Here is a 219268-nt window from a genome sequence, read left to right on the forward strand (position 1 = left end):
AACATTTACGGGGCAGATCAGTGATTCATACCTGTCAGTTTTTATTAGCAATCTTTTTAATCAGATACCTTACTTCAAATCAAATTTCATTTTTCTTGATAAGAATACAATCCGTCAACAAGATTTTCCCACTGTTCATACAAGGCATTAGCTGTCTCATAGTCTTCATAGTCTAACGACAGATCATCCTGTAATTTCTCTTTTAAACGAGAGCACAATTCTTCCCATCCCTCTAAGCTTTCGTTATCAACAATGTTTACTAACCTCGGTTTCGTTATATCCCAATTTGAATAAAGGATATTACACCATTCCAATAAATCCTCTCGGTATTTGTTTAGTTCCTCGATATCAATAAATTGGTCAGCTTCAATCACCATCTCAGCTTGATAAGCACTTTTTTCCAAATATTGTTCCACGATTAGGATTTGTTCGTCCATTTCCCTATAATTAACAGTGCCTTCATCAATTTCTTCCTGATATGCATTTGATTCTCTACAAAGCAGTTCCAATTGTTCAAATAAACTTTTAGCTGTTTCATGACACCGTTCCAACAAATCATGACGGTATTGAGTATTTTCATTCATTTTGATCCATTCCCCCACCCAAGTTGTTTATTTTCATCCTCTTCATTCGTAAAAGAAGTGGTTATTTATCATAGATAAATTAACCACAATCACATACTATGTACCGTGATTGTCCTAGGATTAGGCGATTACCTATAGACATAACACATGACTTCAGTAATTAAATAGGAATAAAAAAATCCTATTTACTATGTCGCTATTCAAATGAAAGCCCCTAATCAAAATAGTCGTTTACCTTTGGAACCTATTAGCTTTTTCGGTCACTCGGAACCCTCCACTTGACCAAATAATCCCCTTCTTGCATTTTCTATCATAAAAGTACCTCTCAGATGACCTTCTCTACCCTTTCATCCTGTCCTAGCAATATTTTTGCAAACAAAAAGAAGGGGACTCCCCCTTCTGAGATTAATTCTATAATTTATTATTTCAATGCTATACAAATATTCTTCGCTTCCGTAAAGAACTCCATGCTGTGGTGACCGCCTTCACGCCCCACTCCGCTTTTCTTAAACCCGCCAAAAGGTGCTCGTAGGTCACGAACAAACCAGCAGTTCACCCAAATCGTACCGGCACGAACTGAATGTGAAATCCGGTGAGCGCGCTGGAGATTTTCCGTCCAAACGACACCGTTCAAACCATATTCTGTATCATTGGCAATACGAAGGGCTTCTTCTTCAGTATCGAAAGGTATGATTGTCACGATTGGGCCAAAGATTTCTTCTTGGCAAATTCGCAACTTTGGATCTTCAGTTAAATATATTGTAGGCTCTAAGTAATAACCATTTTGTAGATATTCAGGCAGTTCCGGACGTTTTCCACCACAAATTAACGTGGCATTTTCTTCTTTGGCAATCTCAAGATAGTTGGTTACCTTTTTATAATGCTCTTCACTTACAACCGGACCCATTTTTGTTTCCACATCTTGTGGATCACCGACTTTTAGTTCCATAGCTGCTTTCTTAAATCTTTCAAGGAACTCATCTAAAATCGATCGTTGCACCAAGATTCTTGATCCCGCAAGACAGATTTGCCCAGAATTCATGAATGCCGCATGAATCGAAACAGGGATGGCTTTATTAAGATTGGCATCTTCAAACACGATATTTGCTGCTTTGCCGCCTAATTCAAAAGAGACCTTTTTTAATGTGTCAGCGCCGTTCTTCATAATTCGCTTTCCGGTAGCCGTCGAGCCCGTAAAGGAAACAAGATCTACTTCGGGATGGGTGGTCAGAGCCGTTCCAACCACACCGCCAAGGCCATGAACCACATTGACTACGCCATCTGGAATTCCTGCTTCCTTCGCAATTTCTCCAAGAAGTGAAACAGAAAGCGGAGTCATTTCAGCTGGTTTAATAACAGCTGTGTTACCCGCAGCAAGACAGGGTCCCAGTTTCCAGGTGGTCAACATGAAAGGAACATTCCAAGGGGTAATGAGTGCAGCGACTCCAACTGGTTCGTAGCGAGTATAGTTTAAATACTCATCCTCCATTGGATACACTTCACCGCCTTGTTTTTCCATAAAGTCGGCAAAGAATTTGATGTTGTTAGCAGCACGTGGAACTTCATGCTGTACTGCAGAGTGAAATGGTTTTCCTACATCGGTCGCATCTAAGCGAGCAATTTCTTCTTTTCGCTCAAGGATAATTTCAGCCATTCGACGGAGCTTTGCACAGCGCTCGGCTACGGTCATTGTTCTCCACGGACCATTTTCAAAAGCGTCCCGTGCTATACGGCAGGCACGATCCACATCCTCTTGTGTGGCTTCACTGACTCTCGCAATGACTTCCTGTGTTGCCGGATTTTTCACTTCAAAAGTGGCACCATTACTTGCATTCACATATTCCCCGTTTATATAAAGACCAACTTCTCTGACTCCGGTTTGGACGTTTGTCATTTTGAAACCTCATTTCTCTTTTTAACTGATTCGCCTGCGATGCCCCAATGTTCTGGCTCTAATTCATTTATCATGACGCGAACACTTTGGACGGGAGCATCTAACACCTCTGATACTAAATCGGTCATTTCCCGAATTAATCGTTCTTTCTTTTCTGGTGATCTTCCTTTAAGAATATTTACCTGTATAAATGGCATATCAACCTCTCCCTTCGCAATTAAGTTATTCCCTGAATACCGCCTCAACCGAGCCCAGTCCATCAAAACCGGCCGTGAAATGGTCGCCCGCTTCAATTTTAATTGCCGCGGATAGGGATCCGCTTAACACAACTTCTCCAGGTTGAATACATTGACCAACTTTATACAACCGATTCGCTAACCAAGCAATCGCTCTTGCTGGATGCCCCATCACCGCTGCCCCTGCACCTGTCGCAACAACTTCTCCGTTTTGTTTAAACACCATTCCCATCAATTTCAAATCGAAATCTTTTGGTGAATAGAATCTTTCCCCCATAATAAATCGGGAAGAAGATGAATTATCTGCCACTGCATCTGGCAAGGTAAAGCTGAACCCATGGAAGCGGCTGTCAATGAGTTCAACAGCAGGTGCAATATATTTTGTTGCATTAAGTACATCCGCTACCGTTACATGTGGACCCTTCAATTCCTTGTCAAAAATAAAGGCAATTTCCGGTTCCAACTTTGCATGGATGAATGGTGCAAGAGAAATCTTTTCACCCTCATTCAGCTGCATACTTTCAAGTAAGACCCCGTAAGATGGTTCATGAACCCCTATCATCTCTTGTTTCGCTTTGCTCGTTAATCCGAGTTTCCAGCCTATTCTTTTTGTATTTTCTTCTTTGCATTTCATTTCGATTAAGCGTTCTTGTATTTGATAAGCTAATGCTTCGTCAAGTTCAGGATAGGCGTCAACAAACTTACTTATCGCTTTTTTCTGTTTTTCCGCTTCGAAAAGTTCAAAAGCAATTTGATCGATTACATCCGTTTTAATCATAGTATCACCCTGTCTCTTTTGATATTTCCTCTGGTCAGTCGAGGCAAAAGTCCCTTATCTAGCCTTATTTTTTAAATGAAGCCGTGACTGAACCAATATGAGCAAACTCCGCTGTAAAAGTGTCGTTTTCCTTCACTTCAATCGCACTTGTTAAAGCACCTGAAAGAATGATTTCCCCTGATTTTAGGGAGACATCGTACTTTCCTAATGAATTTGCCAGCCATGCGACGGAACGAAGTGGATTTCCAAGGACGGCTGCCCCTGCTCCTGAATCAATCATTTCTCCATTTCGATAAGCGACCATACCGATATGCGTGAGATCTAAGCCATCAAGCTTTGTTGGTTTCCCTCCAATAATTGCACAAGCAGAAGATCCATTGTCTGCGACGGTGTCTTCAAACTTGATCTTCCAATCCTCAATCCGGCTGTCAATCACTTCAATGGCCGGAACGATATATTCCGTAGCTTCAACGACGTCAAGGATGGAAACATTCGGACCTTTTAAATCCCTTTTTAAAATAAAGGCAATCTCAAATTCTACTTTTGGTTGAATATAGTGTGATAGGGAAATCGCTTCGCCTTCGACCACCATCATATCTGCCAATAAATGCCCGTAATCAGGCTGCTTGACGCCAAACATATTTTGAATCGCTTTCGATGTCGCACCGATTTTTTTTCCAACGATGATGCCGCCATTGGCAACTTTTCTACGGATAATCTCTAACTGCGTATAATATGCTTCATCGACGGTAATCCCAGGATAGGATACCGTTAGTGGCTTGATAGCCTGCTTTGTTTCCTCTGCTTCTAAAAGATTAGTAGCGGCTTCTTGAATGATTGTCACAACTGTCTCCTCCTTTCGTGGAACTATACTTTTAACCCTTTTTTCTCCGCTAGTTCAACAGCGACATCTAATATCCAGTCCTCCTGGCCAGCAACAGTTTGCCTTTTACCGAGCTCTTCCATAATTTCGGATACTCCGATTCCAAACTTTTCCGCAGCATGTTTCACATGTAATAAAAAGCTGTTATAAACTCCTGCATAGCCACTTGATAAATTGCCGCGATCAATCACGATTGGAGACTGCATGAGTGGGGCTATCTTTTCCTCTGCAGCATCCATTAAAATTGCTAAATTGATACCTGTTTCGACGTTCATTTTATTCAGGACTGCAACAAGGACTTCCGTTGGCGCATTTCCTGCTCCCGCTCCGAGTCCTCGTAGCGTTCCATCGATTTGATCGGCACCGGCTTCAAGCGCCGTTATTGTATTGCCAATGGCCAAGCCAAGATTATTATGAGCATGGAAGCCGACTTGAATGGATAGCGCTTCTTTTAAAGCGGACACTCTTTCGCGAACACCACTTTGAACAAGAGCTCCTGCAGAATCCACTACATACACGCAATCGGCACCATATGATTCCATCAACTTTGCCTGCTCCGCAAGCACGCTTGCAGGTTGAGTATGAGACATCATAAGGAAACCAACCGTTTCAAGTCCTAATTCTTTGGCTAAGCGGAAGTACTGCTCGGTAACATCTGCTTCTGTACAATGCACGGCGATTCGGATTACAGAAATGCCCAATTCGGCTGCTTCTCTTAACTCTTTGCTCGTTCCAATCCCCGGTACGAATAAAGAAGCAATTTTAGCTTGTTTCGCGGTTTCAATCGCCACTTTAATCAAGTCATATTCAGAATGAATAGAGAACCCTTGCTGAATGGTCGAGCCATTTAATCCAGAACCATGGCTTACTTCAATAACTGGTACACCTGCTTCATCTAATTCTTTTACAATTGTACGTACCTGTTCAGGCGTATAACTATGGCTAACGGCATGATCGCCATCTCTTAAAGTTGTGTCTGTCAGTCTAGGTATCTTCATCGTGTTACCTCCTTAGCAGCAAGATAATGTGCAGCATATACATCTCCGACTCGGTAGGCGGAGGCAGTCATGATATCCAAGTTTCCGGCATAGGTAGGGAAGAAATCCCCCGCTCCGACTACTTCATTCATGATGACCACCGTAGGCAAGCGGCCCCATGGAGTTTCACGATAGTCAACAAATGGCGTACCCTTTAAACGATAGCCTGGAACATAGCTAGAAATCTCAGCCGCAATCGATTGAACCGACTCAATAACCGCTGCTTCATCAAATTCTTCTTTAATCACCGCATAGACGGAATTCGTCATATTAATAGGTGGTTCTGCTGGATTGAAAACAGGAATGGCTCTTGCTGTTTTCGCTCCGCCAATTTGCTGAACCGCATTTGCTGTTGTGCGGACAAACTCATCGACATTTTGTCTTGTTCCTGGTCCAATTGATAGACTTGCCGCGGTCGCAATGACCTCTGCATAATGAACAGGCACCACACGATTGACGGCGTGAACAAGCGGCGTCGTCGCCTGGCCGCCACATGAAATCAAGTTGACATTCATGGCTTCAAGATGATCATGCAAATTAACGGTTGGAACGACAAACGGGCCAATCGCTGCCGGAGTCATGTCAACGGCTAATTTTCCTTGTTCTCGTAATGCTTGAGCATTCAGCTTATGGGCTTTCGCGCTTGTTGCATCAAAGACAATCTTAATCTCTGGATCTTCCAGAATTGCATCGATTCCATGATGGCTAACTGCAATTCCCTTTTCCTTTGCTCTTGCAAGTCCTTCGGAATTTGGGTCAATTCCTGCCACTAAGGCTAAATCCATGTTTCCACCATTTTTTAAAATTTTATACATCAGGTCTGTTCCAATATTTCCTGATCCTAAAATTGCCACTTTTATTTTCGTCAAGACCATCCACCCCGCTTTTCTACTATTCAATGAATTAAGGTTTTACAACTTCTTTTTCAACAGCCTCACTTGATGTAAGTGGAGTACCTTGAGTCCACCAGGATACAGGGAATTCTGTTCCAATCCAAGTATCGCCATTGCCAGGCACGTCTTTCATGTCCCAAATCACCGGCTTCCAAGCTGGATCCGTAATGATATATCCTGCATCACCGAACAATTCGATGCGGTTGCCGCCTGGTTCAATTACATACATACAGAACGCTTGGGAAACTCCATGCTTATTAGGTGGAACTTCAATTTTATAATCATGATCTTTAAGTAAATCAGACACATCATAAAGGTTTTGTGGAATGCCGTACCAGTAGCAAAGATGATGAAGCTTTCCTTTCACACCATTAGGCTCTTGCATTAAAGCAATTTCATGAACAAGATTGGAAACGCTCACCCAGCTTCCAAGTACATGACCGTTATCTTGAATTTGCTCTCTTAAACGGAAGCCAAGATTGTCGATTAAAAAGTTCGTATCGCCAGCTGGATTAGAAGTCATAAGATTGATATGATCCAGGCGACGAACCGGTACACCACGATCTGGACGTTTGGATGGACGGTTTAATAGTTTTGAGCGTTGCTCTTCTTTTACATGGTAATATTTCACGTCCCATAGAATTTCCATTAAATGACCATCAGGAGTAGTAAATTGATAGGCTTTTCCATGACCGATATCTCCGTTGATCCAGCCTTTACCTAATCCCGTTTTTTCAATTTCTTCTACGCGGCGCTCAAGTGCTTGCGGGGACGTTGCCCGCCAAGCAACATGACCAACCCCTGCTTCTTTTGATTCAGTGATTTTCAATGTATTATGGTAAAAATCCTCATAAGCACGAAGATAAACGGAACCTCCGGAACGAGCCGTTACTTCCATTCCTAGAAATCTTGTAAAAAATTCAACAGATTGTTCAAGTTTTGGAGAAAGAATCTCCACGTGTGCTAATTGTGCTACATCAAAAATTGGTTCTTTAAAAATAGACATGCCTATTCCCCCTGAATTTTTCAAGTTTTGTGAATCATGAACAACTATATTGACGAAATATACCAAGTGATGATACCGTTTTCATTATATCCGGTATCAAATTCTCGCCATTTTCCTAAACCTGATGTATATCCCTATCTTAAGGAGTTTGTAAGGAACTCACAACAAGGGTGTCCCTTTATGCGGGACAGTTTCTGAATTTTTACAAATTTTTTTTAATTCGGAGGAAATTATGATACAAGAACAAGAAAAGCTGCTCTCTTCAGTAAAAAGTGCGATTAGAATCCTGCGTGCTTTTAAAATGGATCAACCACAAAAAGGAGTACGTGAGTTAGCAAATGAGCTTGGTTTAGGAAAAAGCAGTGTCCAAAGAATTCTTGCCACACTGGCTTCCGAGGGTTTAGTACAAAAAGATAAAGAGACTAATAAATATGAATTGGGTCTCTCTGTTGTTGAATTGAGTTCCATTGTTCTAGGTAATATCGATCTACATACAGAATCACGCCCAATCCTAACTGACCTTGCCAATAAGTGCGGGGAAACCGCCCACCTGGCCATTTTGGATGGGAATCATGTGGTCTATTTAGATAAAGTCGAAAGTAAAACCTCCAATAGAGTACCATCTCACTTAGGATTTCATAACTATGCTCACTGTACGAGTTCAGGAAAACTTCTACTTGCACATAGTGGAAACTACTTGGTCGATCTAGTGATTCAAAATGGGCTCAAAGCAATTACACCAAAATCGTTTACAGACCCAGATAGGTTCCGTGATGAGTTGAATACAATCTTAAAACGCGGCTATTCCGTTAGTGTCGATGAATATACGATTGGACGGACATCTGTGTCAGCACCTGTCAGAGACCATACAGGAAAAGTTATTGCAGCTATTAACCTAGTAGGACCTAGTTCACGATTCTCCAAACAACGGATTCAGTATTTTGCGAGTGAATTACTCCGTGCCGGAGAATTAATTTCCGAAAGACTTGGATACTGGAAAAGATAAGGTTTCCTTAGAGATTCACTAGAGAGGAGCTTAAAGAGACTTGTCTTGAAATTTCTTCGTGAACAAACCCTTTAGGCAAAGCTTTCTTCCAAGAAAGTCGAACGGTTTCCCCTGCGTAAAAAGGAAATACTTGTCCTTGTGGTGAAAGTAAAGTAAGCCTTCCCTCACGAACGACCGCGATCTGCGTAGTCGTCTCCTGGTGAAGGCTTACAGTGACTTCATACCAGCCTGAAGCAGGCATTAAATAATCCGGATGAAGCACTGCCTCCACATGTTTTTTACGGAAATTAATCCTGCCATCACATTGATAATCATTCCCTAAGTAAGAAGCTATCCTTTCCATTTCGCCAGTCAAAACTAGATTACGAATGAGCGAGCTACTAATTTTTTCCCCTTCCCACTCTATTTTATTAACCTTGATTCCCTCAATTTTTCCATCTGAGTCCCTATTAATGGTATCCATATTGCCTTCTCCCCGGTGTCCATATGTAAAGTCAAAACCTGCTACCACCTGTTTTGCTCCAAAGCCCAGAAGATAGGTTTGAACAAATTCCCTTGGAGATAACCCCGCAAATGCCTTAGTAAACTGAATCAAATAAAAAGAATCTGCCCCTAGCTCTTCAAAGATTCTTCGTTTATCAGTGAGTGGCATAAGATAAGGGATGATTTTTTTCCCATTTGAAAGGACCTCTTTCGGGTGGGGGAAGAAACTCATAATCACAAAAGGGAGTTCTTGTTCTACCGCAACCCTTTTCGCCTCTTTTATCACCTGCTGATGACCTAAATGAACTCCATCAAAAAATCCTAGAGCTATCACACAAGGTTTTGTTCGTAAAAGAGTTTGTTCACGGTTGTTGCTTGTCACATGAATGAATTCCAAGATAGCTCCCTCCATTGTTTACAATATACTTATCTCTATAAGCATTTCTTCCCTATTCAAAAGCCCCATATTAATCTATTATGATTTCACGACTTCCTCTGATTTCACAGGTGTGAGTGGTGTTCCCTGCGTCCACCATGATTGTGGGAATTCAGTTCCAATCCATGTGTCGCCATTGCCAGGAACGTCCTTCATCTCCCAAACCACCGGCTTCCATGCTGGGTCCGTTATGATATAACCTGCATCTCCGAATAATTCAATGCGGTTTCCACCGGGTTCAATCACATACATGCAGAACGCCTGGCTGACTCCGTGCTTATTCGGTGGAACTTCAATACTAATACCATGGTCTTTAAGCAAATCTGCCACATCATAAAGATTTTGAGGAATTCCATACCAGTAGCAAAGATGATGCAGCTTCCCTTTAACTCCGTTGGGCTCTTGCATATAGGCAATTTCATGAACGAGATTGGAAACACTAATCCAGCTGCCCAGCACATGACCATTATCTTGGATTTGCTCTCTTAATCGAAAACCAAGCGTGTCGAGCATAAAATCCGTATCGGCAGCTGGATTCGAGGTCATGAGATTGATATGATCTAAGCGGCGAACCGGTACGCCACGATCTGGGCGTTTAGATGGTCGATTTAATAGTTTAGATCTTTGTCCCTCTTCCACATGGTAATACTCAACATCCCAAAGAATTTCCATTAAATGACCATCAGGATTTGTGAATTGATATGCCTTTCCATGTCCGATATCACCATCAATCCAGCCTTTTCCTAACCCCGTTTTTTCAATTTCCTGCACACGACGCTCTAGTGCTTGCGGAGAAGTGGCACGCCAAGCTACATGGCCGACTCCCGCTTGTTCGGATTCTGTAATGATTAACGTATTGTGATAGAAATCCTCGTAAGCACGAAGGTAAACGGATTTTTCAGTACGAGCCGTAACCTCCATTCCTAGAAATCTTGTAAAAAATTCCACAGATTGTTCTAGCTTCGGAGAAAGTATCTCTATGTGAGCAAGCTGTGCTACATCAAATATTGGTTCCTGGTATGAAGTCATGGTAATCCCCCTATTATTTATATTGATTGAAATAGACTACTTAATTGTTAGACTCACTTCAGGCGATGATGGTCATTAAAGAAGATGAGTAACTCTCCAACTGCCTTATGATTTGATGACCGCTTCTTTTTCCGCAGTGTCTGCCCATGTTTTGTTTGTCCAGCCATTAAGGTCATAATCGCTTAAGGCAGAATCGACGAACGATTTTTGCTGATTAGCTGCACCTGTAGCCTCAAAGTGGAATAAAGCTTCCATGTTGATGTTTTCGTGGTTTCCAGCATAGTTGACTTCATATAATTCATGACGGCCGCCAAACTCTGTGCCGATTGTATCCCAAACCATTTTCAATAATTTCACACGTTCTTCTGCACCAATTCCCGTTCCGCGATAATAGGTGTCTAAGTAAGGTTTTAAATCTTCATTGAGGAAATCTTTTGAACTTGAAGGCAATTGAATTAACCCGCCAGCCACAACTTGCTCAAAGATATTCTTCACCTTAACCCAAGCCAATGGTGCTAACGCGCGATATGCTGCACTCGAGTATGAGTTTGGAATCACTAAGCCGTTTGGCCCTTTTTCAGGATCTGTTGCCATTGCGGTAGAAAGACCCCAAAACATATTTCGTAAAGCGACGACTTCGCCAATCTTTGCCTGAACTCCACGGAAATCCTTCGTTCCGGCTCCTTCTGTTGCTTTTAATAACAAACCTGTCATAAAATCCAATTTTACGGCAAGACGTGTACAGCCATGGAAGGTAAAACGCGGGATGAAACCGCTCACTTTCGCGAAATTATTTGATACTTCAATATTTCGATAAGCCAATACATCTTCCCAAGGGATGAACACATTATCGAGCACAATCACCGCATCATTTTCATCAAAGCGGCTGGATAATGGATAATCAAATGGTGTTCCGGTTTTATATGCATTTAACTCATAGGATTGGCGGCTGATCATGCTAACCCCTTCCGCATTCATTGGCACGAAGAAGATTAGTGCATGACTATCATCGCCGCCGCCTAAATCTTTCGGTCCATAGTTCGCAACAAAGTTATAATGAGTTAACGCTGAAGCTGTTCCTACCATTTTGGCACCGCTTACAATTATTCCGTCATCACGCTCCGCAACAGCACGAACAAATGCATCTTTATTCTCGTGCAAAGGTTTTGAACGATCCACTTGCGGATTAATAATCGTATGGTTAATGAATGGTACTTCCTTTGTTGCTTTTTTGTACCATGCCTTTGCGTTGCCTTCAAAGCCTTCATAAAAATGACCAAACGCATTTAGGTGCCCTGTAAAAGAAGCTTTATAATCAGGAGTACGTCCCATGAATCCATAGCTTAGCTTTGCCCACTGTGCAATGGCATCTCTTGCCTCTAGTAAATCCTGGGAGCTTGTAGGAGTTTTGAAGAATTTATGTGTTCTGTCGCCAAATTCGGTTGTTGTGGTTAGGATATCACGTGTAGCCGGATCATGAAGAGCATCGTACATTCTCGCATATGAACGAGCAGCATTCCGATAAGCTGGATGTGATGTGACATCTTTAATTTTTTCTCCGTTTAAATAAACTACCCTGCCGTCATTGAGACTTTCCAAATATTCTTTACCTGTGTACATTTCTTCAACTCCATTCTTAGACTATTACTTTTTTAATGTGATTAATCTCTCAATCACTAGTTTTATCATAATTTATCTGAATTTTCATAACAATAACACGAGATGACAGAAAACTCAGTAAATACTGCCACTTTGTGCTAGTATTGAAAAAAAATGCCAGACACTCCCACTACCTGATGTTTCTGTGGGAAATCTGACATTTTTTTAGTTTAATAGGCTATGAGATTTTTAAATACAGAATAAAACATGTAACCTACTCTGCTTGGATTTTTTTGATTCTTTCATGCTCAACAATTTTCAATGCCTTTAACGCCATCATCAACTGAAATTGTCTTTGAGGATCACGCAAGTCACAATCAAGAAGGTCGGTAATTTTGTTGAGGCGATAACGAAGTCCGCTTTTAGAGAGTGCCAGGGACTCCGCTGTTTGATCCAGGTTTCCTCCTTGCAGAAGAAAATGGTAGAGTGTTTCAATCAACTCTAGTTTATTATTATCGAGATTCTCGTAGAGAATCCCAAGATGATCTCGGATCATTTTCCTAATGGCTTGTTTGTTTTGGTTATTGATTAAAATTCCCAGCATGCCTAAATCACTGAAAAGCGTGATCGGTTCATCCCTAGAAGATAACCTTACTGCTGAACGGGCTTCTTCCATTGCAACTCCTGCTTCAAGAATGTCGCTGTACTGCGAGCTTATTCCTGCTAGGAATAAAGCATTTTTTATTTGCTTTTTTAAAAATGCGACTAAAGACAGAATCGTTTTCACCAAGTTTTGCTGACGACCTTTTTTGTCAGTAAGTAGGAGAATTAAGCTGTCAGGTCGTTGACCGATTAACACATTGAGGTTCTCTTCATCTCGAAAGTAAGCAGACACCATTTCAAATATTTTTTTATGAAGAGTAAATTCCTTTTCATCACATGAATTCAAAAACCTGTAGGACAATGCCACAATATGATAGTGACCAGAAAGATCTAATTGAATAAAATCAGCTTTCCTCATAATTTCTTGCTGCGTATATTTCCCGCTAATCATTTCTTCAAGAAAATGACCTTTCACTTGTTCCATCGATTCTATTTCTGTTTTTTCCTTTAAAAACAGCAGCGAGCAGATTGATGCTAAGCGATCAAGAATCATCGAGTCAATCTCATAATTAGGGGTTCTTTCTCGCTTATATAGAAAAGAACAATACCCTACTACCTGGCCTAATAGAAAGATGGGAGACATCAGACAAGTCCCATTTTCAAATGAAAAAATACTCACTTTGGTATGGCATTGCTTTTTATCCGAAATCTCAAGAAATTTTTCTCTACTTGACTCAAAGTCTTCTATGGTGATGCCTTTACAGGCTATGATATGTTGACGACTATCTTCCACGACAATCGGCAGGTGATTTTGTTTATGTAAAATGTCGAGAATTGAATTGATGTTATTGCCTTTTATCAGCTCGTTTGTCATCTCATTATAAGTTTTTGACACAAATGCGAGATTATTTCTTTCCAGCATGAGCTTTTCATTTGTTTGCTCCAGTTCCTTCAAAATCGGCAGTTCTTTACTATAAGAAAAGAATTCCTCCGCCTCCTCCTTCCATTCCGAAACTAGACGCCCTTCCCAAATACAACATGGTGCACCTTGTCCCTGACATTGCAATTCTTTGAAAAAGACGTCCACTCCAATCACACCAGTAACATATCCCGTGGCATAACCAGTCAACGTATAACAAACAGGCCCTTGGCTAATCCCAAAGTTTCGAAGATGTTGTTCCGCTTCATAAGAATTTTCCCAAACGCCTTTAAAGCGAAACGATTTAATTTCATTTCCTTCTACTTCAAAGTCTTTTTCGGTGATACGGGAATTCGCATGCCCTTTTAAGGCATGAATAATCGGACCATATTCTATCTTTTCAAGTAAACTCAAAGAATCTTTTTTAGCTACCTCTTCTGCATCTTCAACTCCTAATTGATAGCCATACTTAAAAAAGAATGTTTTCAGCCGATTAATCCCGATATTCTCGATTAAATCACGCTGCATTGCCCCGAAAGCCCTGGTCGAAACAAAAACAGATCTTTCATTGTTTGCAAACCATAATTCATTCTTCTGGCGAATATGTAATAAGTCATTTAGTTTTAGGGTTTTCATTCCATTGCTCCCTTACTTCATATTTAGTTCATAACAAAGTAAATCTAATGTACAAATGAATGAAAGAATAAATAGTGACTTATGCATTTTAAGAGGTTTAATAGTTTCTATTATACTAATTGATCCACTTTATGAAAAGGCTTTCAAATGCCAGCATTATACTATAATATAAAAATTTAGATAACGCCTTTTAAATGTGTCGAAACTTGTTAACATAATATAATTATGTAATAAAACATCCCTAAAAAAATAGGACTTCTAAAATAGAAGTCCCAGTCATTAATTATTTATTTGAATTTACCAAGTCCAGTTTGTGATGGAAAGTAACATTAATGCTGCAGCTGCTAATGCCAAATTCTTAAGGAATTGACTTTGTTCCCCTGCCCTTGCTGTCTGATCCTCAATCTTCCAGTAATTATGCATTACGAAGGCTGAAACCACTAAGAATAGTACTAATAAATAGAGACCCCATTCGACCCAATATGCCGTAAGGATACTTAATCCTCCCGCAAGGAGTACTAATCCTGTTATGACTACCGATAGACCAGGTGCTGGGACCCCCTTATAAGAGGCATACTGCTTTAAACCTTGAAATTGGATGAAATGATTAAGACCAGAATAAACAAAATAAAGACCAAAAACTGCACGACCCACCAGCCATAGCCAATCCATTCATGCATCATCCTTTCATGAGGTTTGTTACTTCCACTATAAATATATACTTTTTATTATCAGAATATTCCTAACACATTCAATTGTATTTCTCACTTATTTGTAAGAACTGTACGCTTTATTGAATAAACTGTATGGTTTTTGTAAAAACTTTACGCTTTTCATCCAGACTGTACGCTTTTTCAGTCAAACTGCACCGTTTTATGTAGAAACTTTATACTTTCTTTACACTTTTATAGTCTAATTATTTATAACTGCCGCTAATTCTAAGGTTATCAATATCGGAAAGGATGAACTGTATGTCAGAGACAGTTCTTAAAGCAACCAATATTTCAAAAGTACTCTTTTTTTAAGTTAACATAATATGATTATATAACTTCATCTATTCGTTGCATCTCCCCTATTTTTAAATTGTCTCCCTAAAATTCCTTTATCCGCGAATGCTTCAATTGCTTGTGAATCAAAGCCCGCCTCTTTTAAAATTTCCTCCGAATGGGTTCCAGTCGGTACACCTGTAAAATGATATTCTGCAGGTTGTGAAGAAAACTTTATCGGAAAGCCGATTTGCTTTTGAGTACCGCCTTGTGATTTCCGTACAGAAACCACTAAGTCCCTTGCCTTTATTTGAGGGTGATTAACCGATTCTGAAAATTTCAGCACCGGCTCGACACAGCCATCAAAGTCATCACCAAGGATAGTTAGCCATTCATCAAACGATTTTTGTTTAAAGGCCTCTGTTAGCTTCATCTTAAAAGCCTGTTGATCCGCTACATGTGGACTGCTGCTAAGTTTTACAAGCTCACGATCCCCTATTAATTGACAAAGTTTCGCTTGGAATTGTGGTTCTAAACTGCCGACCGAAAAATAACGGTGGTCAAGCGTCTCATAATAGTCGTAATAAGACCCGCCGTTTAACAGGAGTGATTCAGCTTCCGGTTCTCTCCCTCCAACTAAATATCTTGAGCCAAACATCGTATTTAAGGAAAAGACCGCATCGGTTATGCTTAAATCGATATACTGACCTTCGCCAGTATTTTTACGATGGTAAACAGCAGCTAGAATACCTATGACCGCCGGCATTGAACCTCCTGCAAGATCTGCAACTTGAATCCCTGCTGGAACAGGTGCTTGTTCCTTTCTAGAAGAATAGCTGGCAGCTCCCGCAATTGCTAAATAGTTAATATCATGTCCAGCACGGTTCCGAAGTGGACCCGTTTGCCCATACCCAGTAATTGAGCAATAAATAATATCAGGCTTGATTTCTTTGAGTTTTTCATAGCCTATGCCCAATCTCTCCATAACCCCTGGCCGGAACTGTTCAACGACAATGTCATATTCCTGGACCAACTGGTAAACTACTTCTCTTGCTTCAACCAGTTTTAAATCTAATGCTAATGACCGCTTAGAGCGTTGCAATTGTCCAAATACCGCTGAAACTTCCCCATCCATCGGCTCAAGAAGCTTCACTAAATCCACACGATCAGGAGATTCCACTTTAATCACATCTGCTCCCATATCTGCAAGCATCATCGTGGCAAATGGACCTGGCAGGAGTGTAGTAAAATCCAAAATCTTTAAACCGTTTAATATCCCCATATTTCCCCTCTCCCTGCTAATCTTGATTAACTTTAAATCAAAAAAGGGTTATTTGATCATTGCACGATAATACAATTTATCGTCCTTCCGCTCACTATATACTTCACCACTCTTTTCAAGATATATAAGTCGTGTAATAGTGGCCAAAAATGGAGCAAAAAATTTTGTCGGACTTAAGCTTCTATATAGTTCTTGACATATCTGCCATGATGTTTTTTCATCATTTTCTATAGAAATTAAGATTTGTTGTAAGCGATGTTTGTGTCCTGATATCATTTCGTCTATCCGATCGTTTAGATTAAAAATTAGCTTACCATGACCAGGGAGTGCTATCTTGGTAGAAAATGCTTTTAATCTTTCCAATGAGTCAAAATTATCCTTTATTGGATTCTCGTCGTTTTCTGACCAAATTGCTATGATTGGAGAAAGCCCAGCGAGAACATGATCGCCTGTAATCATTACCTGCTGATTCTTATTATAAAAACAGAAATGATCTGAAGAATGCCCTGGAGTCCAAATTGATTTATACGTTTCGTCCCCTAGCATAATTGATTGCTCTTTTTCAAATAGACCATCAGGTTCAAATTCATAGGCGGCCGCCTCTGGATTCTCCATATTTTTAGGTATTTCAGGACCACCATGTGTTTTTAAGAATTCACGCATCCAATTTGTATCTACATTTTTTCGTTTTCTTAGTAGTTCTTTATAACCCAAACTTGAAATATAGACAGGAACATGATGATGTTCCTGAAACCATCTAGCAAGACCAATATGGTCAGGATGAGCATGTGTAAGTACTAATTTATCGACTGTAATTCCCGAAGCTAACGTTTTTTCCCAAATATCGATTGATTCCTTTGCTTCACTGCCTGTGTCAACAATTATAAAACCATTTTCTCCCTGAAATAAAAAGCTGTTCATTTCATACATTCCAAACGGATATCGAACGACAAGCTGATAAATTCCTTCTGAAACTTTCGTCAGGGTTGGATAATCTTCCATCAATAAAAACTCCTCCACTACAATATGTACATCTAATTATAATCCATCCAGCATTTATTTTTGCTTTTCTTGCACTTATTTACAGAATATTTTTAATTTTGATTCTGAAATGTCAATACAGATCTTTTAATCATCTTATTTGATAAAAATTTGCCCCCACGAGGTAGCACGCCAAAATTAGCTTGGCTTCACCAATTTTAAAATTCTCTCAGAGGTAATAATGTCTTCCTCAAGGTATTTTCAAGCCCCAGCATTATCATTGTAAATTTATTGTTAATCTTTCTGCATTCTAAAGGAGTTTTCATATGTAATAGAAAATTCTATGAATATAGTGATGTAATTTATAGGAGGGGGAAAATGAACACGCTAGCTTCTGCAGGAAAGACTTTCTTATTAAAAATGTGGGAAAATTATCCAAGGACGTGGAAGTTTTTAATTGATGTAGGGATCTTTCTAAAATACAAAACCTTGAATACAAGTAAAATTCCAAACGAAATTGTGCTGCTTTCCTCTAATTCGATTTTTGTCAATTCAGAAGAAAATCGTGGCAGGGCATTGTTGATCAGCAATGGAATGACGCAGAAGCGCCTGACAAATTTTTGGAGTTTAGCCGTGAAAGAATATTCACCCGATGTGGCTATCGATGTAGGTGTAAACTATGGAGAATGTATTTTCTCAACCAATTATCCTCCACACACACAAATTTATGGAGTTGAAGCGAATTCAGATTTGTTAAAGTTTATCCATCAATCAAAAGAGGTTCATCCCAATAAAGACCAAATGAAGATCTTAATGTGTTTGCGGCAGATAAAGAAGAAGAAAAAACGTTCTATGTAGATAAACATTGGTCTGGTACCTCTTCTGCAGCCTATCGTCCTACACACGATATGGTTGAACAAACTACTGTTAGCTCTGTCAGTATTGATTCGATCATTGAAGAGGATGTTACAAACAAAAATATTTTATTTAAAGTAGATGTTGAGGGATATGAAGCATTTGTTCTAAGAGGAATGACAGAACTCATTCAGAAAAGTGCTTCTGCTCTAGGTTTCATTGAGTTTAATAGTGAATATATAGAAAAAACCGGGGTAAATGTAAATAATTTCTTGCAGTTTTTACAACAACATTTTTCAGTATACATCTATAAAAAAGATAAACTTGTAAATGGAAATCTACTGACTCTTACAGATTTACAAAAACTTTTTGAGTCAAATTATGTTCATACCGATATCATTTTAGTGAAGAATGGAAAAAAACAAATAGATTTACACCTGCTTTCTTCCGCATCATAGTGTATAAACCGGGCATGGTTCATTCGTTCCCGTATTTTTTTTGACTTCTTTCATAAGGACCTTTTTCTACAGCACTGGATTACCATTCCATTTAATGGGGAAAATAGGAAAAGTGTATTTTGAAAGGAGACTCTTCTATGAAAGCGACAGATTTACTCGTTCAATGCTTAGAGAATGAGGGAGTTGAGTATATTTTTGGGATTATGGGATCAGAAACCCTTGATCTGATGGATTCCTTGTCCAAATCGAAACAAATTCAGTTTATCAATGTTCGTCATGAGCAAGGTGCAGCTTTTATGGCTGATGTTTACGGCAGATTATCAAAAAAACCTGGCGTCTGTTTAGCGACATTAGGACCAGGAGCTACAAACCTATTGACTGGCATAGCAAGCGCAAATCTTGATCATTCACCGGTTGTGGCGATTACAGGACAAGCTGGTTTTGAAAGGCAGCATCTTGAATCGCATCAATATATTGATATCGTTAAACTTTTTGAACCGGCTACAAAGTGGAGTGTGCAAATAAAAGATTCACAAACGATTCCTACTATTATACGAAAAGCTTTCCGAGTAGCACAAATGGAAAATCCTGGTGCTGTATTAATTGAATTGCCTGAGAACTTAGCACCACAAATGATTCCCGGTAACCCATTGCCTGTTAAACCTATTCCAAAAAGCATCCCTACTTCACAAGCGATTGATGACGCTCGTAAGTTAATTGGTCAGAGTCAAAGACCACTTGTCTTGGTTGGAAACGGGGTAATCAGGCAAGAAGCAGTTTTTGAACTACTTACATTTATCGAAAAGTTGCAATCCCCTGTTATCCATAGTTTTATGGCAAAAGGAGTTTTACCGAAAGATCACCAACAAAATTATTTTACATTTGGTTTTAATATGCAAGATGAAGCATTACCAATAATTGAGGAGTCCGATTTAGTTATCGTTGTTGGATTTGACTTTGTTGAAAAGCTTCCTAAAGATTGGAATAAAAAGAAGCGTCCTATTTTACATATCCATCCACTTCCTGCCGAAATGGATCAGCATTACTCTGTGAAGAGCGAATTGGTTGGGCATTTGATCGAAACTTTAAGCATGCTTAACAAACAGTCTATTCCGTCGAAACAATGGGTTCCTAGTGGAAATCTACAGGAAAAGATTCGGACAGCTTATCATATTGATAGCGAACAGAATGAAAATCTATCCCTCAAGATAGAGAATGTCTTAAAAGTAATTGAAAAACAATCTATGGAACAGACGATTGTAATATCTGATGTCGGCTCCCACAAGGTCTCTATTGCCCGTACCTATCAACCAAAACAAGCCGGGAGGCTCATCATTTCAAACGGATTAGCCTCCATGGGAATTGCCGTACCTGGCTCCATCGGTGCTAAATTGGCTTGTCCTGAAGCCACGGTTATTTGTATTACTGGGGATGGTGGGGCATTAATGAATATTTCCGAAATCGAGACTGCAAAACGATTAGGCCTATCTTTTATTATTATTGTGTTAAATGATTCAACATTAAAATTAGAAAAACAAATGATGCAGCAAAAATTCGCTAATACTTTTGGAACAAACTTTGGTAACCCCGACTTTGTGCAGCTTGCCGAAAGCTTTGGAATTAAGGGGGTACGCTCCAATGATTTAAATGAGTTTGAGCAAGTATTAAAGACTGCTTTAAATCAGACAAACGAGGTAACCTTGATCGATGTGAAAACAGAAATAGATGGTTAGTATGGCGACAAGGCTCTGTTTTTATAAAGCCCAGATAGGAGATAGATTAATGGAAAAGTGCTTCATGAAGACCCAATTGGTGATCCGTTAACAATACGGGCCTCATGAACGACTCATGAAGCCCGAAAAATAGATCATGAATCATTACGGGACTCATGAATAATTCATTGAGTCCCATTTCCCCTCTTTCACAGCAATCTCTCCCCTAGTAAAGACTGTAACCATTATTGCCTCAACAGATTTCCGGTTTGATATCTTCATAGCCCCAATCCTATCTCATAAAAATGACCTAAATTCCAATTATGGCATTTCCAAACTTACCTTTTTGTTATAGATGAAATAGAACAACCGTGTTATACTAAATATATAACAGATTGGAGGGAAAACAGGTGCTTATTCGAATTGAACCCGAATCTGATACTCCGATTTACGCACAAATATCAAATCAAATTATAGAAGGAATTGCACGAGGATTCATTCAGCCAGGGGAATCGCTTCCTTCTGTGCGAGCTTTTGCGGCAGATCTTGGCGTTAACATGCATACGGTCAATAAAAGCTACCACCAATTAGAGCAAAAGGGAATTATACGAATTGTTCCAAAATCAGGCGCTATTATCTCTTCACCACACGATTTCACGGAAGTCTCTTACAATAGATTAAAAGATGATTATAAACCCCTCATTGCAGAATCTCTTGTGTTAGGATTGTCAAAAAAACAAATCCAAGAGCTCGTTACAGCATTAATAAAAGATATTAAGGAGGAATAACTATGACTCTTGCAATATTTCTTATAATTTCAATTATATTGGCTGGGATCCAAACCGCCGTTCCTTTTTTAGTCAAACGAACGGTTATTTTCGGTGTCACAGTACCAGAAAAACACCTAAATAATGAAAAGCTGAAAGCTTATAAAAAGTGGTATGCATACACCGTAGGCATTCTCTCATTTTTAGCTTTGGCTGTCTTTCTTCTTTGGGCAATATTAACTCACCCCGCCGAAGAACAAACCGTGTTTATCGGGACGCTTATTCAATTTGGGATTATTTTGTTTAGCCTTTCGCTATATTTTTTCTTTCATGGAAAAACGCAACAAATAAAAAGAGAAAGTAATTGGATGGAGAACTTAAAACAAGTAAAATTCACAGATTTATCCGTTCGGGCTCAGGATGAAATGCTTCCTTGGCAAGTATATTTACTTCCCATCATCATTACAATAGGAGTTATCAGCTTTACAGTTTTCCAATATGACCTTCTTCCCGAGCAGATTCCAACTCATTGGGGAATCAATGGTGAAGCGGATGCCTTTACAGAGAAAACTCCCATGTCAGCCATCCTGCTGCCACTCACACTTTTACTTATGCAGCTCATGTATTTAGGGATTCAAGTTGGTACGAAAAAATCTGGCATTAAATTAAGTGCAACCAGTACAAATGCTTCCCGGTTACGTCAGCTAACCTTACGAAAATATACAAGCTGGTTTATGTTTCTTGTTAGTTTGCTGCTTACCGTAATGTTCAGTTTCTTTCAGTTAAGAATGATTTATCCTGATTTATTAGATGGAACTATTATGGCAGCAACACCTGTCATTTTCCTTGCCGTTGTATTAGCAGGTACCATTGCGTTTGCGATAAAAGTTGGGCGTTCTGATAAAGTCTCTATCGATGTGACAGAAGAAAAAATAACAGATTACGATGAGGATTCCCACTGGGTAGGCGGCCTCTTTTATTTCAACAAAAATGATCCCTCCATCTTTGTGGAAAAACGATTTGGCGTAGGTATGACCATCAACTTTGGCAACCCCATCGGTTATATCATTTTCATAGTGCCTCTGGTGGCAATTATATTATTTAATGTATTATAGTTTTCTCGTAATCATCCAAAAAGCTCCAAACTCTTTTAAAGAGCTTGGAGCTTTTTACATAGAATAGTTCAATTTTTCCAATTAAATACTAGGAATCGTATGCACTAGATTCATAGTACTTAAACTTAACCATTGATATGATTCCTAGAATAGGACCAATGCTCAAAAGAATAAACACAAACCTCCAACCAATAAAAGTTTGAATGATTGGAATTAAGTTTATTGATAGGATTGTGATTAGAAAACCAATACACATCTGCAAAGTAAGTGCTGTTCCGATATATTCTGATTCGGCAAATTCTGTAATTCCGACGGAAAATTGTGCAGAGTCAGCGATGACTGAGGCTCCCCAGATGATTGATACCAATACTGTTAACCAGATGACACCCCCAAAAGTAAAACCAATTAAGATTGCACACAATCCACTAATCGACATACAGATAATCGTCAAATTGGCCCTTCCGATCTTATCTGCCAATATACCGCCTGCTATACAACCTATCCCCCCTGCTACCCCAATTGAGGTAAATGTCGTAAACATACTAAGCATTGGATCTGAATTGGGTGAAGAGCGTAAAAAACTTGCAGTTAAAAATGCGGGGAGCCAGGTCCACATCGCGTACAACTCCCACATATGGCCAAAGTAACCATAATTCGCCAGCATGATCGGTTTATTTTTAAGAATCTTTTCAAAAATAGAAAAAGACCAAGAACTTTTATTAGGTGCCATTTGATTATCAGGTAAGAGGACCAAAATTAGGATTGCTGCCATCAAGGCAAGGATCGAAGTAGTCATCAGTACCCAGCTGCTATCCATATTTATGGTAAAGATCGATATAAAATGCGGCATAGAGGAACCCAAAGTTAAAGCAGCAATCAAAATGCCGGTTGCCAAGCCGCGTTGTTTTGGAAACCAATGTGCAATTATTTTAACCGATGTTGGATAAACACCTGCTAACGTAACTCCAGTCAATATTCGCAATACAATACCGAATGCTGCCTGGTCTGCCGTAATCAAGAATCCATTAAGTAGTGCTCCTAACAGGGCTGAGATAGCAAATAATTTTCTAACACTATATCGATCAGTTAACCCAAAATAAGAACTAAAAAAAGCACCTATGACAAATCCTGACGGAATGGACGCGGCCAGAAAAGCCTCCTCTAACGGAGATAGACTCCAGCTTTGTTTTAATTCAGGGGCAATAACGGATGCACTAAACCACAGACTTAAGCAAAAAATTACCGATATTCCAATTATTGTTAATGCCAGCCATCGATTATTGACCATCTTCCACACCTCCTCCCTAAGATATATACCAAGAAATATGTAAAAAATATAGCTAGTCTCTAAAAAATAACAAACCCCTTAGTTGGAGTTTGTTATTTTCTAGTTATTACATGAATAATTTATCATGTAAAGTCTTTATTTGCATCGGATAGAAAACTTTTTAATCCTTCTCGTTTAATTTTACTTCCAATGGCTGCAGTTTGTTTCTCGGAATTTAGGAAAAACATAGAAATGGCTGCTTCTAAATGGTAGTCTAGAGACTCCTTAATATTCATCATTTCATAAATTTTATTAATGGAGACCTTCGTTATTTTAAGTGCAGATGGTGGAATATTTGCCATCTTTTCTGCGAGTTTAAAAGATTCTTTCATTAATTCCTCTTGTGGAACTACTTTATTATAAACCCCTATTCTTAATCCTTCTTCTGCATCTACAGAATCTCCTGTAAATAATAGTTCTTTTGCCTTTCTAATCCCGAGAACCCAAGGCATCATTAAGGTACCAGGTGCAGCACCGAATCGTATTTCAGGTTCACCGAATAATGCTTTATCAGAAGCAATCGCTATATCTGCTGACAATACCCAATCTGCAGCCCCTCCCAAAGCGTAACCATCTACCGCAGCTATGACAGGAACTCTTAAGTTCCACATCTTCATTGAAACACGTAATAATGACTCTAAGTGATCCCTCCAAACCTCTGATGGCTCTTCCCCAATCGGAGTGGGCAAATCGTATGTCTTTTTCAAATCAGCACCGGCGGAAAAATTATTATTTGCCCCTGTGAGGATAACAGCTCGAATACTTTTGTTATGATCAACAAGATCTAGTGCATGATAAACGTCCTTTGTAAGTTGGTCGCTAATTGCATTAAGATGTTTCGGTCTATTCAAGGTTATGACTGCAATGTTTTTAGTAATTGAAAAATCTATCGTTTCAAATTTGTTTTCATCCATTTCCATTATCATAAAACCTCCAACAATATTTATACAAACTACCTTAAAAGTGCTATCTTTCAATTACTAATTCAGAAACCACATTTACCTCATCCGCAATCGTTGCTCGGTTTGGAGATGTCTCTATCACCTTTTGATGAATCTCATGCAAATCTTCTTCACTTCCATCTGCCTTTACTCGAATAATATATTTAACCTCCTTCATTCCAATTGGAGAAGTCGGATTCACCTCAAGAAAACCTCTCAAATCCAGTCCGCCTTCGATCTCAATCTCTAGTTTATCAAGTTTAATTCCCTTTACTGCTGCACCTACGGTATAACCAACCATCATACAAGCACCAAATCCACCTAACAAATATTCCTGCGGAGTTGGTTTTGAATCATTACCAAGGAGCTGTGGCGGCTCGTCAATTTCAAAAGAAAAGTTTCTTTTTAATTCTTGTTTCCCAAGTGTTATTCCTTGAGTGGTCACTTTTGTTTTTGTACCGCCTAGCCACTCTAGCTTCACTTTATAATCAATCATGGCATCCTCTGCATTTTCACTGATCACTTTCTTGTAGTTATTAAGTCCCTCTACGTCAATACCATTTATTAATTCGTTTACTTTATTTGTCATTGTATTTCCTCCTTTGATTTTTTAAAATAATTAACTGAACCTCTTATACATTTCTTCTGCCTCATGGATCATGTCGCTAATTAATTGTGAAACAGGTTTGACATCGCGAATTCTCCCTATGACTTGACCAGCCCAGCCAAATCCTTGTTCTTCTGATCCTTCATATATAAAGCGTTTATTCGCATTGCCACTAATTAAGTCTTTTAAATTTTCATATGTCGGTAATTCTTGTTCAGCAGATATGATTTTATCCGTCCATTGGTTCCTAATAGCACGTGCGGGAGCTCCAATACTCCGTTTTATGACAACTGTATCTGTTTCTTCACTTTCTACAATCTTTTGCTTATATGCATGATTGGCATGAACACATTCTTCTGTTGCTATGAATCGTGTACCCATTTCTATTCCCTCGGCACCTAACGCTAAAGCTGCAAGTAACCCTCTGCCATCTCCAATTCCCCCTGAGGCAATAACTGGAATCGAAACAGCGTCTACTACTTGAGGGACTAGAACCATGGTTCCAACATCATCACGCCCAAGGTGCCCTCCACCTTCTTGCCCCACGACCATTACAGCATCTGCTCCTAGTTTCTCAGCCTTGATTGCTTGTTTCTTTGAAGCAACTAAGACGAGCTTTTTAACATCCACTCCAGCTAATTCGTTAAAGATAGGAGTAGGATTTCCGCCTGTCATTGAAATTACTGGAACCTCCTCATCCACAGCAACCTGCAACATATGAGTAAAAGAGCGACCATGATCTCCAATAGCAAAATTAACACCAAATGGTTTATCAGTTTTCTCACGTGTTTTAATAATCTCTTCTCTTAATTCTGAAGGAGTGGATAAACTCATGGCTGTTATTTGTCCAAGACCACCAGCATTCGATACAGCTGAAGCAAGTTCTGAGTAAGCAAGATATGCAAGGCCCCCCTGAATAATGGGGTAACGTATACCCAACAACTTTGTTATTCTCGTTTCAAATTTCATTTTATTCTCCACCTATTTCCTAATAATTTTTATATTCTGAATTTAATCTACGAAGCAACTCTATTAACCTACCTACTGCTCCTTTATAGCAACAATTCCCTTTGAAGTTACCTTAAAACCTCCATCCTTTTCACGATCCCAAGTAAAACTAGTCAAGCCCCTAATACCTTGCCCACGGAGAATATTTTTCCTCACTTTCCCCGTAGGAGTTCTCGGAAAATCTTCAAAAAACTCGATATACCTCGGAACCATAAAGTAACCCATATTTTCATAGCAATAATTAAAAATTTCCTGATGACTAATGTCCGCATCCTTCTTTAAGATAATGCAAGCTTTAATTTCATCTTCACCTATTTCAGAAGGTACAGGAATAACAGCAGACTCATTTATTTGCGGATGCTTATCGATGACACTTTCAATTTCAAAGGATGAAATATTTTCACCTCGTCTACGGATGGCATCTTTTAAACGATCTACAAAATAGATATATCCTTCCTTATCCTTATAGGCACGATCACCTGTACGGAACCATAACCCTCTCCATGCTTCAACTGTTTTTTCTGGTTTATTGTAGTACTCAAGCATGACAATATGAGGGATTTTGGGTCGTACAATAATTTCACCTTGTTCAAATGGAGAGCATTCAAAGTCATGTTCATCAACAATTTTCAAATCATAATATTGTTCAAAAGGACGGCCAGCTGAGCCGGGTTTATCTTCATCAAGCTCTGTAGAAGAAACGATATTCCATTCCGTTCCCCCATACGCAACCACTAATTTAAATCCAAACCGATTCTGGATCTCATAATAGGTATCTGTAGGTGATGGAATCACATAAACAGCACGAATTGAATTATTTGCATCTTCTGGATTTGCCTTTTGTTTGTGTAACATCGGTAAAACCCCGCCCAATGTTGATAACAAAGTCACTTGTTGCTCGTGTACATCTTTCCAGAATGATGTAATACTAAACTTTTTCTTTAAGATCATCTTAGCGCCAGATAACATACATGCCATCGTTACAAATTTAGCTGCAGTATGGTAATAGGGAAGAAAGTTTAATGAAATATCATTTTCCTCGTAATGCATAATACCTGCATGGGTCATTCCCATGAAAACCAAATGGTGATTGGAAAGAAGTACCCCTTTCGACGGTCCTGTCGTCCCAGAAGTATAGATAATACCGACAGGATCATTGGGATAAACGGGATTGATCTTTACTTCATTGTAAAGATTCCGAATCCTTATCTCAGAATTTTGAATGACTCGGTCCCATTCAACATTGTTCCAACTAGATTCATATGGATATTGATTAATACCATGAGAAATTACATGTTGAATTTTTTCTAATCCACCTGAGACCTTGTTTAGCTCCCCATAATATTCTTCATCCACCACGATATATCTCGCATCTGAATCATTGATCAAATACTGGAGAGTTTCTCCTTTATAAACTGTATTAATTGGCACCTCAATAGCACCAAGTTTCGCCAGAGCGAACCACACTGATAGATAGTCTGTAGAACCAGTCATTAATACGGCTACATGAGTTCCTTTCTTAATTCCTATGTCCAATAGATTAGAAGCAACGATATCTACTTTTTCTTTCATTTCTGCATAGGTTACCTCTCGGTTTTGCTCATCGAGACTAACATAAAATACTGAGCTGCTGTTAGTTTCATAACAACTGTCTAACATCTCACTTAATACTCGCCGTTCATATGGCAATGACTCTATAAAACGATGAATCATCGTATTTCCTCCTAGACCAAAGTGATATTTCTAGAATCCTCAACCAAATGCATTGTTAGGAATGAACAGTGCAATTTCCGGAAATATATAAATTAAGATAATTAATACTAGAATAGGTATAACAAATAACATAGCTCCTTTAAATATTTCACCTAATGATAACTGATCCGCCACACCATTTAAGACAAAGCAATTCATACCAACAGGTGGTGTTATTAAAGCCATTTCTATTAATAGAACGACGATAACACCAAACCAAATCAAATCAAATCCTAACATATCAACGATTGGTAATATGATAGGGACTGTCACTACGAGCATAGCAACTGTATCCATTAGAGCTCCGAGAATAATGTACATACACACTATTAAAATAAATATCATGGTTGGTGATAGGTCCGATGCAGTAAGTAGATCCGCCAGTTTATATGGAATACGTGTAATTACTAGAATATAGTTTAAGATAAACGCTCCCATAATAATTGCGAAGAGAAAACCAGTAGTTGTTATTGTTCTAAACAATGCTTCTGTGAAATTTTTCTTCGTAATGGTCCTGCGCATTAAACCAATAATAAATGCACCGAAGGCACCGACACCAGCCGATTCAGTTACAGTAAAGATACCTAAATAAATTCCCCCAATAACCACCACAAATAGCAAAACAATTGGCAGATTACTTTTTAAAGAAATAAATCGTTCCTTCCAGGTCACTTCATTGTCTTGTGCAGAACCTTTTACTAGACTCGGTTTAAATGTTACTGCCAGATAAATGGTAATCATAAACAGAATAGTCAGAAGAATACCCGGAAGTATACCTGCCAATAAGAGTTTTCCAATCGACTGTTCGGTAATCATGCCATAGATAATGAATGTTGTACTGGGAGGGATAAGGATTCCAAGTGTTCCACCCGCAACGATTGAACCCCCTGTCAGACTTTTATCGTACCCTGCTTGGAGCATTTCTTTGGTAGCAATAACACCCATGGTTCCCGTTGTGGCTAAACTTGAACCCGTAGATGCTCCAAACATGGCAGAGGAACCTATTGTTGCCAACCCCAATCCACCTTTTAATTTTCCAAACCACAGGCGAAATGTCGTGAATAATTCGGAACTAATCCCTGCTGAATATAACAAATGCCCCATAAGTACAAAAAGTGGTACCGTCAAGAGGGTGTAATTATAACTCTGGTCCCAAACAATACTATTGATTACTGATATAAGCGCACCTACATCCTTTAACAATATAATTCCAACACAAGCAGGAACCGCCATGGCGATAGCGATTGGCACACGAAGAAACATTAAGATAAATACAAACAGTATGACAAGAATACCAATAACTTCTGTGTCCATTTAGTTTTCCCCCCTTTATTCCGTACGTTTAATTTTTTTCATGGACTCATAACATTTAATGATAATTTCCAATCCCCATGCAGCAAAACCCATAACGATAAATAACTTAAAGGGGTAAAATGATATGTTCAACAGGTCGGTAGATTTCGAAAAGTCACTCTCCGTAATGAATACCCAACACACTAGTAGACAGAAAATAAAGGCAAGCAGATGAGCAGCGAGATCAAAAATCACCTGTATTTTAGCTGGTAATCTATCAACAATAATACCAATCGATATATGAGAATTCGTTTTTTCGGTATATGCTAAGGATCCCATTATGAGTAAAACCATAGCAAGCTGAGTAAGTTCAACATCTCCCAAAACTGGATGGTTTAGACTTCTCAATATTGCAAAGATAGTTACTAATGGCATTAGCAAAGCCAATGTAATGGCCACAACCCATTTATTAATAAACGTAAAATATCTAGTTAGTTTAATAAAAGTAACCAAATACCATCCCTTCTTTCCTAGATAATAAATCATCAATATACTGAACTTTGATATCTTCTTAAAGGCAGCTACAATTTTGCTGCCTTTAAGGAGTCTATATTTATCCACAATCCCAATAGGAGCTAATTTGATTAGTAGCTGGTAAATTATTTACTGAGAGGGGTTTCAATTCCCTCAGCTTCTAGTAATTCTATAAAGTAATCCATCATTTCTTGACCAGGATACCCCTTGTCATTCGCCTTTTTAACCCAATTTCCCCAAACCTCTTTTGCAGGCTGTCGGAATTTCTCTAACTCAGAATCTTTTAATTCAATTACCTTGCCTTTTTTTTCTTCAAATTTCTTAAGTGCATTCTCTTGTTCTGTCACATACATTTCTGCAGGCATATCTGCTAATTTCGGTCCAAAATCTTCTAAAAACATTTTTTTCAAGTCATCTGGTAATCTATTTAAAGAGTCTGTATTGATCAAATTAACCCAAGACTGAGAATCAAGACTAACACGAGTTAAATATGGTGCAACTTCATAGAAACTAAAACCAATGGAACCAATTGCCGGATAAATCACACTGTCTACCGTTCCTCTCTCTAAGGCCTCATACAAATCCGCTTGTGAAAGACTGACAGGCGAGCCACCCCAAAGCTCAACCAATTGAATTTTTTCGTCACCAATTCCATTTACTTTTTTACCTTTCAAATCATTAAGTGATTCGATTGGCGTTTTACTAACAATGTGGTAGGGATCTGAACCTGTAAATGATAAGAAAGTAACATCATCAAATTTATCAGATAGAAATTTTTCATTGAATTTTTCAATTACTTTTCTCTTATCAAATGGATCGTGCAGGGAAAAAGGTAATTCTCCAATTGATAATGGAAATAATATTGTGTCATCTTGTATACTAGGATTTGCGTATCCAATGTCATATACACCACCAGCTATATCCTCATATACAGATTCATAGGGACCTAGTGCTGCACTAGGAAAAACATTAATTTTAATTCTCCCATCCGTTTCATCTTCTACATAATCCGCCCATTTTTGAACAGTCTTTGCGTAGTTATGCACAGCTGGCGGCTGAATATTAAAATCAAATTCGTAAACTTCATCTCCTTGACTCTGTTCAGATGAACCTTTCCCGCAAGCTGTTAAGAGTACTACAAAAGATAATAATAAGATGAATAAGAAAATAGGTTTGATCCTCATACTTCTCCCCCTTAAAAATAAATGGTTATACTATCTTCTCTAGTGCTAGACTTTAAAAGTATGCGCTTACAACTTATTGCTGCAAAATTATTTTCATCCAATCAATTATCGGTTACTTTTTGTGTTTTTTCTTTCGATAAATCTCATAATTTTTTCTTTGGTTTCACCTGATAAGACCATTTTCTCCGCCAATTCTGATTCCGTAATGTTCAGATCACCTGAATTAACCGCAACAGATGCATTCACCAATTTTTTTGTCATCTTGATAGAAAGTTGGCCCTTGTCTCGTAGTTTTTTAACCATTATACCTACTTCCTCACTCATTTTATCTCTCGACACAACTTTATTCACCAGACCTAATCTAAAGCCTTCCTCTGCCGTTACATCTTCACACAACATAATTAACTCTTTTGCTTTACTTGCACCAACGGCCTTAACAAGCCTAGGAGTACATCCCCAAGATAAAAACATACCAATATTTGTTTCCGGAAGGTTTAATAAACTATCATTCGAAATAAGACGGAAATCTGCTGCCATTGCGATTGCAACTCCTCCGCCATATGCGGATCCTCTTAACGCTGCAATCGTAATTTGCTCAATATTTTCCAACTTCTGTAACATTTCCTGACCCAGTAGTTGCATTAACTTAAATTGAATTGATACTTCCTTTTCTCCTACTGAAATATCATATAATTCATTTAAATCATATCCTGTTGAAAAGAACCTTCCCTCATTCGTAAATATGACGTAGTTAATCTCATTTTCTACTCTTAAGTATTCAGTTAGTTCAATTAACTCTTTTAACATAACCAAATTAATAGAATTTCCTCGTTCTTCACGGTTTAACCATACAGTCAATACATCATTGTTTTTTTCTAATCGTAGAGTTTGAAAGTCTTTCATATTTTACCCCCATTAATTTTGTAAAAACCATTTTACTTTAACAATAGAAATCCTCTTTAAAATGAACCTCACCAAATGAATTTTATTGTCTTTGTTTAACTCTATTGTATCCCTCTTAATAACTGAATATTAATACTATTAACAATTGTATTAATATTTGAAAAGTATTAATATTATTTATAGAGGGTTCTTATTAGGTCTAGGGCCTTTAAAAAATAATAAGTTAGCGAATATAATAGATTTTTTCCTTGTAATAATTAGGCGCTTACCCCTAAATAGGAAAATCAAGAATAATATGGTAATTATTTAGAAGCGACTATTTGATTAAAGGAGATGGATAGATTTTGGAAATGAGGCATTTACGATATTTCATTGCCGTTGCAGAGGAATTACATTTTAACAAAGCAGCTGAGCGACTAAATATTAGTCAGCCTCCTCTTAGTCAACAAATCAATCAATTAGAGAAAGAATTGGGAGTAACGTTGTTCAACCGAACAAAAAGAAGTGTTGAATTAACCGAGGCGGGAAAGCAATTTCTCGATAGAGCCTATTCAATTTTTATTAAGCTAGATGAAGCTTGTGAAGAGGCTCGTAAAATCCAAAATGGGGCACTAGGACAATTAACCATAGGATATACAGGATTATTAAGTATACAACTCATTCACTTCTTCCACTACTATCGATCAAAATTCCCAAATGTAAATGTGGTGTTTCATCAGATGTCAACTGCAGAGCAGATTAATGCTTTAAATGACAATCGAATTCATATAGGTTTTACCTGGGAAACTGTCAATAATAACGGATTAAACAGTATTATTACGAGAAAGATCCCTTTTGTTATTGCAATCCCAATCAACCATCCTTTATCAAAAGAGAATGTTTCTCTAGATCTACTGAATTTTCGGGATGAGCAGTTTATTATGTCGTTAAGAAATAAAGAACCGAATTATTATGATACGATTTTAGCAGTTTTTCATAAAGCTGGTTTTACACCAAAAATATATCAAGAAACGGATGGTATCTACAATATTCTCACCTTTGTATCTGCAGAATGGGGAGTAGCAATCTGTTCTGAACTAGCTATGGAAATACAAAAACCTGGAGTAGTGTTTAAGAGAATTAGAGGAGAATACCCTACAGTTGATTTATCATTAACATGGCGTAAGGATGAAAACTATCCTGTATTAAATAGTTTCATTTCCATATTCAGAGAATGGAGTGAAAATAATAGGTAATTAACTCCTATTTACCTTCTCAGTAGAAATTTCAAATTGTAAGTAATCGGAAATACATCAATCGTTATCCTGCTACATAATACAAATCTGAAAAAAAAAGGAGAAACTCCAAACTCTTATACAGAGCATGGAGCTTCTTCCATTCTTAGTTTGAAACTGTACGATTGCTCAAATTATTGGTTTGGTGAATGATTAATGCTGCAATACCCTGAATGATGGTTTTTACAATCACTTGCCCCAGGATTGCGAATGGAACGGCCTCCCATGGTAAGAAATTTGCACCCAGCGGGCTAAGACCGATGACGACGAAAATGGCTGAATCCAATAAACCACCGACAATTCCACTATAAAGAACACGTAAGCTCATAGGCAGGTTTAACCGGGTATAAATCTCTGTATCGGTTGTTTCTGCAATTGCAAAGGAAATCGCGGATGCCATGACGATGATTAAGGTGTCCCCTAACATGTAGGAAACAATCGCCGAAAGGAATAGCGCTAATCCGATGAACATATAGGTTTTCTTTCTTCCGTATTTGTTTTGAACCAAGTCACGGAAGATGAAGGTTGCCCCGATTAATAATGTCCCCATTGGAACAATAAAGACACCTAACTGTAATGGTGCGATTGCAGCAGTTACGACGTTTGCCGCGATGATTGAAATTAAATACAATAAAATTCTCATGATGCTCACTCCCTTTGATTTTTTATCCGCAGTTTTTTCCTTTATCCCGTTAAAAAAGAAAAAACAGCATCTCTAAGAGAAGTGCTGCTTCGCCTTAGTTTTTTTAACGAGGGGTGCTAGAACCTCGACCGCAGGATGCGGATTTTTATTCATGTGAAATTTAGTTTACTATTTTTTTAGTGTTCTGTCTAGAGTGGCTTATCCAAGTTCAAAGAATGCGATAATCCACGATTTACTTTAAAGATTTGACGCAATGTGTTGTTCCATATTCCAATCGAAATATATTTGACCTTGTAATTATAATTGTGGTTGTTTTACTATCTTTCATACTTCGTTATTGATAGATTATAATCGTTAAACTCCGAAAAAAATCAGTTTCTAACAATCAATGGCCCTTTGATGACCTGCATGATATCAGAAGCTGGCAGATTATGTTCGATTAATTGGACGATGACCTTCATGTAGCGGTGGATATGAGAAAAATATTTTTTATAGCCCGCACATAAATAATTCAAACCGGGCTCGCCATCATCAGAAAGAAGGAAGCGATGTTTCGGACATTCACCATGACAAGCAAAGCGTACTTCACAGCTTTGACATTGCTTTGGCAATGTATCTCTTTTCACATCACCAAATTCCTTCTGTTGCGGAGAACTCATCATTTTCTTTAAAGAATCTTCGGAGATATTTCCGAGTTTATATTCTGGATACATAAAATGATCACAAGAGTAAACGTCCCCTGTGTGTTCGATGATCCCTGCGTTTCCGCACGTTTCTGAAAATAAACAGATGGGTGAAGGAAGACCGAGCCAAGCAGCAAGTGCCCATTCAAAATTCATCACATGAACTTTCCCGACATCATTGCGAACCCATTCATCAAATACCTCAATCAGAAAATCACCGTATTGCTCGGAGCCAATTGTCCAAGGGGAAACCGCCTTTTGTACCTCCGATTGGGTCAAAGATGGCGGTGTTGCATGTCGAAGCCCTAATTTTAAGGCTTTTGCATCTGGCAACCGTTCAACAATCGGGATAAATTGAAGATATTGAACCCCATTTTCTTTAAAGTATCGATAGATTTCGATTGCCCGTGGCGCAGATTCCTTCGTCACACAAGTGAGGACATTATAACTAACCTTGTATTTTTGCAAGAGTGATAGACCATGTAGCACTTGGTCTGAAGTTGGCTGCCCCCCACGGTTTACACGATAGTAATCATGAATCTCAGGCGGTCCGTCGATGCTTATGCCGACAAGAAAATCATTTGCTGCGAGAAATTTACACCATTCATCATCTAGTAATGTGCCATTTGTCTGTAAAGAGTTGGATATTTTTTTATCACCTGCATACTTTTTTTGGAATTGGACGACCTTTTTATAAAAATCAAGGCCCATTAAGGTTGGTTCTCCCCCTTGCCAAACAAAAGGGATTTCCGGTGCTTTTTGCGATTTTATGTAATTTCTCACAAAGTTTTCTAATGTAACATCAGACATTTTATAGCTTGGTTGTCCTGGAAATAAGGCTTCCTTTTCTGTATAAAAACAATAATGGCAATCCAAATTACAGAGTGGACCACTAGGTTTAGCGATAATATGAAAATTATCTTCTCTTTGTTTTAGCAGATTCATTTTGTTCCCCCGTTTCTCCCTTTTCCCTAATGGATGGGGTACAAAGACATTGCCTTTGTACCCCTTAATTCCTTCTTTATTTATGGAATCGTAACCACTGCTGCTTCTTCAAACGAATAAATGGCTTTCTCTATACTTCCTGAATAAGGGAATGTCCCTTCGTTTTCGTATTCAGGACTCACCGGGTATAACATATCTTCCCCAATATCTAACCCTTCAAAGGACACTTTGAAAGGAAGCATTTTGATCTGTGTCTCCCCTACATTTTCATCGTTGACGTATAGGGTGCCAATACCTTCATTATTAGCGGTCTTATTAAAATGGAAGCGAAGTGTCATCTTTCCTTCCGTTAGCACTTTATCAGAAACAATTTTATATCGAGAAAATCCAGAATTATGTTCATAGATTAAATGATTGTCTTTAACATAGAAAGTATATCCACTCTTATCATTTCCTAGGGCTAACAATACCCCTTTGTCACCTTGTTTATATTCGAACGGTATTGTAATTTCGTATGAACGATTAATCGTGAAAGGTGCTGCCGATTCACTTACGTGTGTCATTTCCGGATAAAACGTAAATGTTTTTCTCGCTCGTGGTGAATCTACCGGCAGATTCGCTAATGAATTAAGAAAATGTTCGGTAAGCGGGAGGACATTATTCGCCTTTGCTTCCTTCTCCCATACTTTAATCAACTTTTCCAATCTCTTCGGTTCTTCGGCTGCAAGATCATTCAGTTCCGAAAAATCTTCATCCACATGATATAGTTCCCAGACATCGTCTTCAAATGGCTGACCTTTTTTATGAAAGGCAATTGCTTTCCAGCCCTCATGATAGATCGTACGATTTCCAGTTATTTCAAAATATTGCGACTTCTTTTTAGACTTTGCATTGCCATCCTTGAAAGTATAAGCAAAGCTTGTTCCCGTGACCGGCATTTGTTCGACGCCTTTTAAGGTTTTAGGTGACTTCACTCCAAGCAAATCATATACGGTAGCCGTAATATCACTTACATGGGTAAACTGAGTTCTTACTTTTCCTTTCTCATTATCCTCGATTCCTTTTGGCCAGTGTACAATCATTGGTGTCCGTATTCCACCCGCATATGTGGTACTTTTCACCATTTTGAATGGCGTATTGCTCACTTGTGCCCAGCCAGCAGGATAATCCGGATTGGTTGATTCCCCACCGATTTCATCCAGCTTTGCTTGTACCGTTTTGAAATCCTCTTTCATCGCATTGTAGGCAATGGCTTGGCTTGTAGATCCATTCTCACCGCCAATTGAGCTGGCACCGTTATCCGATATTAACACAATCATTGTATTCTCTAGTTCCCCGGTTTTCTCTAAAACATCAATCATTTTTCCAACTTGTTCATCCGTATGTGTTAAGAACCCAGCATACGTTTCCATGAAACGCGTATACACTTCCTTCTCATCCTCTGACAGGCCATCCCATGATTGAACACCAGGATTTAATGGAGCTAATTCAGCATCTTCAGGAATAAGCCCAATTTCCTTTTGTCTTTTAAAACGTTCTTCGCGTACCTTCTCCCAGCCCTCATCATAAACCCCATCGTACTGGTCTATGTATTCTTGTGGTACCTGGTGCGGCATATGTTGTGCCCCAAAACCTAGGTACATAAAAAATGGCTTTTCAGGTTGATTAGAAACGTGGTCAATAATATATTGACTGCCCTTTTCCACAAGCGCTTTAGAATAATGAAAGTCTTTATTGATAGGCGTTTCGATATGCGTATTGTCTTCGATGAGTTCTGGACGATATTGATCCGAGGAATCTTCAAGGTTTCCAAAATAACGATGGAAGCCCTTTCCTAATGGCCAGTTATGATATGGCCCAGCAGGCGAAACTTCTGCTGTTGGAAGGATATGCCACTTTCCAAGAGCGTAATTCGTAAAATTGTTTTCTGTGAGTACTTCGGCAACGGTTCCCGCTTCAGGGACAAGTTCTCCTCTTCGATTTGGAAAACTTGGTCCAAAGTCAAAATTGGAAACATGTCCCATTCCGACTGCATGACTGTTTCTTCCCGTTAATAACGAGGCCCTTGTTGGCGAACAAACAGGCGTCACATGAAAATTATTGTACCGAAGTCCATTTTCAGCTAGTCGGTCAATGTTCGGAGTCTTAATTTCTGAACCGTATGCACCTAAATCGGAATAACCAGTGTCATCCAAAACAATGTAGATTACATTTGGTTTTTCCGCTTGTGACTCTTCCCTCACGGAATTTTTATTATTAGCTGATTTATCTGAATTCGAATCTGCTTTTACCACCTTTTCACCGGCAAAATTTGCCGAGCAGCCAGCCATCATTGATAATGCAGAACCAAAAACGGTGGCTTTAAAGAAATTTGGAAATTTAGACTTAAAATCGCTAATCATAAACTCAAACTCCCTCCCCATAAATGTGTCTTTCTTTATCTTTAAAGCCAGAGGGACCCAAAAAGTTAGACTTTTAGGTACCCCTATCACAAATCAGTATGAGTTTCATCGTAGGACACTGACTCTGCAATAATATATCTGCCGCTTTTGAAAATCAGTTTCCAATTCTTTTACAACTATTTGACCATTCCCGAGGATAATTGTTCGCCAAATTTAACAAAGTACGTTAACGATTGTGGATTCAATAATGACCCGATGTTAACCGCTTTATCAACCGGTAAACCCATTAAAATCTTCTTAATCGGCACTTCTAGTTTCTTACCATTTAAGGTTTTCGGAAGTTCTTTTATACTTAAAATATCATTTGGGACATGTCTTGGAGAACAATTTTCCTTAATCGTTTGCTTAATATTTGCTTTTACAGCATTTGAAAGCTCGAAGCCTTCTTTTAGAACGATAAATAAAGGCATGTAGGATTGTTCTGCACTTATTGGAATATCGACAATTAAACTATCCATTACTTCTGGGATTTTTTCGATGGCACTGTAAATTTCACTTGTTCCCATTCGAATACCGCCACGGTTTATGGTTGCGTCTGATCGGCCGAATATAATCGCGGATCCTCTCGTCGTAATTTTAATAAAATCTCCATGTCGCCAAATATCTGGAAATACATTAAAGTAACTATCTTTATAACGTATTCCCTCTTCATCATTCCAAAAGTAGATCGGCATGGATGGTATTGGTTCTGTAATCACAAGTTCACCGATCTCATCAATTACTTCTACACCGGCATCATTATAAGCCCTTACCGCCGCCCCCAATACACGAGCCTGTATTTCGCCTGAGTAAACCGGTAAAATTGGACTTCCCCCCACAAAGCCCGAACAAATATCCGTTCCACCACTCGTAGAAGTAAGCCAAACGTCCTCTTTTACATGCTCATAAATCCAGTCAAAGCCACTTTCAGGTAACGGCGACCCAGTAGAGCCTATCGTTCTTAAGGGAGAGAGATCAAATTGTTCCTTAGGAATCAATCCTGCTTTCATACTGGCCATTAAAAAGCTTGCACTCGTTCCAAAAATGTTCAGTTTCGTAGATTCTGCAAACTTCCACAACGTTTCATCGTTTGGATAGTTTGGATTACCATCAAATAGGACAATGGTTGCTCCTGTCAGTAACCCGCTAACGCCAATATTCCACATCATCCATCCTGTAGTCGTGTACCAAAAAAATCGGTCGTCCTTCCTAATATCCATTTGAAGACCAAGGAATTTTAAATGCTCTAACAGGATTCCTCCTTGGCTTTGAACAATTCCTTTTGGTTTTCCTGTGGTACCGGAAGAATACAATATCCAAAGAGGATCATTAAAAGGAACTGGCTCAAATGTTAAAGCAGCATTATTATTTTCTTTTAAAACCTGATTCCACAAAATAGAATTATCTATCACTTCAGGTTTTTCTTGTAAATATGGAATGAGAATGGTTTGTTTTAGTGTCGGCAATTCTGCTTGTATTTTTTTCAAATGATCCAGACGGTCATAAGTCTTTCCGCCATATTGGTAGCCGTCAACAGCAATTAATACAGTTGGTTCGATTTGTTTAAACCGGTCAATGACACTTGCGATTCCAAATTCCGGTGCGCAGCTTGACCAAACAGCACCGATACTGGCACACGCTAGAAAGGCTGTGATCGTTTCTGGAATATTTGGGGCATAAGCAACGACACGATCCCCCCGCTTAACCCCTAACGACTTTAAATGTTTCGCGATTGCCGCTGTATTCTTTCTTAATTCAACCCAGCTAAGTTCCTGTGCTGGGCTTATCTCTGATTGATAAATAATTGCAGGTTTATTGGGATTCTCCTGCCTAAATATATGCTCTGCATAATTTAAATTCGCACCCTGAAACCATCTAACGTTTGGCATTTTATTACCTGATAATACTTCTTGATAAGCCCCTGTTGCTTTTATATCAAAAAATTCCCATATAGCTGTCCAAAAGTTTTCAATCTCCGTTACCGACCATTGCCATAATTCATTATAATGGTTAAATGTAAGCCCTCTTTTTTCCTCCAGCCAAACCATAAATTTTTTAATATTTGACTCATTTATCATTTGTTGAGAGGGCTCCCAGAGTAACTTTTCTTGTATTTTATCTGCTTTCAATCCGATCCCTCCATTTAAGGATTATGAAATCACATAAATCTTTTATTCTAAGAAATTCGCTTCACGCTTTTCAAGAAAAGCAGAAATTCCTTCTTTCCCCTCTTTACTGCTTGCTCTAGTTGCGAGTAATAAAGATTCCTTACTCATTTGCGACTCCAGCGTTTCTTGAAGAGAGTGATAGAATAACTTTTTCGTTGCTCCATAGGCATTCATTGGACCTTTTGCCAACTGTTCAGCAATACTTAGGACTACTTCCATCAGTTTCTCATCGGAAACTACCTGATTGACGATTCCCCATTCACATGCCTCATCCGCCGTTAACTGCCGATTGGTATACATTAACTCTAATGCTCGTCTCATCCCGACAAGACGAGGTAAGAAATAACTCCCTGACCCATCCGGTGTTAATCCAATTTTGTTATAGGCCATCACAAATTTAGACTTCTCTGAGGCATATACCAAATCACATGCACAAGCAAGACTCATTCCAGCACCAGCTGCGACTCCATTTATAGCCCCAATAATAGGTTTGTTCATTCTTGCAAAAAGGGAAATGGCTTGATGCAGATAAAACGTCACACTTTTCAAATGCGAGCTTATTTCATCTCCCTCTTGGGCAAAGCTTTTTAAATCGCCCCCAACTGAAAACTTATTTCCAGCACCGGTAATCACAACTGTTCGAATACTTTCACTCTCAGAACAAAAAATGGCGACTTCCATTAATTCCTTGGCCATTTGCAAATCAAGAGAATTGGCTGCTTCTGGACGATTTAACGTAATGACTCCAACATGATTTTCAATAGATAAAAGGACTTTATTGTTTTCCAATGATCGTTCCCCCTCATACTTCATCCAAATTTCACTCCGATATCTTCCAGTGTCTTACACAGACTCAATAATCATGGCAATGCCTTGACCGCCGCCAATACACAGGGAAGCTAAACCATATTTCAAATTCCTTTTCTTCAGCTCAAGTGCTAACGAATAGGTGATTCTCGTACCACTTGCACCAAGGGGGTGACCGAGGGCGACCGCACCACCATTAACATTTACTTTTTCCTGGTCAACCCCTAACTCTTTGATCACAGATAATGCTTGTGCAGCGAAAGCCTCGTTAAATTCAAACAAATCTATGTCACTTAAAGAGAGTCCAGCATTTTCCAACGCCTTTTTACTTGCTGGAACAGGGCCAATTCCCATAATTTTTGGGTCTACCCCTGCCACTCCCCATGAAACAATCTTGGCTAATGGCTTTAAATTATGTTCAATTACATAGTCTTCAGAAGCTAATATGACAGCAGCAGCACCATCGTTAATACCACTGGCATTGCCTGGGGTTACTGTCCCATCTTTCTTAAAAGCTGGTCTTAATTTGGCTAATCCTTCTACATTCACATCTGTTCTAATATGTTCATCCGCCTCAATCACGGTTTCTTTCCCTTTTCTACCTTTTATCACAACGGGAACAATTTCATCTGCAAATCTTCCGAGATCCCTTGCCTTTCCCGCCTTTTGCTGCGATTGAACAGAAAATGCATCTTGCTCCTCACGAGAAATGTTATATTTTTCTGCCAGATTTTCAGCGGTCATACCCATTCCACAACCCACATATTGATCAACCAAAGTTTCCCACAACATATCTATCACAACAGGAGCTTTATTCGGTGAACCAAATCGGGTTCCCTTTATTATTTGCGGTGCTGTACTCATGCTCTCGGTACCACCAGCCACAATGACTTTCGCTTCTCCTAACGCAATGGACTGTGCTCCTGATACAATTGACTGCAAGCCTGATCCACAAAGTCGATTCAAGGTTAGGGCTGATGATGATTCTAACATGCCGCTTTTTAAACCAATATGTCTGGCCAAATAGGGTGAATGTTCAGCAGTTTGAATTACATTTCCAAAAATGATTTCATCTATATCGGAAGCTGGAATACCGCTTCTTTCAATGGCTCCTTTTGTTGCTGCCACACCTAAGTCAACATCACTAACATCCTTAAAAGACCCACCATACGTACCAAAAGCTGTTCTCGCACCATCAATAATATAAGTTGTCATTGTTTTACTCCTCCATTCATCTCTTTTACTAGTAAAAACTTATCCTATTACTATGTAGAATTTTGTGAATCAATATAATAGGTAAAGAAGAAAGGGGATCAAAAAAACTGCTTCTAAGCTCTCAATGTCCCCTAATTTCCTATACCTGTTGGTTTTAGTCTAGAACTATAATACCCATTTCTAAAGAAGACTTCTTACACTTTTGCCAAGTCTAATTCAAATTCAGTGCCCCAAGCACTTAAGGCTTCCCAAACTTTTGGTTTTTGGGGCAGAATTTCATGCCATGGACGAGGCTCGAAAATTCCAAGTTCTGAAATAAAAACGTCCATGTCTGTATATAATTCCACCACATTTTCTTCTGGGTCATGATGGTAGGTGGCAATGTTATGTCCAGCAGTATGTCGGGATGGTCCCCAAAGAACAGGACGTCCATGCTTCGCTAATAGATCAGAACTGGCATATTGATGACTTGCGTCTTTTAATTGGAAAGCAATATGGTGCAGGCGCGTCTCCTCTGATGCGACAATATTGATCACATGGTGATCGGTATTACAGGTTAAGAAATTAGCGAAATCTACTCCGATTTGATCGGTAAAGGCAAAATTTAAAACTTCCTGATAAAATTTAATCGTTTCCTTAAAATTTTTCGCATAAAAAGCAATGTGTCCTAGTTTAAGAGGAACAATTCCTGAACTTCCAAAACCAATCGCAGTTTGTTCCATCTCCGTAAAGATTTCAAGTACATTCCCTGCTGGATCCTGCAATTCTAGGAATCTTGAAATACCAGGTTTCGCGTCTATTTTCATACTTGAGGCAATCCCTTGGGAATGGAGTTGCTCCTGTACTTTTTCGAGTGTCATCTGTCCATCTAATTGATAGCCATATCTGCGAATTGCCTTTTCTTCTGCAGGTGTAATGACAATATTATGATGATCAAGGCCGTTACTTAAATAGGTCACTCCGTCCTTTTCCTCCGTAACCCGATATCCCATTGTATGGGTATAATAGTCCACCATTGCACCGGCATTTTTTGCAGAAAAATCAACATAAGCTAATCGAAATACTTTTACATTGGACATCATACAATCCCCCTAATTTGGTTAATTTAAAATTATTTGAATCCATTCATTAGCATTCTTACAAAAAAACATAGTATAATTACTTTTTAGACTTTTAGCCGAGTCTATTAAAATTTGTTTCTGATTTGCCCTCAAGTAATTCAGAAACGTATGCTAAAGGATCCCCATCCTTTATGCTGGTACAGTAGCTGCAATAGAAACGAATATTCCCCAATATTGGTTATCTCGCAGTTGCTGTATTTATGAATTGATCCATTTGTTTCACTAAATTATCAACGACTAAAGGAAACTCAGCTAAAACTTCAGTACCCCCGAAAATGTAAAAGTCTGGACGAACAAGAACAGCCTCTAATCCTGTTTCAATAAAATATTGTTTGTAGTTACCATCAACATCGACCACTAGATTTGAAGACTCCTGTGTTGTGTCGGAAGATTCTGAAACCTGAATGAATTTTGCACCTATGTTTTCAAGAAAGCTGATTTGTTCTTCACTCAATACCTTCCTCGGATCATCAATTGGACTCATCACAATCCATCCATCCCCAACTAGGTCATCAAACAACCCTTCTTTGCCTTGATACTTCACCTGACTTTGAAATGAGAGTTTCCCCGTGTATTTGCCTTGCTGATAGAGAATGCCATCCGTCAAAAATGGAAATTCTGGCATAGGTGGAACACTGCCCGTGAAAAATGCTTCATCCCGTTTGGCAGCAGCTTCTGGATCGGTTACGCAAATGACATTTCCTAAAAATAAAGCTGCCTCGACTACATCACGATTATGCGGTATCCGTTCTTTCGTATAGGTATCGAGAAGATTGTCATTAGCAAGACCCTTGAGGACCAAATCGAGTTTCCATGCTAGATTCTTCGCATCACGAAGTCCTGCACACATTCCTTGACCCATGAATGGCGGAGTTAGATGTGCAGCATCCCCAGCTAATATCACTCTTCCCTTTCGCCATTCATCCACCCATTGTGCCTTAAAAGTATAGATTGCGTGTCGTTCTAACACAGAGTTCGCAGGGGTAATATCCCAAGGCTCCAATAACTTCCATGCCATTTCTTCCTTGTTAAGGTCTTCTTTTGTTTCACCTGGAAGAGCCATGAATTCCCAGCGCCTTCTACCGGGGCCGCCTGATACAACTGTCGTAGGCCGTGCTGGATCACATACTTGCAAATTCATTGGTTTCCATTCTCTTTCTACTTGCGGAATAATATCTACCACAAGCCAATCGGCAGCAAATCCAAGATCCGTTATTGTATGTTCGATATTTTTACGAACAAAACTATTGGCTCCATCACAGCCCACAATATATTTTGCAGTAATCTGGATCTCTTCACCCTGTTGATTCTTTACGATTAGCTCTACATTATCGTCAAATTCTGTAAGACCAATTGCTTCATGCCCTAGATTTACATTGACTGTAGGCTGGTTGCAGCAGGCAGCATCTAATAGATTCTCAAGTTCAGGTTGATTAAAGAACATATGACCTGGCCACCCAGAAGCACCGAAGCTAGAAAAATCCAATTTTAAAAGATTTTGCCTTTCACCATTACACCATTCATAAAAGTCATCTGCGACCTGAGTAATTCTATCAATCTCGCTTGCAGGAAGGACTGATTGCAAAATCCGCGCTGTTTCATCATCGAAATGAACAGCTCGCGGCAGAGGATAGGATGTTTGGAATCTTTCATATACACCGACTTTCCAACCCTTTTGACCAAGTAAAGTAGCTAATAGCTTAGATACCGGCCCGTAACCAACAATGGCAACATCTACATTTTCTTTTTTCATCCATCATACCCCTATCATTCTTTTTAGTTTGTGTATAAAAACTGCAATGAAAGCGGATTCATAAGTTGGAATTAAAAATAGCCTTTTTATTCATCTCAAAGTAAATATCCTTAATAGCTTTGATAAAAGGGACGCTGGGATTGGGTATAAATCCCAGCTATTGATTTTTAATTTTAAGAAACGGTTACTTTACTTGCTACTACTTTGTTTATTTGTTCGCCAAGGTCGATACTTCCATCTGAACTCTTGATTTGACAACGAACTACATCTCCATCTTTGAGGTATTTCCCATTATTAATTTGGTTTTCCACAAATAAATCCATTTTCTTTTGGTACGGAACTGCTGGACTTGAAATCGTTCCTAACATTTCTGGAGTAAGAGTTAATGCGACACCTCCAGTTGTACCAGTGATGATTAAATCACCTTTTGAAAGATCCATTGTTTCTGAAAGCTCTGTAATCGTTTCTGCCGGTTTGAAAATCAGTTGACTGGTGTTCGTTGATTGGCGTAATTCATCATTTACCCAACATTTTAAATTTAGATCATGAATGAGGGCTGCCTCTTCCTTATCAAGCAGGTATAGAAATGGTCCTGTAGGTCCAAATGTACGGTAGCTTTTCCCTTTTAACCATTGTCCTTCCGTTAGTTGAACATCCCGAGCGGAAACATCATTAAAAATGACTAGCCCGGCAACATATTCATGAAGATTCTCATCTGTTACTTCTACCGCTTCGGTAATCTCTGTTCCAATGACAAGCCCTAACTCAATTTCATAATCTAGGAGCTGAACATGGGACGGACGAATAATTTCGGTATATGCACCACTAAGCGAACTATCAGCCTTACTAAAAATCATGTTATAAGGTGGACGGGCTGCTTCCATTCCAGATTCGGCACGGTGTGAAGAATAATTTGCCCCCTGACAAACGATCCTTGCTGGTTTCGTTACTGGACTTAAAATTGTCACCTTATCCAATTCAACAGATTCACTCGTTCCTTGTTCTTTTACTTTCCTTGCTTCTTCGGCCCCTGTTTCTAAAAATTCTGCCAAAGAGTTATAGCTATTTTTTAATACGAGAATTTGATCGGTTGAAACAACTCCCCATTGCTGTTTATTTTCCTTTTCAAATCGTACCACTTGTAATCCCATTTTTTCTTGCTCCTCTCATACCCTTAATTTTTATATTTTCAGTCTTGAAAACCATATATTTTTTCCAAAATTCTCTTTACCCGCAGGATTAAATCAGTCATTTTTTGCCTGGCTAACTCTTCATCCCGTGCTATGATGGCATCATAAATAACTCGGTGTCTTTTAAATACTTCTTGTGTCGGCGAATCATATGGTGATTCGGGAAGATTCTTTGATGCTTCTAGCGTTTTTTCGCGGCTTATAACTAGGGCTTTTCGAAGGGTTTTAACTGTGTTAATGATGAGATCATTGTGAGAAGCTTGTAATATGCTTTCATGGAAATCATAATCAGCACTTGCCCATGCCCTTTCATCGCCGATGGATAGTTCTAATCGCTCAAAAGCGTCTTTTATTTTTACCATATCTTGGTCCGTTGCCCTTTTAGCCGCTAATGCAGCAGCTGTAGGTTCAAGCCCTAATCGCACTTCGGTTAAATGCACCAAAAAATCGGTATTCTTTTCGTCTTCGAGCACCCATGTTAATACATCAAGATTCCACCATTGCCAATCCGAACGCGGAAGTACCACAGTACCTGCTCTTTGATTAGACCTGACAAGTCCCATTGTAGATAATACTCTTAAAGCCTCACGAACTACTGTCCGGCTAACATTAAGCATTTCACCCGCATCTTCTACCTTTGGTAATAGTTCTCCTGGAGGTATTTCCCCAGTCACGATTTTCCTGCCAAGATCATGAACAAGTTGTTCACTTCTATTTTTCGCTTTCAGTTTGACCACTTCCTCTTCTCCAATCTTGATGTGAACTTTCCAAATGAGATAGATTATTTTTATAAGGATTAGAGGTTAATTAAAAAGGAAACGCTTCCATTTGTGAAATAAATTGGTAAGTAAACACCTGCCTTTTTAAAGTAAACTCTTAAAACTTTTAAAATAAATATTATTTATCTGATTATTATAATAAATAATATTTATTTTACTGTCAATATATTTAAATAAAAAAATTCTGAAAATACACAAAAAGAGACACCATTTTATGCCGTGTCTCTTTGGTGGGACCCTTCTCCTTTTTGGTAGTGCCTGAGTGTGATTTCTACTGCATTAATCCTTCAATGCTTTCTATAGCACCATTAAATCGATTTTCATAGTTTCCGCTTAAGATTTTATACTCAATATCTTGCCGATCTAATAATTTCCTAAGGTCATGATTATTTTTAACTCTGACATTTTCTTCCCCATGAACCCTTAACCCATCATCTACCCACTTTACATCGGGCTCTAGGAATAACCAAAGGTCGTAGTCTTGTAGTTTTGCAATTTCATCCAGCACTGGTTGATGTTCATCATTGTAGAGGTTTGAGTAGAATTGCGTCACAATCGCTTCTGTATCTATAAAGACGATTTTATTTGCCTTCTCAATGGCATTGTATTCCGCCATTTTGTGTCCATAGGCAATTTTTTGATAATCTTCTTTTATCATGATCCCATCACAGCCGCCTAATTCTTCACAGAGTGTTCGGCCATATTCTTCTACATAAGTGGTGTTGTAGATCCTGGCTAGGTTTCTCGTCAACGTTGATTTCCCGCAGCTTTCTGTTCCCACCACAACAATCTTTTTTACAAAATAGGGTTTGACGAGGTCAGGAATGAACTCCCAATGACGGAACACCCCTTCTCTCCTAATCGCAGTGGCTGAAATGTTCACATGGGTACGCATTGGATCAATCAGTTTGTGGATGGCATTAGGATATAATTCTTTAAAAATATCATTATATTCAATTTCGGAACTAAAAACGTAATCAATTGGTTTTCCTATTGCCTTTTTAATTAATTGTGCCCCTTCTGTCCAGTTATAGTTATCATTATCTTGATTATCTTCAATGCTAACTACTTTTACATGTGGCATATCTCTTGTTAGTTGGGATAACCAGCGCAAACGTATTTGAGCGGGAATAAAGTTCATTTTCGTATTCCGGCACAGCTCTCTGTCACGTATTTCGCTATGAGATAAAACCACATAAAGTTCATCAACGATTGCTGAAGCATGAACGATGGCATACACATGACCAAGATGCAGTGGCAGGAATTTCCCTCCGAAAAAACCGACTGTCATTTACGCCGCCTCCTTTACCTGTTTTTTGTATAGTTTTCTCCAGTTGATATATCCGTAAATGCTGTTGATTAGGAATGCTGACCACATGACCAACATTGAAAAGTCATTTCCACCTTGGGTGAGGAGAGCTGTTAGCCATAAAAAAATCGATAAGATATTAACAGAGATCCAAAGCAGCCATTGTTCCGCAAACCGCTTCAACATCAATATTTGTGCAGCAATCGATAATACATTTGTGGCTGAATCTGTCCAAACAAGCTTGCCGCCTAGATATTTTAAGAAGAATCCATAAGCGATGGTAAAAATCACAATCAATCCAATCGTATAAATCCAACCTTTTCTTGTAAGGCTTTGAACGGTTACATCTTCCCCTTTCACAGCTTGCACCGTTTTGTTCCTTTTCCATAAATAGATCCCGATAAATTGAACGGGGAAATAAAACAGTGCGTTTAACATCACCTCACCATAAAGATTATAACCGTAAGCAATATAAGCGTACGTTAACGTTTGGAAAATACCAAAGTAATAGTTTGCAATTTTCCCCTTCGCAACTAAAACGACGCAAAGCATTCCGCTGAGGGAAGATATCAAGCCAATAAGCGAATCCTCCCATGCCAAAAATAGATACAAGTTCACCAAAGTAAAGGTAAATAACCAGCCCATTTCAAAACGAGACCAGTTTCTAAATATTCCCATTACACTCTCTCCTTTATCCTTGTTGTTTATTTCGATATACGGATACAATCGGTTGAATTTCATTAAAGCGGTAAAGCTGTGCTGGTGTTTTCGAATAACGATTGGATTTCTTCAGCTTTCCGTTTTCTGACACTGCTTCTAGGAACGGAAGTGTTGGTGCTTTTCTATAAAATGCAGCATCTGTCGAGATTGACGGGTCATCCAAAACTGTTAGTAAAACCCCTTGCAATTCAGAAAGCACAAATTCTTCAGGTAAAAAATGCTTCGCGAGGGTGGTTAGCGCCATATCCTTGCGAATAAACCAAATCGCGTCATCTATAATTTGGCGATGGTCGAAAGCAAGCCCGAGACCCAGGGCTTCTTCAATCGAAAATAGTTGAATATCAGCTGCGTCATTGGTTGTTTTCCGACTTTTTAAAGCTGATTCCTTGGCAATAACATAATGTGCATTTGAAATAACCCATCCCCGGCTGTCTCTTCCAGGGTTATCGTAGGTGCCAAAATGTTTAATTTTTAATCTCCCGACACCTGTTTCTTCCAATAGCCGGCGTTCTGCTGCTTGAATCGCTGTCTCGCCAGGGCGAACAAATCCCCCTGGCAGCGCCCACTTCCCTGCTTCAATGTTGGGATTGCCTTCATGATCACGTTCACTACGATTTATCAGCATTATTTTCAATGTTTTTAGCGGCGGCTTATACTCCCCAATAATCTCTGATGTAATTGTAAAGACAGCAATATCACTCGTATATCCATCTGGTGTGGTAAATTGTTGATTGGTTTTCATCTACATCGCTCCTTTAATTAACAATTTGTTAATCGTTAATTAAAATATATTCCATTATTTGTCGTTCCGTCAAGCAAATTTTGAAAAAAAACTTACTCTACAATAAATGAAGAGTAAGCTTCGCCACGGGACTGTAATTTTAATTATAGCTGCATGTATATATTGTAGAAGCTGTATGGATTTTTGTAGAAGCTGTACACTTTTTTGTAAGAACTGTACGGTCTTTTGTAAGAACTGTACGGTTTTTTGTATTTAACCGATACTCCCTTCTGACAAACACCAATTTTCCGCCCAGACATAATGTATATATAAAATGTCAGGAGGTTTTTGTATGGAGAAGGAACAAGTACCAATTTCAAAATCACCGCGATCAAAGTGGCATCATTTTGAAGTGATTGGAATATTGTTAGTCTTTGGGTCTTTGATTCTTCTTTTATTTGCACCAAATTCACTTTCCGCCCTTTTTGATACGATTATTAAAGAAGTAAAACCCATCGTCGTAGATATTTTTCTAACAAGTGAAGTAGGAATCGCCATTATTGTAAGCGTTATTGTTGGAAGGATTTTGGAACGTCTAGGATTTACGGATGGTTTAATCCGATTATTTGTCCCAATCATGAAATGGTTTAGAATCAATCCAGCCGTTATCATTCCGAGTGTTTATAATATCCTCGGTGATATTAACGCGGCCGGAAAAATCTCTGGACCGATTCTTGTCAAAGCAAATGCAACCAAAGCCGAGCAAAAAATTGCTGTAGCCACGATGATTCAATCGCCGCAATCGTTTGCAACCTTTGTATTGGGACTCATTGCCCTTTCAGCGTTCAACATCAATGCCTTTCCACTAGTCATACTTTCAATTTTTGTTCCCATCATTGTCGTACCTTTTCTCTTATCAAGAACAATTTATCGTGATACCAAGAAAGTAGAGCTCGAAGATTTACCACGCTTCACGCCAACAACAAAATTTTTACAGACCATCTTCTCATCGGCTAAAGAAGGAGTCGAACTGCTGTTTTTAATTATTATTCCAGCCGTTGCTGCCGTCTTTTTCTTTATTGGAGCATTAAAATTCATTGGTGTTTGGAGCGTCATTGAATCAAACCTTTCAACTGTTCTTACCTTCTTAAGTATTGAGCCAGCTACCGGAATTGTGTCCATTCTCGCTGCTCCGACACTTGCGGTTGCACAGTTAGCGGACCTAGCTAGCACCATTGATCCACGTTTGGTCGTTGGCTCCTTTGTCCTAGCAAATTCAGGGCTGCCGTTATCCGTTATTTTTGGGCAGGTGCCTGCCACCTGGGCAGAAACATCCAGTCTAAATGAAAGAGAGACGTTAGAAGCTGCTATTATCGGGATGATTCTGCGATTTATTACAGCATGTGTATTGGGGTATTTTTTAACTCCATTTTTGGTGTGATGAATGATGAATTATATGATTCGAGGCAAGAAAATCGTGACCGTCAGCGACTTAAAGACAGTGGAAAACGGAGCAATGGTTATCGAAAATGGGAAGATTGCTGAGATTGGTCCCTGGGAAAAGTTGAAAAAGAGATGCCCAGATATGGATGTGGTCGATTGTTCTAGTTATGTGATTACTCCCTCTTTGGTCGATTGTCATACTCACTTATTGGAATTTGCACCAACCTCTCTCTATCCCGTTACGCCTGTAACTCATTTTTTAGCTGCAAAAGCTATTCTTTTTCATGCATTATCATCGGGTATCACGGCACTTGGTGAGCAAATCTGCGGTCATCCGCTTTGTAATTTTTCAAAAGAGGATTATCAAAAAGCCGTTCTTGATCTTCCACTTGATATTTCTTTTGCAACAACTAGTATTTCCATCGGTTTCGAAAACTTGGCTCATTTCACGTCAATCACACAATCGCGAGGAGTGACCCAATTCGATTTAACCGATCCTGTTTTGGTGCAAATGATCGCTCTTGAAAGTGATTATCCGGGTGAAAATATCTTTATCAATGCGACACCGGCAAACTTTACTGAAAAAGAAGTACCGCGAGCTGGAGATATTATATATACGTTAGAGGAATTGCAACAGGTTGTAAAAATTTATCACACTTTAGGAAAAAGAATTGGTGCCCACGTTGCTGGTGAGGAAGGAATCAAAATCGCCTTAGAAGCAGGAGTCGATGTTCTGCATCATGCACATGGAATTACAGATGAGCAAATTGATTTAACAGCAAATCAAGGAGTTGAAATTGTTGCCACACCAATGGGTGGTACACATTTAAAACCAAACTCACCTGAGGAAATTCTCAAATTTTTCGAAAAAGAAATTCCTGTATCGATATCAACAGACTCCTATCTACCTCCTTACCAAGGAACTTCCTGGCTGCCATTTTCTAATCAATCATTGAAGGGTCCAGATGTTTTAATGCTCATTGCACAGCCAGCGATGCAGCTTTTAAAGAAACATAAATACGATGAAAACATGATTCTAGCGCTACTAACAAATAATCCCGCTAAGTTATTAGGAAAACAAAATCAGTTTGGAAGATTAGAAGTTGGTTTAGATGCAAACTTTTTAGTAGCTGAGGGTGTTCCGGGACTGGAGATTACAGATATTAATAAGATCAAGAGTGTTTACTATAAAGGTGTTAAAGTAATTGACCGGAATTGACCATTGAAATCTGTAATGACGTGCAAAAGGATCGTAAAAATAATGGCAGACCCCTTCGCAATGAAAGCGTCTGCCATCTATTATCATTAATACAAGCTTTTTAGTTGAAACAGGGTAATGGTAGAATATAAAATAAATCTTGGACCATAGCTGATTAATTGGCTATTTTTATAGCGATAATAAATATCAAATACATAAACCAATCGATAAAAAACAAAGGGGAAAATAATATGACTAATAGTAATAAAACCAGTGATGTAAAAGAGTTGTCATTAGAACAGCATGAAGAATTACTTCGTACATTGAAAGCCCGTTTTGAGAAACACATGAACCGCCATCAAGATCTTGAGTGGGCAAACGTGCAGGCAAAACTGGAAGCTAATCCTCAAAAGCTGTGGTCGCTCTATGAAATGGAAAGAACCGAAGGGGAACCGGATGTTGTGGGTTATGATGAAATGACTGACGAATATATTTTTTGTGACTGTTCAGCCGAAAGCCCAAAAGGCCGCAGAAGTGTTTGTTACGACCGAGAAGCACTGGATGCTAGAAAAAAACATAAACCGGAAAATAGTGCTATGGATATGGCAGCTGCGATGGGTATTGAACTATTAACGGAAGAACAATATCGAACGTTACAGAAACTTGAAGCTTTCGATAAGAAAACGTCAAGCTGGGTACTAACTCCCCCTGATATTAGAAAACTTGGCGGTGCGCTTTTTTGCGATTTTCGCTTCGGGACTGTCTTCGTGTATCACAACGGTGCGGACTCTTACTATGGTGCCAGAGGGTTCCGTGGCTCGCTTAGGGTCTAAATTTTTCATAACAGCTAAATAACGGTTCGCCTGAAGAAAGGATTTTTATTCATTCTTCAACAACTGTTCTGCTTTTTTAAAAGACCATCAAAATGGTCTTTTTTTTGGGTCGAAACCTACATCCCCCTTTGCCGAGGAAAAATGTACTATTTTTTAACCTGCTTGCTTTCATTCAGGATTGACCTAACAATATGCAGTGTATCCCATTCTCCACCAGAAAGTTTTACAATCGGGTATTGTTTTGGAAAGAGCTTGTTTCGGATTACTTCAGCTGTGTCCCCTTTTTCATGTAAAGTTAAAACATCTTGTTGGATGGATATCAAATAGTCACGTTTTCGTTCAAGCGCTGTACGGCCATCTTCCAAAAGCCCAGCATGGCTGCAAAACACATCTTTAAAATCATATGTTAACACCCGCTCCAATGAATGAATGATTTCAGGGATACTTTCTTCTTCTAGTAACACTTTAGTCTGCTCACGTACAAATAAATCCCCTGTAAATAGCTGCCCTGTAGTCTGATTTAAAAAGGCTTTATGGTCAAAGCTATGCCCAGGCGTATCAATTACTTCCCATGTTGCATTTCTAGATGAAAATCTTTCAGGCATAGCCATAGCCTGAAATGGCTTTCTACTCCCCCAAAAAAGCTTCCGATACAAAGGATAATCAGCCCGTTTCTTACAATATTCAATCGTTTTTTCATGTAAATAGATTGGCACGTTCTTTGTCTTTTCAATATAAGCCGCGCAGCCAGTATGATCTTCATGAAAATGTGAAATCATGACTTGATCAAAATCAGATACATCAATAAAGGTTTGAAAATATTTATGTAAAGATTGAGAACCCGTATCGATTAATACACCATCTACGAAGTAACTATATACATTTAATGAAACACCTTGGAATTTCACTTTTCCATTCACGTAGGAAACTCCATGTTTCTCTCCTGCAATGTAAGATTTCTTCAAGAGCACAACTACATCTCCTTTCTATTAAACTAAAATATACCATAAATAACCAAATTAAAGAGTCCAAAATTAACATTATGTAAGGTCGATGTAAAAAATAGTTCAATTGGATTAACGTAATTCGGCATTAATATTGAAAAAAAGAGTCTCAAGGGAACATGTCCTTTGAGACTCTTTTTTGAAGAGAAATCTAATATCGAACGATTAGACTAAACTTTTTACTGGTTCTTTTATAATTTCCCACTTCTTATGATTCGCTAATTCCAAAAGACGGGGTTCTGGGTTAACTGCTACAGGATTTCCTACTAATTCAAGAACATTTAAATCGCTATAACTATCTCCATATGCAAAGCTATTTTTCCAGTCTACATCGGAACTCGATAAGTGGGCATTTATAAATTCTGTTTTGCGTTCACCGTAAATATAGTTTACGGGAGTGTTCTTATTCAGTTTTTCATCATGATACGGGATACTGCTTCCAATGATACAATCAAAATTAACATTTTTCGTGACTGAATACAGGAGTGAATCATAAGCTCCGGAGACAAGCATCGTGTAGTAGCCATCATTTCTATGTTGTGCAAGTCTATGCAACATGGTTTCATTAAGGTTCTGACTCATAATCCCGCCAATTTGGGAAAAAAACTGATCAATTTCTGTTTTTGGAGATGAACCAAAAGAAGCAATATAGCTTCTCATGGAATACTCTTTCATTTTTTGTTCGGGATAAAGTTTGCATTTATATGCAAGATAAACCGGTAAAATCCTAAGAAAGAAATTCCGATACTTCTGAAAATGAATCGGATGATTCTTCAAATGACTCATCAAAAGAGGAAAAGTCTCTTTAGGAAATAAAGTTCCATCAAAATCAAAAATTGCTACTTTCATCTAATCAGCCTTTCATTGTATTAATAGGTAATGGTACTCCTAAACCTCTAACCCTGCAATTCCGACTCCACCTGGTCCAGCATGAGTAGATATCATTGCGCCAGCTTCAATCCATTTTACATTTTCGAAACCAGCTTCTTTTGCGACAACATCCATCCTCTGCTTGATTTTTTCATCAAGGCCGATCGAGTATAGGAGAAAAAGTTGTTCTCTATTAATATTGTATTGATTTAAATATTCCTGCATGAGTTTTTCTGAAATAGCTTCCATATTCCCTCGATATTTTTTTGTTGAAACAAGGTGACCATCAACAAGTTCAATTCGGGGCTTTATTTTTAACAATGCACCACCGAGATAAGCTAGATTACTAACTCGTCCACCTGCTCTTAAAAAATCTAAGCTTCCGGGAACAAAAGCAAGTCTTGATTTAGGGACAATTGATTCAATCTTTTCAACTAAGCGAACTGGGTCAATCGAAGGGTCATTTTCTAACAAGTTAACCGCATACATCACAATGGCCGTTAATCCTCCCGTAACGTTCAAAGCGTCTATTAGAAAAATATCGTTCAATTCTTCCGTTGCGATGATCGCATTTTGAAAGGAAGAAGACGCCTTTGAAGTATAACCAATATGTATGATCGTACAATCAGGATACTCAATTTTTATCTTCGTAAAAAATTCAAGGTATTCATGGGAATTTGTCGATGTGGTAGAGGGTATTTTCTTTGTTCTCTCGTAGTAATCATAAATATCCGTTACAGGCAACGAACCATCTAAATAATCCTGCCCATCCATGATCACGTGCATCGGGACCACTTGAATATTATGTTTCTCAGCTAACTCTACTGGTAAATCTGCACCACTCTCTGTCGTCAAAATAATTCTTCTCATCCATATCCTCCACCTTCTATTAAAAACCTACTATTCGTTTTTTAGGTCCTACTCTACTATACATGAAAAGGTGGATCGGTTACACATATGCAGAAAGAAATATGTATGATTTTAATTGAAACTGATGAGTACCAATCACTCAATCGAAAGCAAAGAAAAGGTCATCAATAATGAAGTTGATGACCAATTTTATATCCGTTAAAGATTATCCGCTTCAAAGGTATCTCCACCTTCAATCGTGCCATTTTCATAACCTTTCAAAAACCAACGTTCCCTCTGCTCGGAGGTTCCATGAGTAAAGCTATCTGGAACTACATAGCCTTGTGCCTTCTTCTGAATAGTATCATCTCCGACAGCATTTGCTGCATTCATCGCTTCTTCAAGGTCACCTTTTTCAAGGTAGCCCTTTCCTTGAGCATGATTTGCCCAAACGCCCGCCAAATAATCTGCCTGTAATTCAAATCGAACGGAATATTCATTTGTATTCTTCTGTTCGGGTGATACTTGGTCAGCTGTATGTAAAATGGTCTGAACGTGATGGCCAACCTCATGAGCGATGACATATGCCATAGCAAAATCACCAGGTGCTTGAAATCTTTGTTTTAGATCTTGATAAAAACTCAGGTCAATGTAAAGTTTGTGGTCACCAGGGCAATAAAACGGTCCTACTGCAGAACTGGCCATTCCACATGCCGACTGGACACTGTCCCTGAATAAAACGAGAGTAGGTTCTTCATAGTTTAGTCCCCTTTTCTCAAATTCTTGCGACCATACATCCTCTGTATCCGCCAGAACAACAGAGACAAAATCAGCCAGTTCCTGCTCTTGCTGGGTAACATTTATTGGAGCGTTTGAATTGGAACCATTAGGGGGTGGCGGATTACCTACTAAATCTCCAAGGTTTCCACCAAGTAATGTAAAGAGGATAATGACAATGACGCTGCCAATACCGCCGCCAATCATGGTTTTACCGCCCATCCCCATTCCTCTTCGGTCTTCAATGTTTGTGCTTTGCCGTCTTCCTTTCCACTTCATTTATTTGCCTCCCTAAATAAATACTTCCATAATGGTATACCCTTTTTTAGGAGGAACATCTCTATTTTCCTTAAAATAATAAAGGCATTTCGTGATTTTTACTTACACGCAATATCTTTAAAAATTTAATTCTAACCATCCATTTTGTTTATGATAAATAAATAGGAGCCTAATGGAAAAACATCTCCTCTAGGCTCCTTTTAAAATGTTAAATTGGAAAATGTTCAAATTCCATCATCATATCCTCTATCTAAACCATATCTCGATTGTTTATCGAAGATATTTATATTCATGTGCAATCATTTCGTCCTCAAATGAATAAGACCTACCGATTCATTTTCCAGCCATGTTCATTACTATTTTTCATTCTTTCTTCGAACTCCAAATCGTTACTGACTCGGTCCTGCCATTCTGAATCTTCAACGATATTAAGAATCTGCCTTTTCCAAGAACTTAGATATCTTTTCCGATTCTCCTCATCCATTCTTGGTGCAGCATATGCAACAAATGGATCTATCACTTCGAGGCCAAGATATTCCAACAAACAACGATTAATTGGATAAAGAACTTTTTTAATATCCCCGTAAACATCTTCATCTGAAAAACGATTTTTTGAACCTCCTGTTGAGATACAAGCGATTCCCCTGCGATGTAAGAACCGTCCGTTGGAAAAACGCTGACCATCTGCATAGGCGAACCCATATGCTAACACTCGGTCAAACCATCCTTTAAGAATGGCCGGCAATCCACCCCACCATAAAGGAAAAACAAAAATCATCATATCAGCTTTTCGAACACGCTGCTGCTCCCGTACAATTTCATCTGTAAAGCCATTATTCTGGCTTGCAAAAAGCTGTTCATCCTGATAATGAAATCTGGATGAATTCGATACCGTGTGGAAATCATGCCTCCCGGCCACTGGATTAAATTTTTCGCCATAGAGATCCGATACTTCAACATTATGGCCAGCAGACTGAAGTGCTTTTACTGCCGTATCTTTAAGCGCACCTGTAAAGGATGTTGGCTCTGGGTGAGCATAAACGATCAGTATATTCATTTTTTTCCCTCGCTTTGAAGGTTAAATTTCTATAAACTTAATAGATTATCCCTCTGCAAAAAAAGTAGTGTTTTCAACCGTCATTCTTCTAATTTCAGTATCTGTAAAACCACTTTCTGATAAATTTTTAACAAAAGTGATGAGCCCTTCATCTGGAAACGGATTATTCATCTGACCGAGATCGGAAGAAAGAATGATTCTTTCTGGACCAATAAAACGGATATGCTCATATATTTCTTCCCAAGTAGTTCCGTATTCCGGGGTGATGCAGCCAAAGCACTCTTCCATAAAGGCTCCCAAGTCTGTCAATTCTTTTTGTTCCTCTTTAGTCAAGGCAATCGACGAGAATGTTGGATGAGTGACCATTACTTTTTTTACATCATGGTCCCTTGCACCTGAAACAAGAGCAAAGATTTCAGGTTTGCTTAAATGACCGGTTGCCAAGATAAGATTATTTTCAGCAACTAAATTTAGGACCTCATGAACGGATTCTTTCAGTTTTCCATCCTCAAAAATGGTGATTCCCATTTGTGATTTACCTTGTTTGCGACGTTCGAACTGTACTTGTGCCCATGGCGGTAATTCTTCATATCCGGTTTGACTGAACATATATTGAATTTCATTTTCAGCATCAAAAGTTGGCATCCAGACAATTTTTGCACCGTCTTTCGCTGCCATTTCAACTGCGGTAGGATTAATTCCTCCAACGGAATTGTTTAAAGTAATGGCACCAATTGGATTCAAATCAGGATAAAGCTTTTTCACAAGCCTGGCTCTTTCTGCAGTACAAAAATAATGTGATTTTATACCAAAGCCCTTCATGCCAATTTTCTTTAAACGTTCGGCATAATCAAAGTCATCTAAACTTCTTTTGCTAATATCAGGTCCAGTATGTACGTGCAGATCATAGGCACCTTCAAGTAATTTTTCGTACATTTATAATTCCCCTCTCGAACAAAATTTTGAATATAAATGTTATGGCATAGGGTATTCGTCAGCGTTTAGAACCCATCCGTCTTTCTCTGAGAAATCAACACGCGGAGGACAAAAGATATCAACTAACTGGTTTATTCCTAATCCTATCGCCTGAGTCGTGTGGATAACTCCAGGCGGAATCACTGCCACCGATGGACTTGCACAATGTTCGTGGTCATCCGGACGCCATTGAGCCATATCCGTTGACCATGGCCAGCGTAGGTGATGGACAAACTCTCCTTCAATGGCCAACGAACATTGTTCAAAATCGTCGTGTGAATGTGGGGACATTTTAGACGGATCGCGTGGTCCTTCATAAGGATCTAAAAAGTTCACCATAAACGTTGAGCATCTGAAAATCCGTCCAAATCTCCCTTCTTCTTTCGGTACATCCAGACTATAAGCTCTTACCCTATAACCCTCTTTCGGTTCAGGCCATGTTTCTAGTAATGAGACATTAGGATGTGGTATACGATAGGAAGACTTGTTCGTTGGGAGCTCTTCAAGATCCGTATTCGCTGAGCTAAATAAACGAATGACCTTTCCTCCCTTTAGTAATTGAATCTCACTTTCTCCTGGTGGAATGATGACAATACTAAAACCATCAATGATTGTTTCTTGATTTCCCCAGGTTACCACCGCTTGACTCTCTTTATCTGGGAGAATCAATACATATTCGTCTACTTGATGACTTCTTTTAAACTCTGCTCCGTTGCCTGCATCTGTATATGCAATAAAGTAATTCTGTCCCCGCAGCCACCAAGTATTTGAATTAATTTCTTTTTCAACAGGTTCCATTTCATAAAACTTTCCATATTCCGCATCGGAAAGCTCTGTATGTACTTCCTTCTTAACGGCATTGTTAATTAACGTTGCACGTGGATCACTATTATCAAACATGGTGTACCTCCAACTTCTTTGTTAGTTTTTATTTCTATAATTCTATCTCTATTTCGAACATCAATAATATTTCAATATAATATCAATAGTACATTATTAATAATGATCCTTAAGACAACCCCCATCTTAAGGACCATCATACTCTCTATTTTCTTGAAATTTTTCTCAAAAAGTACTATTATTTAAGTGTATGTTTTTATTTTTGTACCTGAGAAAAACTTTTATTTAAAAGCTTTTTCTTAGGTCTTTTTTATTCTAATTCTTTTCCTTTTGTTTCAGGCAAAAGTAGCGTCGCAAAGATTGCAATAATAAAAAGTATCGAAGAATAAATAAGAGCATTTCCTATTCCCACAGTCATGGCAATTGCACCAGCTCCTGTGATCGCGAATGCTGAAACTCCGCGAGCAAAATTATATGCGAATCCTTGACCTGACCCACGTAAAGTTGTTGGATACATTTCCGCCAAAACGGTACCAAAACCACCATAAAATCCAACAGCGCAAACACCAACAAGAGCCATTAATATAAAGAATACGATAAGATTATCAGCACCTACAAGGATAAAAGCAGGAATGGCAATGGCTGCACCTAAAAAGTACAAAGCAAAACTCTTTTTCCGACCTATTTTGTCACTTAGAAAACCAAATATTACGTAGCCAACAATACTGCCTAAATAGAACGGAATCATATACAGTGAGGCATTAACAACCGATAATCCAGCCCCGCCACCTGCCTCAGGTGATCCTAAATATGCTGGCAGCCAAATTGAAATTGGATAGCTTGCACCCAAACCAATAATACAGAAAAGAGTACCGATAATCGTCATCTTTAACAAATTCCCACGAAATAGATCGAACCAGGATGACTTTGTTACTGCCTTTCCTTTCTGTTCTTCATTACTTGTCCAAATTTCTGGTTCCTTTACATGTCTACGAATCCAGAATACGAGAAGTGCTGGAAGGATCCCAATAAAAAACACGGAACGCCATCCAAATGCTTGAATCATAGGACCAGCTACTAATGCAGCTAATAACCCACCAAATGCATATCCTGATTGCATGATTGACATTGCTTTTCCGCGGTGTTCTTTTGGCCAAGTTTCAGAGATTAGTGCAGCTCCAGCGGACCATTCTCCGCCCATTCCTAAACCGACGAAAAGACGAAACAACATAAGTTGCCAAATATTTTGAGATAAACCACTTAACCCGGTAGCAACCGAATAAATTAGTACCGTTAGGGTTAATGCCTTCATTCGACCAAAACGATCGGCGACCCGACCAAAAACCATTCCGCCAAGTGCTGAAGCAACCACTGTAACCGAAGCTACTAATCCTGTACTTGCTGTGGTTAACCCCCACTCCTTAATCAATGTAACAATTACGAAATTGTAGAGTAAGAAATCAAATGCGTCGAGTGCCCAGCCAAGAAATGCACCAATAAGTGCTTTCCATTGCTGCTTTGTAATGTCCTTGTACCATGGTCCCTTCGATTCAGGAACTGTATTCAATTGAGCTGCTCTCATATTAACCCCCCATATTTATGATCAAATAGAATTTCTTAGTTCTTCAAGAACTGATTGGGCCCCTTTTGCAAAGAAGGCAACATCATTATCAAACACCAAATAACGTACTCCAGCGTCAAATGCTCTCAAAGCCTGTTCATGGTTGCCAACGAATGTACCTGCTACTTTACCATTCTCCTGTGCGGCATTACAAAGTCTGATCATTGCTTCCTGAACCAGCGGGTGATTCAGTTGTCCTGGTACTCCCAGTGAATTACTTAGATCACCAGGTCCTAAAAATATAACATCAATTCCTTCTACCGCTGCGATTTTTTCTACATTTTCAACAGCTTCCTTACTTTCAATTTGAACAGTTACCAATTGTTTTGCCATTGAATCGATCATGTGCTCATCTTTATTCTTAATCGTATACTGTGCTGCACGAGTAGAAAATGAAAGGCCACGTTTTCCAATCGGACGATATCTTGAAGCCTCTACAACTTTTTTTGCCATTTCCATTGTATCTACACCAGGAGCCTGTATACCTTGACTTCCCGCTTCCAATACCCGCAAAATTGGGCTTTCTTCCACTCCTGGAACTCGAACAATGGTCGATATTCCCGCAGCATCACCAGCTCGGATTAAATCCTCTGCTTGATGATAATCGAGCGCAGAATGCTCCATATCAAGAATTAAGAAATCAAATCCAAGATACCCAAGAATTTCAGAGGAAACGGGACTTGAAAACTTGCTAAAGGTTCCAATCACCGTTTTGTTGTCTACCAGCTTTTCTTTAACAGAAATCATTCTCTTAAACTCCTTTTCTATCGTTTTTCAAAATGAATCGCAATTTCAGACTCACATTCCAGAAAGCGCTTACTTGTTGCTGACTAAAAAGACTCAGAATTATGTAGAATGACTAGGAATGAATTCTGAAAAATACTACGCATTCCTACAAACCTTTATTGCATCACCTCCCTCAATTATCAAAATAAAAAGTTGGTTTAGTCCTCTTTACATTCCAATCTTATTTTATTTAAAAACCCTTCAAATGCATGCGCTTTCTGCTCTCTTAAAGTTTTCTCTGCGTTCATAGCATCACCTATACGTAAAGCATCAACAATCAACTGATGTTCTTTATTTGAAAGTTTTTGCCGTTCAGGAAGATACATAAATACAGATTGAGAATATTGAGACCTTTCCTTTAAGGAATAAATCATTTCACATAACGTCTCATTTCCCGATAATTGATATAGCATATTGTGAAATTCCGTGTTTAAAAGACTTAAATTTTTTATCTCAACACTCTCAAGTTCCTTTTCTCCCTGAAGGATATCTTCCATCTCATCTACTAATTTTTGCAGCTCCTTTAGTTCTTCCGGCTTGGCATTTTCAGCAGCCAAACGTACAGCAAATGATTCTAATTCCAATCGAATGGCAAAAATTTCTTCTGCCTTTTGTAAATTAATTTGACTTACACGAGATCCTACATGGGGGATATTTTCAACTAACCCCTCTGATTCCAATTTCTTAAGAGCTTCACGGACCGGGATATCGCTTACACCAAGCTCCACAGCAACTTCTCTTGCCACAATCTTTTCACCTTGTTTTAATAGACCAGCCACAATATCTACCTTAAGTTTTTCATAAACCATTTCGGTTTTTGTATTATACATTTTTTTCTTTAGCATTTCTTTTTTATCTCCTTTTGGAAGGATTCTATATTCTATATTCTATAATATATATAATATAGAATATAAGATTAATTCAGTCAACTAACCAACTGAATTTTTTAAATATTTTTTTTATAACTTTTAGTAAACTGCTCCACAATAGATTTGGATAAAAGCTATAGCCTGTTCCAAAAACAGCTGTATCATATCTATTCTTTTAGTGAAACTTGTTTGACGTTTGTCCGTATTACTTATAATAAAAGGATTAAATAACATAGATGGAGTGGACGGGTTTGAAAAACGTTGAATCAGCAGATTATTTGCATTCTGAATTAAAAAAGATTGAAGACTGGGAAAAGAAGCAAAAGGATTTATGGTTTTGGGAAAAAATTGGCCGTCTTCCCTTCATGCTTCTTGATAAGCTAACGCCAAAGTTCATTCAAGATAAAATTGGATTGGCGATTGATGAATTAGGAAGCTATATTCAGACAGGCGGACAATATTTAGTAAACGAGGAAAGCATTCTAAAAAAGTTCGCACCTGAAGGAGCCTTATGGACAGTCGATGGTATTCGTCTTGACCTGCATAAACATGTTCCAATTAGCAGAATGGATGAGGTTGCAAACGAGATAGGTAATTCAAGAACAAAAATGGCAACCATTCAAGGGGCAACCACGGGGATTGGGGGTTTATTTACCCTGGCGGTGGATATACCTGTTCTATTAGGGCTATCTCTTAAAGTATTACAAGAGATTTCCCTATGTTATGGATATGACCCAAAAGAAAAATCAGAAAGAATTTTCATAGTAAAATGCCTCCAGTTTACTTCCTCGGATATTGTTGGGAAAAAGGCAATTTTAGTAGATCTTGCTTCCTTCCACCAAGGCAATCAGAGCAATCAAATCGTTTCACAGTTACAAGGATGGCGTGAAGTCGTAACCACATACCGGGATTCCTTTGGATGGAAAAAGCTCTTCCAAATGGTCCCCATTGCAGGAATCATCTTTGGAGCCATAATTAATCGCTCTTCCATGAGCGACGTCGCCGAAGCAGGGAAAATGCTATACCGGAAACGGAGAATAGTAGAGCGACTTCACCAAATTGAAAGTGTTCAGGGTTAAATCGGAGATAACTATAGAGTTCAGCTCACAAAAAACTCCAGGAGCCTTCCTGATTATTTAGGTGTTGCCTGGAAGTTCATTTGATTCCCTCTATCCAGCCTTTTACCCTTTAAAGGGAATCAAAAACTCCTTTTGATTCCCTCTAACCAGCCTTTTACCCTTTAAAGGGAATCAAGGACTTCTTTTGATTCCCTCTACCCAGCCTTGTACCCTTAAAAGGGAACCAAAGTCTTCTTTGGTTCCCCTGCTTTAAAGATCTCTTCTACATTTCAAAATGGAGACCCGAAGCTTTATCTAATAGCAAATCAGATTGTGATCTCCCATATAAGTATAATCTATGCATCGGCCTGGTCATGGCCACATATAACAATTTGATATCGATTTCTTCTTCACTGTATTTTTCTTCTATTGTGACAATCAGGACTGCATCGAATTCTAGTCCTTTTGATAGATAGGATGGCAGGATGACGACGCTGCCTTTTTTCATGTCTTCTTTTTCTTCTAATAATTGGATCGGGAGATTGCTATTTTCTAGCAGTTTATGGATTCGTTCACAGTCAGAGTCGGTTCTTCCAATTATCGCAATTGAGTTAAGTTCCTCCTTTTTCAGTAAACGAATATCGGTTTCAAGTATTTCTCGTACCTGCTGTAAATTGTCAGGGTCAATTTTCGTAAAGCGTGGTTTGTCGCCATGCCGGATGACAGGTTGTACGATCGGCAAGTCCTTCCCCATAATCGCAAGAATATCATTGGCCAACTCCATAATCTCAACAGTGGTCCGATAGCTCTTTTGCAGGGCATGATAATTCGCATTTGGGAAGACTTCTTTTACTAATGGTTCCCAACTATTTAACCCGCGATAGGAATGAATTCCTTGTGCCAAGTCTCCCACAATCGTAAACAAGTCGGTTTCAAATCCTTCTTTTAGTGCTGCAAATTGAAAATAGCTATAATCCTGTGCTTCATCAATGAAAATACTTTTCATTTTATAGCGTTCGTCGATCCCTTCTAGTTTCGCCTTCATATAAAATAAAGGAGCTAAATCCTCTAGTTCCAGCGCTTTCTTTTCAAAAACCTTTTGCCCGTATCGACTTAACTTCTTACATTCTATCTCAGAAAGAGTTGGTGAATATTTGTGTAAAAGCTCAGGCGAAGTCATAAGATCCTTATATAGTGTAAAAATATCTTTTTTTACAAAAGGTTCCAGATAACTTTTGACCGCCACCTTCGACTCTTGCTCCACCGTTTGAATTCTCTTTTCTTTTGTATCCATGATAAAGACTACTTTTTCCCTTCTTTTATCTGGATCCATCCTCGTATTATAAAGAGCTTTTTCTAAAGCTTCATCATATTTAACATTAATTTTGTTAAGAATAACTGATTTTTTTATCCGTAAATCATTGACTAGTAAATTTTTTATTTTATCCAACCTCTTATAAATCGGTAAGTAGTGAAACTCTTTTAAAAATAATCTATTGATTTTTTTCCCCTTCATTAAAAGCGATTTTTCTATGATAAAATCCTGTGAAGGTGCTAAATTTTCTTCTATTTCTTTTATAAAGCAATCGATTAACTCCTTAAACTCCAGAGATCCTTTGTAACTGGAAACCCAATGAATCCATTTCGTTTTTTCTTCACCTTTTAATAGGGCCATTAATTTTGAATTGGGAGAGAGTAATTTTATTTTCTTGCCTAAAGCCAATCGCATAAATTCAACATAGGTGGTTTGTTTAATCTTATTTACCCCCAAATCAGGCAAAACAGCGGATATATAATCAATAAATAACCGGTTTGGTGCTAGTATCATTAATTTTCCTGGAGGAAATCGATATCCAGAAGAGTAGAGAAAGTAGGAAATTCTATGGAGAGCAATGGTTGTTTTTCCACTTCCAGCAGCTCCTTGCACTATAATGGGGTGCTTAAGTGAGGCACGAATCACTTCATTTTGCTCATTCTGGATGGTTGCAACAATTTCAGTTAAGCGATTGTCCGCTTTTCCAGATAAGGACTTCTGTAATAATTCATCATGTGTGGTTAAATCGATATCTCGAATATCTTTTAAATAACCTTCTTCTATTTCATATTGTCTCTTTAACGATAAATAACCACTTTGCGTTTCCCCATAGGCATCATAGGTAACGTCCCCAAGCCGGCCATCATAGTAAACACTTGCAATCGGAGACCGCCAATCGACAATGATCGGAATCTGATTGACACGGTCAAACAGTGAAGCTTTCCCAATATATAAAATTTCTTCGTTGGTATCACCTGTGTTTGTAAAATTAATTCTCGAAAAGTATGGTTTGCCGATGACGCTTGCTAACCTTTCCAATTCACTTTCCGCTAATTCTAAATATTGCGCATTCGTAAGTAGTGTCATATAGCTTAAACTACTATCGGAGGTATCCAGATCTGCGAAGGCTTCCTTCAGGTTCTCTACAAACTGTTCTTTATTCCCCTTCGACATTTCCAAAACATTTTTTATGTATTCTTTTGTAAATTCTAAACGCTCAATTTCGGTTTGATAATCCTTATGTTCACGTACTGAAATTTGTTTTTTTGTGCTCATTCTCTCACCCCTCAAGTTAAGAATTTCCAAACAAAAAGAAACATCTACAATACTTTTGTAGATGCCTTCATTCACAGTGGAGCTATATTTTACCATTTGATTTGTATTTACACAATATACAATTTTTTAAAAAATCAACCTTTATTCGTTTTTACCCTTGGAAATATAGTAAAACGATCAAGAAAATGATCAGCCCGATTAAGAGTATAGGACCCACACTGGTACTTAACACGAAATAAATTCTAATATTGAGAAGTAGATTAATAATCAAGACAACCAGTATGCAAATAAGGATTAAAATCGTTAACTGGACATTTCTATTTCGATTTCGATTCAAAGAATTTGCTCCCTTCTAGAAGCTCTACAGGGATACTTCAATTCCACCCAAACTATGGTTTAATAAATAAATATTTTATAATGTCCACAAATATTCGTACTAGTTATCTTGATGTTGGTTCAATAGATAAAAAACCTTGATTTTCTAACCTTACACCTATAAATTTAGAAGATATCAAATGTCTAAATAGGGAAAGGGATGTAAAGATGAAGGCAGCAAGAATCACTAGTGAAAAAGATTTACAAGCAGCTTTTGAAATCAGAAAGCAAGTCTTTGTAGAGGAACAAGGAGTTCCTTTAGCAGATGAATTTGACGAGTTTGATCAACTGAAAGGAAAATGTGAACATATATTAGTCTATTATAACGATGAAGCCGTAGGCACCGGTCGCGTACGATGGGTTGAGGGCTACGGAAAATTAGAAAGAATCTGTATCTTAAAGCCTTATCGTAAATATGGTCTTGGAAAGGTCATCATTACAACATTAGAGCAAATTGCTGAGGAAAATGGTTCAACTCAGGTTAAGTTACATGGTCAAACACAGGCGGAGGGTTTTTATAAAAAATTGGGCTATCAAACTTCATCCAATGAGTTTATGGAGGATGGTATCCCCCATTACTTAATGACAAAAAAATTACACTAACGAATTTGTTCATAGGAATTAAAAGTTGATACCAAAAAGGAGTGAAAATCATTAAAATTTCACCCCTTTTTGGCATTATTAACTTTAATGCTTGTTATCCATTTCCTTAATTTGTTCGGTCATATCATCCTCCCCATTTACCATTACTTTTTCAATGATGGTTGTTCTATACCCTACATCTCTAATAATTTTTTTAATGAACTGATACGCTACTTCGGGAATGTCATTCGCACTTTTTGCGGTAAATTGCCCTCTATTTAATGTTTTACTTCCTTCTATATCTAAAAAAACTTCAAGACTGAACCGCATCATGCACCTCTAATTGTTAGATTTACTCTTCTATTATACACGAACATAAGTTCTGTATTAATAAAAAAGTACTACCCAATCATGAGTATATGCTTTGTCATATAGAATTTACTTCCGTATACTCAAAACCAAGGAGTGATTGGATGATGAATCGAGTTAAAGAAAAATTAGAAACTACCCTTGAAGATTGGGAAATGATGAAGACAGCCTCTGAAGATGAAAGTGAAGAATATGCTGAACGGTTTGAGAGGCATTTTTATGAGTTTATAAAGGAACTAAAGATTTGGTATGAGGAATTAGAACAACCGCCAGCTAGTATCGAAGAAGCAGAAAATCTTGATGAAATTAGAGAAATAATGGAATGTATCCCTGAAGAGCTTCAACTCAATTTTTATACTGAACTTGAGTTAATCATTGAAGGAGAGGATCAAGTTCGCTATGACTAACTACACCTGGGACTTCTTCAGATAAACTCCTTTCTCTCAGGTACTAATAGACCCTTTCTAATCATATTCTTATAGGAAAAAGCAATTAGATGGGGTGAAAAGTTAGGTGAGAAACGTTAAGGTTGGTTTAAGGCCCATTGTGAGTAAGATTAATTTACCCACGGTTTTGAAGACCGCAATACTTCCTGGTGACTCCATCGAAAGATTATTTATTGCCACTCAGGTAGGAGAAATCTTTTACATAGGAAACGGAGTAACACGGACTTTTTTAGATATTCGGCAACGAATCCTAACACTAGGTTCTTCGGGTGGATATGATGAACGGGGATTGTTGGGACTAGCGTTTCATCCCGAATTTTATTATAACGGTCTGTTTTACCTTCATTACTCAGCAGCTGGAACACAAGGTCCAGGTGCTCTGCCTAAACCTTTTACTCCTGACCCCTGTGATCCCAGAACTTTAAACCTAAAGTGGATAAATAGAGAAACTCAGTTTGATCATATCGATACAGTGGAAGAATGGATTTTACAATCCAATGGGCAGCCCCAAAAACGCCGGACATTACTTAACGTAAGAAGACCATTTATGAATCATAATGGTGTCAATAGCTTGAACTTCTCCCCTGAAACAGGAAAACTTATTTTAACAACCGGTGATGGTGGTTCAGGCTATGATCCATTTAATTTAAGTCAGGATGATATGGAAATTGCAGGTAAAATTATTGAAATTGATGTAAGTAAAAATACATTTATCGATAATCCGCCTGTAGTCACTCGTTTTAATGAACTTCCTGCACCAATTCAGGAAACGTTTTCGGTAATGGCAAAAGGGGTTCGAAATATACCGGGCATATCATTCCAAAGGTTTTATCATCAGTATATTAAATATGTGGGAAATGTCGGACAGGATTTGGAAGAGTCGATTTTTTCATTCGTTCAGTATAAATCAATTCCGGTACCCCAGCTTATTCAAGCTTCCTTGATGAATTCTGTCCCTGACCTTGATGGTTTTATTAACTTTGGATGGCGGGGATGGGAAGGTGCTTTTCCTACTTCGATGATCAAGGGTTGTTCAGCAAATCCAAATTTGGATGCGAAAAATATTGTTTATTACGATGAAGCGATAAAAACTTCAGTGAGGCGTCTGCAGCCTTTAACTAGTTATTATCATCGAGATTCCCGGCCCGATAAGTTCGGAGGAACTGCACTTACAGGAGTTCAACCCTATCTCGGGAATGGAATACCCGCTTTAACGGGAGCCGTTGTGTTTACCGACCTTGCCCGGAAAGGATCTCAACCTCAGGTTAGAGGGGCTTTAGCTTATACACGTATAAGACAAGATGGTAAACCAAATGATTATCATGTGATGAATACCCATTATGATTTTGGGTCTCAATTAGCATATTATGTGAGTTTGGGTGCGAATCTGGATCAAACCAGACTTTATTTAGGGGTTTATGGCTCTATGAAGGTAACGGATTTTAACCAAGGTACTGTATTTGAAATAGTTCCTTGATTTCATGAATGTGATTTCCTTAAAATCAAAATTTAAAAGGGTAAGAAATCATGCTAGACTTCTCACCCTTTTTTTATTTATCGCTTTAGCAGATCATTTCTTAAAGGGGTGAACGTGTCTATAATGGCACCGGCTTCTATTGCCCTAGCCCCATGCTTTGCCCCACCCGGAATAAAGATCGTATCCCCCGGCCCGATAATGGTGACTTCGCCCTCGATGGTAAATTCAAATTTTCCTCTTAAGCAGTAGGTAAGCTGCTCGTGAGGATGGCTATGTTCATAGCCTTCTGCCCCTTCTTCAAAATGAACCTCCATCATCATAATTGAATTTCCTGGAGGGAAAATCCTCCTTTTGACACCTGGTTCTGCTGCTTCCCATGTAATGTGATTACTCATCTGTGTACCTCCCAATCTTAATAAGCTTTTGCTACTTCTACACGGAATGTTTTCCCATTCTCCGTTAAGTATAGGTGTACGCCATGGTCCTGATCATCCATAAAATACGAAACGTATTTCTTTTCTCCTTTACGGTTAGGCGTTAACAGTGTCACAATGCGATGGCCTTTTGCTTTTTTCGTTGTGGCCTGAAGATGCCATTCTCTAGGTAATCCTTCCACTTCTGAAGGATCGACATCCTTGTACTCATTATTCTGGTCCAAACACAAATCTCCAGAAGAACTGTAAATAAATCTTCCTTCGAGATCTGCTTTTTCTCCTTCAATCTTAAACACTTGGTCATTGATCTCCATTTGATGTAAGGAATGGAGAAGCCAATTTACACTTCCTGGCTGGGTCAAATCAACGGAGTCGACAATGACAAAGTACGATTGATTGACAAAGTATATTTCTCTCAAGAACTTTTTTAAATAAGGGACTGTATGATTATAAGCGTTTGTAGCATCCTCTCGTACATAACTGTATTCATCATTTGATACCACTTCAAGTACAGAACCATTTGCTTGCTTATTGAGGATTTTATTTCCATCTGCATATTGTCCGACACCATCGATTAAGAGGGAATTGTGTGAGATGGTCTGCCTTCTCCACTTTTTATGCATGGTACTATTAAAGCCTACATAATGGCCAGACCTGACTACCAGCGGTTCTCCAAAAGCATGAAGGAGAAAACTATTCTGATCACCATGACTGTGACTTAATGACCCGTAAGGACTACTCTTTGTTAACAACATAATATGTTCCTCGGGTTGGTCCATCTTATCGTGAAAAGCCACCCATCCGATATCCTTAAACCACTTGACTGGCTCGGCATCGGCAGGAGGAATGGCCTCTACTTCGGGAAAATCATGAAGATAAAGCATCTCATCGAACGGGAAATCCCACCAGCCATAGTTGAAAAACTTTTGATCGGCTTCTGTATCCCATGCTTTTACCTGCTCATAATACCATTGATACCAGCCATTACCGGTGACTCCTGCAAACTGGCGGATATTATAAGCTGTCTTCAATCCAGGGCGTTCGCCAAGGTTGGATTGATCCCCAAAGCTTGCTCGGCGTGTATCCTGACTATAACAATATAAAGGGAAGTCACCTGTACTTCGGAAAAACGGGCGCTTATAGAAATCTAGATTCAGATAATTTTTCACCAGATTTAACGCATCTATCAAGTACGCCATCCCAGTTGTCCAATACATTCCACCTTCAGCCCAGCCGCCGTCTTTACCTCCCCATGGTGTGTAAAGGCAAGCGTAATATTCAAGCGTGTAATCGAGCCATTCCTGTGCCTCCGGAGCATCTTCTAGTAAGGCGATGGAACATGGAATCAGAACAGAAGACAGTGAACGTACAGCATGACTGTCATATGGAACCTGATGAATCTTGGAACGTTTCATAACATGATAGGCAACCTGTTCTGTTCTTCTTCGTAAACTGTGACGAACAAGGCCTTTTTCTTCCGAAGATAATTGATGGAATAGCCAATCATAACCCCAGGCAAGTGCAGCCACAATCCGGAAGGCACATTCATCATTGTAATCTCTTGAAGTTGTTCCCTCTGTGTCCCAATTGGCCACATGTATCAGCCATTCTTTTGCCCGCTTCAGGATCTTTTCATCTTCGAGCATAACTCCCGCCACACTTAAATGACGAATGGCATAAAGTGTTTCCTGGCAATCCATGTACATTTGTCTCCACAGTTTGATCACCCGCTTATTTTCTGGATATGGGCTTGGTTCAGGCATTAATTCTCGTTCCAGCCATGGAGTAACAGACTTCTCGTAAAAGGTACTCCAATTGCAGTGCTGTGGATTTTCTTTGATTTTTACTTTAAATTGCTCTACCTGGTCAGGCGATAACCACAACCGAGGGTGTGCAAGATTCACCTCTTTGTACCGCTCCTCTCTAGTTGGAAGAGCCGTATTTGGAAGATTTTCAGGTACAATAAATTTCCTTATTTCACTCCAGTCTGTGGATCCTAATAAGGAATATCGCCAATAGTATGTTCCTGGTTCCAGCGGGGTGTTTGGTGTATAAAAATTATACGAGATGTTTTGAATCGTTTCCGTCTGCTCTGGTGTAAACTCTATATTTTGTGAAATTTGCATACTATATCGATCATTTTCTAATTGAACTGGCATCCATGTAAACCTAGGCGGGTTCTCAATTAGGACCGTTTGTTCGTCTGGAGAATATTTTACATCTAAAATTCCGCTTTCCGGTTGATAGATTGATTGCATCTATATTCCTCCTACTCTATTTTAGGAATTTGTTCCGATTATTTCATGAACATGCCGCCATTGATTTCAATCGTTTCTCCTGTGATAAAGGAAGCATATGGAGATGTAAGATATAGGACCGCACCACTGATGTCTTTTGGAACGCCACCTCTGCCCAATGGAATTTTTGCAACTGTTGCCTTTCGACCTTCTTCCGTATTGAATGTAGCATGGAATTTCGTTTGATCCACAAAACCGGGTGAAAGCGCATTAACACGTATTCCAGACGGGGCCAGTTCCTTTGCCAGACCTTTTGTGAAAGTAATGATCGCTCCTTTAGTCGTTGCATATGGTACTGCACCAGGTCCTCCTCCATCATGAGCCGCGACGGAGCTTAGGTTGATGATGGTACCGCTTCCCTTTTCTTTCATGCCGGGAATGACCGCTTTGCTCATAAAAGCAGCTGATGTGATATTCACATCGATGATCTTCTGCCATAAATCCATTGTCATATCTTCAATTTTTCTTCTCTCTACCAAATGACCTGCATTATTTACTAGAATATCAACTGTTCCTAGCTTTTCCTGCACTTCGGCTGCAAGTGCTTCAATCTGAGCAGGGTCCGTAACATCGGCTTGAAACTTGATTGCTTCTCCGCCCTGCTCTTTGATGATTCGGACGGTCTCTTCTGCACCTTCTTGATTACTTAAATAATTCACGGCTACCTTTGCCCCAACTGCCGCTAAATCAATCGCAATCGCCTGGCCAATTCCGCCACTTGCTCCTGTTACTAGTGCTACTTTTCCGCTAAGATCGAAACTCATATCATTACCCCCTCATTATGATAAAAAACAAATATCTATTTGATATACACCTATCTTATCAATTGCCATGTAACAGTACTTCGGACTAATTTTAGACCTTATTGGCTTTTTTTTAGGCTATTAGCAGTTATCTTGAAATATAACAAAGGCTGATTCAATAGGACACTATGTAGTTCCTATTGATCCAGCCTCTTAGATTCACTTGATTCTCTTATTCTATTTTTTTATATGGAGGGATGGTCTGTTATCCTGGTTTGCTTCTTCTTTCGAGTAAATATTGATGTTACCGTTTTGCCCTTTTGTATCGACAATCATCAGGGTCATTTTTCCATCCGGTTGTGACCTAACAAAATCGGTTACATCTACATTTATTTTTTCCGGTTCTGCTGAATCCACTGTAATCGATCCCAAATATGTTGCAGAATCTCCAACACCTGTAACCAATACGGATTCCTGTGCGTGATTTGGTGAATTCTCCCAAGTGATCGTATCTTCCGACCAGTTATCATTCGTTAAACCGAAAACATCCAGTTCAACACTCGTGGTGTTACTGCCAATTTTTCCGGACAACGCAAATATTGCTTCTTTGACCTGGTCAATATTAGCTAATTCAAACTGGAAATAAGCGATCCTGCCCTTCGTTTTATCCTGATTATTTTTAATGTTAAAGTATTTGTAAAAATTCTTGTCTGCAGTTCCTCCAGCTGTTAATGCTGGATTTTCCAGCCCATAATTAGACGCCGGTCTTTCAATATCTACCAGTGCATCCGCAACCGGAGCCAGTTCCTCTTGCACTCCTGGACTTTCTTCTTCCGGGGTAGATTCCAAATTAATGTAAAAATCATTTTCGGTGTTCTTTTCAACCTTATTGTCATGCATGATGATCTCACTGCCGGCTTCAATTCTGATGCCATTCGTATTACCCTTAATATGGTTACCTGTAATAGTAATATTTTTCGGATCTCCGGCTCCTATTTTACCTGCCTTCGTATCGCCGTTATCATGTGATAATTGAATTCCTGTAAAACCAGGAGCTGTATTATTTGAAATCATATTATCTCGAATAATCGTTCCCGGAGCATTTTGGATGTAGATTCCTTTTGCATTAGCAGGCTCTGTTGTATGGGTAATCATATTTTTCTCTATGATGGTATTCGGTGAACCCATATGCACTTTTATTCCTTCACGTGAATTGGAGATTTTGTTGTCATGTATATAGTTGTAAGCTCCCGAAGCATCGTGATTAGTGGGAGCTGTACCTCCTGTGTTCCCGACTCCTATACCGGCTCCGGTTAGAACTCCTGTTATGGTATTTTTATAGATTTCATTCAAAAACTCATCTTCACCATGTAAATCAATTGAATCTAAAATAGTATTCTCAAAGGTATTATTGTAAACTACATTATTGTGTGCATAGTATTGAATGAGTACACCATGACGGATGTACGGCCCTTGAAAGGCACTGTTTCGTACGACATTGTAACGGGTATCATTTTTATATCCGGTTCGGTCTGTTTTCGGAACACCTTGAATACTCACGCCATAACCAGCACCACCACCGCCGACATCTGTTGCATTTTGGAAGAGGGCATGCTGGACTACTACGTCATGACTGTTTTCAATCCGGACGCCCATTCTTTGGTATTTTTCGATTATTACATGATCGACTAGAATATTATAAGACGGGACATTGTTCACTCCATCTGTAATATATATTCCAAAAGTCGGACCTCCTAGGTCAGGATTATTCTTACTAGAATCCGTTGAATATTTACCATCGAAAGTAGAAGTAATTGTCAGATTGGAGACCACGATATTATTCATTCCGTAGGAGCGCATCACTTTTCCGCTCAATACGTCTGCATCAAAATTAGAAACCAGGAAAACATTATTCTTACTTTCTCCCCGTAGGTTTACTCCTGACTTCAGGGCAATATGTGAAGCCCCATCACTTGGTAAGTGGCTATTTAAATTATACGTACCATTCGGAAGATACACTTCATCACCAGGGCTGGCTGCCTCAATGGCTGATAAAATGGCTGGAAGATCATCCTTCTGATTATCCGCCGGGTCAGCACCGTAAGTTAGGACATTTAGTGTTTTTCCAGTTACTTTATTTGGCTCATGGATAGCATGTTTTGTCCCATCCGGATTGATTAAGCCTGGCTTCGTATAGGTAACATCTTCTCGTTCTTCTGGTTTAGGAGGGACGAGTTCATTGAGAATCAACTGTCCATCTTCCGTCGGGCTGTAGATATGCGCTACCGTAATACTATTCCAAAGATTGACCGAATTTCCTTTACAAAGGATTTTAACATAACGGGCAGAAGAGTCGTCCACGTCATAAGCTGCGAGACCAAGTTCTCCCTCTTTACTTACTCCATCCTGCAATACCGTTTTCCACTCTGTTCCATCTACGGAAACCTGAACATCAAAAAAGGATTGTCTTTTATCGCCATTATAAAAAGCCAGACCTAAGTATCCGACCTCTTTAACAGATCCTAAATCAAATAAAATCCATTCTTCCCTCCCCTGGGAAGACCAGCGTGTACCTAAATCATCATCTAATGTATTTTCAGGAAAATTCCCATCATTTCCGCTTGCTGTTACTCCCACAATTGGAAGTTTAATAGGCTGTACCTCTGCAGAAAAAGCTGGTATTCCTGGAATGACTAAAATAAAAACCAATAGTAAATACAGAAAAAAAGAAACCTTACGTCTGCGTTTTGAAACCATTTTTTCCTCCTTCATCACCTTGAAATTTTGACAATCAAAAAACAACGACTCACCCTCACACTCCTTTGGAATAGCGGCAATTGAAACCGCTATCAATTAATGGTAAAAAATCTACCTTCATTTTAACCAATTGGTTATGGGAGAGACCGTTGTTTTCTTTATATAGACTTATCAAAATTTTAGAAAGTTCAAGAGATTATTAGGCGGTTTTTCCTGTTTTACTATCTGGGGTTTGGTTTGGTAGAACAATCGAAACCATTGTGCCCTCATTTACCTTACTTTTTAGTTCTAATCCATATTGATCGCCAAAAAGGAGTTGAATCCGTCGATTAACATTGGTGACCCCAATACCGAGATCGCTTCTGAGGTCCGGCCTGTTCTTTTTATCAGGCGTCATAGCCCCCTGAATTTCTATCAATCTTTCATTTGTCATTCCCCTGCCATTGTCGATAACAGAAACATGAAGACACGAACCATGTATGGCCGCTCGAATCGTTATCACGATTTCCAGCATTCCTTTCCGATAGCCATGTTGAATCGCATTCTCAACAAGAGGCTGCAGACTGAGCTTCGCTATGGAGGCATTATATAAAGAAGGTTCAATATCTTCAACCAGTTTAATAGGCTTTTTTATTCTGTGGTCGTGAATAATGAGATAGCTTTTGACATGTTCAATTTCATCCGCTAATGTGACCAATTCAAAACTCCGGACAGAATAACGGAACATACTCGCTAAGGCCTCTGACATCTCTGAAATTTCCTCCACTCCATTAATAACCCCATATGCGTTCATCGTTTCAAGGGTATTGTACAAAAAGTGGGGATTAATCTGTGATTGAAGTGCCTGGATCTCTATCTTTTGTTTTTCAAGCTCTCTTTCCTGCAATTCGATTTTTACCTGTTTGTTCTTTAACTCCGCTTTATAGACCTGATCAACTAGCGTGGAGAGCCTGTCCACCATGGTATTATAGCTCCTTAGCAGGCTGCTTATTTCATCCTTTCTTGAAAGATTCGGTACCTTTTTCCACTTCCCCTGCTCGACAGTTTTCATTGTCCGTTCTAACAATCTTATTGGTTTTATAATCTGCATAATAAAGTTAAGTGATAAAATAAGGGCAATAATCGTCACAATAATAGCTGAAATAATACCCGTTAATCGGACACCGGAAATGGGAGCAAACAGCTGTGACTCAGGCACGGCTGCAATCAGTTTCCATCCGGTATAATCGGAAGTTAAAAAATGAAAAAATGTGGATTCATTATTCCATTGATCGAAAAAAGTACCATTGTTCAACTGAGCAATCTTTTCTCTTCCCACTTTATTCAACGTATTACCAATAAATTTTGAGTCAGGATGATAGATGACATTTCCATCCCGGTCTGCAATCATAAAAAATCCTTCGTTACCTAAGTTGGCCTCTTTCCACAATTCTCCTAATTCGGAAGCATTAATTTGGATGATTAAGATTCCATTAGGAGTAAACGACTTCATACCTCTGATTTTTCTTGCAATCGATAAGGTAACATGACCGTTTTGATTGGACGGATAAATTATCATTTTTCCGCTGTCGGGAGTAATCTCTTTTAACTGATTATATTTTTCTTCGGAAAAAGAACTTCCCTTATCACGTAAATCAATATGTCTTCCGTTGTCTCCCATTATGTACATTCTATTGATTTCAGGCTTCTGCATGATGATGGTATCCATCATGGTCCATATTTCTTCGTAATATTGATAGCGGATATGTTCCTTCACCTTCACATTTGTTTCCTCCAAATCAAGGAAATGCTTTACATTCGAATTGGAAACAATCGGCAGGGTTACTAACTCGTAATTCTTTACAAAACGGTCCGTTTGAAAAGACACATTTGTGACCACTTGTCCGAGATAGTCTTCTGTTTGTTTCTCAAGACTATTGGATGATTGCATATAAATGATACTTGCCACAATGATTAATGGTAATATCATAACAATTGAAAAATACAACAGCAATCTTTGAAAAAGGTTCATACTATGAAGCCATTTCTTCATGCTTTGATCCCTAATGACTTTCGATATTCTTTCGGCGAGATGCCGGTATATTTCTTAAATGTCTTGGTGAAATGCGGGGCGTCATCATATCCAATTTCACTAGAAATATCAATAATCCGCAAATTACTACGTTCAAGCAGCTGTTTAGCTGCTTCCATTCTTAAATGAATGCGATAATCGACAAATGTCTGCCCTGTTTCCCTTTTAAATAATTGACTAAAATAACAACTGTTAAGACCTAGTATTTGGGCAACCTCCTCCAAGTTTACTTTGGCACAAACATTCTTGCTCATATATTCCTTCGCTGTCTCAATCGGGTCAACTAACTTTCCTTTTCTTTGGATTTTTGTCATGTCAATCACATATAAACAGCTTTCCATAAATTGGCTGGTAATTTGATTGATATGCTCTCCCATCAAATTAAATGTAACATCAAGGCTGATGCTTCCTTTTTGGTTAATCCGAACCACTAGGTTTTTTAATAAATGATTCATTAGACTTTGATAGTATGATAGCTTTAAATTTTTTTTCTCTACTTTATCTCCCCACGTTCCCATGGTTTCTTTTACAAGTTCTCCGTCTAAGACCCAAATGGCAGATTCCAGGTTTGCTAACATTTTTTCCATATCATCGATTTCAATGAAGTTATTCTGCTCACTTTTGATATTCTCTACTAAACGTTGCATCGTCTCATTCAATTTATCCTTTGTAATCGGTTTCAAAAGATAGTCTTTTGCACCATGATAAATCGCCTTCTGTGCATATTGGAACGAATCATGGCCGGATAAGATAACCCAGTGAGCAGCAGGTTGATAATTGGATGATTTCTCCAGCAGCGTTAGACCATCCATTTCTGGCATATTAATATCCGTAAAGATAATATCGAATGCTTGATCCTGTAAAAGAAGTTCTGCATCAATACCATCTTCGGCTTCAAGGATTTCGTCTATGCACATTCCTTCAAATTCCAAATGCTCTAAGAGATGGCGTAATTTTTTACGGATCATGAATTCATCTTCAATAATTAATATTTTCATTGACTGTCGCACCCCTTTTATTGAATTTTTCGAACTATTAAATATTATACAATGAAATCTGTGGGAAAAATAAAATTGTTTCGGAAAACTAAATAAACGGTCGATATTATAGGTTTCATGACATGGTCATATGCAAGAAGGCTATCCCAAAGTAAATTTTAGGACAGCCAGATCTTGTTATTTTCTTCTTGATTCTGTATATTCTTTGTTTTTATATCTATCAGCCGCTTCTTCTAATACCTTAGTACCGCCTCTTTCTTTCCATTCCTCAACCACCTTTGGCCAATCGCTGATTGGTTCAGCGCCAGTAATCATCTTAGCCATATGCCCCATCAACAATTTTGGCGGAGTATCCGAACTTGGCTGAAGATCAGGCAGTGTATCCAAAGCCTTCAATGGCGGGTCAAAATTTATCCCATCACGGCCTTCTTTTGCAAGAATGTCATCGTACACCTTAATCAGTTCCTGGCCATCCGGTGTCATTTCCAGTAACCCTTTAATATAAGTGGTGTCCTGGACCATCCAAAGGAATGCAGTACGGTAACGTTCAATGTTTACTTCATCAACTGTTTGAGGGGTCTTATAGTTGATTTTTCCATTTTCCATTGTGTAATCTTTTCCTTCAATTCCGTATGTGAAGTACTTTTCTGCTTCTTCTGATAGCATCCAGTCAAAGAATTTAATTATTCTTTCTGGATTTTCTGTTTCTTTATTGATGGCGTAAGCACGTGTTACATCACCATATAGGTAATATCCACCTTTGCCGTCTGGTCCTGTTGGAGAAGGAATAATCGCAATTTCAGCATCAGGTACATTTTCCTTTAATTGCTGCTCCCATTGTAATAATTCATTGGCATTCATAGACCACATTCCAATGTTGCCAGTTATCGCTTCATTTTTATACTGCTTTGAATCAATTGTTAAAAATTCTTTATGAAGCAAACCTTCATCATACATAGTCTTATATGTTTCAAGGGCTGCCTCCATACTTTTTGAATCAAAGAACTTCGGTACAGGTTTTCCAGCTTTATCTAGTTCCCACATGCTGCTGTAAGGGAAAACATCGAATGCTCCAAAGAAAGTATCAGCATACTTGAAGTCTGCGCGTCCGCCAAATGGCTGTGCTACACCCATTTTCTTAAATTCACGTAAAACATTTAACGATTCTTCAACAGTTTTTGGTACTTCCAAACCGGCTTTATCCAATAAGTCTTTTCGGATATACGTTGCTCTCCGTGAAGGATTAGAAAGGAACTCTGGAATTGAATAAATCTTACCATCCTTATATCTTTGTTTCTCCCAAGCTTGCTCTGGAATATACTTTTTTAAATTTGGTCCATACTTTTCAATTAGATCGTCAAGCGGCAGGAATACACCTGCTTCAACGGCCTGTTGTAAAGATTGTCCACTTCCTTCACCAAAACCTGCCGATGTCTGAACAACATCCGGTATATCTCCTGAAGCAAACATTAAGTCCATTTTTGTCGAGTATTCATTATGCGGCATAAGACGAATATCTAAATCTGTGTTCGTTAACTTTTCCAGCTCCTTTACATACTCATCCTCATTGATATTTGGAGAATTTTCCACATGAGTAAAAGCTAGTGTACGCATGGAAATCGAGAATTTTAATGGTTCCTTTGATACCTCTTCTGTTTCTTTTGTTTCTTTTGTTTCATCGGCTTTTTTAGATGTTTGCTTACTTTGACATCCTGCTAGTAAAATAAGCGAAAAAAGTGCAACTGCAAAAATCTTTAAAGCTTTTTTAACATCCTTCATTGATCTTGCCCCCTCTATTTAATTTAGCAAGCGTTTTCATTCGCTTGTATTGATTATATTCTTTCAATTAATCTATCAACAATGGGCTATCTTTTAGTCTACTTGGGATTTTTTTATAATTACTCTTTAATTGAACCAAGCATGGTTCCTTTTACAAAATGCTTTTGTAAAAATGGATACAACAATAATATTGGCAGTGTTGCAACCACTACTGTAGCCATTTGAATACCTTCAGGTGAATTTAATGCAATGGTTGAATACACAGAATTGGCTTCTACTGACATTTCATCATTAACAATCATTTGTCTTAATTTTACCTGCAACGGATACAATTTTGGATCATTTAAGTAGTACAAGGCAGTTTGATAACTATTCCAGTGGCTCACACCATAAAAGATACCAATTGTGGCTAAAACAGGCTTTGATAGTGGTAATACAATGCGGAATAAGATTCCCAGCTCCCCAAGACCGTCTATTCGGGCTGCATCGATTAAGGTGCTCGGTATATTTAAGAAAAAAGATCTCATAACAAAGAAATTGAATGCACTAATCATACTTGGAATAATTAAAGCCCAGAGCGTATCAACCATTCCGAAGCTTTTAACAACTAAATACGACGGAATCAAAGGTGCAGAAAAAATCATTGTGAATAATACCATGAATAAAATGATCTTTTTCCCTTTATATTCCGGTCTTGATAGCGGGTAAGCAAGAGACGTTGTAGCCAATAAGTTAATAAATGTCCCACCCACTGTAATAATTACTGATACCAGAAATGCCCTCCAAATAGATGCGTCGTGGAACACATATTCATAATTGATTAAGGTAAAATCTACCGGCCAAAAGAAGACCTCCCCTTTCGCTATAGCATTCGAGTTGCTGAATGATTTAGCAAATACAGATAATAAAGGAAGTAACATCGTAAGCGAAAGAAATGCTAAAAACAACATATTTCCGACATCAAATATTTTTGATTTTAAGCTTGTACTATATTTCATCTTTTCCCCTCCTAATATAAACTGTTCCCTGATACTCTTTTGCTGACAAAGTTTGCTACTACCAGAAGCACGAGTCCGACGATTGATTTAAATAGTCCGATTGCAGTCGTAAAACTGTACTGGGAATTTCGTAGACCTACCTCATAAATATACGTATCAAGAATATCTCCATTTGCCTGGTTTAATGGATTGAGAAATACGTAAACCCTTTCAAAACCGAAATCAAGAAAATGTCCGATATGGAGAAGGAATAAAATACTAAACGTTGGAAGAATGGCAGGAATTGTTACATTCCAAATTTGCTGAAGTCTGTTGGCGCCGTCTACTCTAGCAGCTTCATAGAGTTCCGGGTTGACGCCTGCAAGTGCTGCTAAGTAAATAATCGTTCCCCAGCCCACACTTTGCCATAAATATGTGAGCACCAGTATCGGACGAATAAAATCTTCAGATCCCATAAAATAAATCGGCTCATGTCCTAACCATTCAATAAATTTATTTACAATACCAGTAGTCGGAGAAAGAATTCCAATAAACAAGCCGCTGATAATAACCCAAGACAGAAAATGCGGCATATAAACAATCGTTTGAATAAACCTCTTATAAACTACTAACCGTAATTCATTCAATAACAACGCTAATATCAGAGGAGCAGGAAAAATTAATATATCATAAAAACTTAACAGCAAAGTGTTTTTTAAAACACGAATCGAATCTGGATTTTGAAAAAGCCCCTTAAAATGTTTAAGGCCCACCCAAGTGCTATCCCATATTCCCATGAATATATTGTAATCCTTGAAGGCAATAATCGATCCCATTAACGGGGTATATTTAAAGATTAGGAAATATAAGATTCCTGGTATCGATATAAAATAAAGCGCTTTATATTTGTTGAGTCTTTCAAGAGCTTGACGAAAACGAGATTTCTTTTTTAACGTAATGTTTGGTTCTGTACTTAAATTTTGAACGACTGTACTTTTCATCTATGTTTTCCCTCCTTGTTCTCTATCTTTACAATGTAATTCAGCATTGTGACCTCCTTCTCTAAATTTAATTCTTCTAACTTGAGGGTTTTCATCATCCTATTGATTGAAGTTTATCATTTAAAAATAATTAGTACTTCGGAGGCATTTTAGCTGACTATGTGTTTTTTTTAGTTTTTGGACCCTTTCCTATAAAAAATAATGGTTATGATGCATCCGAATATAAACATCGTTATCCATGGTACCAAGGAATACTGGCTTTGTAATGTAAGATCATGGAGATATCCTCCGCCTGTATTCCCCAGGAAGCCGCCTAGAGCAAAACTCCATCCGGTAAATCCAAAATAAGTTGCAAAGGATTGAGAATCAGAGAAATTAGATATTAAGTGATTCATCGTAGGTACAACCAGCATCTGTCCAAGAGTAAAAATAAGCACCGCCCCTAACATTGACCAAAGACCTGTTGTGAAGCCGAATATCAACAAACTAGTTCCTAGAATGAATGTACCTATCGCCATAATTTGAAGTTGATGAATTCTCTTCGATAGAATTTGTAACAATGGAATTTGCAGCAGTACCATAAATAATGCTCCAGCCATATAAAGAAAAGCTACATGATCAACATTTTCCAGTAATACTTTAGCTCTTACAGGAACGGATAGATAAAGCTGAACGTTTAATGCCCAAACACCGATAATTAACAGACAAAATATAATAAAATTTTTATTCTTTACTATTTTTTTTGCAATTGGAATGAGTTCCTGTTTTTCTGTCGTTTCACCATCCATTTTTGGCAATAGAAGCCACGATAGTAAAAATGCAAGCACAAACATAAATCCGGATGTAAAGCAAACTAGAGAAAAATCGAACCGAAGAAGAAACATCCCTATAACGGGACCCAGAATAAAGCCAACATTACTGAGAGTCTCTCGAATACTAAAAATCTTTGATTTCATTTCTTCACTAGTGGTTTTGGCATAGGCACCGAAGCTTGCGGGATGGAAGAGCGCACCACCCAAACCGGAAATAAATGCAGCCATTGCAAACCCTACTGGATTATGGACAATACCATATAGGGTAAAGCCAACGATACGAATCCCAACACCTAATAGAATGGCTTTCTTGTATCCAATCCGGTCAGCCGCAATCCCACAAAAAAACCGTAATCCATTTTGTGCTAAACCACTGACTGCAATAATCGATCCAGAAAGTACCGTACTCATACCTAAATGATTAATAAAATAAACACTTAAAATGGGAACAAGCATATAAAAACCAATAGCCATTACCAACGTATCAACGTACAATGCCAATAAACCAGGACTTATAGATCTTCGAATGATGACATCCTCTTTCGTCTTCACTCCCCTAAACAACATTAACGGTCCACCCCTTTTTTCATTACTTGATACTATCATTCATTTTTATGTATGGAAATTGGGAGATTATAGATACAAATGGTTTTTTTTGGGGTGTAAGGAGGTTACCTATCTTTCATTCTTGACAGGGGATTTCTATGCAGAAGCTATGCCAATACAACTTGAGATTGTGATAAAATATAAAGAAAAGTAATAGTTAATGAGGATGATCATGTTGAAAAAACGAATTGTATTATCATGGAGCGGCGGTAAGGATTGTTGTATCGCATTGGATACTCTTACCAAGGCAGGCTATGAACTTGTTAGTTTGGTTACTACGGTCCCCAAAGAGCATGGTCGCACCTTTGGGCACGGCGAGCGGACTGAAATGATTACATTACAAGGTGAGGCTCTCTCCATCCCTGTTCATTTCATAGAATGTACATACGAAACCTATACCACTGAATTTGTAAATGCCGTACAAACTTTGAAAGAACAATATGAAATCAAAGGTATTGCTTACGGTGATTTATATTTGCAGGAACATCGCGATTGGGGAGAAAAAGTGGCAAGCGCAGCTGGTGTTGAGGCCTTATATCCGCTTTGGACGAAAAAGGAAAATTCATTAAAATTACTTGAGAATTTTGTTAGTTCTGGCTACAAGGCAATTGTAATTCGTGTTAGGGAAGATGTATTAGATGAAACCTGGCTTGGTAGACTAATAGATAGATCCTTTATCCGAGAGGTCGAACAGACTGCCATCTGTCCAATGGGTGAATCGGGTGAATATCATACCTTTGTCTTTGATGGTCCACTATTTTCAAAAAGAATAAAATTAGATAGTAGAGAAATAATCCATCTTGAAACAACAAAGAAACTAGAATTTAAGGCTTATCATCTTGTTGATAGTGAAATATAAATAAAAACAAAGCCTATTTTCATCAATATGAAATAGGCTTTGTTCATTTAGTTATAGAAGGGCATGAATAATTTTTATTCTTTACCGGTTTCCTATATTTTTAGATTTTAAGGTAACGAAAAGCGCTTTTTCGTTACCGTTTTTTCCACTTTTCAAACAAAACGGGCACGAATACTCTCTATTCGTTACTAGTCTCCTACTTTCCACACCAAACGGGTCCGAATAGTTTTCCTACATGTTTTTATTTCCTTCGGAGTACATGCCAAACGATAATTAATATATTTGTCTAAAGTGACCCTTCAGTTCTTTTTCGGAAAGGATGATTTTGCCGTCTAAATTCTTCGTTTGTAAAACGAATTCTTTAACGCCAATAAACTCAGATTCACTTATAAGAAAGTAAGTAGTACCCTTTTTATATTGGCCTCTGAAATTTTTAATTAATTTATATTTTTTCATTTAGATACCTCAATTTATGTGATTCATCGTTATTTTACAGCTCCATGTTGAATCCGACAAGACCCCCTACTTCTTAGTGGGGGGTCTACGAATGATCGCCTTATGAAACACGTAAAATACCAAAAGACTTACTCTCAGCCAAATCCAGCTGTAAATAAGAGAAAAAGTAAAAATTCCAAAGAAGACCAATATATTAAATTCAGAAGATACAGACGGTCCTAGGACGGGAAACCCTATTCCGTAGAGTAAAATGCAAATACCCATTGATAAACATACTGAGGCAAAGAAAACGATGAAAATCGGTCTCTTTATATACTTTAGACCCAATCCGATACTCAAGCCTAACAAACCTGTTGTAAAAGGAAACACCATTAATTCACTTGGCTGGACCACGGCTAAGAGGAAAATCGAAACAATATACGTCATCAGTCCGATTCTCGTGGACAGAAGACAAGCTAGGACAATAGGACCCGTTGTTAACATACTAAAAATATATCCTGGACCAGTGAAAATGCCAGCTGACTGAAGAATAACGGCTACTGATCCTAACAGAGCACCCATGACAAGACGTGTTGCCTTGGAATAAAAGTCCACCGTGACAGTTAAATCACCTGGACTTTTATTCCCCCAAATACCTGATGTCATTCGCTTTGAGTTGCGCATATTACACCCCCTTATTTAGGTAGATGCATGGATGCATGTTTTTATGACAAAATCGATCCAATACAGTATTTTTTTCAAATTCTTCTTTAATTAAAAAAACGACAACAATGAGCTGTCGTTAAAAAAATCAATTATATGATCCCATATTTTAAAAAGTTCACTAGATTGTACGGAAACTTAAATAGTTCTGCTTGGAAAAGCGACTTCTAACTCCCTCTTCCTCTAATATCCTAACCTACATCCTCATATAATCACTTTTTGAATTAGAAATTTGAATACAACCATGGTCTTTTATATTAGTATCAATCTCCATCAATTTTGTTAATACGTTCTTAATTCACATATCTTTAACATCTTATTAATATTATCTTAAAAAACTATTTATATAATGGGATTGTGTTAAATCATTTCTTATTAAAGGAGGATATATATGTTTTTGAAAAAACTAACTGAAGATAAACTTATTACCATTGATTATTATACGAATGGAGTCTTACAAACGATTAGAGGGCGAGTTTTTAAATTAAATCTAATTGAACAAATACTTTCTCTAAAAGATGAAAAACAAAAGTCATTAACAATCCCTTTATCTGGTATTAGGCATATTTATTAACACATCTGTGATACACCTTTTTTATCAACCCAAATTTATATTTAACCGAACTTCGCTTAGATCAAATGGATCTAGGTTTTTATTTTTTCTTCATCCCTTTACACAAAATTATTAAATTAACCTAAGAAATGCTTCTCTTTTGCTTTTTGGTTGATACTTGGTTTACTTTCCCTCCATAACCCAACAGCTATCCATAAGCACCCTATAGTGACAAGCAAACCGTGAATTACACGAAGCTGCTGACCACCAAAGAATTGTGGGATATATAAAACCATTCCTAACGCGAAGGGGATACCGCTCCATTTTTGGTACTTTCCTGACCTCCAAATCGTAACCGCAACTATTATCGAGGCAATAGCAAGTACCATGAGACCTATCAGGAACATAATTAGTCCTGTACCAGTACGTACTACATTTGAAATGCTAACCAAAGCTGCTGTCTGTTGTGTTATCGCCTCCAGCCCGATAGCATGTAGACCGTACGTTTCCCCTCCATAAAACGGTAAAGATAAACCTGTGCCTAATAAACATAATACAACCGCAGAATAGATTAATGGTTTTAATGTAGTATCTTGTAATGAATGATAAAGCCCGAGAAAACCTAGAGGCAATAGTGTAAAAGCTACAATGGCGAGTATATGAGCCACCAGCCATTCGGTAGATGCGAAAGCTGCTGCTCCTTCTAAGGAAGCTTCATCGGAAAATGGACGAATTATAGGATAAAGTACAAATAATATTCCTGATATTACGAGAGATAAGGCACTAAAACGCAAATTAGACATAATCGGATTTTCCTCCTAGATTTTAATGCTGCCAGAAAAACAGCTTCACACTTCCACTCTTAATCTAATAGATACACCATACCAAAATTGGAGACCGATATTTCTCGAATGTCAGCATCATAATTTCTCCTTTTAAACCAATTTCATTATATAACCAGTTTTTTAAGTTAAAGTTAATTTGATGTTAAAGATCGATGAATTAGTAAAGAAAGATTTAATTTTTTGGATCTGATTTAATGTTGATAATACACCTTATATATATATAAAATTTGATAAAATAATTCTATTTGGAAACAATAATTTCATGGTCACATTATTGTTGGAAAGAGGTATTTGGGATGAAAAAAGATACATATTCAAAAAGAGAACCAACGCTTGCTGAGGGAATGAATACGGAAGATGTGTTAAATCAGGACGCTACGGAAGAGGAAATTGCGAACGGTGAATCAACGAATGTAACCATTTTGACATTGGATGAAAATGATCCAAGCTAGAAAGGCAAAATGTCCTTCAATCAAATGAAGGACATTTTTTTGCCGTTTAATTTCTATCCATCTAAAACCTTGAAAAAATTAATTTTGCTTCACCTTAATGAACATCATGCTTCTTGAAGTTACCACCCTTTACTTCTGCTACATCATAGACAATGACAAAGGCATTTTCGTCAATTTCGTTAATAATTTCTTTCATTTTACTATCTTCTAATCGGTTAATCACACAATTGATTTCCTTGAATTTTTCATTTGAATAACCGCCTTCCACCACATTATAAGTTGCACCGCGTCCTAAGTTGTCACGAATCTTCTCTACCATTAATTCTGGTTCATTGGTAATAATTTTAAAGGTTTTAGAACCACTTAAACCTTCTTCCACGATATGTATGACCTTAGAAGCAATATAATAAGCGATGGCCGAAAGAATCGCTCCTTGAAGACCGAAGACGGTTGACACAACAATAAAGACGAACATATTTAAAAATAAAATAAGGTCACTTGTTCCAAAAGGTAATCTACGTGAAAGTAATACGGCTAACATATCAATTCCATCTAATGCGCCGCCATTTCGTAAAGCCAAACCCATTCCAAAACCGATAATGATTCCGCCAACAACTGTTACTAACAAGGTATCTCCAACAACAATAGGTGTAAAATGATGCATAAGAAGCGTGCCGGTTGCCAGCGACGCAATACCAATAACGGAGTAAAGTGCAAAACTTGTACCAATCTGTTTATAACCTAAAAATACGAATGGAATGTTTAGTACGGCAATAAGGAGACCTAAAGGTAATCCAAATAATTGAGAACCCACAATACTTAGACCGGTCACCCCACCGTCTGATACATTGTTTGGGATTAATACTGTTTCTAGTCCGTATGCTGTAATAAATGCCCCAATCATAACCAATAATGCCCGTATAATCATTTTTAGTTTACTGGGTTTTTGCTTTGTCTTTGCACTCAAATCATTTTCCTCATTTCCAACTCTTTTTTTCTCACTTTATGTATTCAAAATCTAAAATACTTTGTCTCCCTTCCGAATGTAATTATAGTAAAAATCCCATGTTTAACAAAATCAAAAGCATACAAACCGACCTCTTAATTATTGAAAAAGGCCGGCTATTTTTCGTTTCATTCAATTGTCTGGGGTGTTAAGGTTCCTATTCGGTTCTCCAATAGTGAATACTGCTCAAAGTTGGTATGATATGATTTTTCTTCATTGATTTGTACTTCTTGAAGTAATTCTACTTTATCTCTACGAAGATCTTCGAATTCTCTCAATATGTCCTCACTAAATTGTTTTGTTCTGATTGCCTTCGTTAGGATTGGAGCTAAAACATAAGCATCTTTCATCCCCGCATTAATTCCAATTGCGCCTGTTGGTGTCATCGTATGGGCAGCATCCCCAATGATTACAAGTCCGTCCTTGACCCAAGTAGGACTTTTTGAACTAAAAACATCTAAAAAAACGATATCCTTCCAAGACTGAAGATGAAGCTGTATGTTTTCTTTTAATTCAGGGAAGTTTTCATGAAGAGGATTTAGAATCGTACTAAGGTGGAGTTTTTTTAGTTCTGGAAATATACCTTCTCTAATGTTCCACCCAATTTGAACAAATCCTCCTGTTTGAGTAAAAAGTGCAAGCTGTTGACCGTTCGCAAGCAGCAATCTTACTGTTGGTTCCCATCCTGCCGGTGCAGGTATCTTTGCCCATAATACATCATAGCCGTGTTTGATGATTTCACACGGGATATTTGCAAGGTTTCGTACTGTTGGATAACGGCCATCTGCACCAACCACAATGGAACAGTTAATCGTCCATTCTTCTTCCCCTTTTATTGCCTTTACTCCACAGTAACTTCCATTTTCACTTTGAATAAGTCCGGTACCTTTTGTTTTAACCATATGGTTAAAATGATCATATTTTGATGCTTCCTCTAAGATGGTACTGATTAAGTGAGCCTGGGGGACATGAATGCCTACGTGTTCCTCATCCTTCTGGGGAGTAATCGTTTTTACCACTTGCCCGTGATCAAAAAATTCTACTCTTTCCATTCGAAGCAAGCCTTTTTCTTCTATCTTATGGAACAATTGATGTTCTTCTAAAATATTTTCTGTCTCGGCACTAATATGCTCGCCCCTGAATGCGGGAGTATTTCCAGAGCCCCGCTCGATAATCATGGTAGTCACGCCATTTTTGGCCAATAAATAACTTAATAATGCTCCACTCGGTCCTGCCCCAACAATACAAACATCAACATCTACCGTTTTGTTATTCACTTATCTCACCGCTCCCTCCTTTCTTGTAGTTTGCATTCTAAGTAATAAAATATGTCTATATTTAGAGGCTGAATATCAGATAGTTTTCCTTTTATCATTTTGGGAGTAAACAATCATAAGTTTTCTGATTTTACTAACTGTATTATAATAGTACTAATAACAGCGATATCAGTGTGGTAAGGAGACTTTAAAATGACAACTTCAAATAAAACTTTAAGGACATGCGACAAAGGACACCAATATTATAAGAGCAGCGATTGTCCAACCTGCCCGACTTGTGAGCAAGAACGAAAACCTGAGAGCGGCTTTCTTTCGACTCTCTCTGCACCAGCTAGAAGAGCATTGGAAAGCAATGGGATTATCACTTTGCAACAACTAGCAAACTTTAGTGAAAAAGAAATTCTGAAGTTTCACGGTATGGGCCCAGCTTCATTACCAAAACTTAGGTCTGCATTAGAGACAAAGGGATTAGCATTTAAAATAAAATAGAATCGATACATAATCATGGACTATTTCACCAACCATGCCATGAATTAATATGGGAAAAAGTATACAATAGTAGAAAGAGACTTACTTTTACTAAAGGATGTAGCAAATGGATTGGAAACCGGATAGAGAATCTAAAACACCGATTTATAAACAACTAGCACTATATATTGAGAATGGGATTGGTGACGGAAGTTTTCCGCATGATAAACCTTTACCTTCTGAGAGAGGTTTGGCAAAAGAGCTTGGAATAAACAGAAGTACAGTTATTGCCGCCTATAACGAATTGGAAGGAAACGGACTTATTGATCGAAATAGAGGCAGTGGAACAACCGTTAGCAAGGATATCTGGGGGATTGCCAAGAAACGTATTCCGAGTTGGAATCGGTATATTGAGGCGGGTTCGTTTCTTCCAAATTTACCTGTTACCCAAAGAATCCATAAAGAAATGGCAGAGCAAAAACTAATAAATTTAGCTAGCGGGGAGCTGTCGCAGGATCTTTTTCCCATGACCTCACTACGAGAAATTACTTCAACCCGATCGTTTATGGGGAACTTGGGGTATGATCATCCACAAGGAAGTGCGATTTTTCGTGAAACCCTTGCGAACCATGTTTACCAGTTTCGTGGGATAGAGACGAATCCAGCGAATATATTAATTACCTCGGGGGCACAGCAAGCATTGCATCTTGTCGTTCAATGTTTGTTAAAGCCTGGTGATTCTGTGGCAATTGAAAATCCATCTTATCACTACAACCTGCCGATTTTTAAATCAACAGGCATCAAAACCTATTATTTGAAATCCGATAAGGACGGAATGAATCCTGATGATATAACGGAATTATATAAAAAACATAGAATTCGGATGATTTTTTTGAATCCTATTTTTCAAAATCCAACTGGCACTCTACTGTCTTTAGAGCGTAGAAAAAAAATCCTTGAATTATCTTCTGAATATGGGATACCGGTGGTGGAAGATGACCCATACAGTTTAACATCTTTTTCAGGTGAAAAAATGAGGACTCTAAAATTATTAGACGATTATGGGAATGTTTTATATATAAGCTCATTGACCAAAATTGTTGCTTCCGGTTTAAGGATTGGATGGATTATTGGACCAAGAGCGGTGATTGAGAGGTTATCAGACGCCAAACAGCAAGTCGACTTTGGGCATGCCAGTTACTCCCAGTGGATTGCGAATGATTTTTTAGAATCAACTGATTTTAAAACCCATATGAAAAAGTTAGTAACGGAATTGGAAAGTCGCAGAGATCAAATGATCACTAGTTTAAACGCTTTTTTAAAGGATCAAGTTGAGTATTACAAACCACAAGGCGGAATTCATTTATGGTGCAGAATAAATAACGAATTTAATGAAATTCATTTACTTGAAGAATCCATTAAAAGAGGAGTTATTTATGTTCCGGGAACAACATTGGGGACTGAAAAAGGCTATGTCCGTTTTACCTTTGCGCGGGAAAATGAAGAAAAAATAAGTGAAGGTATAAAAAGGTTTGCTGAGGCACTAACCATTGTTTCTACGTGACCTAAACGTATTAAAAAAGACAGTCTGTGGACTGTCTTTTCGTTCCTTATTGACTAAGTCAACCAAATATATATCCCTAGTGAAACTAAAGATAAAGAAATAATGACTACATATATTAAAGTTAAGTTAGTCGTATTTCTTTTGGTCTTACCTGTGTAGTTTTCGTCAGGCTTCCCAGTGATGAATAAAGTTGACACCGCCGAAAAAATTAATATCAAAATAACCAAACCAATCATGATTTCCATGCTGCACCCCGATATAATTGCTTTTAAAATTTTAATAGAAACTCTTCACAATTATATAATAACGCAACTAGAATCATTTTGGACCATCCACTTCATCTGAAAATTAGCCATCCACTTTGTTCTTTCATCCATTCCCGCTTATTGTTTCCCAAAAGTAGATTGTTGTCCAAAAAGAGAGATCTTCCGATTGGCAGCTCCTTCTTGATTCAAAAACAGAAAACCATTATTGATACAATATATCTTCTCGTAATGACGCTACTTTCGTTAGGGCGGTATCTATGTCGGATTCATTCACTCCAAAGTGAGCAAGTGCATCGTGGAGATGATTGACAATCGCATTAAAATGCTCTGGCTGGAGATTCATTCCTTCATGTGCTTTCGCCATAGATTGGCCAGAATATTGATTTGGACCTCCTAAGGCAAAGCTAATAAATTTTGCCTGATGACGCCGTTGTTTCTCCATATCGGTTTCTTCAAAAAAGTGATTCACAGTATCATCCTTTAAAACCAACTCGTTATAAAAATAGTCGACCACTTTTGAAATGGCTTCTTCCCCACCGACTTTTTCATATAGTGATTGTTCCATACCCACACTCCTATTTAGTATTTAACAGGAGTATTTTTTACAGATAAGTTGTTTTTATCCTTATTCTTTTCCTATCCCATTTTTAGGAAATCAATTTATTTTACCAGCATTACCTTTTGATCGGAGTTAATCTGTCTCGTTTTCCAGTTTCTTAACCATTTAACTATCTTATCTTTTAGTTCAGGGTCAACCGGTTGTTTAAGTGATTTTTTATTTTGATTCATGATTTTGCTCATACTATATTCCACATCTGTTTTTCGAAGCATATGAGTCATATCTTGAATAATATGTGTTTCACATTCACCCTGAACAAGTGCTTTGATCTTTTCTAGATCGCCAACCTTTACGTTTACATCCTTTGTTCCCGTAATCGCCAACACAGGACATGTGACCTTTTGTAACGGTTTTGATACGTCAAATTGTGAAGTTTCTCGATTCCATTTAGCATTGATTTTTTTCCCTTTATACTTAATGACAGGATCATCCGATTCTTGCAGCAACTTAAATAAATCATCATTCATTTTTGTTATTTTTTTCTCTACTTTTAATAATCGAAGCAACCATCCTTGAAATCCTTTTACAGATCGTAAATCCTTCATTATTTCTTCACGTTGCCACTTCGTTGTTTCTGGTAATGGCTCAGCTGTGCCTGCAAGAAGAATCATTGCATGAACTGGAACTTGCTCGTATACGTATGGCGCGATAATACATCCTTCGCTGTGTCCAAGTAAAATCACATTCTCTGAATCTATGTTTGGATGATTTTTTGCAAACTCTAATACGGCCCTAGCGTCATCGATTAAATCGTACACACCCATTTCATAATAGTCTCCTTTACTAGCCCCTACACCCCTTTTATCATACCGGATACTGGCAAATCTTTCTGCAACAACTAGTTCTGTTAATTCCTTAAAAATGTTCATAGGCATTCCTTTAGCATTCGAATCTCGATCTATCGGTCCACTTCCATGAACCATTACAACTAAAGGGAATTTTTCATCTCTTCCGTTCGGGAGTGTTAAGGCAGCTGCTAGCGGATATTGTCCTTGTATCGTCACTTCCAACTCTTTACTCATCATTCTCATCGTCCCTTATTCGTTATTTATCTTACCTTATTGATAACTAGAAATATTACGTCTGAGTAAGCAAAACCGTTCATTACTTATGTCCTATTTCTTTTAACAATTTATTCAGGGGAACCATCAGGTATGATGAGCATAACGAATAAAGAGAATGTACTCAAAAACAAAAAGACCGCCGCAGCGATCTCATTCTCATGTTGATAACCAATCTACTTTTTCTTTTTATTTCCCTCTTGGGCTTTTAATGCTACTTTTTCAAGCCCGTCTTGAGCAAATTCTGCATCTGATTTAGGCATAGCCTTATTATATCTTAATTCATCATTCTTATTTTTAGACATTTTTTCACCGTCCTTTGAAGGTTGTTTAAATATTCTTTAGAATGCCAACCTTGATGGATTTCGTAGAGGACATATTTTTACATCGGCATCCATAATTTTAGTTTGGTTTCTTTTTGGCAGTTTATGTATTTATGTTCTCTTCGTTTAATGTCGTCCTTTAACCAGTCTTATCATATCGACAATACGTAACGTTTTTTTCCATAATTCATAAAACTATTTCATATTTTCAAGTGGGATCGGGAACATCATCAACAAAAAAAGAATCCAGATTAGGGATAAACCCCAAGCCATAAGTGGATTTTTGTAATGAATTCGAAGCATTAAAAACATAACGATATTAAATAACACTGACCACATCATACTCCAGCCATTATGATGTCTTATTAAATGTAAATAGTGGAGATTTATATATTCCAATATAGAATAGAGAAATACCCAAAAAGAAAACCACAATCCTTGTTTTAAACTTGTTTTTGGAAAGCGCCCTAAGTAAATGAATATTGTTGAGGGGTAGCCAATAAACATGACCGTAATGTTGATGATTGTGTGATTCCTAAAAATGTTTTCAAAAATGATTGTTTCTTTATACGTCCACAACCAATGATTATAAAGTAAAAAATTTTTTAAGAGATCCCCAATAATGAAGAATAAGATGGTGGGATAAAAATCCCTCCACCTTCGCCAGTCACCCCATTTAATTGCTGCTAAGAGGAAAAGTAGAACATAAATGAAGAGCATAGTTCACACACCTACTATTTCTTCCTATTTTGCTCTATTTCCCCTCTTTTTATGATTTTAAAAACGGTCCTATGTGAAGATATAATCTACATCGTCGTCTTTCCGTACAACTGCTAAATCATAATTCTCTAAAAACCAAGCATCACGATCATCAAAGTAAAATGTGATTCCTTCCACTTCATCCTTAATCGCGATTGTACCTTCTTTTCCTACTGATAATCCTAAATAATAGGATTTATGAGGCGTCGGTATTCCGCCATAAATTTTTACAACAAACTGTACATAATCACCTGATTTTAAATTCATCTCAGATATATACCAAGCCGCAGCCTCTTTCGTTACTTCCAATTTCATATCTACACCTCATATTTAAAATAATTTCCCTACCTATTTATACTCCTAAAGTTTTCCACAAAAGCCATTTCACATTCAACGATTTATTAATACTTACTTATTTCCACCAAGGTACGGGTGTTGGGAGAGTTCCATTCAGAAGGACTGTCTCACCGATTTTGGGAGTGATTATGTTAACTTCTTTTTCCTTAGCCTTTTTTAATGCTCTTTCTACAGGGTCTGTCCATGAATGGTATGCCAGTGTAAACGCACCCCAGTGACTCAGCATCATGTTTTTACCTTTTACATCGAGGTGAGCCTGGATGGAATCTTCTGGTTTCATATGAATAGCGGCCCATCGTTCATCATATTGCCCACCTTCTATTAAGGTAAGATCGAAAGGACCGTATTTTTCTCCAATCTTTTTAAAATGTGGACCATACCCGCCATCACCACTGGTATATAATCTGTACTTTTCCCCTAAAATTACCCAGCCCATCCAAAGGGTAGAATCTCGATTGAATATTCCTCTGCCTGAAAAATGCTGTGAAGGAACAGCAGCGACTTTTAATCCTTGCCATTCCATTTCATCCCACCAATTTAATTCAGTAATTTTCTCGGTCGCTACTCCCCACTTCTGTAAATGTGCTCCGACGCCGATTGGAACAAAAAAATGACCAGCTTTCTCTTTTAATCTTAGAATGGAAGTATAGTCTAAATGGTCGTAATGGTCATGCGTGATGAAAACAGCATCGATGAGGGGCAGCTCGTTAATTGCATATAACAAATCATTACTATACCTCTTGCTTCCCACTAGTGTAACTGGAGACGGGGAGAGACCGAACATTGGATCAATTAATATTTTTTTGTTATCTAAACGAAGGAAGAAGGTCGAATGCCCAAACCAAGTCAAACTGTCTTTCTCACTTCGAATACTGTTCCAATCGATTGAAATGGGAATCGGATTATTTGGTTTACGATCTTTTTTTCCAATTAGAGCGTCCTTCAATAATGACAAAACGGTTGAGACACTCATTTTCATATCTGTTGGATGTTGATTCACAAATTTCCCATTCTTGAAATTCACGAAGTTACTGTAGGTCTGTTGTTGGGTTTTACTAGGTGTTCTTCCAAACGTTGGATGCAAGCGAACGAAAAGAATGATAGCTATTACGAATACACCCAAAAAGGCAAGCAGATAGAACATATTTTTGCGGTTCCCCCTTCGAACACAATCTTCCAAAAGCCTCTATCTATGATATAGGTTTAGGAGGGCGGATGTAATTGATTTGCACTTCCCGCTTGAGTGACCGACACCCTTTCCAAAAACAATTTAGGGTCACTCCCCGACCCATTATAAGTTAGATATCCTTATAATAATTCTTCACCATTTCCCCCATAACCCAATTTGTTCTTGCCCCTGATTCACCCTCGCTTGGACACTTTCCGTTACCCGTTGTTAATTCAGCCACAACCGTTTCTATTAGAGGTTGATGGACATGTTTTGGCGGTTCGAAACTAAATTCCTCTGTTCCCGCCTCATTCTTTAATACAACAGGGTCATTTCCAAAAGTCGAAAAGGTAATTTTCCCTTTACTTCCGACAATTTCATTTACATCCACATTCTCAAAAGCACTAAAACACCAATTTCCCACGCCGTGGACTCCTGATTCAAACTGATATGTACCTGTTACAATGTCTTCGGCCCGATAATAGCCTGCTTGATTCGAGGCAAAACCTTGGACAGACTTGATAGGTCCTAGTAAAAAATCTACTATATCAAGTGTATGGCTGGCTAAATCAAAAAACAGTCCTCCACCAGCTAATTCGGGTTGAACTCTCCAGGGAAGATTTTGAGAATCCAAAACATCAACGGTAGCTTTTTGGTACTGGGTTGTAGATACGAACCGTACATCACCAATTGCCTCATTTTCCAACAGCTCTTTTATTTTTAAAAATTTCTCATGTGCCCTGCGGTAGTAGGCAACATATAAGGGAACACCAGCTTTTTCACAGGCAGCGATCATCTCCTGACATTCAGAGAAATTAAGAGCCATGGGCTTTTCTACATAAACAATTTTCCCTGCCTGTGCTGCCTTGATGGTATATTCTTTATGTGAACCTGGAGGTGTCGCGATATAGACAGCGTCTACTTCAGGGTCATGAATCAGTTTATCTCCATTGTCGTACCATTTTGGAACATGATGCCGTTCCGCATAGTCTTTCGCAAGTTCACCCGTCCTCCGCATAACTGCAACCAATTCAGAGTTGCCAATTTTTTGGAAAGCAGGACCGCTTTTTACTTCCGTCACATCGCCGCAGCCAATAATCCCCCAACGAACCTTATTCCGTTTCATCATCATTATCTTCCTTCCTTAGATTAGCCTTAAACTAATAGTAATCTTCCTTCTCCTTAATGACCAGTTTAAAACTCATCTCAGACCGAGAATTGTCTGAAAATGACTGATTTGTGATAAGCTATGAAAGGAAAAGGGGGATTTGAATGCATAAACGTTACCTTTTTGCTTTATTTTGGTTTATTACCATGATTCTCATTAGTGGTTGTGGACAAGATTCTGTCAACCCAAATAAAACGGATGTTTCAGATAGGAAAGAATCAGTTGAAGAAAAATCTATTCCAGCGGAGAAAGAAGGAGCTCAGAGTAATGTAGAAAACAAAGCCACTCCCACTGACTTATCAGAGCTAAAGGTCCATTACATTGATGTTGGCCAAGGTGATTCTACATTACTTCAATTTTCAGAAGATGGTGAGGACTTCGCAATTATTATTGATGCAGGTAATTGGAAAGGAGATGAAGTGGTAAATTACCTTAAATCGCAACATGTATCACAGATTGATATTGCCATTGGCACCCATCCTGATGCCGATCATATTGGCCAGATGGATCAAGTGATTAACACCTTTAACGTGGGCGAGGTTTGGTTATCAGGGAACATGAATCCTTCACAAACCTTCCAACGGCTTTTAACTGCTATTGATTCCAAACAAGTTGACTATCATGAACCTAGAATGGGGGAAGAATTTGAAATTGGACCACTGAAGATGGATGTTTTATATCCCAAAACAATCAGTGAACATGATAATGAGGAATCAATTTCATTAAAAGTAACCTATGGTGAGGTTGTCTTTGTTTTTACAGGGGATGCCACCACGGATGATGAATTAAAAATGCTTCAAAGCGGAATCGATGTAAAAGCAGATATTTTAAAACTTGGTCATCACGGATCATCTACTTCTACACACCCGACTTTTCTCCATGAAGTGAATCCGGCTGTTGCCATTTACAGCGCTGGCAAAGGCAATTCTTATGGTCACCCCCATGAAGAAGTGGTCAATCTCATAAAGAATTCTAACATTCAGCTTTATGGCACAGATGTTCACGGGACAATTCTCGTGACAACGGATGGAAAAGACTATAAGGTTTTAACCAAAAAAGATGGAACCATTACCCCATCAAGCAGCGGAAACACACCAAAAGATACTGCTAAGATGGAAGAAATGCAGCCGATTGTTGGTCAATGTATTGACGTCAATACTGCAAAGATTGAACAACTACAAGAAATCATTCATATAGGTCCTGCACGGGCGAACGAGTTAATTAACTTACGACCTTTTAGGTCGGTTGATGATTTAGGACGAATTAGCGGAATCGGGACAGCAAGAATTGCAGAAATTAAATCCCAAGGACTTGCTTGTGTAGGAGGTTAGGAAAATGAAAGGTTATTTAGACAGAATTGAAGATCGTCAATTTGCGGTGATTTTAGTGGACGACCTCAAAAAAGAATTTATTATTCCGTCAGCAGAACTCCCTGAAGGAAGCGTTGAAAACTCATATTTTGACCTTACCATCGAAAATGAAACAATTACTTCAATAAAATTGGATGAGGAAACTACCCTTTCTGAACAACAAAAAGTGGATGAAATGATAACAAAACTTCGTTCAAAGAGTACTGGCAGTAAATTTAAAAAGAAATAAATCAAATTCAAGACTAAAAAAAGAGTTAAGTAAATTTACTTAGCTCTTTTTGATTGTAATGCATTGATAGATATGTATTTAGTTTTTTTATATAAGATCCAAATCTCCTTTTAAGAACGAGTACATAATTAAATCATCAAATTTGCCACATGTAAATTCATAATGCCGCAGTAATCCCTCTTTTCTAAATCCTAGTCTTTCTACTAATTTCTGTGATGGGAAATTATCTGGTTCGATTAATGCCTGAATTCTTTCTAACTGATAGTGTTGGAAGCCGTACTTAACAACAGCTGCCAAAGCTTCATTTGCTATCCCTTTCCCCCAATACTCTTTGCTTAATTCATAGCCAACATCAGCTCGGTGATGTTTGGATAGCATATTAAGAAAACCACAACTTCCAATTACTTCGTTAGAATCCTTTAATGTAATTCCCCATCTAATTCCTGTACCTTCTCTGTATATAGATTGATACCAGCTTATTTCATCCAAAACCTCATCATCAGTTTGAAAAGGGACTAACCCCATATGTTTCATAACCGTATCATCCGATAAATAGGTAAGCATATTCTTCGCATCTGCTACCGTTACTTCTCTTAAAATTAATCTTTCTGTTTCGATTATAGGAAATCGTTTTGCCATAAATATTCTTCCTCTCATTAATCTAACCATTTTGTTTCGCTTTAGAAAAGAAAAGGGACCTATAAAAACAGGAAATTAGCATTACCCGACTCATCTAATCTTCCGATAAAGTTTGTATCTCTTCCCTTCAAATTCGAAAGATTTTTTATTTGAGGCTGCTTGTACTGCACGTGTTACATCCTGCTGTATCTTTGTTAAATTGCTTTGGATTTGCACTAGTTCAGATTTTTCATCGTTAATTACTAAAAAAAATGCATCCATCTTCTTCAATCGATTTAAAGCCTTTCCAAACGCCAATATCCCCTCACCTAGGAACTCAAAGATTTGTACACTGCGGCTATTGATATCTTCTTGGATAAGTTCATAAATTATTGCACCTTTTGGAGTAACTTTCATTAATTCTTGTTCATATTTATTCATGGTAATTCTCCAATGCATCTAGTTTTCGATTGTATCTTTTAACATTCCATTCATCCCATACGTAACTGATCGCATAAAACACAATAATACTGATCAAAAATTCCATGGAGAGAGTAACAATAATGTTTATCTGCTCACCCCATTGTGGGAACAAGAGCAAATGCTGCCATTCTTTTTCAATTAAAAAAGTAACAATAATGGTGAGGATTAAAAACACAACTGCTAAACCGAGTGAATCCAAAAAATAATATCTCTTCCTTCTTTTCTTGGATTGGTGATCAAATCCTGTCGGTATTAATTCTCCTGTTACCATTTTTGGAATCATTAAACTTTCATCCTTTCGTGCAAACCATCCAATCAATACAGGTATCATGACAATTAAGTTTATTTCCAGTTTACTATTCGTAATATCCTTCGTACTGATATACTTCCAAATACACGAAACGATAAGATACAGATACACTATACCTAGCGTTATTGCCATCCCCCTGGCAATAAAGTTTTGACTTCTTTCATCCATTTCTATTCCTCCTCTACGTAATTAAAAAGTTCTTCGATAGCAACGTTAAATATTTTGGCTATGTCCCATGCTAATTTTAGCGAAGGATTATAATTTCCACGTTCAAGGTGACCAATGGTTTCTCTTCTGACCCCTACCAAACTAGCTAATGTTTCCTGATTCATATTGTTCTTTGCTCTAAATTCTCTAATTTTGGTTTCTAACACATGTAACTACCCCCTTTTACAAAATGTTATATATTTCTCACATGATGTTATAAATATATAACATCACACAGAAATTGTCAATGTTCTGACATTAATGGAAATTCATATATATAGGGTAAAAACCTAACAGGAGTATAAATCATTGGAAAAACAAAATAGCAGGTTTAGATGGGTAGTATTTGCTTCAGTCTTATTTACTTATTTATTAATATCGAGTCAAAGAACCGCACCCGGATTAATTACCGACCAAGTGATGAAAGATTTTAATGTAACTGCAACAACGATTGGGTTACTGACAAGTATCCAATTCTTTGTGTACACTGGTCTGCAAATTCCAATGGGGATGCTGGCTGATCGTTTTGGCCCAAATTTTTTTCTCATTATCGGTGCCATTCTAACCGGATTAGGGACAATGATTTACAGTCTCGGCACCCATGAATATATTCTCTTTTTTGCCAGAATCATGACTGGGTTAGGAGATGCAACCATTTGGGTTAATTTAGTGTTAATTTTGGGACATTGGTTTAGTGTAAAGGAATTTACTCGATTAATCGGAGTAACCGCCATGACGGGCAGTCTTGGTTTTCTTCTGGCAACGATCCCTTTCTCTTTATGGATTGATCTCCATGGATGGAGAATAGCATTTTTTTCAGCAGGATTATTGATCTTTTTTTGCGGCATTTACCTTTATTTTGTACTCGTCAAAAAACCAAAACAATCGCTATTTACAAAGAATGAAAAACAACGTGAAAAAACAAGGGTTTTACTTAGAAGAATATTTACGAATCGGCAAGCCTGGGCTTTATTCCTGTGTCACTTTGGGATTGTGGGAACGTTTGTAGGTTTTATCGGTTCATGGGCTGTACCTTACGGAATGACAATGTATGGAATGACTCGTTCTGACGCAAGTCAACTCATTTTGCTTGGACTTTCCGCAGCACTCATTAGTGCTCCTTTATCCGGCTGGATAACGAGTAAGCTGGATATGATTAAACGTCCATATATTGTTGTACATATCATTCTTTTGATGAGTTGGTCTGCCTTATTCGTATACAAGGGAAACCCGCCATTGTACGTACTGATGGTGCTTTTCTTCATTATCGGCCTTGCATATGGGGCAAATGCCTTAACTTTTGCAGCCGTTCGGCAATCGTTTCCCATCATGGAATCTGGCATCGCCTCCGGGTTTGCGAATACGGGAGGATTTCTTAGTGCCGTATTGCTGCCAAGTATCTTTGGAAAAATATTGGATCATTATCAGACAGACACAGGCAGCATAGCTGATGGATATTATTTCGGTTTCATTACTCCAGTCATCTTCTCACTTATAGGCTTGATTGGCGTTATTTTATTAAAGGAAAAAGCTCAAGTTGCAGCACCCAAGAATCATACTGCAAATCTTAAATAATAAGACATTCGTTTTAATCTAAGGCAAAGATTACTAGCACAAAAATATAGAATTTACACCTAATCTGTACTAAAATAAGTACAGGATCAAACAATAATTGGGGTGGACATCATTTTTGAACTTTCATATCTAGAATGGCTAGTTGTTATTTTATGTACCGTCTTTATTGGTTTTACTAAAACCGGTGTATCTAGCATGGGCATACTGGTTGCGACAATATTAATGTACGTGTTTCCTGCAAAGCAATCGATAGGAATCCTCTTGCCAATGCTAGTTGTTGGTGACCTATTTGCAGTCATTTTTTATCGTAGAAGTGTAGTCTGGAAATATCTGATTTCTCTTATACCATGGGTATTAATGGGGATTATTTTTGGATATTTTGTTCTTGATCAAATCAACAGTGATCAGTTAAAACCTTTAATAGGTGTAATCGTGTTAGCACTGATTATCTTGCATATCAGTCGTGAAAGATTTGGGGAAAAGTTTAATCAAGCGTTACCCAAATCTATGTGGTTCACTGTTACAATGGGGATCTTAGCAGGTTTTACTACGATGATCGGAAATGCTGCTGGCGGTGTAATGGCGGTTTATTTATTAATGAAAGGCTTGCCGAAAAAGGAATTTGTAGGGACAGGCGCCTGGTTCTTTATGTGTGTTAACTTAATTAAAGTACCATTTTATATTTCATTAGGGTTAATAACCTATGATTCTATCACGTTTAATTTGTGGTTAATTCCTACTATTTTAATAGGTGCATTTATTGGAATTAAAGTTGTCCCACACATTCCTCAAAAGGTTTTCCAAACACTAATCTTAGGTTTTGCACTCATTGGGGCATTAAGACTTATATTAGTCTAATTTTGAATAAGAAAAAGAAGTATTCGTTCAAAAGAACGGATACTTCTTTTTTGGAAAGTTAACACAGCTACTTGCTTTTTCTTATCAAATTTAAAAATTCCTCTTTATCATCCACACTAAAGAAGATTCGAGAAACCGAATTACTTCTTCCAATCAATGGTTTAGTATGAATGGGAGTTTCTAATACTAGTTCAAATGTCGGTTGGTCTAATCCGATTAATGATAAGTCAAGAACTTCCTTCTTCTTTTTATCCTCATCATAGTAGAGATTTCCATTCCTAAATTCTTTAATATCATTTATATTTAGCACTACCTTTGGTCGAATGCCGATCTTTAAGGAAAGTTGATTATTTTTTATCAGGAGAGGATTCTTGGTAACTGCTTGTAAATCCACGAGAAGAAATAGTATTACAGAGATCGATAAAATCAAATGAGCCCAGTGTAAGATTGCACTCCATTTATAAAGTAGAAATGAAACTCCCACTGACTCTACCACCATTACAAACACAATAACCCAAATAAATCCTGTATAACCTGACTTTTTGTGGTACGTAAAAGATTTTTCTTCTTGCTCAGAATGTAATACCTCTTCTAATGAATTCTTCATCCTCCCAAACTCCTTCCCCACTTATCATAAATTATGATTAACATTTTAAAAAACTAAATATTTAACCTAACTTAATTATAGTGGAAACCTTGTTATGTTTCAATCATTAAGAACTTACATAAAAAAAAAGCCGCCTTGATGGCAGCTAATTTTTTATCTCATTGGGATAATTGTTTGTGTTTTATTTCATTATAGATTGCAACAATAACGTCAATGTTATTGTCAACAAAATTTAGACGTTCTTTCGCCACTCTGGACCATTCATCAGAAAAATTAATGGCTGAAATAATGTGTTTCAGGTTAAATGTATATCCTTCGTGAAGCTCTGCAATGACATAGCTCACGCCCATATGTTTCCCTGCTTTATTCACAATAGTTTCTATATCACTTTTTAGCCATTCCGGAGCAACCTCCGTTGATTTTTTCAGTAATAATTCATATTCTTCATTAAACATCTTTTTTTCCTCCTGATTATTTCAAGAATCTTTAAATAAAAAACAAAACCAATAATAACCATATGTTAAGTATTCGTCTTATACTCTAACATCATACAATATCTTTCCATGAACTTCTAACGATTTGGCTAGTTACTATTCCCTAAATATTTCTCCATCCGAATATCCTTCCACATTCTATCTTGCCAAAAGGTAAAATTTTCGATCACACCAATTTCCTGATATCCTAGTTTCCGGTAGAGGTTTTGAGCTTGGGTGTTAAATTCAAACACCCCCAATTCAACACGGTATAAGCCATGCTTCTTAATTTCTTCCTCTAAGTATTTTATGGCCTTATACCCAATCCCTTTTCCCCTGCCTTCTGGCTCACCAATAGTGATACCTATCCAGGCAGTTCCAGGCTCTTTTTTGTAAATGTGGCCCGGGTCCACCATAAAATTCATTTCACCGATTAATTTGTTTTCTAGATAAATTAAATAGATATGATGGTGTTCAAGTCGTTGATTTAGATGTTCTAGGGTTACGTTTTCCCGACGTTCCAGGTCTGACTTGCTTTGGTTAGGACGCATTAATGGAATTAAATCTGAATTGTTTTCCCAGCGATTAAACAATTCAACATGGCTTGTGGCAGGCTTTATTAGTTTTTCAAAAGATACATTCATAAGGCTTCCCCACCTCATTGCTTAGATTTATAATTTAAAAGAGTAGGTAAAACATCCAAGATAATTTTAAATGGTTCACTTGTTTTTTGTGTTAAACAGAGCAAAATTGCACCTTCAATTGAAGCCGTAATCATGACAGCAATGGATTTAGCAGATTCCTCTGAAATGCCGTCTGCTATCAGCTTTTTTATATAGATACCTTGCATTTTTATGTATAAGTTTGAACAGGCATTCCGGACCGGGTCACTAAGTAATGCCATTTCGCTAATAATAGAGCTAAACGTGTAGGCAGAAATCGTTCCTTCTGATTCAAAATTTGCGATTAACTTGTTAATCATGGCAGCCGTGGCTTCCTTTGTTGTAGGATAACGTTCAAATATATCCTCGATATCATTGGTCATCCCTTCACTCATTGACTGAAGACAGGCAATAAGTAATTCTTCTTTTCCATTAGGAAAATGATGATAAAGGGACCCTTTTGAAAAATTCCCTGCCTTTAAGATCTCGGTTAAACCGACCCCTATATATCCCTTTTGTTGAAATAGTTTTTTTGCTATGTCAATCATCATCGATTTTGTATCCATTTTCGAGCTCCTCCATCCAGATGCATAACGCGCAAGAAATTCGTTTACTGTGTCAATTCTATTACTAGAATAAATAATGGAGTTGCTAAAGTCCATTAAATTAGCACCATGTTTTAAAAGGAATCATTTTGTACACCTTTTTCCTTACAAAAATAGGAGCTGATTCCCTCATCAACTCCCTTTTTAACAATGATAATGCCAAATACCTTTCTTTATTTCCTTCGTAATTTTCCCTTGTATTTCAAGATAATCGAGATATCCAATAATTTTAGACATAGTGTTAAAAAATTTCTTTTCATACTTATCTTTATATAATAACTTGGCAATGCCGCTTGCAGTTGAAATCCCGGATTGAATGAAAGGTATGTATTTGCTGGCTTTCTCATCGATTTCTTTTATTCTTTCTTTTATTAAGTTTGTAGGTTTTTCTATGATACTGGCATGTCCGGAAAAAACAAGATCTGCATTTAGTGACAAACATTTTTCTAATGACTGCTTTTGTTGCGCCAATGATTTTGTACGGGTCCCATCAATATTTGGTTCAACCATAGCATTGCTAGGTAGATGTTTAATCAATAAATCACCAGCAAATAGCCAGTTACATTCTCTATTATAGAAGGCTACTTGGTCCGGAGCATGCCCTGGAATTTTAAGGACTTCAAAACCAAAAAGCTGGTTAGTAGTGATTTCTTGAATTTCACAATGAATTTTTTTATTTTCACCAATTGTAATAGGATTACGTAAATCAGTTGCTTGTGTCTCACCAAACTTGCCGCATCCCATCTCTAGGTATAGCTTTCTAAAAAACTCTACGCGCAATTTCATATAGTGAGGGTCTCTATTAAGTATAAGTTTAGCATAAGGATGGGCATATACGGGAATGGAATGGGTGGATACAATGGTGTTGACCAAACCAATATGGTCAATGTGGTTATGTGTTAGTAAAATGGCTGTTATATCAGTCAGTGTATAATCATGATCCTTTAGAGTCATTTGTAAGGCGTTCCAGCATTCATCATTGTTCAAACCAGCGTCAATTAAAAGGAGGGAATTTTCATGTTTAACTAAGAAAAAGTTAATACTTTCTAATTTATTGGAAGTAGGAACCATAACAGGATATACCTCTATATTGTTCTTTTTAAACATCTTCTATCACCGCCTCAAAAAGAAAAGTACAACATAGCCCACATCGTTTGATGAGGCGGGCTTTGTTGTTTCACCATGAAATAATCGGTTTCGGTTTATGGATTAATCACAAGTCCATCTTCAGCAGCAATAGTTTCCCCTTTATAACCTGCAGCTGAAAACACCTTTGAAATACTCGGTATATCAACCTTACCTAGACCGATATGGGTTAAAACAAGTTTTTTAGCCTTTGATTCTGCTGCCATTTTGGCAAGGTCTTCTAATGTAGCATGAGATTGCTTTAACCCATTCTTTAAACTTTCGCGCGCTTGTTCGGGTACAAAATAAAAATCACTCGCTAACATACCATCTATCACTAGAATATCGGTATTCTTTGCAAACTTGGCAAATTCATTCGAATAGGTTAAATCACCTGACACCACTACACTTTGTCCCTTTGCCTCAAAACGATAGGCATAGGTTGGAACAGTATGCGGGACAGGGATGGATGTAATTTTTACACCATCGAGTTCAAACTGATATTTATCCCCTGTAAAATCGTTAATATTCACATTGGTAAAAATACCATCCTTTGGCCAGCCCAATCCTGAACGATACTCTAAATCAGATTTAAAAAAATTTACTGTCGTATCATAAAGTTCTTAGACTTGAGGTCCTACTAGATTAAGGGAACGCCTTCCTGTAGGTCCCTGCCAGCCATCAATGAAAAAGTTCCAAAAGCCGCCGTTATGATCCACATGTTGATGTGTAAACAACATATTTGTAATTTTTTCTGCAGGCAGACCAATCTTTAATAGTGTACTCGTTGTATTTTCACCACTGTCAACTAAGAAATATTTATCTTTAAATTGAACCAGTGTACTTGGAGCCCTTCGGCCAACCTCCGTTTTTGGGTTGCCTGAACCCACTGTCACTACTCGGAAACCTGCAGGAACTGTTTCAAAAGCTGAGCTGCCATTTTTATTTTCTAGTGGCTTTTTATCGGCAGAGGCTGATTCCTTTGTACCACAGCCACTTATTACCATAACAATTAACAAAACAAAGAACAAAAGTTTTCGTGTCATCTATTCTACTCTCCCTTTAATTCTACTATTATACTTGTAAACTAGCTTTAACATCTTTTTCTGGATTAAATTTAACTTTAGATGGTGCTGTTTCTTTGTATAAGAACGTTAAAAGGAATGCAAGAACGCCAGCAGCAGCGGCAACGTATAATGGTGTTTGAATACCATATATATCTGCTAAAGCACCATTCACCATCGGATTTAAGAATCCGCCGATTAACTCACCAATGCCAATGGTTAATCCAATCGCGAGACCTGAGTATTGTAATGGAACAGACTCAACTGGAATAACAGACATCGACATACCAATGACACCTGAACCAGCAGAACCAATGAATAAAAGCAGCATCATTAATGGAATGGAATCCACGAAAACAATAGATAGCGGAATCAGAATTAATAAAAAGCCAGAAACTAAGGACGCTGGTTTACGACCAGTTCGCTCTGAAATAGTCGGTATTAAGAAACCGAAGATCGCGTATCCCACCCCAAAGGAAGCCATTACGAAACTCATAGTAGTATCAGATAAACCTTTGGCTTGTACTAAATACGTTGGCCCAAAAATTTGGAATGCCATAAGCGTTGTCATAACTAGACTGAAAACAACAATGGATAACCAAATATTACGGTGTTTAAGAACATCTTTCACTTTCACTTTTTCAGTCGATTTAATCGCATGCATAGAATGGAATTTCGCTGAATCAGGATTTTTTACTGATTTAAAGTTCACTATGCTTAATATAATCCCAGGGATAATCGTTAAAAAGAATGCAGTATGCCAGTCAAAATTTGTTGCTAATGCAACGATTACTACAGGAGCTAAAATGCTGCCGAATAATGCGTTGCTTGTGTTCATCGTAAATCCTAAGTTAAATCCTTTACGGCGCTCTGAAGATTCCATTGCTAAAATCGATTGTGTCTGTGGAATCAGAGGACCTTCTACAATCCCCATTAATAGACGAAGTACGAATAACATCGCAAATGATTGTGCTAAACCATGCATTAATGAAACAATGGAAAATGCCAAAACTAAAAGTGCTAACATTGATTTCTTACTTTTAACCTTATCCGAAATGAATCCGCCTAGTGGACCCGATACTGACCAGGTTAATGCAAGCGCTGCTCCAAGTAATCCTAATTGCGTGTAGTTTAGTCCTAAATCTACAGAAATCATTGGGAATAGATAGTTAATCGCTAAACGGTCAAAGAATACGAAACCGATTGTGAAGAAAACGATTAGTACTAACTTGTTTTCATACGTCCAAAACTTTTTCTTTTCCATGAAATAAAACACCCTTCCGTTAAATCACGTATTGTTATCGTTTTTTTTAAATACGTTGATGTGGTGTCTTAGAAGTAAGGTTCTGAATATTAGGAATTTTCATCGCAGAATACTTCCTTCCATCCATTATGTTACGGATTTTCACTGTTAAAATAACCCCAGCCATCACCCCCTTTAGGCTGATACAAATACTAGTAATTTTAGCCTACATATAAAACGGAAGTGACCAGACGCAGTGCCTTGCGGAACAGCCGTGATGATCACTTCCCTGGAAGCCTATTTAGCTGCTGAAATGAACAGTTAAATCACAACTTGCATGGGGTTTCCAAAATTCTTTACTTTGAATTTAAAAAATCAGCTGTTCGTTTATAAACGTCTTTATATTCATCTAAATGAGTGAATTTGCCTAAGAAGCCATGAGTTGCACCCTCATATCTTTTTACTTCTGCATGTACACCGCATTTTTGTAAATTCTGTGCAAATAGTTCCCCTTCATCTCGAAATGGGTCATATTCTGCTGTAATGACGAGAGCTGCTGGAAGTTTTTCTAAATTCTTTTCTCGAATCGGTGAAACTAGCGGATTATTAGTATCCACATTCCCTATTAAATAGAAGGAATTAATTTCTGCTAATTGGTCGCTCTCTACGAAATAGCCTTTTCCGTTTTCCACTAATGAAGGGTAACGGAATTCACTAAAGTCGAGGTCTAGGGATGGATAAAATAATACTTGCTTTGAAATGGTAAATTCCTTTTTATCACGGGCCATTAGGGAAACTGCAGCAACTAAGTTTCCGCCAGAACTATCCCCTGCAATAGCGAGGTTCTTCCCATCCCATTTTAATTCGTCTTTATGTTGTGTTGCCCATTTTGTGACATTATAGGAATCTACTAATGCCGCAGGAAATGGATGTTCTGGGGCGAGTCGATAACCCACAGAAATTACTTTATAGCCGGATTCCATACAAATCGGGCGAACCACTTCATCATGACTATCTAATGTACCAGACATAAAGGCACCGCCATGGAAATACATAAGAATTGGATAAGAATCTGCTTCTTTTGGTGTGTAAATTCTTACTGGAATATCTGCTTCAGCAGTCGTAATTGTTCTTTCTTCGACAGAATAAACTTGTACACGTTGTTCAACTGGTAAAACAGGTGCATCAAACATTTTTCTATGTTCTTCCGGAATAATTTTTGGCTTAGACTCGGATTTTGGAATGAAATCCAATATTTTTTTTATCTCTGGATGTACAGGCATTTGCGAAACCTCCGTATTTCAATCCGCCGCTTATTTGATTGATTAAGCGACGGAATATTCCTATTCTAGTTAATTTTCAGATATCTATTTTGAGAAGAGATTTTATGATTACTTATTTTCAAAGAATTCTTTTTCTGGGAAAAAGGTATCTTCCTTGTCATTGTGGAACTGACGAGATAAATTTTGGAATAAATGGCAAACTGGCTTTCTTAGGTCCTCATACTTTTTCAAAGCCTCTGCAACGGAATCAGTTTCTAGTAAACATTCAGCCAATATCCCGGCATCTTGAATCGCCATATTTGCACCTTGACCTTGGTTATGAAGCATCGAATGGGCAGCATCTCCTAGCAGAGTGATGCATTCATTGCTCCACTGTTGGACTGGATCGATATCATATAGTGCACGAACATCCCAATGATTAATATCTTCGGCAATCTTCTGGAAGTTAGGATGGAAGTTCTTTAATTGATTAAGCATGTCTTCTTTCGGCACGTTTGGTCTACCAGTTCGATCATGGTGTGGTACGGTAATATCGACGGAAACTTGTTTCCGATATTGTAACGGTAGTAAATATAAATTGACTTTATCATTTGCGACAATTCGGAGTGTGTCACCAGTAGCTAAGCCATATGTTTCATCCTCATTAACAAGAGCACGATAGGCATGATAGCTGTGGAAAACAGGCTCAGCTTGACTGAAAAATAGATTCCGGGTAAGGGAACGAATACCATCTGCACCAATAACCAAATCGGCTTCCACTTTGAGGCCGTTTTCAAACTCAATCTCTGCATAATTTCCATGACGAACAATATTTTTACATTTGTGATCCAGATGGATGTATTCAGATGGTATAGCATTAATAAGCGTATCCAGACAGTCTGCGCGATGAATTAATCTCGCCCATTTTTCATTCGGGTCATCTGTTAAAGCAGGCCATTGCTCCTTTAGTAACACTTCCGCTTGTTCTGAAAGGATCTCTATTTGGACGCTTTTATGGGTTACTCTCTCAATTTCTTCCTTAAGTCCCCATTTTTCGAAATACTGAATGGATGGCGGACGCAAACCGATACCTGCACCTACCTCTTTTATAGCTGCTGCCTGCTCATAGACGTCGACATTAAATCCTGCATGACGTAATGCAACCGCAGCTGACGCCCCACCAATACCTGCACCGAGAATAGCAATTCTTAAATTTGATTTCATTAACATTTCCCTCCTAAGCGATATCTTTTTTATTTATCATATTTTTGTTATTACCAAGTTTTAAAGGAACAAATGAAAATGCTATAGCAGCTATAATGCCTGGAATGGCAAACGAAAGGAAATTCATTTGCGCTGATAGATTAAGAGATACTAGAATGCCTCCGAATGTAGGACCGATAATGCCGCCTATTCTACCAATGCCCGAAGCAAACCCTATAGCAGTTGAGCGCATTAATGGAGGATAGTATTGTGATACAAAGGAGTAGGAAATGTTTTGAGCCCCCATCGTACATGCACCAGTAATAAATACCAAGAGATATAGAATCACCATGTTGTTTTTAAAGCCAAGAAGCGTCAAGGAAACTGCAGACATAATAAACATTGGAACTAGTACTTTTTTTACTCCGAATTTATCTGCAAGACCTCCAAGAATTAACGTTCCAATAATAGCCCCTATATTTAATACAATCATAAAGCCTAAACTGGAACCAAGTGGATACCCGGAACTAAACATCAAATTAGGAAGCCAAGTACTTACTCCATTGATCATAAGCAAGCACATGAAAAACGCAATCCAAATCATCACAGTACCAAGCGCGCGTTTATTTTTGAACAAGGCTGCCACTGGAGAACCAGGTTCTTCTTTTTCTGTACTTAATACAAATTCAGCATCTGCTGGCAGTGATACCTTGTCATTAACTTTTGAAAGAACGAGGCGCAGTTCGTTTATTCGACCTTTCATCAACAGAATAGCGGGTGAATCATGAAAAAACTTCATCATAAACGGTATGAGCAAAAGTGGAATCGCTGCTACCCAGTAGACACTTTTCCATCCCAAAAGAGGGATAAAATAAATACCAATGAGAGCGGCTATAATACCACCAACTGAAAAGCAGCACATCACGATTGAAACCATTATGTTATGCATATGTTTTGGTGCGTAATCTGACAGTAGGGCAATTACATTTGGCAAAACCCCGCCAATCCCAACACCGGCAATAAACCGGCAAATAGAAAACGGAGTTGGACCAGGTGCAAAAGCACATAAAAACGTAAATATACTAAAGAGGACAACACTTAAAATAAGAATTTTTTTCCTTCCAAATTTGTCGGCCAAAACACCAAAGAATATGGCACCCAGCATCATTCCGAAAAATCCGTAACTTCCAATGGCTCCTGCTTGAACAGGGGATATCGACCAGTCCTTCATAAGGATTGGGATAACTGATCCATATATAACTAAATCGAACATATCGAAAACTATAATTATGCAGCAACAAACCAACAACCCAATATGAAAGCGGTTAAATTTACCTTCATTGACAACGTCGGTAATGTTTATCTTTGACACCCTATTCCCCCCTGTCCAATATTGTTGATACACTCTTTTTAAATGCTTATCAATCTCATCGATTTACCGTAAGAGAAAACTTATATTCATCGGCTCTATGAACAGCCCTTCTCCAGCCTATGAGTCTATCATTACGCGTGTATAACTTTGTTTCTATTACGAGAACAGGGTCCCCATGCTTTATACCCAAAATCTCTGCCTCCATACTGTTCGCGCTTGACGCACAGATTTGGTGATCACCTCGAGAAATAATAATGCCTTGTTCATTTTCGAGAAGCCTGAAAACACTATCAACTTTCTCAACCTTACGTTTACTCAGTTGGATATCCTCCGATACAGACAAATAAGTCTGTGACCATACTAATGGTTTCCCTTTGAGAAAGATTAATCGGGAGACTCTCTGGACCTTCTCGTTCGGTGTAAGACCAAGAATTGCGCACAATTTCACTGTAGAAAACACATTGTCAACACTTAATATTTTTGAAGTGCAATCCAAACCTTGATCACGAAGAAATCCAACAAGTCCTCCTAACTCTACCCCTGGAGGTCGAACTGGGAGTTCCTGAACAGGAAAGGTGCCCTTCGCCCTCTCACGATAAACGTACCCTTCATCGGCAAGCTCCTTCAGTGCCTGGCGAACAGGCGCCCGACTAACATGAAAGCGCTGAATAAGTTCATGCTCAGTGCTAATTGGGCGACCCGTTTCACCGACAGCAGCCTGTAACTCACGAATCAATATTTCCTTGATTTGTTTATAAAGGGGCACCGATGAACTTCGATCAATGGTTAGTTTTGTCGCATTGTTAACCATTATTTTGCAGGCTCTCCTTGTACAAGCCCGGCCGCATGAATCTTAAGCGGTGCAGCAGTGCGCTCCTGCAAGTATTCAAAGGTAACTCCAGGTGCAAGTTCTTGAACAACAAGACCTTCGTCTGTTACGTAAATCACCGCAAGATCCGTATAAATTCGATCTACACAGCCTGGTGCTGTAAGTGGATAAGTACATTCTTCAACGATTTTCGGCTTTCCCTTACTTGTATGCTGCATACAAAGGAAGATACGTTTTGCGCCAACTGTTAAATCCATCGCTCCGCCTACACGTCCAAGAGGATCATTTGGAACCTTCCAGCTGGCAAGATCACCAGTCATTGAGACTTGGAATGCGCCAAGTACTGCTGCATCAAGGTGACCACCACGGATCATGGCAAATGAATCAGATTGTGAGAAGAAGCACCCGCCCGGCTTTAATGTAATAGGTTCCTTCCCTGCATTTACAAGGTCCATATCCTCTTGTCCTGGTTCTGGTTTTGGTCCCAAACCAAGAAGACCATTCTCACTATGCAGAATAATTTCCCTGCCTTCAGGAATCACGTCCGCAACAAGTGTAGGAATACCAATACCTAAATTTACGAACCATCCATCCTCTAAGTCTTTGGCTACTCGAGAAGCTAACTCAATCTTTGACCATCCAATCTTTTTTTCTTCCTTAACCATTTACTAATACCCTCCCTTCTTGCGCAGCCTCCAATTTTACTAAGCGATGAACATAAACGCTTGGTGTAGCAATATTCTCTGGGTCTATTTCTCCGACTTCTACGATTTCATCAACCTCAGCAATTGTAATTCGAGCTGCTGTCGCCATTACCGGGTTAAAATTACGCTGAGTTTTATTGTAAACAATATTTCCCCAGCGATCAGCTGTGTGGCCCTTGATAAAAGCGAAGTCACCCACGATTGCTTGCTCTAATACGTGCAAACGGCCATTGAACATACGTGTTTCTTTTCCTTCACCAAGCTCAGTGTGCGCTGCAGTCGGTGTGTAAAAAGCTGGAACTCCCGCACCGCCTGCTCGAATCCGTTCTGCTAATGTTCCTTGTGGTGAGATTTCTAACTCAATCGTGCCATTCTGAAGACGGGCAATTAAATCATCAGCATGTGGACCAACAGGGAAAGAACAGATAATTTTCTTCACTTGATTATTGCTAATTAATGCTGCAACACCATCGCTAACGGCACCTATATTATTAGAAACAACGGTTAGATTCTTTGCTCCTTGTTCTACTAGAGCAGCAATTAGATGTGAAGGCAGTCCGCTTCCCCCAAAGCCTCCAACTAGCAATGTTGCCCCATCGTGTATGTCAGCAACTGCCTTGGCTGAATTTTCAAACCTTTTCTGAATCATCTAGATTTTCCTCCTCTCATTTAACCTGCGAACCAATAAGTTCTTCATGGTAACCATTCATTGTTACAAAAAATGCACAAGGTAAGTTCCTTGGATCCCCTGTATAGCCAATTTCCTCAGCAATTGATTCAAACGGCCCATACAGACCATTCTGTTTAGAAGGAAGACCATTCGCTAAATGTCGCTTCACCAAATCTCTTAAGTTGGCATCCCTATCAAGACTTGCTTGTAATACGGAGGCAACTTGCTCACCTTCGATTTGTGCACTTTGCATTTCACCATTGATATCACGGAATGGATGGCCTAAGAATAATTTTTTTGGACGAACTTCTTCTAACAAACGGCGTATACTTTTACGATATAAGGTTGGTGCTTCAATCGTAGGTAAACCGCTAAACCCGCCGTACATTTGAACTGCGTCCGCGGCAAATGCCCAATTTAAGCCTTCTACTACAAAGGTCACAGAACCGATCGAATGACCTGGAGTTTCAATCACTTTTAACGCGATATTACCCCCAAGATGGATTGAATCACCCTCCGCTACTTCTAAGTCAGGTTCAATTGTACCGCCAATATCTGTGGTAAGCATGGCGATATGTTTTTCCTGGATGGTTGGGTCAGTGATGTATTTTCCTTGGAGTAACTTGTAATCAACAATTTGTTCATTCATATCACGCAATAACCGGGCTTCTTTTTTAGGAATGACTACTTTTGCTTGTCTTCCTGTTTTTTCCCATACTCCATAAGCCCCTCCGAGATGATCCACATGACCATGCGTCAGTAAAATCCAACGTATATCTTCTATGCGGATACCATGTCTGGCTAAGGTTGGCTCTAAATCTTGTACTGTTGAGATACTTACACCAGTATCAATAATGGCTGGTTCTGGTGTGTCCACATAATAGGCAAAGGCAGAAATTGGACCAAATTTACATTCAATTGGTATCACACGTACCGAATTTGTCATGTTGTTCACCCTTTATTAGCCGATTTTACGGTCCACAGCGACCCCAAGAGGTGGTTTGGATGTCCTTTTAAAAAAGGGAACCGCAAGTTCGATTATTATTGATTCGTAATATCAAATTGCTTTGGAATAACAGGTAAAACTAATCGTGATGGGTGATCTGCGTCACGATAGATTTTGTGTGTGGTTGCACGTCCACTCGGCAAATGGTAACTGTCTGGAGGCAATAATTTTGCATCCTCTCCATCAAGCGGTTCGTTACATGCAAGGTCTAATTCAATCCGATGTCCTGGTTTAATTAAGAATGAAAATGGATATAAGCGAATCGCATACTCGTTAATTTCACCAGGTGTCACTGGTATCACACGGTTATGTGGGTGCCATGGTTCACCGTAAGTTGATTTATCTTCATTTAACTCACGATGAGATGCTTTTAAATAACCTGATGTCATTAATGTCCGTTTGCCGTTAGGATCTACATCATAAAGCTTAGCAATGAAGTTGGTATCATCTGTATCGATTTCAGCATGAATATATAAAGCCCCTGTACCTGTCATTTCTACAGGCTCTAGGAATTTATCACTAGTCCAGCTAATCTTTTCTGATGTTGTTGTTACTGTTAATGGTGCTTGGTAGAAGCCATCTGGATGTGCATATTCTGATGTTAATGGCTCAGGTTTCTCGCTAATTTTGTGGCGAGGACGCAAATAGAACTCTTTCTTTTCTTCATTTGGCAAAGGCCAACGACTTTCTTTACGCCATTTATTAGACCCTTCTACAGAAAATTGCACTGTTGGCTCATCCATAATGCCATTATCGATGCCTTTCAACCAGTAATCATACCAGCGGAACATTTCGTCATGATTTTCATGGAATGGGCGTTCTAACATTGGTGGCAGCGCTTGGATATCAAGCTTTTTAATGCCTGAAACTTTATGGAAGCATTCAATTGTCCCTTCAACATTCCAGCCTCGGCCCCATTTTGCTTGGAAATAAGTTGGTATTTGTACTTTATGTGCCACTTCGATTGCGCTGTCTTTTTGCCAGAACGGGCCATCAAGTGGATTTAATAAGTAATCCATCCACAATTCGTGACGGTCTTGATAATGTAGTAGGTGAACGAAATCTGACCAATGAGCAATATCTGGATCATTTAAACGTTCTAGTGTTTTTTCTTTAATTTCTTCTGGTGAGAAAACTTTCGATGTCTTACTTGCTACGTTGTTGAATGCGTTTCCACTGTCGCCGCCACGTCCTTCACGAGAAGCACGAGGCATTAACCACATAATCCCGCCGTGATAACAAAGTTCATATAGATCGAAATGACCGCCGTTTGCAAAGATTGCCTTTAAGTGTGGCGGCTGCTCTGCTGCACCTAAAATTTGAACAGATGCAAAGTATGAAATCCCAATCATCCCAATATTGCCATCGCACCAATCTTGCTCAGCCATCCATTCAACGAGGTCATAGATATCTTTCCCATCGCCATGACCGCCTGAATTGTAGTTACCGTACATTTGTCCTTCCGAGTAACCAGTACCACGTACATCCGCGATAATATGCGCATAGCCACGGTCAACAACAGCACGAATATCGCCCGCCTCGATTGCACCGTTCCAAAGATGACTTGGACGTGCTTGCGGAGGTAATGTTAATGCTTGTGCTTGCAATTCTTTCCCATACGGGCTAAGTGCAAGTAATGCTGGTACTTTTTCTACTCCATCGGGAAGGTAAATATCAGCAGCGATATGTACGCCATCACGCATGGGAATACGTACATCCTTAATAATTTTCATTTATATCCGCTCCTCTCTTCCGTCCTTCAATGTAATTTATTGTTTGATCAGGCAGGTGCCCCAAATTGAGGACAAATCTATTGAACATACAATGGGTTTTGTCTCCAAGACCCCTTATTGAGGACTAATCCATTGACACTCGCAATGGGTTTTGTCTCCAAGACCCCTTATTGAGGACTAATCTATTGATACACGCAAGGGGTTTTGTCTCCAAGACCCCTTATTGAGGACAAATCTATTGACACTCGCAATGGATTTTGTCTCCAAGACCCCTTATTGAGGACTAATCTATTGATACACGCAATGGGTTTTGTCTCCAAGACCCCTTATTGAGGACAAATCTATTAAACACCAAATGAGATTTGTCCTTATCACCTTTCAACAGGTGTAAAACATGGTATAAAAGGGCCCGGATTGTTTTCATCCCCACTCTGCTTAAACACCACTTTTACCCTCTGATTGATGTGCAAAGTGTCTAAATCACAATCAACGATATTTGTCATCATTCTTGGACCTTCATCGAGCTCGACGAAAGTGATTGCATAAGGGACGCCGCGCCGCATTACACTATAGGTGTAAATACTGCCGGTGCCTTTTGCTTCCACCCAGCTTGTTTTATCACTCATACAGTGTGGACATAATAAACGTGGATAATAGTGAAACTCTCCACAAGAGTCGCATTGTTTTACCAACAGCTTTCCTTCTGCAGCAGCATCCCAATATTCTTTATGTTCTGGATGAATCTCAGGGATCGTCATCGTTCTTTCTTGATATGTAGTTCCCATTCTTTACACCCTTTCCATGATAAGTGTGCTACTTCCGTGGCGGGTGGCCAATCCCCCGCCTGTTCCGTGAGCTAACGCTAGGTCACAATTCTTAACCTGAACTTGTGGATTTGCTTCACCACGGAGCTGACGAACAGCTTCGATTACTTTTACAATGCCGCCTCGGCTTGCTGGGTGATTGTTATTCAGTCCGCCGCCATCGGTATTAATTGGAAGTTTCCCTATTCCAGAAATTAAGTTTCCATCTGCTACAAACTTGCCGCCCTCGCCCTTCTTACAAAAACCTAAGTCTTCAAGCTGCATTAGCACCGTAATTGTGAAACTATCGTAAATGGATGCATATTTAATATCTTGAGGCGTAACACCAGCCTCCTCAAAAGCTTTAGGTCCAGACCAAATCGCTCCTGAATAGGTCAGCTCTGTTTTTCCAGCATTTAATCCTTTTGGTGCTTCGCCAGCACCCATCACTCTAACAAGTGGACGTTTCAAGCTTTTAGCGATCTCAGGTCTTACGACTACTAAAGCACCGCCACCGTCACTAACAACACAACAATCCAATTTATGTAATGGATCGGCAATCATAGTAGACGAAACTACGTCTTCCACTGTCACTAAATCTCGCAGCATTGCATTCGGATTGTATTGTGCGTGATGGGAAGCCGCAACTTTGACCCATGCCAATTGCTCACTTGTCGTTCCGTATTCATACATATGACGCATGGCAGCCATGGCGTATTCATTCACCGCCGTTGGTCCAAAAGGAAGTTCAAAAGGTGTATCCGGAACATTCACACCAACCAGTTTCTGTTTAACCCCGCTTCTGCCTTCTGAGCGCGGACGGCCTGCCATGGTAATTAATGCTACATTACATTTTCCTGCTGCGATTGCTTGTGCCGCATGTGAAACATGGGCAATATACGACGATCCTCCAGTGTCTGTCCCATCGACATGACGAACATTAAGACCTAAATAATCGACCATTGATAGAACGCCGCCCGGAGCGTCTCCGGCACAAAAATAACCATCTACATCTGCGAATGTTAATCCTGCGTCTTCTAAAGCACCTTTCGCACATTCAGCATGTAAGGCTGCAACGGATTTATCCGGAGCCTTACGTGTTGGATGTTCAAATGCACCTGCAATATAAGCCATTCCTTTAATACTCATTCAAAATTACCCCCCGTTGATACCGCATCCGTTTTTATCTATTAACGAGATTCTTGCACGGTTTCTCTTTTTGAAAGCTTGATATCTTGAGGTTCCTGCATAGTTAGGAATTTAGTAGGGTTGTGTACTAATAGTTGTTCAAATACTTCTTCACCCACACCAGCCTTACGCAAATCCGGTAAGAATTCTTCAAACAGGTAGTTTACTGAGTGTCCTTTTAATCCTGGCCATCCAAGAGCACAGCAGTTGGCATCTGCTGAAATAAGAGCCCGGTCGACATAACCTTTTTCAAGGAAACGAAGGAAATGTTCCACACGATCTTGTCTAGGACGAGACCAATATGGCGCACCTACCATCTCACTGTCGTAACCGATGGTATCAAAGCCAACCCAGCCGCCTAGATCCGCAATCAGATTATCGCGGTTTTCATCAAGATAGCCGCCATCATCCGCATGACCCATTAGAACGCGGTCAAGTGGTAGACCCTCTTCATCAAAAATGGCGATAGCAGTTTCAGCGTCCACACATAAATGTGTAATAATTGGAACCCCTGTTTTTAATGCCGCACGTGCAGCTGCACGATAAATTCGTTTATCAAGTTCACTTAATTTCCCGCCACGGCTGACACCTACTTTGATTGCACCCGCTTTTGCACCAGTCCCGTCAATTCCAACAGTAATTTCATGGATAAATAAATCCATCAAATACTCTACTGATTTTTCACGGAAATATGGAAGTGCTGAGTCTCCAGCTACAAAACCTGTAACCGCAATAATATGGACGCCTGTTCTACGTGAAAGTACTTGGAAATACTCAACGTCGCGTCCGTTTCCAATCCCTGTACAATCTACGAAAGTTTTTCCGCCGTGTTCACGGAAGCGGCGTAACTTTTCAATTGTCACTTCAAATGCTTCTTCGGGTTTCTTCCACCATTGTGTGTCTAAGTCACATCCAGGAAGACCAAATCCAATATGTTCATGGACTGCAATAATCCCTAAATCTTCTACAGGAACTGGACCTAAAACCGTATTTACCTTAGCCATCTATTTATTCACTCCTTACATTTAGTTTTTTACGGATTCTTTTTCCGCCAATACTGATGTCCCAACGGTTAGTACACGTTGTGGGTTGACTTCTAAAAGAACAGTAACCTGTTCTTCCGTTACGCCTGATCTCTTTAACATAGGAACGAAAGTGTTCAGTAAGTAATCATAGCCGATCTCTTTTGCTTCATGGCCTTTCGCAACACCAACTGCATTTGTAGAAATAAGTATACGATCACCGAAACCTTCTTTAAAAAGTTCAACTATTAATTGAACACGTTGTTCATCGTTCACATAGCCTTCGTGTGTTTTCCAGCCAACATGGTCCAATGCCACAATAGCTCCACGGCGGGCAACAGCGAATGCTTCGCCGTGTTCAACTGCCTCGAGGCGGTCAAGACCACCGATGATAACACGGTTTGGCTCAATGCCTTCCCCTAATAAAATTTCTAAATCATTGATAGCGTCTTGGCCGTATTGTACTGAAACAGGAACTCCGGTAGTGAGAGCTGCTTGAGCCGAACCGCGGAAAAGATTTGTTTCTTTTTCTGTAATCCCACATTGACTAGCAATAGATGTCACTAATCCAGCTAGGCCTGAACGTTCAATTCTAGGTACAACGATTCCATCTGTCACCTCTTTCGCGAACAAATCAGCAAACTGTTCTGCGGACCAAGGTGTAGGTGGATTCTTTTGTGGTGTAACAAAGTAACCGCTTAACATTGGCTCAGGACCTAAGCCAGTGGACGCTATGATATGTACACCTGTTGATTTTGATAATGTTTCATACAGCTTAACATCACGACCATGAAACATACCGGTTCGGTCTACAATGGTCTTTCCTCCAAGTCTACGGAAATCAGTTAGCTTCTTTTTTAAAACATCAAAAATTTCGCTCTTATCCATTTGAATCTCAGGCGCATATTCTGCTCCTGGGTATACGGAAAGAAGGGATTCATGAACCAGCACAACACCTAAGTCTTGAGCAGGCACTAAACCAAGAACAGTACGTACAGCGCATGAACTCTTTTCTTGTAAATTCTCTAGCATAATTAAAACCTCCTATCATGTTATTGACATCACCTTTTTAGAACGAAGGCAATGATAAGTTGTAAAACGATTCTTTGAACAGACCAAAACTTTGATATGGGTGTGATCTGATCATCTAAACAGACCGGTTGGTTTAGTGAGCAAAAAATATTTCACTTAGACAGACCAGTTGGTTCATAAAAGTGAGAAGTTTAACTGTCTTACCTTTACTAGAATACGCGTTTAGTTGTAATCGCTTTCTTTCCAGGTAAATCAGTGATGAAAAATCTAAGTTGTTAAAAACATATTATAATATTGTTATACCAAAGTCAAAACATTTTTTCAACTTTTCTAAATTAAGTGAATATTATATTACTATTTTAATATCAGTCTCATACACTCCTGAGTTAAGGGTAATTCCGATAAAATTTCCCCACTTAAATTAACATATAAAACTTTGTTCTCTATGTTTATAATAAATTTAATTTCACTAAATCGTCAATATTATTAATAAAAAATATTTTCTGAATACAACGAACAATATTGGACAGTATTAATTGGTTTACTACTATGCTAATATTTAGAAAACAGGAGGTTCGATATGGAAGCCGTAAAAAAAGGAACAACAATCCAATCCTTACAAATTGGGATGGGAATATTAGATATTATTGCGAAACAAGGACGACCGTTAAAGTTTACTGATATCCAAGACCTAACACAGATAACAAAAAGTAATCTTTATAAATATTTAAATACCTTTACACAATTAGGAATCCTGTATCGCAGCAAGGATACAGGAGAATATATACTGGGAAGTAAGATAATTGAATATGGTATGGCTGCTGTAGATCAAGAAAATGTTATTGACCGAATTTCACCTTATCTGTATGAAATTAATGAGAAAAGTTCAAGTACTGTTGTATTTTCTATTTGGACCCATAATGGTCCCATCATTGTGAAAGATATTAACACCAATCGTGGGTTTAATATTGGCGCTCAAATAGGAACGATTCTTCCTATTACTTCTGCATCAGGAAAAGTGTTTATGGCCTTTATGGACGAGCAAATTATTTCTGATTGGAAGGCGAATGAATTCAAACAAATCTCTTCAGAAATGGTTACCCACCTAGAAGAGGAACGTATAATCGTACAGGAAAAGGGAATTGCGTTTGCAAAAGAACCACTGGTTTCTTCTGTTTCCTCTGTCTCCTTCCCTGTCTTAAACTACCAGAAAAAACTACTTGGCTCTGTAACAGTAGTGGGTTTTACTGAGAAAATCCCTACAAATGAAAATCATGAACTAAGTCATTATTTGATTCAGGTCGGCAGTGAAATTTCTGCCTGTTTCGGATTTACCGCAGAGGAGAGAGAATAAATAACTTTAAAACTATTTTTACAATAATAATAAAAGGGCATCTGCTTAATATAGCAGATGCCCTTCTCTTGAGCTTTTTCTCTATCGTTTTATATACAATTAAACATCCAGATTTCTAACATAGATTGCATTTTCCTCAATAAAATGTCTACGTGGTTCCACCTTATCCCCCATTAACATTTCAAATGTTTCGTCTGCGTCGATTGCATCCTGCAGGCTGACTTGCAGCAGCGTTCGCCAAACTTACCTCTTGCATGAAGGACGGTCAAAATAACTTCTACAGCGGGTCTTCCCATTTTCTCATGGTTACCAACCGGAATCCCCCAGCCATTATCGGTAACGGTAATACTATTATCTTCTTCTATGGCAACGGTTATTTTATCGCAATAACCTGCTAGAGCCTCATCGATACTATTATCGACAATTTCCCAGACTAGATGGTGAAGACCTCTTGCAGCTGTTGATCCAATATACATACCGGGTCTTTTCCGAACAGCTTCGAGCCCCTCTAATACTAGTATTTGTCTTTCATCATATGTTGGCTGTTTTGTTTCTGTAAGTACCAATTCTTTGAGCACCTCTTTTTCAATACTTATTGTTTCACTTGTATATATCTAGTTGTTGTTTCAAATATTGCTTCAAAAGAAGTATTCAAGGAGATGGCTAATTCTTTAAACAATATGTTTTGAGTGGAGTTTAAAAGTCTGCGATCTAGATCGCCAATCTTTCTACCATTCCAATCGGCTTCAAATTTTTTACGCATTAATGTATTAACGATTCTTGAAATCTCTTTGCGGTTCCCAGTCTTTACAATTTCCGTATATTCTTTGGTTCGATCGTGACCTTTTTCAATCCATCGAAACCCTTTTTCTTTGAAGGAATCGAGAATTTTTAAAGCGTCATCGCGATTAATCATTCCAAGCATGACTACTTTGTCATTATCGACGGGGTTATGAATGGTAAGGTTTTTATCCTCAACTGGTTGAATAACATAAAAGTTTTTGGTAATTCCGTTATATGTTTGTTCGCAGATGTCAATAATTCTACATATGCCGAGTGATGAATAAATAATCAGATCTTCAATATTAAATTTTTGATTCTCCCATTCTACCAATTGTCAATCTGGTTGACTAAATATATTTTACTCCATTCCCTCAAAACCGTCAACCAAGTTGACATTAATACGTGTTTTTTGTATAGTAATTGCATGAAATCGATTGGAGTGAAAGAATTGAAGCCTGATTTACAACACCTTGATTTAATTGACTTATTAAGTGAGCGCCATCTTCTGCTCCGCAAGATTGCTGAGGAATTGTGGAACAATAATAGTGATATTCATATTTCTAATTCTGAATGGTTTATCATGGCGAGAATATATAAAAAACAAACCACCATTTCATATGTAACAAAAAATGTGGACATATCCCGGCAAGCCGTTCATAAATTCATAAAAAATCTTGAATCAAAAGGCTTAATTGAGGTTATGAACTTAAAAAATAACAATAAAGAGAAAGGCATTCGTTTAACAGTATTGGGAGAAGAATGCTATGAAAAAAACGAGGCATTTAAGGCCACGATCGAGAAAAAGATTGCAGAAAAAATCGGAAATAAGCAAGTTTCATTCTTGAAAGAAATACTAAAAGCTGATTGGGAATTATAGTCAGATAGGTAGTTGAATGAGCTTCTATATAAAAATAACAAAAATCCCCTGTTGCGTTTAAACAAGGGATTTTTCATTTTTAAACCTACTATTTTTCTAAATATTAATACCTAATCATTGCCGGATACCCTTTATTCTTCAGCTCTTCTACCAGGTCTTTTGCATGATTAATATCGGAAAATGCGCCTACCTGCACACTATAGAGAGTATCGGTGGAAACTATTATTCCCGGTTTCCTTTTCAGTTGAAATTGTGTAACCAATCCATCGACTACTGCTATGGCCGCTTTTTTCTGGTACTCGGCTGTTCTCATTTTCATTGCTTCGTCTTTATTGGTCATAAAAGCAAATTCAATCAAAATTGCTGTCATTTTCGTTTCTCTTATCATCTGGAAATTGGCCGCTTTCACTCCACGATTCCTAAACCCTAATTGGGTCACCAAATTGGTTTGTATTTTTTCAGCGAGTGCCAAAGCCTCTTTTGGCTTGGAAGTATATATGTAGGTCTCCGCCCCGCAAGCTTGATTCCAACCAGATCCGTAAGCGTTAAGATGGTAGTCAATATGGACATTGGCTCCCCAGCTATTTATTAAATCGCAGCGTTTGTTCAAAACTATATCCGTTTTTCCAGTATGATCGTCAATCCGTTTTTGAGTAACCTCTTCATAATTTTCTAGCTCCCTCATCACCAGCTTCACAATCTCATTTGTAACCTGCCATTCTTTCCATCCATCTGGCGACTGCTTCCCTTTCGTGACGAGGGCATGTCCTGCAGCATGTGTAATTTTTAACATCTTTTTATCCTCCTTTTCGTAAAAAAGAACCTTAATCGCTTTCCGTACACTTCCAGCCATTGTATTGGTTCACTTTTTTCACCCTATATATATATATAACTATACAAATAGGACAGGGGCAGAAATAAACTAAATATTAAAAAGGTATGCTGAACTACGTGTTCCATTTTTCATTTCCAAAATTTTTTAATACCTGCTATTTTTATCACACCTTGCCCCCTTTTGGAATTGTAAAATAATAGTGACTTTACAAAAACGAGAAAGGAGCACTGTACGTTTTACAATCAGCATATACGATAAGGAGGGCTTCTAGGTGTTAAAAATACTTATTTTTGTTTTAATCTTGATTACTTTAGTTTTGTTGAGCATTTTTATTGATGGACTTTTCGCGTTACATAAGCAAGAGCAAGAAGATAAGAAAAATCTGGTTAGAGAAGGAATGGAAGGCTATCTCGACAAAACATTTGGATTTGGAAATGTTACAATCTTCAAATCTATGCTTGATGCCGAAGGAACTACCAGATATTTGGTTTATTTGCCGAGATATGCATGGTTTAAATCGCCGAAATATGAATGGTTTGAAGTATATGCTACCCAAAGCGGATTTAAGCATGAGGCTATTACAAGATAATTTTAATGTAAAAAGAACACCTTCTCCGTTTAGAGGTGTTCTTCTTTATACGGCTTCCTTCGTTTTTCTTTGTACACTAATCCACAATTTTAAGTGAGATTTTCATTGATTCATGATCATCTGTCGCACCGCAAACTGTAGAACAGATTAGTTCGTATTCACCTGTTTTTTCTGCTGTAAATTCTGCAGGTTTGTCAGCACCCATTTCAATTCCTAGACCCTCGCTGCTAATTGTGTGCATTCCCTCTTTGTTAACTAAATTAATCTTTACTTTCGTTCCTTTTTTAATTGTTAATTCTTTATCGGAAATAAAATCCCAGTTTGTAGCTGTGATCGTATATTCTTCTACACCGGGTGCAGCTCCTTCTCCAGTTGATTCCTCTTGTTTTGGAGCAGTTGTTTCTTCCTTTGCACCACCGCAAGCAGCTAAACCAAATGTTAATGCACCAGCTAATAAAAGTAATCCATATTTTTTCATCCCTATATTCTCCTTTTTCCCTATTTAATTCATAAACCAGAGATTTTTTTCTGTTTTACTACCCTTATTTTAGGACTCGGTTACGTATATTTCCTTGATTTAAATCAAGGAAATATTGTTTATTGGAATAAAGAAAAGCAATTGCCTATTAAGCAATTGCTTTTCTTCTTGTATCATCCCTTTTATTTCAGAAATGAACTTCCTGCCACTTTCGTACACTATTGATAAACCATATTTTTTTGGCTTTTTTTAAGTCAGAGTGTGTAAGTGTTTTTTCGTTAATTTTTCCTGATTTTAGTAATCTTTCTCGAAATGTACCAGCAAGTAAACCGCTCGAAACTGGCGGTGTCCATAATCTACCGTTAATTTCCAAGACAACGTTGCCATTTGTGAATTCAGTTAACTCACCTTCCTGATTCCAAAGCAGAATATCAAAAGCTTCTTCAGGTTTTTGCTTTTGATATTTGGAGTAAATTTCTCGATGGGTCGTTTTATGATATAAAAAGGGGTTATTCTTATCCACAGGTTCAATTGCAAGGCTAACCTTAATACCAGCTTCTAGCGGGGTGATCCGCTGTCCTTCAACAGTCCATTCACCACTTTTCTCCAATAGAAGCCTAACCTTAATCAGCCCTGTGATATAATTCCTTGAAAAATCAATCAGCTTTTTCTTTAGGTTTTCTCCATTGAAATTAAAACCAAAATATTGAGCTGAATTCTCCAAACGCTTCAAATGTTCTTCAAGTAGAAAATAATGCCCATCCTCTAATAAAATGCTTTCTAATAGCTGAAATTCAGGAGGTGCCTCCTTCAGCACTTTTGCTTTGGAGAGAATTTCGTCATATTCTCCTTCCGGCGTAGAGTCCCAAGTAATTCCACCGCCTACACCATAAACAGCCTCTCCCGTACGATAATCCATTACCACTGTGCGAATAGGTACATTAAAAATGGCTTCTTTATCAGGAGTAATGTATCCAATCGCTCCACAATAAACCTCGCGAGGTTCGTTTTCTAATTCTGCAATAATGTTCATGGTGCTAATCTTGGGTGCACCAGTAATTGACCCGCACGGGAAAAGAGCTTTAAAAATATCAACAAGATGAGTTGTTTCAGAAACCTTAGCTGAGATGGTAGATGTCATTTGATGAACAGTTGGGTACTGTTCAATTTCAAAAATTTTTTCCACATTAACAGTACCTGATTCTGCAATCATTCCGAGGTCATTTCGAAGCAAATCAACAATCATTAGATTTTCTGCACGATTTTTCTCAGAATGATAAAGCCAAGTTGCGTTTGCGGTATCCTCAGCATGTGATGCACCTCTTTTTATAGTCCCTTTCATTGGCCTTGTAGTTATTTTTCCATTTCTAAGGTGGAAGAATAACTCGGGAGAAGCAGATAAAATACTATGTTCCCCTGTATGAAGATAGGCACAATAATTCGAGGCTTGAGCTTTTTTCAGCCTATTAAAAAAAGCTATATCATCGCCATCAAAATCAGAACGGAGGCGGATCGTATAGTTCGTTTGGTAGGTATCCCCGCTCTCAATACACTGTTTGATATATGTAATGGCTTGACCATACATATCTCCCGCAGTAGAAGGTTTCCATTCTGAAAGATTAAATTCCTCCGTACTTCCGATATGATCATGTACAGGCTCAGTAAAAATCCCAAACCATAGTAATGGCATAGAACTCCCGCTTTTGACCTTATAGGCCGAATCAAACGCCGGAGCGCTTTCGTATGATAAATACCCTGCCGCATAATATCCTTGTTCCACCGCCTCTTGAACAAGCTGAAAACAAGGCAATACATCCTCCACTTTATGTGCGGAAATTACCTTAATAGGACTTTTAAAAGTAAATGGTTTTATGCAGCCATTCGCATCTGCAAATTCAAATGATAAAAGAGGTTCTTTATGTTCCATATTGTTTGTGTTCATCCTTAAAGTTTCTTGATTTTTTTCATCGTATAGTGACCTCCTTTAGTTTATTTATCCTTTGTATATTCGTCAACTTTTTGTGTAAACATTGTCTTACAATAAAAAGTATCAATACCTAGGCGAATATCATAAGATGTATTCTTCCAAGAAAAAGGAGGTACTTATGGTGAGTAATGAATTTGGTTTAGGCTTTGAGTTAATTGTCGTTTTGTTTATCCTATTGATTATCATTGCTGCGTATTGTTGGAATTAAATATATGTAAAAAACCGGAGTGTTTCCTTAAAGGAAATGGCTCCTTTTTTAGCGCCTAATTCTAGCCTAAATTGTTCGTTATTATAAACAACCTCTTGAATAGCTACATAATATGTTAGTGAACAACCATTGACAGGGGGTGAATTTCTATGAGTAATGGTTATTCTTCCTGCAGCATTTGGGGAGTATTCCTTGGATTCTTAACTGGAGTAATATGGTTGCTGCTAGCAGTATTGGGATTTATCTCTACCTTTTTTGGATTACTTGGCCTTGGAGCCCTTGGAAATATTTTAAACATCCTTATTGCATTAATTGGCTTCCTTGCTTTTCTCGTCTTTGGATTTTGTCTATTCAAGAAAGTATGGCGCTGCTGCGTTAAGAAGTAATTAAATTCCACTCACTAGGAGACCTATTCGATAATCATGAATAGGTCTCTTTAACTATGATAGTAATGTTTTAAATTGACAATAAATTTACAATTTCTCAACTCTTGCTTAATATCGCTATTTTATACTAATTTTATTAAGGTAAAGGAGTGGATTGTATGCGCGAGTTTTTGTTTAGAATCGTCATCCTGATACCAATCTGTACTTTTATGTAAGAAAATTCTTTAGCCATCCTAGATTATTCCTTCTATTACATACTTCCAATTACAATAAAATTTTTAAATCACTCATCTAAGGAACATTCCCTTCCATTTTCTATATAAATAGCCGCCTTCCGGATTTGCAGTAGTTCCAATTTGGTCACCCATTTATGTAGATCATTTATATGCACAGAATTCTTCCCTTTAGTTGGTTTCTTTTTGAAAACAGAGAAAAAGCACTCATTATAAGTGCTTTACTCTTTCATGTTAATTTTTATCTAATTGTTTTTAATGCCTTGCCCCATTGTACAACTTCGCCAAGCATAGCATTAACATTGTCAAGGTGTAAGTCCGCAGGTTTAAATTCACTCATATTTTCAAAGTCTGTGAATAATGAAAGGGTTGGGTGTGTGCGAACATCTGCCATTTTTAATTCTGCACAAATTCCGCGTAGATGTTCAGCAGCACGAGCACCACCTGTTGATCCATAACTTACGATTCCTGCTGATTTGTTATACCAATTTTCACGAGCAAAGTCTAATGCATTTTTTAACGCTCCAGTAATGCTGTGATTGTATTCTTGAACAATAAAAACAAATCCATCAAGATTGGCTAATTTTTCGTTCCAAGGTCCACCTTCTGAACCGTCAGTTGTCCCTAAAAATGGTAAATTGTAATCAGCAATATCAACGATTTCGTAATTGGCATCACCACGTTTGTCAGCAATCCCTTTTACCCATTCCCCTACTTGTGGACTAACACGACCCTGACGTGTACTTCCTAAGATAATTCCAATGTTTAACTTTTCATTTGTCATGGCTTTTTCCTCCTTCGTTTGTTTCCCAAATAGTTTCTCTAGAAAGCCCATATATTACACCTCCACTACATTTATTATGCTGGTATTTTTTCAATTACATTCATACCTAATCCGATTATTCACAGATTCAAAAGTAACATATAAAACAAATCATACTGTGTCTTTAGAACCGAAATAGTTTTGCCTCAATACTTGCTGCTATTGAAAGTCAGTTGCAAAAAAAGACTCCAAAACTTACTTACCATTTCGGCGAGTTTTGGAGTACATTCATAAAGCCTTTATGTAAGTAAGCTTCTCAGTTCCTCAATAAAGCTTACTACCTCTTCCTCTTTTGTTGCCCAAGAGGTTACAAGTCGAATGCCAGATGTATCAGAATCGACCTTTTCCCATATATGGAAGGAAAACTTATTTTGTAAGACAGTAATTACCGAATTCGGTAAAATCGGGAAAACTTGGTTGGTTGGAGAATGCGTTAATAATTCTATATTTAAAATTTTTAATTCCTCCCTAAGCATTCCCGCCGTCTTATTCGCATGAATGGCCAAATCAAAGAACAAATCATCTCGAAAAAGTTCAAGAAATTGTATACCCATTAATCTTCCCTTGGCTAGGAGCGCTCCTTTTTGCTTGATATGGTAACGGAAATCCTCCTTTAGGGATTTTGTTGAGATCACTAATGCTTCACCCAACAATGCTCCGTTTTTGGTTCCGCCAATATAGAAAGCATCCAAGAGTGCTGGAAGGTCACTCAGCTGCAGATCATTTTCTTCTGAACACAACGCCGAACCAAGTCTAGCTCCATCCATATATAAAATAAGTTGGTTTTTCTGGCAGAAATCATGCAGTGACTGAAGCTCTTGCTTTGAATAAATCGATCCTATTTCTGTAGAATTTGATATGTATACGAGTTTTGGTTTCACCATATGCTCATCGGGATGACCATCAAGAACTTCTTGGATGTCAGTAGGAGAAAGTTTTCCATCTCTGCCTTCCACCGATAGGATTTTGTGTCCGGTTGCTTCAATAGCTCCTGTCTCATGCCCAAGGATATGTCCGGAACTCACTGCGATTGCCGCTTCATGCGGTCGTAAAAAGGCTGAAATCGCAATAAGATTGGTTTGAGTTCCACCTGAAATAAAATGAATATCTACATCAGGTCGTCCAAGTTTATCTTTAATAAATTCTTTTGCTTTTTGCGAATACCGATCTTCTCCGTAACCTTCGTCCTGCTCTAGATTGGTTTCAATTAAAGCATTCAATATACGAAGATGCGCTCCTTCACTATAATCGTTTTTAAAACTGTACATTGAATTTTCCCCCATCATAAATTTTTACTATATTTTTTTATCCTACCATAACTTATACAGATTCTACACTCTTGAAACGATGGCAAAAACAAAAAACACCGTTCTTGAAAAACGGTGTTTGAATTTATTGTAGATTCAAAGTTACTTTGAAAACCTCAGTTATGCTATATACCCTTTACCTGCCGAATTAATGTGAGCTTTTTGCATTAGTAATTTCATCTTCTGTTTTTTGGTTAATCTTCTCCAGAACTTTACTTTGAAATACATATAAAGCCCTCCTAATGGTAACCCCTAACGGAGTCCCTCCTAATGATCTATCTAAACATTTTTCACTCTTTCATTCTACATGTTTTTAGGTTTTTTATTTTATTATTAGTGGTTGTATTACCATATTACCAAACATATTCTTTATAGAGTAATCAAAAATTCCGACCGATTCTTACTAAATTTTACAAAATATACTTAAAACTTATTGGTGAAATAAAAATAGCAAAACAAAAAACTAAAATCCGCTCATTTAATGTCGAAATGTTTTTTAAATATTTCGAATATAAATGTCAATGTTGTGAACAAAATAATCCAAATTTCTTCCGTTTTGATGACAAAAAAAGTGCCTAATTTCAATAAGGAATACAGTTAACACGCTAGCCCGCAAGAACATCTATTTTTCCCGAAAAATAAGGAATAGGCTGAAGGAAATTCTCGATTTACTCTTTGGACCTCCCTTGCAAACTCCTCTTCTGTTTCAGGGACAGTAGCTAATACATTTGCTTTACCCTGGGTATCAATATTTGCACCTGGAGGTACAAAACTACGCGGTTTAAGTTCCACTCCATTTGTCACGACTGCACCGGAAGAAATAAAGCTCCCTTCTCCTATGACTGCATTATACACAATCGAATTAAACCCAATAAATACATCATCCTCCACTCGACATGGACCATGTACTAAGGAACCATGCGCACAAGAAACCCGGTTTCCAATATAAATGGAGAACCTTTTATTGTTCTTTTCAACATATTTATTTTTCAAACCATGAAGAATGACACCATCCTGAAGATTACTATTACTTCCAATATAAAAAGGAGTTCCTTCATCTGCACGAATACTTACGAATGGGGCGACAAAGGTATTTTTTTCAATGGTGACATCTCCTGCAACAAACGTAAACGGGCTTAAGAAAGCTCTTTGATGAATTTTAGGATAATGAAGATTGGGGTTTACAGAAGTTTGAGGGTTATAGCCAACATAATAACTATAAATATTATAGGGCCCATATTGATTCCTTTGGTAATTCCACAAGGTCACCTCTCCTTTCATTCCAAGCATCGATCATACTACGTATACGCACAGAATTTATTTTCATCACCAAATCTTAATAAAATATGTATCGGTGCCTGTCACCATCCGTGGACACTGTCCACCTCAGGCGGACAGTAGAGAAAAGCAGAAAATGAGCCAGTGTCCTGTTAGCACTCTGGCTCGTTTTCGTTTGTTTTTGGTTTGTTTGGTTTAGGGGTGTCTGTTTTGAAGATGTTTTTTGATAGTGCATTTAGTTTGTTGAGGAAGCGGTTGAATCCAAATCCAACGAAGAAGGCAAAGCTTATTTGTGCATAAGGGGTATCTTTAAAGTCAACAAATTCAATGAGTAAGATTCCGCTTTGAATTAGAATAACAGCTATTATCGCGGTACCTGTAGCGAATATTGGATAGAAAATATACATAATCCATTCCCTATAGTCCTGTAATTCGTCTTTCATATAGTGGGAACAAAACATATAAAGGTGCCGCAGTGATCCGCCAATTGCTCCAGCAAAAAAGTAATAGAAATGGGCCTTAATATCGGTAATAAAGGGGTAAGTGTCTTCTAGAGCACCGGTTATTAATATACCTACTGCGATAAAACTTCCGAAAAACATGATGCAGAGATAAAACAGGATACCTGCTTTTAACCATTTACTCAAATCCATCACCACTTTCTGATACTGTATCATATGTGGTTTTGGACGAAGGCGTGCAGGAGAGACTTTGATTCATAGGTCAATGAAAAACGGTGAGAGGTCCTGTCTCACCGTGACTTTTATACAATTAGCTTTATTAATTCATCTTTTGCTTGGATTTTTCCATCTTTGACAAGCTCTATATCTACATATTGATTGCTATTGGTGATTACCACGGGGGTTTTTATATCATAGCCGGCAGCCTTTACGTTTTCTAAGTCAAATTGAATTAACAAGTCTCCCCTCTTAACGGAATCCCATTGTTTTACATGTGAATGAAAAAATTGACCTTTCAAATTTATGGTATCCACGCCAACATAAATTAAGATTTCTGCGCCGGCTTCTGATGTAATTCCAATCGCATGCCCTGTTGGAAATAAAGTAGTAACGATTCCGTCAACTGGTGAAACCACTTCACCCTTTGTTGGTTCAACGGCAATCCCTTTTCCTACCGTTTCAGTTGAAAAAAGCGGATCAGCAATTTTGCTTAAGGGAATGATTTCTCCGCTTAATGGACTTAGAATGGTTTCTCTTTTCACTTCTCCTAATCCAAATTCTTTCACTGTTTTTGAAGGGATAGCATTATTTTTTCCTTCATATCCAAATATAAGTGTGAGAACCATAGCTACTACCAACGCTGTCAAAACACCAATTAGATAAAGTCCTATCGGTGAAAAAACAGGAATAGATAAGAAACTTGGGAGAGCAAATGCAGTCGCTTTTATTCCAAACGTCCCATTAATCGCTCCGCCAATTGCCCCTGCTAATGCCACAATGACCATCGTTCGTTTATACCGTACAAGGACACCATAGGTGATAAGTTCTGTAGTACCTGCTAATGCGCCAGGAACAATTCCTGATCCAGTAACCGTTTTTAAATCGGTATTCTTCGTTTTAAAAAATACCCCGATTCCCATTCCTATTTGAGCGAATGGCGCTGCAGCTGCCATAGCAATAATAGGGTCACCCCCGTTGGCAAGATTTGCAATGGCTAAAGGAATGACTGCCCAATGTAGACCTAATATCGTTAGGAAGGTCCATCCTGCACCAAGCACAGCCCCAGTTAAAAGTCCGCTTTTTGAACTTAAAAACTCGATAATCATTCCGATGGCTTCACCTACATAAGTTCCAAAGGGTCCAAATAGCAGTATGGTTAAAGGCACAATGACAACTAATGAAATTAGTGGATTAATAAACATTTGTAATTCTTTATATATCACTTTTTTCAAAAATTTATCTAACAAGGAATAAATGGACACAGCAATTAATATTGGAAAAACCGTTGATGAATAGCTTGCTACAATTACAGGAATTCCCAAGAAAGTAACATCCTGTGCTTTTGAGGCAACTAAATCCATATAATGCGGCTCTAACAGTGCTGCACCGATAGCACCACCTACATAGCCATTTGCTCCTAGTTTTATCGCTAAAGTAATCCCGAGAAAAATGGGGAAGAAGTAAAAAATTGCATGTCCAGCAGCAGATAGAATGGCATAGGTTCCGCTCTCAGGAGATAACCATCCCAATGTGGTTAAAATCGATAATAAAGCTGAAATTAATCCGGAGCCCGCAAGCACTCCTAATATAGGTGCGAAACTTCCACTGATTGCTCCTAGAATTTTATTGATAATCGTTTCTTTTTTTTCTGCAGAAGCTTCTATTGAAGTAGTATTCGAATTCATTGTTGTTCCCCTCTATGATGTTTTCCATTCCTATAGGTAACAAATTACCTAGGGTCCTAGCTTTTGATTTTCGTTTTATTATTACTTTTTCCAATATAAATCATGCAACAACTAAGGTTCATTGTGAACGAATTGGAAGCCGCTACAATAATTAAGATGGTTCAAAATAAAAAATGACGTGTGCCATTTTTGCACTCATCATTTCTTATTCTAATTACTTCTCATCCACTACTTCTTTAAACAACTCGTATGACCGTTTTTGTTTGTCAGCATCATAGATATAAGACACTGCCATAATTTCATCTACAGCATATTGATCTTGGAAGCTTGTCAGCTGCTGACGGATTGTTTCTTTGCTTCCCAACAATGTCACACTCGACATCGACTTAGCCATTTCTTCTTCCATTGGGTTCCAAATGCCATCCATACTTTCAACAGGAGGCTGCAAGGGATTACGTGAACCACGGACAACATTTAAGAAAAACTGCTGCATGGTGGTTTGTTGGTATCTTGCCTCTTCATCGGTTTCCGCTGCAATTACATTTAAACACACCATCATATATGGTTTGTCTAAATATTGGGACGGCTTAAATCTTTCCCGATAAATCGAAATCGCTTGTCCCATGAATTTTGGTGCAAAATGGGAGGCAAATACATACGGCAGACCTAAGCTAGCCGCTAAATAAGCCGAGTCGGTTGATGAGCCTAAGATATAAAGAGGTACCTCTGTTTCCACACCCGGATAGGCCCTAACATATCCTTGGTGCTCTTCCGGACCAAAATAGGTTAGTAATGCTTGAACATCCTCAGGAAAAGTATATACTGAATCATTCTTTGAACGTCTTAACGCGCTTGCTGTCATCATATCTGTTCCTGGCGCACGCCCAAGCCCGAGTTCTACACGATTGGGATAAATAGTCGCCATGGTTCCAAATTGTTCTGCCACGACTAAAGGAGAATGGTTGGGCAGCATAATCCCTCCAGAGCCAACTTTAATGGTTTTGGTGTGCTCTAAGGCGTGTTTGATTAAAATGGCAGTCGCAGAGCTGACAAGAGTTGGCGTATTATGGTGTTCAGCGATCCAATAGCGCTGATATCCCAATTCTTCCGTTGCTTGTGCAAGGTCTACCATTGCCTCAATGGCTTGTTTCGAATTTTGCCCTTGTCTGATTGGGGCTAAATTTAAGACTGATACAGGTATATTAATGTTTCCCATTTTATATCAAGTCCTTTCTTAATTAAGGTATATTCCTATAGTAACAGTAGGAAAATAAGAAACAAACTTAAATGCTTCTCTAATTTGATCAAATAACCCATTTATTCTTCCTGTTATTTTGACTGAATTAATTTACGGGCACAATAGACCTCTGATTCTCCCCTTAATTTTATCTGCCTCGATTTACGGGCACAATCACTCCATTATTCTTCCCTAAAATAGAAAACCGGTTACAATCTAACCATTTCTCCAATCCGCTCAATAAGTCTCTACCAATTTGGAAGTACCTTCCATATTACTAGAGACTCCTAATTGTCTTTTCTATGTAATTGAACTGTAATACTAATCTATTTTTTCTTTTCATAGTAATAGATTTAAATACAATAAACCAACTTGGAGGACTAGAATTAATGAAAAAACTAATTACCCTATTAACTTTGGCAGTTTTACTTTTATTTGCTTCCCCTGCTTTTGCTTATACCGTTAAGCACGGGAACACGATTTCAAATATCGAAAGAGACCGTAGCTTATCACTACAGGAGTTAGGTGACGAAAATCCAAAGGTATCAAATCTGAATCTCATTTACATAGGTCAAAACTTCAGCACACCTAAATCTATCAGGACAAATGAACCAAGGATAGAAGAAACTGTAAATCTGAGCCTTTCAGACTCTGAAATTGATTTGCTGGCAAGATTAGTGAGAGCAGAGGCACAAACGGAAACTTTAGAAGGGAAAATTGCCGTTGCTTGTGTAGTTCTTAATAGAGTCGAAAGTCCACAATTCCCTGACTCCATTAAAGAAGTCATTTATGCTCCTGGTCAGTTTCAGCCGGTCCAAAATGGTGAAATCAATAAGCCGGCTGACGAGGAATCCATTCAAGCTGTTAAATCTGCTCTTACTGATCATAGGAAATTGGCACGAGGCTCATTATTTTTCTACAATCCAGCGATTGCAACCAGCCGCTGGCTCGATACAAGGGCCACAACTCTTGTGATTGGGCAGCATGTATTTAAAAAGTAAAATAGGACTCACTTCCGCAAATATCCAGTACAAAAAAGAACCTTCAATCTAATGATAGATTAAAGGTTCTTGTGTTTAACAAGAATTAATTATAGACCAGTTCCTTTTTACTTAAACCAAGCGTTTGAGCTGTCGAAGAATGAATTTTCTCCAGTAGTACTGGGTTTTTCATAAGTGATTGGCCATATGAAGGGATCATTTCTTTGATTTTTGATTCCCACTCACTCAACTGTTCAGGGAAGCACTTTTTAATCACTTCAAGCATAACGTGAACCGCAGTCGAAGCACCTGGTGATGCACCCAACAATGCTGCAATCGTGCCGTCTGCGTCCGTAATAACCTCGGTACCAAACTGAAGTGTTCCTTTGCCAGCCTCCGTATCTTTGATCACTTGTACACGTTGTCCTGCGATTACAAAATCCCATTCCTCGCTTTTAGCGTTCGGAATAAACTCACGTAACTCTTCCATTCTTTGTTCTTTGGTTAACATCACTTGTTGGATGAGGTACTTTGTTAATGGCAGCTCTTTTGCTCCGGCCGCTAACATCGTTAAAACATTATTCGGTTTTACGGAAGTTACCAAGTCGAACATAGAACCTGTTTTTAAGAACTTTGGTGAGAAGCCAGCAAAAGGACCAAATAACAATGATTTTTTGTTTTCAATAAATCTTGTATCAAGATGCGGTACAGACATTGGCGGTGCTCCCACCTTAGCCTTTCCGTATACCTTAGCATGATGCTGTTCGACAACTTCAGGATTGTTACACACCATAAATATTCCACTAACCGGGAATCCTCCGATATGCTTTCCTTCAGGAATACCCGATTTTTGAAGTAAATGCAGGCTGCCTCCGCCGCCGCCGATAAAAACAAATTTCGCTTCATGCCGTGTGACTGTACCGCTGAAAAGGTTCCGCACTTTCAATTCCCATAAGCCGTCGCTCGTACGTTTAATATCATTTACCATATGGTTGTATTTAATATTGACATCTTTACTCTCTAAATGATTAAACAATGTGCGTGTTAAAGCTCCAAAATTGACATCTGTTCCAGAATCAATTTTTGTTGCAGCAATCGGTTCGATCATGTTACGGCCTTCCATGATAAGCGGAATCCATTCTATTAGTTTTTCAGGATCATCGGAAAATTCCATCCCTTTGAATAAAGGATTGTTTGATAGTGCTTTAAAGCGATTCTTTAAAAAAGTTACATTTTGTTCCCCTTGTACAAAACTCATGTGAGGAAGTGGTCTAATAAAATCTTGTGGATTATCGATCAATTTGTTATTTACAAGATACGACCAGAACTGCATGGACACCTGAAATTGTTCATTAATTTTGATCGCTTTACTAATATCAACTGATCCATCAGGCTTTTGAACTGTGTAGTTAAGTTCGCACAGTGCAGCATGACCCGTTCCCGCATTATTCCATTCGTTAGAGCTTTCCTCTCCTGCGCTTTCAAGCTTCTCAAATACTTTAATATCCCATTCAGGTACTAATTCCTTTAAGAGTGTTCCTAATGTGGCACTCATGATACCGGCCCCGATTAAAATAACATCTGTTTTAATTACCCCGTTGCTCATATTTATCAACCTTTTCCCCTAAAATTTGTAGTCAAGATGTGCCCCAATCCAATCTTGACATTTTCAACCATTCTGTCTGAATAACCAAATATAGTGTATTTAAATATATTTTAGATTAGTATAAATACTATTATCTGATAATTATAAGTTATTTAAAATCTGATAACAAGTGTGAAGTACTTCCACAAAGAGTAGAAATTACAAATAGCAAAATTATCTATTAAATAATGTTTGCAAAAATATACAATATTACAATACTTATTAAAATCGTGATATTTGATATCGTGGCCATTAAACGAATAGATTTTGTACTATATTTAAATTCTACTGCGAACGTTATCGCAGAGGATGCAGCAGGGAGCAGCAAACCAATCAAAATCGTATAGCGAAACATCGGTTCGTATGGAAGGGTAAAATATAAGGCGATCGCTATAAGAAATCCCAAGCTATATCGGAAAGTTAAATATTTCAACAAAGGTTTAATGGTTTGTTTATCAAATGTAAAATTCAAATAAAGACCCAATAATAATAAGGACAACGGCATATTGGCTTCCGATAGTATGCTTGCAACATTAATCACTACGTCTGGCAGCTTAATATGAGTGAAATTTAATATACTGGCTATGAAATAGGTCATTAAAGGAATGGACCTGCTTAGTTTTTTTATGATTTCAACTGGTTTAAGACTTAACCCTTCTTCTGAAAAATAACTGGCTAATATATAGGCAATTCCAAAGACGATAAAGGACGCTCCAACATCAAACATACTAAAATAGGTTAATCCGTTCATTCCCCAAATCGCAAAAACAAGTGGAAAAGCAAATAAGCCGACATTGAATCCTGAAGATAGGATCAAGAAGGTCCCTTTCATTTCTCTTTCTTCATTTTTAAAAACGAGTAAACCTAAAATTGTTATAAGAATCCCATACAAGATAACGATAACGGGTATTAAAACTAACGAGGTTTCTAGTTTTACAGAATCGAAGGTAACAAGTACTAAAGCAGGCAGGGTAATTTTAAAAATAAGTTTTGAAATGACTTCTCCATCTTTTTCTTGTAAGATCCTAAGACGTTTTAATAGATACCCAAGGGCAATGATGACTATGATATAGAGAAATTCTTGGTTCATTAAAAAATACACTCCAGTTTGATCATTTAGATATGCTTTCTATCTTTCGAAGATACATAACTTTTTTATTTTAACACACAATCTTCTGTATTTTAACAGGGTAATCCTGCTGTAGATTGTGCTGTCCAAACAAAAAGAAGCTGTCGGTAAGACAACTTCCTCAAGCACATAGCTTTATAAAATGCATTACTTAAAACCATATTCTTTTATAATAATCATATTCGAAGAGATCTAAATTTTCCTCGCTCTCCTTATTTGGGGCACACTCTTCACAAGGTTCTTCCGTCTTGTTATGGTCACATTGCTCAAATAAAAGTTCCATTGTTTGTTTCCCCTCCTCTAGTTCTTACTTCAATTATAATGTAAGCGATTACATTTGTCTTCTATTTTTATCTGGTAAATAATTCTTATTTGATAGAATTAGCATCAAAAAAACAGAGAGAACGGTAATACCCTCTGTTTAATGGATGATTTTATAATAATCTTGGGAATGAAAGTTTCTGAATCCACAAGACTCATAGAGTTTCAACGCATGTGCATTTTTTGCTTCTACCTCTAAAAAAATGGATAAGCCTTTTTCGTTCTCCATTTTCACCACTTTTGATAGGGCTTTTCTCCCTATCCCTTTACCTTGCAGCTCTGGGAAAACAGCAAAACCATATATCCATGATTCACCATCCATTTCAGAAAGACGCATTTTTCCAGCTGTTTTTCCACCTGCTTCAATAATGAATCTTCTATCGGTGTTTAGATCTTGAGTTTCTTGCCTATACTGCCGTGCTTCTTTTTCGTTTAAGCCAAAGCACTGTACATCTAATTGAATCTCTGCTTCCAAATCTTCTTCCGAAAAAGATGGTCTTATATGAATTGACTGATCATCGGATAATTCTGCTTTCTGCCATTTCATTTGATATTCAACCGTCTCTAAGGTACAAGGAATATTCTTTAAAAACTCCTTTGCGGGTTGGGATTCAGAAGGAGCATTCAACAAAATAATTCTTACTTCGCGTTTCTTTGCCTCTTCCAATGCCAAATCAAGCAGCGTAGAAAATACTCCTCTTCTGCGAAAATCAGGATGAACCATACCGCAGATTTCTACTTTACTTCCAAAATAATAGCTTCCAAGAAATCCAACTAAATTTTCATCAACATAATGAAAAAAATCTTCTATCCGATCTTCGGACCTGTTTTCAAGCATATCAAAATTAAGCTTTAATTGAATATTGTCCTCTCTCTCACAGATCTCCTGAAGCGATTTTATATCTTTTAATTGTTCTTTCGATAACATATGTACACCCTATTCTTGTTCTTAATATGCAGATAGATTACTAAATAATTTCATTTGTAAATTTATCAGATTATCAAGCTTTTTGCTGAGTCTAATCGTTTCTTCGGATGTAAAACCACTAGACATTCCGACATTTATCATTTGTTTACGTACGTTTTCAATTTTAACTACCAAATCATTCTTCAACTCTATTCGCCCCTTGTTCAACAATAACTAGATTCTATCAAATGAAAGCGAATTCATGATAATCATTTCCATCATCAAATATCGACAGGATTAATTGACAAAATGCGATGTTCTCTATAAAAAGTTAGTGACGTAAAACGTTTTATCAATCACATACGTAACGCATGAGACTTTACTAGGTCTCATGCGTAATTTCCGTGCTTCTGGGCTATTTTGAAGCCAAATACTCTCGGTCAACTGATTTGGGCGGCTGTTCCATCCAGCCGTTTTCAATGAGAATATTTGCCCCATCTTCTACAAATAATGAAACCTCTGCTAGTGATTTCATATATGCCAACCCCAGGTCTCTTCTTCCATTCACTGACATCGAGTTACCAAATGCACGCATCTTTATTGAAAACATATCAACTTTATGAAAAACCATTATTTTATCTGAAAATGGTGAAAATGTGGATGTTGTCACTAGATGATCAATTTGTGACGGGAACGGCAAATTTTCCTTATGAAGTTTATCTTGGAAACGCTGCACTTCCTTATCCGTTATTTCTTTACCTCTTAAAAAGTAATTTCGCACCTTTTCCTTTTTGGAAACCTGACTAAACGCAATCAAAAGTGCTTTACTGGTGATGTTGTTTTCAATATTATCGTAAAGATGAATGATTTCTAGTGCGTGCATTTCTCGAACATTACCGAAAAACCCATTCAAATAATTCTCCTTCTGGATAAAATCAACCTTACTTGGCACGGGAATATTCGGAGGCATCATAATGAACCCTTTTTCAATTAAAACATTGTTAATTTGGCCTAAAAGGATGGTAGTACACGTATTGCAATGGATGAAAAATTCGCGGATATCTTCTCTCATCACAATTGGAATGGCAATTGCATATAAACTTAGTCCCGCTTTAGAAGCATATTTCAAGTAATGTACATAAAATTGATCTTCAAATAATCTAGGTGATCCTAAATTGACATCCTCATCTGTATATCCTATCGGAATTGGAAAATTTTCCTTTGTGAAAAACTTTTCAATTGTAGTCATGAAATCAACCGTTAAATTCAACCCATTTTCAAGTAATGTTTTAATGTGCTCATCTTCTACATGTTGAAGAAAATACTTCAATATCTGATTAGACATACTATTCCCTACATAAGTAGCCCATAACTTCCCCATTTCGACGGCAGTGAACGGGTATTCAGGACTTAATTTAGATGCACTTATGTTGATTGGTTTTAATAAATCCATATGTAATCCCCTTAACCTTATTTACCCATTAGTTTTTTCATCCTTAGAAAATATATACAGAATGGTATCTATAAAGGAGAAAATGAAGGTAAAAAAAGAGGGCCGTGTCCTTGGTACAATTAGAAAAATGCCGCTATGAATCTAATTTGCGCACTGTTCTGATGATCTTGAGGTATTGGGTGTCACCCAGCCCATACTCACCAAAATTTTTTATTAACGCAGTTACAAGTTCATTTTCTGGGATATTTTGATCCTTTTTAATATATTGGATTAGATCACTTTCATCATTTAGATAGGTTATATATCGTTCAATCCCTTTTGCTAAGTGAATTGGATGGATAGAAGTGGGAATTTTTTTATAAATCATAACTTGATTGTAGAGCTCATAAAAACCGGCAGCATAAAGTGTGTACTCTTCAATACTTTCAAACTTATCCCCTGTTAAATGGAGTTTAACGGGCTTCTTATGCCCCGTTTTGTCGAGCCAAGCAAGGATGGTAAGCACATTGATTTGGCAGAACATATCTTCATCAAACCATAATTCGATGGTGGAAAAATCACCATTAACGAGTGGTTGCAAAGGGTTAATACTTATGTCCATATATTCTTCTTTGCTCACTTGATGAACCTTCGCACGTGTTATTATAAACTCCTGAGAAAATATCTCTCCCTTAATTTCACCAAAACACATTGCTTCGTTAAAAGGAATCATCATTTCATCACCGAGAAAATTTGTTCTTTTAAAATAATTATACATGGATTGTCCATTTAAAATATGTAAGGTTTGAATCATCGTTTACTACTCCTTCGTAAGGTAATATATAATGAATACTAACAATAAAGGTCTTAAATGATAATAGATATTCTCTATAAAGCCAACATTTCCTTTTTTATCCTATTTAGAATGGACAAATGTCATTTATTATTGGTACTATGACTAATAGTACATGTGAAAACCAATATTAATAGAATATAGTTGTAAAGGAGCTATTATTTATGTTCTTAGCACAGCTTCAACAAGAGGAGAAAGAGGCATTTCTTGAATTAGCAGTCTTGATTGCAAAAGTAGATGGAAATTATTCAATATTTGAAAATCCAGTGATTAAAAAATATCAAAAAGAAATGGAACTTGGGGATTATTCAGTAAGAGGGTTAGACATCGACGATATTTTGAAGATATTCAAAAATGAACGCTCTAAAAATATAGTCCTAATCGAAATTCTACGCCTTGTCTATTCTGACGGAATTGTTCATGAAAAAGAAAAAGAGTCCATTCGTTTCATAAAGGAACACTTTGGATTTGACTCCAATAAATATGGTAGTTTTAAGGAATGGATTATAGGCATAAAACAATTTGCCAATTATCCCGAGCATGATTGATATGAAAAGATGAGAGCAACGACTTTTTAGCGTTGCTCTTCTTAATCCTATTAGCGATTACGTCCTTTTCTGATAAGATAAAGATTTTTCTTGATTTCTTTCTCTAAGCTGTATAAAAATTTCTCAACTCCTTTATTTGCTCCGCCATTTAAGACTCGCTGTGCAGCCCCAGCCAGTGCACCAGTTATTTCTACATCGGAATGAATGTTGACTTTGGTGCCGCCTTGATGATCGTTTAAAATAACATCTGCTTTTCCAGTGAACTCACCTAGATTTCCTTTTCCTTTTAAAAACACATGACAGAAAGCAGGTGATTTTTCTTTCTCTACTTTGACCTCGAGTTCAAAAACATCCTTAAGCGGACCTAATTGGATATCAACTTGGGCTTGATAAAATCCGTTTGCGACTTGGACGAGTGACTTGCAGTTAGGAATAGTGTTTCTCAAAACCTTTTCATCCTTGATGTACTTCCAGACAATCTTTCTTGGCAGTCCAAAGATATGTTGGTATTCAATCTTCAACTTATCCCCTCCATTTTTGAAGGCTCTCAAGATAAAATATTTGATTGGTACAAAAATCATTCCTAAGAAAATTAAAATCAGATCGCCGGAAAGGTTGGAGTTCCTAAAAAATTTTTTTATTTTTTTTACTTAGACTCATGAATTTCACAAAATTTAGATCCACTCTAAGATTTCAATGCGGTTCCCAAAAGGGTCGGCTGTATAAAATCGATTTGCCCCTGGAAGGTTATGATCCTCAATTACTTCAACACCTTTAGCAATTAGATGTTTTTTCAATGCTTCGATATTTTCCACCTCAAAGGCTGGATGTGCCTTTTTTGCTGGAGAAAATGGATCTTCCACACCGATATGAATTTGCGTATTACCGTTCCGAAACCATGCCCCGCCGCGCTTTTTCAATTCCTCTGGTTTTTCCATTTCTTCAAAACCTAAAATATCAATAAAAAACTTACGTGCACGATCCTCACTTCCCTTTGGTGCAGCTAGTAGAATGTGGTCAATGGCTTTGAATACAAACATTTACAATCATTCTCCTTTATAAATAACTTATACTATCCATTTTTCGCTACAAATCAATAAATCCCTTCTAACCCTTAAAAAAAGCTCGTTTCTTAAGTTAGATACGAGCTTTCCCTTCCATTATTCATCATCTTCATCGTCTTCATTTTTTTCATCTTTGTCTTTATCCTTTTTACTTTTTTCTTTATCCCCCTGTCCTTTATTTTTGTTTTCCTTTTTGTTTTCCTTTTTCTTTTCCTTTTCTCTATCTTTCTTTGCCTTTTCTTCTCTATCTTTTCTTGCTTTTTCCTCTTTTTCTTCTTTTTCTTTTAGCCTCTTAAGTTCGCTTTTATATTTTTTCTCAACGCCTGACAAATCAAATTTTTCATCCGTTCGGATCGATTTTGACTTAGAAACTATTTCTTTAAAAATGACCGGAGTCGTACCACTGCTTGATGTTGACAAATAGTGATTTTCATCTGTTTGATCATAGCCCAGCCAAACAGCACCAACAATATTCGGGGTGTAACCGACAAACCAATGATCCTTTGTACCACTTTCGTTCGCAAACGGAAGCTGGGTTGAACCTGTTTTACCAGCGATATCAATACCATCTAGGTAAGCCTTTTTCCCAGTACCTTCATCGACCACACCTTTAAGCATGAACGTTATTTTTTGAGCAACTTCCGGATCTGTCACTTTCGTCGTTTTATCCTTCCATTTTGCAATTACCTTTCCTTCTGCATCTTCAATTTTATTTATCGCATGTGCTTCTGCCATTTCCCCATCATTCGCAAATGCAGTGTAGGCTTGTGCCATGCTTAGTGGGGAGGTTCCCTCATTCATCCCTCCGAGTGCAATTCCAAGTGAATGGTCCTCTTCTTTTAGCGGTATCCCGAATCGCTCAACTGCCTTCGTACCCTGTTCCAATCCGATTTCATTTAAAAGCCAAACTGGAGGTACATTGTATGAGTTCACCACCGCAGAATACATCGTCACTTGACCCCGGTATTGATGATCATAGTTCTTTGGCTGATATCCACCTATATTAAGCGGTCTATCCTCTAACAGGTCAAAGACTTCATAGCCTTGTTCCAGTGCCGGCGTATACACCGCCAAAGGCTTCATCGTTGAACCAGGCTGTCTAATTAATTGTGTGGCGCGGTTAAACCCTAATAAAGTATGTTCGCCTCTGCCGCCAACAAGTGCTTGAATCCCGCCATTTTCAGGGTTAATAAAAATAGCTCCACTTTGGAGCAGCTGATCCGGTTGACTCGCTGGGAATAGATTTTCATTTTGATAAACCTCTTCAGTTGCTTTTTGAATCGTCGGATTTAATTCTGTAAAAATATGAAGTCCACCAGAAAGAATTTCATTCTTTGTCAGCTCAAATTTCTTCATTGCCTCAACAATAATGTGATCTACATAGTATGGATAGCTGCCATGATAATCGTCATCCACCTTTTCTGACTGCAATACGATTTCCTGTTGTTTCGCATTATCTACATCATTTTGACTAATGTACCCTTCCTGTTCCATCAAGGATAAGACAAGGTCTCGACGTTCCGCTGCCTTTTCCATATTCTTAAAGGGAGAAAGGATGGAAGGAGCTTTAATTAATCCGGCCAGCATAGCTGATTCACTTAAGGTTAATTCACTTGCGTCTTTGCCAAAGTAAGTTTTTGCTGCACGCTGAATCCCCCATGCTCCCTCTCCAAAATAGATCTGATTTAAGTACCGCTCCATAATCTCATCTTTAGAGTAGGTGCGTTCAATTTTTTTCGTAATGATTAGCTCTTTTATCTTTCGTGTATACGTGCGTTCATGTGTCAAAAACGCATTCTTTGCTAACTGTTGTGTGACCGTACTACCGCCTGCTACTATATCACCTGAAATTGTATTTTTAACAAAAGCCTTCATAATCGCAAAATAATTAATCCCATTATGTTTATAAAAAAGTTGATCTTCTGTAGCAACCACCGCATGGATTACTTCCATCGGAATTTGGTTTATGCTGACTCCTTCAATACTGGAATTGGAAATCTTACTAGCAATTTCCCCATTTTGATCATAAATAATCGTCGGCTGAGGTGCCGGTTTATTCAATTTGCTGACATCACTACTCCAAATAAAGATATTCACGATGAGGAAACAAGCTAACACAGCAATGATTCCTGCTATCATTAATTTCCTCACTAAACCCATTGATAAAAACTTACCCCAATCCCATTGTTTAGACGCCTTACTTTGCTGTCGTCTTTCCATTCGTCCCACGTCTATACCTACCTTCTAAAAATAAACATTTACATATTGCTTAATTTTAAGACGAAAATCATTTTAGTCAATATGAAATAAGTCTTACTTTTGAATGGTAAAGAAGCGGGGAACTGTGAGGAGCAGCTATTTATTATACCCATCCTAAACCCTACAACTATACAGAGTCGCAAACAATCTATAGTATAGGTTGATTCGCTTGGTCCTTTTCTTTTGTTGTTGCATCATGATTAGCCTCGAAAAACTTGTACTCTTCCTCTAGATCACTCAACGTCCATTCATACAGATGTCGATCATCTTTTTTAAACACACCCTTTTTAAGGAGTTTATCTATAAGCATTTGCCTTCGTTGTTGGACAGCGGTTCGAAGAATATTCTTCATACCATGTCACCTCCAGAAATATTTACCAGTCTTGTTTATTACCCATTCGATTTTAAACCGCTGCTTTTGGATTTTGTGTCGATTTTAGGAAAATTTACCAACTCTTAAACCAATTTTCATCTTTACTTAATAAAAGAAAAGTAATTGTATTTATTTTAATGGACAAGTAAGTGGTGTGATCAAAACTAATATTTGATATGATGATAGAAAAGACGTTAGAGGGCGTTCCATTGGTTATGAATCTTGAGGATAATAAAATACGTTTTTTGATTACATTGTTCCTTGCCCTTTTAGGCGGCATAGTGTTTACTTTTATATCTATTCCCATTCCATGGCTGCTTGGTCCAATGACGGCTGTCCTAATTGGTTCGAGGTTTAGGACCATAAAGGTTTACTGGCCGGTTCAGATACGCGATACTGGCTTGATTATTTTGGGTTATGCAATCGGTTTGTCATTTACAAAAGAGGCTGTCATCCAAATTGGGGTAAAACTTCCGATCATGCTGCTTTTAACCGTTATTCTAATTGCTTTTTGTGCCGGAATAGCCTTTTTCGTTTCCAAGCTTTCAGGCGTTGATTATCCTACCATCCTTGTAGGAAGCATTCCTGGGGGACTTACACAAATGATTACCTTTTCCGAAGAGGTAAAGGGAATCAATATTACCATCGTCACCTTTCTTCAAGTGACGCGGGTGATAATGATTATTTTTCTTGTTCCCTTTCTTATTTATGGACCGTTTTTTAAAAATACATCACCATCAACTCTTGATGTAGCTAATATGGTGGATCAAGCTCCACTTTCTCCAACGCTCCTATTGTTTGCAGCAGTTTGTGTGATTTGCGCTTTCATAGGAAAAAAGATTAAATCTCCAACACCTTTTTTATTAGGTCCCATCATAGGGACAGCTATACTGACTCTATCCGGACTACCAGGACCTCATCTTCCAGACTTTATGTTAGACCTTTCGCAATTTATGATCGGCGGCTATCTAGGCTTATTGCTAAAACCAGAACAACTACAACATAAAACAAAAATATTGATCCTTGCGTTTGGCAGCGGGTTCGTTATGGTCTTATTTTCATTAGGTCTAAGCATGCTGCTTATACATTATTATGAGATTACACCTTCTACAAGTTTCTTAAGCTTATCACCTGGAGGAGCCGATCAAATGGCGGTTCTCGCACATGAGGTCCGGGCCGATTTAGCGATGGTCACCGGATTTCAGTTATTCCGTCTCCTCTTCATCTTTTTTGCTGTTCCCCCTGCTTTAAGATGGATTTTTAAAAGAAAAAGGTTAAATCAAAAGGAAAAGCCTATTAGGTGATGAACGTCACATCTAATAGGCTTTTCTTTTGCTATTTAATCCATGTGTCCGGCAATTCATGTAATCTTTACATGACTTCATGTCAACTTTTCTTTACATGGTGCATATAATACATTACCAGAAGTAAAAGTGACCATACAGGAGGTGTATACCTTGACCTATCAAGAAAAGAAAAGCATTGTATCGTTTATCAGTGCGATACTCATTTTCGGAACGTATTGCTTGTACATGTACCCGCGGTACCCAGGAAGTCTAGAGTCGCCGGAAACCTTTCGCTATTGGGGTTACTTCGTCCTCATACTTCTAGTCTTTTCAATCGTCGCGCATATCATGATTAGTATTATATTTACGATCATCTATAGAATTACCAGCAAAGAAAAGGAACCTGGCTTTGCGGATGAACTGGATAAGTTAGTTGACTTGAAAGCGAATCGAAATTCTTTCTTTATATTTATCATCGGCTTTCTTCTTGCAATGGGATCGCTTATTATCTATCAACATTCACAAGTGATGTTTATTATCCTAATCATTTCAGGTTTCATTTCCGATTTGACCGGATCACTTACAAAATTTTATCACTATCGGAGAGGAGTGTAAGATGGGCAAAAGTCTTGTTGGCAATCATATCCGTAAATTACGATTCAATCATAATGAAATGACTCAGCAGCAATTGGCTGACAAGGTGGGCGTAACAAGACAAACCATTGTCGCACTTGAAAAGGGAAACTACTCCCCCTCGCTAGAACTGGCCTTTCGAATTGCTCACGCCTTTAACTTGCCGTTGGAAGAGGTTTTCTATTATGGGGACAACAATAGTAATCTATAGGATTTATGACTGTTTTTGAATTTATTTTAAAAAGGGGATAACCATATGAATTCAAACAAAAAAGCAGCAAAAATGGTCGGAATACTGTTTTTACTTGCAGCATTTACAGCGGTAATAGGTCTTAATTTATACAATCCAATCCTTAAAGATCCCGACTATTTACTGAAGGGTGCTGAGCACGCCAATCAGGTGATACTAGGAGCGGTTATGGAGTTAATCCTTGTCGTTTCAGTAGTTGGTACTGCTACTACCATGTTTCCGATATTAAGAAAGTATAATGAAACGATCGCTCTTTGGCATGTTTGTTTCAGATTTCTTGAAGGTGTTATCATTACGGTTGGTGTAATCAGCGTACTTTCACTATTGACCTTAAGCCGTGAATTTGTAGCGGCAGGCACATACGATACTTCCGCTTTTCAAGCTTCAGGTACTGTATTAAAAGCAGTACATGATTGGACATTTATGCTTGGTCCTCTTTTCATGCTAGGAATCAATACACTGATGTACAGTTATATATTCTATAAATCCAAACTCGTACCCAGGTTTATATCAATCTTGGGTATTACGGGAGCAATTCTTGTTTTTATATGCGCGTTGTTGGTCATGTTCGGTGTATTCCCTCAAATTTCTTTTTGGGGTGCTATTTTTGCGATACCAGTAGCAGCGAATGAAATGATTTTAGCAGTATGGCTCCTCATTAAAGGTTTCAATGAATCTGCCATTTCTTCACTGTCTGCAAAATCTAAATAAGATGGGTTTAAGAAGAAGAAAACTCGCGATAAGCGAGTTTTTTTCTCTCTTCATTAATGTTGTTTGGCTTATGCTATTATACACCGCGTTTATTACCCCAAAGCAGAGCATGTAATTGAGGTAATACTTTGACATTGTTAAAGTGTGGGTCAGATACGACACAATTGACCAACCACTCATATTTTAATAGAAGCTTTTGAATTAATTCTTGATTATTGCCATTCGTGATATCATCGTTGCCAACCTGCAGATAGAATGGAATACCTTCATATCTTTTATGAACCATTTTAGCGTATGCCAGATCTGCTTCATCAAAGATAACAACTTTCAAACTAACATTCTTTTCAAACTGGTTTTCATCCAAATTTTCAAAAATTGAATCTAATATTTCAAAATTCGTTTCCATCGTAGAACTTGGCGGCTTTGGAGAAATGGTGAGTTCGTCGATACTCAGAAACCAATCCTGCCATTTACTTCCCTGTGTTTCAATTCCTATTTTTATCTGCTTTTCTTTTAATAAATCAATGAATGAATCTAAGTTTTTTAATAGTGCAGGGTTCCCACCTGAAATAGTCACAAAGGAGAAATTATCTCCACCAATGCGCTTTAACTCTGCCCAGATTTCTTCGGCAGTCATTTGTCTGATATCGTCTTTGCCACTGCCATCCCATGTGAAGGCTGAATCACACCAGCTGCAGGAATAATCGCAGCCAGCGGTTCGGACAAACATCGTGACTTGGCCAATAACCATCCCCTCGCCTTGAATCGTGGGGCCAAAGATTTCTAAAACTGGAATAATCGTACTCATTCCTCCATCCACTCCCTTCTCGCCTCTGCATAGCTGGTAGGCGTCTCAAACAAGCGGACGAATTCTACTCTAGCACCAAAGAATTGATCCTGTCGGTCCTCTTTCGTTAAGGCTTCTTTCATTTTTTCATAAATCCAGACGACGATATTTTCAGCCGTAGTATTCATCGGCGGTAACGTTTCATTTAGATAACGATGATCGAGGTGAATTTCAATTTCATTTTTCCAAATTTCCTTAATATCTCCGAAATCCATCATTAAGCCTCTTTCATCCACAAAACCACTGATTCCGAAGATTACTTTATAGGTGTGGCCATGTAGGTTCTTGCATTTGCCTTCATAGCAATGGAGATGGTGGGCCGCGTCAAAGGTAAATTCTTTGCTTACTAATACACGCTTAGTATGATATTTCAACTCTTTGCGCTGAATATCTTCATTTATTTTCTGGAGTTTATCGACGATTCTAAATCCGTACATGTCTTAAAACCTCCCATTTAGAAAGTCATCGAGTCCGCGTTTTCTTAATACACATGCCGGGCATTCCCCGCAGCCGTCGGAAATTACGCCATTATAGCAGGTTAACGTTTTTTCGCGTACAAATTCAAACGCTTCTAATTCATCGGCTAAGGCCCATGTTTCTGCTTTATTTAACCACATCAGAGGAGTGTGAATCACAAAGTTATCATCCATGGATAGGTTTAAGGTAACATTAAGCGATTTGATAAAAATATCACGGCAATCTGGATAGCCGCTGAAATCTGTTTCGCACACGCCAGTCACTAAATGCTTTGCACCAACCTGACGTGCTAATACGCCGGCAAAGGTTAAGAATAAAAGGTTTCTTCCCGGAACAAACGTTGAAGGAAGTTTACCATCTTCACCGTCTTTAACTTCAATATCTGAACGTGTTAAAGCATTGGGTGCTAGCTGATTCAATAAAGACATATCTAAGATATGGTGTCTTACACCGAGTTCATAAGCTATACTTTTGGCACATTCAATCTCTAAACTATGCCGTTGATTGTAGTCGAAAGTGACAGCTTCCACCTCTTTAAATTGTTGTAATGCCCAAAATAAACAAGTAGTGCTGTCCTGCCCGCCGCTAAATACGACAATGGCTTTTTCATCTTTTAACATGTTTAAGGAAACTCCTTCCAAAATAGAAAAAGCCGTACCCCAAGATAGAAGTACCGCTTCATCTTAGTTTTTTTAACGAGGGGTGCTAGAACCTCTATTGATTTATACTGTTAGTATAATACCATAATAGAAACGAATATTGGGTATTTAATTTTTCATTTGACGTTTCTGCCAGTCTCCTTTAATATATGTAGAAGATAATACCCGTACTTGAACGGGAGAGGTTCATAGCCGATACCCTCTATAAAAAACTATGGATACATGACTCTATGCCATGTCCATACCGGACTTGGTTTTTTTGTTCTTTATCCAATTAGTAGTTATAGATTGATTGCTTGAGCTTCCTAGACCATAAATTTTGACTTGGAGGTTTCTTTATGTCAGGACGCAGCCACGAAGAAGGCTTAAAAGATTTAACACTATTAGGAAATCAAAATACTAAATACTCGTTTGAATATGCACCTGAGGTTTTGGAAGCAGTCGATAATCTTCACCCGGATCGTGATTATTTCGTGAAATTTAATTGTCCGGAGTTTACTAGTTTATGTCCGCTTACCCATCAGCCGGATTTTGCAACAATGTACATTTCATATATTCCCAATCAAAAAATTGTCGAAAGTAAATCTCTAAAACTATATTTATTTAGCTTCCGCAATCACGGTGATTTCCACGAAGATTGTGTCAATATCATCATGAACGACTTAATTAAATTGCTGGACCCACGCTATATTGAGGTTTGGGGGAAATTCACTCCACGTGGCGGTATCTCCATTGATCCTTGGTGTAACTATGGCAAACCGGGTACCAAATACGAAGAAATGGCTCATTTCCGTTTAATGAACCATGACCTGTATCCAGAAAAAGTTGATAATCGTTAATTTCCTCTCCCTTGGCTGACACGCCAAGGTTTTTTATTTGTAATGAAAATTAAATAGTCTTGTAAATGTTTGAAGGTTTTTCATATGTTACATTGAATGAGTAGTTTAGTAGACGAATGAAAGAATGAGATGATCATATGTTAAATATTAAAGAGGTAACTGAACAGCTTAGAGCTACGGGAATTACAGATAGTGAACAGGTTGTTATCCGCTGGATTCTCGATGGTAAACTTAAGGCAAGAAGGACCAAGCACCTAAACCTTGAATACTCAATTCATCCAGTCGATTTAGCTTCGTTTATTTTGGAAAAGAAAATTGAGGACAAAACAAAGAAATTCGGTGTAGATTTTCATCAATGGGAAAAAACCTTTAAGGAGAATCAAACATTCAAAGAGGAAATTGAACAATTAAAAACGTCTATTCGAATTGAACAAGCAAAGAATCGATCACTAAAAAAAATGCTTAAAGCGGAGTATACTTTATCGGACTCGCCTCCCCTTACTTTGGCCTCTCTAGTAGGTCTTGATTCAAATGAGGATCCAGAAATCATTAAGAAAGAATACAAAAAATTATTAAAAGCACTTCATCCCGACCGCGGCGGAGATGAACGACTTTTTAAAGTGTTTTATGATCATTACACAAAGATAAAGGATCCAGCAAAAAGCTGAATCCTTTTTTCTTATAAAGTTTGATCTCCCTTAATCCCATTAATCGAATAACTTGCTGCGATATTAGCACTTAATGAATGGGATACAGAACAGTATTTGTCTTTGGATAATTGGATAGCACGGACTACTTTTTCTACCGGCAGGTCCCCTTCAACTGAATAGTGGACATGAAAATCAGTAAATTTCTTTGGTTCTGTGTCTGCTCGAGTTCCCTCTATTTCCATCTTAAATCCTGTTAACTCTAAACGCATTTTTTTCAAGATCATTACAATATCGATTCCTGTACAACCGGCTAGGGAATACAGGAGCAGCTCTGTTGGTCTTGCTCCGCTATTTTGTCCGCCAATCTCTGGCGCTGCATCCATTCTTAATTCATGCCCGGATGGTGTTGTACCAGAAAAGGCCATATCCCCTTGCCATGTAATCGTTGATTTCAAACTTACCAATCCTCCCTCTATGTATTTCATCCCTTATTCTACCTTAAAAAAAGGTTTTGAACTCGTAATTGAGTCCAAAACCTTTCAAATTACTTAAGTAATGATAAGTCTATCATGCCTTTTATATCGTTGCTTGGAATATAGCCAGCCTCTTTGCTGATGTCTGCCATTTCCTGAATCACCTTTTCATTTACCTCTGTTGTTACAGCAAGACGTGAGAACGCTGCGTCTACTTCATCTTTATTTAATTCTTTCCCTGTAAGATCTTTTAAGTGCTTGATGACAATTTCTTTTGCTTCTTCTGGATTGTCTTGAATGAATTGTACTGACTTTTTGTGAGCGTCAAGATATTTCTGTGATAAGTCTTTGTTTTTCAAGAAGTCTGCTCTTGCTGCAACCACTGTATTGGTAGATTCCTTGCCCCAAGCAAATTCATCCCAATCAAGAAGCAATTTTCCGTTTGCTTGGTTTTCAATTACATAACCCCATGGTTCCTGTGTTGCTGCTGCGTCTACTTGCTTTTGGATAAATAAAGAAGCTGTATCAGCTGGTGCTGCAGCAAATAAATCTACTGTACCACCACTCGTCTTCGCTTTTAAGTTAGCCTCTTTTAACGCTTTTCGCAGCATAACATCCTGCGTGCTTCCAATAACCGGGATGGCTACTTTTTTACCATCTAAATCTTCAAGCTTTTCTATGCCGCTGTGTTCAGCAGCAACTAGGACAGCTCCACCATTCACAGCACCAGAAATAAGGTGATATTCCTTATTTTTCACATAAAAGTTAAGCAATGGACCTGGTCCAACTGTACCAACATCAATCGCTTTTGTAGCCATTGCTTCCATAAATAATCCGCCATTCGCTACGGTTTTGGTTTCAATCTCTACATCTTTCCCAAAGGCTTCTTCAAAATAACCTTGTTCAAGTGCTACAATCGTTGCGATATGCGTTAGATTTGGAAAATAACCAATCTTAACGGTCTTTACCTCTCCTCCATTACCTTTTCCTTCATCTTCTTTCGAGGATTGGGCACAACCGCTTAGCAGTCCAATAAATAAAACTGTGACTAATAGATAAAGCATAGATTTTTTAAACATTTTTTTCTCCCCTGGCTTTATAATTTTTTTAAGCTCTTTTTCGAATACCCCATTTTACTTCTACATTCCGTTCAAGCCTTGAAAAAACGACATTATCGACAATTGTACCGATAATCGCAATGATAATCATGACCGAAATAACTAAATCCATTTGACCGAGTGAACGACCCATTTCAAGCAGCTGGCCAAGTCCGCCGCCGCCGCCAAGAAGTTCTCCGGCCATTAAAGCACGCCATGAGAATGCCCAGGCAATCCGCAGCCCTGAAATTATTTGCGGAATGGATGCTGGAAGGATTACAGTCCGAAGGAAATGAAAACCACTTGAACCATAAACCTTGGCAACTCGCTGATAAAGCTGAGGTACATTCTTGAATCCGCTTGTTGCGTTAACTGTCATGGTCCACGTTGCACCGATTGTAACAATAAAAAGAATCGAAAAATCATTTAAACCAAACCAAATGATAGCTAGTGGGAACCATACAATACTTGGAATCGATTGAAGAGCCGTTACCACAAAACCAAGTGTATCTTCGACCAGTTTATAGCGCCAGATAAAGTACCCTAATATCAACCCGACAACAATTGCAATCGTAAATCCGAGGAGGATACGCCCCATACTTATACCTATAGCCAGCGTAATTTGACCACTTATTAAGCCATTAAAAAGTGTGTCGAGTACTTGCGTCAGGCTTGGGAACATAAAATCTGGAAGGCTGGAAAATCTAGATGTGACTTCCCATATCACCGCTATCGCCGCGATGAAGATGATCCGTCTTAAAGCTGTAGTCATCACCCATTTCCTCCTTCAGCACTTTTTCAATTTCTTCCTGTAATATGGATAAAATTCTTTGTTCCGTATTCACTGTCACACTATCCGGTGTAACTCCGTCCTTCATCGTTGGTACCGAAATGATTTCTTTAATTCGACCTGGCCGGGTTGCAAAAACAACGACTTCCTCGGATAAAAGAACTGCCTCTCTTATATTGTGAGTGATAAAGAAGATCGTAACTTTTGTCTTCCGCCAAATATCAAGCAGCTCTTTATGAAGCACCATTCTTGTCTGCTCATCAAGCGCCGAGAACGGCTCGTCCATTAACAGGATGTCAGGCTCCATTACTAAGGCTCTTGCAATGGAAACCCTCTGTTTCATTCCCCCTGACAACTCATGTGGATAGGAATTTACGTATCGGCTGAGGTGAACCATTTTTAGAACATCAAGCGCTTTTCTCTTTGCCTCTTCTTTTGGCATCTTCTTTAGATTGAGTCCGTAGGTTACATTTTCTAAAACAGTCAGCCATGGAAATAAACCTGCTTCTTGAAAAACTACTACTCTTTCAGGCCCTGGTTTTGTAACCGCGTTACCATCAACAGTGATTTCTCCGCGATCGGCTTTATCAAGTCCCGCTACTAGGTAGAGTAATGTAGATTTTCCACAGCCTGATGGTCCAACAATCGAAACAAAGCTGCCTTTTTTAACCTTTAAATTTATTCCATCAAGAACTTTCACGTTTTCTTTTCTATCATTAATAAAGCTTTTCTCAATTCCATCAATGGTTAAATACAACTAAATTCACCTCTTTTTAATTCCAAGTAAAACTATTGGTTTTATTATATTATAAACAAAACGGAAGTCAACAATTATTCTATCATTCTGTTAAATTTTCTTTTATCTTCTAATATTTCCCCATTTGTGAGGTTAAATGAGTAATAGAAAAAGTGCTGATTCCTCCTTTAGAATCATCACTTTCTAATATTTTTCTACATATGACCATCCATAGTATTAAATTCCCGTCGTTATTTGCAAAAACATTACTATTTGTTAAAGAAACTGGAGATTTGTGTAGATAAGTTTTTTACATTGTTAGCAGGAGAAACTAGCCTTTTTCTAAAATTATTAAAGTAGATGAAATATTCGTCTAGCTCGTTAATAAGTTGAAAGGTGGTCATTGCCATGAGCCAGGATATTACCCTACAACAAATTGCAGAAGGTGTACCGAAGACACTATTGTATGCATCTGATAGAGACATTGAAGGATTCCAAAAAATCATCGAAGAAACCATAAAATTAAGAGAAGCACATAGAAACTTGCAAAAAATGGTTAAAAACTTTTCAACCACGGCGATTCAGCGTACGTAATAGGCAAGAAAAAAAAGACCCATCTATATCAGATGGATGGGTCTAAATCTATCTTTATTGGAATACACTTATAAGGTTAAAAGAATTTATTTCCCTTGTAAGGTTGTAAAAATTTGTAAGGTAATGCCGTCCATTTTATCAAATGCTGAATATAAGCGACAAAACCTTCTAGTAATAAGGGCGGCTGTGACGTTCCTTGGTTGCTTGTTAACCTTCTATAATCATTAAGCAGTTCATCTAGTTCCTGACTGCATAAAACCGTTTCTTCGCATGATAGTCCTTTTGACATTCCAATTTTAATCATTTCGTTCCTTTTTTCATTAATTGCCATTTCTAACTCTACTTTATTCATAACAAAAACACACCTCTAAATCAGTAATAATTATCTAGATGTTTTCATTTAATTGTCATGAATTGAATTATAGCATTTATTTACTACTATTTTATTGTTTCGATAAAACAAGTTAAAAAGTGACAAAACTAGACGAAGTTTAAAATTTCTGAATTTTTATAAAACAAAAAGGAGACAAAATTTCTGTCTCCTTTTTGTTTTAAGCATGGAAGTTTGTGCCATCTGTTGTAGCTTGGACAATGCCAGCTCGAATAACAAAATCACCAAAGTGCTCGTTTTCGTCACGTTCCTTTGCATAACGGGATAGAATGACTTTTAGTTCGCGTAAAATTTCTTCTTCACCGATATTTTCACGGTACATTTTACTTAAGCGGCTGCCATCATGAGCGGCTCCTAAGTACATATTGTATTTGCCTATTGCCTTCCCGATAAAGCCAATTTCTCCTAGCGCATGACGGGCACAGCCGTTCGGGCACCCTGTCATACGAATGGTTATTTCTTTATCTCGAAGACCGTTTTCATCAACAATATTTTCGATTTTGTCGATTAGACGCGGCAAATAACGTTCTGCTTCAGCCATTGCTAAACCGCAAGTCGGCAGAGCAACACAGGCAATCGAGCTTCGTCGGAGAGCTGAAATATGCTGGCCATCCGTTAAGCCATATTGTTCAATTAATTCACTAATTTTCTTCTTTTTCTGGGCTGATACATTGGCAATGATTATATTCTGGTTAGAAGTCAAACGGATATCACCTGTATGTATCTTGGCAATTTCCCTTAAGCCTGTCTTCAACTTATAATCATCAAAATCTGCCACACGTCCACCTTCAACAAACAGTGTTAAGTGCCATTTTCCATCAATGCCCTTCACCCAGCCATAACGATCGCCGTTGTTGTCAAAATGATAAGTCTTAGCTTCATCAAGACTCCAGCCCAGGCGCTCTTCTAGCTCTTCCTTTACTGTTTCGAGCCCTAAGCGGTCAACGGTGTATTTGAATCGAGCGTTTTTACGCTCGGAGCGGTTTCCATAATCGCGTTGGATGGTAATAACCTTTTCAGCCACATCATAGATTTGTTCTGGTTTAACAAAGCCGATCACCTTAGCAAGCTGCGGATAAGTCTCTTTGTCTCCATGAGTCATACCCATTCCGCCGCCAATTGCAACGTTAAAGCCGGTAAGCTTTCCATCTTCGACAATCGCAATTAAACCGAGATCTTGTGAGAAAACGTCAATATCATTAGATGGCGGTACAGCTATACCGATCTTAAATTTACGCGGCAGATAAAGCGGTCCGTACATTGGTTCTTCTTCTACTTCCGGTGTTCCAGCCACTTTTTCTTCATCCAACCATATTTCATGGTAAGCTCTTGTGCGCGGTAAAAGGTCATTACTCAATTTTTTCGACCATTCGTATACTTCTGCGTGAACCTCAGACTGATATGGATTCGAAGCACACATTACATTACGGTTTACATCTCCGCAAGCTGCAATTGTGTCTAGAAGAGCTGCATGAATTTCCTGGATCGTGCTTTTCATATTCCATTTCAAAATGCCGTGCATTTGGAATGTTTCACGTGTAGTTAATTTTAACGTCCCATTGCCATATTTTTCTGCTAAGTCATCCATGACAAGCCACTGTTCCGGAGTAGCCACACCACCTGGCATACGAACACGGAGCATAAACTGGTAAGCAGGCTCTAACTTTTGCTTTTGTCTCTCATTTCGGAGATCACGGTCATCCTGTAAGTAGCTGCCATGGTGTTTCATTAGGCGGTTATCATCATCTGGAATTCCTGCACTGATTCGGTCAAGCATAACTTCTTTTAGTGTTCCGCGTAAATAATTACTCTCACTTTTAATACGCTCTACATCGCTTGGCGCGCCGTCCGGTGCCTTTAATTTTTGCTTCACCATTTATGAATAAACTCCTTCCACTACTGTATCAATAGTGCTTTTTTCTCTAACTTTGTTGTATCAATATACATCGCGCTGGTAACGTTTTTGCTGCTGCAAATCAGCTAAATAGGCTTCCGCGTCTTCACGACTCTTGCCGCCTTCTGTTTCGATAATTTGAATAAGTGTCTGATGAACGTCATTTGCCATGTTTTTCTCGTCACCGCAGATGTATATATGAGCACCTTCTTGTAACCATTGGAATAATTCCCTGCTTTGCTCTAACATCCGGTGTTGTACATAGACTTTTTCAGCTGTGTCGCGTGAAAAAGCAACATCCATCTTTGTTAGTACCCCATCTTTAAGCCACTTTTGCCATTCTGTTTGATACAAGAAATCTGTGACAAAATGCTGATCACCAAAGAACATCCATGACTTGCCCTCTGCACCTAATTCCTCCCGCTCTTGCATAAAGGAACGGAATGGCGCCACCCCTGTTCCTGGTCCCACCATAATAATCGGGGTATCAGGACTCTCTGGAAGCTTAAAGTTTTCGTTTTGCTGAATGTATACCGGAACACTATCTCCTGCTTGTAAACGTTCTGCGGTAAAAATAGAGCAGACACCTTTTCGATCACGGCCATTCGCATGATAACGAACCGCACCGATTGTTAAATGGACTTCCTCCGGATTCGCAGATAAGCTGCTAGCTATCGAATATAATCGGGCTGGCATTTTTCTAAGAATCGAAACAAATTCTTGAGGAGAACTATTCCAAGGACCAAATTCACGAACCACATCGAGTAAATCGTGCCCTTCAAGGTAAACTTTTACTTTTTCACTGTTATTTACAAGCTCCTCTAAGTCGTTATTTGAGGTAAGCTTAGCAGCTTTTTCTAGCAGCGGTTTTGTTAATGTCGTAATTTCATAATAAGTAACGAATGCTTCTCTTAATGAACGAACGTCGCCTTGTTTATTAATCGTTACGCTCTCTTCTCCGTTCCATTTTAATTCCTCAAGAAGAAGGTCAACTAGGATTGGGTCATTTTCTGGATAGATTCCTAGACTATCACCAGGTTGATATGTTAACCCCGAACCTTCAAGTGTTAGCTCAAGATGTCTTGTCTCTTTATTGGAACCTCGGCCATTTAGATTGAGATTTTCAAGAACTTCTGCTCTAAACGGATTGGTTCTTGAATACGTTGACTCTACTGTTTGAGTAGCAGCTACTTGAGTTAGTGCAGAATTTCCGCCCTTCGTTTCACCTAGGCTGCTAATCACTCCTTGCAGCCATTCAGCAGCTGGTTCATCGTAATCTAGGTCACAATCAAAGCGTGGATATAATCGTGTACCTCCTAGTTCCTCTAAGCGAGCGTCAAATTGTTTTCCTGTTTGACAGAAAAATTCATAAGAGCTATCGCCAAGTGATAGGACAGAAAAATTAAGTTCATCAAGCTTCGGAGCACGTTTACCATGAACAAATTCATGGAAGGTAAGAGCATTATCCGGTGGATCTCCTTCTCCGTGTGTACTGACGATAATTAATAGATTTTTAACTTTCTTAATATTATTTGGCTTAAAATCGCTCATAACAGAAACGGTTACCTGGAACCCTTTCCCTTCAAGCGTCTTAGCTGCCTTTTTAGCAAGTCCCTGCGCATTGCCTGTCTGTGAACCATAAAGAATGGTCACTTCTTTTGAAGCTGTTCCCTGCTGGTCCGGTGCTCCTAGAACTGGAGCTAATGGGGAAGCCGCACCGGCGAGGAACCCACTTAACCAAACTTTTTGCGATTCAGTAAAAGTAGGTAAAAGACGATTTAGGAGTTCCGCCTGCTCCTGATTAAACGGACTGTTTATTACCTGAAGTTGCAACATTATCCACCTCACTATGGAATTTAAACCTATCTTACAGTATTTTTAGAGGCTGTTCTATTAAAAATTGGTCTTTTATGTGACAAGTCCTCTATTTACATGTTCATGGGTAATTATTAATTTTTTATAGTTATCTAAATATTTTTATATACCAGCCTTTTGGTTACACCGGTTGTTCTACTCATCCAGTGCGCGCTCAATAACAATATCCTCAATTACCCGGTGCATACTTAGTGGAGCCGTACACAGGATCCTTTGACCATCTTTTTGACGGGAACGAACAATTTTGTTTAGTTCTCCAAGAAGGAGTCCGGTAAACAACATATATGGAACGACAATTACTCTGCCGGCCGCTCCTTCAGTAATCGTCTCAAACCCCTCACTTACCCTTGGTTCTGTTGCAGCAAAATAACAAACAGAGACCTTTTCAGCTCCGAGCCGTTCTCCTATTCCACTTGTAATCCTTCTGAAATTTACATGGATATCTGGATCACTGCTTCCCACACCAACGATTAACAACCGATCCTCAGGAAATACCGTTCCTGCAGAATCCTTTATTAATTCTGCAACAGCATCCAAAATAACTTCCTGAACACCGAATGGATTCTTTATTTTGACCGGAATAGTAGGATATTTGGCCACCAAGCGTGATAAGGCTTCCGGAATATCCCGTTTATAATGCCCCGCTGCCAAAAGAAACAGTGGAACAACGTCTATTTCTGTTGCACCCTGTTCTACACACAATTGAAAGCCTTCTTCAATCAGCGGCTCTGTCAATTCAAGGAAACTGAGTTCCTGAATGGGTACATCAATTTGTGCCTTAACCTTATCAATAAAGGCTCTAATTTCGACCGCACCTTTTTTAGAGCGTGTACCGTGGCCGATATAAAGAATTGCTTTCATACAATGTGCTCCCTTCCACTGTTACCGGTTCGCTACTGGTATATTTGGTACAATTTCTTCCTGGAACCAATTCAATTTTTTGTGTAACGTGACGACCTCACCAATGACAATCATGCTTGGATTGGTAATCTGTTCTCTTGCCACCACATCTTCAATGCTCTCAAGCGTTCCAACAACCACCCGCTGGTCGCTTAATGTTCCCCAATGAATGAGAGCAATCGGAGTTTGTGGAGATTTTCCGTTTACGATTAATTGCTTGGTAATCGTCGATAGATGAGATACTCCCATATATACGCAAATCGTATCTACACTCTTTGCCAAATGGGCCCATTGATGTTCCGCTTCGACATCACCAGCTTGGTGACCAGTTATAAAGGCGAAGCTTTTGCTTAAAGACCGGTGGGTAACAGGGATACCTGCATATGCGGAGGCGGCGATTCCGGCGGTAATGCCTGGTACGATTTCAAACGGGACATTATGCCTTTTACATTCCTCTGCCTCTTCCCCGCCACGTCCAAAAACAAAAGGATCTCCTCCTTTTAACCTGACAACCTGATATCCCCTTTTGGCATATTTCACTAAGAAATGATTAATGGTCTCCTGCTTCATTGTATGATAATGTGGAAGCTTGCCGCAATAGACAAGTTGTGCTCCTTCCTTCGCATTCTCCAAAAGTTCAGGATTTACCAGCCGATCATAAAGGATGACATCAGCTTGCTTGAGGCAGCGCAACCCTTTTACTGTGATTAAATCTGGATCTCCTGGACCCGCACCTACTAAATAAACCTTGCCAACCATTGATCAACCATCCTTTCTTACAAACTCAAATTAGAGAATATGCTTATCTTGAAGGTAATTTAAAATTTGATTTACTGCTTCTTCTACTGTTAATAGGTCAGAGCGAACAGTGACTTCGGGATGCTCAGGTGCTTCATATGGGGAATCAATCCCCGTGAAATCTTTTATTTCCCCACGGCGCGCCTTGGCATAAAGCTGCTTTGGATCACGCTTTTCACACTCTTCAATTGGACAGTCAACAAAAACTTCAATGAACTCATCTGCCTCAAAAATCGCACGAACCTGCTCTCTGTCGGAACGGAAAGGAGAGATGAAAGCTGTTGTGACAACTGCACCGCTATCGACAAATAATTTGGCTACTTCGCCTATTCTTCTAATATTCTCAGTCCTGTCATGGTCAGAAAAACCAAGATCCTTATTTAGTCCATGACGGATATTATCGCCATCAAGTACATATTCATTTATACCCTGACGGTACAAGGCACTTGATACTGCGTTGGCAATTGTCGATTTACCAGAACCAGAAAGTCCAGTAAACCAGAGGACACAGCTTCCATGTCCATTTTGAGCATGACGGTCAGATTTGGTAACCGTACTATTATGCCAAGTGATATTCGTTGCTTTCGTCATTGTTTCTCCTCCTTAAACCGTCGCCTTTTCTTCTTTCATGCCTTCAATCAGGACCTCGACCACCTCTTTACGGCTGAAAGTGGCTGGTGGCAGTTCACCTGCACGAAGCAATTCTCTTACTTTTGTTCCAGATAGAATTACTCGGTCTTCGCTCTTATGCGGGCAAGTTTTATCGGAAGCCATACCTTCACATTTCGTGCAATAGAAGCTATGTTCAAAGAATAACGGCTTAATCCCAAGCTCCCCTTCAGAGAATTCACTAAAAATTAACTGAGCATCGTAGGTACCGTAATAATTACCTACACCTGCATGGTCACGGCCAACAATAAAATGCGTGCAGCCAAAATTCTTACGGGCAATCGCATGGAATATCGCTTCTCTTGGTCCTGCATATCTCATTGCAGCTGGGTAAACACCTAACTGTACACGTTCTCTAGGGTAGTAGTTTTCTAGCAGAACACGGTAGCTTTTCAACCGAACGTCCGCTGGAATGTCGTCAGACTTTGTTTCTCCTACAAGCGGGTTGACGAACAGCCCATCCACTGTTTCCAGCGCAGCTTTTTGGATGTACTCATGGGCACGGTGAATAGGGTTTCTTGTTTGGAAGCCAACAACCGTTTTCCAGCCTTTTTCTTCAAATAAGGCACGTGTTTCCTTCGGCTCAAACCAAACATCGCCAAAGATTCCTTTTTCCGGCTTTTTCACTAACACTACATTACCAGCCACATAAACTGGTCCTCTTTCATACAAACGCTTAACTCCCGGATGTGCAGTTTCAAGGGTTTTATAAACCTCAACAGCTTCTTTGTCTAAATTCGGTTCATACCATTCTGAAACAGTAATAACTCCATAAACCTCATTGTTAAATACAAGTTTGATTTTCTCTCCAATTTCAAGTGTTGCTGCTGTTTCATGGGAAACAGGAAGCGTAACAGGAATAGACCAAATCGTATTGTCTGCAAGACGCATATTTTCTACTACATTTTCATAGTCTGCCTTCCCCAGAAAACCGGTTAGTGGACTAAATAACCCAACACCGATTAACTCTAGGTCACTTAAGGCAATCGCGTCGATTTCTAGTTCTTTCACAATAGTTGTTACATCATAGTTGGGATCATATGCTTGGATTAGTTTACCTCCATGAGGTGTTGGTAAAAATGACAACAGAATCATACCTTTCTTCATTAAATTTGCTTTTTTTTGATTCATAATCCTATAAGTAGAGATTTATATCATCGATAAACACAAATTAATAAGATGAAATAGTGCTCATCGAGGAAAACAAAAGTTTTTGTAGCAAAACCCTCAAACTACTTTTCCGTTACTTCTACAACTGGCTGATTCGACCTTTTCATCAAAGACAACACCCCAAAGACGGAGATTAGAACCCCTGACATCGCAACAATTGGATAGAAGTTATGTTCAATCAGCAATTGGATAAGTGTGTAGGATAGCACCATGGATAAAACAGGTGACACAATCCAAACAGTAAGAAGCTGAACCACTATACCCTTTTTTAAGACAGACTTACCATGCTTGGCAAATCCAATGCCGATAATCGATGATGTCGTGATTTGAGTGAGTGGTACAGGTATGCCGAAAACAGAGGCAACAGTAACGATCGCTGCACCTGTTCCAGAAATGACACAGCCTTCTTCCAGACGGAGCGTGGTGATTTTCTTTCCATTCGTTTCAAGAACACGATGTCCCAAAAGAACTGCACCAGCGGCAACAAAGAGTCCGCCCCAGAAAATACCAGAACTTGTCGACATGATATCAGCACCGACTAACGGTCCAACCGCATTGGCCACATTGTTCATTCCTGCTGAAAAAGCTTCAAATAACCCCATACAAACCACAAGGACAGAAAGGACAGGAATGGCTTTCGGTGCTTCCATCCACCGTTTGAGCGTTTTATTTTTTAATAGATTCGCAGCCAAGATAGCAATCACGAATGCCGCAAAAGGAGTAAGCAGCCAAAAAATCATGATCCATGCAAGGTTACTAACAAATACGGATTGATATACAATCCCGGCCCCTACAACAGATCCTACTGCTACTTCACTGGTTGAAAGGGGTATCCCAAATATATTCGCTAAGAATAACGATAGTGCAGCGGAAGCTAAAACGATAAGTGCGATTGGTACGGTAAAAGTGCTGTTTGGAACAATTCCGCTTCCAATGGTTTTGACCACTTCCCCGCCGCCAAGCCAAGCACCAAAGAAAACGGTAACTCCGCACAGTAAGAGTGCCAGCCTCTTTTTGACGACTCCTGCTCCGTAAGAAATTCCCATCGAAGCCGCTGCACCACTAGCACCAATATTAATGGCAAAAAATAATCCAATTATCACCGCAATAATTGTGAGCAAACTACAAGCCCCCTTTTAGGATGTGTGTAATCCACACTCCGTCTTACCACTTCCCGCCCAGCGCCCTGCACGAGAATCACCATCTGCCGCAACAGGCTGAGTACATGGAAAACAGCCAATACTTGGATAATTTTGATCATGCAAGGAATTGTAAGGGAGTTCCTTTTCCTTTATATAGGCCCAAACATCGTCCCACGACCAGTGAATAAGCGGACATATTTTAATATTTTGGAACTTATCATCTTTATTCAAGAATTCTGTGTTAGCTCTAGTCGGTGACTGTTCACGGCGGAGCCCTGAGATCCACGCTTGTTTAGCTGTCAGCGTTTCTCTTAGTGGAATTACTTTTCGGATATTACAGCATTGGTTAGGCTCTCTTTTCCACAGTGCAGATCCATATTGCTCACGCTGTTCATCTAAGGTTAGCTTTGGCAGTTTCCGCTCAATTTTCAATGAAGGGAAACGCCTTTCGATTTTATTAATTACCTCATATGTTTCCGGAAAGTGTAAGCCTGTATCTAGAAAAACAATATGTGCTTCCGGCTTAACCTGCTGAATGAGGTCGATTAATACAATTGCTTCTGCACCAAAACTGGAGGCATAAACAATTTGGTCTTCTGGATAAGAACTGTAAGCCCACTCCAATACGGCTTTTGCTCCCTTTGTTTTATCCTCAATTGAGAAATGATCGGATATCGGACTCCAATTTTCATACGTAACGGGTGTATTCATTATTAAAAACCTCCTTTATTCATCTAAAAGCCCTCCCAAAATGGAAAGGCATCTCATGATTAAGTAACGCCTTATCTCTCAAAATGAAGATCATTTTGCTGGAATTAAACAGTTTGCCAGGCTTCATAGGTCCAGTCCCTCAGCCTCTCTTGATAAGATATGGTAATTGTTGTTATTAATCCTACCATACCAATAGGATTTGTGTAAATAATAAAAATAAAAATTTTGAAAAATAAATTTCCTTCCATTTTATCCCACAAAAAAAACGCCCTAGACGTATATTCCGTCCAGAACGTTATAGTTAGGAAATAATCATTTCCCGCTGACTTCCTTTCCATTTTTCTAATTGAGTTAATCCCCGTTGTCCCGTTATTTGTTGTTTGGCGATATCTATACCTTCTTCAATATTGTTGACGGCACCAAACAGGTAATACCTTATACCGGTATTAAATAAAACTTGATTGTAATAGGGCTGCAATGATTTAGATGGATCCCCGCTAAGTATCGCCAGCGTTATGTCCGACTGTTCTTGTGCTGATAGTTTAATATCTTTATCTAATTCTTGTACCAACAGACCATAATCCTCTGGTTTAACAATGGAGGATTCAATCGTATTGTCTGTTATTTTGTAAATAAAACTATTGCGGTGAACAGGCAAATCCTCCGAACCTTCCATTCCTTGAACCACATAAACATTTTTAAAGGAAAGCCCTTTAAATATAGGTGCAATTTTGTTAATCGCTGTCCGATGAAAAGCACCCATCATCAGTGACTCTGCCTTCGCAAGGTTCAATAACTTCTCTACTGTATTAAATAGGGTTCTTACTCCTATCTCCTTCCGAATCCCGCGGAGCTTCCCTAGACTATGGCAATATTCCTCGGTGTCTGCAAAAGCAATTCCTGCTTCACCCAAGGTCTTTGCTAGTCCTTGCGGCGGTTGCGAAACATTCAGACCTAACTGTAAAAGAATCTCCTTAATTGTTGTTCCATATTTCGGCGGCAGTGAATCACTTCCATGTAAAAATACAGGCAGCCCGTATTCGGCCATCAAAATTGCTGCGGGAATACTTCCCATAAAAGAGTTCCTGCCATTATACGGACTAGCTAAATCAATTATCTGCCGATTAGCACCTTCTATATTTTCACTCTCATTCTGATAGGCATGCACAAATGCGAGTAATTCCTCCGAAGATTCCGTTTTCAGACGGAGTGCAATCAGATAGGCTGCAATTTGGGCATCTGTTGCTTTTCCATTAATAATAGATTTAGCCACTTCAATTGTTTGTTGATAGTCTAAGTCTTTGGACCCTCTTTTTCCTCTTGCTACTTCTTTAAGCCATTGTTGCATAGCTTTCCGCCTTCCCTCCTGGTTCAAGTAACCTTATTTTATCACGGAAGGTGACGACTTCTCCAACAATGATCATTGCTGGATTATTAATTCCTTCTTTTTCAACCACACTGACAATTGAACTTAATGTTCCTGTAACCGTTCGCTGATGGCTGGTTGTCCCTTGCTGAATGATGGCGACAGGGGTATTTTCCTTTTTTCCATGCTTAATTAATTCTGCACGAATATAGGGGAGATTCGTAATTCCCATGTAAATCACCAGTGTGTCAACTGCTGTCACCAAACTCTTCCAATTAATATCGGTAGGTTTCCCCTTCACCTTGTGCCCGGTTACAATGGCAAAAGAGCTGCCTATTTCCCGATGTGTAACCGGGATTCCAGCATACGCAGGGGCTGCCACCCCTGCGGTTACCCCTGGAACCACTTCAACTGGAAGCCCATTTTCCATCAAAGCTTCCACCTCCTCCGCTCCACGTCCAAATACGAACGGATCACCGCCTTTTAAACGCACCACGTTTTTACCTTGTTTGGTGTATTTCACTAACAGATGGTTAATCGTTTCCTGTTGCAAAGTATGAAAATTCGGTTGTTTTCCACAATAGATCAGATGACAATCCCGTTTGGCTTCCTTTAGTAATTCTTTATTAACTAGCCGGTCATAAAGGATTACATCTGCCTTTTGGATACATTTCAATGCCTTAACTGTTATTAATTCCGGGTCACCAGGACCTGCTCCAACGATACACGCCTTCACCATAACAATCACTCCTCTTAACGTTGTGTACTGGGTACTGCTGCAGCTTTTGTTTTCGGCAGCTCTAAATGCAATTTAGATTCATTTTTCCCATGTGTGTAATAGAGGGCAAATCCGGTAAAAACAACCCCGCTAACTAAGTTACCAAGTAACACAGGAATTTGATTCCACAGCCACCAATCACCCAGTCTAATATCTGCACCAAGCATCATGCCAGCCGGGATAACAAACATATTGACGACAGCGTGTTCAAACCCTTGAGCAAAGAAGATTAATATCGGCAGCCACATGGCAGCAATTTTTCCAATTACAGACTTTGTCGTCATTGCCATTACGGCACCAAGTGTTACCATCCAATTACAAAGCATTGCTTTTACAAATACAACGAGTAAACCTTCTGAACCAAGACTTTTATACCCGAGTGTTTTCGCTTCCGCTACATCTAGGATTTTTGCTGCTACAGCATGATTGGTGATATGTCCAAGCTGAGTAACAGCAATGATATATAGAATGGCATAAATAACAGCTCCTGCCACATGACCAATGATGACCCAAATCCAATTCTTCATCATTTGCGCAGCTGTGGCTTTTTTCGCGATTACCGCAACAGGAATTAGTGCGAAACTACCAGTAACTAACTCCAAGCCAAGGAGAATGATTATGACAAATGCAGCTGGAAATAGTAATGCCCCGACAATTCCGAGTCCTGTTTGGACCTCTGCCGTAAAAGCTAATGTTGTTCCAAACCCGAGCAACGCTCCACCTAGCGCTCCCCTGATGAGCAAATCTTTCACAGGTAATTTCGCCTTCCCTTCACCTGCTTGAATCATGCTATCCACTACTTGATTTGGACTCATAATCGCCATCTGCGTCACTCCCCATTATTTGATCGGTTTATAGTTCCCCATGCATAGCAAGTTCTCTGAGTTCAGTCACTATAAACCTCGTATAGTTACCCAACCATCTCTAGTTCTTCGATTACGGTCACTATAAACCTCTTATTGTTACCCAACCACCGCTAGTTCTTTGTTTACGGTCACTATAAACCTCTTATAGTTACCCAAACCAACCATGTTCTACAAATAAGGTCGCTATGAAACTATCCTCCCAATCTATTCTCTGATTCGGATAAATACTTCATCACCTTTAACCTCAATGGGATACGTCTGAACGCACCCAGCATCCGGTGCCTGCACATTGCCATCCTTGACGCTGATCTTCCAATCGTGCATGGGGCAAAATACATATTCTCCGCTCAGTATTCCCTCTGCCAGCACCCCGCCTTTATGAGGACAGCGGTTCTCAATGGCCGTAATGTCACCATTCTCCATTTTAAATACAGCAATTTCCTTCCTGCCGATGACCACGGTTTTTCCTAACTTTTGCGGCAGGTCTGTAACTTCTCCAATAAACACGCTGCGTAATGTTTTTTCCAAAGACTCCAACTCCTCATCGTCATATTTTTACAGTTTGATATAAGTCTCTTAAGAGATTTTTATTATTGATGGCTTCCTTCCATGGATCTTGCACTACAGACAACGCCTCATCGATTCGATTATTAAATTCCTTTACCATCCGTTCATCCGATAACACTTGTCTGATATGATCTATGCCTAAGCGGTCGACCCATGCCGAAGTTCTCTCTAGATAGTTGGCATTTTCACGGTAATATTGAAGAAATGCACCAATCATCTCAACAAGCTCATCATCTGTTTTGAACTTGAACAACAAAACCGCTTCGCGCAGATGTGTCCCGCCATTTCCGCCGACATACATTTCCCAAGCACCTTCGACCCCGACAATTCCTACATCTTTAATTCCGCTTTCTGCACAGTTACGTGGACAAGCAGACACAGCCATTTTCACTTTATGAGGAGTGTTTATGCCTTCGAACTTTCTTTCTAGTTTGATTCCCATTCCAATTGAATCCTGTGTTCCGAATCGGCAGTAATTTTCACCTACACAAGTTTTAACTGTACGAAGTCCTTTTGAGTAGGCTGATCCCGATGGCATATCAAGTTCTGCCCAAATTTTTGGAAGATCTTCTTTATAGACACCAAGTAAATCAATTCGTTGACCGCCAGTCACCTTTATCATGCCAACCTTATATTTATCGGCAACATCAGCAATTTTTCGTAAATCATCGGTGGTTGTAACGCCGCCATACATTCTTGGAACAACGGAGTAGGTGCCATCTTTTTGGATATTCGCATGCATTCTTTCATTAACATACCTGGCTTCACGCTCGTCTTGATATTTTAACGGATCCATCATTCCTAGGTAATAATTTAATGCTGGTTTACATTTTGAACAGCCGTCCGTTTTCCACTCCAACACGTTCATTACCTCGCGTATATGAGTGAGTCTTTTTTCACGAATTTCTGCCAGCACTTCATCTCTTGTTAATGTCGTACAGCCGCAGACTGCTTCCTTTTGGTCTGACTGATATTGATCCCCAAGTGTATGGGCAAGTAAATCTGCAACAAGTGATTTACAGCCTCCGCATGAACGGGAAGCATTCGTACAACCCTTTACCTGGTCTACTGTCGTTAATCCATTTGCTTTAATTGCCTCTACAATACTTCCCTTCGTGACACCATTACAACCGCAAATCAGTTCTTCATTTGACATGCTGGCAGCTAAATTCCCCTCAGTATTTACACTATGGGATGACTCTAAATATTCCTCAATTCGTGCCCCTTTTTTAATAAATTCAAATAACTTATTCCCATCCTTTGTATCGCCGAACAGGACAGCACCTGCAATCTTACCGTCTTAAATTAATACCTTTTTATAAGAACCGTTCCAATCGTCGTAAAGTTTATATACTTTTGTATGCTCAACCTCATTTATTTTTCCTGCTGAGAAAACATCGACACCGGATACCTTTAATTGGCTGGATAAAATAGAACCTTGATAGCCTTCATTCTGTATCCCATACAGTCTTTTCGCTAAAAATTTTCCTTGCTGATATAGTGGGGCTACTAAACCGTAGGCAATACCCCGGTGCTCTGCACATTCCCCCACCGCAAATACATTCGGGATATCTGTCTCCAAATAATCATTCACAAGGATGCCGCGGTTAACCGAAATTCCAGCTTCTTTCGCTAACGAGATATTCGGTTTGATCCCAACCGCCATCACGACTAAATCTGCTTTAATTCTACTGCCATCCGAAAACTTTACTCCTGTGACATGTTTTCTCCCTGTTATTTCTGTGGTGTTTTTTTGTAAAAGAAAATTCATGCCCTGTTTCTCTAGTTCTGTTTGCAGCAATTTTCCGGCTGTTCGATCTAACTGACGTTCCATTAAAAAATCGTTAATATGAATGACATCGACCTCCATTCCGAGGTTAAGAAGTCCTCTTGCCGCTTCCAATCCAAGTAAACCTCCGCCAATGACAGCGGCCTTCTTATACCTTTTTGAATATTCAATCATCTCTTCGCAGTCTTTTATATTCCGAAACGCCTTAACCCCTTCTTTTTCAGCCCCTGGTAATGGAAGCATAAATGGATGAGAGCCTGTGGCAATGATTAATTGGTCATAAGATTGTATTCTCCCTTTATCAGTACTTACAGTTTGCGTTTTTGTGTGAATGGCCGTTACAGTCTCTCCGGGATAAAAACGAATCATGTTATTTTCATACCATTCCCAATCATTTAAAGTGATGTCACTCACTGAAGTCCCGCCCTGCAGAACCTTTGATAACTGAATTCGGTTATAATTCGGATAAGGCTCAGTACCAAAAATCATAATTTCAAATGCATTTTGATTGATTTTTAACACTTCTTCAATCACTCTAACCCCTGCCATTCCATTTCCTATGAGAACTAGCTTTTGTTTTATCATGACAACACCTTCCTTATTCGTTTTGAATTATCTGAATTATTTATAACACCACAACAACTTTATTTACATGAATTTGGAAGGTTATCTAACACACTATTTCACTACTTTACTTCACTAAAGTATCGTAAATATCTTTATTTCATCATGGTGATAACGGATACATTCCTACAAAAATTCATAAAAAAATGGACCCCAGAATTGAAGTCCAAAACCAAATCACCACAAGAAATGTGCGTATATAAAATCAGCAGCCATTATTCCAAAGCCAATTGTAATATTGACCCATCCTAAATATTTTGACACCTTCTGTTCTTTTTTGAGAGAAGCATGTTTGTATGCTTTTACATCGGTAAGAAGGATTAATCCCCCGGACACCCAGCAAATTAAGATCACATAATTTAAATAACCGATATACATACTTGGGACTCCTTTCAACCAATTACTTAGATTTCATTCCAACTCGGTGAATATGGGAATCAACCTTTACATCAAAGGTAACATTCTGGTAAATATCACTCCATTTACCTTTTGTTTTTACGTCTTTGTTCCAATATTGCGGTAATTTCGCTCGAAAATGTTCACCAAAACCAAAGATATCAGCCTTCTTTTTTTGAGTCTTTGCTATTAATTTTTCAATAGACTTTTTGATATTTTTAGAAGTTTGTTTTTCAATTTTTTTTATTATGTCTGAATCTGATAGCTGTATGTTTGCACTTTCCTTTTCATCAATCTCCGCTTCATACTGAATCTTGATGGAGACATGAGGTTTACCATTCTTAAGCCTAACTTTTGTTCTCGTTTTTCTGCTTACAGCTCTAACTAAAACGGTTTCATCCTTGCCAGGTACTTCTACAAAGGCACCATACCCGCCTCTGCCAATTCCTATTACAGCCATATACACACCTATTTCCAGTGGATTTGTCTTTCCGACCATTTTATCACCATTAAAATAGGCAAGACCGTTAAGTTGTATGGTAGACTTACCTTTTAGTTCTAAGTACGGGAGGTAAGGAGCCTGCCCTTTACTAGAATAGATGGTCCAAAAAAGTCCGATAAAACTGGGCGGAAATTTCCCTATTGAGGATAAATTATCAACCATGTTCGCTAGGTAAAGTGAGGGAATACGTTCCAGTTCTGGGGTTAGGTTCATATATTTTGAAGCTGATTCCTTTGACACTACTAGTGAGGCTGTTCTGCGAATTTCGGGATTACGTCTTAGAAAATCATTAAAACGACTTGTTCCTGATTTTGCTACTTCCTCACTTAAAACCATAATCCGTAAATGTCCAAGAAACAATACCTCTGCAATTTCCTGCTGTAAACTTAACATGGCATCCTGAAAGGTATGGCCAACAACCTCTACTACCAATACTGGCTTAACAGAACCTCCAGGCTGCTGCGGCCCCAGTGGTATTCTTCCAGGGACTGCAATTTGTGCCGTAACCTTAATCATTTCTTCATCAGGAATCGGAAACTTTTTGCTCAAATGAGAGATTTCTTCTTCCTTTTTTCTCTCTTTCTCATTTGCTATATCCACTCCAATTGCCAAAACATTGGCTCTTTGTTCAATTTCTTTACTGTCCCAGCAGCCTGTAAGTAAAGGTATAAGAAAGAAAAAAAGCATTACGGCGATTATATTACGATGATTTTGCCACATTTTTTTTCCTCCTCCAGCTCTTGAGGAAATCTATTAGTAAAAGGAATGCCGGATATATAATCGTAATCAGCAACCCAGCTCTCCCGATAAATTGAATAATTTCATACATATGTAAAATGTTTTGCGGCGCCATTGCCAAAAAAAACACAAATGGCAAAATAAAATAAGAGAGTACCTTATGATCCTTTAGTCTGAAAAGCTCTTTAATCGAATGGATGGTAAAGTAATAACTTGAGAATAAAGTAGTAAAAACAGCCAACACCCAGACCGCCAAAAAAATGATATCCAACCTTTGCAGGATATTTCCCGGTACTGCTGTCGTCCGAGCCAGTTCTAACGTGGGCCAAAAGATTTGTTTGATTTCTTCTGGTCCAAAAATAGCTACAGTAGCAATCACAATCAAAAGGTATAAGCCTCCTGAAACAAGGATGCCCCAAAAACTAGCCTTCATCGCTTTTTTGGGCGATTTCATGGAGGGAATGATCATCGTAATAATGAACGACCCCTGAAATAGCGCTGACACTGTTAGCATACCTCCGGCCATATGCCAAATATCATTTCCAACAAATATCGGACGTAAATATAAGAGATTGGCATTTTTCAATGAAAATGCCACAACAATTAAAACAGGGGCCAATATCATCGGTACATAAAGATTATGGATATATGCAAAAACATTGATATTGTTCCGACAGCTAATGGATGCCAATAAAAGCATGACAATAACGGTTACCTCCAAAGGAGTTTCTCTTAATACTGCCGTTACGACAACCGCCCCGAATTCACGTGCAGTCAGACTAGTTAATATTAAAAAGAAGAAGATGACAAATATACTAAAAATCCTGCCCAGCCATTTCCCAATTATATCTTGACTATAGGTGATAATCGTTTTTTGCGGGTGGCGAATCCCAAGATAGGTTACAATCATTAATCCAATTGCTGCCAAAACAATACCAGTTAAAGTGACAAACGGTGCACTTGTTTCCCCTGCTCTGACAGCAAATAAAGGTAACGGGAGAACGCCTACACCAATAATGGTACTAATTAAGATTGTTGTGGCTTGAAGTGCTGTAATCTCCTTCGGATCCCCCATTGCTTGTACCCTCCCGCTGATCATTTCCAAGTTTGTTATGCTCTAAAATCTTATTATCTTTTTCTGAAAGTCTAGATCGGTTAGTGGGATGAAGAAAGTTGGGCCTTTTTGGCATCCACCATAACGGACTGCGTATTACAACATCTTTCATCCCCTGATAGTCCTCTGGAGAAACAGGTGCCATATAGGGGACTCCAAACGATTTTAATGAAAGCATGTGATTAAAAATAAAGATAACCCCTACCATTACCCCGTATAGTCCGAAAATACCGGCCAAAATCATGATTGGAAATCTTAGCATCCTTAGGGCAAATGCCGCTGTATAGGTTGGCGTTGCAAACGAACCAATTGTTGTTAAGGCGATAACCACTACCGTAATCGGGCTTGATAATCCCGCTTCAACAGCTGCCTGTCCAATTACCAGCACCCCAACGATGGATAAGGCTCCACCTACTTGTTTAGGGAGCCGCACGGTGGCTTCTCGTAATATTTCCATCGCGACTTCAATAATCAAAACCTCGATCACAGCGGGATAAGGAACACCTGCCCGACCACCAGCAAGGGCTACTGCAAATTCTGTCGGCAGTAGTTCTGGATTAAATGAAATCAAGGATACATAAAGTGACGGAAAAATAAGTGAAAACACTAAGGCCAATATCCGGGCCAGTCGAACAAAACTTCCCATTAGGAACCTTGACGAATAATCTTCTGTTGTTTGGTAGAATTGATTGAAAACGACTGGAACCAATAAAGAAAAGGGAGACCCATCGACAAGAATCGCGACACGCCCCTCTATTAAATTCGCCACCGTCTTATCTGGTCTTTCAGTGGTTTGGGTCTGTGGAAATGGTGAAAAAGGATTATCTTCAATAAATTGTTCGAGATACCCCACATCAAGAATGGCATCAATATTAATCTCTGATAGCCTTTTTTCCACCTCTTTGATTACCGTCTCATTGGCTATTCCTTTTAGATAACAAATGGCCACCGTTGATTTTGTCAGCCGGCCGATTGTCATTGTTTTTACTTGGAAGTCCGGAGTCGGAAGTCTGTATCTCAATAAGGCAACATTGGTAGCGATACTTTCAATAAAACCTTCCCGTGGTCCTAGTATGACTTGTTCTGTTTGCGGTTGGTCAATCGCTCTTTTTTCAACTTTTCGTGTTCCAATATGAATGGCTTCCTTTAATCCATCAATAAAAATCACGGTTTCACCGCGAAGCAAAAGCTCAATTAATTCGTCAATACACTCCCCAACCTTTGCCTCACTATGATAAAGCGTTTCTGTTAGAATCATATCGATTAAATGAATAAGTGGTTTTTCTTTCCCCATTAAATGTTCAGGTTCATACATGAGGGACTTTAGTATATCCTTATTAAGTGAATCCTTATCAACTAAACTTGAAAAATACACACAAGCCGCTGAGAACTTACCAAAAATTTTAAAATTTTTTATCCTTAAATCTTCATTATTACCAAGAATTTCTTTTATTTGCTTCTCTGTCTCCGATAATGAACTAGAAGTTGGTGTGTTTCCCTTTTCTGAAACCAATTTACTCGGAGTTATCAATTGTGGTTTTTTCACATTTCGTTTCTTTGTTCGAAATAAGGACACACTTCCACCTCCTAATTTTTAATTTTTACCAGTTCCTCAATTTTATTCCTTCAAACAATTGCGAATAAAAATAAAAAAACAGAGGCCATGTAATCCTCTGTTTAACTATTTATTTTGGAACAAAATTGCTCCCTAATAAAAAATCTTACTCTAATCGCTAGAGTAAGACTTTTTCAGATTATACTGCTTCTAATTTTTGTGTATCGATGAATTTCCTTTTTTGAATGTAAATAAGTCTCCATGATAAAGCGATCCCTGCCGCAAACAGCCCAGCTGTTAATCCAAGCCAATAACCTGTCGCTCCGAGGTTCGTAAATTGAGCCAGACTATATCCAAGCGGAAGGCAAATGAGCCAGTAAGCAATTAGGGTCATGATAAAGGCAATGTTGACATCTTTGTAGCCTCTTAATGCCGCCTGTGCTGTGACTTGAATCGCGTCACTAATTTGGAAGAACAGTGCATAGATTAGGAAGTGTGCCGTTAAATTGATGACCTCCACTTCATTTGAATAAAATCCTGCGACTTGATAACGGAACAATACCACTAACACGCCAGTAATCAGGGCCGTCAGAATAGCTAGATAGATTCCCAGCCAGCTATAGATTTTTGCATCCTTGTACCGGCGGGCTCCGACTTCATATCCTACTAAAACGGTCTGCGCCATTGAAATACTAATCGGAATCATGTATAGGAAAGATACAATGTTCAATGCAGATTGATAGGCGGCAATGGTGGTTACATTAAATTTACTTAAAAGAATCGTTACGACCGCAAACATACTCACTTCAAAAAACGTTGATAGACCCATCGGTACGCCGATTTTCAATATTTCCTTACACTCTTCCCATGAGAATTGTTTCAAATTCTTGAAAATAGAAAAACCCGAAAAAGGTTCTTGTGTTTTTACAAAGAATACCGTCATTCCAGTAATCAACCATTCGGTGATCGAGGTGGCGTATCCTGCACCTGCCCCGCCGAGCTCAGGGAATCCCCAATGTCCAAAGATTAACACGTAGTTTAAGAATAAATTGATGGGTAAAGAGACGAGCAAGATATACATCACTACCCTTGTATTACCTAATGCATAGATAAATGATCTAAGCACGTTAAAAATAAATAGCGGAAGAATTCCATAGCTAAGACCAACCAGGTAGTCAAAAGCTGTTTCCTGTACGTCATTCGGAAGATTCATTTTATCTAAAAGTGGATTTAAAAAGAAAATTGCAAGTACAATCACCACTATCGTAATCATAAAGGAAAGATAAAGTCCATGGCGTACAACTGCAGCTACTTCCCTGCTCCTCTTCTCCCCAAATCGCTGTGCGGCAATTGGAGAAACTGCAAGCAGAATCCCACTGATCCCCATAAATATTGGGTTCCAGATAGATGAACCTATGGCTACAGCAGCAAGGTCGGATGAGCTGTATCTACCGGACATAATCGTGTTAAAAAACACCATCGAAAACATCCCAAGTTGTGTGATTAAAATAGGAATTAACATCACAAATATTTGTTTTGTCTTATCCTTTAACGTAAAAGTCTGATTCATTTAAATAACTCCTAATAAAAAACTGACGTTTAAAGCCAAAATAATATTATACATGATTTCCGCTAGATTTACATGAAAATTTTTTTCATCAGTACGGGCTGTAAACGTGGATATTTTTTAAAAAGTATTCTATTGAAATTTCGGATACCGTAGTATAATGATATGGTTATTTATTATCAAAGAAAACTGGTGAAATTTAGTGCGAACTTATAATGAAAAAATTAGTATTTATCACGGAATGGTTTCCATCATCGCTATCAACCTTGCAGGAAACTTTTATCCAATCTTTGCTATCTCCATTCTCGGAGCAACCAATTATCAAGTTGGATTGATTAGTTCACTTCCTCCACTCATTGCACTCATAATGACGATTCCAGCCGCCATTTTGTTAAATCGATTAGAAACACAGAAAAAAACAGTAGCGATGTCTGTTTTAGCCGCTCGTTTGTTATTTTTGCTGCTTATAGGTGTGGTCTATTTGCCAACGTCTTATCAAGCATGGGCATTTTTATTCATCATCGCGTTAATGAATGTACCCGCAACACTTTCAAACATCGGCTGGCAGACACTGATAAGCGGAATGATCAAAGACGATCGGCGCGGAGCTTTTTTTAGTGATCGAAACCGGTTGTTGACGATTGCTGGAATGATTTCAACTCTTGTTATCGGGATTATCATGAAAAACCAAACAACTAACGCAACAGCCTATCAGTGGTTATTTTTCATAGTCCTCCTTTTTGGATTAGGAGAAGTGTATTTCTTAATGAAACATAAAGAGAAGACCCAATCGAGCGCTAGTACGAAAAAAACATCGATGAATTGGTCCATTTTTAAAGATCATGGTTACAAATGGTATCTACTTGCTGCCCTTTGCTTTAATTTCACCTGGCAGATGTCTTGGGGAATATTTAATATTTATCATGTTAGAATTGCAGAAGCGACCATCCTTTGGATTAGTATCTTTTCAGTAGCATCTCAATTGGTACAAATTTTTACTTTCCCTTTGTGGAAAAAATGGGCCGAGGCAAAATCTAATACGCTTATGCTTGTTTGGGCGGCGCTAGGCATGGCGCTTGTTCCTTTTCTAACAGTCCTTTCTACCAATCTATTCTATTTAACAGGTGTCCAGGCATTATCCGGATTTTTCATTTCTGGTGTTGTGCTTTTATTGTTTAACCTTTTGTTGGAGCAATCACCAGCCGAAACGAGAACGTATTGTATCACATCCTATAATGTACTACTCTCGTTTGTCGCTTTCATTGCCCCGCAAATCGGAATCCTATTGTTAGAAGGGCTTGGCATTCAAAAATCAATGGAATTAAATTCAATTATGCGATTTGGCAGTGCATTTGTATTCCTACTCATGTATTCTCAAACTAAGAAATATAAAAAAGCGTTCTTAGTGGAAAACTAGTAATTTTTTATATTAAATTGGCATTTTTTGTATATCAAAGTTGATATACTTGTCATATGGAGGTGTTCCTATGACAAAAGAAAACCAGGAAACAAAATCACTCCCGAGTACCAACAACAACAAAAACACAGTCCGAGTAAACAATAACTTCAACCTAACCATCAACCTTGGAGATTCATTGAATGTACTCGCACTAATTGGCGGTATCTACTTCATTAGATTAATAGCCAAAAAACGTAAAGAAAAAAGAAAACACGTAAAAATGTAATGGCAATTTTGCCATTACATTTTTACGGTGCCTGTCACCATTTATGCACTTATTCATAGTTTAACTGCATATCTCATTTTCGCTTTAAAGTACACCCATTCTTTGAAGCCTATTTCTTTGAGTTGGGCTTGAACGTTTTCGAATTCATCTCCCACTCGATGTGGGTCATGTGCGTCTGATCCGAAGGTGACTTTTACTCCATGGAATAGCGCTCTTTCCAGGATGTCATCTGCTGGATACCAGCCTCCTACATATTTTGTTTTTCCGGAGGTGTTGATTTCGATGGCTATATCGCATTCTGCAATAACCTTTAATGTCTGCTCAACTGCAGCGGTTTCGATAGTTGAAAATTCGGGATAAAAACCTTTCATTGCATCAATATGTCCAAGTATTTGATACATCCCGCTTCGGGCTGATTGTTCAATTAAAGAATAATACATTTCCTTCGTGCGTATCTTTTCCTCAGCACTTAGCCCTTCCCAGCGATTCTTATTAAAAATACTAACTCCATCCACTTGATGAACAGAACCTATAATGTAATCGAATGGATAACGGTCAAAATATACTCGATAGTTTTCTACATGCTCAGGGAAGAAATCTGCCTCAATTCCTAAAAGAACATCTATTTTCCCACTATACTCTTGTTTCAACTTTAGGACTTCCTCAACGTATTCAGGAAATTGACTTGAAGGCATTGCAATACGGGGAAAGGGATGGTCTTCACTACTTGAAAAATAAGGAGTATGGTCCGATATTCCAATGAAACTCAACCCTTTTTCTATCGCTGCTTCAATATAATCCCGAATTCCTCCCCTTGCATGCCCACACCGATCATGATGGGTATGTAAATCAAATTTCATCTTTAATACCTCATTTCTTTATCACTCTAACCCATATTTCCCCAATATAAAGGACTTTAATTCAAACTAGTAAATATTTTAAAACTAGAATATTTAATTTCCCGCCAGTCCAATCAAGAAGACAAGCTATTTCATATTAATAATTATTACGAATTAATGAGAGGTGTTTTATGGAAAGTTGTGATTGCAGCGCTGTCGTTTCCGCTGCTGCTGTACCAGTAGAAACCTTAATTGATCGTTTCCCATCCAGCGGCATTCTTACTGTATCTGCGCGTATTTGTAAAGGTGATTGTTCAGCCAAAAACTGCTCCATTTCCATTCTCTATGGAGACAATACGGATTCCAGCAATAGCTTTGTTTTTCGATCTGTTGTACCCGGTAAACCAACCTATGAACCTGTTTCAGGCGGTGGAATCGGAATGATTGTGTCAGCTCAAGGTGAAGCCTCTGGCGTCAACTTTAATGATATTGCAACACTATCAAACATCCATTTCCTACATGGTACCATTATCGGTAATGTGATCTGCTCCATTTCATTATCCGCAAACGGGCGGACCTTTGAAGTACCTGGATGTATTTTTAGTATTCATGAGTAGCCTGCACCTACCCATTACAAAAGACCATATTATCTAAAAAGCTCATATTGCACGAGAAGGCAAAATGAGCTTTTTGTTATTTTTTCAAATGATAGGGAACCGTAGTGATAATTACATCCCTTTTATAGAGCAGGTACGCTTTTATTAATAAGCTTGATTGATTGTGAAGAATATTATGCCAGCCTTTTTTGGGAATAAATTGCGGAATAAAGACCGTAACCCTATAGTTTGCTTCACTGGCTTTATGCTGTACCGTATCAACGAATTTAGTCAGCGGCTGGATGATACTCCTGTAATGTGAATGCAAAGTTACAAGTCTAATATCCGGCTGCCATAGATTCCATTTTTCTTCAAATTTCTTTTCATCATCTCGTTCAAACGAAACATAGACGGCTATTATTTGCTCCGCACCTAGAGATTTGGCGTAATTTAATGTATTTTCTACTACATGCGTCATTCCAGCTACTGGAACAATTATGACGTTTCCTTCTATTGGAACTACTGGTTCATTAGGATCTATTCTAAGCTGCTCACCCACTGCCTCATAATGCTTTCTAATTCTGTAAAATACGAAGATAATAATGGGTAAAAATATCAAAACCGGCCATACTTGAGCGAACTTCGTTAAAAAGAACATGATGGTTACGACAAAGCAGATAACAGCTCCCATCGTATTTATAAATAACTTTGACATCCAGCCCTTTGGCTTTTGGCGAAGCCATTTTAACATCATCCCTGTCTGTGACAAGGTAAAGGGAATGAATACACCCACTGCATAAAGTGGGATTAAGTGCTCTGTTTGCCCTTTAAAAAATATGATTAAAAGTATAGATGCTAATCCTAGCGTGATAATGCCATTGGAATACCCAAGGCGGTCTCCTCTAATTTTGAACATTCTCGGGATAAACTTATCGTTTGCAAGATTTACTGCAAGTAACGGAAAAGCTGTATATCCGGTGTTGGCAGCGAGGATAAGAATTAAAGCTGTGGTTCCTTGAATAAAGAAATACATAAAGTTTCGCCCAAAAGTTTGCTCAGCAATTTGCGAAACGACCGTTACCTTTTCATTTGGCGTTATCCCATAATAATAAGCTAAAAAGACAATTCCAGTAAATAATAATGCTAATAAACCGCCCATAGCTAATAACGTTTTTGCCGCATTATTTGGGGCTGGATTTTTAAAGTTCGGAATGGCATTTGATATTGCTTCAACTCCAGTTAGTGCTGAGCTTCCTGAGGCAAATGCTCTTAATAAAAGAAAAAGTGATACCCCTGCGATAGGAGTTCCTACCGGGGTATGCAAGTTATTAGGAACCTGCCCCGACACTATGTTGAAAATCCCTACACCAATCAGGATGAATAAAGCTAGGACGAATAAATAAACTGGATATGCTAATATAGAAGCAGACTCCGTAACACCTCTTAAGTTTAGGATGGTAATTAACAGGACAAAAATTATGGCAATACCCACATTATGGTCGTGAAGAGCTGGAAAAGCTGATGTAATAGCATCTGTTCCAGCCGAAACACTTACGGCAACTGTTAAGATATAGTCAACGAGTAAGGATCCGCCAGAAATCAGCCCATAATTCATACCCAAATTTTCCTTCGATACTACATAAGCTCCACCCCCATGAGGGTATGCAAAAATAATTTGGCGATAGGATAAAATTAAAGCAATTAATAAAAGTAAAACCCCAATTGCAATTGGAATGGAGTACCAAATTGCTGCTACTCCAAGAGTTACTAATACAATCAATATTTGTTCAGGACCATATGCCACGGAAGATAATGCGTCAGAAGATAGAATTGCCAACGCTTTTGTTTTATTTAGTTTTTGTTCCCCTAATTCAGTTGACTTTAAAGGTCTTCCAATTAATAATCTTTTTACTGAAGAAACCACTGTTTCCACTCCCGTGTAAATATAAAATGTTATTCATACCTATTATCTTGCGAAAAAAACACAAAAAAATGCCTACAAGTCAAAGTTAAATAGACCTGTAGACATAATATTTTTGTCTCACAAGCTCCACCTTCCTTCTCATTAACGCTTACGAGGTTAGCTGTCGGATTCGGGCCATTGAGTAGCCCTACCTTTTTAAAGGATTCACCCCTTGGATATACTATCCATATGAATGGTTCCCCCGCACCAATTGGTCTCAGCGATTTAGAAATATGAAACTGTGATTATCATACTCCTGTGTTTAGTAAAAGTAAATTAAAATATTTTAAGAAATTTTAGATTGGAGAAATATATGTCTAAAAAGAAAAAGCCCCTATTATCAGATGAATATTTAGATGAACTAGCTAAGGAGTTCAATCAACTATACGGTGTCCCTGAAGAGCAAAAAAAAGAAACCAATGAAGAAAAAGAGTAATGAATTACCCTAAACATATTCCAAAATAACAATGGTACACTTGTCCAAATTGTAAGAATCTCCCCCAATTTAAAAACAACATTGATTATTTGTACATACAATAACTTATCCAGTATGAATGATTGGGGGAATAAAAATGGAAAATGTTATTCTGCTATCGAATAACACCAGCAACAAAGGGAGTTTGACATTACATCCAAAATTAGCGGAATCAATGGGAATTACTCGTACTACTAGGAGATTGGTGAGATTTGGTGCAAAAACCTATCAAACTACTGTAAACATTTCTGATCAGCTGCCTTTGAATGGGGCAAGCCTATCTCAAGACATTTTGGACATGCTGAATATACCTCAGCAATGCCATCTTGAAATCAAGCAGAATGGCAATGAATTACAAATTGGACCTTTTATTGGATTGCTAGTAGGGCATTATCAGAGTTCACTCAAGAAATACCTCAATGACCTGCTAGATTATGTCTTTCATTATCGAGAAGTTAAAGGTGCCATTCTTGTCTTTTCTCTTGAACATGTAGATAAATCAAATCATACCGTTAAAGGGTATCTATATAATCCTCAGTCAAAACAATGGGAAGAAGGAACCTTCCCCTATCCATCATCTATTTTTGTAATGACATCTTCTGTTAGCACGGCTTGGATTCAGCATTTCCAAAAGATTTTAGGAGATGTTGTGTTTAATAATTTCTTACTTAATAGATGGAGTATCCAAAAGAAATTAGCAAGTTCAATTGGGGTAAAATGCTATCTTCCTGATACAAATCTTTATGGCTCACCTCAAGACCTTTATTACTTTTTGAAAAAGTTTCCAAATTTAATCGTCAAACCGCTGAATTGTGCCAATCGTTCCGCAATAAATATTATATTAAAGGACTCCACTACCCTCGTTATTACCAATCTAAGAAAAATGGAAACCAAGATTTTCAAGTTTTATAACCGGGATCAAGCCTTTTCCATCTTTAGTAAATATTTTAAAGAGGGGGAATACTTAATTCAAGAATCCATCGATGTACCTGGTTATCGAACCATATCGGTGCGGATTATTACGGTAAAAGTTCATTTAGGACAATGGAAGGCTATGGGATTGTTTACGAGAGGTGAGCAATCCGAAGTTCATGCCGGTAAGTTACAGCCTGTAGTTAAATTTGAAAAAGAAATGGTAAGAGATTTCTTGCAGCATAGTGACTTACATGCTTCCTTAACCTATCAGGAATTAATTCATATCTCTATAGACACGCTTAAAGAAATAGAAAGTATGGGTGTACATTTTGCCAATGCAGCCGTAGATATAACTATAGGGGAATTGGGTGATATTTGGATTTCCGATATTGACCACTGTCATCCTTCACACGAGATTGCATTAGTAGCTGGTTACCCAGAGCTATACTATGAAATTCTAAAAACCAACATGCTTTATGCTAAAAAACTAGCTGGGTTTTAAAAGGTACAAAAGAGCTAAACCAAATTAGCTCTTTTTTGCTGTTTCCATGATTTCTTTTAGCTCATTGGTAAATCCTTTTACTGCTTTATTTCCTAACACTGTTACCGGAACGCCTAGAAAGCCGTACTTCTCGACTTCTGTTTGATAGTCGGGATTTGTTGAAATATCCCGCACCTCAAAAGGTATACCTTCCTCAGTTAGGACTTTTTTTACCATTGTGCACTCAATACAGTCGTTTGTGGTGTAGACGATAACTCCATTTCCCATTGGTTCCTCACCTTCTAGCTATTGCTGACCTTCATTAAAAATAATATGTTCTGCCATTATTTTATCACTTAAACTGATTACCCCAAAGGAAAACAGCTTTTGTCTTCTTTTGTCAGTCGGAGAACCTGGGTTAAAAATTAATATATCCCTTTCATACCTAATGACAGGTATATGAGAATGCCCAAAAATAATACAATCTACTTCTTCACCTTTAAATGTTTCAATTGCACGTTGTTCTGTGGTTTTACCCTTTCCGTGACCATGGGTAATACCTATTTTATACCCGAGGATTTCCACGATTTTTTTATAAGGAAACATTGCCTTGATTTCTTGATCATCCACATTTCCATAGACGCCTTCTACTCTTCCATAAGATTGAAGTTCTCTATAAACATCAAGCGTTTGCCAATCACCTGCATGCAAAATCAAATCAGTATTCTTCAATTCCTCTATTAATCTAGGTGGCAAACCTTTTTTTCTTTTAGGTAAATGCGTGTCTGAAATTACGACAATTTTCATCCTTTTCCCTCACAATTTTTGAAAATATTAAGATTATGTTAGGCAATATACTAAAACGCCCTTATTTCTCATTGCTTTTACGACAGCAATACTTTACAAAAGAACTCAAGAAATGTCTGTTCTTGCGCTTTCCCAAGGAATACAAATAAATTTCCCAATTTCCCCAAAAAAAGGAAAACTCTTACAAATGAGAAAATATTGTCATCACGTTATATTGAGGCATATTCATGGACCACAAAATATTTAGCTTAATAAATCAATACACTGGCAGTTTTTTCGTATTTGGATAGGACAGCTTTATACCATTGATATTACTGGCAGCGCTTTGATAGGAAGTATAGTTGCTTTATGGATAAACTTTTCATCAAATTTTTGGGAAACCTTTATTACCCGAATTATCCTTACTTACAATTGTTACCTTTCTTAAATAACTTCAATTTCCTACTTATTTTTCTTAATATGTAATTCGACAAAATTAATTAACAAATGGTTTAACTTTCCCGCTGCTTTTGTAGGTAGTTGATGTTTTTCCTTGTCAATGAACCTTAAATCACTGCCTGGCAATTTTTCTTTTAAGAGATTCGCATACCGATGAAATGATTTGTCTTTCTTACCATAGACCAATAATACGGGTAGTTCAATATTTTCTAGCTGTTCCGTACAATTATATTCCAAACTACATTGTAAATATTGATTAATATTTTTAACGTCACCTTTTTCGGCTGCCCGGTACAATGTTTTTAATGTCTCTATTGAATCAGCATTTCCGATAGAAATCGCTTTAGCTAGGATAGAAAAAGTAGATGACTTTGCGAGTTTGACTGCTAAAGAAATCCTTTGTCGATTATAAAAATCACTTGCTTCCGACATTCCACTGACTAAGATACCTCCCAGTGCTCTGTCTAGGTAGGTAAGCATAAACTCTAACGCCACAGAGGCACCGGTTGAATAACCACAAAGAATTGCTTTTTCTATTTTTAAATGTTCTAATAGATGAGCTATATCCTCAGCAATTAAGTGATAAGTAATTGGCTTAGGAGAATACTCGCTACTTCCATGTCCTCTTATATCAAACGAGATAACTTTAAAATACTGAGAAAGTTCTTCTATTTGATATCTGAAATTCTCACTAGTAAGTAACGGAGGATGGATAAAAACGATGGGATTTCCATTTCCTTTAACATTATAATATAGGCTGACACCTTTCACATCCAGCATTGGCATTATCTGTTCACCTCAATATTCATTTTAATAAGTACATTTCAGGATAAAAGAGGTTTGCAGAACCCCTTTATGGACTATAAAAGCCTGTTTTTGTTATTATACCTTCATTTGTCAGTTAGAATCCTTAGCCAATTAAAAGGTAGTTCATCAGCCATCAACTTCCAAAAGAAAAAAACTGTTCTATTATAAAACGGAACAGTTTTTTCTTTGGACCTGTTAATCTATTTTGTTTATTTTTGTTAAATCCACTTACTTTCCGCGGGCTCGCACGACGGCTTGTTCGGTTGTTCTTCACTAAGGGTCTCACCTGGCTCAATCAATTAAAGGAATAAGAAAGCAATTGGCGTTACTAAAATTAATGTTAATACTGTCCGTTCAAACCAAATTATGATTAACTGTGGAATACTTATCGGTATTTCAGTTGAAAGGATACTAGGAATAGATGCCGAAAAGAATAGAATGGATGAAATGGCAACCGTTGCAATAATAAACTTTGTTATTAAAGGAGCTTCGACTACGAGTAGCGCAGGCAGGAACATCTCAGCAATTCCAACTGCAGAAGCTTTTGCTGCAAGGAAAGGTTCTGGAATTTGTAAAGCCCAAGTAAATGGATAAAAAATATAGCCTACTATATCAAATACAGGTGTATATTCAGCCAAAACTAACCCAATAAGTCCGACAGATAAAATGGACGGTAGAATACTCATGGTCATAATAAACCCGTCTTTTAGGTTTTCCCATAAATTCTTCCCAAGACTTAAGGAATTGTTTGCCCCTTCCATTGCATGTTTCCATGCATGCTGCAAAAACTTTTCCTTAATCACTACTTCTGGGTCTGCTTTATCCGAAATATACACGTTGCTCATTTTATTTAGTGGCCAAATTCTTGCGGTAAGTGCGGTAACTAAGTATGTTATCACTAATGAGACCCAAAAATACAAACCCCATAGATGCATTATACCGAGAGTTTTCGCTACCACAATCATAAATGTTGCAGAAACGGTCGAAAACCCCGTTGCGATAATGGCCGCTTCTTTTGCCGTGTATTTTCCTTCTTTATAAAGGCGGTTGGTCATTAATAAACCAAGAGAGTAACCACCTACTAAATCAGCTACCAAATCTACAGCTGAACGTCCAGGGGTTTTCCATATCGGTCTCATGTTCGGCTGCATTAGTATCCCGATAAATTCTAGTAAGCCGTATCCAATAAGGAGCCCCAAAAATAAAGAACCTATTGGAACAACTAGACCTACAGATACAACTAACTTTTCAAAAAGGAATGGGCCCATATTTGGAGCCATCAACCATGCAGGTCCCACCTTAAAAAATAAAAGAATAGCAACAAAAAATCCTAGTACCTTTAAGATAGAAAAGACCATTGTGACCTTGTCCTTATTCCATGTTTTTGAAATAAAAGGATAAACAGCCCCTAATAAAATAACAATGAAAGCATAAACAGAGACGAAAGAAGGGAAACTTTGTTTAATCCACGTTACCATATGATCAATAGGAATTGAAGAAACATTATTTAATGTAATAGGAATAAAAAACATAAAACTTCCTATTAAACTATAAATCACAAATTTCAGAATATTCCTAATAGAATAAATTTGTTTAGCATTTGGTTCTACCTTTACCTTAAGATTTGGTGCACCCATACCCATCCCCCTAGTATAATTTACCTTCCTAATTTCATTCAATTTGTCCACCTGAGGTGGACAAATCGAATGAAATGTCTTTTTGTGGTGCCTGTCACCACAACTATCTATCCGCTATCATTCACTATCTATTTGCTAGCACTTTGTCGAAGCATGACTCCTGTTAGGAAAGTTAGGAATACGTGTGTTCCGAGTTTGACGGTTGGCTGAACGAGTGTGTCCCGCAATGGATCGAGACAGACGATGTCCATGGCTTTTACTTTTGGATGACGACCTGCTGCTAGTACCCCTTCTAGCAGTTCTTCCGTTGTCATGCCCCCCGGCGTTGATGCCGGTACCCCTGGAGCATAGGCAATGTCTAACACATCCATATCTACAGTTAAATAAATGGTATCCACCTTCGAAGATAACTCCTCTAAGCATTGCAGAACAGTCGCTTCTATCCCCTTTTTCCGAGCTGCTCGAAGTGTAAAATAGTTGACTCCTTTATCATCTGCATACTGTTTTAAATCCTTCGTATTAAAAAAACCATGAAGACCTATGTTGTACATATTACTGCCCTCCACCACTCCGCTCTCAATTAAATTGCGCATGGGTGTCCCATTGGAAGGTCCATTATCTGACATGTCTCGCAAATCAAAATGGGTATCAATTTGCAAAATACCAATTTTTTCATCAGGATTCTTCAAATGCATTCCTTTGACCATCATGGCTGTGATGGAATGATCACCGCCAATGGCACATATCTTTGAATGTTGAAAATGATGATGTAGTGCCCCCGATGCTGTGATGATATTCGTATGACATTTCGAGATATCCGTCACATGCATGGGCACGTCCCCTGCATCGAGTACGGTCATCTCAGATAAATCTATTTCTTCATCAAGATTATAGGTAGTAAAACTCCTCCATGAACGTCGGAAGGCTTCAGGAAATTCTGACGCTCCTGAAGCACTAATCGATGAACGAGATAAAGGAACACCGAGGATCACCACCTCGGCGTTCTTGCTCTCTTCAGGATCAGTTAAAGCAGTAATCGGCTGAATCCATTCATGAACCTTAGAACCTTTGCCGCTCTCAGGCCTCACCCACGTAAAGAATGGTGGATTAATAATTGGATAGAGAAAGCTCTTCAAGTAAATGACCTCCCCTGACAACTATCTTCCCAGACTTCACGACTGTATGTGTATGATTCACTCCGTAAGAGTATTGAAGCTTCATAAAATTATCCACATTAAAAATCGTAATGTCTGCCTTTTTCCCAACCTCTAAACTACCAATTTCCCGACCTCGATTGATTGCATGTGCAGCATTGATTGTTGCAGCGGTAATAACCTCAGCTGGCGTCATTCCCATTTTTAAACAACCTAGATTCATAATAAATGGCAAGGACACAGTTGGAGATGAACCAGGGTTACAGTCGGTAGACAACGCAACCGGCACACCCAAATCAATCATTTTTCTGCCATTTGCTGACTCTGCCATTAAAAAGTAAGCTGTCCCTGGTAGTAACACGCCAACCACACCTTTTTCAGCCATCGCTTTCATTCCTTTTTCAGACGCTCTTAATAAATGGTCTGCAGAAATCGCCCCAACTTCGGCCGCTAGTTCAGCGCCTTCATATGGCTCAATTTCATCGGCATGTATTTTCGGAATCAGTCCATAACGCTTTCCTGCTTCTAGAATCCGTTTTGATTGCTCAGGGGTAAAAACACCATGCTCACAAAATACGTCATTGTATTCTGCCAATCCCAGCTCAGCGACCTTTGGTATCATTTCTTCTATTAATAATTCCACAAAATCATCAGGATTCTCTTTATACTCTTGTGGTACAGCGTGAGCGCCCATAAAGGTAGGAACGACATCGATGACATGCTTTTCATTGAGCAATTTTGCGACTTCAAGCTGTTTAAGCTCCGTTTCCCACTCCATCCCATAACCGCTTTTCGCTTCAACCGTTGTCACGCCGTGACGTAGGAATTGATTTAAGCGTTCATAGCTTTCTTCAAAAAGCTCTTCATGAGAGGCTGATTTAGTTCTTCTAGATGTTGCGTGAATCCCACCGCCGCTATTCATGATTTCCATGTAGGTGGCTCCTTGCAGCCTCATATTAAACTCATTTTCCCTGCTTCCAGCAAAAACAAGATGGGTATGAGGGTCAACTAGTCCTGGTGTTACAAGCTTTCCACTTGCATCCACAATCTCCGCTTCATCAAGACGGTCTCCATATTTTTCAAAAAGCGCCTCATCTGTTCCTACAGCATTAATGACTCCGTTCTCAATCCAAACACTTCCATTTTCAATCACACTTAGCTTTGACATCTCTTCCTTTACACGGGGAGCCTGTGAACCCCCCTGTAATGTTACGAGCTGAGAAGCATTTCTTATAAAAATTGGTTTACCCAACCATATCACCTCTTATTCTTGATTCAGCATTGGCATTTTGATGCCTTTTTCCTTTGCTGTCTTAATCGCAAGTTCATAGCCTGCATCGGCATGACGCACAACGCCCATACCAGGATCTGTCGTTAATACCCGCTGCAAACGGGCTTCTGCATCCTTTGTACCATCGGCTACAATTACCATTCCGGAATGCTGAGAATAACCCATTCCTACTCCGCCGCCATGGTGAAGGGAAACCCAGCTCGCACCGCCGACTGCATTGATCATGGCATTGAGAATTGGCCAGTCAGAAACGGCGTCACTGCCATCCTTCATTCCTTCTGTTTCACGGTTAGGAGATGCAACAGAGCCTGCATCTAAGTGGTCACGACCAATAACAATCGGCGCAGATACTTCACCGGATGCAACCAGGTCATTAATGATTTTTCCTAAGCGGGCACGATCCCCATATCCAAGCCAGCAGATACGAGCCGGAAGCCCTTGGAAGCTGATTTTTTCCTGTGCCATTCTTACCCATTTACAAAGGTGCTCATCATCCTTAAACTCACGAAGCAGCACTTCATCAATTTTAAGAATATCATCAGGATCCCCCGACAATGCCGCCCAGCGGAAAGGTCCTTTTCCTTCACAGAATAATGGACGGATATATGCTGGCACGAATCCTGGAAAATCAAATGCATTTTCTACACCCTCGTCCTTTGCCACCTGACGAATGTTATTACCATAGTCAAAGGTGATAGCGCCTTTTTCCTGCATATTCAGCATAGCTTTTACATGAATGGCCATGCTTTGCTTTGATAGTTTTACATATTTAGCAGGGTCATTTTTTCTAAGAGCCCTTGCTTCCTCTAAACTATAACCAACTGGAACATAACCATTTAACGGATCATGAGCAGACGTTTGGTCTGTTAGCACATCGGGGTTAAACCCTTTTTCAATCATAATCGGCAGCAGCTCAGCAGCGTTTCCGATTAAGCCAATCGAAAGTGCCTTTCCAGTTTTCTTTGCCTCGATTGCAAGATTAGTAGCCTCTACTAAATCGCTCGTTTTTACGTCAAGGTAAGCGGTTTCAATTCTACGATCTACTCTTGTTTCATCGACATCAATCGCAAGACATACCCCACCATTCATGGTTACCGCTAATGGCTGTGCTCCACCCATTCCGCCAAGTCCTGCTGTTAATGTAATCGTATGTTTTAGTGATCCGCTGAATTCTTGTCGTGCAAGTTCCGCGAACGTTTCGTAGGTTCCTTGGACAATTCCTTGCGTTCCAATATAAATCCAGCTGCCCGCTGTCATTTGTCCGTACATCATTAACCCTTTTTTATCTAACTCATGGAAATGCTCCCAGTTTGCCCAGGCAGGAACTATATTGGAGTTAGCTAGTAATACACGCGGTGCATCTTTATGTGATTTGAAAACAGCCACGGGTTTACCTGATTGAATTAACAGAGTTTCATCACTTTCTAATTCAAGTAGAGATTTGACAATTGCATCGTAGGATTCCCAATTGCGTGCTGCCTTCCCTATTCCACCGTAAACCACTAGATCCTCTGGTCGCTCTGCTACTTCTTGGTCAAGATTGTTCATTAACATTCTTAGTGCAGCCTCTTGAATCCAGCCTTTGGCATGTAATTCTGTCCCTTTATAATTCTTAATTACCCTTGATTTCGATGTACTAGCTTCCATACTATTCACTCCTCTATGTCCTTTATCTCTCCTTTATTATAAAAATAAAATCTTCTGAAAAATACAAATCAATCATTAGAAAATTAGCACTATTTATCTGTATAACTCGTTTATTTTTAGCCCATAACTATATTATTTTTAGAAAAGTATATTTTTATTAGAAAAAATTAGACTCAGTATTTTCTGAGTCTTATCGCTTTTTATTCATCCGAAATTCTCTCGGTGACACTCCGACAATTTCTTTAAATATTCTGCTAAAGTAATTGGGATTATGAAAACCAATCAATAGTGCAATTTCCTTTATTGGTTTACTGGTTTCAAGCAGGTACCGTTTCGCTTCTTTCATTCTTATGCCTGAAAGTATGTCCGTAAAGCCTCGTCCTGTCTTTGAGATCAGCAAATGACTGAAATATGATGGATTTCGGTCGACATACTTTGCCACATCCTCTAGCTTTAGATCCCTGTTAGCGAAATGGGACTCAATAAAGGCGATACCTCGCTCAATGAGGTCTTGCTTGAACATCTGGGGATTGGAGCCTGCTACTAAAAATAATTTTTGAACAAATAAGATTAAATTTTGTACAGACCGATAAAGCACACTATCATACAAAATGGAATGGAAGATATAGCGGTACTCTTTTTCGTAGTTTTGCTGTTCATCTAAATCATTGGTCTTCATAAATCGTCTTATTTGCGCTAGAATACTCGTCAGTCTGATTCTTACCAATCCGGGATCTGGATAAGGATCTTCTAATTGGAGAAATTCATCGTAAAGCCATCTTTTTATACCTTCTATATCATGATTTGATAGCATGTCCACCCAAACTCTTTGTTCAGGGGGAGCCAAAAAAGGGTCGATATGTATCCATTCGGGAGTATACTTAAATTCCACAATTTGCCGATATCCGCGATAATAGGTAAATTCCAGCATTTTTTGCGTTTCAAGAAATTTTTCATTGAGACTTTCTTGTGGTGACTTATTGTTACGTACTACTATAGCAAGAGTATCAGAGAATTCCTCTTCCCACTTTCTCATTGCCTTTTGACACTGTTCTTTGCTATTCTTGCAAGCTTCTTTAAATAAAAGAACAACCTTATCGTGTAAAGGGAATACCCCATGAATTTCTCTAAAAGGATAATCTGTTAAAAAGGAATACAGAACAGCAAGTTTGTTTGTATTTTCAATTTTAAACGCAGCCATTTTATAGTCCTCAGAAACTGAGCCTTCAGAAATAAAAAGAGCTTCATACGATAAGTCATTATTAAAATGTAAATGAGGAGAAGCTTTAGTATCCTGTTTCTTATCAAGTACTTTTGTTGCTTTTTGATATGCAGACTTCACCTTTGTGGCAGAAAACGGTTTAATTAATAGTTCTAGGGCTTGAAGGTCAATCGCTAAGCGAGCCTTTTCAAAGGTAGCCTCTGCACTTGTTACCAGCAAAATAGGTTGATAGATTTGCACTAATTCTTTTAAACTAGACCAATTATCACTTCTAACCATATCCAGTTCTAATAAAATGATATCTGGTGACTCCTTCTCAAAAGTAACGATAAAGTCTTGATAATTGGAGGCTAATAGAATCGTGGACACAGGTATGGAAGATGATTTTAACAGCCATTTTAAGCCCTCTCGCTCATTTAGATCACGGTCTGCAATCAGCCATTTTCCTTCCATTAAAATCGCTCCCATCCAAAAATAGTGCTGATAATATAATAAAAGTATACATCTTATGTGATAATCCACAACTATTTTCCGTTTAAATATCTTATACACAAAATGAAATAATTTTAATCGAATTCAAAGGTTCATTATGAGCATAATAATTTTTGTGACTATTGAAGAGAGGGGAAATTCAAGGGATGAAATGGCACAAAAATCTTCTTAAAATTATTCAGGACCGTCAAGGAAAAAAACTTGCATTAATCGTGGATACCTCAACAAATGAAACAAAAATTGACCTCATCGCAAATATTGTAACTTTTTTCAAAGAGCTAACTCCTGAAACCATACTCGTTCAAGCGGATTTTAAATTACGGACTGTAGAGCCAATCACAGAGGGCAGTGAAATAAAGTATTACACGCACGGAAAAGCTTCCTATACTTTGGCACTGGAATGGGCAGAAGAGGAGAAAATAGAGACGGTTTTCTATATTTCTGATTTAACTGGCTTTCTACCAGAAGACATGCAAGTTCCCTATGAAGTATATTGGCTAGTGCCAACCGAATTTGTTCCTAAAGCACCATTTGGAAAGGTTATGAAAATCGTGTAAAATCATCAGCAAAAAGAGGAGTATACCTCCTCTTTAATTATTATGATGAGCTTTCATCCAAATGAGGCGGGGATGGATCCTGAAAAGAAGAAGACGAGCTTTCTTCTTTTGGAATGGCAATAGATTGCTCCCTCATTGGGAGCGGGAGTTTATCTTTTTCAACAAGCTGTTCTAAACGATTAATTCTTTCTAGTAATTGGGCACGCTCTTTTTCCGCCATTATCCCTTTTGAAGAATAATATGGATCTTTTTCCCACCAATCCATTCCAATTTCTCTTGCTTTATCTACCGAGGCAACTAGGAGCCTTATTTTTATCGTTAATAAATCGACATCGGCTAATGAGATTTTGATATCACCTGCAATGACGACTCCCTTATCTAATATTTTTTCTAACACCTCAAGTAAATTCGACGATTGGGGAGTGTGATGAATGGGCATACCAATCCCCTCCTTATATCAGTTTTATAACAAGTTTCCTAATGGACCCAAATCGATATTGAGGTCTTTATTCTCTAAGCCAAAAATCTGCTTTAATTCATCCATTTTTTCTTCTAACCTCATTAATGTTAAACCTAATTCCTCTATTTGTTCTTCGGTCAGCGAATCACTTTCCACTCTTCGCATTGCCTGTCTCTCCATGAGCTGGCGAAGCAGCTCGACAATCGTCAGGACTAATTTTGCTAATCCTTGTTCTACTTGGTTAGAATCTAGGGGTAATCGTTCCAATGTGATCAGCCTCCTCAACCATTTTTCTGTTACTTGGTCCATATGCACTTTCAATCGATGAAATGAGCAGCTTAAGATCCACTACAATTAGATCGATATTGGCAATCGAAATTAAAATTTCACCACTTACAACTACACCTGTATCAATGATTCCATCTAGGAGATCTAGTAGTGTCATTTCTTTATTTTCAAAAGGATGATACTGCTCCATTTTACGATTCCTTTTCTTTCTTTGAAAAATGATAAGGCGGCCAAGGTCCAGTTACTTGAAAGGTACAGCCTGTAATTTGATACCTTCGTTCTATTTCTTGTATTTCCTTTAAAAAGAGTTCGACTTTGCTTTTTTCAATCAGGAAGTCGCAGTTTATAATCATTTCATCGTTTCGTTCAGACATCTCTTTTCCCCAATTCTTCCTGAGCTTTGATTCACTAAAATAGGGTTCTAGCACCTTTATCATTTCATGCCACCACTGTATATGTTCCTTCTCTAATTCAGAAGTGATCAGCTGATTGAGCTTCTTTTTCATAATAAATTGTTTTCCTTTAGGCATAGCTGCTAAGCTTTCTCTTAACTGTGTTACCGCTGGGTTGTGGTTTACTACATAGGTGAATGACTTTTCTGAATCGCAATAAATTTTAAGGTTCCATTCTTGTTTATTTTTAAACGTACTGAGCTTTCCTAGAATCTCCTCGTACTTTTCATTAAGTAAATGTTTTAAAGTATTTTCATTTTGAAAAATAGTACAAAATGACATGGGCAGGATGGTGTACTGGTCATGGAGGACAGAAATGCACTCATGATGATGAAATGCTTTCTGTTTTAACCATTCTGCATCTTTTAATTGAATATCAATCTCTTGCTGGGAATATGTTAGGGAATTAACAGGGGTAATGACTGCAGCTAGTTCTTTAAAAGTGATAATTGAGGTTTCCTTTTGATCAATCCCTATCAAGGATGGAACATCTTTCTCTTGAAGTTCCTCAACAGGAATTATTCCGTACAAATAAAGTAATTCCAATACAATCGATGTATGGGCCATAGGTACCTCCTCCTTAAAGAAAACTTACTCCTCGTTTCTTTCTCTTTCTTTGGCTATTTTATATCTATACAGCAATTCCTCTTCTTGTTCCGCATAGGTTTGTTCGTCTATCTCTTCCATATCGAACATCATATGCAATTCGATAAGCTGTTGTTGTATATAAGTGAGATTGTAAAGTTCTTGATCTGCTTCTTCTTGAATTTTCTCCCCTAGCTTAAGCAACGCAGTGATGGGTAATGTAAAAAATTTAAATATCATAGATTTCCTTCAATCCTTAATCGGATATTCACAAAGTTGTAGGCGGGCCATGGACCAGAATACTTAAACTCTGCTTTATCCTTCCAACTTTCATACAATCCATTTACCTTGTTGTCGAAGGTGGCTTCATTCGATTTATCTATGAGAAAGGCTGCATTCATAATAGTTTTTCCGGGAATCGTATTATTCAGCTTTCCTGCTTCTGCCAGATCCAATAGTGATTCGTAAATTTCTGCAGCGGCTTCATTCTCGAGATGTTGAATAAAATTTTGTGCCTGTTCACCGATTGCGATTTGTTCATAAAAGGAAGCGGGGTCATTGTGGTCTTTATTTTTTAATTTCCACTCATTTAAGAGTGGATTGTTCTTCATCTCTTGTTCAATCCATTCCTTCTTGGGGATAACCTTTAAGCCTACCTCTATCTTGTTTTCTAATTGTGAAAATAGTTTTTCAAATTCCTCGTTTAAATGTTCCATTATTAGGAGGACATCGTTTTTTGAGTGAAATACATTTCCAAAGCTCATCGGTATAATGCTATATTGTTTCATTACTTCCGCGATTTTTTGCTGGTGGGCCATTAGATTATTCCTGTTCGGTAAAACTTCTCCCGTTACCTTGGCAGCAACCATTGCAGCATTTTTGTAGTGGATCGTAAATACTCCACTTTTCTTGCCATTTAACTGAACGCTTCCAAATTTCTTCGGATTATTTTCTGGTATCGCACAAAAAATGTACACTCCACTTTGTGTACTCATCTTTTTTCTTCCTTTCTCGAAATCTCCTTTAGTATAATATCCTGTATTAATGCTCTAGGCTCATTAGGGAGGATTTGTTGCATTGGTCTGCTTAATACATCTAGACATAGCGTGTGGTATTCGGGAACCACCGGATCAATTGGAATGTTTGTTTTTTTAGCAATTGTTGCAATCATAATGGATGCACGTAGGCTGGGACAAAATCCTCTGCCATATGCTCTTAGATTGGTAACAAGTCTGACTATTTCTTGTGCTTCCAGGACGCTTAAACCGTTTTTTTGTTTCAGTATTTCTATTTCTGTTTCCCGATCACAGGAATCTAAACGAATCGTAATCAATCGATCTAAGAGTGCATCCTGGGTATGAAAGGTTCCCGCATACTCATCTGGATTACTTGTAAAAATGATTGAAAAATCAGGATGACATTTAATAAATGATTTCTTTCCATGACCATAAACAGGTAACACTCTTTCCTCCAATAGGGATAAAAATATATTATTCGTTTCTGGGCGAGAACGTGAAAACTCATCATAAATTACCACATGTCCATTTTTCACTGCGTCAATGAGCTGCCCTTCGATCCACAAAGGTTTGACTTCTTGCTCTCTTTTATAAACAGTGTGAATATAGTTATCAACCATTTCTTTCCTCGTTACTCCATAGTAATGACCTAATAAATCTTTATTGGACAATTCATGATGACCTCGAATTACGGATACCTTCTTGTTGATCTTTTTAGCAATAAACAGTGCTAAACTGGTTTTACCGACCCCAGTTGGTCCTACAAAATGAACGGGAAACCCTGATTGCAAATATTGCAGGGCTCTGGCAATAATGTCTTCGAAAAAGGGAGTATTTACAAACCCGATAGTCCTGTCATCCTTTCCTGACTGGTCCAAAATCCTTCCTCCTTAAATTGTTATTTATAAAAGAAGGAGCCAAGGTATAGTCAGACCCCGGCTCCAGCATTTTATTTAAACCCTACTTAGGATTCTTCCGCAAAAGGATGATGATGGTGATGGTCGTCCTTAAGCAGCCCAACCGCTTTTGCATATCTTAACCATGTATCAACACTAGCGATAACAATACGGGCATCAATTGTGAGAAGTTCAATTCCTACTAATGAAACCCGTGCCCATAGGTCAATAACTACGCCTTTATCTAAAATACGATCAATTACCTCTGCTAAGCTTGAAGAATCAACACTCTTTTGAATTGCAGCCATCCTTATTCCCCTCCTTCCATTCACTGCATACAAGGGAATTAGTTTACATTATTCTTACTTTCCTTGCTGGTTACGAACTGAACCCTTTTATAGCAGATTCGTTTTGCCCGTTTAAAAACGGTTTTATGTTACTATATGAAATAAATCGTATATTGAAATGGACAGGTGCTGTGTTGAGCCATATTAAAAAGAGACTTCATAAATGAAATCTCTTCTACTGGGGTGTTCCTATTCGATTGTTTTAGCTTTTAACGATTTTTGATGGATTATTGACTTTATACAAAACTGCACTCTCCACGATAAATTCCTCGTCAACATCCTTACCTTTTGCCAGTTTCTTTTTCGCTACTTTCCCATCAAATTCAAGCTGATCTCCCGGGGCTAATTCGAACTTTTTCAGTGTTTTGCTATGGCTGCACCATGCAAGACCAATCTCAATGGGCGGCTCTTGGATGATTGTCACATTTTCAAGGACGACAACTTCATCATTTTCTTCATTAAATGGATTATATGTAAGTGCAAATTGTTTCACAGCCGCCGTAAAATGAACCTTATCGACAGGAAGTTCGATCTGTGGTTCTTTCTCTTTTTTCGGTTTCGCAGCCTTTGCTTTTTTAGGTTCAGGTTTTGCAGCCTGTTTTTCTTCCTTCGTTTCATTAACAGGTGATTGTTCCGGTGCACTGAAGTCCTTATCCTCCACCTGCAGCATACTCTCCCTGCCGAAACTTGATGATTGCATTTCTTTTAGAAACGCAGGATGAATACAGCTCAAATTCCCATCCTGAAACTCGATGACAAGCGTGTTATACTCTTCTGATTTCCCATAGGTTTCATAGCCTTTAATCGTTACCACACGTTGATAATTCCGCTCCTTAAATAAAAACTCCCGCTTCGCTTCCTTCGCTGACGACAGCCCCCATTCCTTCAACTTCTCTCGGTAATGCTCCTCATCCCGAAACTCCTCAAAGTCCCCCTTTGGAGGAACATAACGAGTCAAACCACTCCGCTCTAACTGCTCATGCTCAATAACCATATGTAATCACCGTATTTCTTCTTTATTTGATTTGCTCACATTTTTATTGTAGCAAAGATTTCGTTGGAATAAAAAAACTTTAGGCATGATTTTTGCTTTAATGCTTTACTGCAAAGATCATGCCTTTTTTTATTTAAGTCTGTTTTCGTAAGGTGACTGTTAAAATCCTAAAGCCGATTTTAACGTGGAAATAGTTATTTTGCGCTTTAGAATTTAGTTTGTAGCTCTTTTCTTATTAAATTTATTCTATTTTCCTGCAGAAAACTTAGTACAATCATTAAATTTTGTTCCAAAGAACAACAGAGTAAAAGAAAAGAGCCTTATATAATGATAGCTGGTTTTCCTATTGGATAGTACTCTACCGAACGACAGTCCCGGATTGTTTCTTCAGGAAAACAGTTTCTGCCATCAAAGATAATTGGTTCTTTCATTTTCGTCAGCATTTCTGCTACATCTATACTTTTTATCTCGTTCCATTCTGTCACAATCAAAACCGCATCTGCTTCATCAACTGCTTCGGCTATGGAACCAGCATATTTAATACTGTCCCCAATGATTTTCCGCGCATTTTCTGTTGCCACAGGGTCGTAAGCGACCACTTCTGCACCGTATTTTGTCAGCGCAGCGGAAAGTGGGATGGAGGGTGCTTCTCTCATATCATCTGTTTCCGGTTTGAAGGCTAGTCCAAGCATAGCTATTTTTTTCCCTTTTAATCCCCCAAACCGCTTTAATGCCTTCAACACTAACAATTCACGCTGGTAATCATTGATCGCAATGGTTTCTTTTAATAATGGGAATTTCACCCCGTTAGCCCCTGCGGTATGCAGCAACGCTTTGACATCCTTTGGAAAACAGGAACCGCCATATCCGATACCAGCATTTAGAAACGCCTCTCCGATCCTCTTATCCTTCCCCATCCCGCGGGCAACATCTTGTACATCGGCACCAACCGCTTCGCATAAATTAGCAATTTCATTGATATAACTAATCTTCGTTGCTAAAAACGCATTTGAAGCATATTTGATCATTTCTGCACTTTTCGTACTTGTCACTATGACTGGGACATGTAATGGTCGATACATCTCATGAATTTTTCTAGCAGCCTCTTCATTTTCAGAACCGATAATGATTCGGTCAGCCTTCATTGTATCCTCAATCGCAGATCCTTGTCTGAGAAATTCTGGATTCGAAACCATTTTCACCTTAAAACCACAGTGATCCTCAATCATTTTTTTAATAAGGTCATTGGTTCCTACCGGCACCGTACTTTTAATCACGATGATTGTATCTTGATTAATAAAGATAGAAATATCTTTTGCAGCTTGTACCAAAAAAGAAAGGTCCGCTGCACCATCTTCACCTTGTGGCGTTCCAACCGCAACAATGATAATTTCTGTCTGAGTTAGTGCTTCAGTTTGGGAGGTTGTAAATCGTAATCTGCCTGCTTCCATATTGGCAGTTAGGAATTCCTTAAGTCCTGGTTCATAGATTGGGGAAATACCATTACGTAATTGATTAATCTTTTGTTCATTTATATCAAGGCATGTGACCTGGTGCCCGATTTGGGATAAGCAAACACCGGTTGACAGTCCTACATAGCCTGTACCTAAAACAGCAATCTTCATATCAATCAGTCTCTCTTTTACTAATTTGGAGATTTTCATTTTTATAAACTTCCTGTAAATAATCTAAAACAGCTGCCCTGATATCTTCTCGACTCAAAGCGAAATCGATCGTTGCCTTAATAAAACCAATTTTATCGCCAATATCATAGCGGTTGCCCACAAAGTTATAGGCAAAAACAGCCTGTTCTTTATTTAGTTCGTTGATAGCGTCGGTGAGCTGTAATTCTCCCCCTCGTCCCACTGGAATTCTTTCTAAAATCTCAAATACCTTAGGTGTCAAAACATAGCGGCCCATAATTGCATATCTTGAAGGTGCTTCCTCAATGGTGGGTTTCTCGATAAGTGAATCAATATGGAAAAGGTCCGATTCTATCATCGTCCCCTTGGGTTTAATAATTCCGTATTTACTTACGTCCTTTTCTGATACTGTTTGAACGGCTACAACCGAACTATTATAATATTCGAACACATCGATCACCTGCTTTAAGCAAGGCGTTTCCGACATCACAATATCATCCCCAAGTAAAACCGCAAATGGTTCATCGCCAATGACGCTTTTTGCACAAAGAATGGCATGTCCAAGTCCTAGCGGTTCTTTTTGACGGACATAAACAATATTTACTAAGTTTGAAATCGTTTGGACTTCCGCTAACATCTCAAGCTTGCTTTTTTTATAGAGAGTATCTTCAAGCTCATACGACTTATCAAAGTGGTCCTCAATCGACCTTTTCCCTCTACCGATGATGATAATGATTTCTTCAATCCCAGAAGCAACTGCTTCTTCGACAATATATTGAATGGTCGGTTTATCCACAATCGGCAGCATTTCTTTTGGCTGTGCTTTCGTAGCTGGCAAAAATCTAGTTCCGAGGCCAGCTGCTGGTATAATGGCCTTACGGATTCTCATATGCTTCCTCCTTTCTTTTTCTCCTTATACTTTTATATGCAGGTGGACAACTTCCGGTCACGTTAGTAACCTAGTAAAATTCCTAATTTCAATTACATTTTGTTAAAAATAAAACCCCCTTTCCTTTAACAGCAAGGGAGTCATTCAACTTTTAAGTGGATTGGCTGATAAACTCTCTTAATAAACCTTTCCATCAATTTTTTGAGGATTTTTTTACGACGTATGACCAATGTCGTTACAATTGCTTTTCTCTCTTCACTTGTTACATTCCAATCGTTAGGAATCAGCGCCACTATTTCTTCTATTAAATGAATCGGGAGTGTTTGGATCATTTCTAGCTGCTCATAAAAATCCTGCTCCTTCTCAATAAAACACGCCATGATTTGGTGTGTAGCACTTTTTAATAGCGTGACTGGAAGCGCCTCTAAATCCTCCGCCACCCAATTGTAAGAATCAAACACCTCGGCATGATCGATAATCCATAAATGATAGGAACCTTGCGCATTATCACATAACACGATGTTTTTCCTTGTTCGATCACGGTTGCACATCCAATAGTCGAAAAGAATAATACCTGCAAGGTTTTCCCGGTTGGAAATCGCAGGAACTTCGGTCACTTGATGACCATCAAAACAATCTGGTACATAAAGGCTAGCAAATTGAAACTGCGTCTGAGTTATTTGAGAGAGTTCAGGAATTCCAGCGGAAAACTCTTTTGGGATTTCTACCAATTGTGCAAAGGGGATCGGCAGGTCGAGGTAACGTGCCAGGCAATAAGCAACCCATTCGTTCGCAAGCGTTTTTTCAAAACCAGGCTGGAAGTACTTCACCACATAATCCCGCCCGTCATCAAATGTAATTAAATGAGCATTCGATTTACCTGCAAGTGATTTCTTATAAGTGACTGGCTGAATCATTGTTCTTCCACCCCACTATCGTTTGAAGGAACGTTGCCAACAATCTTTTTCAACAAATGTACATATTGCTCTGCTACCACTTCAATGGCAAACCTTTCATGGACACGTACCATGGCTGCTTCTGACATTTGTTGCTGCAATGCTGGATCATCTATGATACTAGTAAGCTGGCAGATGGCATCTTCAACATTTTGACCCCGAAAAAGCAACCCATGTTCTCCATGGACAACCAATTCGGTGACAGGCATCATCTTTGAAGCAACCACTGGAACTCCGCATACCATCGATTCAATAAATGTGTTTCCAAATGATTCCGTCTTTGTTGTGGCCAGTGTGCAGCCGCCAGATTGTCGAATTTTCGCGTAAACATGCGGCATGTTCTGATATGGTATCACCGGAAACCATTTGATAATATCAGTAAGGTTCTCCTCCTGCCATTTCGCAGCGAATTCCTCCCGCTGGACACTTTGAGCGCCGCCAATGACCCAGAATTCTATATCATCCCGATGGCTTTTCATCAGCTTAGCCACTTCAATGAGCATTTGCCAGTTTTTTCGTTTGTCCAATCTGCCAATCCAGCCAATAATTTTCTTATCTTTTGGAAGAATCGGGTCACGGTCAAACAGAATCTCTTCAGTGGACAAAGCTCGATAAAAAGAAGTATCAATTCCGTTGTAGATGACATGAATCGGAATTTCATCCGTTAGAATAGAAACTAATCTTCTTTGATAGTGTGAAGGAACGATGATTGCTTCCGGAACGATCCCTTTAAACGATTTTAAGTGAGGCTTTAACTTTAACAACTCTGGTGTACGTGCCTCAATCAATACAGGACCTTTATATTTTGCTTTACGAATCCATTTAAAGGCTGCACCTGTGTCAACCACAATAATGGCATCATAGTGGTTGTCTTGAATTATTTTAATAATTTCCTGTTCATCCTTGGTTAAATAGACGGGAGCAACATCCTCCATAATATGAAGGCCGCCGTGATCAGTCGTATACAAAAACTCCGTATCAATTCCCTGTTTTTTAAAATAAATCGAGCGGTTGCGCCAGCCGGCATTCACCCCGCCAACTGTGAGCAGACGCCAAATTACTAATATTTTCATTTTCGTTTCTCCTCGTTTCATTGGGCTCCTTCCTCAGGTAATGGTTTGGTTCCTAAACGACCCTATTTACTACAAATTCTGTTAGTGACCCCTTTTTTTATTTTTATTTTTAGCTCGCTTCCGATCCTTATCATGGTGTCGGTCGCGATTATGATGTCGGTCGCGATCATCGTATCGATCTCCTGAGTAGCGCTTACCACCCTTAGCGCCTTTGCTGCGTCTACTTTTTTCTCCGTCGGAGTATTTTCCTTTATCGTGTTCACGATCATCTAGAGAGTGACGTTCGCCTTCTGGGTGTCTTTCCTCAAAGTCTTGTTCAAGTTTGTCCCAATGTTCATCGATTTTGGCCATGACTGTTTCTGGATCTGCCCCGCGTGCAAGCATCGTTTTGATCCATTCTTCCTTGAAAACTTTATGAACAAGACCCTGCAGCAAATTCACATAATTTTTCTCATCCGCTGTTGTCAACAGGCTATTACTAAGATTTTTAATGGAATTTTTATCCGGTTCCTCGGGAAGAAGTAAAGCAGTTATTTGCCGGGAGATTTCTTCCATGCGAATGTAGTGTAGCCACTCCGCATATAACTCCGGTGCCATTTCTTGAACATGTGTCATAAAGATGGCTTTATTTTCTTCCCCTAAGGAAGTCAATAATTTTCGTGGGTATGGATAGACGCGATCACGCCAAATGGTTCTCGCAACATCAATGACCTTTAAACCTCCATCAGGCTGCAGGTAAATCTGCCGCTTATGATGGTCTATTCGCTCATATCCAATTTTCTTAAACGTGATTAACATTACAATTAATCTTGCAGAAAGTGCCTGTGTTAATGGCTGCGATTGCAAATACTCGCGTAAATCTACCCCCCTAATGATTTCCATCACAATATAGAGAGGTCCTTTCCCATAAAGTATTGGTAAAAGTGAAGTGTGCTGCCCCAGGGATAAAGCATAATATTCACGGTCGCAATCTTCCGTATTCCCGAACACCTTTACACAGATGTCATTCGTTAATTGGAAAACCGCTCCTTGGCGCCCCTTTCCCATCATTACTAATGGTGTGTTATTAACCACTTCCACGTCAGCATTAACCAAATTGGTTACTTTAATGTTGTTCATCCACTTTTCTAAATCATTCTGATTATACATATATTTCCTCCTTCCTTTACAAGTTAAAGCATGATTAAATAAAGAACACGGCAGTTCAGCATGCTTGTCTTATTTAAAGACCACGTTTTTTACTGCCTACTATATTAAATTCAATTGGATGAGAAAGTGTAAAGGCAATTGACTATATATTGTAAAATGTATACATAAATGAATCTTACCTTTGTTTGATAATCATTATCGATATCCACATTTTGTTAAAAAAATAATGAAACTTGTTTAACATTTAATAAAATTCCTTTCAGCCATATTTTCTTCCGATAATACTATTAAAGTATCTGAAGGTAGGAAAGGAGATTTTATGTATACAAATGAGAACACAATCGTAAATGAATCTCAGCTCATACAGAGTAGGTTATATCTAAATCAATTAATTCGGTTTTTTTTTGATTTACCGCCACATCGGAAAGCTTTATTAGATGTTTCAAATCAAATGCAGTTTCAGTCACTATGTAAAATCAGTGATGCATGCGGGCTCATCCAAAAAGGAATCCAGCTTCTCCATACAGACAATGGTGAGTATATGAAACAATTACAAGCAGAATATAACCGGCTGTTTGTAGGCCCAAATATGTTACCTGCTCCTCTTTGGGAGTCGGTGTATTTAGGTCAAGAACACCTCTTATTTAAAGAAATAACCCTTGCGGTTAGAGAATGCTACCACCAATATGGTTTATCTTTCATCCGAGAAGGGAACGAGCCTGAAGATCACATTGTAATAGAATTAGAGTTTCTCAGCTTTCTGATTCAAAAAACAGTAGGAGTCAATGACAAGGATACGAAAAGTAAATGGTTGGACGAGAAAGACTCCTTCCTAACCAATCATCTTTTAAAATGTGGCCCTCATCTTTGTGAAATAATGAGCAAATCAACATCTTTTGAATTATACAAAGGAACTGCCTTACTTTTGGGGGAGTATCTTAGCCTGGAATCTGAACTAATACAATTTTTGAAGGAGGCACTGAAGGATGAGTGATAAAAACATATTTACACAAATTGGCGAGCGAAAACTTTCACGTCGGTCGTTATTGAAATGGACTGGCATTGCCTCTGTTCCTGTAATTGCTGGCGGAGTCTGGTCCACTAAATATCTATCTGAAAATAAGAATATTGTTGAGGCAAGTGAAACCATCGTCCCTACCTGCAGCACGTTAGACTGCGGCGGAAAATGTATGATTAAAGCTCACGTCAGAGATGGGGTTATAACAAGAATCAGTGCCCGGACTAATACGGATCTAGATGAAGCGAATCCATATATGAAGGCATGTGTAAGAGGCCGCTCTTATCGGAAAAATCAATACCATCCAGACAGATTAAAATATCCAATGAAGCGTGTGGGCAAACGGGGTGAAGGTGAATTTGAGAGAATTACTTGGGAAGAAGCCGTTGCTACGATTACCAAAGAAACGAAACGATCACGGAACAATATGGACCTGCAGCAAGATATGTTCATCAGGGAACAGCTGCTACTGGCGGTACAATCGGAGGTGCCCAGCTCGCTAGAAGACTAATGACTTACTTAACTATTACCATTCCGTCAGTATGGGCAATACAGCAGCTGCTACCCCTTACACCTATGGTACGCACCAAACAGGAAATAGTCTTGATTCTCTCATAGATTCAAAGCTCATCATTTTGTGGGGACATAATCCTTCCGAAACGATTTTCGGAAATACTCTTCATTATTATAAAAGACTAAAAGAAGCTGGGATTAAGATTATATCCGTGGACTCTAGGTATTCTAATACGGCAGTTGCTTTTGCTGATTAATGGATTCCTATATTACAGGTACAGACAATGCCTTGATGGATGCTATTGCCTATGTGATTGTCAAAGAAAACCTTCATAACAAAGAATTTCTTGATACCTATGTGGTTGGATTTGACGAAGATCATATGCCAGAAGGCATCCCTGCGAACGAATCGTTAGTTTCTTATCTTTTTGGCAAAAAAGATGGAATCGTAAAAACACCTGAATGGGCTGAAGCGATTTGTAAAGTGCCAGCTTCACGAATAGTTGAGCTTGCCCGGGAATATGCAACCGCCAAACCTGCCGCTTTGATACAGGGCTGGGGTCCTCAGCGTCATGCTAGTGGTGAAAGAATTGCCCGCGGCGGTACGATGTTAGCTTCAATCACCGGGAATGTTGGAATCTCCGGCGGCTGGGCCTCTGGTTATGGCGGTATCCCAAGGAAGTTCCCGATGGGTATTCCGGTCCCTGAGAATCCAGTTAAAGAAAGCATTTCCATAATGAACTGGACAGACGCGATTACGGATGCCAGTAAGGTCACTCCGGAAAATGGACTTAAGGATGGCGAAAAGCTGACGTCTAACATTAAATTAATCTATAACTTGGCTGGAAATTACTTAATTAATCAGCAGCCTGATATTAATAAAACGAAAAAAATTCTCGAAGATGAAAGTTTAGTAGAGTTCATCGTTGCCAGTGATCACTTTTTAACCGAGTGCAAAATATGCAGACATTCTATTACCAGAGACTACTTTCTTTGAACGTTGGAATATCGTTGAGTCGTGGGCTTCAGGAGATTATATAATTCTCTCTGAAAAAGTAGTGGAGAATTACTATGAATCTCGTTCGGACTATGACTGGTTATCCGAAGTGGCCGAAGGGCTTGGTGTCGGCAAAGAGTTTACCGAAGGGCGCGATGAGATTGGCTGGATTAAATGGATCCTCGATGAAACGAGAAAAGATGAACCAAGCACCCCGACCTTTGAGGAATTTAAGAAAAAGAGGATCCATTACTGGCGATACGATGGACCAAGGATTGCCTTCAAAGACCAAATTGAAAATCCTGCCAATCATATGCTTTTAATGGGTCTTCCGCGCCCTCCCACTCAGGGATATAGATAGGAATCGCAGGAATTTCACTATGATTCATATCGTATAAACGTTTTGGGAATATCTCAATTTTTCCCGAAGGTGTATCAATACAAGTACCCGCTTCAGTGTATTACGTGGAAAGGGAGAAACCGAACCAATTCAATGTATGCCAATCACCCATGGTTAAAAGAAGTGGCCGAACAGGTCCTGTGGATAAACCCTGCTGATGCAGAGGCGTGGGGCATAAAAAAAGGTGATAGTATCAAAATTTATGACCGCGGAACCATCATGATTCCAGCTGAAGTTACCCCTCGTATTATGCCAGGTGTAGTAGCAATGCAGGCTGGTGCATGGTATCAACCAAATAAAGACGGTATAGATACTGGAGGATGCGCAAACGTCCTCACCAGCCAGCGGATCACCCCACTGGCCAAAGGAAACGCCCACCAAACCATGCTAGTCGAAGTACAAAAAGCATAACACCACACCCAAAGTCAACACCAAAAAGCCGGTTTTCTTTTGAAAACCGGCTTTTTTCTATCCACACTGTCCGCCTGGGGTGGAAAGTGTCTTTTTGCAGTGCCTGTCACCTTAAAATTATTGAAAAATTAACAATTATCCCCATTATTTATTGTACAATTAAAGTACAGGGTCAGTTTTCTAGGAGGTATGCATGAACGCTTTAACGAATCATTTAATTGTTGTTTCATTTGATTGTCTTTCGGCGTTAGATTTTCCGTTTTTGCAAACGTTACCCCACTTTAAGACGATCCTTGAAAAAGGGTCATATGTTGAAAAGGTAGAAACTATTTACCCTTCTGTAACGTATCCTTGTCATACAACGATTGTAACAGGAAATTATCCGAATCGGCATGGAATCATTAATAATACCCTGCTTCAGCCGGGAAGAACTTCACCGGATTGGAACTGGTTTAGAAAATCTATCTCTGGAACCACTTTATACGATGAAGCGAAAAAGGCAAACTTGACAACAGCCGCATTACTTTGGCCAGTAACCGGTAAAGCAGAGATTGATTACAATTTGCCTGAAATTTTCCCAAACCGGCCGTGGCAAAATCAATTTCTAGTTTCGCTAAGAGCTGGCAGTCCATGTTATCAACTGGACCTCAACCAACGGTTCGGTCATCTTCGCAACGGTTTAAATCAGCCAGAATTGGATGACTTTGTTTTAGAATCCACCGTACATACGATCAAAACAAAAAAACTGAATTTATTACTCGTACACTTTACCGACTTAGACACCCAGCGTCATGAATATGGTTTTTCTTCCAATGAAGCCATTGCCGCCATCCATCGGCATAATGACCGTCTCGGACGTATCTTTGAAGCTTTAAAAGAAAGCGGCATTTATGAAAATTCTACCATCGTCGCTCTAGGTGACCACAGTGCCTTGGATGAGAACAAAGCACTAAACCTAAATGTACTTTTCCATAAACATAACTTAATTACCTCCAATACCAAAGGGATAATAAATAATTGGAAGGCCTACTGTAAAAGTTGTGATGGCTCAGCATATATTTATGTAAAAGACAGACACGATAAAGAAACAATTTCTAAAGTAAAAGATTTATTAAACTCATTGCTTTCCGACCCCGAAGCGGGTATTGAAAAAATACTAAGTGCTGAGGAGGCTGCCAAAATGGGTGCAGACGGTTCCTGCGCATTTATGGTTGAAGCAAGAAAAGGTTTTTATTTCTTAGAAGATTTTCAGGGAGATTATGTAAAAACAATTACCCGAGAAGATGTTCTATCTGACCATAAATACACATTAGCCTGTCATGGATATTCTCCTAAAAAGCCGGAATACTCTACCATTTTTATGGCATCAGGAAAAGGAATTAAGCAAAAGACAATCGTTCCCGAGGCACGCCTCATTGACGAAGGACCTACATTAGCTAGACTTTTAGGAGTAGATTTGGGAGCCACTGATGGAAAAATGATCGAGGAGCTTTTATTATTAGACGACAAATAAATTGGAGGAAACTGCTATGAGTCGATTAACGAAGCAAGAAAAAAGCTGGGTTTTTTATGATTGGGCAAATTCGGCTTACTCGATTTTAATCACAACTGCCATCTTTCCCTTGTACTTTAAAGCAGCTGCGGATGGAGCAGGACTTGCCGGATCTACGTCTACTGCTTATTTAGGTTACGCCAATTCCTTTGGAACACTTCTCGTTTCGATTTGTGCCCCCATCTTAGGAACCATTGGAGATTTTAGGGGATTAAAGAAGAGACTTTTCACCTTTTTCGTGATACTAGGTATTGCTTTTACGGCAATGCTAGCTGTTGTCCCAAGTAACCAGTGGCTTATTCTCTTGATCTGTTATATTGTCACTGTCATTGGCTTTGGAGGGGCAAATATTTTCTATGATGCCTTTCTTGTAGATGTTACTAGTGAAGAACGTATGAATAAAATATCGGCGCGCGGGTTCGCAATGGGTTATATCGGAAGCACTATCCCTTTCATTATCGGTATTGCTCTTATTCTATTATCACAACAAGGGATTCTGCCCTTATCTGTAACCATCGCAACGCAAATCGCCTTTGCCATTACAGCTATTTGGTGGGGTACCTTCACCATTCCAATGTTAAAAAATGTTGAGCAGGTATATTATGTCGATCGGGTAGCTAAGCCGATATCGACCAGCTTTAAAAAGGTTTTTCAAACGCTAAAAAGGATTAAAGCTTACCGTCCTTTATTTCTTTTCCTAATTGCTTATTTCTTTTATATTGATGGTGTTCATACCATTATTACGATGTCTACTGCCTATGGTACGGACCTTGGTATTTCATCCACCAACCTATTAATCATTTTATTTGCAACCCAAGTAATCGCCGCTCCATTTGCGCTTGTTTACGGAAAGCTCGCAGATAAATTCACAGGAAAAACAATGCTATTGGTTGGTATTTTTATCTATATCATTATTTGTATCTATGCTTATTTCATGAAAACAACCTTGGATTTCTGGATATTAGCCATGCTTGTCGGGTCCTCGCAAGGTGGAATTCAGGCGCTCAGCCGGTCTTATTTTGCAAAGCTAGTGCCAAAGGAAAATGCAAACGAGTTCTTTGGGTTCTACAATATTTTTTATAAATTCGCTTCCATCCTTGGTCCGGCTTTGGTCGGTTTCACTGCCCAAATAACAGGTAATACAAATGCCGGTGTGTTTAGCTTGGTCATTCTATTTATCCTTGGAGGCGCCGTTTTACTGCGAGTCCCAGAAACCACCGAAAAAATTCAAGTAAATAATTAAAAACCTAAAGAAAGAAATGCCTTGGGTTCCGCACTCAAGGCATTCCTGTTTATGCAAAGAAATCTTTCGTTAGTATCATTTCTTTCTCAAGATGACTGGCTCGAATCCCAAATTTAGGTCTCAGCTGCCCAATATCTTCACCAAGCAATAATTTTATTGCTAAGTAAGGAAGATTAAGACCTGTTAAGCAGCTAAAATGCATCCCCCCGCTCATGCGCGGATTGATTTCAAGTAATTTCGGGACACCCTGATTATATTTAACCTGAATATTAAAGATATATGGAATTTGATAATGCTGATGGAATCGGTGGGCAAGTTGAATCAACTCATGATGATTGATCATTTCTCTAACCCTGCCTTCCCCTTTCATCCTTGGGATCGCAGCGTATAACTGCTGATTAGACGCAACACAGTCAATGCTGTATTCAGGTCCATCTAAATATTCCAATACCATTAGATCCGGAAAAACCTCTTGCTGGCTTAAAATCTCACATGCATAATGGTATGGCAGACGGCGGCTGCTGGCCCTTCTAAACAGTTGGTCAATACTTTCAATCTTATCCTCAATAACACGAAAACCCGTTGCGCCTTCGCCTATTACCGGTTTAAAACAAACAGTATGGCCTTTATCCCTTAACGTTTGATACGCTATTTTGAAATCATTTAAATTATTGACCACGTAGAAATCAGGAATCGAAACGAGTTCAGCCCCTTCCTCTTCCTTTTGCATAATTGAATGATAGGCAGCGGCTTTATTATCCAGTGTCTCCATGATTTCAGAATCTGGACAAACCAGCACTTTCACTCCAATTGCTTCAAAATCAGCCAGCCTTTTCGAAATCAGTACATTTTCTTTTCTAGGAATGAAAATATCTATCTTATGCTTACGGCAAAATTCAAGGCAAAATTCAATGTATTCATTGCCAGATACGGCCGGTTCCGTGAAAGCAAAATCACAATATTGCAAATAGAGAGCATCGCTACTCGGATGAGTACCAAAAAACTCAAAATGCCGTCCCTCTTCATTCTTACGAATCAACTCAATAAAATGGGTAACCGTCGTAAACCACCTATTAAACCAAATCCTCATACGCAACCTCTTTCTCGTTGAAATATTCAAACTAAAAAACTTTAAACATTATGGCCTATAACCTCCACATTATACATTTTATTCATAAATCGGTGTATAAAGGGGAAGAAAATGTATAAATGGTGACAGGCACCGTTTATAATGAATCAAAAGGGGGATGGTTTTATGTGCGGACGTTTTACGTTAACGGCTACGGTTGATCAGTTGATTGATCGTTTTGATGTTGAGTTTTTTCTTCAGGAGGAGGAGTATTCTCCCAATTTTAATGTGGCACCTTCTCAGTCGGTTTTGGCTGTTATTAATAATGGGTCACAGAATAGGATGGGGTTTTTACGATGGGGGTTGATTCCTCCCTGGGCAAAGGATATGTCGATTGGGTATAAATTGATTAATGCCCGTGCCGAGACCTTAAAAGAAAAACCAAGCTTTCGTAATGCCTATAAGAAAAGACGTTGTTTGATTGTTGCGGATAGTTTTTATGAATGGAAAACTATCGATAATAAAAATAAGATCCCGATGAGAATCAAATTGAAGTCCAATGATTTGTTTGCCATGGCAGGTCTTTGGGAGAATTGGAAGTCACCAGAGGGAAAATCGATTTATTCCTGCTCAGTGATTACCACGCAGCCAAATGAGTTAGTTCAAGATATTCACGACCGGATGCCTGTGATCTTAAAACCAGAAGATGAAAAATTTTGGCTTGACCCTTCCATTACCGACACAGCTAAGCTCCATCATTTACTGGAACCGCTGGATAAAGATTTAATGGAAGCCTATGAAGTAAGCCCTCTGGTTAATTCACCAAAAAACAATTCCATTGAGCTGATTCAAAAAATCTGCTAAAACAAATGGCAGTAGCGCCAGTGGGGCGAAGTTACACTGGCGCTTGACGCTTGAATAAATAAAAAAAATACCTGAACCCGCGAAGGGTCAGGAATTTTTATACGAGAGCGATTGTTGCATTAATTTTCATCACAAAGCTCATGATGGCTGTCGTATCTAAATTCGAAGTATCCTCTGTTATGCCATTCACTTTTTTAACAATTTGCCTTTCAATAAAGTTCATTTTACTTACCAGGAATTCTCCGCCAAAAATTCCGTTTGCAACCGACACTTTCCTCAATTCCTCTGGGAATGCCATATCAAATTGTTCTAGAGCTGTTTGTCCATCGTGCCAGCAGCAGAGAAATAGACCCAGTTTTTTTGTTACTAGTTCATCATAATGTTTGCCGATAAATTGTTTTATTTTCCCCTGAATACTTCCTGCATGGATAGAGCCGCCGATGATTACAAAGTCATAATCTCTGACATCAAATGTAATTTTATCCCGTTTTAGATCTACCGCTAAGACGTCTCCTTCCATCCACTCACTTAGTAATTGGACAGCCTTTTCTGTTGTACCATGTGATGAGCAATAAACAATCAATGTCTTCATAAATCATCCTACCCTCCATGGAGAATTTGTACATTCTAAATCCAACCTGCATTCGGTCTTTTATTGTCTTTATCCTAAGTATAATACAGACATAATAATTATCCGCAAAAAATATTGGCAATATTTCTACAATATATCTCCCTCATCGCTCCATTCCATATCTCCCATATCACCACACCAAAAACTGGGTGATTGAATAGAATAATCGAAGAATAATAATCACGAGGTGATAAAGTGAATTCCTTTACCTTACCAATTTTTTTGTCAGGACCAATGGTTCGAAGAGCCGATTCTACAGAAATTACGATTTGGATTGCAACAAGTAAAAGTTACCGGATTCTTGGGAAAATCTTTGGAATCACTTCAATCAAGGATTCCAAGTCTTTTGAGTACCGTCTTATCCATACAAAAACAGAGACACATACAATACGGATGGGGAAACAATTGTTTATCCATTTACTTAAACTCACCCCATATAAAGGAACATTTCCAACAGATACTTTACTCGGTTATAATCTCCACTTTAAACGAGGCTCGGAAATACATGATTTACAGACCCTTGGTTTCCTCTCAAAAGATAGTCCTGGCTCCATTGTATATGGCAATTTAGACTATCCTTCCTTTTATCTCAACAGTTCCTCCCAAAACAGTAATATCCTATATGGTTCTTGTCGAAAGCCACATGGTGAGGATGATGATACACTCGCGTCAGCCGACCTTTTAATAGAAAAAGAATATACAAATTTACAAATCCGGCCTAATACACTTTTTCTATTAGGAGACCAATTATATGCAGATGATGTAGCAAATCCATTGTTTCCGGTTATATCAAGATTAAGCAAAGAATTAATGGGAACCGGAGAACAGCTTGAATTAATAGATGACCGTCTAAAAAATGAACCCTTTCACACAGCATTAAATCAAATCAATGGCAGAAAATATATTATGGAGAACTTTTGCCAGTTCACCTCTTCACATTCCAACAACCACCTAATGAAATTTGGGGAATATGCCGCTATGTATCTACTAGTATGGAATCCCGACCTTTGGAAAGTAGCGCAAGATCGTGCCCTTTTCGAATCCTTCGAGGAGTTAGTCAAAAACCAGCAAGTTCATTTTGTTTTTCCTGATGAAGCACGGAATAGTAAGGAGCACAAAAAAGAACGAGTTACTTTAAAAAATGAATTTACTATACAACAAGAAGCGCTGATTTCTTTTCAGCATTTTTTATATCGAGTGCGCCGTCTCCTTGCAAACATTCCAACGTATATGATGTTTGATGACCATGATATTACAGATGATTGGAATATCTCCTATAACTGGAAGAAGAACGTAAGCACTTCCCCTCTAGGGAGTCATGTAGTCGCCAATGGCCTGGCAGCTTTTTGGGCCTTTCAAGGATGGGGAAACTCCCCTGAAACCTACGATGAAAGATTCCTTTGGATGATGAAGTCATAATTTAAAATGCTAACCATTGGAAAAATGAATACGTATCGTGAGGATTGGCAGACAACTCTATGGAACTATGATAATTGGCATTTTGTAGCCCCCACTCATCCAAATGCAATATTCCTAGATACACGTACAAAACGTGATTATAATAGTAACCCTAGACCTTCGAAATTTGGGGAAATAATCGAGGAAACCACGAGGGCTCCACAGCTTTTGAGTAAAGACGGATGGGAAAATGTTACAAACACTCTCTTTAAAAGCGGGTGGAATAGTGGCAGCCCATTAATCATTGTCTCGCCTTCTCCACTCTATGGATTAGGGCTAATTGAAACGTTTTTACATGATTTTGTTTATACACTCCGGGTTTTAGGTGTTAATGTTCAGACTACTTTTGATTTTGAAGCTTGGAAATATAATGGGAAAGGATTTACTGAATTTCTACACTATGCAGCCTCCTGGAAACCAAGCAAGTGTATTATTTTATCTGGAGATGTTCATTATGCCTCCGCCGTCAATGCCAAGATTACATTTAAAGATGGACGCAAGCTGACACTTAATCAACTTACCAGCAGTCCATTGAAAAACATGAGTTTTGGCGGTGTTTGGGGAGCTTTGATGAAACAGATCATGGCACTAAATGCGTTAAAAAGAAAAAACAACGAAATCAATCGTATATGTACTCCTTCATATTACATTAAAGAGGTTGAAGAGGAGGATAAGTCGGACACTTATTTATGGAAGGATCAAATAAAGTATCAATTATTAGACAATAAATCTATCATTGAAACAAAGAACAATCTTGGCCTGCTATTAGTAAGAAGACGATCTATAAAAAATATCTTACTAAACCCCGATCACCCCTTATTAAAATAGTAAAAGAGGCTGGGACAAAACCCTCCTCTGGAATGAAAAAGCCGGTGAAATTTTACGACGAGTAAAATTTCACCGGCTTTATTTTTTTCAATAAAATAAGGACAACTTCTGATAAAATTAAGTTACCACACAAAATAAAATCAGAAAGAAGTGTCCTTATGTTTAAAAATTATATCATGAATCAATTAGTTTTGCCTTTAGATTTAGAAGTAAAATTACAAAATAATGATATTGCCTTCCATGTCCATCATTTAGTTGAAAGTATTCCTCAGGAAGCGTTGGAACCATTTCTTCGAAATGAGGGATGTCCTGCCTACCACCCACGCATGATGCTTAAAATACTCTTATGTGCCTACACGCAATCTGTCTTCTCAGGGCGCAAAATTGAAGCCCTATTAAA

Annotated in this window: 222 protein-coding genes, 3 pseudogenes and 3 riboswitches; of the genes and pseudogenes, 56 read left to right on the top strand and 169 right to left on the bottom strand. The window is 38.5% G+C overall.

Annotation, left to right across the window (positions count from 1 at the left end; translation table 11 throughout):
- Positions 1-86: 86 nt before the first annotated feature.
- The 8 genes from V7108_RS06275 to V7108_RS06310 form a co-directional block, all read right to left on the bottom strand.
- A complete protein-coding gene (locus V7108_RS06275) occupies positions 87-584 on the bottom strand; it encodes a hypothetical protein (protein WP_335567580.1) in 498 nt (165 codons plus the stop codon).
- A gap of 421 nt (positions 585-1005) precedes the next feature.
- Positions 1006-2478 carry an aldehyde dehydrogenase gene (locus V7108_RS06280; protein WP_335567581.1) on the bottom strand — a complete coding sequence of 491 codons (1473 nt, stop codon included), beginning with the start codon at positions 2476-2478 and terminating at the stop codon, positions 1006-1008.
- A complete protein-coding gene (locus V7108_RS06285) occupies positions 2475-2738 on the bottom strand; it encodes a 2-hydroxymuconate tautomerase (protein WP_420489160.1) in 264 nt (87 codons plus the stop codon). The genes V7108_RS06280 and V7108_RS06285 overlap by 4 nt, the downstream gene beginning before the upstream one ends.
- Positions 2701-3492, bottom strand: a complete 792-nt coding sequence (locus tag V7108_RS06290; RefSeq protein ID WP_335567583.1) for a 2-keto-4-pentenoate hydratase — start codon at positions 3490-3492, stop codon at positions 2701-2703. Before V7108_RS06290 ends, V7108_RS06285 begins: the two co-directional genes overlap by 38 nt.
- A 64-nt stretch (positions 3493-3556) precedes the next feature.
- Entirely contained in the window at positions 3557-4336 is a 780-nt protein-coding gene (locus V7108_RS06295) for a 2-keto-4-pentenoate hydratase (protein ID WP_335567584.1), read from the bottom strand.
- Between the two features lie 23 nt (positions 4337-4359).
- On the bottom strand, positions 4360-5373 hold the full coding sequence (dmpG, locus tag V7108_RS06300; RefSeq protein ID WP_335567585.1) for a 4-hydroxy-2-oxovalerate aldolase: 1014 nt from the start codon (positions 5371-5373) through the stop codon (positions 4360-4362).
- Entirely contained in the window at positions 5370-6281 is a 912-nt protein-coding gene (locus tag V7108_RS06305; RefSeq protein WP_420489161.1) for an acetaldehyde dehydrogenase (acetylating), read from the bottom strand. Before V7108_RS06305 ends, dmpG begins: the two co-directional genes overlap by 4 nt.
- A gap of 34 nt (positions 6282-6315) precedes the next feature.
- A complete protein-coding gene (locus V7108_RS06310; RefSeq protein WP_335567587.1) occupies positions 6316-7311 on the bottom strand; it encodes a catechol 2,3-dioxygenase in 996 nt (331 codons plus the stop codon).
- A gap of 232 nt (positions 7312-7543) precedes the next feature.
- Between V7108_RS06310 and V7108_RS06315 the strand changes: the two genes are divergently transcribed.
- A complete protein-coding gene (locus V7108_RS06315; RefSeq protein ID WP_335567588.1) occupies positions 7544-8317 on the top strand; it encodes an IclR family transcriptional regulator in 774 nt (257 codons plus the stop codon).
- A 7-nt stretch (positions 8318-8324) separates the two neighbouring features.
- On the opposite strand, the gene V7108_RS06320 is transcribed toward V7108_RS06315, so the two are convergent.
- The 7 genes from V7108_RS06320 to V7108_RS06350 all read right to left on the bottom strand — a co-directional run bounded on the left by V7108_RS06320 (position 8325) and on the right by V7108_RS06350 (position 17292).
- Positions 8325-9197: an FAD synthetase family protein gene (locus V7108_RS06320; protein ID WP_335567589.1), complete on the bottom strand. Its 873-nt coding sequence runs from the start codon at positions 9195-9197 to the stop codon at positions 8325-8327.
- A gap of 78 nt (positions 9198-9275) precedes the next feature.
- Positions 9276-10265, bottom strand: coding sequence for a catechol 2,3-dioxygenase (locus V7108_RS06325; RefSeq protein ID WP_335567590.1), 990 nt, complete (start codon positions 10263-10265; stop codon positions 9276-9278).
- 105 nt (positions 10266-10370) lie between these two features.
- On the bottom strand, positions 10371-11885 hold the full coding sequence (locus V7108_RS06330) for a 4-hydroxyphenylacetate 3-hydroxylase family protein (RefSeq protein WP_335567591.1): 1515 nt from the start codon (positions 11883-11885) through the stop codon (positions 10371-10373).
- Between the two features lie 253 nt (positions 11886-12138).
- A complete protein-coding gene (locus tag V7108_RS06335; protein WP_335567592.1) occupies positions 12139-14022 on the bottom strand; it encodes a helix-turn-helix domain-containing protein in 1884 nt (627 codons plus the stop codon).
- Between the two features lie 297 nt (positions 14023-14319).
- Positions 14320-14694, bottom strand: coding sequence for a DoxX family protein (locus V7108_RS06340; RefSeq protein WP_335567593.1), 375 nt, complete (start codon positions 14692-14694; stop codon positions 14320-14322).
- A 378-nt stretch (positions 14695-15072) separates the two neighbouring features.
- Complete coding sequence (locus tag V7108_RS06345; RefSeq protein ID WP_335567594.1) at positions 15073-16290, bottom strand: CaiB/BaiF CoA transferase family protein; 1218 nt, start codon at positions 16288-16290, stop codon at positions 15073-15075.
- A 48-nt stretch (positions 16291-16338) separates the two neighbouring features.
- On the bottom strand, positions 16339-17292 hold the full coding sequence (locus V7108_RS06350) for an MBL fold metallo-hydrolase (RefSeq protein ID WP_335567759.1): 954 nt from the start codon (positions 17290-17292) through the stop codon (positions 16339-16341).
- Positions 17293-17649: 357 nt separating this feature from the next.
- On the opposite strand from V7108_RS06350, the gene V7108_RS06355 reads away from it, so the two are divergent.
- The 5 genes from V7108_RS06355 to V7108_RS06375 all read left to right on the top strand — a co-directional run bounded on the left by V7108_RS06355 (position 17650) and on the right by V7108_RS06375 (position 22178).
- Entirely contained in the window at positions 17650-18129 is a 480-nt protein-coding gene (locus tag V7108_RS06355) for a hypothetical protein (RefSeq protein ID WP_335567595.1), read from the top strand.
- Positions 18087-18584 (top strand): FkbM family methyltransferase, encoded by a 498-nt coding sequence (locus tag V7108_RS06360; protein ID WP_335567596.1) that lies wholly within the window; start codon positions 18087-18089, stop codon positions 18582-18584. The genes V7108_RS06355 and V7108_RS06360 overlap by 43 nt, the downstream gene beginning before the upstream one ends.
- A gap of 137 nt (positions 18585-18721) precedes the next feature.
- Positions 18722-20317 carry an acetolactate synthase large subunit gene (locus V7108_RS06365; RefSeq protein ID WP_335567597.1) on the top strand — a complete coding sequence of 532 codons (1596 nt, stop codon included), beginning with the start codon at positions 18722-18724 and terminating at the stop codon, positions 20315-20317.
- A 389-nt stretch (positions 20318-20706) separates the two neighbouring features.
- A complete protein-coding gene (locus V7108_RS06370; protein ID WP_335567598.1) occupies positions 20707-21084 on the top strand; it encodes a GntR family transcriptional regulator in 378 nt (125 codons plus the stop codon).
- 2 nt (positions 21085-21086) lie between these two features.
- Positions 21087-22178, top strand: a complete 1092-nt coding sequence (locus V7108_RS06375) for a DUF1648 domain-containing protein (RefSeq protein WP_335567599.1) — start codon at positions 21087-21089, stop codon at positions 22176-22178.
- Positions 22179-22266: 88 nt separating this feature from the next.
- Here V7108_RS06375 and V7108_RS06380 read toward each other — a convergent pair whose 3' ends face one another.
- The 9 genes from V7108_RS06380 to V7108_RS06420 form a co-directional block, all read right to left on the bottom strand.
- Complete coding sequence (locus V7108_RS06380; RefSeq protein WP_335567600.1) at positions 22267-23466, bottom strand: MFS transporter; 1200 nt, start codon at positions 23464-23466, stop codon at positions 22267-22269.
- A gap of 122 nt (positions 23467-23588) precedes the next feature.
- Complete coding sequence (locus V7108_RS06385) at positions 23589-24425, bottom strand: enoyl-CoA hydratase/isomerase family protein (protein ID WP_335567601.1); 837 nt, start codon at positions 24423-24425, stop codon at positions 23589-23591.
- 46 nt (positions 24426-24471) lie between these two features.
- A complete protein-coding gene (locus V7108_RS06390; protein ID WP_335567602.1) occupies positions 24472-25035 on the bottom strand; it encodes an OsmC family protein in 564 nt (187 codons plus the stop codon).
- A gap of 30 nt (positions 25036-25065) precedes the next feature.
- Entirely contained in the window at positions 25066-26022 is a 957-nt protein-coding gene (locus V7108_RS06395) for an NAD(P)H-dependent flavin oxidoreductase (RefSeq protein WP_335567603.1), read from the bottom strand.
- 72 nt (positions 26023-26094) lie between these two features.
- On the bottom strand, positions 26095-27774 hold the full coding sequence (locus V7108_RS06400) for an AMP-binding protein (protein ID WP_335567604.1): 1680 nt from the start codon (positions 27772-27774) through the stop codon (positions 26095-26097).
- A gap of 39 nt (positions 27775-27813) precedes the next feature.
- Entirely contained in the window at positions 27814-29127 is a 1314-nt protein-coding gene (locus V7108_RS06405) for a TRAP transporter large permease (protein WP_335567605.1), read from the bottom strand.
- Between the two features lie 15 nt (positions 29128-29142).
- Entirely contained in the window at positions 29143-29619 is a 477-nt protein-coding gene (locus tag V7108_RS06410) for a TRAP transporter small permease (RefSeq protein ID WP_335567606.1), read from the bottom strand.
- 146 nt (positions 29620-29765) lie between these two features.
- Positions 29766-30824: a TRAP transporter substrate-binding protein gene (locus V7108_RS06415; RefSeq protein WP_335567607.1), complete on the bottom strand. Its 1059-nt coding sequence runs from the start codon at positions 30822-30824 to the stop codon at positions 29766-29768.
- A gap of 105 nt (positions 30825-30929) precedes the next feature.
- Positions 30930-31727: an enoyl-CoA hydratase/isomerase family protein gene (locus tag V7108_RS06420; protein ID WP_335567608.1), complete on the bottom strand. Its 798-nt coding sequence runs from the start codon at positions 31725-31727 to the stop codon at positions 30930-30932.
- Positions 31728-32077: 350 nt separating this feature from the next.
- Between V7108_RS06420 and V7108_RS06425 the strand changes: the two genes are divergently transcribed.
- A complete protein-coding gene (locus V7108_RS06425; RefSeq protein WP_335567760.1) occupies positions 32078-32962 on the top strand; it encodes a LysR substrate-binding domain-containing protein in 885 nt (294 codons plus the stop codon).
- A 145-nt stretch (positions 32963-33107) separates the two neighbouring features.
- On the opposite strand, the gene V7108_RS06430 is transcribed toward V7108_RS06425, so the two are convergent.
- The 13 genes from V7108_RS06430 to V7108_RS06490 form a co-directional block, all read right to left on the bottom strand.
- On the bottom strand, positions 33108-33644 hold the full coding sequence (locus V7108_RS06430; RefSeq protein WP_335567609.1) for a VUT family protein: 537 nt from the start codon (positions 33642-33644) through the stop codon (positions 33108-33110).
- Positions 33645-34015: 371 nt separating this feature from the next.
- Positions 34016-35272: an anaerobic sulfatase maturase gene (locus V7108_RS06435; RefSeq protein WP_335567610.1), complete on the bottom strand. Its 1257-nt coding sequence runs from the start codon at positions 35270-35272 to the stop codon at positions 34016-34018.
- A gap of 80 nt (positions 35273-35352) precedes the next feature.
- Positions 35353-37674: an arylsulfatase gene (locus V7108_RS06440; protein ID WP_335567611.1), complete on the bottom strand. Its 2322-nt coding sequence runs from the start codon at positions 37672-37674 to the stop codon at positions 35353-35355.
- A 176-nt stretch (positions 37675-37850) separates the two neighbouring features.
- The gene (locus tag V7108_RS06445) at positions 37851-39842 is read right to left on the bottom strand and encodes an acetoacetate--CoA ligase (protein WP_335567612.1); all 1992 of its coding nucleotides are present in this window, start codon (positions 39840-39842) and stop codon (positions 37851-37853) included.
- A 42-nt stretch (positions 39843-39884) separates the two neighbouring features.
- Complete coding sequence (locus tag V7108_RS06450) at positions 39885-40694, bottom strand: enoyl-CoA hydratase/isomerase family protein (protein ID WP_335567613.1); 810 nt, start codon at positions 40692-40694, stop codon at positions 39885-39887.
- Between the two features lie 30 nt (positions 40695-40724).
- Positions 40725-41903, bottom strand: coding sequence for an acetyl-CoA C-acetyltransferase (locus V7108_RS06455; RefSeq protein WP_335567614.1), 1179 nt, complete (start codon positions 41901-41903; stop codon positions 40725-40727).
- 194 nt (positions 41904-42097) lie between these two features.
- Positions 42098-42982, bottom strand: a complete 885-nt coding sequence (locus V7108_RS06460; protein ID WP_335567615.1) for a VOC family protein — start codon at positions 42980-42982, stop codon at positions 42098-42100.
- 220 nt (positions 42983-43202) lie between these two features.
- Positions 43203-44777 carry a bifunctional 3-(3-hydroxy-phenyl)propionate/3-hydroxycinnamic acid hydroxylase MhpA gene (gene mhpA, locus V7108_RS06465; protein ID WP_335567616.1) on the bottom strand — a complete coding sequence of 525 codons (1575 nt, stop codon included), beginning with the start codon at positions 44775-44777 and terminating at the stop codon, positions 43203-43205.
- Between the two features lie 173 nt (positions 44778-44950).
- On the bottom strand, positions 44951-45928 hold the full coding sequence (locus tag V7108_RS06470) for a fumarylacetoacetate hydrolase family protein (RefSeq protein WP_335567617.1): 978 nt from the start codon (positions 45926-45928) through the stop codon (positions 44951-44953).
- Positions 45929-45966: 38 nt separating this feature from the next.
- Positions 45967-46704: a FadR/GntR family transcriptional regulator gene (locus V7108_RS06475; RefSeq protein ID WP_335567618.1), complete on the bottom strand. Its 738-nt coding sequence runs from the start codon at positions 46702-46704 to the stop codon at positions 45967-45969.
- Between the two features lie 313 nt (positions 46705-47017).
- Complete coding sequence (gene nadR, locus V7108_RS06480; protein WP_335567619.1) at positions 47018-48037, bottom strand: multifunctional transcriptional regulator/nicotinamide-nucleotide adenylyltransferase/ribosylnicotinamide kinase NadR; 1020 nt, start codon at positions 48035-48037, stop codon at positions 47018-47020.
- Positions 48038-48733, bottom strand: coding sequence for a nicotinamide riboside transporter PnuC (gene pnuC, locus V7108_RS06485; protein ID WP_335567620.1), 696 nt, complete (start codon positions 48731-48733; stop codon positions 48038-48040).
- 13 nt (positions 48734-48746) lie between these two features.
- A complete protein-coding gene (locus V7108_RS06490; RefSeq protein WP_335567621.1) occupies positions 48747-49517 on the bottom strand; it encodes an NUDIX hydrolase in 771 nt (256 codons plus the stop codon).
- A gap of 331 nt (positions 49518-49848) precedes the next feature.
- Between V7108_RS06490 and V7108_RS06495 the strand changes: the two genes are divergently transcribed.
- From V7108_RS06495 to V7108_RS06505, 3 genes are all read left to right on the top strand, one after another.
- Complete coding sequence (locus tag V7108_RS06495; protein ID WP_335567622.1) at positions 49849-50937, top strand: hypothetical protein; 1089 nt, start codon at positions 49849-49851, stop codon at positions 50935-50937.
- Positions 50938-50943: 6 nt separating this feature from the next.
- Complete coding sequence (locus tag V7108_RS06500) at positions 50944-52158, top strand: amidohydrolase family protein (RefSeq protein WP_335567623.1); 1215 nt, start codon at positions 50944-50946, stop codon at positions 52156-52158.
- A gap of 230 nt (positions 52159-52388) precedes the next feature.
- Entirely contained in the window at positions 52389-52970 is a 582-nt protein-coding gene (locus V7108_RS06505; RefSeq protein WP_335567624.1) for a DUF4256 domain-containing protein, read from the top strand.
- 146 nt (positions 52971-53116) lie between these two features.
- Here the strand turns inward: V7108_RS06505 and V7108_RS06510 are convergent, their stop codons facing one another.
- The 10 genes from V7108_RS06510 to V7108_RS06555 all read right to left on the bottom strand — a co-directional run bounded on the left by V7108_RS06510 (position 53117) and on the right by V7108_RS06555 (position 62873).
- A complete protein-coding gene (locus tag V7108_RS06510; protein ID WP_335567625.1) occupies positions 53117-53941 on the bottom strand; it encodes an MBL fold metallo-hydrolase in 825 nt (274 codons plus the stop codon).
- Between the two features lie 198 nt (positions 53942-54139).
- A complete protein-coding gene (locus V7108_RS06515; RefSeq protein WP_335567626.1) occupies positions 54140-54823 on the bottom strand; it encodes an HAD family hydrolase in 684 nt (227 codons plus the stop codon).
- 39 nt (positions 54824-54862) lie between these two features.
- The gene (locus tag V7108_RS06520) at positions 54863-55714 is read right to left on the bottom strand and encodes a DegV family protein (protein WP_335567627.1); all 852 of its coding nucleotides are present in this window, start codon (positions 55712-55714) and stop codon (positions 54863-54865) included.
- Positions 55715-55912: 198 nt separating this feature from the next.
- Positions 55913-56749 (bottom strand): KPN_02809 family neutral zinc metallopeptidase, encoded by an 837-nt coding sequence (gene ypfJ / locus V7108_RS06525; RefSeq protein ID WP_335567628.1) that lies wholly within the window; start codon positions 56747-56749, stop codon positions 55913-55915.
- A gap of 325 nt (positions 56750-57074) precedes the next feature.
- Positions 57075-57806 (bottom strand): NAD(P)H-dependent oxidoreductase, encoded by a 732-nt coding sequence (locus tag V7108_RS06530; RefSeq protein ID WP_335567629.1) that lies wholly within the window; start codon positions 57804-57806, stop codon positions 57075-57077.
- A gap of 45 nt (positions 57807-57851) precedes the next feature.
- Positions 57852-58742 carry a DUF6282 family protein gene (locus V7108_RS06535; RefSeq protein ID WP_335567630.1) on the bottom strand — a complete coding sequence of 297 codons (891 nt, stop codon included), beginning with the start codon at positions 58740-58742 and terminating at the stop codon, positions 57852-57854.
- 39 nt (positions 58743-58781) lie between these two features.
- A complete protein-coding gene (locus tag V7108_RS06540) occupies positions 58782-59681 on the bottom strand; it encodes a hypothetical protein (RefSeq protein WP_335567631.1) in 900 nt (299 codons plus the stop codon).
- A gap of 250 nt (positions 59682-59931) precedes the next feature.
- The gene (locus V7108_RS06545; RefSeq protein ID WP_335567632.1) at positions 59932-61203 is read right to left on the bottom strand and encodes an MFS transporter; all 1272 of its coding nucleotides are present in this window, start codon (positions 61201-61203) and stop codon (positions 59932-59934) included.
- A 21-nt stretch (positions 61204-61224) separates the two neighbouring features.
- Complete coding sequence (locus V7108_RS06550; protein WP_335567633.1) at positions 61225-61989, bottom strand: HpcH/HpaI aldolase family protein; 765 nt, start codon at positions 61987-61989, stop codon at positions 61225-61227.
- Between the two features lie 197 nt (positions 61990-62186).
- On the bottom strand, positions 62187-62873 hold the full coding sequence (locus V7108_RS06555) for a GntR family transcriptional regulator (RefSeq protein WP_335567634.1): 687 nt from the start codon (positions 62871-62873) through the stop codon (positions 62187-62189).
- Between the two features lie 260 nt (positions 62874-63133).
- On the opposite strand from V7108_RS06555, the gene V7108_RS06560 reads away from it, so the two are divergent.
- Complete coding sequence (locus tag V7108_RS06560; protein WP_335567635.1) at positions 63134-63976, top strand: EcsC family protein; 843 nt, start codon at positions 63134-63136, stop codon at positions 63974-63976.
- A gap of 262 nt (positions 63977-64238) precedes the next feature.
- Here the strand turns inward: V7108_RS06560 and helD are convergent, their stop codons facing one another.
- The gene (gene helD / locus V7108_RS06565) at positions 64239-66545 is read right to left on the bottom strand and encodes an RNA polymerase recycling motor HelD (RefSeq protein WP_335567636.1); all 2307 of its coding nucleotides are present in this window, start codon (positions 66543-66545) and stop codon (positions 64239-64241) included.
- A gap of 543 nt (positions 66546-67088) precedes the next feature.
- On the opposite strand from helD, the gene V7108_RS06570 reads away from it, so the two are divergent.
- Complete coding sequence (locus V7108_RS06570; RefSeq protein WP_335567637.1) at positions 67089-67523, top strand: GNAT family N-acetyltransferase; 435 nt, start codon at positions 67089-67091, stop codon at positions 67521-67523.
- Between the two features lie 84 nt (positions 67524-67607).
- On the opposite strand, the gene V7108_RS06575 is transcribed toward V7108_RS06570, so the two are convergent.
- Complete coding sequence (locus V7108_RS06575; protein ID WP_335567638.1) at positions 67608-67832, bottom strand: hypothetical protein; 225 nt, start codon at positions 67830-67832, stop codon at positions 67608-67610.
- A 143-nt stretch (positions 67833-67975) separates the two neighbouring features.
- On the opposite strand from V7108_RS06575, the gene V7108_RS06580 reads away from it, so the two are divergent.
- Both V7108_RS06580 and V7108_RS06585 read left to right on the top strand, forming a co-directional pair.
- Positions 67976-68278: a hypothetical protein gene (locus tag V7108_RS06580; protein ID WP_335567639.1), complete on the top strand. Its 303-nt coding sequence runs from the start codon at positions 67976-67978 to the stop codon at positions 68276-68278.
- Between the two features lie 106 nt (positions 68279-68384).
- Positions 68385-69794 carry a PQQ-dependent sugar dehydrogenase gene (locus V7108_RS06585; protein WP_335567640.1) on the top strand — a complete coding sequence of 470 codons (1410 nt, stop codon included), beginning with the start codon at positions 68385-68387 and terminating at the stop codon, positions 69792-69794.
- A 77-nt stretch (positions 69795-69871) separates the two neighbouring features.
- Here V7108_RS06585 and V7108_RS06590 read toward each other — a convergent pair whose 3' ends face one another.
- The 10 genes from V7108_RS06590 to V7108_RS06635 form a co-directional block, all read right to left on the bottom strand.
- Positions 69872-70189, bottom strand: coding sequence for a cupin domain-containing protein (locus V7108_RS06590; RefSeq protein WP_335567641.1), 318 nt, complete (start codon positions 70187-70189; stop codon positions 69872-69874).
- Between the two features lie 17 nt (positions 70190-70206).
- On the bottom strand, positions 70207-72486 hold the full coding sequence (locus tag V7108_RS06595; RefSeq protein ID WP_335567642.1) for a DUF4962 domain-containing protein: 2280 nt from the start codon (positions 72484-72486) through the stop codon (positions 70207-70209).
- Between the two features lie 38 nt (positions 72487-72524).
- A complete protein-coding gene (locus tag V7108_RS06600) occupies positions 72525-73289 on the bottom strand; it encodes an SDR family NAD(P)-dependent oxidoreductase (protein ID WP_335567643.1) in 765 nt (254 codons plus the stop codon).
- 216 nt (positions 73290-73505) lie between these two features.
- A complete protein-coding gene (locus tag V7108_RS06605; RefSeq protein ID WP_335567644.1) occupies positions 73506-76025 on the bottom strand; it encodes a DNRLRE domain-containing protein in 2520 nt (839 codons plus the stop codon).
- A gap of 199 nt (positions 76026-76224) precedes the next feature.
- Positions 76225-78057, bottom strand: a complete 1833-nt coding sequence (locus tag V7108_RS06610) for a sensor histidine kinase (RefSeq protein ID WP_335567645.1) — start codon at positions 78055-78057, stop codon at positions 76225-76227.
- Positions 78054-79094 carry a response regulator transcription factor gene (locus V7108_RS06615; protein WP_335567646.1) on the bottom strand — a complete coding sequence of 347 codons (1041 nt, stop codon included), beginning with the start codon at positions 79092-79094 and terminating at the stop codon, positions 78054-78056. Before V7108_RS06615 ends, V7108_RS06610 begins: the two co-directional genes overlap by 4 nt.
- Before the next feature lie 177 nt (positions 79095-79271).
- Positions 79272-80873, bottom strand: coding sequence for an extracellular solute-binding protein (locus tag V7108_RS06620; RefSeq protein ID WP_335567647.1), 1602 nt, complete (start codon positions 80871-80873; stop codon positions 79272-79274).
- A gap of 119 nt (positions 80874-80992) precedes the next feature.
- Positions 80993-81871 (bottom strand): carbohydrate ABC transporter permease, encoded by an 879-nt coding sequence (locus tag V7108_RS06625; RefSeq protein ID WP_335567648.1) that lies wholly within the window; start codon positions 81869-81871, stop codon positions 80993-80995.
- Positions 81872-81882: 11 nt separating this feature from the next.
- Positions 81883-82851: an ABC transporter permease gene (locus tag V7108_RS06630; RefSeq protein ID WP_335567649.1), complete on the bottom strand. Its 969-nt coding sequence runs from the start codon at positions 82849-82851 to the stop codon at positions 81883-81885.
- Between the two features lie 170 nt (positions 82852-83021).
- The gene (locus V7108_RS06635; RefSeq protein WP_335567650.1) at positions 83022-84230 is read right to left on the bottom strand and encodes an MFS transporter; all 1209 of its coding nucleotides are present in this window, start codon (positions 84228-84230) and stop codon (positions 83022-83024) included.
- Positions 84231-84441: 211 nt separating this feature from the next.
- Between V7108_RS06635 and V7108_RS06640 the strand changes: the two genes are divergently transcribed.
- The gene (locus V7108_RS06640) at positions 84442-85128 is read left to right on the top strand and encodes a diphthine--ammonia ligase (protein WP_335567651.1); all 687 of its coding nucleotides are present in this window, start codon (positions 84442-84444) and stop codon (positions 85126-85128) included.
- 273 nt (positions 85129-85401) lie between these two features.
- Here the strand turns inward: V7108_RS06640 and V7108_RS06645 are convergent, their stop codons facing one another.
- A complete protein-coding gene (locus tag V7108_RS06645) occupies positions 85402-85584 on the bottom strand; it encodes a hypothetical protein (protein WP_335567652.1) in 183 nt (60 codons plus the stop codon).
- Positions 85585-85650: 66 nt separating this feature from the next.
- Positions 85651-86247: a hypothetical protein gene (locus V7108_RS06650; protein ID WP_335567653.1), complete on the bottom strand. Its 597-nt coding sequence runs from the start codon at positions 86245-86247 to the stop codon at positions 85651-85653.
- Between the two features lie 430 nt (positions 86248-86677).
- Here V7108_RS06650 and V7108_RS06655 point away from each other — a divergent pair, with 430 nt between their 5' ends.
- The gene (locus tag V7108_RS06655) at positions 86678-86860 is read left to right on the top strand and encodes a YolD-like family protein (protein ID WP_335567654.1); all 183 of its coding nucleotides are present in this window, start codon (positions 86678-86680) and stop codon (positions 86858-86860) included.
- Positions 86861-86976: 116 nt separating this feature from the next.
- Here V7108_RS06655 and V7108_RS06660 read toward each other — a convergent pair whose 3' ends face one another.
- Positions 86977-87642: a hypothetical protein gene (locus tag V7108_RS06660; RefSeq protein ID WP_335567655.1), complete on the bottom strand. Its 666-nt coding sequence runs from the start codon at positions 87640-87642 to the stop codon at positions 86977-86979.
- 338 nt (positions 87643-87980) lie between these two features.
- Between V7108_RS06660 and V7108_RS06665 the strand changes: the two genes are divergently transcribed.
- The gene (locus V7108_RS06665; RefSeq protein WP_335567656.1) at positions 87981-88136 is read left to right on the top strand and encodes a hypothetical protein; all 156 of its coding nucleotides are present in this window, start codon (positions 87981-87983) and stop codon (positions 88134-88136) included.
- Positions 88137-88230: 94 nt separating this feature from the next.
- On the opposite strand, the gene V7108_RS06670 is transcribed toward V7108_RS06665, so the two are convergent.
- Together V7108_RS06670 and V7108_RS06675 are read right to left on the bottom strand one after the other, a co-directional pair.
- Positions 88231-89064 (bottom strand): YitT family protein, encoded by an 834-nt coding sequence (locus tag V7108_RS06670; protein WP_335567761.1) that lies wholly within the window; start codon positions 89062-89064, stop codon positions 88231-88233.
- A gap of 206 nt (positions 89065-89270) precedes the next feature.
- A complete protein-coding gene (locus tag V7108_RS06675; RefSeq protein ID WP_335567657.1) occupies positions 89271-90419 on the bottom strand; it encodes an FAD-dependent monooxygenase in 1149 nt (382 codons plus the stop codon).
- Between the two features lie 192 nt (positions 90420-90611).
- Here V7108_RS06675 and V7108_RS06680 point away from each other — a divergent pair, with 192 nt between their 5' ends.
- A complete protein-coding gene (locus V7108_RS06680) occupies positions 90612-90908 on the top strand; it encodes an RNA polymerase alpha subunit C-terminal domain-containing protein (RefSeq protein ID WP_335567658.1) in 297 nt (98 codons plus the stop codon).
- A gap of 106 nt (positions 90909-91014) precedes the next feature.
- A complete protein-coding gene (locus tag V7108_RS06685) occupies positions 91015-92451 on the top strand; it encodes a PLP-dependent aminotransferase family protein (RefSeq protein WP_335567659.1) in 1437 nt (478 codons plus the stop codon).
- A 468-nt stretch (positions 92452-92919) separates the two neighbouring features.
- On the opposite strand, the gene V7108_RS06690 is transcribed toward V7108_RS06685, so the two are convergent.
- The 7 genes from V7108_RS06690 to V7108_RS06720 form a co-directional block, all read right to left on the bottom strand.
- Positions 92920-93282, bottom strand: a complete 363-nt coding sequence (locus V7108_RS06690; protein WP_335567660.1) for a group I truncated hemoglobin — start codon at positions 93280-93282, stop codon at positions 92920-92922.
- Between the two features lie 95 nt (positions 93283-93377).
- A complete protein-coding gene (locus V7108_RS06695) occupies positions 93378-94358 on the bottom strand; it encodes an alpha/beta hydrolase family protein (protein ID WP_335567661.1) in 981 nt (326 codons plus the stop codon).
- Between the two features lie 215 nt (positions 94359-94573).
- The gene (locus tag V7108_RS06700) at positions 94574-94702 is read right to left on the bottom strand and encodes a hypothetical protein (protein WP_335567662.1); all 129 of its coding nucleotides are present in this window, start codon (positions 94700-94702) and stop codon (positions 94574-94576) included.
- Positions 94703-94915: 213 nt separating this feature from the next.
- Positions 94916-95440: a CBO0543 family protein gene (locus tag V7108_RS06705; protein WP_335567663.1), complete on the bottom strand. Its 525-nt coding sequence runs from the start codon at positions 95438-95440 to the stop codon at positions 94916-94918.
- A gap of 69 nt (positions 95441-95509) precedes the next feature.
- Positions 95510-95794, bottom strand: a complete 285-nt coding sequence (locus V7108_RS06710) for a HesB/YadR/YfhF family protein (RefSeq protein ID WP_335567664.1) — start codon at positions 95792-95794, stop codon at positions 95510-95512.
- A 97-nt stretch (positions 95795-95891) separates the two neighbouring features.
- The gene (locus V7108_RS06715; RefSeq protein ID WP_335567665.1) at positions 95892-96980 is read right to left on the bottom strand and encodes an MBL fold metallo-hydrolase; all 1089 of its coding nucleotides are present in this window, start codon (positions 96978-96980) and stop codon (positions 95892-95894) included.
- Between the two features lie 154 nt (positions 96981-97134).
- Complete coding sequence (locus V7108_RS06720; protein ID WP_335567762.1) at positions 97135-98130, bottom strand: Gfo/Idh/MocA family protein; 996 nt, start codon at positions 98128-98130, stop codon at positions 97135-97137.
- A gap of 146 nt (positions 98131-98276) precedes the next feature.
- On the opposite strand from V7108_RS06720, the gene V7108_RS06725 reads away from it, so the two are divergent.
- Together V7108_RS06725 and V7108_RS06730 are read left to right on the top strand one after the other, a co-directional pair.
- On the top strand, positions 98277-99503 hold the full coding sequence (locus V7108_RS06725; protein ID WP_335567666.1) for an MBL fold metallo-hydrolase: 1227 nt from the start codon (positions 98277-98279) through the stop codon (positions 99501-99503).
- Positions 99504-99507: 4 nt separating this feature from the next.
- Positions 99508-99771 (top strand): DUF3006 family protein, encoded by a 264-nt coding sequence (locus V7108_RS06730; protein ID WP_335567667.1) that lies wholly within the window; start codon positions 99508-99510, stop codon positions 99769-99771.
- An 87-nt stretch (positions 99772-99858) separates the two neighbouring features.
- Here V7108_RS06730 and V7108_RS06735 read toward each other — a convergent pair whose 3' ends face one another.
- The 4 genes from V7108_RS06735 to V7108_RS06750 all read right to left on the bottom strand — a co-directional run bounded on the left by V7108_RS06735 (position 99859) and on the right by V7108_RS06750 (position 101556).
- On the bottom strand, positions 99859-100410 hold the full coding sequence (locus V7108_RS06735; protein ID WP_335567668.1) for a GNAT family N-acetyltransferase: 552 nt from the start codon (positions 100408-100410) through the stop codon (positions 99859-99861).
- A 90-nt stretch (positions 100411-100500) separates the two neighbouring features.
- Positions 100501-100830, bottom strand: coding sequence for a hypothetical protein (locus V7108_RS06740; RefSeq protein ID WP_335567669.1), 330 nt, complete (start codon positions 100828-100830; stop codon positions 100501-100503).
- Positions 100823-101350, bottom strand: a complete 528-nt coding sequence (locus tag V7108_RS06745; RefSeq protein ID WP_335567670.1) for a hypothetical protein — start codon at positions 101348-101350, stop codon at positions 100823-100825. Before V7108_RS06745 ends, V7108_RS06740 begins: the two co-directional genes overlap by 8 nt.
- Positions 101351-101352: 2 nt before the next feature.
- Positions 101353-101556 (bottom strand): helix-turn-helix transcriptional regulator, encoded by a 204-nt coding sequence (locus V7108_RS06750; protein WP_335567671.1) that lies wholly within the window; start codon positions 101554-101556, stop codon positions 101353-101355.
- A gap of 142 nt (positions 101557-101698) precedes the next feature.
- Here V7108_RS06750 and V7108_RS06755 point away from each other — a divergent pair, with 142 nt between their 5' ends.
- Both V7108_RS06755 and V7108_RS06760 read left to right on the top strand, forming a co-directional pair.
- Positions 101699-102964: an MFS transporter gene (locus V7108_RS06755; protein ID WP_335567672.1), complete on the top strand. Its 1266-nt coding sequence runs from the start codon at positions 101699-101701 to the stop codon at positions 102962-102964.
- 102 nt (positions 102965-103066) lie between these two features.
- The gene (locus tag V7108_RS06760) at positions 103067-103822 is read left to right on the top strand and encodes a sulfite exporter TauE/SafE family protein (protein WP_335567673.1); all 756 of its coding nucleotides are present in this window, start codon (positions 103067-103069) and stop codon (positions 103820-103822) included.
- A gap of 67 nt (positions 103823-103889) precedes the next feature.
- Here the strand turns inward: V7108_RS06760 and V7108_RS06765 are convergent, their stop codons facing one another.
- The 20 genes from V7108_RS06765 to V7108_RS06855 form a co-directional block, all read right to left on the bottom strand.
- Entirely contained in the window at positions 103890-104429 is a 540-nt protein-coding gene (locus V7108_RS06765; RefSeq protein WP_335567674.1) for a hypothetical protein, read from the bottom strand.
- 158 nt (positions 104430-104587) lie between these two features.
- On the bottom strand, positions 104588-104884 hold the full coding sequence (locus tag V7108_RS06770) for a hypothetical protein (protein ID WP_335567675.1): 297 nt from the start codon (positions 104882-104884) through the stop codon (positions 104588-104590).
- A 128-nt stretch (positions 104885-105012) separates the two neighbouring features.
- Complete coding sequence (locus V7108_RS06775; protein ID WP_335567676.1) at positions 105013-105546, bottom strand: GNAT family N-acetyltransferase; 534 nt, start codon at positions 105544-105546, stop codon at positions 105013-105015.
- Between the two features lie 14 nt (positions 105547-105560).
- A complete protein-coding gene (locus V7108_RS06780; RefSeq protein WP_335567677.1) occupies positions 105561-106130 on the bottom strand; it encodes a TetR/AcrR family transcriptional regulator in 570 nt (189 codons plus the stop codon).
- A 183-nt stretch (positions 106131-106313) separates the two neighbouring features.
- The gene (locus V7108_RS06785; protein ID WP_335567678.1) at positions 106314-107276 is read right to left on the bottom strand and encodes an MBL fold metallo-hydrolase; all 963 of its coding nucleotides are present in this window, start codon (positions 107274-107276) and stop codon (positions 106314-106316) included.
- A 95-nt stretch (positions 107277-107371) separates the two neighbouring features.
- Complete coding sequence (locus V7108_RS26865; protein ID WP_420489164.1) at positions 107372-107860, bottom strand: MBL fold metallo-hydrolase; 489 nt, start codon at positions 107858-107860, stop codon at positions 107372-107374.
- Between the two features lie 57 nt (positions 107861-107917).
- Positions 107918-108340, bottom strand: coding sequence for an MBL fold metallo-hydrolase (locus V7108_RS26870; protein ID WP_420489165.1), 423 nt, complete (start codon positions 108338-108340; stop codon positions 107918-107920).
- A 28-nt stretch (positions 108341-108368) separates the two neighbouring features.
- Positions 108369-109622 (bottom strand): MFS transporter, encoded by a 1254-nt coding sequence (locus tag V7108_RS06795; RefSeq protein WP_335567679.1) that lies wholly within the window; start codon positions 109620-109622, stop codon positions 108369-108371.
- A 335-nt stretch (positions 109623-109957) separates the two neighbouring features.
- Positions 109958-110884, bottom strand: coding sequence for an alpha/beta hydrolase (locus tag V7108_RS06800; protein ID WP_335567680.1), 927 nt, complete (start codon positions 110882-110884; stop codon positions 109958-109960).
- A 108-nt stretch (positions 110885-110992) separates the two neighbouring features.
- Entirely contained in the window at positions 110993-112087 is a 1095-nt protein-coding gene (locus V7108_RS06805) for an FAD-dependent oxidoreductase (RefSeq protein WP_335567681.1), read from the bottom strand.
- A gap of 13 nt (positions 112088-112100) precedes the next feature.
- Complete coding sequence (locus V7108_RS06810; RefSeq protein ID WP_335567682.1) at positions 112101-113438, bottom strand: MFS transporter; 1338 nt, start codon at positions 113436-113438, stop codon at positions 112101-112103.
- Between the two features lie 55 nt (positions 113439-113493).
- Complete coding sequence (locus tag V7108_RS06815; protein WP_335567683.1) at positions 113494-114249, bottom strand: GntR family transcriptional regulator; 756 nt, start codon at positions 114247-114249, stop codon at positions 113494-113496.
- Positions 114249-114932: a 3-oxoacid CoA-transferase subunit B gene (locus V7108_RS06820; RefSeq protein ID WP_335567684.1), complete on the bottom strand. Its 684-nt coding sequence runs from the start codon at positions 114930-114932 to the stop codon at positions 114249-114251. Before V7108_RS06820 ends, V7108_RS06815 begins: the two co-directional genes overlap by 1 nt.
- Positions 114925-115620 carry a 3-oxoacid CoA-transferase subunit A gene (locus V7108_RS06825; protein WP_335567685.1) on the bottom strand — a complete coding sequence of 232 codons (696 nt, stop codon included), beginning with the start codon at positions 115618-115620 and terminating at the stop codon, positions 114925-114927. Before V7108_RS06825 ends, V7108_RS06820 begins: the two co-directional genes overlap by 8 nt.
- Before the next feature lie 16 nt (positions 115621-115636).
- Positions 115637-116587 (bottom strand): MBL fold metallo-hydrolase, encoded by a 951-nt coding sequence (locus tag V7108_RS06830; RefSeq protein WP_335567686.1) that lies wholly within the window; start codon positions 116585-116587, stop codon positions 115637-115639.
- Positions 116588-116682: 95 nt separating this feature from the next.
- A complete protein-coding gene (locus V7108_RS06835; RefSeq protein WP_335567687.1) occupies positions 116683-118380 on the bottom strand; it encodes a CocE/NonD family hydrolase in 1698 nt (565 codons plus the stop codon).
- 371 nt (positions 118381-118751) lie between these two features.
- Positions 118752-119165: a Zn-ribbon domain-containing OB-fold protein gene (locus tag V7108_RS06840; RefSeq protein WP_335567688.1), complete on the bottom strand. Its 414-nt coding sequence runs from the start codon at positions 119163-119165 to the stop codon at positions 118752-118754.
- A gap of 3 nt (positions 119166-119168) precedes the next feature.
- Entirely contained in the window at positions 119169-120332 is a 1164-nt protein-coding gene (locus tag V7108_RS06845) for a thiolase domain-containing protein (RefSeq protein WP_335567689.1), read from the bottom strand.
- A 41-nt stretch (positions 120333-120373) separates the two neighbouring features.
- Complete coding sequence (locus V7108_RS06850) at positions 120374-121375, bottom strand: phosphotriesterase family protein (RefSeq protein ID WP_335567690.1); 1002 nt, start codon at positions 121373-121375, stop codon at positions 120374-120376.
- Positions 121376-121396: 21 nt separating this feature from the next.
- Positions 121397-122425 (bottom strand): phosphotriesterase family protein, encoded by a 1029-nt coding sequence (locus V7108_RS06855; RefSeq protein ID WP_335567691.1) that lies wholly within the window; start codon positions 122423-122425, stop codon positions 121397-121399.
- A 580-nt stretch (positions 122426-123005) separates the two neighbouring features.
- Between V7108_RS06855 and V7108_RS06860 the strand changes: the two genes are divergently transcribed.
- On the top strand, positions 123006-123779 hold the full coding sequence (locus V7108_RS06860) for an IclR family transcriptional regulator (RefSeq protein WP_335567692.1): 774 nt from the start codon (positions 123006-123008) through the stop codon (positions 123777-123779).
- A 99-nt stretch (positions 123780-123878) separates the two neighbouring features.
- Here the strand turns inward: V7108_RS06860 and V7108_RS06865 are convergent, their stop codons facing one another.
- The 3 genes and pseudogenes from V7108_RS06865 to V7108_RS06875 all read right to left on the bottom strand — a co-directional run bounded on the left by V7108_RS06865 (position 123879) and on the right by V7108_RS06875 (position 124893).
- Positions 123879-124010 carry a hypothetical protein gene (locus V7108_RS06865; RefSeq protein ID WP_335567763.1) on the bottom strand — a complete coding sequence of 44 codons (132 nt, stop codon included), beginning with the start codon at positions 124008-124010 and terminating at the stop codon, positions 123879-123881.
- Between the two features lie 5 nt (positions 124011-124015).
- Positions 124016-124345 (bottom strand): annotated as a pseudogene (locus V7108_RS06870) (ATP-binding protein); the annotation flags it as partial.
- A 26-nt stretch (positions 124346-124371) separates the two neighbouring features.
- On the bottom strand, positions 124372-124893 hold the full coding sequence (locus tag V7108_RS06875) for a CarD family transcriptional regulator (RefSeq protein ID WP_335567693.1): 522 nt from the start codon (positions 124891-124893) through the stop codon (positions 124372-124374).
- A 93-nt stretch (positions 124894-124986) separates the two neighbouring features.
- Here V7108_RS06875 and V7108_RS06880 point away from each other — a divergent pair, with 93 nt between their 5' ends.
- Positions 124987-125439, top strand: coding sequence for a MarR family winged helix-turn-helix transcriptional regulator (locus tag V7108_RS06880; RefSeq protein WP_420489166.1), 453 nt, complete (start codon positions 124987-124989; stop codon positions 125437-125439).
- Between the two features lie 103 nt (positions 125440-125542).
- Here the strand turns inward: V7108_RS06880 and V7108_RS06885 are convergent, their stop codons facing one another.
- On the bottom strand, positions 125543-126232 hold the full coding sequence (locus V7108_RS06885; protein ID WP_335567695.1) for an N-acetylmuramoyl-L-alanine amidase: 690 nt from the start codon (positions 126230-126232) through the stop codon (positions 125543-125545).
- 313 nt (positions 126233-126545) lie between these two features.
- Between V7108_RS06885 and V7108_RS06890 the strand changes: the two genes are divergently transcribed.
- Positions 126546-126863, top strand: coding sequence for a hypothetical protein (locus V7108_RS06890; RefSeq protein WP_335567696.1), 318 nt, complete (start codon positions 126546-126548; stop codon positions 126861-126863).
- 76 nt (positions 126864-126939) lie between these two features.
- On the opposite strand, the gene V7108_RS06895 is transcribed toward V7108_RS06890, so the two are convergent.
- On the bottom strand, positions 126940-127341 hold the full coding sequence (locus V7108_RS06895) for a hypothetical protein (RefSeq protein WP_335567697.1): 402 nt from the start codon (positions 127339-127341) through the stop codon (positions 126940-126942).
- Positions 127342-127528: 187 nt separating this feature from the next.
- Complete coding sequence (gene pabB / locus V7108_RS06900) at positions 127529-129268, bottom strand: aminodeoxychorismate synthase component I (RefSeq protein WP_335567698.1); 1740 nt, start codon at positions 129266-129268, stop codon at positions 127529-127531.
- 178 nt (positions 129269-129446) lie between these two features.
- Here pabB and V7108_RS06905 point away from each other — a divergent pair, with 178 nt between their 5' ends.
- Both V7108_RS06905 and V7108_RS06910 read left to right on the top strand, forming a co-directional pair.
- The gene (locus tag V7108_RS06905) at positions 129447-129536 is read left to right on the top strand and encodes a YjcZ family sporulation protein (RefSeq protein WP_335567699.1); all 90 of its coding nucleotides are present in this window, start codon (positions 129447-129449) and stop codon (positions 129534-129536) included.
- 149 nt (positions 129537-129685) lie between these two features.
- Entirely contained in the window at positions 129686-129922 is a 237-nt protein-coding gene (locus V7108_RS06910) for an ABC transporter (protein WP_335567700.1), read from the top strand.
- A 474-nt stretch (positions 129923-130396) separates the two neighbouring features.
- Here V7108_RS06910 and V7108_RS06915 read toward each other — a convergent pair whose 3' ends face one another.
- The 6 genes from V7108_RS06915 to V7108_RS06940 form a co-directional block, all read right to left on the bottom strand.
- The gene (locus V7108_RS06915; protein ID WP_335567701.1) at positions 130397-130990 is read right to left on the bottom strand and encodes an NADPH-dependent FMN reductase; all 594 of its coding nucleotides are present in this window, start codon (positions 130988-130990) and stop codon (positions 130397-130399) included.
- A gap of 227 nt (positions 130991-131217) precedes the next feature.
- Positions 131218-132246 carry a threonine aldolase family protein gene (locus tag V7108_RS06920; protein WP_335567702.1) on the bottom strand — a complete coding sequence of 343 codons (1029 nt, stop codon included), beginning with the start codon at positions 132244-132246 and terminating at the stop codon, positions 131218-131220.
- A gap of 636 nt (positions 132247-132882) precedes the next feature.
- On the bottom strand, positions 132883-133554 hold the full coding sequence (locus tag V7108_RS06925; RefSeq protein ID WP_420489171.1) for a carbonate dehydratase: 672 nt from the start codon (positions 133552-133554) through the stop codon (positions 132883-132885).
- A 161-nt stretch (positions 133555-133715) separates the two neighbouring features.
- Positions 133716-134210 (bottom strand): hypothetical protein, encoded by a 495-nt coding sequence (locus V7108_RS06930; RefSeq protein WP_335567704.1) that lies wholly within the window; start codon positions 134208-134210, stop codon positions 133716-133718.
- Positions 134211-134326: 116 nt separating this feature from the next.
- Positions 134327-135928 (bottom strand): glucose PTS transporter subunit IIA, encoded by a 1602-nt coding sequence (locus V7108_RS06935; RefSeq protein ID WP_335567705.1) that lies wholly within the window; start codon positions 135926-135928, stop codon positions 134327-134329.
- A gap of 214 nt (positions 135929-136142) precedes the next feature.
- Positions 136143-137144, bottom strand: a complete 1002-nt coding sequence (locus V7108_RS06940; RefSeq protein WP_335567706.1) for an LLM class flavin-dependent oxidoreductase — start codon at positions 137142-137144, stop codon at positions 136143-136145.
- A 410-nt stretch (positions 137145-137554) separates the two neighbouring features.
- On the opposite strand from V7108_RS06940, the gene V7108_RS06945 reads away from it, so the two are divergent.
- Positions 137555-138166 carry a cell wall hydrolase gene (locus V7108_RS06945; RefSeq protein WP_335567707.1) on the top strand — a complete coding sequence of 204 codons (612 nt, stop codon included), beginning with the start codon at positions 137555-137557 and terminating at the stop codon, positions 138164-138166.
- Positions 138167-138251: 85 nt separating this feature from the next.
- Here the strand turns inward: V7108_RS06945 and V7108_RS06950 are convergent, their stop codons facing one another.
- The 6 genes from V7108_RS06950 to V7108_RS06975 all read right to left on the bottom strand — a co-directional run bounded on the left by V7108_RS06950 (position 138252) and on the right by V7108_RS06975 (position 144393).
- Positions 138252-139751 carry a malate:quinone oxidoreductase gene (locus tag V7108_RS06950; protein ID WP_335567764.1) on the bottom strand — a complete coding sequence of 500 codons (1500 nt, stop codon included), beginning with the start codon at positions 139749-139751 and terminating at the stop codon, positions 138252-138254.
- A 220-nt stretch (positions 139752-139971) separates the two neighbouring features.
- Positions 139972-140880: an AEC family transporter gene (locus tag V7108_RS06955; protein ID WP_335567708.1), complete on the bottom strand. Its 909-nt coding sequence runs from the start codon at positions 140878-140880 to the stop codon at positions 139972-139974.
- 460 nt (positions 140881-141340) lie between these two features.
- Positions 141341-142168 (bottom strand): GNAT family N-acetyltransferase, encoded by an 828-nt coding sequence (locus V7108_RS06960; RefSeq protein ID WP_335567709.1) that lies wholly within the window; start codon positions 142166-142168, stop codon positions 141341-141343.
- A 21-nt stretch (positions 142169-142189) separates the two neighbouring features.
- A complete protein-coding gene (locus V7108_RS06965) occupies positions 142190-142354 on the bottom strand; it encodes an aspartyl-phosphate phosphatase Spo0E family protein (RefSeq protein WP_335567710.1) in 165 nt (54 codons plus the stop codon).
- A 208-nt stretch (positions 142355-142562) separates the two neighbouring features.
- Positions 142563-143600 carry a DUF3231 family protein gene (locus V7108_RS06970; RefSeq protein ID WP_335567711.1) on the bottom strand — a complete coding sequence of 346 codons (1038 nt, stop codon included), beginning with the start codon at positions 143598-143600 and terminating at the stop codon, positions 142563-142565.
- Between the two features lie 133 nt (positions 143601-143733).
- Entirely contained in the window at positions 143734-144393 is a 660-nt protein-coding gene (locus V7108_RS06975) for an AraC family transcriptional regulator (protein WP_335567712.1), read from the bottom strand.
- A 203-nt stretch (positions 144394-144596) separates the two neighbouring features.
- Here V7108_RS06975 and V7108_RS06980 point away from each other — a divergent pair, with 203 nt between their 5' ends.
- The gene (locus V7108_RS06980) at positions 144597-144980 is read left to right on the top strand and encodes a hypothetical protein (RefSeq protein WP_335567713.1); all 384 of its coding nucleotides are present in this window, start codon (positions 144597-144599) and stop codon (positions 144978-144980) included.
- A gap of 50 nt (positions 144981-145030) precedes the next feature.
- On the opposite strand, the gene V7108_RS06985 is transcribed toward V7108_RS06980, so the two are convergent.
- The 4 genes from V7108_RS06985 to V7108_RS07000 all read right to left on the bottom strand — a co-directional run bounded on the left by V7108_RS06985 (position 145031) and on the right by V7108_RS07000 (position 148655).
- Positions 145031-145501 carry a CoxG family protein gene (locus V7108_RS06985; protein ID WP_335567714.1) on the bottom strand — a complete coding sequence of 157 codons (471 nt, stop codon included), beginning with the start codon at positions 145499-145501 and terminating at the stop codon, positions 145031-145033.
- Between the two features lie 153 nt (positions 145502-145654).
- Entirely contained in the window at positions 145655-146020 is a 366-nt protein-coding gene (locus V7108_RS06990; RefSeq protein ID WP_335567715.1) for a VOC family protein, read from the bottom strand.
- Positions 146021-146140: 120 nt separating this feature from the next.
- Positions 146141-148264, bottom strand: coding sequence for a transglycosylase domain-containing protein (locus V7108_RS06995; protein WP_335567765.1), 2124 nt, complete (start codon positions 148262-148264; stop codon positions 146141-146143).
- A 187-nt stretch (positions 148265-148451) separates the two neighbouring features.
- Positions 148452-148655 (bottom strand): Fur-regulated basic protein FbpA, encoded by a 204-nt coding sequence (locus V7108_RS07000; RefSeq protein ID WP_335567716.1) that lies wholly within the window; start codon positions 148653-148655, stop codon positions 148452-148454.
- 236 nt (positions 148656-148891) lie between these two features.
- Here V7108_RS07000 and V7108_RS07005 point away from each other — a divergent pair, with 236 nt between their 5' ends.
- The 4 genes from V7108_RS07005 to V7108_RS07020 all read left to right on the top strand — a co-directional run bounded on the left by V7108_RS07005 (position 148892) and on the right by V7108_RS07020 (position 151556).
- A complete protein-coding gene (locus V7108_RS07005; RefSeq protein WP_335567766.1) occupies positions 148892-149980 on the top strand; it encodes an AbrB family transcriptional regulator in 1089 nt (362 codons plus the stop codon).
- Positions 149981-150133: 153 nt separating this feature from the next.
- Positions 150134-150577 carry a hypothetical protein gene (locus V7108_RS07010; protein ID WP_420489167.1) on the top strand — a complete coding sequence of 148 codons (444 nt, stop codon included), beginning with the start codon at positions 150134-150136 and terminating at the stop codon, positions 150575-150577.
- 1 nt (position 150578) lies between these two features.
- Positions 150579-150806, top strand: coding sequence for a helix-turn-helix transcriptional regulator (locus tag V7108_RS07015; RefSeq protein ID WP_335518672.1), 228 nt, complete (start codon positions 150579-150581; stop codon positions 150804-150806).
- Positions 150807-150851: 45 nt separating this feature from the next.
- Positions 150852-151556, top strand: a complete 705-nt coding sequence (locus tag V7108_RS07020; protein WP_335567717.1) for a DUF4386 domain-containing protein — start codon at positions 150852-150854, stop codon at positions 151554-151556.
- Positions 151557-151632: 76 nt separating this feature from the next.
- On the opposite strand, the gene queE is transcribed toward V7108_RS07020, so the two are convergent.
- Genes queE through queC form a run of 3 tightly spaced genes read right to left on the bottom strand, consistent with a single transcriptional unit; the run spans position 151633 to position 153500 of the window.
- Positions 151633-152364 carry a 7-carboxy-7-deazaguanine synthase QueE gene (gene queE / locus V7108_RS07025; RefSeq protein WP_335567718.1) on the bottom strand — a complete coding sequence of 244 codons (732 nt, stop codon included), beginning with the start codon at positions 152362-152364 and terminating at the stop codon, positions 151633-151635.
- Positions 152361-152840 (bottom strand): 6-carboxytetrahydropterin synthase QueD, encoded by a 480-nt coding sequence (gene queD / locus V7108_RS07030; protein WP_335567719.1) that lies wholly within the window; start codon positions 152838-152840, stop codon positions 152361-152363. Before queD ends, queE begins: the two co-directional genes overlap by 4 nt.
- A 3-nt stretch (positions 152841-152843) precedes the next feature.
- Positions 152844-153500: a 7-cyano-7-deazaguanine synthase QueC gene (gene queC, locus V7108_RS07035; RefSeq protein ID WP_335567720.1), complete on the bottom strand. Its 657-nt coding sequence runs from the start codon at positions 153498-153500 to the stop codon at positions 152844-152846.
- A gap of 214 nt (positions 153501-153714) precedes the next feature.
- Positions 153715-153761, top strand: a riboswitch (PreQ1 riboswitch).
- Positions 153762-153877: 116 nt separating this feature from the next.
- Here queC and queF point away from each other — a divergent pair.
- Together queF and V7108_RS07045 are read left to right on the top strand one after the other, a co-directional pair.
- Complete coding sequence (gene queF, locus V7108_RS07040; RefSeq protein ID WP_310194520.1) at positions 153878-154378, top strand: preQ(1) synthase; 501 nt, start codon at positions 153878-153880, stop codon at positions 154376-154378.
- Positions 154379-154515: 137 nt separating this feature from the next.
- The gene (locus V7108_RS07045; protein WP_335511224.1) at positions 154516-155046 is read left to right on the top strand and encodes a J domain-containing protein; all 531 of its coding nucleotides are present in this window, start codon (positions 154516-154518) and stop codon (positions 155044-155046) included.
- 11 nt (positions 155047-155057) lie between these two features.
- Here V7108_RS07045 and V7108_RS07050 read toward each other — a convergent pair whose 3' ends face one another.
- From V7108_RS07050 to V7108_RS07065, 4 genes are all read right to left on the bottom strand, one after another.
- Complete coding sequence (locus V7108_RS07050) at positions 155058-155483, bottom strand: OsmC family protein (protein ID WP_335511222.1); 426 nt, start codon at positions 155481-155483, stop codon at positions 155058-155060.
- 89 nt (positions 155484-155572) lie between these two features.
- A complete protein-coding gene (locus tag V7108_RS07055; RefSeq protein ID WP_335511220.1) occupies positions 155573-156580 on the bottom strand; it encodes an aliphatic sulfonate ABC transporter substrate-binding protein in 1008 nt (335 codons plus the stop codon).
- A 28-nt stretch (positions 156581-156608) separates the two neighbouring features.
- Positions 156609-157370 carry an ABC transporter permease gene (locus V7108_RS07060; protein WP_335511218.1) on the bottom strand — a complete coding sequence of 254 codons (762 nt, stop codon included), beginning with the start codon at positions 157368-157370 and terminating at the stop codon, positions 156609-156611.
- Entirely contained in the window at positions 157303-158145 is an 843-nt protein-coding gene (locus tag V7108_RS07065) for an ABC transporter ATP-binding protein (protein ID WP_335511216.1), read from the bottom strand. The genes V7108_RS07060 and V7108_RS07065 overlap by 68 nt, the downstream gene beginning before the upstream one ends.
- Before the next feature lie 387 nt (positions 158146-158532).
- Here V7108_RS07065 and V7108_RS07070 point away from each other — a divergent pair, with 387 nt between their 5' ends.
- Positions 158533-158718, top strand: a complete 186-nt coding sequence (locus V7108_RS07070) for a hypothetical protein (protein WP_335511214.1) — start codon at positions 158533-158535, stop codon at positions 158716-158718.
- 76 nt (positions 158719-158794) lie between these two features.
- Here V7108_RS07070 and V7108_RS07075 read toward each other — a convergent pair whose 3' ends face one another.
- The 19 genes and pseudogenes from V7108_RS07075 to V7108_RS07165 form a co-directional block, all read right to left on the bottom strand.
- Positions 158795-159070 (bottom strand): aspartyl-phosphate phosphatase Spo0E family protein, encoded by a 276-nt coding sequence (locus V7108_RS07075; protein ID WP_335511212.1) that lies wholly within the window; start codon positions 159068-159070, stop codon positions 158795-158797.
- A gap of 199 nt (positions 159071-159269) precedes the next feature.
- Positions 159270-160985: an assimilatory sulfite reductase (NADPH) hemoprotein subunit gene (gene cysI, locus V7108_RS07080; RefSeq protein ID WP_335510991.1), complete on the bottom strand. Its 1716-nt coding sequence runs from the start codon at positions 160983-160985 to the stop codon at positions 159270-159272.
- A gap of 60 nt (positions 160986-161045) precedes the next feature.
- On the bottom strand, positions 161046-162836 hold the full coding sequence (locus tag V7108_RS07085; protein WP_335511020.1) for an assimilatory sulfite reductase (NADPH) flavoprotein subunit: 1791 nt from the start codon (positions 162834-162836) through the stop codon (positions 161046-161048).
- Between the two features lie 177 nt (positions 162837-163013).
- Positions 163014-163739, bottom strand: a complete 726-nt coding sequence (locus tag V7108_RS07090; RefSeq protein WP_335510993.1) for a sirohydrochlorin chelatase — start codon at positions 163737-163739, stop codon at positions 163014-163016.
- A 21-nt stretch (positions 163740-163760) separates the two neighbouring features.
- Positions 163761-164537 carry a uroporphyrinogen-III C-methyltransferase gene (cobA, locus tag V7108_RS07095; RefSeq protein ID WP_335567721.1) on the bottom strand — a complete coding sequence of 259 codons (777 nt, stop codon included), beginning with the start codon at positions 164535-164537 and terminating at the stop codon, positions 163761-163763.
- A gap of 30 nt (positions 164538-164567) precedes the next feature.
- Complete coding sequence (gene cysC, locus V7108_RS07100; RefSeq protein WP_335510997.1) at positions 164568-165167, bottom strand: adenylyl-sulfate kinase; 600 nt, start codon at positions 165165-165167, stop codon at positions 164568-164570.
- 12 nt (positions 165168-165179) lie between these two features.
- Positions 165180-166352, bottom strand: coding sequence for a sulfate adenylyltransferase (sat, locus tag V7108_RS07105; protein WP_335510999.1), 1173 nt, complete (start codon positions 166350-166352; stop codon positions 165180-165182).
- 125 nt (positions 166353-166477) lie between these two features.
- Positions 166478-167536, bottom strand: coding sequence for an inorganic phosphate transporter (locus V7108_RS07110; protein WP_335511001.1), 1059 nt, complete (start codon positions 167534-167536; stop codon positions 166478-166480).
- Positions 167537-167551: 15 nt separating this feature from the next.
- Positions 167552-168268, bottom strand: a complete 717-nt coding sequence (locus V7108_RS07115) for a phosphoadenylyl-sulfate reductase (RefSeq protein ID WP_335511002.1) — start codon at positions 168266-168268, stop codon at positions 167552-167554.
- Positions 168269-168336: 68 nt separating this feature from the next.
- Positions 168337-168427: riboswitch (SAM riboswitch) on the bottom strand.
- A 142-nt stretch (positions 168428-168569) separates the two neighbouring features.
- Positions 168570-169616 carry an anthranilate phosphoribosyltransferase gene (locus V7108_RS07120; RefSeq protein WP_335511004.1) on the bottom strand — a complete coding sequence of 349 codons (1047 nt, stop codon included), beginning with the start codon at positions 169614-169616 and terminating at the stop codon, positions 168570-168572.
- The gene (cobA, locus tag V7108_RS07125; protein WP_335567722.1) at positions 169600-170373 is read right to left on the bottom strand and encodes a uroporphyrinogen-III C-methyltransferase; all 774 of its coding nucleotides are present in this window, start codon (positions 170371-170373) and stop codon (positions 169600-169602) included. The genes V7108_RS07120 and cobA (V7108_RS07125) overlap by 17 nt, the downstream gene beginning before the upstream one ends.
- A gap of 14 nt (positions 170374-170387) precedes the next feature.
- Entirely contained in the window at positions 170388-171236 is an 849-nt protein-coding gene (locus V7108_RS07130) for a formate/nitrite transporter family protein (protein WP_335567723.1), read from the bottom strand.
- A gap of 246 nt (positions 171237-171482) precedes the next feature.
- Positions 171483-171806, bottom strand: coding sequence for a nitrite reductase small subunit NirD (gene nirD / locus V7108_RS07135; protein ID WP_335567724.1), 324 nt, complete (start codon positions 171804-171806; stop codon positions 171483-171485).
- Positions 171807-171825: 19 nt separating this feature from the next.
- Positions 171826-174219, bottom strand: a pseudogene (gene nirB / locus V7108_RS07140) (nitrite reductase large subunit NirB).
- Positions 174220-174435: 216 nt separating this feature from the next.
- Entirely contained in the window at positions 174436-174636 is a 201-nt protein-coding gene (locus V7108_RS07145) for a CLC_0170 family protein (protein ID WP_335567725.1), read from the bottom strand.
- Between the two features lie 22 nt (positions 174637-174658).
- Positions 174659-175876, bottom strand: coding sequence for a Ger(x)C family spore germination protein (locus V7108_RS07150; RefSeq protein ID WP_335567726.1), 1218 nt, complete (start codon positions 175874-175876; stop codon positions 174659-174661).
- Positions 175857-176969 carry a GerAB/ArcD/ProY family transporter gene (locus V7108_RS07155; RefSeq protein ID WP_335567727.1) on the bottom strand — a complete coding sequence of 371 codons (1113 nt, stop codon included), beginning with the start codon at positions 176967-176969 and terminating at the stop codon, positions 175857-175859. The genes V7108_RS07150 and V7108_RS07155 overlap by 20 nt, the downstream gene beginning before the upstream one ends.
- The gene (locus tag V7108_RS07160) at positions 176917-178584 is read right to left on the bottom strand and encodes a spore germination protein (protein WP_420489168.1); all 1668 of its coding nucleotides are present in this window, start codon (positions 178582-178584) and stop codon (positions 176917-176919) included. Before V7108_RS07160 ends, V7108_RS07155 begins: the two co-directional genes overlap by 53 nt.
- A gap of 178 nt (positions 178585-178762) precedes the next feature.
- Positions 178763-180133, bottom strand: a complete 1371-nt coding sequence (locus tag V7108_RS07165) for an MATE family efflux transporter (protein ID WP_335567728.1) — start codon at positions 180131-180133, stop codon at positions 178763-178765.
- Positions 180134-180332: 199 nt separating this feature from the next.
- Here V7108_RS07165 and V7108_RS07170 point away from each other — a divergent pair, with 199 nt between their 5' ends.
- Positions 180333-181547, top strand: coding sequence for an MFS transporter (locus V7108_RS07170; protein ID WP_335567729.1), 1215 nt, complete (start codon positions 180333-180335; stop codon positions 181545-181547).
- A gap of 70 nt (positions 181548-181617) precedes the next feature.
- Positions 181618-181815: a hypothetical protein gene (locus tag V7108_RS07175; protein WP_335511016.1), complete on the top strand. Its 198-nt coding sequence runs from the start codon at positions 181618-181620 to the stop codon at positions 181813-181815.
- A gap of 53 nt (positions 181816-181868) precedes the next feature.
- Here V7108_RS07175 and V7108_RS07180 read toward each other — a convergent pair whose 3' ends face one another.
- On the bottom strand, positions 181869-182675 hold the full coding sequence (locus V7108_RS07180) for a histidinol-phosphatase (RefSeq protein WP_335567730.1): 807 nt from the start codon (positions 182673-182675) through the stop codon (positions 181869-181871).
- A 170-nt stretch (positions 182676-182845) separates the two neighbouring features.
- Here V7108_RS07180 and V7108_RS07185 point away from each other — a divergent pair, with 170 nt between their 5' ends.
- A complete protein-coding gene (locus V7108_RS07185; RefSeq protein WP_335567731.1) occupies positions 182846-183271 on the top strand; it encodes a hypothetical protein in 426 nt (141 codons plus the stop codon).
- Positions 183272-183347: 76 nt separating this feature from the next.
- Here the strand turns inward: V7108_RS07185 and V7108_RS07190 are convergent, their stop codons facing one another.
- Positions 183348-185174 (bottom strand): APC family permease, encoded by a 1827-nt coding sequence (locus tag V7108_RS07190; protein WP_335567732.1) that lies wholly within the window; start codon positions 185172-185174, stop codon positions 183348-183350.
- 130 nt (positions 185175-185304) lie between these two features.
- Positions 185305-185446: riboswitch (cyclic di-AMP (ydaO/yuaA leader) on the bottom strand.
- Between the two features lie 80 nt (positions 185447-185526).
- On the opposite strand from V7108_RS07190, the gene V7108_RS07195 reads away from it, so the two are divergent.
- Both V7108_RS07195 and V7108_RS07200 read left to right on the top strand, forming a co-directional pair.
- Complete coding sequence (locus V7108_RS07195) at positions 185527-185649, top strand: bacitracin ABC transporter ATP-binding protein (protein WP_335567733.1); 123 nt, start codon at positions 185527-185529, stop codon at positions 185647-185649.
- A gap of 136 nt (positions 185650-185785) precedes the next feature.
- On the top strand, positions 185786-187105 hold the full coding sequence (locus V7108_RS07200; RefSeq protein WP_335567734.1) for a YheC/YheD family protein: 1320 nt from the start codon (positions 185786-185788) through the stop codon (positions 187103-187105).
- 24 nt (positions 187106-187129) lie between these two features.
- On the opposite strand, the gene V7108_RS07205 is transcribed toward V7108_RS07200, so the two are convergent.
- The 8 genes from V7108_RS07205 to V7108_RS07240 form a co-directional block, all read right to left on the bottom strand.
- Positions 187130-187372 carry a glutaredoxin family protein gene (locus tag V7108_RS07205; protein ID WP_335519791.1) on the bottom strand — a complete coding sequence of 81 codons (243 nt, stop codon included), beginning with the start codon at positions 187370-187372 and terminating at the stop codon, positions 187130-187132.
- An 18-nt stretch (positions 187373-187390) separates the two neighbouring features.
- A complete protein-coding gene (locus V7108_RS07210; RefSeq protein ID WP_335567735.1) occupies positions 187391-187891 on the bottom strand; it encodes a metallophosphoesterase family protein in 501 nt (166 codons plus the stop codon).
- Between the two features lie 441 nt (positions 187892-188332).
- Positions 188333-189115, bottom strand: coding sequence for an alpha/beta fold hydrolase (locus tag V7108_RS07215; RefSeq protein WP_335567736.1), 783 nt, complete (start codon positions 189113-189115; stop codon positions 188333-188335).
- Positions 189116-189435: 320 nt separating this feature from the next.
- Complete coding sequence (locus V7108_RS07220; RefSeq protein ID WP_335567737.1) at positions 189436-190773, bottom strand: YjiH family protein; 1338 nt, start codon at positions 190771-190773, stop codon at positions 189436-189438.
- Between the two features lie 128 nt (positions 190774-190901).
- Positions 190902-191909, bottom strand: a complete 1008-nt coding sequence (locus V7108_RS07225; protein WP_335520006.1) for an agmatinase family protein — start codon at positions 191907-191909, stop codon at positions 190902-190904.
- On the bottom strand, positions 191881-193179 hold the full coding sequence (gene hutI / locus V7108_RS07230; RefSeq protein ID WP_335520002.1) for an imidazolonepropionase: 1299 nt from the start codon (positions 193177-193179) through the stop codon (positions 191881-191883). The genes V7108_RS07225 and hutI overlap by 29 nt, the downstream gene beginning before the upstream one ends.
- Positions 193180-193191: 12 nt before the next feature.
- Entirely contained in the window at positions 193192-194865 is a 1674-nt protein-coding gene (hutU, locus tag V7108_RS07235; RefSeq protein WP_335567738.1) for a urocanate hydratase, read from the bottom strand.
- Positions 194866-195055: 190 nt separating this feature from the next.
- Positions 195056-196540 carry a helix-turn-helix domain-containing protein gene (locus V7108_RS07240; RefSeq protein WP_335567739.1) on the bottom strand — a complete coding sequence of 495 codons (1485 nt, stop codon included), beginning with the start codon at positions 196538-196540 and terminating at the stop codon, positions 195056-195058.
- Between the two features lie 185 nt (positions 196541-196725).
- Between V7108_RS07240 and V7108_RS07245 the strand changes: the two genes are divergently transcribed.
- Positions 196726-197136 (top strand): VWA-like domain-containing protein, encoded by a 411-nt coding sequence (locus V7108_RS07245; protein ID WP_335516317.1) that lies wholly within the window; start codon positions 196726-196728, stop codon positions 197134-197136.
- Positions 197137-197176: 40 nt separating this feature from the next.
- On the opposite strand, the gene V7108_RS07250 is transcribed toward V7108_RS07245, so the two are convergent.
- The 14 genes from V7108_RS07250 to V7108_RS07315 form a co-directional block, all read right to left on the bottom strand.
- Positions 197177-197575: a gas vesicle protein gene (locus V7108_RS07250; protein WP_420489169.1), complete on the bottom strand. Its 399-nt coding sequence runs from the start codon at positions 197573-197575 to the stop codon at positions 197177-197179.
- Positions 197576-197599: 24 nt separating this feature from the next.
- A complete protein-coding gene (locus V7108_RS07255) occupies positions 197600-197863 on the bottom strand; it encodes a gas vesicle protein K (protein WP_335567740.1) in 264 nt (87 codons plus the stop codon).
- Positions 197838-198074 (bottom strand): gas vesicle protein, encoded by a 237-nt coding sequence (locus V7108_RS07260; RefSeq protein WP_335567741.1) that lies wholly within the window; start codon positions 198072-198074, stop codon positions 197838-197840. The genes V7108_RS07255 and V7108_RS07260 overlap by 26 nt, the downstream gene beginning before the upstream one ends.
- A 1-nt stretch (position 198075) precedes the next feature.
- Positions 198076-198903: a GvpL/GvpF family gas vesicle protein gene (locus tag V7108_RS07265; protein ID WP_335567742.1), complete on the bottom strand. Its 828-nt coding sequence runs from the start codon at positions 198901-198903 to the stop codon at positions 198076-198078.
- Between the two features lie 24 nt (positions 198904-198927).
- Positions 198928-199161 carry a gas vesicle protein GvpG gene (locus tag V7108_RS07270; protein ID WP_335567743.1) on the bottom strand — a complete coding sequence of 78 codons (234 nt, stop codon included), beginning with the start codon at positions 199159-199161 and terminating at the stop codon, positions 198928-198930.
- On the bottom strand, positions 199158-199916 hold the full coding sequence (locus V7108_RS07275; RefSeq protein WP_335567744.1) for a GvpL/GvpF family gas vesicle protein: 759 nt from the start codon (positions 199914-199916) through the stop codon (positions 199158-199160). The genes V7108_RS07270 and V7108_RS07275 overlap by 4 nt, the downstream gene beginning before the upstream one ends.
- The gene (gene gvpN, locus V7108_RS07280) at positions 199913-200815 is read right to left on the bottom strand and encodes a gas vesicle protein GvpN (RefSeq protein ID WP_335567745.1); all 903 of its coding nucleotides are present in this window, start codon (positions 200813-200815) and stop codon (positions 199913-199915) included. The genes V7108_RS07275 and gvpN overlap by 4 nt, the downstream gene beginning before the upstream one ends.
- 86 nt (positions 200816-200901) lie before the next feature.
- A complete protein-coding gene (gene gvpJ / locus V7108_RS07285; RefSeq protein ID WP_335520460.1) occupies positions 200902-201141 on the bottom strand; it encodes a gas vesicle protein GvpJ in 240 nt (79 codons plus the stop codon).
- Between the two features lie 241 nt (positions 201142-201382).
- Complete coding sequence (locus tag V7108_RS07290) at positions 201383-202174, bottom strand: hypothetical protein (protein WP_335567746.1); 792 nt, start codon at positions 202172-202174, stop codon at positions 201383-201385.
- 320 nt (positions 202175-202494) lie between these two features.
- Positions 202495-203838, bottom strand: a complete 1344-nt coding sequence (locus V7108_RS07295; RefSeq protein WP_420489170.1) for a UDP-glucose dehydrogenase family protein — start codon at positions 203836-203838, stop codon at positions 202495-202497.
- Entirely contained in the window at positions 203801-204706 is a 906-nt protein-coding gene (galU, locus tag V7108_RS07300) for a UTP--glucose-1-phosphate uridylyltransferase GalU (RefSeq protein WP_335509089.1), read from the bottom strand. The genes V7108_RS07295 and galU overlap by 38 nt, the downstream gene beginning before the upstream one ends.
- Positions 204707-204846: 140 nt before the next feature.
- Positions 204847-205623 carry a HipA family kinase gene (locus tag V7108_RS07305; protein ID WP_335509087.1) on the bottom strand — a complete coding sequence of 259 codons (777 nt, stop codon included), beginning with the start codon at positions 205621-205623 and terminating at the stop codon, positions 204847-204849.
- Positions 205620-206735 carry a glycosyltransferase family 4 protein gene (locus V7108_RS07310; RefSeq protein ID WP_335509086.1) on the bottom strand — a complete coding sequence of 372 codons (1116 nt, stop codon included), beginning with the start codon at positions 206733-206735 and terminating at the stop codon, positions 205620-205622. Before V7108_RS07310 ends, V7108_RS07305 begins: the two co-directional genes overlap by 4 nt.
- An 81-nt stretch (positions 206736-206816) precedes the next feature.
- Positions 206817-207884, bottom strand: coding sequence for a hypothetical protein (locus V7108_RS07315; RefSeq protein WP_335567747.1), 1068 nt, complete (start codon positions 207882-207884; stop codon positions 206817-206819).
- Positions 207885-208203: 319 nt separating this feature from the next.
- Here V7108_RS07315 and V7108_RS07320 point away from each other — a divergent pair, with 319 nt between their 5' ends.
- The 9 genes and pseudogenes from V7108_RS07320 (at position 208204) to V7108_RS07360 (ending at position 214018) form a co-directional block, all read left to right on the top strand.
- Entirely contained in the window at positions 208204-208878 is a 675-nt protein-coding gene (locus V7108_RS07320) for a TorD/DmsD family molecular chaperone (protein ID WP_335567748.1), read from the top strand.
- A complete protein-coding gene (locus V7108_RS07325; RefSeq protein WP_335567749.1) occupies positions 208871-209413 on the top strand; it encodes a molybdopterin-dependent oxidoreductase in 543 nt (180 codons plus the stop codon). The genes V7108_RS07320 and V7108_RS07325 overlap by 8 nt, the downstream gene beginning before the upstream one ends.
- 31 nt (positions 209414-209444) lie before the next feature.
- Entirely contained in the window at positions 209445-209672 is a 228-nt protein-coding gene (locus V7108_RS07330; protein ID WP_335509078.1) for a molybdopterin-dependent oxidoreductase, read from the top strand.
- Positions 209672-210412, top strand: a complete 741-nt coding sequence (locus tag V7108_RS07335; RefSeq protein ID WP_335567750.1) for a molybdopterin-dependent oxidoreductase — start codon at positions 209672-209674, stop codon at positions 210410-210412. Before V7108_RS07330 ends, V7108_RS07335 begins: the two co-directional genes overlap by 1 nt.
- Before the next feature lie 10 nt (positions 210413-210422).
- A pseudogene (locus tag V7108_RS07340) lies at positions 210423-210470 on the top strand (hypothetical protein); the annotation flags it as partial.
- Positions 210471-210473: 3 nt separating this feature from the next.
- Positions 210474-210773 (top strand): hypothetical protein, encoded by a 300-nt coding sequence (locus tag V7108_RS07345; RefSeq protein ID WP_335567751.1) that lies wholly within the window; start codon positions 210474-210476, stop codon positions 210771-210773.
- A 42-nt stretch (positions 210774-210815) separates the two neighbouring features.
- Entirely contained in the window at positions 210816-211223 is a 408-nt protein-coding gene (locus V7108_RS07350; protein WP_335509070.1) for a molybdopterin dinucleotide binding domain-containing protein, read from the top strand.
- 193 nt (positions 211224-211416) lie between these two features.
- A complete protein-coding gene (locus tag V7108_RS07355) occupies positions 211417-212736 on the top strand; it encodes an ectonucleotide pyrophosphatase/phosphodiesterase (RefSeq protein WP_335567752.1) in 1320 nt (439 codons plus the stop codon).
- A gap of 16 nt (positions 212737-212752) precedes the next feature.
- Positions 212753-214018 (top strand): MFS transporter, encoded by a 1266-nt coding sequence (locus tag V7108_RS07360; protein WP_335567753.1) that lies wholly within the window; start codon positions 212753-212755, stop codon positions 214016-214018.
- A gap of 49 nt (positions 214019-214067) precedes the next feature.
- On the opposite strand, the gene V7108_RS07365 is transcribed toward V7108_RS07360, so the two are convergent.
- Entirely contained in the window at positions 214068-215108 is a 1041-nt protein-coding gene (locus V7108_RS07365; RefSeq protein WP_335509065.1) for an ATP-grasp domain-containing protein, read from the bottom strand.
- Positions 215109-215273: 165 nt separating this feature from the next.
- On the opposite strand from V7108_RS07365, the gene V7108_RS07370 reads away from it, so the two are divergent.
- Complete coding sequence (locus V7108_RS07370) at positions 215274-215951, top strand: SOS response-associated peptidase (protein WP_335567754.1); 678 nt, start codon at positions 215274-215276, stop codon at positions 215949-215951.
- A 97-nt stretch (positions 215952-216048) separates the two neighbouring features.
- Here the strand turns inward: V7108_RS07370 and V7108_RS07375 are convergent, their stop codons facing one another.
- Positions 216049-216543: a flavodoxin domain-containing protein gene (locus V7108_RS07375; RefSeq protein WP_335567755.1), complete on the bottom strand. Its 495-nt coding sequence runs from the start codon at positions 216541-216543 to the stop codon at positions 216049-216051.
- 234 nt (positions 216544-216777) lie between these two features.
- Between V7108_RS07375 and V7108_RS07380 the strand changes: the two genes are divergently transcribed.
- The 3 genes from V7108_RS07380 to V7108_RS07390 form a co-directional block, all read left to right on the top strand.
- Entirely contained in the window at positions 216778-218001 is a 1224-nt protein-coding gene (locus tag V7108_RS07380) for a hypothetical protein (RefSeq protein WP_335567756.1), read from the top strand.
- 6 nt (positions 218002-218007) lie between these two features.
- Entirely contained in the window at positions 218008-218868 is an 861-nt protein-coding gene (locus tag V7108_RS07385; RefSeq protein WP_335567757.1) for a hypothetical protein, read from the top strand.
- Positions 218869-219026: 158 nt separating this feature from the next.
- Positions 219027-219268: transposase (locus V7108_RS07390; protein ID WP_335567758.1), on the top strand; the 242-nt coding region annotated here is incomplete at its 3' end.

It is taken from the genome of Neobacillus vireti (assembly GCF_036962345.1).
GTDB classification, from domain to species: Bacteria; Bacillota; Bacilli; order Bacillales; family Cytobacillaceae; genus Neobacillus; species Neobacillus vireti_A.

Coding starts and splice junctions, on each gene's coding strand:
- V7108_RS06620 (WP_335567647.1), bottom strand. CDS start 80,873: ATGAAGGATGTTAAAAAAGCTTTAAAGATTTTTGCAGTTGCACTTTTT.
- V7108_RS07250 (WP_420489169.1), bottom strand. CDS start 197,575: ATGCCCATTCATCACACTCCCCAATCGTCGAATTTACTTGAGGTGTTA.
- V7108_RS07360 (WP_335567753.1), top strand. CDS start 212,753: ATGAGTCGATTAACGAAGCAAGAAAAAAGCTGGGTTTTTTATGATTGG.
- V7108_RS06655 (WP_335567654.1), top strand. CDS start 86,678: ATGTTTTTGAAAAAACTAACTGAAGATAAACTTATTACCATTGATTAT.
- V7108_RS06720 (WP_335567762.1), bottom strand. CDS start 98,130: ATGAAACGGAATAAGGTTCGTTGGGGGATTATTGGCTGCGGCGATGTG.
- V7108_RS07270 (WP_335567743.1), bottom strand. CDS start 199,161: ATGATATTTAAATTTTTTACATTACCCATCACTGCGTTGCTTAAGCTA.
- hutU (WP_335567738.1), bottom strand. CDS start 194,865: ATGGAAGCTAGTACATCGAAATCAAGGGTAATTAAGAATTATAAAGGG.
- V7108_RS06395 (WP_335567603.1), bottom strand. CDS start 26,022: ATGAAATTTGAAACGAGAATAACAAAGTTGTTGGGTATACGTTACCCC.
- V7108_RS07310 (WP_335509086.1), bottom strand. CDS start 206,735: ATGAAAATATTAGTAATTTGGCGTCTGCTCACAGTTGGCGGGGTGAAT.
- V7108_RS06350 (WP_335567759.1), bottom strand. CDS start 17,292: ATGGAAGATTATCCAACCCTGACGAAAGTTTCAGAAGGAATTTATCAG.
- V7108_RS06820 (WP_335567684.1), bottom strand. CDS start 114,932: ATGGTTAAGGAAGAAAAAAAGATTGGATGGTCAAAGATTGAGTTAGCT.
- V7108_RS06740 (WP_335567669.1), bottom strand. CDS start 100,830: ATGAATAAATATGAACAAGAATTAATGAAAGTTACTCCAAAAGGTGCA.
- nadR (WP_335567619.1), bottom strand. CDS start 48,037: ATGACAGTCGGTTTTTTCGGAGGGAAATTCCTGCCACTGCATCTTGGT.
- V7108_RS06345 (WP_335567594.1), bottom strand. CDS start 16,290: ATGGGGATATTAAACGGTTTAAAGATTTTGGATTTTACTACACTCCTG.
- V7108_RS06390 (WP_335567602.1), bottom strand. CDS start 25,035: ATGACAAATAAAGTAAACGAATTAATAAATGGTATTGACGTAGAGGGA.
- V7108_RS06435 (WP_335567610.1), bottom strand. CDS start 35,272: ATGAATCTGCTAAAACAAAGAGAAGATAATTTTCATATTATCGCTAAA.
- V7108_RS07330 (WP_335509078.1), top strand. CDS start 209,445: ATGGGCAATACAGCAGCTGCTACCCCTTACACCTATGGTACGCACCAA.
- V7108_RS06420 (WP_335567608.1), bottom strand. CDS start 31,727: ATGAAAGACTTTCAAACTCTACGATTAGAAAAAAACAATGATGTATTG.
- V7108_RS06290 (WP_335567583.1), bottom strand. CDS start 3,492: ATGATTAAAACGGATGTAATCGATCAAATTGCTTTTGAACTTTTCGAA.
- queE (WP_335567718.1), bottom strand. CDS start 152,364: ATGAGTACGATTATTCCAGTTTTAGAAATCTTTGGCCCCACGATTCAA.
- V7108_RS06680 (WP_335567658.1), top strand. CDS start 90,612: ATGACAACTTCAAATAAAACTTTAAGGACATGCGACAAAGGACACCAA.
- helD (WP_335567636.1), bottom strand. CDS start 66,545: ATGAGCACAAAAAAACAAATTTCAGTACGTGAACATAAGGATTATCAA.
- V7108_RS07315 (WP_335567747.1), bottom strand. CDS start 207,884: ATGTATAATCAGAATGATTTAGAAAAGTGGATGAACAACATTAAAGTA.
- V7108_RS06770 (WP_335567675.1), bottom strand. CDS start 104,884: ATGTTTAATGAAGAATATGAATTATTACTGAAAAAATCAACGGAGGTT.
- V7108_RS06775 (WP_335567676.1), bottom strand. CDS start 105,546: ATGAATGTATCTTTTGAAAAACTAATAAAGCCTGCCACAAGCCATGTT.
- V7108_RS06830 (WP_335567686.1), bottom strand. CDS start 116,587: ATGACAAATTCGGTACGTGTGATACCAATTGAATGTAAATTTGGTCCA.
- V7108_RS06315 (WP_335567588.1), top strand. CDS start 7,544: ATGATACAAGAACAAGAAAAGCTGCTCTCTTCAGTAAAAAGTGCGATT.
- V7108_RS06725 (WP_335567666.1), top strand. CDS start 98,277: ATGCATAAACGTTACCTTTTTGCTTTATTTTGGTTTATTACCATGATT.
- queC (WP_335567720.1), bottom strand. CDS start 153,500: ATGTTAAAAGATGAAAAAGCCATTGTCGTATTTAGCGGCGGGCAGGAC.
- V7108_RS06915 (WP_335567701.1), bottom strand. CDS start 130,990: ATGGGCTTTCTAGAGAAACTATTTGGGAAACAAACGAAGGAGGAAAAA.
- V7108_RS06450 (WP_335567613.1), bottom strand. CDS start 40,694: ATGAAGTATGAGGGGGAACGATCATTGGAAAACAATAAAGTCCTTTTA.
- V7108_RS06940 (WP_335567706.1), bottom strand. CDS start 137,144: ATGGGAAACATTAATATACCTGTATCAGTCTTAAATTTAGCCCCAATC.
- V7108_RS06365 (WP_335567597.1), top strand. CDS start 18,722: ATGAAAGCGACAGATTTACTCGTTCAATGCTTAGAGAATGAGGGAGTT.
- dmpG (WP_335567585.1), bottom strand. CDS start 5,373: ATGAAGATACCTAGACTGACAGACACAACTTTAAGAGATGGCGATCAT.
- V7108_RS07385 (WP_335567757.1), top strand. CDS start 218,008: ATGCTAACCATTGGAAAAATGAATACGTATCGTGAGGATTGGCAGACA.
- V7108_RS07240 (WP_335567739.1), bottom strand. CDS start 196,540: ATGGAAGGAAAATGGCTGATTGCAGACCGTGATCTAAATGAGCGAGAG.
- V7108_RS06440 (WP_335567611.1), bottom strand. CDS start 37,674: ATGATTAGCGATTTTAAGTCTAAATTTCCAAATTTCTTTAAAGCCACC.
- V7108_RS06515 (WP_335567626.1), bottom strand. CDS start 54,823: ATGAAAGTAGCAATTTTTGATTTTGATGGAACTTTATTTCCTAAAGAG.
- V7108_RS06665 (WP_335567656.1), top strand. CDS start 87,981: ATGAAAAAAGATACATATTCAAAAAGAGAACCAACGCTTGCTGAGGGA.
- V7108_RS06895 (WP_335567697.1), bottom strand. CDS start 127,341: ATGAAAAAATATGGATTACTTTTATTAGCTGGTGCATTAACATTTGGT.
- V7108_RS07335 (WP_335567750.1), top strand. CDS start 209,672: ATGGATTCCTATATTACAGGTACAGACAATGCCTTGATGGATGCTATT.
- V7108_RS06425 (WP_335567760.1), top strand. CDS start 32,078: ATGAGGCATTTACGATATTTCATTGCCGTTGCAGAGGAATTACATTTT.
- V7108_RS07090 (WP_335510993.1), bottom strand. CDS start 163,739: ATGAAAGCAATTCTTTATATCGGCCACGGTACACGCTCTAAAAAAGGT.
- V7108_RS06795 (WP_335567679.1), bottom strand. CDS start 109,622: ATGGAAAAGAAAAAGTTTTGGACGTATGAAAACAAGTTAGTACTAATC.
- V7108_RS06730 (WP_335567667.1), top strand. CDS start 99,508: ATGAAAGGTTATTTAGACAGAATTGAAGATCGTCAATTTGCGGTGATT.
- V7108_RS07070 (WP_335511214.1), top strand. CDS start 158,533: ATGAGCCAGGATATTACCCTACAACAAATTGCAGAAGGTGTACCGAAG.
- V7108_RS06645 (WP_335567652.1), bottom strand. CDS start 85,584: ATGAAAAAATATAAATTAATTAAAAATTTCAGAGGCCAATATAAAAAG.
- V7108_RS07000 (WP_335567716.1), bottom strand. CDS start 148,655: ATGAAGAATATTCTTCGAACCGCTGTCCAACAACGAAGGCAAATGCTT.
- V7108_RS07205 (WP_335519791.1), bottom strand. CDS start 187,372: ATGGGAAATGGAGTTATCGTCTACACCACAAACGACTGTATTGAGTGC.
- V7108_RS07180 (WP_335567730.1), bottom strand. CDS start 182,675: ATGAAATTTGATTTACATACCCATCATGATCGGTGTGGGCATGCAAGG.
- V7108_RS06835 (WP_335567687.1), bottom strand. CDS start 118,380: ATGAAAATTATTAAGGATGTACGTATTCCCATGCGTGATGGCGTACAT.
- V7108_RS07145 (WP_335567725.1), bottom strand. CDS start 174,636: ATGTATATCGGTTATTTAAATTATGTGATCTTAATTTGCTGGGTGTCC.
- V7108_RS06690 (WP_335567660.1), bottom strand. CDS start 93,282: ATGGAACAATCACTATATGAAAAAGTCGGTGGGGAAGAAGCCATTTCA.
- V7108_RS06815 (WP_335567683.1), bottom strand. CDS start 114,249: ATGGTTAACAATGCGACAAAACTAACCATTGATCGAAGTTCATCGGTG.
- V7108_RS06955 (WP_335567708.1), bottom strand. CDS start 140,880: ATGAACCAAGAATTTCTCTATATCATAGTCATCATTGCCCTTGGGTAT.
- V7108_RS06530 (WP_335567629.1), bottom strand. CDS start 57,806: ATGAATATACTGATCGTTTATGCTCACCCAGAGCCAACATCCTTTACA.
- V7108_RS06490 (WP_335567621.1), bottom strand. CDS start 49,517: ATGAAAACCAATCAACAATTTACCACACCAGATGGATATACGAGTGAT.
- V7108_RS06845 (WP_335567689.1), bottom strand. CDS start 120,332: ATGAGTATTAAAGGAATGGCTTATATTGCAGGTGCATTTGAACATCCA.
- V7108_RS06685 (WP_335567659.1), top strand. CDS start 91,015: ATGGATTGGAAACCGGATAGAGAATCTAAAACACCGATTTATAAACAA.
- V7108_RS06635 (WP_335567650.1), bottom strand. CDS start 84,230: ATGTTGTTTAGGGGAGTGAAGACGAAAGAGGATGTCATCATTCGAAGA.
- V7108_RS06745 (WP_335567670.1), bottom strand. CDS start 101,350: ATGGATGAAAGAAGTCAAAACTTTATTGCCAGGGGGATGGCAATAACG.
- cobA (WP_335567721.1), bottom strand. CDS start 164,537: ATGGTTGGCAAGGTTTATTTAGTAGGTGCGGGTCCAGGAGATCCAGAT.
- V7108_RS06785 (WP_335567678.1), bottom strand. CDS start 107,276: ATGTTTAAAAAGAACAATATAGAGGTATATCCTGTTATGGTTCCTACT.
- V7108_RS07015 (WP_335518672.1), top strand. CDS start 150,579: ATGGGCAAAAGTCTTGTTGGCAATCATATCCGTAAATTACGATTCAAT.
- V7108_RS06975 (WP_335567712.1), bottom strand. CDS start 144,393: ATGATTCAAACCTTACATATTTTAAATGGACAATCCATGTATAATTAT.
- V7108_RS06275 (WP_335567580.1), bottom strand. CDS start 584: ATGAATGAAAATACTCAATACCGTCATGATTTGTTGGAACGGTGTCAT.
- V7108_RS06825 (WP_335567685.1), bottom strand. CDS start 115,620: ATGATTCAGAAAAGGTTTGAAAATTCAGCCAAGGCAGTTGCTGACATA.
- galU (WP_335509089.1), bottom strand. CDS start 204,706: ATGAGAATCCGTAAGGCCATTATACCAGCAGCTGGCCTCGGAACTAGA.
- ypfJ (WP_335567628.1), bottom strand. CDS start 56,749: ATGAAGTGGAAAGGAAGACGGCAAAGCACAAACATTGAAGACCGAAGA.
- V7108_RS06380 (WP_335567600.1), bottom strand. CDS start 23,466: ATGGTCAATAATCGATGGCTGGCATTAACAATAATTGGAATATCGGTA.
- V7108_RS06355 (WP_335567595.1), top strand. CDS start 17,650: ATGAACACGCTAGCTTCTGCAGGAAAGACTTTCTTATTAAAAATGTGG.
- V7108_RS06375 (WP_335567599.1), top strand. CDS start 21,087: ATGACTCTTGCAATATTTCTTATAATTTCAATTATATTGGCTGGGATC.
- V7108_RS06400 (WP_335567604.1), bottom strand. CDS start 27,774: ATGATTCATCGTTTTATAGAGTCATTGCCATATGAACGGCGAGTATTA.
- V7108_RS07055 (WP_335511220.1), bottom strand. CDS start 156,580: ATGTTTAAAAAATCTATGCTTTATCTATTAGTCACAGTTTTATTTATT.
- V7108_RS07130 (WP_335567723.1), bottom strand. CDS start 171,236: ATGGCGATTATGAGTCCAAATCAAGTAGTGGATAGCATGATTCAAGCA.
- V7108_RS06575 (WP_335567638.1), bottom strand. CDS start 67,832: ATGCGGTTCAGTCTTGAAGTTTTTTTAGATATAGAAGGAAGTAAAACA.
- V7108_RS06695 (WP_335567661.1), bottom strand. CDS start 94,358: ATGAGTAAAGAGTTGGAAGTGACGATACAAGGACAATATCCGCTAGCA.
- V7108_RS07120 (WP_335511004.1), bottom strand. CDS start 169,616: ATGCAACAATGGCTTAAAGAAGTAGCAAGAGGAAAAAGAGGGTCCAAA.
- V7108_RS07020 (WP_335567717.1), top strand. CDS start 150,852: ATGAATTCAAACAAAAAAGCAGCAAAAATGGTCGGAATACTGTTTTTA.
- V7108_RS07185 (WP_335567731.1), top strand. CDS start 182,846: ATGGAAAGTTGTGATTGCAGCGCTGTCGTTTCCGCTGCTGCTGTACCA.
- V7108_RS07275 (WP_335567744.1), bottom strand. CDS start 199,916: ATGAGTACACAAAGTGGAGTGTACATTTTTTGTGCGATACCAGAAAAT.
- V7108_RS07295 (WP_420489170.1), bottom strand. CDS start 203,838: ATGAAAATCTCCAAATTAGTAAAAGAGAGACTGATTGATATGAAGATT.
- V7108_RS06980 (WP_335567713.1), top strand. CDS start 144,597: ATGTTCTTAGCACAGCTTCAACAAGAGGAGAAAGAGGCATTTCTTGAA.
- V7108_RS06625 (WP_335567648.1), bottom strand. CDS start 81,871: ATGAAATATAGTACAAGCTTAAAATCAAAAATATTTGATGTCGGAAAT.
- V7108_RS06630 (WP_335567649.1), bottom strand. CDS start 82,851: ATGAAAAGTACAGTCGTTCAAAATTTAAGTACAGAACCAAACATTACG.
- V7108_RS07215 (WP_335567736.1), bottom strand. CDS start 189,115: ATGCCAATGCTGGATGTGAAAGGTGTCAGCCTATATTATAATGTTAAA.
- V7108_RS06650 (WP_335567653.1), bottom strand. CDS start 86,247: ATGCGCAACTCAAAGCGAATGACATCAGGTATTTGGGGGAATAAAAGT.
- V7108_RS06600 (WP_335567643.1), bottom strand. CDS start 73,289: ATGAGTTTCGATCTTAGCGGAAAAGTAGCACTAGTAACAGGAGCAAGT.
- V7108_RS06805 (WP_335567681.1), bottom strand. CDS start 112,087: ATGAAATCAAATTTAAGAATTGCTATTCTCGGTGCAGGTATTGGTGGG.
- V7108_RS07320 (WP_335567748.1), top strand. CDS start 208,204: ATGTATACAAATGAGAACACAATCGTAAATGAATCTCAGCTCATACAG.
- V7108_RS06460 (WP_335567615.1), bottom strand. CDS start 42,982: ATGTCCAATGTAAAAGTATTTCGATTAGCTTATGTTGATTTTTCTGCA.
- V7108_RS06455 (WP_335567614.1), bottom strand. CDS start 41,903: ATGACAACTTATATTATTGATGGTGCGAGAACAGCTTTTGGTACGTAT.
- V7108_RS06970 (WP_335567711.1), bottom strand. CDS start 143,600: ATGGATTTATTAAAACCAATCAACATAAGTGCATCTAAATTAAGTCCT.
- V7108_RS07260 (WP_335567741.1), bottom strand. CDS start 198,074: ATGGAGCAGTATCATCCTTTTGAAAATAAAGAAATGACACTACTAGAT.
- V7108_RS06960 (WP_335567709.1), bottom strand. CDS start 142,168: ATGTTATCGAAAGAACAATTAAAAGATATAAAATCGCTTCAGGAGATC.
- V7108_RS06710 (WP_335567664.1), bottom strand. CDS start 95,794: ATGAAATTGGAAGTAACGAAAGAGGCTGCGGCTTGGTATATATCTGAG.
- V7108_RS07355 (WP_335567752.1), top strand. CDS start 211,417: ATGAACGCTTTAACGAATCATTTAATTGTTGTTTCATTTGATTGTCTT.
- V7108_RS06995 (WP_335567765.1), bottom strand. CDS start 148,264: ATGGAAAGACGACAGCAAAGTAAGGCGTCTAAACAATGGGATTGGGGT.
- V7108_RS06555 (WP_335567634.1), bottom strand. CDS start 62,873: ATGCTAAAGAAAAAAATGTATAATACAAAAACCGAAATGGTTTATGAA.
- V7108_RS06470 (WP_335567617.1), bottom strand. CDS start 45,928: ATGGGATTACAAGTGGTACGATTTGAAAAGGAAAATAAACAGCAATGG.
- V7108_RS06850 (WP_335567690.1), bottom strand. CDS start 121,375: ATGGCTAAGGTAAATACGGTTTTAGGTCCAGTTCCTGTAGAAGATTTA.
- V7108_RS06670 (WP_335567761.1), bottom strand. CDS start 89,064: ATGATTATACGGGCATTATTGGTTATGATTGGGGCATTTATTACAGCA.
- V7108_RS06540 (WP_335567631.1), bottom strand. CDS start 59,681: ATGTTTGATAATAGTGATCCACGTGCAACGTTAATTAACAATGCCGTT.
- V7108_RS07200 (WP_335567734.1), top strand. CDS start 185,786: ATGGAAAATGTTATTCTGCTATCGAATAACACCAGCAACAAAGGGAGT.
- V7108_RS06285 (WP_420489160.1), bottom strand. CDS start 2,738: ATGGACTGGGCTCGGTTGAGGCGGTATTCAGGGAATAACTTAATTGCG.
- V7108_RS06520 (WP_335567627.1), bottom strand. CDS start 55,714: ATGAGAAGAATTATTTTGACGACAGAGAGTGGTGCAGATTTACCAGTA.
- V7108_RS06860 (WP_335567692.1), top strand. CDS start 123,006: ATGGAAGCCGTAAAAAAAGGAACAACAATCCAATCCTTACAAATTGGG.
- V7108_RS06885 (WP_335567695.1), bottom strand. CDS start 126,232: ATGTTAAAAATTACACATGCTGCAGGACATGCCCTCGTCACGAAAGGG.
- V7108_RS06280 (WP_335567581.1), bottom strand. CDS start 2,478: ATGACAAACGTCCAAACCGGAGTCAGAGAAGTTGGTCTTTATATAAAC.
- V7108_RS06385 (WP_335567601.1), bottom strand. CDS start 24,425: ATGGAAATGGATGAAAACAAATTTGAAACGATAGATTTTTCAATTACT.
- V7108_RS06950 (WP_335567764.1), bottom strand. CDS start 139,751: ATGAGCAACGGGGTAATTAAAACAGATGTTATTTTAATCGGGGCCGGT.
- V7108_RS06495 (WP_335567622.1), top strand. CDS start 49,849: ATGGAGAAGGAACAAGTACCAATTTCAAAATCACCGCGATCAAAGTGG.
- gvpJ (WP_335520460.1), bottom strand. CDS start 201,141: ATGGCTGCAATTCAAAAGAGTGTTGATTCTTCAAGCTTAGCAGAGGTA.
- V7108_RS06415 (WP_335567607.1), bottom strand. CDS start 30,824: ATGAGGATCAAACCTATTTTCTTATTCATCTTATTATTATCTTTTGTA.
- V7108_RS06545 (WP_335567632.1), bottom strand. CDS start 61,203: ATGAGAGCAGCTCAATTGAATACAGTTCCTGAATCGAAGGGACCATGG.
- queD (WP_335567719.1), bottom strand. CDS start 152,840: ATGTACGGATTTAGAATCGTCGATAAACTCCAGAAAATAAATGAAGAT.
- V7108_RS06570 (WP_335567637.1), top strand. CDS start 67,089: ATGAAGGCAGCAAGAATCACTAGTGAAAAAGATTTACAAGCAGCTTTT.
- V7108_RS07115 (WP_335511002.1), bottom strand. CDS start 168,268: ATGAATACACCCGTTACGTATGAAAATTGGAGTCCGATATCCGATCAT.
- V7108_RS07165 (WP_335567728.1), bottom strand. CDS start 180,133: ATGAATCAGACTTTTACGTTAAAGGATAAGACAAAACAAATATTTGTG.
- cobA (WP_335567722.1), bottom strand. CDS start 170,373: ATGGTGAAGGCGTGTATCGTTGGAGCAGGTCCTGGTGACCCGGAATTA.
- V7108_RS06590 (WP_335567641.1), bottom strand. CDS start 70,189: ATGAGTAATCACATTACATGGGAAGCAGCAGAACCAGGTGTCAAAAGG.
- V7108_RS07005 (WP_335567766.1), top strand. CDS start 148,892: ATGAATCTTGAGGATAATAAAATACGTTTTTTGATTACATTGTTCCTT.
- V7108_RS06550 (WP_335567633.1), bottom strand. CDS start 61,989: ATGATTTCTGTTAAAGAAAAGCTGGTAGACAACAAAACGGTGATTGGA.
- V7108_RS07060 (WP_335511218.1), bottom strand. CDS start 157,370: ATGACTACAGCTTTAAGACGGATCATCTTCATCGCGGCGATAGCGGTG.
- V7108_RS06660 (WP_335567655.1), bottom strand. CDS start 87,642: ATGTCTAATTTGCGTTTTAGTGCCTTATCTCTCGTAATATCAGGAATA.
- V7108_RS07045 (WP_335511224.1), top strand. CDS start 154,516: ATGTTAAATATTAAAGAGGTAACTGAACAGCTTAGAGCTACGGGAATT.
- V7108_RS06605 (WP_335567644.1), bottom strand. CDS start 76,025: ATGGTTTCAAAACGCAGACGTAAGGTTTCTTTTTTTCTGTATTTACTA.
- V7108_RS06340 (WP_335567593.1), bottom strand. CDS start 14,694: ATGGATTGGCTATGGCTGGTGGGTCGTGCAGTTTTTGGTCTTTATTTT.
- V7108_RS06705 (WP_335567663.1), bottom strand. CDS start 95,440: ATGCTCTTCATTTATGTTCTACTTTTCCTCTTAGCAGCAATTAAATGG.
- V7108_RS06595 (WP_335567642.1), bottom strand. CDS start 72,486: ATGCAATCAATCTATCAACCGGAAAGCGGAATTTTAGATGTAAAATAT.
- V7108_RS07305 (WP_335509087.1), bottom strand. CDS start 205,623: ATGATTCAGCCAGTCACTTATAAGAAATCACTTGCAGGTAAATCGAAT.
- V7108_RS06310 (WP_335567587.1), bottom strand. CDS start 7,311: ATGTCTATTTTTAAAGAACCAATTTTTGATGTAGCACAATTAGCACAC.
- V7108_RS06610 (WP_335567645.1), bottom strand. CDS start 78,057: ATGAAGAAATGGCTTCATAGTATGAACCTTTTTCAAAGATTGCTGTTG.
- V7108_RS07175 (WP_335511016.1), top strand. CDS start 181,618: ATGACAAAAGAAAACCAGGAAACAAAATCACTCCCGAGTACCAACAAC.
- V7108_RS07365 (WP_335509065.1), bottom strand. CDS start 215,108: ATGAGGATTTGGTTTAATAGGTGGTTTACGACGGTTACCCATTTTATT.
- V7108_RS07220 (WP_335567737.1), bottom strand. CDS start 190,773: ATGGGTGCACCAAATCTTAAGGTAAAGGTAGAACCAAATGCTAAACAA.
- cysI (WP_335510991.1), bottom strand. CDS start 160,985: ATGGTGAAGCAAAAATTAAAGGCACCGGACGGCGCGCCAAGCGATGTA.
- V7108_RS06765 (WP_335567674.1), bottom strand. CDS start 104,429: ATGAAGAATTCATTAGAAGAGGTATTACATTCTGAGCAAGAAGAAAAA.
- V7108_RS06325 (WP_335567590.1), bottom strand. CDS start 10,265: ATGACTTCATACCAGGAACCAATATTTGATGTAGCACAGCTTGCTCAC.
- V7108_RS06430 (WP_335567609.1), bottom strand. CDS start 33,644: ATGAGAATTTTATTGTATTTAATTTCAATCATCGCGGCAAACGTCGTA.
- pnuC (WP_335567620.1), bottom strand. CDS start 48,733: ATGGGAATATTTAGAAACTGGTCTCGTTTTGAAATGGGCTGGTTATTT.
- V7108_RS06700 (WP_335567662.1), bottom strand. CDS start 94,702: ATGTCTAAAAATAAGAATGATGAATTAAGATATAATAAGGCTATGCCT.
- V7108_RS06640 (WP_335567651.1), top strand. CDS start 84,442: ATGTTGAAAAAACGAATTGTATTATCATGGAGCGGCGGTAAGGATTGT.
- V7108_RS06535 (WP_335567630.1), bottom strand. CDS start 58,742: ATGTACGAAAAATTACTTGAAGGTGCCTATGATCTGCACGTACATACT.
- V7108_RS06580 (WP_335567639.1), top strand. CDS start 67,976: ATGATGAATCGAGTTAAAGAAAAATTAGAAACTACCCTTGAAGATTGG.
- V7108_RS07325 (WP_335567749.1), top strand. CDS start 208,871: ATGAGTGATAAAAACATATTTACACAAATTGGCGAGCGAAAACTTTCA.
- V7108_RS06500 (WP_335567623.1), top strand. CDS start 50,944: ATGAATTATATGATTCGAGGCAAGAAAATCGTGACCGTCAGCGACTTA.
- V7108_RS06855 (WP_335567691.1), bottom strand. CDS start 122,425: ATGCTAGAGAATTTACAAGAAAAGAGTTCATGCGCTGTACGTACTGTT.
- V7108_RS06840 (WP_335567688.1), bottom strand. CDS start 119,165: ATGGGAACTACATATCAAGAAAGAACGATGACGATCCCTGAGATTCAT.
- V7108_RS06905 (WP_335567699.1), top strand. CDS start 129,447: ATGGTGAGTAATGAATTTGGTTTAGGCTTTGAGTTAATTGTCGTTTTG.
- V7108_RS06335 (WP_335567592.1), bottom strand. CDS start 14,022: ATGAAAACCCTAAAACTAAATGACTTATTACATATTCGCCAGAAGAAT.
- V7108_RS07370 (WP_335567754.1), top strand. CDS start 215,274: ATGTGCGGACGTTTTACGTTAACGGCTACGGTTGATCAGTTGATTGAT.
- V7108_RS07150 (WP_335567726.1), bottom strand. CDS start 175,876: ATGTGGCAAAATCATCGTAATATAATCGCCGTAATGCTTTTTTTCTTT.
- V7108_RS06800 (WP_335567680.1), bottom strand. CDS start 110,884: ATGCCTGTACATCCAGAGATAAAAAAAATATTGGATTTCATTCCAAAA.
- V7108_RS06735 (WP_335567668.1), bottom strand. CDS start 100,410: ATGGCAAAACGATTTCCTATAATCGAAACAGAAAGATTAATTTTAAGA.
- V7108_RS06330 (WP_335567591.1), bottom strand. CDS start 11,885: ATGTACACAGGTAAAGAATATTTGGAAAGTCTCAATGACGGCAGGGTA.
- V7108_RS06715 (WP_335567665.1), bottom strand. CDS start 96,980: ATGTTCTATCTGCTTGCCTTTTTGGGTGTATTCGTAATAGCTATCATT.
- mhpA (WP_335567616.1), bottom strand. CDS start 44,777: ATGAAAAAAGAAAATGTAGATGTTGCCATTGTTGGTTACGGGCCGGTA.
- V7108_RS06920 (WP_335567702.1), bottom strand. CDS start 132,246: ATGTACAGTTTTAAAAACGATTATAGTGAAGGAGCGCATCTTCGTATA.
- V7108_RS06910 (WP_335567700.1), top strand. CDS start 129,686: ATGAGTAATGGTTATTCTTCCTGCAGCATTTGGGGAGTATTCCTTGGA.
- V7108_RS06780 (WP_335567677.1), bottom strand. CDS start 106,130: ATGGATACAAAATCGATGATGATTGACATAGCAAAAAAACTATTTCAA.
- V7108_RS07290 (WP_335567746.1), bottom strand. CDS start 202,174: ATGGTTATTGAGCATGAGCAGTTAGAGCGGAGTGGTTTGACTCGTTAT.
- V7108_RS06560 (WP_335567635.1), top strand. CDS start 63,134: ATGGAGTGGACGGGTTTGAAAAACGTTGAATCAGCAGATTATTTGCAT.
- V7108_RS26870 (WP_420489165.1), bottom strand. CDS start 108,340: ATGACACGAAAACTTTTGTTCTTTGTTTTGTTAATTGTTATGGTAATA.
- V7108_RS07155 (WP_335567727.1), bottom strand. CDS start 176,969: ATGGGGGATCCGAAGGAGATTACAGCACTTCAAGCCACAACAATCTTA.
- V7108_RS06615 (WP_335567646.1), bottom strand. CDS start 79,094: ATGAAAATATTAATTATTGAAGATGAATTCATGATCCGTAAAAAATTA.
- V7108_RS06990 (WP_335567715.1), bottom strand. CDS start 146,020: ATGTTTGTATTCAAAGCCATTGACCACATTCTACTAGCTGCACCAAAG.
- V7108_RS07265 (WP_335567742.1), bottom strand. CDS start 198,903: ATGGCCCATACATCGATTGTATTGGAATTACTTTATTTGTACGGAATA.
- V7108_RS06405 (WP_335567605.1), bottom strand. CDS start 29,127: ATGGACACAGAAGTTATTGGTATTCTTGTCATACTGTTTGTATTTATC.
- sat (WP_335510999.1), bottom strand. CDS start 166,352: ATGAAGAAAGGTATGATTCTGTTGTCATTTTTACCAACACCTCATGGA.
- V7108_RS06505 (WP_335567624.1), top strand. CDS start 52,389: ATGACTAATAGTAATAAAACCAGTGATGTAAAAGAGTTGTCATTAGAA.
- pabB (WP_335567698.1), bottom strand. CDS start 129,268: ATGGAACATAAAGAACCTCTTTTATCATTTGAATTTGCAGATGCGAAT.
- queF (WP_310194520.1), top strand. CDS start 153,878: ATGTCAGGACGCAGCCACGAAGAAGGCTTAAAAGATTTAACACTATTA.
- V7108_RS07195 (WP_335567733.1), top strand. CDS start 185,527: ATGTCTAAAAAGAAAAAGCCCCTATTATCAGATGAATATTTAGATGAA.
- cysC (WP_335510997.1), bottom strand. CDS start 165,167: ATGACGAAAGCAACGAATATCACTTGGCATAATAGTACGGTTACCAAA.
- V7108_RS06935 (WP_335567705.1), bottom strand. CDS start 135,928: ATGAATTCGAATACTACTTCAATAGAAGCTTCTGCAGAAAAAAAAGAA.
- V7108_RS06945 (WP_335567707.1), top strand. CDS start 137,555: ATGAAAAAACTAATTACCCTATTAACTTTGGCAGTTTTACTTTTATTT.
- V7108_RS07375 (WP_335567755.1), bottom strand. CDS start 216,543: ATGAAGACATTGATTGTTTATTGCTCATCACATGGTACAACAGAAAAG.
- V7108_RS07245 (WP_335516317.1), top strand. CDS start 196,726: ATGAAATGGCACAAAAATCTTCTTAAAATTATTCAGGACCGTCAAGGA.
- V7108_RS07210 (WP_335567735.1), bottom strand. CDS start 187,891: ATGAAAATTGTCGTAATTTCAGACACGCATTTACCTAAAAGAAAAAAA.
- V7108_RS07075 (WP_335511212.1), bottom strand. CDS start 159,070: ATGAATAAAGTAGAGTTAGAAATGGCAATTAATGAAAAAAGGAACGAA.
- V7108_RS06880 (WP_420489166.1), top strand. CDS start 124,987: ATGAAATCGATTGGAGTGAAAGAATTGAAGCCTGATTTACAACACCTT.